Genomic DNA, 230,686 nt, shown 5'->3' with positions numbered 1-230,686 from the left:
TTTTGTCAATTCACGCCATTTACTAATGGGGCTTTCTATGTCCCCCTATTACCAGCCGTTTTCAAAAAAATTCTCTACCGTGATGGCATTTTTCCTTATTGACGAACAATATGCAATCACGATGAATCATTTTCGCCGTCATCGTGCGACGAAGGCGTATATTACCGCCGTCAGCTTGACATTGTATGCGACATGGGTCGGGGGCACATGGCTTGGAACATTGACGCAAAGTCTCATTCCAGATCCAGGAAAGCTCGGTTTAGGCTTCAGCTTCACTGCCTTGTTCCTTGCACTTGTTTATTTTCAGTTTACCTCCCTTTTTCGGGTTGCAGTATTTGGATTATGCGGCATTTCTGCCGTCTTGCTCGCCTTTATTTTGCCTTACGGGCTGCATCTTTTAGCAGCAGGCATCATTGCTTTTACTTTCGGTTATTTTTTCAACAATGAAACCGTACAATCGCCAGCTGAACAACAAAGAGACGAGGTGACCGCATGAACATGCTACTTCTTTACTTAGGGATGGCCGCCGTCACTTATTTTTCGAGACGGGCTTTTTTGCGCCTTCCCGACCATTTATTCTCGGAACGCTTAAAAAACGGATTATCGTTTATCCCGCTCGGTATCTTTGCTGCACTCATTTTTGAATCACTGTTTTTGAAAGAGGGCGAACTCACCTTCGAACCGCTTTATTTAGCAGCAAGTGCCGTTTGTTTAGTTATGATGAAGCTAAGCCAAAATGTGTTTATTAGCTTTGGTCTAAGTTTAGCCGTTGTCGTTGTCGTCAAAAGCGGAATGGTTGGATAAAGTAGCACATGCTATCCGCGGAAATCTTAAAAAAGGAAAAGGATGGGATGGTAATGAAACGAATATGCGTATTTGCTGGGTCCAATCCAGGAGTGAAGCCGCAATTTGGGGAAATGGCGGAAGCTCTTGGACACGAACTTGTAAAAGGCGGATATGATTTAATATATGGCGGCTCAAAAATGGGATTGATGGGCCGTGTCGCCAACACTGTTCTACAGCAAGGTGGGCGTGCCATCGGTGTTATGCCAAAGGGGCTGTTTCGCGGTGAAATTGTTCACACAGAACTGACCGAGCTTCACGAAGTCATGAACATGCATGAACGGAAAGGTAAAATGGGTGAACTTTCAGATGCATTTATTGCTCTTCCAGGCGGATTCGGAACGTTTGAAGAAATATTTGAAGTGGTTAGCTGGGGCGCAATTGGCATTCACCGTAAACCGATTGGACTGTTGAACGTGGACGGCTATTACAATCCGATGATGGAGATGGTGGGACATGGTGTGAAAGCAGGGTTCATTCATCCTTCTCATGCTCCATTGCTCATTTGTGAAAGCGAGCCTGCTTTATTATTGGAGAAACTACATCATTTTAAGCCTCCTGCCAGCATTAATAAGTGGAGTGAGCTGGAAGATTAAAGAGAGATTGCATTCTCGCTCAAGACGAGTCAAGGAAGACTACAAGAAAAGCGGTTCAGCTGAGAACCGCTTTTTCTTATACCCTTTTCCTCATATTTGAAACTTATTGCTTTTCTAACCGTATGTTTTGACAAGAGGAGAAAATTCCTACACCTCTCCATGTCAAAAAAGAAAGGTGGAATCATGAACAGAACAAAAACGATGACCGCCTCTGTCATGACTGGAGCAGCTGGCGGCTCCCTTTCATTTGCCGTAGCATTAAAGATAGAGTGGAACATATGGTTGAGTCTTCTCACATCACTTGCTGATGGATTTTGTTTCGGCTATTTAGCATTTAGCGTATTGAAACGTGCAGCCAAAAAGAAAACAAAGCCAACGGAAAATTCATGATGAATTTTCCGTTGGCTTCTTTAACCCCCGATTGATGGGTGTAGTAAATAAAACGGTTAATTTTCTTCCGCTACTAATCCCATATCACTATAAACATCCGTATCGAGTTCCCCTGTCACCTTACTTGTCACAACACCAGCAGTCATCGCACCACTTACGTTTACAGCAGTACGGCCCATGTCGATAAGCGGTTCAACGGAAATTAATAGTCCCGCCAATCCTACTGGCAAGTTCATCGCTGATAGGACTAAAAGAGCAGCAAATGTAGCTCCGCCCCCGACACCTGCTACACCAAACGAGCTTAATGCGACAACCGCGATAAGTGTCACGATAAACGACGGATCTAGCGGATTAATTCCGACGGTCGGTGCAATCATTACCGCAAGCATGGCAGGATATACACCCGCACATCCGTTTTGCCCAATCGATAAACCAAATGACCCAGCGAAATTGGCTACCCCTTCTGGCACCCCTAGCTGACTTGTTTGTGTTTTAACGTTCAACGGCAATGTACCTGCACTCGAACGAGATGTAAAAGCAAACGTCAACACTGGAATAATCTTTTTCACGTAATTCACTGGATTTAATCCAACAATAGTTAAAATGATTAAATGGATGATGAACATAATAATTAGCGCTACATATGAAGCCACAACGAATTTACCAAGCTTCAAGATCGCGTCAATGTTACTTGTTGCAACCGTTTTTGTCATAATAGCCAACACCCCGTACGGTGTTAAGCGAAGAATCAATGTGACAACACGCATAATAATGGTGTAGAAGGCATCCACGATTTTCGCAAACATCTCTGCTTGCTCTGGCTCTTTACGTTTCACGCCAAGGAATGCCACACCGATAAATGCGGCAAAAATGACGATCGCAATCGTTGACGTCGGTCGCGCTCCTGTGAAATCTAAGAATGGATTACCAGGAAGCAATTCCACTATCTTTTGCGGCAATGTCATATCTTGAATACCGCCTAGTTTCTCTTCAAGTTCTTGAGCACGCGTCGTTTCAGCGTCTCCTTGTTCAATCTGTACTGCTTCCAAATCAAAAGCAATGGTCGTTGTAATGCCGATAGCGGCTGCAATGGCAGTTGTTCCGACTAAAATACTCAGAATTAACCCACTGATTTTTCCGATATTATTTGTCAGCTTTAAACGAGTGAAGGCCGCTAAAATGGAAATAAACACAAGCGGCATAACGACCATTTGAAGCAACTTTACATAGCCGCCGCCTACAATATTAAACCAATCCGCTGATTGGCTCAGCACATCAGACTTCATTCCGTAAGCAAGCTGCAACGCAAACCCGAATAAAATCCCTGCTCCAAGCGCTGTAAACACACGTTTAGAGAACGAAACATGCTTTTTTTGCATTACATATAAACCAATAATAAGTGCTAGTAATAAAGCGATATTTAAAACAACAAAAAAAGTTGTCATCCCTTCTCCCTCCATAATTAGAAAATTTTTACTCAATCAAACTATAAAACAACTATTCCTATGAGTCAAGTATGAATTATAACAGAGATCAAAAGATAGCGTTTCCAAAAAATAGTTTTTATTTTCTCATTATTCTTTCTTTTTTTATGCAGCACATACGAAAAAGGCATACCGGCGTTGCTGGTATGCCTTTTATAAATCCCCTTTGTCTGTGCGTCCCCTTGCACATCTATGCTATATAAAGACCCCTTTGTTACGGTAAATTTGAGCTTCCCATTAAATAACGGTCAACTTCTCGAGCGGCTTCGCGCCCTTCATTAATCGCCCAAACGATTAAGCTTTGCCCTCTTCTCGCATCCCCTGCGGCGAAGACTCCTTCTACATTTGTTGTATATTCACCGTACTTTGCCTGAATTTTACGATTCGCTGCTTCAACCCCAAATTGCTCAAGAAGCGGCTGATCTGTTCCTTCAAAACCGATGGCAATAAGTACAAGCTGTGCCGGCCATACTTTTTCTGTTCCTGGCACTTCTTTAAATACGTATCGGCCGTTTTCCACAACTTTTTCCATCTCAATTGTATGAAGCTCTTTTACATGTCCATTTTCATCTCCGACAATTTGCTTCGTTTGAATCAAATATTGACGAACGTCAGAACCGAATTTTGCTTGCGCTTCTTCATGTGCATAATCAAGAGCAAAAGTGAGTGGATATTCCGGCCATGGATTGTCTAATGCGCGGTCATTTGGCAACATAGGATGTTTTCCAAATTGCACAACACTATGACAGTTTTGACGAAGTGCTGTCGCGATACAGTCAGCACCCGTATCACCGCCTCCGATGACGATAACATCCTTTCCTTCCGCATTAATATACTGCCCGTCTTGGAAATTTGAATCAAGCAAGCTTTTCGTTGCTTTTGTCAAATAATCCATCGCCAAATGAATGCCCTTCAACTCGCGGCCTTCCATAACAAGGTCACGCTGCTTTTGTGCCCCTGTACAAAGGATGACCGAATCGAATTCTGCTTGCAATTCGGCTGCATAAATATCTTTGCCGATTTCTGTATTCGTCATGAACGTAATGCCCTCTTGCTCAAGAAGACGAACACGTCGCTCAATCACTTCTTTTTCCAGCTTTACGTTCGGAATGCCGTACATAAGCAATCCGCCGACACGGTCAGCACGTTCAAACACTGTCACACTATGACCTGCTTGATTCAATTGGTCGGCAGCAGCTAATCCTGCAGGACCTGAACCGACGATGGCTACTTTTTTCCCTGTGCGCACCTTCGGAATACGTGGTGTGATCCACCCCTCTTGGAACCCTTTTTCAATGATGCTGTGCTCAATACTTTTAATCGCAACAGCTGGATCGTAAAGGGATACTGTACACGCTCCTTCACAAGGCGCTGGACAAACACGCCCTGTGAATTCTGGGAAGTTATTCGTTTTCAATAAACGATCTAACGCTTCTTTCCATCTTCCGCGATACACTAAGTCATTCCATTCCGGAATTAAATTATGAATTGGACATCCTGAAGTTAATCCGTTAATTTCCGTCCCCATATGGCAAAATGGGGTTCCGCAATCCATACATCGGGCACCTTGCCGCTGTAATGCTTCATCGGAGAAAGGAGCCGAGTGTTCATTCCAATCGTTTAACCGCTCAAGAGGGTCACGTTCCACAGCCTCTTCACGTGCATATTCCATAAATCCTGTTGCTTTTCCCATAGTCTCTCTCCTCCTCCTCTTATTGTGCAACTGCCTCTTGCTTGCGTGGTGATGCAATGCCGGCTTGTTTCTGCTTTTCTTGCTTTACATTCGCTTCAAATGCGCTCATAATGGCTTGTTCTTCCGTTAATCCCGCTTCTTTTTGCTCTTGGATACGGTTCATCATACGTTTGTAATCTTTCGGAATGACCTTCACGAATTTAGCCATAAGGTCGTGCCAGTTAGCCAAAACATAGGCAGCTTTTGCACTTCCTGTATATTTCTCATGTTTAATGACCATTTCCATCACTTCTCTAACTTCTACAATGTCAGTTAATGTTTCAAACTCTACCATTTCTTTATTGCATAGCGCTTTAAACGCTTCAGCATCGTCAGCGAGAACATACGCAATGCCTCCTGACATACCAGCTGCAAAGTTTTTACCGACATTTCCAAGTACGACAACGCGTCCTCCTGTCATATATTCACAACCATGATCACCTAAACCTTCTACAACCGCGTGAACACCGCTGTTTCGCACGCCGAAACGCTCTCCGGCACTTCCTTGAATATATGCTTCACCCGCTGTTGCTCCGATAAAAGCTACATTTCCGATAATCACGTTATCTTCTGGTGCAAACGAAATGTCTCTTGGTGCGCGGACAATGATTTTCCCGCCAGACAGCCCTTTTCCAAGGTAATCGTTGGCATCACCTTCAAGGTGCATCGTCATCCCTTTCGGAACAAAAGCACCGAAACTTTGACCAGCCGAACCTGTAAAACGAAGCGTCATTGTATCTTCAGGCAAGCCTTCTGCCCCGTATCTTTGTGCAATCTCGCTGCCGACCATTGTGCCAACAACACGGTGAATGTTTTTCACGTTAAACTGAAGATCGACCGGTTGCTTGCTTTCGATTGCAGCTGCAACTTGCGGTAGAATTTCTGTCACATCTAATGATTGGTCAAGCTTATGATTTTGCGGACGGCTGAATGTGCGCGCCCCTTCTGCTTGGAATAACAATTTAGATAAGTCCAAATGCTTTGCTTTCCAGTGTGTCTTCGTACGCTCGCTCACTGTTAACACATCGGTTCTTCCAACCATTTCTTCAACCGTTCTAAAGCCAAGTTGAGCCATTAATTCGCGTACTTCCTGGGCGATATAAGTCATAAAGTTCACGACATGGTCAGCTGTTCCTAAAAATTTCGCGCGCAGTTCTGGGTTTTGTGTCGCAACCCCAACTGGACATGTATCTAAATGGCATGCGCGCATCATAATGCAGCCCATTACAACAAGCGGAGCCGTGGCAAAACCGAATTCTTCAGCACCAAGCAATGCAGCCATCACTACATCGCGACCTGTCATAAGCTTACCATCTGTCTCTAATACAACACGGTCACGCAATTCGTTTAGCATTAATGTTTGATGAGCCTCTGCCAACCCAAGTTCCCACGGTAAACCAGTATGCTTAATGCTCGTTTTCGGCGATGCACCTGTACCGCCGTCATAACCGCTAATGACAATAACATCTGCTGCACCTTTCGCAACACCTGCTGCAATCGTCCCAACACCCGCTTTTGATACAAGCTTGACACTGATGCGAGCTTTCGGATTAGCATTTTTCAAGTCGTGAATCAACTGTGCTAAATCTTCAATCGAGTAGATATCATGATGCGGCGGCGGTGAAATTAATCCAACACCAGGTGTAGAACCGCGAACTTCTGCTACCCATGGATACACTTTATTTCCTGGAAGCTGTCCGCCTTCACCAGGCTTTGCCCCTTGCGCCATTTTAATTTGCAGTTCATCTGCGTTAACGAGGTAGTTAATGTTCACTCCGAAACGGCCGGACGCAACTTGTTTAATGGCACTTCGGCGAAGGTCACCGTTCGCATCAGGAACGAAACGGCTTGCATCTTCTCCGCCTTCCCCGCTATTGCTTCTTCCGCCTAAGCGGTTCATCGCAATGGCCAATGTTTCATGCGCTTCTTTACTTAATGAGCCGAATGACATGGCCCCCGTTTTAAAACGGCGAACAATGGACTCAACTGACTCTACTTCGTCAATGGCGATTGGGGTGCTATTTTCATTGAACGTAAACGCATTACGAATAAACGTTAACTGCTCATCATCAGCCATTTTCGTATATTTTTTGAACAGCTCGTAGTTGCCTTCACGGCAAGCACGTTGCAAGGTATGAATCGTGTGTGGATTGAAAGCATGATGCTCTCCATTGCGTCTCCATTGAAGCTCACTGCCCGCTTCTAACGTATGATCTTCATAGTTTCCATTAAAGGCTGCTTCATGACGTAATTTCGTTTCTTGCTCAATCACATCCAACCCGATGCCGCCAAGCTGGGAAGCTGTTCCCGTAAAGTAACGCTCGATAACCTCATGGCCAATACCGACCGCTTCGAAAATTTGGGCGCCTCGGTAGCTCTGCACAGTGGAAATCCCAATTTTCGACATCACTTTTACGACACCTTCGGCCGCTGTTGTATTAAACTTCGCCACTGCGTCTTCATATGAAAACGATATTGTTCCTTCGTTAATCGCTTGCTCTAATGTTGCGTAAGCTAAATATGGGTTAATGGCATCAACGCCATATCCAAGCAATACCGCAAAATGATGCACTTCTCTTGCTTCACCTGTTTCAACAATGATGCTTACTTTTGTTCGCGTTCCTTGACGAAGCAAGTGCTGGTGAACCGCACTTACGGCTAATAGCGACGGAATTGCCATATGTTCACCATCTACTCCTCTATCAGACAATACGAGAAGCGTTACTTCTTCTGCAACGGCTGCATCAGCTGCCAACAAAAGATTCTCAACAGACTGTTCTAAATTTTCAGCAAATAAAAGCGATAATGTACGGCTCTTAAATTCCGGATGATGATTCATGTTTAAGCGTGCCAATTCTTCATTTGATACAAACGGCGTTTCCAAACGAATGCGGCGGCATGCTATTTCAGTCGGATGAAGGATGTTTCCTTCTGCCCCTAAAAACGACAAGGTTGATGTCACGACTTCTTCACGAATTGCATCAATCGGCGGATTTGTTACTTGAGCGAATGATTGTTTAAAATAGTTATATAAAAGATGTGCTCGATTGGATAAGACCGCAAGCGGCGTATCAAGTCCCATTGAGCCTAGCGGATCTTTCCCTTCTGTTACCATCGGGATAATATTTTTTGACACTTCTTCATATGTGTAGCCAAATGCTTTTTGAACTTGCGTTAAATTTTCTATTTTTTCAGAAACCTCAACTTGAGGCAAATCATCCACAGTTAAAAGTTGCGCATTGAGCCAATCGCGGTAAGGCGCCGCCTCAGCCATTTGTTCTTTAATTTCACGGTCAGAGATGATGCGCCCTTCCTCAAGGTTCAATAGCAGCATTTTCCCTGGGCTTAAACGTTCTTTATATAAGACGTTTTCCGGCTCAACATCCACAACCCCTACTTCTGATGATAAGATGAGGTAATCATCTTTTGTCACATAATAACGAGCAGGACGAAGACCATTTCGGTCTAAAATGGCGCCGATTTGTTTACCATCTGTGAACACGACTGCTGTCGGTCCATCCCATGGCTCCATTAAACAGCTATGATATTCATAAAAAGCTTTTTTCGTATCGTCCATATTGGCATCTTTTGCCCATGGCTCTGGAATCAGCATCATGGCTGTATGTGCCGGTGTACGTCCAGCTAATGTGAAAAATTCAAACGCATTATCTAAAATGGACGAGTCGCTTCCATCTGTATCAAGAAGTGGCAGTACTTTAGGAAGATCTTCTCCAAACACATCTGATACGAATTGTTGCTCGCGCGCTTTCATCCAATTAATATTGCCGCGAATCGTGTTAATTTCGCCGTTATGGATTAAATAGCGGTTCGGATGCGCACGCTCCCAGCTTGGGAATGTATTTGTACTGAAGCGGGAGTGAACAAGCGAGAAGCCAGATTCAAAATCTTCATCTTGTAAATCTAGATAAAAGCTTGCTACTTTAGATGGAACCATCAATCCTTTATAAACGATTGTATTGCTTGATAAACTCGCAAAATAAAAGCCCGAACCGTTTGCTGCTCCGAATGCTTCCGCTTGTTTGCGAATAATATATAATTTACGTTCAAATGCCAGTTGCTCCGTTACATCATCGCTTGCTCCAATGAAAACTTGGCGAACGAACGGCTGTGATGCTCTTCCAGTCGGGCCAATGTGACTGCCGTCAACCGGTACAGTTCGCCAACCAAGAAGCGTTTGTCCTTCTTCTTCAATCAATCGATTGATTTCACGCTCATACAGCTCACGTTCTTCAGCATTTTGTGAAAAGAAAATCATTCCGACACCGTAGCGACCTGCTTCAGGCAAGTTCATCCCGTTGCACACTTTTTGGAAAAAGCGGTGTGGGATTTGGACCATAATTCCGACACCATCACTCGTATCCGGATCGCTTCCTTGTCCGCCGCGATGTTCCAGCTGATCAAGCATATGAAGTCCTTTTTTTACAATATCATGTGAAGCATGCCCGTTTAAATGAGCATACAACCCGATTCCACACGCATCATGTTCAAATTCAGGACGGTAGAGACCTTGCGCTTTCGGTAATTGGTTATAGTTCATCATTTCTCCCCCGTTTCGATTTCTTTTTATTTAAAATTAGAATAATTTTCTGTATTTTCAATCCGATTAGATCACATGCACTTATTCTATATTTAAAAAATCATATAAACAATATATAATTTAGATAAAATCTATCTCATTTCGAGATGAATAGAGGAGAGGGTTCAATGGAACTACGTCAGCTACGCTATTTTATGGAAGTGGCTAAGCGGGAGCATGTGTCAGATGCAGCGGCCCATCTTCACGTCGCCCAGTCAGCTATCAGTCGGCAAATTGCCAATTTAGAAGACGAACTTGGAGTCAGTTTGTTTGAGCGGGAAGGGCGAAATGTGAAGCTTACACCGATTGGAAAATTATTTTTAACGCACACAAAAGCGGCTTTGAAGGCCATCGATTATGCAAAGCAGCAAATTGACGAATATTTAGATCCAGAACGAGGGACAATCAAAATTGGATTTCCAACAAGCCTTGCCAGTCATTTGCTTCCTACCGTTATTTCCGGATTTAAAGACAAATATCCAAATGTCGCTTTTCATTTGCGTCAAGGATCTTACAAATTTTTAATTGATGCCGTCAAAAGCCGCGAGATTGACCTTGCCTTTCTCGGTCCAATGCCAACAGGTGACCATGATATTGAAGGCCATATTTTGTTTACAGAAAACATTTCAGTTTTACTTCCAATCAACCACCCGCTTGCCAACCGACAAAGCATCCGTCTCGTCGACTTGCGAAACGATGCCTTTGTCTTGTTCCCTCAAGGATTTATCCTTCGGCAAATTGTAGTCGATGCCTGTAAGCAAGCTGGCTTCTCGCCGAATATTTCCTCAGAAGGAGAAGACTTGGATGCGATTAAAGGGCTCGTATCCGCTGGAATGGGTGTGACACTGCTGCCAGAAAGTACGTTTTATGAAACAACGCCGCGCTTTACAGTGAAAGTCCCGATCGACATCCCCCAAGTGAAACGAACGGTCGGCATCATCGTGCCGAAAAAGCGGGAGCTCGCTCCGTCAGAAAAGGTCTTTTATCAATATGTGAAAGACTTCTTCTCAGTGCTTGAACGCTATCAATAAAGAAAGACTGGTTCAGCTTTTTTGAACCAGTCTTTTGTCTTTGAAGAACTTTTACCACACGTTCTAATAGTCGGATGACAAGAACGTATAAAACCACCATTCTCATTCATTCACCCATTGAATGTTTGCGCTTACATTATAATAGAAGAAACACGACAAAAAAACCCTTCTCACCTTCAAAAGAAAGTGAAAGAAAGGTCTTTCATCCATGTATTTTATTGCGGAGCACATCATTTTACACCAATGCCGACTATCTAATTATGTTGGAATTATTCAAACTACTTGAATCGTTCCTTTAGGTCTAGCAATCACCACATGATCGCTTTTTCGTCATGTCGTCGTTGCTAGATCGATTAATGGCCAGCCTAAAAGTTGTTCTGCTTGACTTAACATATTCTCCATCATTAACATACGAATTCGACTAGAAGAGATTACTTCTCCGGAATGACAACGCATTGGCTCTAAAACATGTACAAGAAAACGTTCACGCAGTGTATGAATGTTCCCCTCCCTATTTTTCCCGAAATGAAAATCTGGTCCTTCCCATATTTCCAACGGGGCTACGTCTTCAAGTTCATCGAGGAACAATTCGACTCCTCTTGTCACGTAATTTGTGTTAAAAGTAGCCACAATGACGTGATCGACTCCAAGAAAGTGAAGTCTTTCTAACTTTTCTTCCAGCGTCGTTAACTGCATTGCATTTTTAAAAAAGACTCTTGGCGACCGATCAAACGTATATACCACTAAAGGAACACCAAGCTCGATTGCCCGCTTTTTCGCAGTAGAAATTAACATCTGATGTCCTCTATGAACTCCATCAAGCGCTCCAATCGTCCATACTGACGCAGGAAGAGTTAACGTCCTATCCATATGCACTTGCACACAATCGACTCCTTTACTTATTTTTGATGATACATTAAACAAGTTGATTAAGAGATGTAAGCAAACGTCCATGTGTCTCGTTTCCTTATATCTCCTCTTCTACGGAATGAATTCATCGTTACACATGCCATCGAAAAAAGAAACGAACCTTTCCTAACTATTAGGAAAAAACGAAATTTCGCGGAAGAAAACCTTACATCTAAGCTTCTCCAATCGGACAATCTTAACCTAAAATAAACGAAAAAAACCGTAAATGGATTAGAAAAAGCCGAAGGGGGTGTCCGAAAAGAGACAAACCACCTCTTTTCAGACACCCCCTGCAAAATAGACCGTTACAAAAACCAAGGAGTATTACGGGTTTTGATAAACGGTCCATTTTGCATAAAAAGAAAAACGATCGTTTCTCCGAAAATTTTGAGACTTATTGGACAGCCCCCTCGGCTTCTTTCATTTATCGACGAACTGTGCTTATTGGAGTTTCTTCAGCACACTCTGCAATGTTTCTCTTTTTTTAAAAAATTTTGTGACTAATAAATGGCTATTGGCCCATACGGACCCTCAATAATTTCGATTTTCGTTTCAAAAATATCTGTCAAAATGTCTGGGTTCATAATCTCTTCTACTGTTCCAAAAGCGGCAATTTGTCCATCTTTCATGGCACAAATTCGATCAGAATATTTGGCTGCAAAATTGATATCATGCATAACAGTCAGAATGGTTCTTCCAAATTCATCCGCAACATGTCTCAAATACTCCATCATTTGAACAGAACGAGCAACATCAAGATTGTTCAGAGGTTCGTCTAAAAGTACATACTCCGTCTCTTGGCACAAAACCATGGCAACATAAGCCCTTTGTCTTTGACCACCTGAGAGCTCGTCTAAATATCGATTTTCTAAATCCGTTAAGTCTAAAAAATCGATATATTTAGAAATAATAGCCTCATCCTCTTTCGTTAATCGTCCATTGGAATAAGGAAAACGTCCAAATCCAGCTAATTGTCGAACTGTAAGCCTCGTGACAAAATGGTTTTCTTGTCGCAAAATAGCCACAATTTTGGCTAAATCTTTTGACTTAGCTTTAGAAACATCCATATTTGCCACCATAATTTGACCTTCATCCATATTCAAAAGTCTTCCAATCATTAAAAGTGTTGTCGACTTTCCGGCACCATTCGGTCCAATTAAAGAAGTAAACCCAGCTTTTGGGATTTCAATATTTAACGGTCCAATTTTTACCTTATCATTATATAACTTTCTAGCATTATCTATCTTTATCATAGAGCTCTCTTCCTTAAAATTACAATTAAAAATGTTATTCCGCCAAACAGTTCAATAATCACTGAAACTACACCTTGAGAATTGAATACGTGATACATTAAAAAGTATGCACTCGTTAGGATAAAGAATCCTATCGCCAGAGCCATTGGAAAAATATATCTATGATCATAAGTTTGCGCTGCTTGATAACTCAAAGTCGCCACTAAAAATCCATAAAAAGTAAGCGGCCCAACTAAAGCCGTTGAAATAGACATTAAAACAGAAACTAATATAAGCGTATAAATGATACTAGATTGATAGTTAACACCAAAAGAAGTAGCGACATCTTTTCCAAGTGACAACACATTTAATTTCTTAGCATAACCAAAAATTAATAAAGCTGCCACCATTACCATTGGAATGACAATTGGAAAATATTCGACATCCGCATTATTGACAGACCCAAACAACCTTGCTTGTAAAACATCAAACTCAGATGGCGCAAGAAGTCTTCTCATAAAAGTGGACACAGAATTCAACCCAGTTCCGATAATTATTCCAACCAAAAGCATAAGTTGTAAGTTTCCATATTTTCCAGAAAGCAACCACCCATAAAGAATTAAACTCATCAAAACCATCACACTAACTTGAAATAAAAATGGTCCAACACCACTAAAATTCACTAATGCACTAGCACCAAAGAGAAATATTGTACTCGTCTGAATAGCTGAGTAAAGTGAATCAAAACCTAAAAGTGAAGGGGTTATAATTCTATTATTCGTAATTGATTGAAAAGCAACCGTCGATAAACTATGACAAATTGCAGCAATAATCATTGCAACAACTGCTACTATTCTTCTTATCACAACCGGGATAAAAGAAGGTGAATCGACTGGAACCGGATTATTGTAAACTAAAAGTCCGTACGAAGAAAGAACCCCCAAAACAATCAATGTTATAAGCAACACCCAATAACGTTTTTCATCTTTCTTAGAACGAAATGCTCTAGCTGATCTATGTTCATTGCGAAGGCTAGAATCTATTGCCACATTTTCTGTCTTTCTATATTCCAATGCGTTCATCTTAGTCTCCTTGGTTTTCTTTGTCTCAATAAAATCGTAATAAATACAACTGATCCTAATGTTCCGAGGATTAAAGAAACAGGCACTTCAAAAGGCATGATAATTGTTCGCGAAATGATGTCACAAAAAGTAATCGTCCCCATTCCTATCACACATACCCAAGGCAAATTACTTCTAAGATCATCTCCTCTAAACATCGAAACAATGTTTGGAACAATTAAACCTAAAAATGGTAAGTTTCCAATGACAGCGGCAACAATTCCAACCGCAAAAGAAATAAGGCCAGTAGCAAAAAGAATGAGCCGATTATAATTTACGCCAAGACTTATTGCTACATCTTCACCTAGTCCAGCTAAAGTCAATTTATTAGCGTAAATAAAAATAAGAATCGTCACTATGACAATTAGCCATAAATACTCATATCTTCCAGCTTGAACAGACGCAAAAGAACCTACAAACCAACTTTCAATCACTTGCATCATTTGAAAAAAGAGTCCCATAAAAGTGGAAACTGCAGAAATGACTGCTCCAAGCATTAATCCAATGATTGGAACAATTAAAGACGAACGAAGTTTAACTCTTCTTAAAAAGAAAAAGAAAATCATAGTTCCTACAAAAGAAAAGATAATGGCCCCTGTCATTCTTAAAACTAAAGTTGGGGCCGGAAATAATAAATAAACAAAAAGGAGCCCCAAGCCTGCCCATTCAATTGTTCCGGTTGTAGTAGGTTCCACTAAACGATTCTGTGTAATAAGTTGCATGACAAGTCCTGCCATCGCCATGGCAGCTCCAGTGAGCATTAATGCAACTGTTCTTGGAACACGAGTTATGAAAAACATGTCCATTCCATCTTCTTGTCCACGTATATCATAAACTCCAGTAAAAAGTGAGATTATGCCTAAAATCATAACAGCGATAATCGCTAGTATAAAAGGTTTCGTCCAAATTTTATTGTAGTTATAAAACGAGGATTGAGAATAATTCTCAATCCTTGAAATGACATTTTTCGGCACTATGCTATACTCCTTTACACTACTTAGCTAATGTATTTGCGAAGTTTTCAAATAACTCCAAATAAGTTTGGATTGATTCATTTAAGTAAGTGTCCTCTGGCGCATAAACGATCTGGCCTTCAGAAATAGCTGTTGTGTTTTGAAGAGCAGGTGAGTTGTCAATAACGTCTTGAGCAGGAACTTTATCCGTTATACTCGTGATGGCAGCATCACGATCTAGTACGAAAATCCAATCAGGATTACTTTGCGCAATAGCTTCAACAGAAATTTCATCACCTTGATGATCTGTAGAAGAATCTTTAACTTCTAATGCTGGAGTCCATCCAAAGATTTCATACATTGGTCCCCAAACACGTCCAGAATGAGGAGCTGCAAAACCAATATCTCCACCAGAAACGATGACACTCATCACTTTATCTGTTCCGTTATATGCAGTCTTAGCTTTTTCGATTGCTTGATCAAAATCAGCTGTCAATTGTTTCGCTTCTTCATTTTTATCAAAAATTTGACCTAAAGTAATCGTAGTTTCCTTAAGTCCATTTACCAAGTTTTCTCCAGGTGAAGCAACTTCTTCAGAAACATCCACATTTAGATCAATAACGGCTGCATTTGGCACTAATTTTTTGATATCTTCATAATAGTCAGCAAATCTTTGACCTACAATGACAAGTTCAGGGTCTACAGCGGCTATAATTTCAAGATTTGGTTCACTATGATCCCCAATATCTTGAACTTTTTCATCAACTACATATGGTGAATCCGCAGCCATGATAGCTTTCGGAACAGCAGCCACCTCAATTTCCCAACTAGCTAACGTTTCAAACGTTCTATTATCCAAAGCAACGACATTCTTAGGATTTACCGGAACCGTAATAGTTCCATGAGCATCAGTCACTTCAACTGTTGTAACTTCAGTAGCATCTTTTTCTTTCTCCTTAGTTTCCGTCGCAGCAGACTCATTACTGGAATTTGAGCAAGCTGCCAACATCAAAACAAGCATTGCCATCATAATGACAGTTAATTTGAATTTCCCCATTCTTCTTACCTCTCTCCTTATGTATGATCTTTACAAACAAACAGATTATTGAATGAATAAAATTATTATCAATGTGAGATCTTGATGTGTGATTTAAATAATCATTAGTTCTAATCTACATAGTGCACAGCGACAACAAGAATCCATTGATAATAATTATCATTTTCAATAACTGATGTTAAGTATACCAAATCCAAAAATATTATCAACCCTAAACTATTCAATAACCATATAAATCCAATAAAAAAATCTCGTATAGCCGTCCTACTAAGCTCGGAAATTATAATTTCTTAAACCTACTGTATTCGTACTCAAAAACTTAATAGATCCTCTTCTCCTTCGATCATTTAACACCGCCTCATTTCACTTACCCCATCACGTAAAGTTTTCATATTAGGAGCTTCCCGCCTATTCATGCAACATAAACAGCTTCCCCAAAATGTCAGGTTACATAACATCAAATTCACAATTATCCCGATAGATAGGAAAATATCCTAGGATTTTTTTCTTTTTATGTAACCATATTTTTAAGTTATGGAAGGAGTTAGATAACCATCTTGATATGAAAGCAGGCCATTAAATTTGTTTGGAGGGAAAAAAATGACGTATTCTTCACAAAGACCCATAAAAAATCAACCACTAATCGAGCGATTTCCATTCCCTTTTAAAGGAGATTCCTATCGTTATTCAAACAACTCGGAAGCGCTTGATCCCCCTTTTCTTCTTCAGATTACACCGGAATATTTTGAAGAAATTAAACAAAAAAAACAGCTTTTAAACAACAAGAAAGAACAAGCGTATCAAGCATTTGATCACTCGATGGAAGCGCAATGGGAAATTTTTGAGATGATCATGAATGAAATGGTCTTATTATATCCGACTTACTTCCGCTTACAGAAAAATGAAAACTGCTGGACCTTCTACAATGATTTATTAAATGAGGAACAAACGTTTCGTTTCGGTGTTTCTTCTAGTCTACCTTACGAACCATTAAATTTTATCGGGTGCCACATTCAAGAAGATCTAATATACATCGCCCAAAGAGACGGCGACCTTTACATGGATGCAGGTCAGCTTTGTTTCCCAGCTAACTGGTCCATCGCCTTTAATCTTGGGATGACGTATACAGAATTCCATTCACCTGTTTCGCACTTCTGGGACAGTGGATTAGCTGAAAAAGTACGGAATTTTCTATTAAGAATGGAGGCAGGAAAACCTTGGACGCGTTTGAATTGGACGTTAACGGTTGAACTATATCCAAGTAATATAACCATTAACGTATAGATTCGCTTTAATGGTTCAGCACATTAGCATTCCATTGATAAGCTTCACAATCGGGTTGAGTTCATTGTCGAATTTTCTAGATTCATTTTATATAGAAAGAGGCGAGATACATGAGCACAATTGCTGTCATTGTGGACAAGATTACAGATGAATCCCCTACCGTTAAAAGCTTTCAACTAGTGCCCGCAAACGGGTTGTCGTTGCCACGTTTCAGCGGAGGAGCCCACATCACCACTTTTTTACACACGAACGAAGGAGCTATTGAACGTCACTATTCACTCACGACAGACCCTGATACAACGGACTTCTATCAAATTGCCATTCGTCGCAGCGAACAATCAAAAGGAGGTTCTATTTATTGGCATGATCATGTGAAACCAGGGGATACGCTTCATATCAGCTATCCAAAAAATCATTTTCCGCTCAGTTTCAGAGCTAAACACCATATGTTCTTTGCAGCGGGAATTGGCATTACGCCGTTTCTCGCAATGGCCGCTGACTTAAAAAAGAAAGGCCAATCATTTGAGTTGCACTACGCAGCATCATCTAAAGAAATGTGTGCCTTTTATGATTTCCTCCGTTCCACTTATCCAACGGAAGCACATTTTTATTTTTCAAAAGAACAACGAAAAATGACGACGGATTTAATGAAAAATCAACCGATTGGGACACACGTCTACTTCTGCGGCTCTGAAACGATGATGAACGAATATGCTAATGCCGCTAAAACATACGGCTATCCAGAAAGCAGTATTCACTTTGAACTTTTCACTCCACCTAATTTTGGACGAGAGCAAGCCTTCCAAGTCAGGCTTCATAAAAGCAAACAAACATTCGAGATTTCTGAAGGAGAAAGTTTATTAGAAACTTTATTAAGTCATAACATTCCAGCGCCCTATTCTTGTAAAATCGGCGGCTGTGGGAGCTGCCAAATCGATGTGCTTGATGGAGAAATTGATCATAGAGATTTCTTCCTTTCTGCTAGTGAAAAACAACAAGGAAACACGATGTTAACTTGTGTATCAAGAGCAACATCAGGATGTCTCGTTTTAGATTTATAGATAGGAGTTAAAAACATGCATACAACAAACGCCATGAAAACAACCGATTTTGATATTATGATTCATCATGTAAAATCCTCCCTAGAAGAGTTATTCCCCGGGTTTAACGAAAAAGATCGACTCGGAATTGTCGTACGTCAACCAGGGGGAAGTGCTGGCACTAGCGCACTTCTTATGGCTGCCATTACAAGGTTTTATGATTTTCACCGCGCACAGCTAGGTAACGCTCCCCATCAACTGCGAATCTATCCACAATACTTTATCTTCCATGTCGGCAAACAACATATGGACCATTACTCGCTGGATGTATGGACACCAAATAAAGAAGTAGTAGTCGAGGATGATCCTGAACAGATTTTAGAAGCGATTAACGATCGGGGGATTACGCGTTTACTTGTCGAAGATATTCCGCCATCTTCTGCAACATTTTTACGTGAGACGATTAATAGCGCTAAGCTTCGGATTATAAGTGCTATTGCCTATTCATCTACTGGGAGAACTCATGATGCGAACATTCAAATAACAAGCTGTCCAGCGGCAGAGCGTTATCTCCTCTCCACATTGAAGCGTTCAAAAGACATGTTACCGAATTACGACAAACTATTGCAGCATCGAAAAAAGCTGATTGAACATGGCCGTGTCGTAGAAACTTATCGGCAAATTGAGCTTGCAGATGCTTTGCAGATGCTCACCATTTCTTCTGGCCCAAGTGATACAACTCGCCACTATATCTCTATGGCGTAAACATTGCGGTGTTTTTTCATGATCAAAACGGCAACACTAACGTTTTGTTTCCTTTAAGCAGACTCCAATATTGGTGATTGGTTTCGTTACCAGTAAAAACCATTCAGTGGATATGGAGTCTATTTGTTTGAAAATTGCACTCCCTAGTCAAAAGAAAAAAGGTGAGTCAAAAGTTAGAAACATCCTACCTTTTGACTCACCTTCTGTAAATTTTTACGAGGAAATGGTATTTGAAGCCGGATCATGGCTAATTATTGGTTTTTTCTCTTCTATGTTGTAGGCTGGTTCTTCGTGAAAACTTAAATCTAGGCCCATCAGCTCATCCTCTCTACTAACTCGCAAAGGAGTAAAGAAGCTCACGACTTTTAAAATATGGAAAACGTCTCCCCCTTTCTGTTGATGCAGCAAATAAGACTATGTTAGCTCATTTTACTTTAAATACGAGGAACAAGGTCATCACCCAGCTTATTGAACAGCAAATTGTGAAAGAAAAAAACGCTTTAGAAGCAGAATTAAGACTCATTAAACAATACGGATTTTCTCTTACTTACGGCGAAAAGGATATTAATATCACCAGTATAGCTGCACCTATTTTTTCTTGGGAAGATAAAGTAGTAGCAGCTATTAGCATATCTGTAGATAAAGAGCTGCCACAACATCGCTTAAATCAAATCATTGAATCAACCTTAAAATACTCAAAGGACATATCAGAAGAGTTAGGGTGGATTAGTTAGCATGGTTATCTTCCCATAAAAAGAAAATGTGTCCTAAAAGGTCCTGCGCTGGCACAACCTTTCGGGACACTCTCTTTTTCACCTAAACTACTACTGCTATTTAATTCAGTTTAGTTAAGCTCGGTTGTCCAAAACCGCCTGTTTCAATATCTAAATTCAGTTTTAGTTCTTGTTGTAACGTTGGATACAGATCGGCCGTTTCCATGAATGAATGGCGCTCATGCCTAATCATAGCCATTACTAAGGCACCAATCATTCCTGCCGCTATTATAATAGCCACCCACACACCAACGGAAGAAGGACCAAATGTAAAATATGCACCAACAGCTTCCCAACTAGTAATCGGACTTGTATTCATCATAATACCCCCTATAATTAGTCATTTACATCACTTTATTTTTGGCTGTTACCGCTTTAATCTTTGACTTTTCCAGTGTGGACGGTATTCCTTCAGGATACGCTGTACCTGGTATTTCCGTTAAATCGAGTCCAAGCAGCTCGGCTTGTTCTGGAATTCTTAATACATTTAGCTTTTTCATGATTAAGGAAATTCCATAACCAGGTATAAAACCTAATAGAATGATGATCATTGCACAAATCAACTGCCCCATTAATGAAATGGCAGGGCCATTTATATTCGGGTACCCTGAAGCAAAGATTCCTACTGCAATGACGGACCAAATTCCTATGAATCCATGAACAGCAATCGCCCCAACCGGATCGTCAATTTTCTTTCTTTCAAGATACGTTCCAATAAGCGGGCTAATGATTCCACCAATGACCGCAACGATAAAACCTAAGGCAGGATGATATAAATCTAAACCGGCACCGACCGAAATCACTCCTGCTAAACCGCCGGAAGCAACCCAAAACGGATCTCCTTTTGTAACGATATAAGCCCCAATTAACCCGCCAGATAAGCCCATTAAAGCATTAAAAGCGAAGGCCGATAGATTTGTCGGTGTGCCATAAATCGTCATCCATTCTCCATTTGTAACAGCAATAATACATCCACCTAAAAATCCGAAGAAGCCCACAAAAATGAGCATTAACCCTAATAATGTTGAAGGCAGATTGTGCGGTAAAATATTTACAGGCTCCCCCTCTTTTGTGTATTTACCAATCCGTGGTCCTAAATTGATTAAGACACCTAGTGCAAAGAATCCTGCGATTGCATGCACAATCCCTGCAGCTGCCACATCGTGATAACCAAATTTAGTTAAAAACCACCCTTCACCATGCCAACCCCAAGAAGCAGCTAAATTCCAAATGACAGATCCAAGCACAATGGCTAACACAACAAAGGCACTTAACCTAATTCTTTCAATAATCGCTCCTGACAAAATGGAGGAAGTGGTTGCAGCAAATAGAGCAAAAGCTCCCCAAAAAATCCCGCTTGCATGATCCGTCACATTCGGTCCCATATTTTCACTCCACGGCAATGCGGCTAATGTTACCTCATTTATTCGTGGAATGAAACCATCAGGAAAAGCGTTATAAATCCACCACCCAAAGAAATAAAATGTCGGAATAACAACGGCAAGTGTCATAAGGTTTTTCATCGCAGAGGCCAACACATTTTTCACTCGAGAAACCCCTATCTCGTACGATAAAAAACCAGCGTGAATCAATAACATAAAAGCAATACACCACCAATAAAATGCTTCAATCGACGTTATTGAAAACAACTCATATGCTTCATTTACTCCCTCCATCATATCGCCTCCTTTTTAATTAAAACTAACAAACTGCATACGATAAGTTACCATGAAATGAACGACCACCCCTTCACTTGTAATATTTAATCTAATTATCACTAAATAAAAGATGGAAATATATGCGATTTTCTCGTATATTGAGAGTTCATCACTTTTCATGTAACATCACATAACATAAACTACTATTTTTTTAACGAAGACATCATATGGGAAATTTAATATAGAAAACTTCCACCGGCGAGGCTCGTTAATGCGGAATCAGAGCAATGAGCAACGTTGGACAGTTAAAAAAGATGATAATAATAGAAAAAAGCCTCATCTCCCCCTTCAAAAGAAGGAAAAGATAAGGCTTTTTTTACGCATCAAGGCGGGAAAAGTACAGATCATTGAGCCATTTCACAAACCAACCGCGCGGCATCTCCAAATAAGGGACGCTTTCTACGTCGAAGTCGCTAGATGAGCATTGTTGCATCATATAAGCATACCACTGTCTCGTTATGTCTTGAACAACCGCAAACGCTTTTGCTTCTTCTCGTTCTGCCTCGTCCATTAAGCTTTGCTGCCATTTTTTTTCGTCTAGCATATATTCCTGACAGTGAAGGATATATTTTTCGCACCAGTAAATAAGCTCTTGGTGAGTAAAGTCATTTTGCTCATCACATAGTTGATGCAGTAAAATTTTGAGCTCTTCTGCTGTAAAAGAGGCCGTAATTCCATTCGTTTTTACCGTATCCATACATCCTCCCGATTTTACTTCCAACATTTTTTCATTGAATTATTTTGCTTTAAAGAGAAAAGGCGTGTATAAAACGCCTCTGCACGTTTCATTATACACGCCTTTTCCTTTATTGAAATCCTCTATTTTATTGAAACCATCAGTCCATATTCACCCAAACGCTCTTCACTTCTGTATAGTTTTCGAGCGCATAGCTTCCCATTTCACGGCCAATACCGGATTGCTTATAGCCGCCGAACGGACTAGCTGCGTCAAATGCGTTATAGCAGTTCACCCATACTGTTCCCGCTTTAATGCGATGTGCTAAGTAATGTGCCTTTTTAATATCTTGTGTCCACACACCGGCAGCCAAACCGTAGTCTGAGTCATTCGCTTTTTTCACTAAATCGTCTAAATCATCAAACGGCATCGCTGCAACAACTGGTCCGAAAATTTCTTCTTTTGCAATTGTCATAGAGTGATTGACGTCTGCGAATACTGTAGGAGATACGAAATAACCTTGATCGTACGGAATTGTTCCACCTGCTAACACTTCCGCTCCTTCTTCTACCCCTTTATCGATATAATTTTTTACGCGTTTTTGCTGTTCGGCAGAAATTAGCGGCCCCATCGTCGTATGTTCATGCAAACCGTTTCCTTGATTAATCGTTTTCGTCAAGGAAACTAAATCGGCGACAACATTGTCATACATGCTTTTTTGAACATATAAGCGGCTTCCCGCGCAGCACACTTGCCCTTGATTGAACATAATACCCATTAAGGCTCCAGGTACTGCTTTTGAAAGGTCGGCATCTGGCAAGATAATGTTCGGCGACTTACCTCCAAGCTCCAATGTGACGCGCTTTAGCGATTCACTTGCTTGTCTCATAATATATTTTCCGACAGCTGTTGAACCAGTGAACGCTACTTTATCTACAAGCGGGTGATCGACAAGTGGCGCTCCTGCAGTTTTTCCGTAGCCTGGCACGACGTTAATAACGCCTTTCGGGAAACCTGCTTCTTCCATTAATTTTGCTAAATATAAAGCCGATAGCGGTGTTTGCTCAGCCGGCTTTAAGACAACTGTGCAGCCTGTTGCCAATGCGGCACCTAGCTTCCATGCCGCCATTAACAGCGGGAAATTCCACGGAATAATTTGTCCAACAACACCGACTGCTTCATGACGTGTATAGTTAAAATAATTGCCTTGTACCGGAATCGTTTGTCCGACAATTTTTGTCGACCAGCCGGCAAAGTAGCGGAAATGCTCAATCGCAAGTGGGACATCCGCATTAGACGTTTCACGGATTGGCTTTCCATTATCCAATGTTTCAAGCTGTGCTAATTCTACTTTATGCTCTTCCATTAAGTCTGCTAGTTTATAAATGAGACGACTTTTCTTTGCCGTTCCCATTCTTGACCATGGTCCATGATCGAATGCTTCTCTTGCTGCTTTTACGGCCAAATCGATATCTTCAGGTCCGGCTTCGGCGACATCTGCCAGCTTTTCACCAGTTGCAGGGTTCACAGTTTCAAACGTTTTACCTGAAATGGAGTCAACCCATTCTCCATTTATGTACAGTTTTTTCACACCGTTTAAAAACTCTACTAATCTCGGACTTAACTCCATTCCTTTTGCGCTTACGTTTTGCATTTCCCCACTCCCAATCTACTTATATTTGGAACCGCTTCCAAAATACATTCTACCATCTTTTGGGTAATTTTCAAAATATTTTTATTGAAAATTCACTATTTTTTCTATTATAAGAAAAAAGACCTAAAAGAGTGTCATCTTCTCTTTTAAATCTTCTTTCCTTCATAAAGTTCACAAATATTCAGCAAGTAAAATAGCCATTTCATCTTCTATTTCTTTAACATTTTTGCCTAAAAAGTGATTGAACACTATGACAAAAGCGACTTCTTTCCCTCCTTTTGTCGTTACATAACCAGCAAGCGAAGAGGCGCCTGTCACCGTTCCGGTTTTCGCTCTCACGTTTCCTGCTGCTGCCGTCTTTTTCATGCGGTGCCGCAACGTTCCACCGATTAGTCGATCATTGGCACCAGCGACCGGAAGTGATTGCAGTAAGACGGGAAACCATTTCTCTTTCCGTACTTCAACAAGCAGCTTAGACAATTCATTCGCAGGCACCGTACTGATATGAGAAATGCCCGACCCGTCACGAAGCCTCATGACAGCCGGATTGACACCTATCGTAAGCAAACTATCATTCATAACCTTTAGCCCTTTTTCCCAGCTTCCTTCATCATAGACGACTTTTCCCATTTCTTTGACAAGTGTTTCAGCAATCGTATTATTGCTTAATTTCATATATGGAATGAAAATAGCAGAGAGCGGCGGGGACTGTTTTGTGAATAAGATGGTGGCCTTTTTTGGAATTTCTCCCCCTTGCAACACTTCCCCCTTTACTTGAATTCCTTCTTTCCTTAACGATTGCTGGAATAAATCAAGGGCATAAACGGTTGGATTTTCCACAGCCATCCACTCTCGTTCCGGCTTTGCCTCCAGTGGTATCGTTCCTTCAATTAAGAGCGTATTTGTCCCATGTTTGCGTGTCAGATGAAGGGCCTTTGCCGCTTCTTTTTCGCCGGTCACGGTTTCGTTCACAATGGTTACGGCATCTGTTTTAGGATGGAGGGTAACCATTGCCGGTTTTCCTTGTTTAGTCGGCGCAACATCGACCATTACACTTCCAGCGTCATAATCCTCGTCCGGAGAAGCCGTTAACGCTGAAATAGCTGCCCCGTAATAATAAGACTCATCGGTTACCATCATATCTTCGGACCATCTCTCGTCATCATACCACGTGTCGTCACTCACGACATTCCCAGCTATTTTATGTATGCCAAGCTGCCTCAGTTCTTTCGCCAACTCATTGAAATCTTGTGGCGTCAAAGTCGGGTCTCCTTTTCCTTTTATGTACAGATTTCCGCGAAGTGTATGTCCCTTCACTTGACCATCTGTCAGCAGTTCTGTTTGAAACGTATATTCGGGCCCTAACACGTGAAGAGCCACCGCACCTGTCAACAGTTTCATGCTTGAAGCAACGGTGAGACGCATATCTCCGAATCGGCTAAAAAGAATCTCCCCGCTTTGTGCATCGCGAATACTGACCGCACTAATTGCCCCGTTTAATCGTTCATCTGCCAGTATTTCATTGATTTGACGTTCCAAATTTGTAGAACTGCCGGCGCCATTTACCCCCTTTTCATGGACTGACATTACGAGAAACATAATGATTAACAAGCAGCCGAACGAGCGCAACCTCTTCCTATATCCAATCATAAACTCCTCCATCGATCTATGTTTTCTGTCACCTCTAGTTTGCCCGCCGCAACCGTCATTAACCATGCACATGAAGTACCGTCTTTTCAGTCATAATAAAGAAGTGGAGGTATGTGTCCTGTGATAAAAATGTTTTGGATTGTTGGCCTATTATTCGCACAACATGTGCAAATGTCAGAAAAAATTATCCTTACAAGGCAAAATGAAGCCATTGCCACTGTTGACCGCATGGATTATACAATCCTGTTAGCTGGTACACCTATTATGGATGAAAGAAAATACGAACAATTAACAGACGAGCTTAACCAGGCACTTTATAAACAGCCGGTTAATGCAAGCATTGACAATAACGGAAATATTTTGCCCAGCCAAACTGGATATAAGCTCCATCAACAAAAATTTCAAGAGCAGTTTTATCAGGCCTTTTTTAGTGGAAAACAAGCAAAAATGGAAGTGCCCGTCATTCCCCTTTATCCGAAAGTGGACAGTGAATTGCTTGCACATATAAAAACGAAGCAGATTGGTGAGTATGTGACATATTTTAACGGCTACAATGCCACACGGTCACATAATATTTCACTTGCTGCCGAAGCCATTAACAACCATGTTGTATTTCCAGGCGAGGCGTTTTCCTTCAATGAGGTTGTGGGCAAAAGAACCGAGGAAAAAGGGTATATGCGCGCGCCAATCATTGTGCGCGGAGAATTGTCCGAAGGAGTTGGGGGCGGAATTTGCCAAGTATCCTCAACGTTGTTTAATGCGGTCGACAATGCAGGAGTCAAAATTGTACAGCGCTATTCCCACAGTCGGCGCGTCCCGTACGTTCCTCCAGGCCGTGATGCGACTGTCAGTTGGTATGGACCTGATTTTCGTTTTGAAAACAACTATAATCAACCAATTCTCATCCGTGCGAAATCATATGCAGGAAGAGTTGTCGTGACGATTCATTCCTCTGACACGGTTGAATACATCCCACGTACAGTTCCGCGAGCCTCTCATGAACTGCCGCAAGAAATAATGATTGATTCTGAAGGAAGCGGTACCCATACACAATGAGAAAAGGAGATGGTCTGAAAAGGTGAAAACCACTCTTTTCAGACCATCTCCGCAAAACAGAAACATAACTATTTCTCAAAATGTTTAGAGCTTACTGGAGAAACTTTGACTTAATCATGTTTTGTACCATCCTCAACAATGGCTCGCAGCTCTTTTTGAAATAATTCATCGTTGCACGTCATCTTTTCATCATGAATGAACGCGCTTTGTTCATTTTTGTTACCAGCTTTCAATCTATCTTTTTTATTCACTGTAACAGCTCCCTTACACAAATACTTCCCATCAGCAGAAGCAAGGACTTCGCTGGTGGTAGCTTTCTTTATGTTGTGCGAACGGAAACTTTTTAACCGTTATGAACATGAAAGCCATCGTAGGAAAAGTTTATTTCGAACCTTTCAAAAAAGCGCTTAATCCTTCCTCCCTCAATACCCTTCCTGCTTCAGCAATCTCTTGCTCCTGATTTAAAAAGAACATCGAGATAGCTGTTTCAATATTATAGTCAAGCGCTTGCTTCAAATTCATTAGTTCATATGTTTTGTTAACCGTCATTTTTGTAATTTTTAAGGCAGATGGTGGGATTTGGCACATTTTTTCAGCCATCTTCATTGCTTCATTCATTAATTGCTTGGTCGGAACGACACGGTTAAAAATACCGAGGCGATACCCTTCTTCTGCATCGACAGAATCACCTGTATACAATAACTCCTTCGCCTTTCTCATCCCTACCACCCATGGCATCATTAAAGCAGCCGGGGCAGCACCGAAACGAATCTCAGGCTCCCCAATGCTTGCGCGATCCGAGGCAATCGCAACGTCGGCGGAAAATACCCAATCCGCAGCCACCCCTAACGCATAGCCATCAACCGCCGCAATAACCGGTTTTTTCAAATCCCACAACTTCAAAGCAACCCGATAAAACGTTTCAAGTTGCGCACGATACACCTCTGACGGCTCTTTTCCAATGGGCGTTGGAAGATCAAACGCTTCTTTCAAATCGCCTCCTGCTGAAAACACATGATTGGCTCCCGTTAAAATAACAGCTTTGACAGAAGCATCTTTTTCCGCACGATCAAGCGCATTCCATACATCGTTTGTCATTTGCTCATTTACCGCATTCACTTTAGGACGGTTCAACGTAATAATCGCAACCTCGTTTTGTACTTCATACATAATTGTTTCATACATTCCAACCATTTTTTCCATTTCTTCTTCACTCTCCTATTAAATGCTTTTTGTTTTTGGGATTGGCAAATTGATTTCTTCTTCTACTTCACTAGCTTCATGAACCTCTTTTTTGAGCTCTTTAAAGAACGCCAAACACATCATAACCATGACGATGGAAAATGGCAGAGCTACGGCAACCGAGACAGATTGGAGCGGTTTTAATCCGCCGCTCACTAATAGCACGATGGCAACAGTAGACATAATGACCCCCCAAATAATTTTTGTTTTATTCGAAGGATTTAAATTGCCTTGTTCACTAAACATTCCTAATACGAATGTGGCTGAATCGGCAGATGTAATGAAAAATGTGAACAATAAAATAACGGTCATAATGCTAATTACAGAACTAAGTGGAAAATATTCATAAAAAGCAAACAAAGCAGAGGCAATATCAGATGTAACGGCATCAGCTAACGCCGTTCCACCTAGATTTTGAATAACGTGCAGGGCGGAGCCGCCAAAGACGGAAAACCAAAATAACGTACCGACAGACGGGACAACGAGTGCGCCAATAATGAATTCTTTAATCGTTCTTCCTTGGGAAATACGTGCAATAAATAAACCGACAAACGGAGCCCACGCGATGAGCCACCCCCAGTAAAAAATTGTCCAGCCTGAAATCCATGAATTATCACGGAATGCTTCTAAACGGAAGCTTAATAGTAGAAAATCATTTAAGTAATGACCGGTTGTCCCGATGAAAGTTCTAAAGATGTGGGCAGTCGGACCGAGTACAAACAGCATTGTCATAATCGTTAACGCTAATATGATGTTAATGTTTGATAAATATTTAATCCCTCGGTCCAATCCAGAGCAAGCGGATATTAAAAACAAAACCGTCAATATTACGACAATCGTAATTTGCACTGGAGTAGTATTTGGCACACCCCAAAGAGAATGAAGACCTCCGTTAATTTGGATTGTCCCTAAGCCTAATGAGGTTGTCACTCCAAAGACCGATGCTAAAATCGTCATAATATCAACCGTTTTTCCAATCGGTCCGTTTACACGTTCCCCCAGCAGCGGATAAAGTGTAGCGCTTAACAAAGCCGATTTATTTTTTCGATATTGAAAATAAGCTAAAATGAGCCCGGCAACAGCATAGGTGCCCCACAAATGAAACCCCCAATGAAAGAACGAATACTTCATTGCTGTTTCCGCTGCTTCCGGTGTACTTCCTTCCCCATACGGAGGTGATATGTACGTATAAACAGGCTCTGCTACTCCCCAAAATAAAATACTAATGGCGATTCCCGCACTATACAGCATTGCAATCCAAGAAGCGGTGCTATATTTCGGGCGATCATGATCTTTTCCTAAACGAATGTGTCCATATTTAGAAAAGGCCGCATAAACACAAACGAAAAGGAAAAAAAAGACGGCTGTTAAGTAATACCACCCCATATATTCTGCAATTTTCTCTAAAAGAAGGTTCGCCGTTGTGCCTAGACGTTCAGGAGAAAGAATACCGAATGCAATAAAAATTAAACTAATGACGAGAGACACATTAAATACAACATTTTTCTTTAACACGATTTCTTTTCCACCCCTCTTTTAAGTAAGCGTTTCCAAAATACATCACATGAAGCGTATCCAGCCATCAATAACTAAACAACAAGGGCTTTTCATGCCCTCATGTTTAGTTCTTCATTCTTACTGTTTATCTTGAAAAAAGGCAGCAACTTGCTCGTCTGTCACCTCTTCAAGTGAGGATGGGCTCCATTTTGGAGAGCGGTCTTTATCAACAAGAACTGAGCGGACCCCTTCATAAAAGTCATGACATTCCATAAAATTCATCGCCAAGTTCATTTCCATATCAAAACATTCTTGCAACGATTTCTGCTTTCCTTTCTGCAGTTGGCGAAGCGTCACTTTTAGCGATGTCGGCGATTTAGACAACATGACCGCCAATGTTTGCTCTGCCCATTTATCCCCTTGTTTCGCCGCTTCTTCAAGCGATGCTACAATCGCCTCAATTGTATGAAATTGAAAATGCTGATCAATCTGGTCATGGCGAAGAGATGGTGATATAGACGGTGTACTAAACGGTTGTAAGAGTGCATCAAGCTCTTGTTTTGCTGAATCCAACAACCATATTTTTTCTTCTAACGCTTGTTTAATCGCACTCCAGTCTTTAGTTTCTATATAATAATCCGCTGCACGAGCATACAATACATCTTCCGCTTTAATGACAGATGCGGTTAAGGCAAGATAATAGCCAAGATAGCCAGGCATTTGATTTAAAAAGTAGCTCGCTCCAACATCTGGGAAGAAGCCAATGTTCATTTCAGGCATGGCCCACTTCGTCGTTTCTGTCACAAGACGATGAGACGCACCAATCGACAGGCCGACTCCACCGCCCATAACAATGCCGTTCATATATACGACAACTGGCTTTGGATAGTGATGAATCTCATAATCCATCGGGTACTCCGTTGAAAAAAACTGGTGCGCATATGCTTTTGCCCCATTTTCTTTTAAATCATAAAATGCGCGCATATCACCGCCAGCACATAGCCCTTTTTCCCCTTCACCATATATACAGACAAGCGCAATTTGCTCATCGTCCTTCCATTCTTGCAGTTGCTGATACATCGCTTCGACCATCTCTGCATTTAAGGAATTTAATGCTTGTGGCCGGTTAAGCTTAATCCAGCCAATCCCATTCTGAGATTCCGTTACAACACTTACTTTCGTAAGCATCCTCATCACCGCCTTACTTGTTTTTCAAAAAGAACGACTGCGGCTTCAAAAGATGAAGCCGCATGTTTCTCATTACTGATCTTTAAAGACCGCTTTTCGCTTTTCAATAAAAGCATTAACTCCTTCTTTCATGTCTTCCGTTATAAACAGCTTTGCCCAAAGGTCTGCTTCTATTGCTAAACCTTCTTCAAGCGTTGTCTCCATTCCTTTATTGACTGCCTCAATTGTTGCAGCAACAGATGGCTGACTTTTATTAAGAGCAATCGCTTCAGCAAGCTTTTTCGCTTCGTCCATTAGTTCCGCAAGAGGCACCGATTTATTAACTAGTCCAATACGTTCTGCCTCTTTTCCATCAATAAATTGACCGGTCAGAATTAATTCGAGCGACTTCGCCTTATTTGTTAAACGAGCTAACCGTTGTGTACCGCCAAATCCAGGAATAAGCCCTAAATTTAGTTCTGGCTGTCCAAGCTTGGCTTCATCTGCCGCAATACGCATATGGCAGCACATCGCCAACTCCAGTCCTCCGCCTAAGCATGCACCGTTAATCACCGCAATGACCGGCTTTGTCAGTTGCTCAATTTTATTGAAAACAGCTTGTGCATTCACAGAAAGAGCTTTCCCTTTTTCTTCACTATCAAATGCTGGTACGAATTCTTTAATATCAGCACCTGCTACAAAAAACTTTCCTTCACCTGTCAGAACAATGGCCTTAATTTCTGGTGTATTCGCTGCATAATCAATGCATTCCGATAAACCATTTACCGTCTCTGAGCTCATCGCATTAGCCGGCGGGTTATTAATCGAAATGTAGGCAACACGATTTTCCACCTTTAATTGAATATTTTTAAATTCTTTCACTGTCGTCATTTCCATTTCTCCTTCACTCCATTTCTTTATTGATTAAAATAAAATCCCAGCATCTATAAGCTTAGCTAATCAGCATTCCTTTTTCAAGTGTCTTGCGTTTCTGCACGGATGCGAGCACATCAAGAGCAACGACTCCTTTTCCTTGTGGACGAACGTAGAGTGGGTTAATTTCAAATTCAACAATGTCTTCATAATGCTTTTCTGCCATATCCCCCATTTTTACAATGGCATCAATTAACGTGTTCAAATCAAGCGGAGGCTTGCCGCGATATCCGTTCACATGTTTCCATAAAGCGTGGATGCTTTCAACCATTTTTCTCGCCTTTTCTGTTGTAATGGGCGGGACAGCCAGCACGACGTCTTTCAGCAACTCCGTATAGATTCCTCCTAATCCAAAGAGAACAATTGGACCGTAGCGGGGATCGGTTTTATAAGAAAGAATGGTTTCAAAGCCTTCATGAATCATCGCCTGCACAAGATAATGCGGTGATTGCAAATGAGCCATTTCATTCCAAGCCGCTTCCAACTCTTTTGCATTTTGAAGGTTTAATGCCACACCACCGACATCTGACTTATGAGCAAGCCCTTGGGCCTTTAATACGACTGGATAACCGATGCTTTCTGAAAAAGCAATCGCTTCCTCCAAGCTATCCACTGCTTTTTCAGGCGGTGACATAAATCCGTTCTCTTCCAAAAGTTCTCTCCCCTCTTCGTCATGAAGCAGGATAGGTGGTGTATGAAAAGTCGCATCATTAATCGGATAAATTGGTGTTTCATCCTTCTTCGCCAAAAATTCCGTGTATTGAAACAACGCTCGGCATGCTGCTAATGCATTGCGTGTACCTTGTATCGCTGGAATTCCCGCTTCATCCAAAATCGTGAGGACGCGCGGATCAAAATCGGTTTGGATATGTGTTAAATATAAAAGCGGTTTGTTCGTCTGTTTCCTTAATTCAGCAAGATTTTTGGCCGGTGTGCCTGTAAAATCAAACTCATGGTCACCTTGACCAATTGGTGCATCAATCGCAACAGACACAATTCCAATATTCGGGTCTTTCACAAACTGTTCTAAACATATTTTAGAAACTTCTGAAAATTCTTTTTTGCTTTTCCCCCAAGCATCCATTGGATTAGAGAACGGCGCAAGCTCTGGAAGAACCGCCTGCAGTTCCTGCTTGGTGACCGCTGATAACTCTGCTAACTCAACACCCGCTTCTTCTGCTAGGTCAAGCAGTAAACTAGCCTGTCCGCCTGATACTGTCATGGCAGCTAATGTGTGCTGTTTTGGGAGGTATGGATATGAAAGCATTTGAGCCGCCGCTGCCGCTTCATCAAGATCATTGACGAAAATGACGCCATGCTCTTCCAACACAAGTTTTTCAATCGTATAGTTCCCTGCAAGCGCTCCGGAATGAGCATGTGCCATTGCCGATGACTTTTCTGTTTTACCGACCTTTAGCGCAATCACTGGCTTGCGGTACTCCCTACAAACTTGAAGCGCTTTCAAAAAATGTTCTTGATCGCGAATCCCTTCAATATACAGTACAATCACGGATGTTGCCGGATCTTTTGCTAATATTTTAATATAATCCCCCATTTTTAAATCTGCTTCGTTTCCAGTAGAATAAATTCGGCTTAAGCCAAGACGAGAAGCAAGAAAAGCATCGATGACCGAACCGCTCTGCGATACAATGGAAACGGACCCTTTCCGAAGCAGGCGCATCGGTCGATGTAGTGTGCCAATGTATGGGGTGAAGGAATTGTGCATATTTACATACCCCATGCAGTTTGGTCCGACAATTCTAATGCCTGTTTTCGCTGCTTCTTCCAAAATGGCATCTTGAATTTCTTTCCCTTCTGGACCACTTTCCCCATAGCCGCCCCCTGGAATAATGACAATTTTTGCGCCAATTTTTCCTGCATTTCGGACGACATCTAGCATTAACTGCGGATTCACAACGCCAACTACAGCATCAACCGGCTTTTCAATCTCCAACAGTGTGTTGTAGCACTTCATGCCATTTAATTGCTCATACTTCGGATTCACTAGAAAAATATCACCGTGAAAGGCAAATTGTTTCAAATTGTCCAGCATAACTTGGCAGGCAAACCGGTAGTTTGCCCCAACAATAGCGATTGATTGAACGGGCTGTAATAAAACGTTAAGCTCTTGCTCGTTCATATTTACACCTCTTTTCTCATTCCATTTTTCATCATGAAGAAGGATTATTTTTAAATATTTAGAATATTTATAATTGAATTATATTCGGGCATTAAATGTAAGTCAATAAAAATTTTGACTGGTCATTATTTTTTATTTTACATGTTGCCACCCAATTAAGGAAACTTCCATCGGTGAAAGATTTTTTTATTTTATCTGGTCAGTTTTTTTATGTATAATAGACGTAAAAGGATTGGTGATAATCATGAGCTCTAAAGCGGAAGAGCGACGAAAACAAGTGTTGCGTGCGGCCTTTCAAGCGGTATCGGAAAAAGGTTTTCATAACGTAACCCTTCAAGATATTGCCGACTATGCAGATGTAAGCAAAGGCGTGACAAGCTATTATTTTGATAATAAAGAAGATGTTTTTTGCCACCTGCTTGCGTGGATAACCGAAAAAATCTATAAAAATGAATATGCAGCCATCAGTAAAGAAGAAACGGCGCTTCATAAACTTCGCGCCTATGTTCATGCCGTCTTTACAAGTCCGGCTGATAATCGAAAATTTTATCGTGTCTACCTTGAATTTTTAGCTCAAGCGACCCACAATGAACAATTCCGAAAAATTAACGATCAATTTTACGAAAACTGCTGGTCATTAGGCAGGGAAATTATTGAACTTGGTCAGAAGGAAGGCATTTTCGCAGATGTGGATGTAGACAAAGCAGCGTATGCGATTCGTGCATTAATTGACGGCTCGCTTATTCAATGGCTCATGCGAAATAATGACGACCTGCACAGCTTTTACCGGGACAACTGTTTTGAAACAATTGCCAACTATTTAACAAATCAAAACGCTGAAACTGCTTTTATCGCTGAATGAAAACACACTCTACACTTGAATGATTCGCGGCAGTGTTACCCGTTCCTTCAAGCGTAGAGTGTTCATTAATTTTCACTTTTACCACTTCCTCTCATATATGTTTGAAAATTTTAGTGCCTGCTCTCCAACTACTCTGTTCATTTCTCACAATACCCTCATTAAAATCCAATCTTTTCCTTTAGTCAATGATATTCATTGAAAAATTTCATCATACTTAAAAAGTATTTCATACGTTGAAATCATTTTGGAAAATCGTTATGTTCCTGTTTCATGCAAAATGGACCGATTACTGAAACCCATTGTTGGTTTTTCGTAACGGTCCATTTTGCGGAGCTTATCTAATATTCATTTTAAGACACCCTATCTTGCATTCGGAAAAACACGGCGTACTGCTTCGTTAAACTCATCAAAAAGTCCAGTAGCCGGTCTTCCTGTGTCAATATCATTTGCGTAACCATCCATGCGCCCCATAAAATCAGGGTTTGTCGATACATATACATTTCGGATGTTCCCATTGGTTTGCCGCACTGCCTCCGCAATTTCATTTTCCATTCGGCGTGTCAGCGCAGCATTTGGCTGCCCATCAAGCTCTGCAGCGACATACGCATTACGGTCTGTCACAATGACGGTCGCCCGTTCTACCCCTTGTAAACTAGCTACTTTATCTGCAGCTTCATCAGCTTTACTCATAAGTGGTTCATCACGTCGATTAACAAGACCGTCGACATCTCCGTTATTTCGAAGCGGATTATTGATTCCCTCACCGCCGCCTCCGACATTACGAACATTACGTAGTGAACCGTCGACACCGTATCTTCCATTATCATCGGTGGTATATCGGTTATTCTCATTCACAACACGTTCATCGTCGCCGATATATGTGACATTACGCATGTTGTCATTAAGCGCTGTTCGTTCATCTGCCGCATTATCCGTGTTACAACCAGTCAAACTAAGCATCGAAACCGCTCCTGCTGTTAAAACCCATTTATGCAATGATGTCATTTGTCGGCCTCCTTTAAGGGTAATGGCAACACAATTATAGTTTGCAACAGAGACACCGTTTGATGTCATGAAACAAAAGGAAACATAGTTCCCTCTTTTTAGACAGATACTAAAAGAAGTATGAAAAGGAGGCCAATAAACAATGGATCTCGCCAAAGACCTTCTTCTTGTTGCGGGAAGAATCATTACCATTTTGCCACTCTTATTATTTTTAACATTGTATATGGGAAAGCGTTCGATTGGAGAGTTGCCCGTTTTTGATTTTTTGTCCATCCTCACGTTAGGAGCCGTTGTTGGTGCTGACATTGCCGATCCAAAAATTGAGCATATCCATACAATTGTGGCGATGATTCTTATTGCTTTTTTACAAAAAACGGTCGCCAAAAGTAAAATCGCGCACCGAAAAGTGGAAAAAATAGTAACCTTTGAACCGACTGTGGTAATGGAAAATGGGATGTTTCTTTCAGACAACTTAAAGAAAATTCAATACTCCATTGATAACATTCTTGGATTGCTTCGAGAGAAAGATGTGTTTGATATACGGGATGTTCAGCTGGCGATTATTGAGGGAAATGGAAAGCTCTCCATTCTGAAGAAGCCAGAGAAAACGAATGCAAAAGTAGAAGACTTACATACCCCAGCACAAGAGGCAGAAGTAGCGTTTCCCGTCATTGTCGAAGGGGTCATTTATGAAGAAGTATTGGACGTGCTTCAACTCGATGAAACTTGGCTCATGAAGCAATTGGAAAGTCAGCATATTTTATCGGTCAACGATGTATTTTTTGCTTCGATTAACAAACGAAAAGAACTGCACATATGCAAACGGCATTTATCTCTAAGTCATCATCCTCCTTTCTTTCATTAACAAACAAAAAAAGCGGGACCCTACCGTCTCCGCCTTTTTCCTTTACTTTTTATTCAAGCCCTGCTTTTCAATGAATTCCTTCATGTACATTCTTGTCGGGTTTGAAAGCATACTTGCCATTTGCCCTGTCCATGTGTCGCTTCGCTTGCCGCCAGTTCGTTCCGTATAGTAGGCTTGAATCTTATCATTATACTCATGAAGCTGTTGCTGTAATTCCTCTTCGTTTTGGTTGTATGTTTCCTCGTGGTACACATGCTGAAACGGCAGGCGTGGCTTTTTGCTTGATTCATGTAAAGGGTGGCCCACCGTCATGCCAAACAGCGGAACAACACGCTTTGGAATATGTAAAAGCTTTGACACTTCTTCAAGGTGGTTTCGCACCCCCCCGATGTAGCAAATGCCAAGCCCCATTGATTCTGCCGCTACGGCTGCATTTTGAGCAGCAAGTGCGGCATCGATGACCGCCACCATGAATTTTTCTGTACTTTCAATGGAATCCGTAATCTCTTTTCCTTCCATGTTGGCCAACACTTCATGACGAAAGAAATCGGCACAAAAAATGAACAAATGTCCGTTCGTTTCCACATATGGTTGATTTCCTGCAAGTTCAGCAAGTTTCCTCTTCTTTTCCTTATCCTTCACACCGATGATGGAATATGCCTGAATGTAGCTCGAAGTAGAAGCAGCCTGTGCAGACTCGACAAGCGTGCGGATTTCCTCATCCGTCAAAGGCTTATCTTCATACTTTCGAATAGATCGATGGTTCAATAATGTTTCAATAACGTTATTCATCAATTATCCCTCCCCTTTCCATTGTAACCGCATTCAGGCACTCTTTCATATATAATGCTTGCTTTAAGGGGAGTTTTTCATTCATTGTTTTAGCTGCGCGGATTCATATTAAGCAACCTTGTTTTTAAGTCTTGCTCCATCACAACAAGCTCCCGCTCCGCTTCCTGACGTTTCATGCGTCCATCCTGCTGAATTTGAAGTACTTCTTCAAGCGTGCTCAATAAATTTTCTTGCGTGCGCTTCAGCGTTTCAATATCAACAATGCCTCGTTCATTTTCTTTCGCTACATCAATCGTATTTTGTTTCAGCAGTTCCGAGTTTCTCGTTAACAGTTCATTCGTCGTTTTCGACACTTGGCGCTGTGCTTCCATCGTTTTTTTCTGGCGAAGTAAGGTCAAAGCAATGACTACTTGGTTTTTCCATAAAGGAATCGCTGTTAAAATGGAACTTTGTACTTTTTCAACGAGCGTTTGGTTTACCTCTTGAATAAGACGGATTTGCGGCGCGCTTTGGACTGCAATTTGACGGCTCAACTGTAAATCATGCACACGCTTTTCAAGACGGGTAATGAAATGGTTAATGTCATTCACTTCTTGAATGGCCAAATAATCATTCGTATCGGAAGCCTTTTGCTGCAAAGCAGGTAACGTTTCATTTTGCAGTGACTCTAATTTGTATTCAGCCGCTGCAATGTAAATATTGAGCGCATCGTAAAATTGCTTGTTTTTTTCAAATAACTTATCAAGCATTATTAAGTCACGCATTAACGTTTGTCGAGCGCCTTCGAGCTTATCGGCAATTTTGTCAATTTCCACATTAATACTTTGGTACTTCGAAAACATTCCTTGCATCGGCTTCGATAAGGATGAAAATAAACGACCGACAATCCCTTTGCGCTGTTTCGTAAAATCTTCCGGGTTAACTTGATTAATTTTGTGCATAAGTTCTGAAATCGCATCACCAATCGGACCTGTGTCCTTTTTTTGAATATGGTTTAAAACGGAATGTGAAAACTGCGAAAGCTCCGATTGCGCAGCGACCCCGTATTGTAAAATCGCCTGCTGATTTTTATAATCGATTTGTTCCGCCACTTTTCGGGCTTTTTCTTGATACTCTGGGTCCAGGACCTCCCATGTTGACCTTGCTTTCGGCGCTTTCTCTTCCGCTATGACCGGCTGTGGTGTACCAGCAAAAGGATCAACAAGCAATTCATCTAAATAATCTTTTTTGGATTCATTCATCTGTCTCTCTCCCTTTCATCCACCTTTTACTTTATGTGCTGAGAAGTATCCGAAGCATCCGCTGATGATTGATCAAAAGACTGCTTGAACATTTCCCCCTCAATCTCTAAGGTCATTACATCGTTTGATAAACCGTGGAGCAATGTTTGCTGATGAGCTTCTGTCATATCATCCATCAATCGTTCCGCTTCCCGGAGCGCTTCGGTCAATTCAATGCTTCTGACAGGTTGCTTTAATAAAAAGGTATACCGCTCGACAAGCGTTACCGCTGCTGGCAGCTGTTGTGTAAAAAAGGCTTGTACGTCGTTGTATCGTGCTGGTTCTTCTTCCACAACTTTAATGATTCCTTTTGCGACCTTATGAAGTTTCGTAATTTTTACCCATGCTGTCAAGGAAGGCGTTTTATACCGGCATGCCCCAATGGCCGCCGCTTTTTTATTTGCTTCTTTTACTTGATGCTTCACATACGCCAGTTCTTCCCGATATGGATCAACATTGGTCATGCGTTTCCATAAAACACGTGCCATCATCCCAAAAACTGTGACGGTTGGAATACCGATACCAATTAGAACAGATTGAACAAACGAAATATTCAACAAAAAGAAGGAAATAGGAATGGAAACGAAACCGATAAAGCCGCTGAACATCAATAAAAACAAGTTTCGGATTATTTTCATTATGGAATAGTCCTTTCTTTAACTCATATTACCTTTATACCCTCTATGTATGAATACGAATAACCACGACAAAAAGTTTCGACTTATGCAAGTTTCTATTCTCCATTTTAAACCAATCACACTTTGGGTAGTCCTTAACTTCATTGAAAAGGGATATTAAAGCTCCATCTATATAGCATTGAATCCTTTCTATTTCTTAATTTTTACAAAGAGGGCATCCTAAAAGACGGCATAGATTGCTAACCTTTTAAGATGCCCACTAACTCCTAACATTTCAGAAAATGATGGTATTCCTTAGTCAACGGAAGAACATTTTATCTTACTTTAAATTTCCCTAACGTTTGCTGCAATTGTCCGGCTAATTCGGCTAATGAGCTAGCAGAAGCGGAAATTTCTTCTGATGCTGCCGTTTGCTCTTGAGTAGCTGATGAGCTTTCACGGCTGAAATAGACCGCTCTTTCTGCCATTTCTTTTACAGTACCCATTCCCTCGACGATCCGGTTACTGCTTGTATGGATTTGCGCAATGGATGCCGCAGCTTGCTGAACTTCATCAGAAACATTCGCAATGGATGCTTCAATTTGTTTAAAAGATTGATTCACTTTATCTGTATAAACTAACCCTTCTGCTACCCTCTCCGTACTCGCTAAAATGGACGCCTCGGCTTCACCAATTCCATGCTGAATGCTTCGAATCATTTGGCTAATTTGTTCAGAAGAGGTTTTCGATTCATTCGCCAGCTTGCGTACCTCATCAGCCACTACAGCAAAACCTTTCCCCTGTTCCCCCGCTCTTGCTGCTTCAATCGCTGCATTGAGAGCCAGTAAATTCGTTTGCTCGGTTATCGTTGTAATCATTTCGATAATATCACTAATCTCTGCAGACTGTTTCCCTAATCGCTTCATAATAGAAGAGGTTTCTTCCACAGATCCGTTAATCGTCTTCATTTGATTTACGACTTGTACCGTTTGTCCATATCCTGTTTTTGTCACTTGAAGTGCGTCCTCTGACAAAGCAGTCATTACGGTACTGTTTGAATTAATATGGTCAATGGCCGAAGACATCTCGTGAATCGAGCCATCTATGCTCTCGATGTATTGAAGCTGCTTTTCAGCTCCATCTGCCGATTCCTGTGAAAGCTGGGCCACTTGATCAATCGCTGCTACACTTTGCTCTGAACTTGCCGTTAGTTCTTCTGAAGCAGAAGATACGTGCTCGGACGCTTCCTGTACTTGCGTTAAAGTCGTCTTTAAATTATCCACCACAATGTTTAAAGATTGAATCAGCATACCTACTTCATCTTTCTTTTTCACTTTTACTTTTTCTACCGTTAAATCGCCGTCAGCTAATCTTTGTAAAGAATGCGACACGGATTGAATTTGTCTTGAAATCACTCTCGTCATGAAAAGCGCAAGCCCTATACTTAAAAGAGCAAAGACAGAAATAACGATGACCATTTCCAAACTCTTTTCTTTATACATATGGTCAATGGCTTCAGCACTTGTATCGGCATAAGTTTCGTTAAGCTGAGATAAATTGATTACATGGTCTTCAATGATAGTAGCCTGATCATTCAATCGGGCTCCTAGCTCTCCGATATCGCCTGAATCATTATTTGCTTTAAAGTCAGAAATTTCATTTTGAATGCTTCGATATTCGATGATCGCCGTTTGTAATTGTTCAAATAGTTGTTTCTCCTCTTCTGTCGACAGCAATGCTTCATAGTCGTTTAACAATGTATCAAGCAATTCATAGCTGTTCTGAAGTTCATCGGTCCATTCTTGCATTCTTTCTTCGTCGACTGTTAGCTCATTAATTCGGATTGATAATACGTCCGTCTGTGAGACTAAATCTTTCATTAGCAAGACCGTTTGTATAGATGGAAGGTGATCATCCGTCACTTGCTGAATCTCTTGATTAAAATCTTTAAAAATGCTGGAAGATTGCCAGCCAAGAAAGCCCATCATTAATAACATGGAACAAAAACTTAACAATAATTTGTGTCGAATCATTAAAACCATTGGTCCTTCTCCTTACCTTAAATGATTTACTAGTTGAATATAAGAAAGTGTCATCCTTTTTGCTTCCATTAAGAAAACCGGCTTTAAAGAGCTTGAATTAGTAAGAAACTGAAGAAAATCAGTTTGTTTTAATGGCCGGCTGTAGTAATACCCTTGTGCTTCATGGCAATTTTCCTGCTTGAGAAGATGTGCATGATTTTTTGTCTCGACTTCTTCTGCAACCACAAGAAAAAGAATTGTAAACTCATCGCCCCCTTGACGGGACACGATGCCCATTTCTCCAACACATGCCGCTAAGCGCCCGGCTACTAACTGAATAAGCAAATCTCCCTTTTTATGCCCAAGCGTGTCATGCCCATGTTTTATCACCGATTGCTCGAATAGAATAATCTAGTTTGGTGAAATTTTAATGAAATATACCTAGTTTTCATTGAAAGAAGAAATTTTTAATAGGATTGAGGACCTAAGCCTCAAAATAAGTAATAATCCTAGAAAAAACAAAAAAAGCCAGCTGTCAAGATCGCACCGACAACTGGCTTTCAACATATATTTCATTCCCACGATAGAGCTCACACTCCTGCATGGTCACGCTTTTTTATTTACTCATTTACTGACTTCTTCATGAACCCAACTAAAAGGGCTGTGATAATGGACCCAATTAAGATTGCTAAAATGTAGAGAAGAGGGTTTCCATCTACAACTGGAACAACAAACAATCCGCCGTGCGGAGCTGGAAGACCGATGCCAAATACCATCGTTAATGCACCCGCTACAGCTGAACCAATAACGATTGATGGAATAACACGTCCTGGGTCTGCCGCTGCAAACGGAATCGCACCTTCTGTAATGAATGAAGCTCCCATAATGTAGCAAGTTTTTCCTGCTTCTTTTTCTGCTTTTGTAAATTTATTTTTAAACAATGTTGTGGCAATCGCTAACCCTAACGGAGGAACCATACCACCGGCCATAATCGCCGCATGTGGTGCAAAGTTACCTGCATCAATCATCGCAATCCCGAATGTAAAGGCCGCTTTATTAATCGGACCTCCCATGTCGACTGCCATCATTCCACCAAGAATTAATCCTAATAATACTAAGTTTCCTGTACCCATTCCTTTTAACCATGCTGTTAATCCTTCATTTAACGCTTTGACCGGGTCAATAACGACAAACATCATGATTAAACCTGTTAGCAAAATCCCAAATAACGGATAAAGAAGAACCGGCTTAATGCCTTCAAATGACTGTGGAAGACCGTTAAACACTTTTTTCAATCCAAGAACAAGGTAACCGGCAAGGAAACCGGCAATTAATCCGCCTAAAAATCCTGCTCCACCTGTTGCTGCCATAAATCCGCCAACCATACCTGGCGCAAATCCTGGACGATCAGCAATACTCATCGCAATAAATCCTGCAAGAACGGGAATCATTAATCCAAATGCATTACCGCCACCAATGGTCATTAATGCTTCAGCAATTGGATGATAAGATGGATCATTTGGATCGAAGGCTTTAATGCCGAACATGAAGGAAATGGCAATTAAAATCCCCCCGCCGACAACGAACGGAAGCATGTTTGAAACCCCACTCATTAAATGTTTGTAGAAGCCTGTACGTTTTTCTTTTTCTTGACCAGCAGACGAACTGCCTGTTCCTGATCCTTGGTATACTGGGGCATCTTGCTGCAATGCACGATTAATCAGCTCTTCGGATTTACGAATGCCGTCTGCAACTGGAACTTGAATAACATGCTTTCCTTTAAAGCGCTCCATTTCCACTTGCTTATCAGCTGCTACGATGATTGCGACAGCGCTTCCAATTTCTTCCTCCGTTAAAGCATTTTTCACACCTGTTGATCCGTTCGTTTCAACTTTAAGGTCGACGCCCATTTCTTTCGCTTTCGCCTTTAAGGCATCTGCCGCCATATATGTGTGTGCAATGCCTGTCGGACATGCTGTAACAGCTAGTATTTTCCCTTTTGCGCTCGGTTGTGTGGAAGCTTGTTCTTCCCCTTCTTCGTCCCCTTTGTCTTGGCTGTCGATTAATGCTAACACATCTTCTTCTGTCGCCGCTTCCATTAACTGCTGTCTAAAAGATGGGTCCATTAATAAGGTAGAAAGACGGGACAATGTTTCAAGATGGGCATTGTTCGCTCCTTCTGGGGCTGCAATCATGAAAAATAGATGACTTGGCTGTCCGTCTAATGATTCATAATCAACACCTGCTTTTGAACGTCCAAAAGCAAGGGCTGGTGCTTGAACTGCTTTCGTTTTCGCATGTGGAATTGCGATTCCTTCGCCAATTCCCGTCGTGCTTTGTGCTTCACGTGCTAAAATCGCTTTTTTAAACTCTTCTCGATCAGCGAGCTTGCCTGCTCCGTTTAATTGATCGACAAGTTCATCAATAACCGCTTCTTTTGAAGAAGACGCTAAATTTAAAATAATCGTTTCTTTCTTTAAAAGGTCTGTAATTCTCACGGTTTCTCCTCCTTATACTTCCGTCAACTGAATTTCTGGAAGCAGTTGCTGTACCTCTTCTTTTGTACATAATTCAAGCGAAAATGCGGTTGCACTTCCTGATGCTACTCCGTATTTAAAGGACTCTTTTACATCATCTGTTTTCACGTATGAACTTAAAAATCCTCCAACGACTGAATCGCCTGCTCCAACGGAATTTTTAACCGTTCCTTTCGGGACATTGGCATACAATGATGTTTCTTCACTGAATAAAAGCGCCCCTTCTCCAGCAAGAGAGACAATGACGTTTTGTGCGCCCATTTCAACAAGACGCTTGCCGTACGGAATCGCTTCTTCTACGGTGTCAATCGTCACGCCAAATAATTCTCCAAGTTCATGGTGATTTGGCTTAATAAGGAATGGACGATGCGGAAGAACGTTCATTAAAACATCACCCGTCGCATCTACTACTACTTTTGCTCCTTTTTGCCCGGCCAGTTGCGCCATCGTTTCATAAATAGAAGCTGGAACCGATTTCGGAATGCTTCCTGCTAGCACAAGAATATCGTTTTCCGTTAACTGTTCGATTTTTTCCATTAGCATAGCTAACTCTTTCGTATCGACAGCTGGGCCTTGACCGTTAATTTCTGTTTCTTCACCCGTTTTAAGCTTAATGTTAATACGGGTATCGCCGTTAACGGTGATAAAATCAGCGGTAATCCCTTTTTCCTGTAAAGAATCGATAATATATCGACCTGTAAAACCACCGATAAATCCCCATGCCTCGCTTTTCGTTTCAAGTCTATGAAGGACTTGCGAAACGTTAATTCCTTTTCCCCCAGGATATTTAAATTCTTCGTCGATTCGATTTAGCGCTCCTGTCTCAAATGCGGATACGTGTACGATATAATCGACAGATGGGTTTAATGTCATCGTATAAATCATTGTGTCACAACCTTTATTGATGTCTTTGCTTCAAACGATGTTAACAGATCGACATCCGTTTCACTTGTTAAAATCGTTGCTTCATTTAAATCGACAATTTTTGCAAATGATATCTCATTAAATTTCGATTCATCTGCCAGCACATATACTTCTCTGGATAAGCGAATTGCTGTTTGTTTAATTAGCGCCTCTTCAGGATCTGGTGTCGTATAGCCGTATGTTGTATGAATACCGTTGACTCCCATAAAGCATTTATCAAATCGGTAACTTTCAAGACTAATAAGAGCGCCGCGGCCAATCATGGCTCTTGTTCGCGATTTTATCTCGCCGCCAACTAAATATGTTTTAATGTCGTTTTCTAGCAATGCGTCTAAATGATGTAAACCATTTGTAACAACGACGATATCCTTTTGATTTAAATACGGAATCATTTGATAAACAGTTGTTCCAGCATCTAAATAAATACAATCACCGTTTTCCACTAAGCTAGCAGCAAACTCCGCAATTTTGACTTTTCCTTGAAGGTTTTTGGAGGATTTTTCACTAATGGTCGGCTCCGACAGCTTTCCTTGCAGTCTTGCCGCTCCCCCATGAACACGCTTTAAAAATTTTGATTGTTCCAGTTGGATTAAATCCCGTCTGATGGTCGATTCTGACGAGTTTGTCATCTCTGTTAAATCTTGTATTTTCACAATCTCTTGCTCTTTTAATAAGTCAAGGATTAAGCGATGTCGTTCTGGTGTCAACATCACTTTCACCTCCTTTAGGAATGCTATATTCATATCATAGTGTAACCCTTTCCAAAAATCAATCATTTTCTATCAAAAACATTCAAAAATGTTCAAAACCATTCATTTTCATTCGTCTTTTTATTATTGACTTAAATACCTAGTTGAAAAACAAAAAGATCCAAAACGTAAAAAAAATTACGTTCTAGATCTTTACATCAAATAGCAATTGTTAAACTGTACAAAGACCATATACCAAACAACAATAAGATGAAACCTGACAAGCGATTGACGAAACGTAAAGGCAAATGGTTCATTCGTTTCGCTGCCATTCCCGCTATACCGCTGAGCAACCACCACCATAATGTTGACCCTAAAAAGACCCCTGCCACTAAAGAAACACTATCCAACATTGACTCGTTCGCTGTCAGTCCGAGTCCTGAAAAAATGGCTACAAAAGATAAAATGGTCACAGGATTGGTAATGGTCAAGAAAAACGTAGAGGCATAGGCCGTCAAAGCTTTCCCTTCTTTTGCTTTCGCCGCTTTAGTAGAAGGTGTAGAGAAGAATGTTTTCATTCCTAAATAACAGAGAAATAACCCACCTATTAACTGAAGCCACAGCTGCTGACCGATTAAAAAGCTCGTTATAAGCGTTAAACCGAGACCCGCTGCTAACCCGTATAACCCATCTGCAGTTGCAGCCCCTAAACCCGAAACAAATCCGATATATTTCCCATGTTCAAGCGTCCGGCGAATGCATAAGATGCCGATGGGACCGACTGGAGCTGCAATACTAAAGCCAATAATAAGACCTTTTACTAACATTTCCATTGTCATTTATTCGTCCCCTATTTTATGTAAGATTTCTTTTTTGCAGGAAAAAGGTGCTTATTTAAGTATCTTTTATTTTCCCTAAACCTGTTTTCACCTTTTGTAAAAGGTGAAGGAACGTATCACGCTCTTCTTCTGTTAATTCAGATAAGAGATCGGCACTGTATTTTTCATAGTAAGGAAAGAGGTAATTCGTTATTTCCTTTCCTTTCGGTGTTAAAGTAATGATGGCAATTCGTTTGTCTGCATGTGTTCCCCGTTTAATAAAATCATCTCGCTCCAGACCTGTCAGAAGTCCAGTGATGGTCGATTTAGTCACCCCTGCATACTGTGCCAATTCGGAAGGTTTTAAAGCCTTCCCCTTAATAAGCAGTACAAGCAAAATCTTGAACTTTGCCTGTGTCAACCCAAAGTCAGATAATCGCGATGTTACATCATGATAAATTTCATGTGCAGTTTGAATAAAGAAAACTAGCATTTTAGCAGGATTATTATCAGGTATAGACAGTTCCTTCACAAACTCCTTTAAGCGAGATTCATTGACCATATTCCGACCATCTCCTCCAAAATTTCTACACATATTGTAGGTCACTGTATAAGTGAGGTCAAGATAATTAAGGAGACAATTATTTATACAACAAAGACCCGCCAGCGAATCCTTACATTTACTGGATTCAGTGACGGGTCCTTCTTTTACAAATGCCTAATGTATGTTCAAATTAAAAATCGAAGTTATCCGGATCTGGACCTACTCGGAAGTTTTCATTTAACGCTGAAATGCGCTCCATGTCTTCAGAAGACAGTTCGAAATCGAAAATAGTAGCATTTTCAATAATTCGATGCTCTTTGACGGACTTCGGAATTGTAATCACGCCATTTTGGATGTCCCAGCGTAGAACAATTTGTGCCATTGTTTTATTGTATTTTTCTGCAAGCTCTTTAATCGTTTCATTGTCAAAGATTTGACCTTGCATTAACGGTGCCCATGCTTCTAATTGAATGTTATGCTCTTGGCAAAATGCATGTAATTCTTTTTGAGTAAGCTTCGGATGGTACTCTACTTGGTTGACCATCGGCACGATTTCAGCATGCTTCATTAACTCTTCTAAATGATGGATTTGGAAGTTACATACGCCGATTGCGCGAATTTTTCCATCTTTGTATAAATCTTCGATCGCTTTCCACGCTTCTACAAACTTGCCTTCTACCGGCCAGTGAATCAGATAAAGGTCAAGATAATCTAACCCTAATTTTTTAAGGCTTGTTTCATATGCCTTAATTGTTGTGTCATACCCTAAATCTGCATTCCACACTTTTGAAGTGATGAATAAGTCTTCACGTGATAAGCCTGCTTCTTCCAATGCTTCGCGAATCCCTTGGCCAACCCCTTCTTCATTTCCATAAATAGCGGCCGTATCGATGCTGCGGTAACCGTTTCGGATAGCGGCTTTTACAGACTGAACAACATCTGCCCCGTCTTCTACTTGGAATACTCCAAGTCCCATCCAAGGCATTTTTACACCATTTGCTAATGTCGACACATCTTGAAGATTTGTTGCCATTTTCTCATCTCTCCTTTATCGTTTATACATGTTAGAAATCATGATACTCATACATGTCCACTCGCTATTCTTTCCGATAATGGACCATTTGAGAACCAAATTCATGACATCCAACTTCTAATATTAATTGTTTTAACACCACACTATTATCATTCATCGTTTATTCAATGTGAAGAACGCACTTTTTTGTACCATAGGCACCAAAAAGTAACCTTTGGTATTCTTTACAAACATTTCCCCTTTTCTAACAAGAAGAAACCTCTTGTTTTGCTATCTATTTAGATGCTAAAAGACCGTCTGCCATGCTTTTTTCTCATGGCAGACGGTCTTAAATTAATTCATTGTAAAACTTTGTAGTAGCTTTAACGACTTACTTAGTCGGATATTCTTTCCCTAACATAGACGCCACAACAGCCTTTGTTTGCAGTAAGCCAGTCGGGTCCGCTTCTGTTTTATATCGGCACAAATCTTCTCCCCATGGTGATGTTCGAACACGAAGAGGAAGTTCGCTTGCCTTTAACTGAGATACCACCACTTCCGCTACTTCAGAAGAAGTTTGGAATACTCCTTCTGTTCGGTGCGTTCTGGACCCAAGATAGTCATGTAACACTTGCTCATACTCGCCTTTTGGAAACCCGCCCTCATTCTCCAGTTTAGATAGAACGTTGTTGGCAAATTCTGAAACAATGCCGCCTGGCTCAACAATCATGAACTCCACACCGAAATACGGTGTGACATAAGTAGCTAAGCTTTCATAATACCCTTCAAGCGCAAACTTAGACGCACAATAAATTTCATTAAGCGGCTGACCGACCAATCCACCAACTGAAGAAATGGAGACGATTCGCCCTTGTTTTCTCTCACGCATATATGGAAGAACCGCTTTTGTACAACGAATTTGGCCAAATGTATTAATATCAAATACATTTTTATATTCTTCTTCCGTCACATGTTCTGTCGTCTTAATAAATCCAATCCCCGCATTGTTAATTAAAAGGTCAATTTGTCCTTCTTGATCGATAATCGTTTTAACTACATCGTCAACTGATTGCTGTGATTGAACATCTAATGCAAGCAGTTCAATGTCTAAGCCGGCGTTTTTCAACTCTACAATCGCCGTTCCTTTTTCTATATTTCTCATTGTCGCATATACTTTCCAGCCTGCTTTTGCAAGCTGTTCACTCAAAGCCAGCCCAAGTCCTGTTGATGTTCCGGTAATAAGTGCGATTTGCTTTTGCATATTATATCCAACCTTTCGTTTATCGTTTGATTTATTGTTTGAAGTGCTAAAAAGAATATAACATAAAACCCAAAACAAAGTAAACTATTTTTGTCTTTTTGGTTCAATTGGTTTACGAAGGCTGATTTATTTCGAAAAATACTCTATAATAAAAGGAGGATGGTGAAGCCTTTGTTAACAGAAAATGAAAAAAGAATAGAAATGAGAAAAAAATTAATTGTCAAATTGCTGCCCGTCGTCCGAAAAGAAGGCATCGCTTCCTTAAGGACCGACCAGATGGCTAAATATATGGACGTCAGTAAAGCGACGATGTACAAATATTTTTCGTCGAAGGAAGACATTATGGAATGCATTGTGGATTTATATGTAGATTATATACTCGATATTGATGAAGTTATTTTTGACGAAAACGCCTCACTGAGCGATCGATTTCAAAAATCATTCCAACAATCTTTATTGATTGCCTTTTATATTTCCGATACGTATTTGGCTGAATTGCAAGCGTACTCTGCTGAACTATACGAAAAAATCGCCGTAAGCCAAGAGCAGCGAAACAGTCGGCTGACGTTATTTTATAAACAGTATGCCGAAAAAGGTATCTTTAACGATATCAACCCTTCCTTAATGATTCTGCAAGATTCACTCTTGTTACGAAAGTTATTTGATCCATCGATGTTAGCCAGCATGAACATTACATTGTATCAAGCCCTATTCGACTATTATTTGCTAAGAAAACAGCAATTAATTCATGTACAGCACTTACAGCAAATCGATGATACAAATATTCGGGAAACGCTCAAAAAGCTGATGCTCAAATTTTCTGCTGCTATGTAGAACAGCACAAAAACATTCAATAAAAAACTCGACTTTCCCATCGTGAAAGTCGAGTTTTTTATTGAATGGTAGAATTCCTCACTTTTCTGCCAGTGCCTTCATCGCATGATAAGTCTCTCTTCGCTGAAAATCTTCTTCGGTCATCCCTAAACTGTCACAAGAAAATTGAAGGTGTTCAAGCCAATCGGAATCCTCGGCTCGAATGGCCTCCTCGCATTCCTTTTCAATATACGGAGCACTAATGTCTTTTCCTGCCCTTCTAAAAATCTCAATAACCTCTAGTGCACCAGGCCAATTCCTACCTTGCAACAAACGCGCTAACCGAGGAAACGCCTTCTTATTGTTCGGATAACCAATTTTCTTCAAAATTGCGATCCCATTTTCCCAACATTCTTTCCCATATGTTAGGATGAGCAAATGTGCTTTATCCGGCGAAATGTTACATAAAACCGCGGTCGCTTCCTCTTGTATATCTCGTGGCAAACGCCCATTTAAATTGTAGACGTAATAGAGAATTTCTTCTTCTCCAAGATTCTCTGTATATGAGGCGTCTTCGTCTTACTTACCATTTAACAATGCTCCCAGCGGATCTCCTATTTCTTGCAAATTCCCCGCTTCCGCATCTTCATACAATCCTTCGAGCCATCTTAATTCTGTCTCGGTGTGCATAATCACTCCAGCCACGATGTACATTTTACTTCTGTCTTCTTCCTTATGCTTGACTGTATATAACTGTTTCATCTTTTTGAGAAAAGCTTTTAACTCATCTATCCGTTGTTTTAAGATGGGTGTTATATCCTCTTTCTCCCCATATGAAGCAAACGCCAATGACGCGTACAAGGGGCGATGCGTTTGCTCTTTTTTTACCATTTGTTCAAGAAGCTGTTTTTGAAATTCCTCTTTCCCGGCTTCTGTAATTCGATAAATCGTTTTTTCCGGGCGATTCGCTTCTCTCGCAACGTTCCTCACTTCGACAAATCCATGCTTTTCCAGCTGCTCAAATGCATAATATAAAGAGCCGCTCGCCAATTTAATATAATGCTTCATTTGCCGCTCTTTCACAAGTTGTTGCACTTCATACGGATGCATATCCTTTTCCATTAGCAAGCCTAATATGACTAATTTTACGCTCATCTTCTTTTACACCTTTCCTGGCGCCGTCTCTTTCTTAACTTCAATGCGCTCACTTCCCATGAAGAAAACAGCAACAGATGCCAGTACAATTGGAATTAAAGCAAGTGTAAAAGCAAACGTAATCGATCCTGACATGGCATCGACAATTTTATCGAGCACGAATGATGGAATTTTTGTCCGCTCATTTTCTTCAAAAATGGCACGCGGATCACCGAAAGACGACATATTACCCGCTGTTTGCCCGCCTTGAAACGCTTCTGCCAATTGGGAGGTAAACACTTTGTTTTGAATAGCGCCAAAAATGGTAATGCCCAGCGTCATTCCAAGTGAACGGAAGAACGAGTTAGTTGAGTTTGCCGAACCTCTAAAGCGAGCATCCAAGTTATGAACAGATGCTGTCGGAAGCAAAGAAAAAGAAAAACCGACACCCAATCCGACTAAAATCATGTACACCGTCAACAACGAACGGCTCGTATCCGGCGTAAGTGTTGTTAATAAATACATGCCTAATGCGTAAACTATGACAGATGGAATCATAATGTTACGGAAGCTCGTTTTCGTTTGTGAAATCCCTGCTATCGCACTTCCGACGACAGATCCGAGCATCATCGGTGTTAAAACAAGTCCAGCATTAGTAGCAGAGCCACCATATACGGCCTGAACAAAAATCGGGATAAAGACCGTCAAAATGACGAATGTACCCCCGTACAAAAACGCCAATATTTGCGAAGCCGCAAACAAACGCCGCTTAAACATCCAAAATGAAATAATCGGCTCATCCGCTTTTGTCTCAATGTACAAAAAGGCAACGAAAAATCCGATAAACACCGCAAATAAACCTATGATTTGTGGAGAAGCCCAAGCATATTCTTTTCCACCCAATTCAAGACCGAACATTAAACTAATAACGGCCGTTACGAGCGTAATGGCTCCCCACCAATCAATTTTTTGCTTCGAATGCTGAAGCGACTCTTTATAAAAACGGGTAATGAAAAACAGCGACAACAAACCGATTGGAATGTTCACATAAAAAATCCAATGCCAGCTAATGTACTCGGTAATATATGCCCCTAACAGCGGACCAAGTACACTCGATGTCCCGAACACCGCTCCGAGCAGTCCTGTCATTTTCCCACGTTTTTCCGGCGGAAATACATCAAATACAATTGTAAAAGCAATGGGCATAAGCGCCCCACCGCCAATTCCTTGAATTGCACGATACACGCTGAGTTGAATAATATTTTCAGCAGTGCCGCATAAAATGGAACCAAATAAAAATACAATAAGGCCAAATAAATAAAACCGCTTGCGGCCGTACATGTCCGATAACTTCCCAAAAATCGGCATCCCCGCCATGACCGCCACCATATAGGCTGATGTGACCCAGACGAATTTATCCAGTCCCCCTAAATCGGCTACAATGGTTCCCATCGCTGTCGCCACAATCGTATTGTCCATCGCTGCCATTAAAATGCCGAGCAGCAAGCCGGCGACTACCCATCTTAAATTACTTTCTTGACTGACCATCACGGTACTCCTCTCTCTTTAAAACATCTATCCAAATTATTATACTCAAATTTGAGTAATTTAACATTAATCTTGTGGTAATTTATGGGCATCAAAAAAAAGAGTCTGCTCTCACAAACTCCTTTCATTAGAGGAGCAAGAAAAATAATAGATTCCGCTCTCTCCTACTGACGCACTTATTAAGCATTCAACTTTTCTTTTTCCATAATATCTTTTACGATATCTTCAATCGTCACATGTTTAAGGGCCTTCTCCATTGCCGATTGAGCAATCGTAAAATAGAAGCCCATGCTATCTTGAATATTCCGTCCCACTGGGCAGGCTGGATTTGGACTTTCATGAATGCTAAACAATTCTTTTTCCTTTACAACATTCACTGCTTTATAGACATCTAGCAATGTAATCTCGCGAAGTTCTTTAGCTAGTTCTGCCCCTGCAATTCCAGGGCGCACGTTTACTAAACCTGCATTTTTCAGCATCCCCATAATTTTTCTAATGACCGCTGGATTCGTGTTAACACTCCCTGCTAAAAATTCAGAAGTACTCACTCCCCCTTTATTGATTTCAATTAGAGTAAGTATATGAATCCCCACAGCAAAACGACTGCTTATTGACATATATGTCACCTTCCTTATTTCTCACCATGTAATTATTTTGATTACAAGTTTATTATATACGAAAAAAAGAGTCACGTAAAAGTTGTTGACAAATTAATTACAAGTAATTATATTAATTGCAGGTAATCAAAAAAGTTACAAAAAAAGGAGAATGAATAGAATGAAAACATGACTATGACATCATTATGTCTGCTCAAGAAGAATCGGAAGCAACCGGTCAGTCCAAAATCACAAGAGCCTATAACTTGCCGTCTCACTATGTGCTGCATACAGTTGGACCAATTGTTCCAAAAGGGATAGCATTGACTAAGCAACAAAAAGACGAATTAGCAGCTTGCTATATTTCTTGCCTTGAGTTGGCAAATGAAATCGAAGGTATTAAAACGATTGCTTTTTGTGCCATTTCAACAGGTGTGTTTGGTTTTCCGAGAACAGAGGCTGCTCACATTGCCGTTCATACAGTAAATCAATCGCTAGCTGAACATCCCCATCATTTTAAAAACAGCATATTCAATGTCTTCAGTCATGAAGATTACGAGAAATACGTACAAGTATTTAATCCATAATTAAACGCTCCAAGCTTTTTCGCTCGGAGCGTTTAATTATGACTGCACCTCTACTACAAACGGAAACACTCTTACCGTTCCGTCTTGCTTAAACTCTGCCCAAATTTTATAAAGACCTGGTTCATCAAAACTTGTTTCAAAAATCGTGTCTTTTTCATTAGCAGGATGAACATGCAAATATGTCTCACCGCTTTCATCCAAAATAACGACATGCCCTTGTGCTCCTAAATACGGCTCAGGCTGGTTGCCGTGTAAGTCAAATGTCAACGTCGCAGCTTGCCCTGCTTTCAGCTCACTTTGTTGCAGTGTGACGCTATAGTCATCCACTTGTTGCTCCAAAACGGCATCTGCTTTTAGCTGTGGATGTATATGCTCTTTTTCTTGTTCTCCAATTGTAAATGAAAGAGGCTCGACGACATAAGATAAGTTTTTCGGTTTAATATCAACAAACGCTTTATAGGAACCGTCCGGCAATGAGTGGTTCACAGTAAACGCTCCAGGACTGGTTTGTTCCGGATGCAGGTGGACATATGTGTCTAAATGTTGGTCAACGACAATTAGATGTAGCAGCTTTTCATGGTTCACTTCCAATTCATCGACGGCCTTTCCATACTCATCTTGCAAGGAGAGTTGGATTTCTTGCTTCGAAACATCAATAGAAACTGTGACGTCACTTTCTACGGCGCCATGTTCGCCGTGTTCACCGTGTGCTGATTCATGCTCATCTGCGGTATAAGCTCCCTCCTCATGTACAGCTGATTCTTCTTCATTGATAAAATTTGCATAAACACTATAACCAATTATAATAAGCACTAAGTACACGATTGCTGACATAACCCACTTTTTCATCCTGTTCTCTCCTTCTCGTAAAACGTCTCTTATTTCTTCATCAAACAAGCTTTACAGTTTCACTCTTTGCAAGCGCAAAGCATTCAAGACGACGGAGACAGAACTAAACGCCATCGCTGCTCCCGCCAGCCACGGTGCAAGCAAACCAATGGCCGCTACCGGAATGCCAAGCGCATTATAAGCAAACGCCCAAAATAAGTTTTGTTTAATATTAGCAATTGTCTTTTTACTCATGAAAATGGCATCAGCAATACTCATTAAATCGCCGCGCATAAGAGTAATATCGGCTGCTTCCATCGCCACATCTGTACCTGTACCAATCGCCATGCCAATATCGGCTACCGCTAATGCTGGTGCATCATTAATGCCGTCACCGACCATTGCCACTTTTTTTCCTTCCTCCTGAAGCTTTTTCACCACATTTGCTTTTCCTTCCGGCAATACTTCCGCGATGACAGAATCGATGTCTACTAGTTGGGCGATTGCTTTCGCTGTTCGCTCATTATCCCCTGTCATCATGACCACCTCAAGGCCCATTTCTTTTAATCGTTTGACCGCTTCTTTTGACGTAGCTTTGACCGTGTCTGCTACAGCAACCGTTCCAGCATAGGCTCCATCAATCGCGACGAGCATGGCCGTTTTCCCGCTTTGCTCTAACTCCTCCATTCCCTTTAAAGCAACATCCACGTTCACGTTAGATTGCTTCATCAATTTCCGTGTACCGATTAACACTTCTTTTTCGCTCACGGTCGCTTTAATTCCATAACCAGGAATCGCCTCAAATACGTCTACTTCGGCCAGCTTCATTCCTTGTTCACGAATGCCTGCTACAATTGCTTCTGCTAGCGGATGTTCCGATTGCTTTTCTGCTGTGCCTACTAACTGTAAAAACTCTGTCTCGTCTACATCAGCAGCCACGATTACATCAGTTAAAACTGGCTTTCCATTTGTCACAGTCCCTGTTTTATCTAACACGACAGTCGTAATACGGTGTGTCGTTTCTAAATGCTCGCCGCCTTTGAATAAAATTCCGAATTCCGCTGAACGGCCCGAACCTGCCATAATCGAGGTAGGTGTCGCAAGACCTAAAGCACAAGGGCAAGCAATAACGAGTACCGCAATTAACTTTTCTAACGCTCCGGCAAAATTACCTGGATCGATGATAAAAAACCAAACAAAGAAGGTCACAAGCGCAATCCCAACAACAATGGGAACAAAAACACCGGAAATTTGATCCGCTAAACGCTGTATGGGTGCTTTGGATCCTTGTGCTTCTTCCACAACTTTAATGATTTGCGCCAAAGCCGTGTCACGCCCCACTTTTGTCGCTTTTATTTTTAAAAAGCCATTTTTATTCATCGTGGCACCAATAACAGCATCTCCAACAGTTTTATCCACCGGGACACTTTCACCTGTCAGCATCGATTCATCCAATGCAGAGCGGCCTTCAATAATTTCGCCATCTACCGGCACTTTTTCTCCCGGTTTAATGTAAAGAATATCACCAGTTACTACTTTTTCTAATGGGATTTCCACTTCCTTACCGTCACGGACGACCGTTGCCATTTTTGCCTGTAAACCGATAAGTTTTTTGATAGCTTCTGATGAACGGCCTTTCGCTTTTGCTTCAAACAATTTCCCAAGAATAATAAGTGTAATTAAAATCGCACTCGTTTCAAAATACAATTCAACCATATGAACGCCGGTGCCAATTGAGGCGATTGATAAGTACAAACTGTAAAAATAAGCAGCTGATGTACCGAGTGCTACGAGCACATCCATATTGGCACTTTTATTGCGAAGTGCTTTATAAGCCCCCATGTAAAATTGTTTTCCGATGATGAATTGAACGGGCGTTGCAAGCGCTAGCTGCACCCACGGATTCATGAACATCTCCGGAAGCCAAATAAACGACGTAAAGCTAAAATGACTAACCATCGCCCATAAAAGGGGGACAGATAAAATGAAAGAAAAAATAAATTTTCCTTTTTGATGTTCCAACTCTTGTTCACGCAGTTCTGCTATATCTTCTTGCTTCTCGCTTTTTACATTCGCTTCATACCCAAGTTTTTCAACACGTGCGATGATTTCTTGCACCCCTGCTGCATTCGGATTGTATTCAACCGTTGCACTTTCAAGCGCCAAATTGACGGTCGCCTTTGTAACACCTTCAAGTTTGTTCAGTCCTTTTTCAATGCGGGTCGCACAAGCCGCACATGTCATACCGGTAATCGTAAACTCGGCTTTTTCACTTATCACGTCATAACCGAGAGCACGAACCTTCTCCTGAAAATCCTCCATCTTAACAAGATCAGCATTGTATTTAATCGTAGACTTCTCCAAAGCAAGATTAACATTGGCCTCCTCCACGCCTTCCATCTTCTTAAGCTCTTTCTCAATACGAGTCGCACAAGCTGCACACGTCATGCCTGTAATCTGGAGAGTTGCTTCCTTTATATTTTCATTCATGATGTTTCCTCCTATACCTATAAGGGGTATATTATTTCCCTAAAAGAAGGAGCTTATTTACTAGCTCCTTTCATCATCTTTTGTTTTATAACAAAATGAATTGCATTGGTTATTTAAGAGCAGATTCATTTCAGGAGATTGTGCAGAACGGAGAAAGACCCCGTTTCACACAATCTCATAGCCTTGATCGTCTATCGCTTCTTTAATTTGTTCTAACGACACTTTCCCAGCATCAAACTCCACATCTACCTTGCCTTCAGTTAAATGTACCGTCACCTTACTTACACCATCTAACTCCCCAACACTTCCTTCTACTGCCTTCACACAATGCCCACAAGACATCCCTTGTACCATTAACGTCACATGTTCCATTTACACTCTCTCCTTTTATCTATCTATTCCACTTAAAAACTTAACAAAACGTCATTTCATTAAACACATTCACAATTAATCATTCACTCAACCAATCACTTTTTCATTAGGCGTTGCATTGTCGTGAGCAGCTCATCCACAACCTCCATATCTCCATCCTGGATACGCTCCACAACACAGCCTTTCAAGTGACCTTCAAACAATATTTTAGTTACACTATTCAAAGCGGATTGAATAGCGGAAATTTGCGTAATGACATCATCACAGTACGTATCTTTTTCAATTAACCCTTTTACCCCGCGAATTTGTCCTTCAATTCGATTCAAGCGGGTAACTAAATTTTTCTTCGTACTCTCGGAATGATGACTTTTTCGTTCAGAATCCGGCAAGTGACAGCTACTTTCAGTCAGTTCGTTTTCCATCTTTCATTCCCCCTTACATATATATTACCATACCCCCCTAACCTATGTGAATGGATAATTAAAAAAATTTATCATCAAGAATTCTTCTATATCTCCTTCACTTAATCATTCGATACCGTTTCATTCAGCGGAACGACATGCACAAAGGTGTTTAGCTCTCTTAAGGTCTATAAAATGGGGCCTGACCGCTTTTTAGTCATGCCCCATTTTACAAATCGATTTATATAGTATGGTCTCTTCATGCAACACTTATGCTGAACAGAAAGCAATTTTCCCATTCCCTCTAACAATTATGCAAATCATTGTCATAACAAAAAAACGCCATGAAAATCCACTATGTTAACGGATTTTCATGACGGGTCTTTATGAGAGGTTCATTAAGATAGGTCTCCCCCATCTTTCAGTCGTCCTCTTTTATTGATTGTAATGCTTGGCTTTTGAGTAATCTAATGTTGAACGTTCAACTGGTGTAAATCCTTGCGGGTCGTGGAAGCGCAGTAAATCTCCGTATACTGCTTTATCGGAAAGCTCAAGCTCTTTTTTCACGGCTTCACTGTACTGATTGGCAGCTTCTTGGTCTTCCACTAATTCACCCGTTGGATTTTTATAAAGTTTGCCGTCGATTTGCGAGAATTCGGCTGTAATAAAATCACCATTTCGGAACGGAACAATTTGGTGATGTTCTGGTGATAATAAGTCTGAACCGAATTCAATGTATTGCTTCGTATCAATTCCAAGCAAATGCAGAACTGTCGGACGTACGTCAACTTGACCACCATATGTGTGGTTTACGCCGCCTTCAATTTTACCACCTGGAATGTGGATAAATAACGGTACACGCTGCAATTGTGCTTGCTCGTAATCCGTAATTTCTTTCCCAAGAATTTGGCTCATCGCCGGCTTATGGTTTTCAGAAATCCCATAATGGTCTCCATACATAACAATCATCGTATTGTCATATAAGCCAGCTGCTTTTAAATCTTCAAAAAATTGCTGTAACGATTCGTCTAAATAACGAGCCGTCTGGAAATATTGATCGACTGATTTATCGCCTGTTGTTGCTGGTTCAATCGTCTGATCTTCCTCATCAAGCGGATAAGGGAAGTGATTCGTTAAAGTTAAGAACTTCGTATAAAACGGCTGCGGCATATCTTGCAAATACGGAATCGACTCTTTGAAGAACGGTTTGTCTTCTAAGCCATAGTTTAAAACGTTTTCCGGTGTCATATTGTAATATGTTGCATCGTAAAACATGTCATAGCCTAATGTTTTATACATTTCCTCACGGTTCCAGAACGTTTTATAGTTTCCGTGAAGAGAAGCAGTATATTTAAAGCCGTTGCTTTTCAAAATAGCCGGAAGGCCGTGATATGTGTTCGTTGCTTTCGTTGTGAACACTGCACCTTGCGGTAATGGGAACATCGAATTTTCCATTAAGAATTCAGAATCAGATGTTTTCCCTTGTGCCGTCTGATGGAAAAAGTTATCAAAATACATTGTGTTTGGATCACGTGTCAATGAATTTAAAAACGGTGTAACTTCTTGACCGTGTAATTTATAGTCAATAATAAAGCTCTGTACCGACTCCAATGAAATGTAAATCACATTCATGCCTTGTGCGGCACCAAAATATTGCTCATTTGGTTTTGCATAAGTTGCATTCGTATAGTTGCGCACTTCTGTTACATCATTGCTGTCAGCTAATGCACGCTGTGCAGAAGATCTCGAACTTTGAATGATATCGTAAATGGTGAAGTTGTGAATGCCTAAATATTTAACTAAATAGTTGCGGTCAAACGTACGTGTCAACAATTGCGGACGGTCTGACTCTGCTAAAGCTAAGTTCGTTGTAAATAATAGAACCGCTGAAAGAAATACAGCTGTAATTGCTTTACGCGGTAATTTTTCTTGTGGCTTCACGACTTTAAATAAAACAAAAATCGCTAGTAAAATGAAATCTAAGAAATACAGCACATCATAAGGCTTAATGAGTGCCATCGCACTTCCACCCAACTGACCAAAGTTTTGTGTTTGCATCAATACTGGCACCGTAATGAAATCGTTAAAGAAACGATAATATACGATATTAGCATACGAAATAAACGACAATAGGAAGTGAATCGTCAAGTAAGCCCGATTTCTTGCTTTCCCTTTAAACAGTAATGCAAATGCAAAGAAAAATACGGTTGAACTGATTGGGTTGATCAGTAGTAAAAATTCCTGCATCTTATTGTCGATGCCCAATGTAAACTCATTTAAATAAATAGCGTAAGATTTTCCCCAAAAGGCCAGCACGATAAAGAAAAATAGGCCGAATGGTTTGTTTAACAAATGCTTAGAAGTTGTTAATACCTTATTCAATATGGTCACCCCTCTTGCTACTCAAAACATCTCTATATGTCTTATAAGCTATTAGAAATTTGCATCCTGCCAAACAGGACGCTGTTGTATTGTTTTTATGCATAAGGTAAAAAATAGAATCTCCCTTACATCATCACAACGTAAGAGAGTATAGCGTACATCCTGTCACATTTTAACTTGTTCATTTTAATTGACAATTATTTAATGAATAAATGATTAAAGTCGCTCGGTTTCTCATCTTACACCGTTCTTCGAATTTTGTAAAGATGAAATTTACATAGGATTAACCTGAACTTAATATAAAATAATACGAGCTTTTTCTGCAGTTGTCAACCAATGACACGAAACCGTCACGAGGAACACATCTTAAGCACTACGCATCATCTTATTCTTTCACAGGCTTCACAAATGCACCATTCGTGTTGTTTGAATATTTGCTTAAGCGGGAATAGTTTCTATAGAGGATAGATAATAGAGAACGAAGCAGGCTGAACAATGTTTCACTCCCTGCTCAGCCTGCCACGATAACATGAAAGATTATTCAATTGACCGGACATATTCAGCGATTGCGGCTGTCTCCCCCTTGGAAAGCGAAGGAATTTGGTCCGTTATATGGCGACTAATGGCTTCTTCAATTGTCTCGGCACTTCCATCGTGCAAATACGGACTTGTTGCCCATACCCCTCTTAATGTTGGAGTATCAAACGATTTTCCATCCCGCTTATTTTGAAATTGACCGCGGGCATCTCCATCAGAAGGAACATCAAACTCATTGGCCGTTCCAATATCATGAAGAAAATTCGTATTTACTTCTGTTAATTCGCCATTTTCATTAACCGCCATGCCGCTGTCTGTGAAAAATTCGCCTGTATGGCAGCTTAAACAATTTCCTTTTCCAGCAAACAGTTCCTCTCCTTTTTGAGCTGTTTCTGTCAATTGGCCATTTTCATCGCGATAAGGGCTTTTTGGCGGCGGGAAAGAATCTGGGTCTTGTAAAAAAGCGAAGATTTTGTCATACATAAGTCGCACAGCTTCTGGCATTGGTTTTGATGGATCAATTTCTATCATACCACCCATCTCTCCTTGAATAGTATGAATGTAGTCGGTAAAATCGTTTCGTGTTCCGTCCCACATGAATAACCCTGTTTCTGTTGTCACCACGTTGCTCGGAACGTTGCGTGGCCCTTTTGAAGTCATTAAGGTTAGACGGTTCATATCGCCATCACTATGACACGACGCACAGCTCATCCAATTGTTCCCTGTCATACTTGTCGCAAATTCATCACTATTGCCGCTATAAAACATCGTTTTTCCTTCACGAACATCTTTTGACAATGTATCTTTTTGAATAAGCTTGACCGGTTCTCCTGTCATTTTCGCCCGTGCATACGGAGTATCTCCACCCGTTTCAATCGTAACAAGGTCATGACTCATCGCATTATGAACAAAAAGCATTTTCCCGTCTTTGGAAATTTCAATACCACGCGGGTTGTCTCCTTCAATCCGGCGTAGCACTTGTGTCGCATTTCCACCTCGTGTCAAATCAAACACAACAAGGTCTTCACTTCCCGACATCACAACATACGCTTTACTGCCATCCGGCTGAAACGTCACATCATACGGGTTAGAAACAATTATCGTTTCGTTTTTTACATCAAGGACATTTATTTCATCAAAAAGCTCTTTCCGTTCCTCTACAATTTCTTCGTCTTTTTCCAAATCAATAACGGATACGGCCGGAAAAATGGTTTCTTCAAAATGGATGGGCGTATCGATGTTTGTCAATAAATGAGGAACGTATGCTTCCTTACCATCTGGCGTGATAACGAACTGTTCAAGCGTGTTCGGGATACCTTGACTTTTTTTCTGATCTTGATTGTGTGGCGATTCTGCTAAAGTAATGGTCTTTACGACTTCTTCTTTCTCGGTATCAATAACACTAATACTTCCATCCAAGTAGTGAGGGACGTATAGCTTTTTCCCGTCTTTTGTCAGCGCCATCGTTCTTGGACGGTCACCGATTTTGATTTCTTTCATCTTTTTTCCTTCTATCGGATCAATAATAGACAATGTACCTGTTTGGTAGTTGGCAACATACAGCGTATCCCCATTTTGACTTGTGACAAGACCGTAAGGCTGAATACCCGTTTTAATGGAATCAATCACTTTTTTCTTTTCCGTGGAAATAACATCAACCCGATTGTCATACAGGCACGAGACATACAACGTTTTCTCATCGGGGCTTAAAGCAAGCTGACGCGGTTCTTTTCCTACCGGTATTTCGTCCAGCACTTTTTTTGTTTTGGCATCAACAACCGAGACGGTGTTAATATCCATGTTGGCTACATATAATAGATTGCCTTGCTCGTTTACAATCATGTTGTCGCTATGAACAGAATAGTCACGGACTATTTTCTTGTCCGTGACTACCTGTTCATGCTGACAGCTTACAGCGGTCAAGACCGCTGCGGATAATATGCTTACTTGTATCCATCGCTTCCAGCTCATATAATTCCCTTCTTTACGGTTTCTTCACTTCAACGTCTACTAATACAGGGGAAATTCCAAATTCACCATGTCCTGCTTGTACTTGAGGAACATTGTCTTTGTCTGTGTTTCCTGATTCATCTCCTTCGATGTATGCATCACCTGTATCCCAAAATTCACTTGCCTGCATTCCTTCTTCTAATGACGGCCCGTCAATGACCGTATTGTAGAAGGATGTATAGCGGGAAATAATGGTTTCACGGTCAAGCGCAGCTAACGGTTTTGCATCTCCGTCTGTATTGTATAAATTATTTAGTCCAATGCGGAATACCGCCGATAGCGCACCTGCTGTCATCGCATTATAAGACATTTCATCTTGACTAGTGTAGTAAAGATTCGTTTCTTGATCGAGCATCTTTTCGTCCATCGTTTGATACAACTCACGTGCTGCGTCACGGTATTTCGTGTCCTTGGTCGCCAAGAAGGCGGCCGTCAAACCTCGAATTGCTCCAAGCTGTGCGTTGAGCGTCGGTTCGCTCTCATCTTGCCCTTCGCCAATCGTATAACCATTTGCCACAAGACCGTCTTCACGTTTTAATTTTGTTAACATAAAGTCCGCTTGCTTTTGAATCATCGCTAATGCGCGCTTTCCTTCCACTGTGCCTAAGCCTTCTGCCGCCTCACCGCTTGCATAACCGACAGGCAAGCCATCAATCGCGCGTTGGAACATGCGAAGAGCTTCTGCCGTGTAGCCCGCCTGGAATGTATCAACATAACTTCCTTGTGTGGTGCCATCATTTTCACTTACAAAGGCACCTGCTTCTGCGTTAAAATGCATCGCATCTACATTTTTAAATACTTGAAGTAATACATCGCGGTTGACGGAATACGGGTCTGATGATGTCACGTCATTCGCTGTATCCGCATCTACGTTTTCTTTCGGGGCACTCGGGAACGGTTTTCCATCAAATAAAGCTAAAAAGGCTGGGTTTTGCACACTATTTTCTGGACGCTGATCGGTCATCCCGTAAAATTCAGATGCCGGCCAAAGCATCATCCATTGATCTTGAAGAACACTGCGCGCATCTTGAACTGTCAACTTTGCTGCGCTTGGCGCTTGCTCGTTTCCACCTTCGGCCACTTCAATTTTATGCGGCAAATAAATAAACCCTTGAGCCGGATCATAGTGGCCGCCAGTTCCAGCCGTTAGTTTTTTGCCGTTCGCATCATAAAATAATCCGTTGCGAATGTAATTGAGCTTATTCCAAATTTGTTCAGTCAAAATGGCCCCTTGCATTCCATCAGCCGAGCTTACACCTAATGCAATATTCGCATCATCATCATCTTTAGCAGAAGAGGCTTCAAGCTCCTCATCGCTATCTACTGTATGCAGCCCTCCCATAAAGTCTCCTGCCCAAAGCGCCTGCTTTAAGAACGTTGCCCCATAGGCAGATGGATTAAGTGTTTTCTCCATCTTGCTTCGGTCCCAGCGCAATGTTTTGAAATCAACTTGATACATCGGCACATACGAATCATCATCATTATTGGCATAAACGCTTGTGTCGACTTTTTGAGCATAGTGCGGATCTGCTGATGTATATTCAATAAGTGTCGGGAACATATTAGAGAACAATTCTTCTCTTGGATATCCGACACTATCAGCTAATTCATAAAAACGCTCACCTAAGACGGTTGCTGTATCTTTTCCGCTCTTGCTTGCAAGCTCTGCCACAGCGGGTCCGTGAATTAAATGCAGGCCAAGACCGGATTTCTCCGTTACTTCATACATGGCTTCTTCAGAATACTCATACGATTCGACCCCTGCTGTATAATCAAATTCAGACGGCTGATCAAGACTTCGTACATCAAGAACGTCCAAATCAAGACCTAGTCCCTCTACTAATGGCTCACCCGAAAGTTCAAACTCCGCGTAGGCAAACATATTGCCAGCCGTATCAAACGTATAATCTGTGACCGGAACGGACACGCTCATTTTTCCTGGTTTTGCTTCCTCTTTCTTTGTATCTTCATTTGCTGTTTTCTCATTAGAGCAAGCGCTTGCTAAAAGCAACGACGACACTAAAGCGACGGTCGTCATGACTTTCCATGGTTTTGTTTGCATTATGTATAGCCCCCTCTGAATGTTTTACACTCATAATTGATATTGATTATCAATTTCATCCTTTTCTATTATATAATTCTTAAAATCTATTTGTAAACCGCTAATTCGCCTTTTTTCGCAGACCCCGCTCAGCCTTTTTTAATCTTCTACCGTATAAAACGCTTTGTAAAGTGTTTATGTAACTTATCGCTTTTGACATTTTTTTGATTTGTTAGGTTTCAAACTGATTGAACACGGCTATTAATCTATCAAACAAAATTTTGTACATACTACTTTAAGAGAAAAGGAGAATTAAACACGTATGACAACAACACAACTATCATTTACTCTCTTATCTTGTATCTTTTTTATGGGGCTTGTAGCCTGGATTTCCTATCAGAAAACGAAAGGCGAAGTTAGTGACTCAACAGGCTATTTCTTAGCGGGACGAGGTTTAACTGGCGGATTTATTGCAGGCTCTTTGCTACTAACAAACTTATCAGCTGAACAACTAATTGGACTTAACGGTCAAGCGTATCGAACAAACCTTTCTAACATGGCTTGGGAAGTGACAGCAGCTTTTGCTATCGTCATTATGGCCATTTATTTACTTCCTAAATATTTAGGGGGCAGTTTTACAACTCTTCCTGAATTTTTAAGTAAACGTTTTGATGAAGACGTTCGCCGTTATACCGTTATATTATTTATGCTCGGTTATGTATTTGTTACGATTCCATCCATGCTTTATTCCGGGGCATTAGCTGTGTTGCAGTTATTTAATGTACCTGAGCTTTTTAATCTTTCTTACACACAATCTGTTTGGCTTATCATTTGGATTATCGGAATTATCGGTGCTATTTATGCGATTTTCGGCGGATTGAAGGCTGTGGCCGTTTCGGACACAATTAATGGCTTTGGATTATTAATTATTGGGATTTTAGTTCCCGTCCTCGGTCTCATTTGGCTTGGCGATGGCAACATCGTAACTGGCGTGAAGCAAATTGCCACAAATCATCCGGAAAAATTAAATGCCATCGGAAGCAAACAAGATTCAGTCCCATTTGGCACGATCTTTACCGGCATGGTTTTTGCGAATCTTTTCTATTGGGCTTCAAACCAATATGTCATTCAGCGTACGTTAGGGGCAAAAAATTTAGCAGAAGGTCAAAAAGGAGTCATCATCTCAGGATTTTATAAGCTGCTTATTCCGGTATTTATGATGCTTCCTGGCGTTATTATTTTTCATAAATACGGTTCTGATTTGAAATCAGTTGACCTAGCCTATCCAACCCTTGTAACCAATGTATTGCCTTCTTATTTATCCGGCTTCTTTCTTGCTGTCCTGCTAGGGGCTGTGTTCAGTTCCTTTAACTCTTTACTCAATAGTGCGGCTACAATGTTTGCTTTAGATATTTACAAACCGCAAGTCAATCCGGATGCAAGTGATGAAAAATTAATCTCTGTCAGCAAGTGGTTCGGGACCGTGATTGCTGTAGTTTCTCTCTTTATTTCACCAATGCTCATGAATGCGCCAGACGGACTATGGGATTTAATCCGAAAATTCACTGGCTTCTTTAACATTCCAATCATTGCCATTGTTCTTGTCGGTGTCTTATCAAAATATGTGCCGGCTTTGGCAGCAAAAACGGTCATTTTCTTTCATATTATCGCCTATTACATGCTTGTATGGGGAACAAACCAGCTGTTCAATTTTCAGGTGAATATCCACTTTATTCACATTTATGCAATTCTCTTTTTTGTGGAAGTAGGAATTATGCTTGCCATCGGGTATAAAAAACCTCGCCGAACGGCATATCAATTTAAATCAGCAGCAAACGTCGAGATGGTTCCATGGAAATATGCCATCCCGTTCTCTCTTCTTTTGCTTGCTCTTGTCACCGCTTCTTACATCGTTTTCTCACCAATTGGACTTGCTTATGAAGCGGGCATCGTGTCCCCTTATTTCGGATACGCGTTTATCGGACTTATTGCTTTAACGGCTATTCTTATACGTGTATCGATTAAAAACTGGAACGCAAAATATGCTGCTTATTTAACGAAGCAAGCAAAACCTGCTCGAATTCGAGTTGGCAAAACAAGAAAACTAGCAAGAATAGCAAATTCATTCTCTCATATTAAAGTACACACAGATAGATGATACGAGTGCTATCCCTAGACTTTGAAAAAGAGCGCGAATCATGTAACAATTCGCGCTCTTTTTCATTTAAAATTCCGTTAAACTACAGGAAGGTGTGAACATTTTTGATGAGTTTCTTCTATATAATATAGAGGATTTTTAGCAAGCTTCACGTCATCAATTTTGCCTTACCTTAAAAATTCATTCGAGACTGGCCACCATCTACATTAATACTGGTCCCTACCACCCAAGACGCTTTTTCCGATGCAAGAAAAAGCACGACATTGGCTACTTCTTCTACTTTTCCGAAACGGCCGGCTGGAATTTCATCTTGCACAAACTGCTCGATTACTTCACGATTTTCCTCTAGTCGTCTTTGCCAGTTACCTGTAGGATGCAAAATACTTCCTGGTGCGACACTGTTCACACGAATACCATCCGAAATCACTTCATCTGCTAACGATTTTGTAAAGCTAATCAGTGCAGATTTGGCATTGTTATACGTCACTTTTCCTCCGCTTTCCCGACCGAAAATGGATGTAATGTTCACGATACTTCCCTTTTGTTGTTTTTTCATTTCATTAACCGCTAATTTACTTAAATGGACCGCGGAAAAATAATTAAGCTCCATGGCGTTGTAAAATAACTCCATCTCCGTTTCTGCAGCCAAACTTCCATTACTCCCTCCTGCGTTATTAACAAGAACATCGATTTGCCCATGTTCTTCTATATATGTATGGAATAATCGTGTTCGCTCTTCTTCCTTTGTCAAATCCGCTTCATAAATCGACACATTTCCAATTTCTAATTGTGCCAACTTCAACCCTTCTCTATCTCTTGCCACAATTGACACAACCGCTCCTTCATCTAAAAACGCTTGCGCAATTCCTTTTCCAATTCCCTTTGATCCGCCTGTAATCAATACTTTCTTCCCTTTCAACTGTAAATCCATTTTTTCACCCCTATTACTAGTTTTCTTTTATCATACCATTTTCTTCAGTATCTTTATAAATTGATCTATATAGATCAATTTATAAAATGAGACACGACTACAGAGCGGTCATGCCGAATTTTCTAAATCCATCTATTTTTCCAGATTCATGGTATAATGCTTTTGTTAAGAAGAATGGAAAAGTCGAGGTCTTACTATGAAACAAACATTTTCAACAAAGGAAAAAGTGACGCAGTTTATCGCCATTTTGTTTCCAATATTAATCACCCAATTTGCCATGGTTTCCATGAACTTTTTTGATACGATGATGTCAGGACGAGTAAGCGCCAACGACTTGGCAGGTGTCGCCATTGGCTCAAATTTATGGATTCCCATTTTTACCGGTCTAAGCGGTGTATTAATGGCCGTGACCCCCATTGTCGCTCAATTGGTTGGCTCAAACGACAAAGGAAAGGTTCCCTTTACAATTACACAGGCCATTTATGCAGCGGTAGTACTAGCAATTCTTGTATTAGGATTAGGTATGTTATTTGTTGATATGATTTTATCAAATATGAACTTAGACTCAGAAGTTCGAACCATTGCTAAACAATATTTGCTTGCTCTTTCATTCGGGATTGTCCCGCTATTTATTTATACCGTACTAAGGAATTTTGTTGACGCGCTCGGTCAAACGAGAGTGACAATGATAATTACTCTTTTATCGTTACCGATTAATGTTGTCTTTAACTATATGCTTATTTTCGGTAAATTCGGATTCCCTGCTCTTGGCGGAGTAGGTGCTGGTGTCGCAACAGCAGTCACTTATTGGGTCATCTTTTTAATTACTTTATGGATTTCGCTGAAGTTCAAGCCGTTTTCCAATTACCGCTTACTGCGAGAACTGCACGCCCCTTCTTTAGGAACATGGAAAGAGTTATTCAAAGTCGGGGTACCAATTGGACTTGCGATTTTCTTTGAAACAAGTATTTTTGCAGCCGTAACGTTACTCATGAGCGCCTATGATACAAATACGATTGCATCCCACCAAGCAGCCATTAATTTCGCTTCATTTTTATACATGATTCCACTCAGCATTTCCATGGCTTTAACCATTGTTGTTGGATTTGAAGCAGGAGCAAAACGATATGCCGATGCCCGCCAATATAGTGTGCTTGGTATTTCCATGGCCGTTATCATGGCCTTTGTCTGCGGAATCTTTTTATTTTATTTACGAGAACAGATTGCTGCTCTATACACGACAGAACAAGAAGTATTGACTCTCACCTCTCAATTTCTAATTTTTGCGATTTTCTTCCAGCTTTCAGACGCACTGCAAGCACCCATTCAAGGAGCACTTCGCGGGTATAAAGATGTCAATGTTACCTTCTTAATGGCACTCGTCTCGTATTGGGTCATCGGTCTTCCACTCGGGTACGTGCTAGCGAACTATACAGATTTAGCAGCCTTCGGTTATTGGATTGGGCTCATTATAGGACTTGCAGCCGGCGCAACTGGCTTATCCTACCGCCTTATCTCTGTCCAACGCCGTCTCAAACGACTCAACGAATCTATCGAAAAATCTGCTGTTTAATTATAAACAACGAGGCATGGGACTCTTTCTCCATGCCTCCTTACATAGAACCGAATAACTCCGCTTTATTTGGTCAACAAGCGTTTACCATCGTTGAACAAGCTTCCAAAGGTTCACCTATGCGGATGGCACCAACCCCGCAAGGGGGGTGACAGCCGCTTAGGTCTAGAAAATTCGACATGACCGCTCTTTGGTCATGTCGAATTTTCTAGATCGATTTATATAATACCATTATTTTCAGACTATTACTCTCTCAAATAATCTCTTACAATAAACTTGTAACCACTACAACTAGGGAGAGTGTCATCCATGAAAAAACAGCGATGGATTTATACAATGACGTGCGCGTTTTTATTAGGAACAGGAGCTCATCAAGCAAATGCACATGAAAAAACATATACAGTGAAATCCGGAGATTCATTATGGAAAATTGCTTCGGCAAACAACGTGTCGATTGATAATATTAAAACGTGGAATCGTTTAAAAAGTGACATCATTTATATTGGGCAAAATTTATCTCTTCTAGAACCACATGCACATTCAGTTGAACCTGTAACCGCAAGCGTCCACTACGTGCAGGCAGGAGAATCTCTGTACATAATTTCCAAAAAACATGGAATCACAATTGAGCAACTTAAACAATGGAATGGATTAAGCTCGAATACCATCTATGTAGGCCAGAAACTTCAAATCACTGCATCTGTCCAAACAACTGCTATCCAGCCGCCTGCTTTTTTAAAAGACGGAACATTTCCACTAAAGAAAGGCACTTATACGCCATTTACAGATACATGGGGGGAAAGCCGTCAATACGGTGGAGACCGAGTTCACGAAGGGACAGATATTTTAGCCTCAAAAGGAACACCTGTCTATTCGGCTTTGAGCGGATCTGTAGTGAAGAAAGGATGGAGCGAATTAGGCGGATGGAGGTTAACTATCCGAACGACAGAAGGATACTATTTATATTATGCCCATTTGAACGGCTACGCTAGTGGTATAACGGAAGGAATGACTCTACAAAAAGGACAACTAGTCGGCTATGTCGGCGATTCCGGTTACGGCCCGACCGGAACGACCGGAAAATTCGTCTCTCATCTTCATTTTGGAATATACAATTCAAAATGGGAGGCTGTTAACCCTTATACTCACTTAAAGTATTGGGAGGCTTTAGCAAATTAACAACATAAATAACGGAGCATGGGGTTCATCCATGCTCCGTTATTTATGTATGGGGCTAAAATTATCACGAATAGCTTTCTTTAACATCGCTTCACAGCGCTCTAATTCTATCTTCAGCTGCTGTTTGTAGCGCTGTCCTTTTTCATAGCCGTCATCCGTAAATTTATAATAGACGACTTCCTGAAACTTCATGCCTTCTTTTTTCTTTTTTACTTGTTTTAATATACCGTCTTCAATTAAGTCATGAAGCGCTTTATATACTTCTGAATGATTGGGGCGAAAACCGTAAGGACGAAACTCATCTCGCAAAACATCGAGTAATTTTAATCCATATAATCTTTCTTGTTCAGTCATCGTAATCATATACAGCTTTAAAAAAGCACGCTGTTTAACTAAAAAACCGCTGGAACTTCTCTTCTCCCCCATTGTCACCATTCCTTTCGAGCATTGTGGTTACGACCGTATTCTCTGTATAGTTCTTTTCTTTCTCTAATTACCTATACGTGATTAATGACTCTATCCCTTCTACTATACTGTAAAATCGTTCTTTTTTCATCTTGTATGCCTAAGACAACATCTTTGTTTCGGAATTATCAGATGAAATACCCCTCTTCACACAATGTTAAACGGCATGAAACAACACCCTCCAGCAACTGTTTTTCATTATAAAAGAACGGCCACGGTAGAATTTCCCTTCCTGTTCACGCCGGACAAACTGTTTGAAAACAATATGTTCAATTCGGTTGTGGGACATTCTATTCCTTTCATAGTTTAATATAGCCCTTTAAGAAAAAAGGAGGAACCGTGATGTCTGAAAAAAACCAACCAACAAACCTTGATTGGTCCTCTATTCATAAGAAAGTGGAAAGCATGCTTGGTGATCAATTTTGGCAGGATATTCATCAAATGATTCCTTCCCGTTACCCAAGCTGTGACATTTATGAAACCGATACAAAAGGTATTGTCGTCGTTGAACTTCCCGGCCTTTCTTCACCTAACGATGTATCAATTAAGCTTGAGAACCATTCACTAACGGTAGAAGGAACGATGCCCGCTTCATATTCTGCTGAAATTAGTCAATTAAAACTTAGTGAGCGCCACCGAGGAGCCTTTTCTCGAACTCTCCGTCTCCCATTTGATTACTCAAAAGACACACCGATCTCTGCACGCTACAAAAACGGTCTGTTAGAGATTCATATTCCCATTGAAATGAAAGAAGATTCCATTCCCATTACGTTTGATGAGTAACATCCACCACATCTGGACAAGAAAGGCATTGTTTCTCCTTTCTTGTTTCTGTGATGAACGTCCCCTCTTCTGAATACATTAATAATGGGGGTGAACCATGATGGTACACATTCACTTTAAAGATTTACACGTAAAAGTTATCCAGCACTCTTCCGGTGTTTTCTCAGGCGATAACATTCATATCGGCATGAAATCAGCCTCAAAGCAAAATGAAGGATATGGACGCATAATTGGAAATGAAAATGTAAGCTGCAAAAACGACCATATCATCATAGACACAGATTTTGCCGATGTTTTTTCCAAGAAAGAAGAAAACTTAACATGAACTGAGTGATCGTTTTGTTTAAACGAAGGAAAAAACAGACGCTATCCCCGACCATCGAAAAATTGGAGAAAAAAATCCAACAGCTTGAAGAAACCATCGAGAAGCTACAACAATCAGGAACTGAATATAATGTGCATATTGATCATGTTCATATTAATCAGCCTGAAATTAAGGAACTTTCTTTTCATTTAGATACACTAGATATTGAAGAGTTGAGCGGTGCGTTAAATTTAGGGAATAATTTCGGAGTAACCGTTGACAAGAAAACAGAACATGAAAATTCCTTATACTCAACAGCTAAAAAACAGAAGCGTGATCCGTCCATGAGTAAACAGAAAAACGGTTACTCATTTTCGTTTCAACCACCTTGCAAGGAGGCGCATGATGAGTAATTTCTCTCCTCAGTTTTTTGTTGGCTCCATTCGAATTGGCACAATTGAGGGTGCATCAGCCGTTAATATGGGAAATAATTTACTATCAGATTTCCAAAGCCATAAGAAACATAATCAAGGACTTGGCTCCATTACAGGTGACCATAACCAAATTGAAGGTCTTCGTTCACTGCTCCATGACCCTGATTTCATTGATATGCTTCTTGAACCTTCCACCTCGGAAATGCCTGGATGGGTGAAGGAAATTCTGATGGATAAAATGACCGACACTAAAGAGAATAACTAACAAAAACCACTGGTTATCATGATTCACCAGTGGTTTTTTTGTTTGTTCCGCTTTGAGAAAAGGATATAGTTGAAGCGTCCATAAGATCATCATCGATGACGATATTTCGGTTTTGAATGGATTGATTATACTCTCCTGCTACTACGCCAAAGCCTGCATTTGTTTTTAGATTCGTTCGCCAGTTCCACTGCCGATTTTCTCCAACGAACACACCAGACGACGAGTGAATCATCATAACATTGACGCGGTCAAATTGCACATGAATGGTTTTCCCCACTATAAACCCGCCCCTTTCCTCTTATTGTTGAATGTTTGGCTGCGGATTGACAATCTCAGGCTCACTAAACGCTGAATCGATAAGATCGTTATCGTTAATAATGTTAATAATACCGCTCGAGAAAACAATTCCCACTTCAATTCCGTTTCCAAAATTTTGTTTTCCGCTCGTCGACCAATCCATTTGATTGTTTTGCCCCGTCGACACAGAAGCATTAAATTCCATCGAATTAACATTAATTTGGTTAAACACAATCGACACTGGCACGTTAATCCCCCGTTCCTTTTCATTGAATCTGCCGCAATCCTCACTTTTTTCCGAGCGTATCGTTTTCAAAAACTGAACGATTTATCTGCTTGAGTAAAGACAGCTGTTTGCACGGAAAATAGCTAGTCAGGAAGCTTCCGGTCTATTTGCCTGTTAGATATGGCGTTATATAACTAGGCTATTCACTGTTGGGCAATTGGTGAACGATATTTTCCGAAAACGCTCTGTACTTATATAGAGGTTTTTCCAAAAAAATATTTTGGATATGGAAAAATTTTATTTCAAATTCATTAGAATGTATGTTATTTTTATTTAGGTAACATTTTAAACATGCAATTGTGTTACTAATATATCAATTTTGATATTTCCGAATAGTGCAGATATGATATTACTTCGTACAAGAAATCTCTCCGTAGCTATAAACCATACTATTGATTTCTGCAATGCTCACCTACACCCATTTTACACGAAACTTTTTAAATGTAAGGGTTTACAAAAAAGTGGCAACTGCACATTCCCACTAACAAGAATATACATGAGGTGAAACATCGGTGAACAACCAAACTTTTTCTATTCAAGATTATTTAAAGTTTCTCATTCCATCCTTCATCGGCATTTTCTTATTTATTGTTCCGGTTAAGTACGATGGAGAGCTAACCATTCCTGTCGCTATGATGGCTCAAGTCATTCAAGATACACTTGGGGATTCACTCCCCGCTATTACGACAGCATTGATGGTGATATCAGCTTCCGGAACGATATTGATCAAGCTTTTACAACCAGCTGCAGCTCAAAAAGCGGGCTTCATTAAAACACTTTTTAATGTTTCGCCTATGTGGACGGTCGCCCGCATTCTTGGAGCATTATTTGCGATTTTAGCTTTAACAAACATCGGACCTGGGATGGTCACGTCAGAAAATACAGGCGGCTTACTGCTTTACGTTTTACTACCTGTTCTGTTTTCTGTATTTTTATTCGCAGGACTTCTTTTACCGCTTTTAATGAACTTTGGTCTTCTCGAATTTTGCGGTGCCTTATTCATTAAATTTATGCGTCCAATTTTCACCCTGCCTGGCCGGTCTTCCATCGACTGTTTAGCATCTTGGCTTGGAGATGGAACCGTTGGTGTACTATTAACAAGTAAGCAATACGAAGAAGGTTATTATACAAAGCGGGAAGCTGCTGTTATTGGAACAACATTTTCAGTCGTATCTATTACATTCAGTATCGTCATTTTGGCTCAGATGAATCTGGAACATTTAATTTTACCTTATTATTTAACGATTGTTGTAGCAGGGTTAGCCGCAGCAGTTATTGCTCCGCGCATTCCGCCGCTATCACGCAAACCAGATACATTTTATGAACACGCCGAAAACCCTTCAGGTGACGAAGCCATTCCTGCCGGCTATACACCATTTAGCTGGGGCGTTAAGCAAGCGGTAGAAAAAGCTCAAAAAGGCAAAAGTATTGGCGCCTTTTTCAAAGAGGGATTCCATAACGTTCTTGATTTATGGCTCGGTGTTATTCCAATTGTTATGGCGCTCGGAACACTAGCTTTAATTGCAGCAGAATATACGCCTGTTTTCCAATGGCTAGGAGCACCTTTCGTTCCATTTTTAACGTTGTTGCAAGTACCAGAAGCCGCTCAAGCAGCCCAAACGATGGTGATTGGATTTGCGGATATGTTCTTGCCTTCTGTCATCGGAATGGACATCGAAAGTGACATGACACGCTTTATTATCGCTTGCGTATCTGTAACGCAATTAATTTATATGTCTGAAGTCGGCGGTTTACTGCTTGGCTCTAAAATTCCAGTCTCCTTTTTAGACTTGGTCATTATCTTTATTCAGCGTACACTGATTACACTGCCCATTATCGTTTTAATCGCACATTTTATTTTTTAAAACAAAAAGAAAGTCCGGACGCAATCCGGACTTTCTTTTTGTTTTACCGCTTTGCTTCAACATACATTTTCCGAAGCAACTCATCCATCACTTGTGTCGCACTTTGCTTTTCCTTGACCATCCCAACTCCCTGCCCCGCCCAAAGCGACATAAAATTAGGATTTTGTTGACGAGCAGACGCTCTTCTTAGGACACTCGTCACATCGTGCTGTAGAGGATACGGTAAAAAACTGTCTTTATGCTTCTCCATTTCTTCCATAAACACGTTGCGAATTCCTCTCGCATATTTTCCTGAAAAAGCTTTTGTAAGCATTGTGCTCTGCTCATCACTACTAATCACCTTTTCCTTATACACAGGATGTGCTCCGCTTTCCTCCACAGCTAAAAAGACGGTGCCAAGCTGAACTCCTTGCGCTCCAGCAGCCATCGCCGCCTTAATCCCACGTCCGTCCATAATTCCACCAGCCGCAATGACAGGCACTGTGACAGCGTCGGCTATTTGCGGAACGAGCGCCATGGTCCCTATCTGCACCTCTTCATCTGTATCCGAGAAATTCCCTCGATGTCCGCCTGCCTCGCTTCCTTGGGCGACGATGGCATCCATGCCGCTCTCCTCCAGTACGATTGCTTCGGCGATTGTTGTAGCGGTCCCCATTAAAAGAACTCCCTTTTCTTTTAAACGCGCGACCACTTCACGTGATGGAACACCAAAAGTAAACGAACAAACCGCGATTTTTTCTTCAATAATGACATCGATCTGATTATTAAAATGAGATGAATAATCTCTGAAAACAGGTTCCTCCCCTACATTCATTTCCTCCCAGTAAGGTTTTAACACTTCCAGCATCCGCTCATATTGATCATCTCTCCAAACAGCTTGTTCAACAGAAGGAACGAAAAGATTCACATTAAAAGGCTTGTTAGTGAGTTCTTTTGTGTTTTGAATAGATACTGCCAGTTCATTTGCCGTCATGTACCCAGCGCCAATTGACCCAAGGGCACCATAATTGGAAATAACCGCGACTAATTGCGGTGTCGTAATCCCTCCGGCCATTCCAGCTTGAATAATTGGATAAAGCAAGTTGAATTTAGTTGAAAACGTATTTTCATTCCAGCTCATGCTTTTCTCTCCATTCACATTTTACTTTGTCTTATTATTAATTAAAGATGAAGCGCCGTTTCCCTTTTTCTGTTTCCTACCTGCAAGAAATTTACTTTCAACAACCGCTATCACGAGATGCAAGCTCCTTCATATGTGACCGTATATATTACTTTTTTATACACATTACATTATCAGAATATTTTAAAAAGTTATCGTAGAAATCCTGACAATCGACTTGATACATTTTTATCTAGCGTTTATGATCATTAATAGCAAGAAAATGTTGAAAACATGCCCGATTTGTTATTTAATAATATTATGTGCTTTTGGAGGTAGAATAATAGTTTTATAATCTTTTGTTTATATTTATAAAACTAATTGAATAAAAAATCAAAAGGAGTGACCTTATGAAAAAACAATCCTTACTCATTCTAATAGGATGCTTTCTCGTAGCTTTAGGTATTAAAATGTTAACATCGGTCGAACTTGTCATTGGCGGAACGGCCGGGATGGGAATGGTTCTCCAGCATCTTACGCCTATTTCCTTCGGTACATTGTTCTTCTTTCTAAATATCCCGTTTTATTTTTTAGCTATTATCCAGCTTGGCCTCACATTCACTATTAAAAGCTTTATTAGCGTTACCATTCTTTCCATTTTATCGGAAGCACTCGATTACTTTTTTACCTTCACTATTCCATTCCCCATTATTAGTTCACTTACAGGCGGCGCCTTAATTGGTTTTGGCTTAATTCTATTATTCCGCTGCGGATCCTCACTCGGCGGCATTAATATGCTTTGTGTATATCTCGATAAACGTTATGGCATCAATCCAGGAAAAACTGTATTAATCACAGATGTGTTCATTGTCGGTTCCGCGATGTTTATCGTCGGCTTAGAAAAAGGAATCTATTCCATTATCGCGATTCTAGTCATGAGTCATATTCTTGGACGTTATCATAAAACGGCTCCATTGGAAAAAAACAACAAAGAGCTTATGGAACAAGAAAACGGTTATGAGACATTATCCTCTAAACCGAAATCTTCCTGACGGAAAACACGCAGGTTTATTACATTCTTCATTTATCAGGATAGAAAGAGGTAGCTGAACAACCATTCAGCTACCTCTTTCTATCCAACCGAAAAACACGAACAACAAATAACACCTATACATAAAATGTACGTATTTTACATGACTGATAATTTAGATAAAACAAAAAATATTAAAATGTTAAATTTATATACTATAATTATCAACATATTCATCTTCCCTTCATAAATACATATGAAGGAACCAAATTGGAATAGAAGTAAAAACCGAACATTACATAACAGCGCGCGCAATGTCGGTTACACAACAATGATTAACAAAGGAGAGCAGTCATCATGGAAATTGTAAAAGGAACGGTTTTACTTTTATTAGTTTTAAGCTTATTTACTCTTTTCAGCTATAAAGCTCCAAAAGGTATGAAAGCGATGGGCGCACTGGCGAATGCAGCATGTGCAGCTTTTCTTGTAGAAGCTTTTCAAAAGTATGTAGGCGGTGACTTAATCGGTATCTCATTTTTAGGTGAAGTGGGAGAAGCTGCCGGCAGCATGGGCGGTGTTGCCGCAGCCTCTTTAGTAGCGCTTGCTCTAGGGGTATCACCTGTTTATGCCTTAATGCTCGGTGTATCTTGTGCTGGTCTTGGCTTATTGCCTGGTTTTTTTGCCGGATACATCGTGGCGTTTCTTGTGAAGCAAATTGAAAAACGATTACCTGCAGGTCTTGATTTAATTACTACTATTTTAATCGCCGCTCCGCTTGTACGCTTTATCGGTGTTGGTCTCAATCCAATTGTCGATGCTACTTTATTAAATATCGGTGGCATTATTACCGAAACAACAAACAGTAATCCAATTATTATGGGGATCGTCCTCGGCGGCGTTATTACAGTCGTAGCGACTGCACCACTCAGCTCAATGGCCTTAACAGCTATGCTTGGATTAACTGGTCTTCCAATGGCGATTGGCGCTTTAGCCGTTATGGGATCATCTTTTATGAATTACGTATTTTTTGACCGTATGAAATTTGGAGATCGCCGTACAACAATTGCCGTTGCGATTGAACCACTTACACAGGCCGATATCATTTCAGCTAACCCTGTTCCGATTTACGTAACAAATTTTATCGGGGGCGCTGCATCTGGTATTATCATCTCGCTATTCGGCTTAATTAATAACGCGCCAGGGACAGCCACTCCAATTGCTGGACTTGCCGTCATGTATGGATTTAACGATCCATTGAACGTCACTATTTGTGCCCTTTTATGCGCACTCGTAAGCGCGGCTGCCGGATTTTTCGGCTCGCTTTTCTTCCAAAATTACCGAATTAAAACAACAGAGGACATTCGTCACTCTGAAAAAGCAGCAGCATAATCACAACACCCCCGGTAAGCTAAAATACCGGGGGTGTTATCATAACATAATTATCCACCACTTACGGGAGGAATAAGTGCCACTGTATCACCTTCTTGAATGACCTCATCGTCTAAAGCATATTCTTCGTTCACAGCGATCATCACTTGCTGGCTGTCATTCCAATTATACTCTGCGTTTAGTTTTTCCTTCAATTGCTTAACTGTCAGTTCTTTCTCATTGATAACAATCCGCTCTGTTCCGAACTGCTCTTGAAGGTGGGCGAATAGTAAAATTGTAATCATTTTTCTTCCTCCATTTCCGGCTTTCCTGTTGGATAGGAGACTCGCTCAAGCTGGTCGCCAATCCATAAATCACCATCTTCCCAATGCTCTTTTTTCCAGATGGGAACAATTTGTTTAATACGTTCAATGGCATACTCATTCGCCTCGTAGGCATCCTTCCGATGCGGCGTAGACACAGCAATGACAACCGCTATTTCCGAAATATCTAATCGACCCGTTCGATGGGTAATCGCTGTTTTCGCCTCTGGCCACTTTTCTTGAATTTCAGCCCCAATCTTCTCTAACATTTTAACAGCCATCGCTTCATATGCTTGGTATTGCAAATATAGAGTTCGTTTTCCTTTCGTAAACTCTCGAACGGTGCCGATAAACGTCGTCACTGCCCCCGCTTCCCTTCTTACTACTTTATCGATGACTTCCTGCACATCGATTGGTCGGTCAGTGAGTTCAAACAATGGTTTATTCAAAGCTAGTCTCCACCCTCTCTAACAGCCAGTTCAAATATTGCTGTTCATGTTTTATATCAAACACTGGGTATTCTCTCTTTCCGATAGATAGAACCGACTCCCAGCTAATGACGCACAAAATGTTTTCTAATGATTCAAGGAGCGGTATATCTTTCTCTGAACGAAGGAGAACTACCTTGTCGTAAGTTTCTTTTTTGTAGCCTTCAATGAAAATCAATTGAAGAGAAAAATGTTCGTAAATGTTTATCATTTCTTGAAGTGTCCATCCTTCTTGTACTGCATGTATTTGCAGCATGCCCGCTCCTTCTACACCGGTTACCGCCGCACCTGCCTGTCGATGACGACATGTATCTTTTCCTTCGTCACCTGAAACGGGGCGGCCTCCATGACCATGATGCTTAATCGTCCCCACACGGTATCCTTGTTCGGTCAATCGTTTGACAAGCTTCTCGACAAGCGTCGTTTTCCCGCTATTTTGATAGCCTACGATTTGAAAGATGGACGATTTTCGCCCCATGGCCATTCACATCCTGATTGCTCTTCTAACAGCAACACTTGGACTTTCCTTCCTTTTTCATAGCCTCTCGTTCCTCCTGGCAACACCATGAGCGCATTCGCCTCCGCTAAAGAAGAAACGACGTTCGACTTATCAAGCCCAGATGGCAGCACTCGGACTTTTCCACCTTCAAACGAAACTGTACTGCGCACAAAGCGGGTAAAGGGGTTCGGTTTAGGAAAATCAGCCCCAAGCTCTGCTTCTGCTATATGTAAATGAGGTTTCGCTGAAAACAGAAACGTACGGACAATCGGGCGGACGAACAATTCAAACCCAACATAGCAGGCAGAAGGATTTCCCGACAACCCAAATAACAACTTTCCTTCGAGTTCTGCAACCGTTGTGACACTTCCAGGCCTCATCGCCACTTTGTTAAACAGCACGTTTGCTCCTAATCGCTCGTAAATCACCGGCAAATGGTCATAATCACCGACCGAGACACCGCCTGTCGTAATGAGGATGTCTACTTCCTTTAAAGCAGCTTGAACAGACGAAAAGCTCTCTTCCAAATCATCCGTTACTTTTCCGAGATGTTTAGCGACAGCTCCCGCTCTTTCAATTTGGGACAAAATCATATACGCATTGCTATTGCGAATTTTTCCAGGTTCAAGCGGCTGTGCGACTTCCAGCAGCTCCGTTCCGGTCGCCAGCACCCCAATCACTGGTTTTTTCACAACCGGTACATGCGAATAGCCAAATGTTGCTAAAAGCGCCATAATCCCTGGGTTAATCATCGTCCCCTTCGGAACGAGCGATTCTCCCTTTTGAACATCTTCTCCTTTAAATGACAAATTTTCCCCACATTTAACGGAACGTTTAATCGACATATAACGCCTGCCATCTTCTTCCCGCTCTTTTGTAATTTCAAGCATCACGACCGCATCACAGCCGCTTGGAATTTGGGCACCCGTCATAATACGCACTGCTTGAAAGGGGCCAACCGTGTCATGAAACACGGCACCTGCCCCAATATGACCAACGACTTCAAACTCGACGGGGTTCTCCAAATTGGCATGAATCGTATCTTCAGATCGAATGGCAAATCCGTCATAAGGCGAGCGATCAAACGGCGGTACATCATGATCGGCCGTCAAATCTTCTGCCAAAAAACGGCCATGGCTCTCCTCGATTTTGACCCATTCTAGCGTCCCATTTTTCGCAAAATGCATCACCTGTGCCACTGCCTCCGCAACGGCTATCGGTTTTCTTCTTTCTACCATTTCCCTCTCACTCCCACACTTGTTTCTAATCAGCTGATATAAGCGTATTCCGCTTTTCTTTTATCCACCGATATAGGACATTTCAATCTTTTCACGACTTTTCGCCGTTTCTTCCGTTCGTTCGTCCGAATAACGGTCTTTTCGATTATTCCATATGTTGGTAATGACTTGACTTACTTCTCCATCTTCTGCTCCTGAACGCACCAATGTTTTTAAGTCAGTACCCTTTACCGCAAACAAACATGTGTAAAACTTACCTTCCGCTGAAATACGGGCGCGCGTACAACTCGAACAGAACGATTCCGAAACGGATGTAATAAATCCGATTTCTGTATTTGTTCCTTTATACCGATAACGCTTGGCGACCTCACCGAAATAATGAGGATCAACAGGTTCAAGGGGATAGACCGCATGGATTGTGTCATGGATGTCCTTTTTCGATACCACTTGCTCGAAGTTCCAGCCGTTTGTACTGCCGACATCCATAAATTCGATGAACCTGAGCGTAATGCCCTTTTCCTTAAAATACGAAACCATCGGAAGAATTTCAGTATCATTCATCCCTTTTTTCACGACCATATTTACCTTTACTTCCAAACCCGCTTCAAGAGCAGCATCAATGCCTTTAAGCACGGCTTTCACACTAATGCCCCGGCCATTGATATTCTTAAATAACTCATCGTTCATCGCATCAAGACTAACATTAATTCGCTCTAAACCGGCAGCTTTCAAGCCGGACGCATGTTTAACTAAATATACTCCGTTTGTTGTTAAACCGATATCTTCAATTCCTTCAATCCGCGCCAGCTTTTCGACCAAAACAGGTAAATCCTTTCGAAGCAAAGGCTCACCGCCAGTTAGTCGAATTTTTTTCACACCAAGTTGGGCAAAAATAGATGCCAGTCGCTCAATTTCTTCAAATGTTAGAAGATGTTCTCTCGGCATAAATGCATAGTCCGGACCAAAAATTTCCGCCGGCATACAATATGTGCAGCGAAAATTACATCGATCTGTCACCGAGATACGTAAATCACGTAACGGACGTTGTAACTGATCATAAGTGAGTAAACTGTTCATGACTTCTCTCCCAATTCCTTGGCTTATTTAATGATGATTTGCTCTTCCTATTATAAAAGGCTCTTAATCACTTAAGAGCCTTTTTGGATGCGAGAATCATCCAACCAACTTTCGTGTCCCTATTAATGTAGTAAATTGTAACATATTCTCACTTGCATTTCCAAACATGCGTCCCTTTCGTACATAGCATGTCTTAAGCGTTCAAAGACCCTGTTACTTTAAACGTGATGCCATCCATAAAAAGAGAAAAGAAAAAGCAGCAGAGACAAACACCCAAAGGGAGACGAGCCCCATTTTTCCTGATTCATAGGCAACATAAATCGCCACTGGAATCGTTTCAGTTTTCCCAGGGATATTCCCGGCAAACATGAATGTTGCACCAAATTCACCAAATCCGCGCGTAAAGCTCAAAATGACTCCAGATACTAAAGGTTTTACACTAAGTGGAAGCTCTATTCTCCATAAAATATTCCATCCGTTCGCTCCGTCGACTTTCGCGGCATTGACAATATCTGTGTCTACAGATAAGAACGCTTGCTTCGCCGTCTGAAACATAAGCGGAAATGCGACAACAACGGCGGCTATGACAGCAGCTTGCCATGTAAACATAAGGGAAAGATTAAAGGAATTCAACGCTTTTCCAATGATTCCTTCATTTCCAAACAAAACAATGAGAATAAGGCCAACAACCGTCGGCGGTAACACTAACGGAAGCATGAGCAGCGTCTCCAACACAGTCTTTCCTTTAAACGATCGGCCCGCCATTGCCTTCCCCGCCAGCGTCCCCATGATGGCTGTCCAAATGACCGCAACAGCCGCCACCTTTACTGAAACAAAGACGGGAGACCAAAATTCTTCCATGCTATTCACACCTGCTTTCCCCATTTTTCCTGCTGTCTAATGCTCCCTCATCACATTCAGCATGACGATCATTTTCTGCTTGCTTTAGTAGCTCTTCATACGCGGTTTCATCGTTAATATTATCGAATTCTTCTCCTGAAGTACCGAGTTCTTTTTCCGTCACTATACAAACACGGCAGCGATTCAGCAAAGATGCCATTCGGTAATCCCCGTTGTGAAGCAGTTCTTCAATTGTCGCCGCAACACGCCCATGATACACCCCCATCAATGGCTGTGCTTGTCCGCGGATGACAGGGACAACAGCATCTATCTCTTCATCTATGAAACTCAAAATTTTTTGCATCATATAAGACGTCATTTTCGGTGCATCACACGGAAGAACGACATACCATTCCGCTTTCTCCTGCTTCATCACAGTGTACATTCCTGCAAGTGGCCCTCTTCCTTGAAACGGAGGAAGGTCCTTCACGACACCATGCTCTCCTCTGCAGGTAAACTCGTCCAGTAATAAAGGATGACTAACGATGATGATTCGATGTACACAAGGAACTAACGCCTTTTTCGCCCATTGATAAAAAGGGGTGTTATGGTAAGAAGCGAACGCTTTCGGTTTACCAAATCTCCTTGATATGCCGCCCGCAAGCAAGATTCCAACAATTTGCATGTCCCTTCCCTCCCTCCACATTTTTTTACAATGTTTCTATTATACAGTGTCCATAGGCAAAGAAAAAGAGAGGCTGTGTAAAAAGAACCATTACGAAAAGACAGTTCGCATTTAAGATACCGAATCCGTTATGCCCGCATATACATAAAATGAGGTGATATGTATGGATTTCCAATATGCCGATATGCTCGCATTGTTAGGAGTTGGAGGGGCTCATCCAGGCGGGCTTTCATTAACGAAAGAATTGCTGGCGGAAGAAAACATTATAGACAAATCTGTTATTTTAGACATCGGCTGCGGGACCGGACAAACTGCTGCTTACCTTTACCGGAGATATGAATGCCAAGTTATAGCCTGCGATGTTCATAAAACAATGGTGGAAAAAGCAAATAAACGCTTTGCACGAATGAACCTGCCAATCAACGCACAGCTCGGGGACGCAGAGCAACTTCCTTTTCCGGATGAAACCTTCGATTTTGTACTATTTGAATCTGTTGCCTCTTTCACAAACCTCTCTCGCTCGCTAAAAGAGTGTGCTCGCGTATTAAAAAAAGAGGGAGTGGCATTGGCTGTTGAAATGGTGAAAGAAGCAACTATATCTGAGCAAGATGAACAGCTGCTATCTGAGTTTTATCGGTTTCAATCGATCTATACAGAGACAGAGTGGATGGAACGGTGGGCGGACGCGGGCTTTTCTGCTGTCACAAGCAGTCGCGAGTACCCCATCCCGCCAGATGATTACGCAGATTTTGGCACAGAATTTGATTTATCAGCACGCATCCCTTCAAGTATTTATGACCTGCTGGACGAACATGAACGACTCACCGAAAAGTTTTCTTCCACATTAGGTTTTCGCGTATTTCGCTGCATTCGCTAACATTTGTGATAGCCGTCCACACAGCTTGGTCCCTCCTTTCATATTCTATATTGAATACAAAAGGAGGGACCATGATGTCTGGTCGAAATTATTATCATTTATGTTGCCGTTATAAAGGGCGCGTTGTGCGCATTAACGATCGGTTTGGAAAAGTTCATCACGGACGAATTTTACGGATTACAAACAACAAAGTGTATATCCAGCCTGTAATGCGCCGTCCTGGCTTCGGCTATGGATATTATGGATATGGATACGGCTATGGCTCTGCATACGCAGTCGCCTTAGGAGCTATCGTCGGGGTCGCCTTAGCTGCGGCATTTTTCTGGTAAGAAAAGCTCCCACGATCACCAATCATGGGAGCTTTTTTATTTATTGCTTTATTCCTTTCTCCGTCATGCTCACAGAAACGCTTTGCTCCTTGCCACCGCGGACAATTTTCATCTCCACTTCTTGACCGATTTCTGCTTTCGTATACAAGTACTTTCTCAATTCACTGATTGTCCCTACTTCCGTTCCATCAATTGATACAATCACATCTTTTTCTTGTAACCCTGCTTCCTGTCCTGGAGAAAACGGCTCCACCGCTGTAATGACGACACCTTCCTTGACCTCTTCAGGTAAGTTTAACTGTTCTTTTAACACATAGTCTGGAAGTTCACTCACATTTGCCAGTCCTACTCCAATGTATGGGCGTTTTACTTCTCCGTCTTCCATTAAATCGTTAATAATTGGAACTACGTCATTGCTTGGAATTGCAAAAGCAAGACCTTCTACTCCACTTTCAGAAATTTTCAAGCTGTTAATGCCGACAACTTGGCCAGCACTGTTAATGAGTGCACCACCGCTGTTACCAGGATTAATCGCCGTATCGGTTTGAATAACATTCAAATCCCACTGTCCTTGTGACGTCGAAACTGAAATCGTCCGTTCTGTTCCGCTAACAATCCCTTGCGTTACTGTTCCAGAAAATTGCAGACCGAGAGGATTTCCGATAGCTGTCACTTGCTCCCCCGCACGAAGAGTCGAGGAATCGCCAAAGTCTGCAACTTTGGTGACGTATTGGCTTTCCATCTCCAGGACGGCTAAATCCGTCAATGGATCTACCCCAACAATATTAGCCGCCACTTTTTCCCCACTCGTTAACGAAATTTCTACTTTGTTTGCTCCTTCCACGACATGGTTATTTGTCACTACATATGCACGGTCACCAGATTTTTTAAAAATAACTCCCGACCCTGTTCCACTTTCCGCACTTTGACTGTTGCCTGAATAGATATTTCCTCTTTGTTCGTACTTGACCACTCCGACAACGGCTGGAGACACATCTTCAATGATATCAATCATCCCTCCTGACGCTGCAGCTGTTGGCTGAATGTTGACAGCTCCTTCGGTAGATTGTTCACTTTGAGAAACAACTGCCGTTTCCTCCTGCAAATTCGTCGCCACATCTATCATTCCAAGTGAAGATCCAGCATAAAGAGTAAGCGCACTCCCTAGCACAGCTCCTGTCAGTGACGACAGCCAAACTTTCGATTTTCGTTTCGTTCTCGTTTGCACCTGTTCTTTTTCTTGTTCTTTCTCCTCTATTTTTTCGTTCATTTCCATGCTCATAACCACCTTTTTCACGTCTGTTTTCCTGATGCTCTTACTATAAAAGATAAGTTTGGGATAAAAATGAGAACATTATGGGAAATTGTGAAATGGAGATAAAAATTGAGCATTAAAAAATAGTGGTAGATTCGTATATAATGGTGAGTAGCAATGTAGATAGATGAACCTTTGAAGACCCATTCAAGTGGTCTGAATAACCATTGTAAAGGTTCTTGAATCAAATGAAGATGTGCCGAGTTATTCAGTAAAATATAACGAGAAGAGGAAAATTAAAGAACTACAGCAAAATCTTCAACCAAACCAATGTTATGTGGATTACTAGTAGGAGTGAAAATTATGTCATTTACAATCTACCTTGTCGAGGATGAGGAAAATTTGAACGATGTGCTCACATCCTATTTGAAAAAGGAGAATTGGAACGTACAGTCCTTTTTCAATGGGACAGACGCGCAAAAAGCGATTGCTTCACCGCCGGATTTATGGGTGTTGGACATTATGCTGCCGGATTTAGACGGCTATCAATTAATTCGAGAGATTAAAGCAGCTACACCGGATGTGCCGGTTATTTTCATTTCAGCACGCGATGCGGACATTGATCGAATTCTCGGTTTGGAAATGGGAAGCGACGATTATTTGGCGAAGCCTTTCCTGCCGCGCGAGCTCGTCATTCGTGTTCAAAAGCTGCTGCAGCGCATTTACGGAAATGAGCCCCGCCAGCGCCATATCTTATCATTGCCACCATATACCGTTGACTTAAATATTCGTCTTGTATACAAGGAAGAAGAGAGCATCGAACTGACGGCAAAGGAATTTGATTTCCTCATTTTATTAGGTGAAAATCAAGGACAGGCGTTCGGAAGAGAACAACTGTTAAACCAAATATGGGGAGAAGATTATTACGGAACAGATCGGGTTGTCGATGACCTCGTCCGAAGGTTGCGCAAAAAACTGCCAGATTTACGAATTGAAACGATTTACGGGTACGGATATAGGATGACGAAAGCATGAAAAATAAACCGTTAGCTCTGCAAATTTGGCTTGTCATTTCTGGTATTTTACTCGTCGTTTCTCTTTTGCTTGCCATCTTATTCCCGACTGCTTTGCGCCATTTTTTCACAAATGATATTTACACAAAAATTGAAAATGAGCAGCTTATTTTAATGGAATACGGCTTATCAGGAAGAACCGAGGAGCGCTTTTTCGGACTAAATGATCCGTCCAGTTTTGATAATCGGACAGTTGACCATCTCCTTTTGCCCGTTCATTCATCTTATTCGCTCATCTCACCCTCTCTTCCATCTGAGTTTTTAAAGGAAGCGCAAGAGTTGGCAGCGACTCAAGAGAAGACCGTCGAGCGATATTCTAAAGACTTAAAAGATACGACATTGTTTTATGTCATCCGAAAAGCTTCCGTCAACAGACAACCAGCTTTTTTACTTTCCTTTACATCGGATTCATACCGTAATGATTTAGTATCGACTTTATTCAAACAGCTTCTTCTCGTCATGACCGCTGTCTTTTTGTTCAGCTGGATTCCATCTATCTGGCTCGCAAAATATTTGACAAGGCCGCTTGTCACACTCGAACAGCATGTCCAAAAAATCGCCAAGCAAGACTGGCATGAGCCGATTACGGTCGACCGCCGTGACGAAATTGGAAAGCTTGGCATGACGATTGAAAAAATGCGGGAAAAATTAGTTCGAAAAGATGAAGCACAGCAAGCGTTGTTGCAAAACATTTCTCACGATTTAAAAACGCCCGTCATGGTAATCCGCAGCTATGCTCAATCAATTAGTGACGGCATTTACCCAAAAGGCGACCTGCCAAAAACCGTTCAAGTGATTGAAGGCGAAGCAGAGCGACTCGAGAAAAAAATTAAACATTTATTATATATGACAAAGCTTGATTATTTATCGAAAGAAAAACCAGTGAGACAGCATTTCGATTTAAGTAACCTTATTGACGAAGCAGCTAGTCGCTTCCGCGGCACACGCCTTGATCTTCATTGGGAACTTTCTCTTCCGCCTGCTTTCATTGAAGGCGATGAAGAACAGTGGAATGTCGTTATTGACAATTTATTAGAAAACCAGCTTCGCTATGCCTCATCCCGCATCGACATTTCTGTTCATAAGACGGCACATAATGGACAACCTTTCTGGCTACTGAAAGTGTGGAATGACGGAGTGCCCATTGAACCAACTCTGCTTAATAGCTTATTTGAACCATTTTCAAAAGGAAGCAAAGGAGAGTTTGGCATCGGGCTCAGCATCGTCAAACGAATTGCTCTTTTGCACGACGCCGACGTTTGGGCAGAAAATGAAGCAAACGGCGTTGCCTTTTACATTCGCATCCCGTTCAAAGAACAGCACTAATAAACAAAAAAGACGGTGCTTCAGCCATTTCGTTGAAGCACCGTCTTTTTTTAAGCATTATCGTTTTGCTGATTCATTTCTTTTGCCGCTAGCCATTCATTGCCGGCTTCCATCATATGATGCTCCGCGACCGAATGGCCTGGAACATACGTCACGGTCGCGTATGGATTTTCGCTTTCAGGCGGCAACCCCATCGAAAAATCAGGATTAAGCACTGTATTCATAGACAGCTCTCTTCCGTGTTCCTCGTTCCATGCTTTTTTCTTCATGGCGAACACCTCCATAACCGTTAGTGTGTCCGAACGACGCTCATTTTTTTCATCTATATTAATCGATCTAGAAAGTTCATTCACGAAGTCTGAAAAACCTCTTATGAATACCCCTCCGTTAATTAAAGTAGTGTGGAATTATTAAGTGAAGTGTATATACTTAAAGAACATAGAGACATATTTGGGAAGGATATATTCTCCTATGTTATAATTTAATAGTGGAAATAACTTCCTGTTAGTATGAAAAAGAGTGCGTGTAAATCGAATGAATGAGATGAGGTGTTACTAGATGGAGCGAATTATCTTGTTTGACGGGGTCTGTCATTTTTGTGACGGTGCTGTCCAGTTCATTATTAAAAGAGATCCGAAAGCACGCTTTTTATTTGCGTCTTTGCAATCCGCGTACGGGCAAGATTTTTTACAAAAACAAGGATTGCCGACTGATACATTCAGCAGCATGATGTACATAAAAGGCGACCATGTCTATACGAAATCCACTGCCGCCTTACAAATTGTGTGTGAGTTAAAAGGAGGTTGGCCGCTATTGTACGGATTCATCCTCATTCCAAAGCCGCTGCGAGATGCGGTTTATGAGTTGATTGCCAAAAACCGATATAAATGGTTCGGTCAAAAAGACAACTGCACCATCCCTTCCCCACATATACGCAAACGATTTTTATCGTAAAAGCTATCGCTATTTTCCTAGCGTTTTCTTTTTCTTTTCCATTTGTTTTTTAGCTTCTATGACGAACAACATGAATGCACAAAATCCGATGCCGATTAATGGCGTCGTAATAAAGATTATTAAAAGCGGAATCATCGCTAAAAACCCTAATCCATCCGCTTGCGAAACCGTCATTCCTTGCGATAGATGGCCAAGGTAGTTATTTAACAAACTCATCGTTCGTACAAAATATAAATACGATACACCTGTCCCTAAAGCAATAACCGCGAGCCATTTGTATAGTTTCTTCATAATTTTTTACCCCTTCACTTAAGACACGATAAATTGATATATATATTGGAAATTTTATCATGAATATCCATCTGTTTCTCCTGTATACATTCGAATTCATCACATCCTTTAGTAAAAGAAAGCCCAGCATCGGTTATTCACACAACATCATTTTCTCGAACAAAGGGCATGACCGCTTTTTGGTCATGCCCTTTGTTCGACATCAATATACTTTAACATGTTCCATAATCCATTCATGCTCTGGGTCATTCTTAAACTTCCACGTGCGCACTGGTCCTGCCATAACATTTAAAAAGTACACATCGTAACCTGGAGGGGCTGCTACTGGATGATAGCCTTTCGGGACGAGCACCGTTTGATTATTTTTGACAATCATATTTTCATCTAATGAACGGTCATCCGTGTAAACACGTTGGTAAGCAAAGCCTTGCTCTGGATTAATTTTATGGTAATATGTTTCTTCTAAATAAGATTCATGCGGTAAGTTATTTTCATCATGTTTATGTGGCGGGAAACCAGACCAGTTCCCTTGCGGTGTAAGCACTTCCACCACAAGCAAGCTGTCGGCTTCACTTTGCTCAGGCAAAATGTTATGAATGTGCCGTGTAATGCTGCCGCTTCCTCGCTTTTCAACACCGACATCTTCCGGAGCGATAAGTCTCGCTTCATGCGTTCCCTTACCAGGAGCTGAGCAAATCGCCAATTCAATGTCAGTTAACGCTTCGATTTCATACTCATCATTTGACGGAACGTAAACGGAAAAAGGCGGAATCCATTCAAATACACTCATCCGTTTTCCAATCGAAGAAAACTGCTTTTCTTTCGTTCTAACATTCGCATAGCCACTTAATAAAACGAGGCAAACTTCTTTTTCGACCGTTTCCTTTTTTAAGGTTTCACCTTGCTTTAATTCATACACTTCAAACCCGACATACTGCCAGCCTGCTGATTCCGGCGTTACTTGCAGCACCATTCCCTCTTCATTTCGTTCCCCTTTTTTTACAATTAACTCACTCATCGGTACGCCTCCTTTTTACAAGCCTGTTTTTTCTTTAATAAAACGACGTGCCTTCATTGCATATTCAAGCGGATCAGCTTGATGAGGATCTTGTTCTGCTTCGACCACAATCCACCCTTCATAGTTCGCTTCGTCCAGCAAGCGAAATACTGCGTCCATGTCGACCATATTGCCATCACCCGGAACAGTGAACAATCCTGCCTTGACTGCTTGAAGAAAGCTTAGTCCTTCTCTTTTTGTTCGTTCTAGCACATCGCTTCTGACATCTTTAATATGAACATGGCGTACACGTTGGGCATATTTTTGTAAAATGCGAAGCGGGTCTTCTCCAGCGACCGTTGCATGACCGGTATCAAATAGTAAATGTACAAGATTTGGATTGGTCATGTTCATTAAACGGTCAATTTCTTCTAAAGTTTCGATGCCTGTTCCGACATGATAATGAAACGCCACTTCCATTCCTTTTTCTTGCGCTAAACGCCCAAGCTCTTCTAAACCGCTCGCTAACGCTTGAAACTGCTCATCACTTAAGTACGGACGGTTAGCAAAAAGCGGCTCTCTTTCATTCCCGTGAATGGTGCTCCCAACCTCTCCGACACCGATGACACGTGCGCCGACATCATATAAAAAGTCACGGTGCTCGATAAAAGCAGCAATCGTTTCTTCTTTTGGCTTCGTTGTCAAGTAACTGCTGAACCAGCCGTTGCAAATCGTTAAATTACGCAAATGCAGTGCCTTATTTAACGCATCCCGCTCTTTCGGATATTTCGTACCGATTTCACTGCCTGAAAAACCGGCTAATGCCATTTCACTGATGCATTGTTCGAATGTTAAAGATCCCCCAAGCTCCGGTAAATCGTCATTTGTCCAGTTAATTGGCGCACATCCAAGCTTTACTTTTTCAGCTGTTAACATCCTTTGTTCCTCCTCTATCCGCCTCTTAATAAACGCTTGCTTTCTTCACTTCTTCGCTCATTTTTTGATACGCTGCTTGTACGTTTTCGTTTTCAGATACAGCTGGCACCCCAACGCGCCAAAAACTTTCATATCCTTCTGTCATCGTGCCCGGAAGCACATTAATATGAATAAGTGTTGAAACCGTTTCATGTTTCGCTTGCTCTACCGCTTCTTGTAACTGCTCAAGCGTTGATACGGTATACGCTTTTGCCCCGTAGCTTTCAGCATTTTTAGCAAAATCAATCGGTACATAATCACCTGTCAAACCGCCTGTTTCATGCTCTCTGCGACGGAACTCATTTCCGAAGCTTTCAATTCCTTTGGAACGCTGTAAATTATGAATACACTGAAAGCCGTTGTTATCAAATAGCAATATATTAATCTTAATACCTTCTTGAATGCTCGTATAAAGTTCTGTATGTGCCATCAAATAGCCGCCGTCGCCAAGAAAGGCGTATACTTCGCGCTCCGGATTCGCAAGCTTTGCTCCCATAGCTCCAGGTACTTCATAGCCCATGCAAGAGAATCCGTATTCTAAATGATACGTATCGGGAATAGTCGGCTTCCAAATACGCTCTAAATCGGACGGTAAGCTGCCAGCTGCTGCTACAACGACAGCATCTTCATCAAGAAGCTCATTTAAGTCCATCAGCACACGCGTTTGTGATAATCCGTTTTCAAGTTCAATTTCTGCTAATCTCGCAAGCTCGGCATTCCAATCTACTTTCGCTTGTTCAATTTCATGTTCATAGCCAGAGCGATAACCGATCTTTTCAAGCTCTTCTGCCAAAGAAGTAAGCGCTTTTTTCGCATCAGCAACGAGCGAATACGCATTCATCTTCGCAGCATCAAGCGTATTCACATTAATCGCCAACACATCAACATCTGGATGTTCGTACGCTCGCTTCGATGAGGTGGCAAAGTCGTTCAAACGAGTTCCGATTGCAATAATTAAATCCGCTTCTTTTGCAAGACGATTGGCAGCTAACGTTCCACACACACCTGCTCCGCCTAAATTGTACGGGTGGTTCCAAGAAATGTTGCCTTTTCCGGTTTGAGTTTCTCCAAATGGAATGTGAAAGCGCTCAGCGAATGCTTTCAGCTCTTCAGCTGCCTCGCTGTAACGAACACCACCGCCACAAATAATAAGTGGTTTTTTCTTTTTCGCAATCAGTCCTACTGCTTTTTCAAGCGCTTCTTCTGAAACCGGACGACGTTCCATGATATGGACACGCTTTTCAAAAAAGGAAACCGGATAATCAAAGGCTTCTGCTTGAACATCTTGCGGCAGTGCAAGTGTAACTGCTCCTGTTTCCGCTGGATCTGTCAACACGCGCATCGCCTGCATGCAAGCGGTCATAAGCTGTTCTGGCCGAACAATTCGATCCCAATATTTGCTGACAGGCTTAAAGCAATCGGTCACAGATACGGTATAATCCATCGCATTTTCAACTTGCTGCAAAACAGGGTCGGGTTGACGTGAAGCAAAATTATCCGATGGTAAAAACAAAACTGGAATACGGTTAACCGTTGCTGTTGCGGCAGCTGTCACCATATTAGCTGACCCTGGGCCAATGGATGCTGTCACTGCAAAAATTTCCTTACGGCGCTTTTGCTTCGCATACGCCATGGCGGCATGAGCAATTTCTTGTTCATTTTTCCCTTGATAAAACGGCATAATTTCTTTGTTTTGTTCAAGCGCTTCCCCTAAACCGACGACATTTCCATGTCCGAAAATGCCCATCATGCCTTTGATAAATTTATGCTCTTTTCCATCTACTTTAATGTATTGACGATCCAAAAATTTAATCAGTGCTTGCGCCATTGTTAAACGAATTGTTTCCATCAATAATCCCCTCCCCTATGCGGTTGCATTGGCTGTTGCTTGGAACCCAAGCAATTCGAGCTTTCTTTTCGCTTCTTGCTCGACCATATCCATCGGTTTTTGAAACAGTTTTAGTCGGTCATATTGAGTTGGTTCTTTATAAATCTCCTCTGTCAGCGCCTGCCCGAAAGCAACGCGAAGAGCCGTCCCAATATTCACTTTTGCCACTTGATAAGTTGTCAGCTTTCGCAAATCTCCATCGGAAATGCCTGTTGAGCCGTGAATGACGAGCGGAACATTCACATTTTTTTGAATCGCTTCAAGCCGATCAAATTGGATTGATGCCTGCTGTTTTTGCATCCGCTGGACGGTTCCAACTGATACCGCCAACCAATCCACTCCTGTTTGCTCTGCAAACTCTTTCGCTTCTTTTGGATCGGTGTATTCTGTCTCATAACCTGGTATATCGACGTACGATAATTTTCCGATTTCACCTTCGACTGGCACCCCAAATGCATGTGCCATTTTCACAATTTCTTTCGTATTGCGTACATTTTCGGCGAATGGCAAATGGGAGCCATCATACATGACGGTCGTATAGCCGCTTTTAATCGCTTTTGCGGTAATGTCATAATCTTTAGCATGGTCTAAATGGACGGCTACTGGCACAGATGCATCTTCAGCTAAGGAACGGAGCAATTTTCCCCAATACTCAACCGGCATATGATCAATGGCTAATTTATTCGTCGCAAGCAAAATCGGCGCATTCACTTGCTCTGCTGCACGAACAACTGCGGCCGCATCTTCATAGCCAAATACATTGAATGCAGCAATGGCTTGATGGTTGTTCGCTGCATGTTTCATAATGTCAATGAAATTTGTGATCACACCCGCTCCCCCTCTTTGCTTGCTTCAATAAATTGCTGGACATCCAAAACCGTTGGCATCGCTTCTGAGCACGAATTTTTCGAAATAACAATCGCTGCAGAGGCGCTTCCAAATTCTAGGCATCGATCAATGGACCACCCTTCTGCTAACCCATACATAAAGCCTGCCGCAAAGGAATCGCCTGCTCCAAACGTTTTTAATACTTTCGTTTTAAACACCGTTCCCTTAAACTCTTCTCCTTTATTCGTATATGCCTTAGATCCTTCGCTTCCATGTTTAATGACGACGATTTTCGCATGGTGGTGAAACCACTTTTCAGCGGTCACATAGTCATCATCATTTCCTTTGTTTGTTACCATTTCCATCATGTTAAATTCTTCACGCGTTCCGATGATGACATCACATTTTTCAGCAGCTAAATTATAATAGCTTGCTGTTTCTTCCACTGAATTCCATGAATATGGACGGTAATCAATATCAAATACAACGATGGTTCCATGCTTTCTAGCATACTCAAGCGCTGTGAAAACAGCTTCTCTCGATGGACTTTTCGCTAATGCCGTTCCTGAAATAAGAAGCATTTTCGCCTGCTGAATATATTGTTCACTTATTTCAGCCGGGTCTAGTTTTAAATCTGCGACATTATCTCTATATAAAATGTGACGACAATCGCTCGGACTTAAAATCTCCGTAAACGCAAGCCCGTTTCGCGCCCCTGTTTGATCGATAAAAATATTAGACGTATCTACATTGTTGTCTTTCAGCGCTTTCACACAATAGCGCCCTAACCCGTCATCTGCCACTTTGCCGATAAAGCCTGTTTTCAGCCCTAAACGCGCCGTTCCAAACGCGATATTAGCCGGTGACCCTCCAACCGTTTTCGTGAAGGTTACCACTTCTTCCATCGGACAATTGACTTCATTGGCATTTAAATCGACCCCAATTCGTCCAATCGCAATAACATCAAGCGTTTTTTCTTGAATGAATGGTAAATGATTCATCTTCTTCGCGCTCCTTTCTGCTTTTATAAATAAACGACCTCGTTTTTCCGAAGTGACTCCGTCGCCGCATACGCAATCTCTGTTGCTTTTGTACCGTCATGTACCGTAATGTCAGGAGCACGTTGTTCTCGAACGCACTCGACAAACTGCTTCAGTTCGAGAAGAAACGCTTGTTCAAAACGTTCAAGAAAGTCTGGAATACATTCGTTAACCGCTCCATGCCCATTAAAAATCATGACTTCATTTTTTTCTGGAACAGGACTGACTCTTAAAGTCCCATGTGTCCCAACAATTTCTGTTTCGATATGATAGCCGTGTGGTGCTGTCCGACCGCTGTAAAAAAGGCCGATTGTCCCGTTTTTAAATTTCATAATCGCCGTTGCGTTATCCACATCGCCGTGTTGCTTCAATTCCTCATGCATATAGCAGTCCCCAAGCGCATATACGCTTTGGGCATCTGACCCTAGCAGCCATCTAGCAAGGTCAATGTCATGTACGCCCATATCAATAAATAACCCGCCGCTTGTAGCCGAAAAGCGAAGCAAGCCATCTATTAACGCTTCAGGATCAAGACTATAGCAGCGCACTAAAATCGGGTTGCCGATGGCACCTTCTTCAATTTTTTGTTTAGCGTATGCATAAGCCGGGTCATATCGCCTCATAAAACCGAGCATAAATACTTGATCAGGATGAGCTTCCACTATTTGCTCAATTCTTTGACATTCTTCGATGCTGACACCAAGCGGCTTTTCACAAAAGACGTGCAAGCCGGCTTGAAGAGCCGCTTCAATTTGCTGGCAATGCTCTGTTGAAGCGGAGGCAATGACGACTGCATCAAGTTCGTCATTTGCCACCATTTCTTCATAGTTGGTGTAGCCGTACGGCACATTCCACTCCTTTTGTACCGTTTCTACTTTTTCTTTCGTTCTAGCACAAACTGCCGTAAGCTCCGCATGCGGAAGCTTAAATGCCACATTTTCCGCATGCTTAATGCCCAGTCGCCCAAGACCGACAACGCCGATTTTTAGCTTTTTCATCTTACTTAACCCCCGTTACGGATTTCGCACCGATTGTCACAAGTTTATTTTCACGGAAAGATTCCGTTGCGGCATACGCAATTTCTGTTACCTTCGTTCCATCATAAACGGAGATATCTGGCTTTCTGTTTTCAATAATGCAATCAATGAACTCTTGTACTTCCAATCGGTAGGCTTCTTTAAATCGCTCAGGGAATCCAGATACACATTCTTTTCGTGCTCCGTGAAGATCGAAAATGACCACTTCATTTTTTTGCGGAACCGCACCGATGCGCAATGTTCCATGCGTACCGACAATTTCCGTTTCGACATGATAACCGTGCGGTGCATTTCGACCAGAGTGGAACATCGCCATTGTCCCATTTTCAAAATGCATTAATGCCGCCACGTTGTCTCCATCCCCATACTCGGCAAACTCTTCATGCAAATAGCAGCCGCCTGTCGCATATACACTTTTTGCATCTGATTGTAAAAACCATCTAGCAAGATCAATATCATGAACAGCCATATCTAAAAACAATCCGCCGCTCGTCGCCGCAAAACGAATCGCTCCTTCAATCGTGCTTTCCGGGTCAATGCTTGTTGCCCGTACTAAAATTGGTTTTCCAATGGCACCTTCTTCAATTTTTTTCTTTGCATAGGCATAAGAAGGGTCGTATCTGCGCATGAAGCCAATCATCAATATTTTATCTTCGTTTCGCTCTACTGCTTTTTCGGCAATTTTACATTCTTCAATCGTTACACCAAGCGGCTTTTCCGTAAAGACGTGGAATCCAGCATCAAGCGCTGCTTCAATTTGCCAGCAATGCTCCGGTGATGGTGAAATAATGGCGATAGCATCAATTTCCTTATTTTTCAGCATTTCTTGATAATCGGTATAGCCGTGCGGCACTCCCCAGTTGTTTTGCACATAATCCACTTCGTGCTGCATAACGCTGCAAGCCGCGAAAAGCTCGGCATTTGGAATATTAAATGCAATATTTCGTGCGTGATCCATTCCAAGTCTTCCTAATCCAACAATTCCTACTTTTACTTTTTTCATTTTCAATTCTCTCCTTTTTTTGAATATTTTTACTTTTACTATGAGGTAAAGCGCTTACCTTTTCCAGTAAAAAATGAAATTTTTACCGATTTTTTTTCGAGTCGAAGTAAATAGCCGTGACAATAATGGCTCCTTTTAAAATTTGCTGCCAGTAAGAAGACACGTTCAAAAGGTCCAAACCATTGTTTAAAACACCAATGATTAAAGCGCCAATTACGGTTCCACCAATTGTTCCAATTCCACCTGCTAAACTTGTGCCCCCAATAACAGCCGCTGCAATTGCATCAAGTTCATACGCCATTCCAGCACTTGGTTGCCCCGAGCTAACACGTGCGGTTAAAATAATTCCAGCTAAGCCTGCTAATAACCCGGCATACGTATAAATCATGAGTTTCATTCGGTTAACATTCACACCACATATAACTGCCGCATGCTCGTTTCCACCAATAGCGTATGTGTATTTTCCGTACTTCGTTTTGCTTAATAAAAGGTGTGACACGATGGCGACAAGGGCAAAAAGCACAATCGGCACTGGGATGCCAAGAAGTGTACCGCTTCCGATAAACTGGAACGATGGTGATAAATCCCCAATCGGACGGCCGTCACTGTATAAGAGAGCTGCTCCACGTGCAGCAGTCATCATTCCTAATGTCACGATAAACGGCGGAATGTTTCCTTTAGTAATAAGCATACCGTTAATGAATCCAGCGAGTGCTCCAAGTGATAAACCGATCGCAAGCGATACGATAAGCGGTGTTCCAGGATGTCCGAAGCTTGCGGCAACAACAGAGACGAAGGCAATAACAGACCCTGAGGATAGATCAATTCCCGTTGTAATGATGACGATTGTGACACCGACCGCTATAATGCCGATAACGCTTACTTGCTTAATGACATTCATTAAGTTTCCAACATCTAAAAAGGCCGGTGATAAAATAGACATAAGGATGATAATCCCAATTAAAATCATGCCGATTCCGTAACGCTGAAATAGTTGAACAAACGTTTTCGAAAATGCTTGCCGTTTTGGTAAACTTGAATCCACCGTCGTTTTTGCTTGCATTTCTCTTCTCCCCCTTTTTTATCCCGCACTTATGCTTACTTTCGGCGCTTTTCCTGTAGCAAGCTGCATAACCCGCTCTTGTGTGGCTTCCTCCCGTGACAATTCCCCTGTTACTTCCCCATCATGCATGACGATGATTCGGTCACTTAGTCCTAACACTTCTGGAAGTTCGGATGAAATCATAATAATGGCTTTTCCTCGTTTCGCCAGCTCACACATTAATTTATGAATCTCTGATTTTGCACCGACATCAATTCCCCGCGTCGGCTCATCTAAAATCAGCAAATCAGGATCATTGAGCAACCATCTGGCCAACAAAGCCTTCTGCTGATTTCCTCCGCTCAAAAATTTAATGGCTTGTTGGAGATTCGGCGTTTTAATTGCAAGTCTTCTTCGTTCTTCTTCGCAATGCTCGGTAATTTTTTTATCATGCAAAAAGCCTTTTTTCACATAGTGATCAATTCCGACAGTCAGCATATTATCTTGAACGGAAAGTGGTAAAAACAATCCACTTTGCTTTCGGTCTTCTGTCAGCAGACCGATTTTATACCGAATGGCATCTTGTGGCGTTTGAATTTTCACTTGCTTTCCTTCAATGAAAAGCTCGCCTTCATCCGGCGGATAAATGCCGAATAAGCTTTCCATAATCTCCGTCCTACCCGATCCCATCAACCCGGCGAATCCTAAAATTTCCCCCCGTTTCACCTCAAAGCTGACATCTTGGAATTGTCCTTTCTTCGATAGATGACGAACAGATAAGAACACATCTTTAATTTCAGCGAACTCTTTATAAAACACCTCTTCAAGTTCGCGACCAACCATCAGCTCAATTAACCGGTCCTGATTCAATTCGCTCGCCCTATGTGTCGACACATATTGGCCGTCACGAAACACGGTAATTTCATCACAAATATCAAAAATTTCATCCATTTTATGAGAGATGTAAATCACCGATACGCCTTCTTTTTGCAACGTCCGAATAATTTTAAATAAATGCGCGACTTCCTTATCCGTAATAGCAGATGTCGGTTCATCCATAATAATGAGATCAGATTCATACGAAATGGCCTTCGCAATTTCAACCATCTGCATGTTCGCAATGCTCAAGTCTTTCATTTTTGTTCGCGGGTCAATGCTAATTTCCAGTCGTTCAAACAATTGCTTTGTTTGTTCTACTAACTGCTTTTGATCAACCCACGGAGATTTGCCGATTGTTGGTTCTCTTCCTAAAAAAATATTTTCAGCTGCTGTCATATGTGGAACAGGACTCAGTTCTTGATGAATCATCGAAATGCCTTTATTGAGTGCTTCATAAATATTGGAAGACCGTAGTTCCTGTCCTTTAAAGGTAACCGTTCCTTCGTCTTGCTTATAAATCCCAATTAAGATTTTCATTAGTGTTGATTTTCCAGCCCCGTTCTCCCCCATTAAGGCGTGAACAGAACCTTTACGAATGTTTAACTGAACACGATCGAGCGCTTTTACACCTGGAAACTCTTTCGTAATATTTTTCATTTCAAGAAGATATTGATCATTCATTTCCATCCCCCCCGTTTTGTTCACCGTGAAGAAAGCCGCCCATATGATGCTTGTCGTTATGACTGTAAAAACGTATGGGCACCTCACGCTTCCGCTTAATCATGAAGATAAGCACACCTTAAGTAAAGCGCTTACTTTATTGCCATTTCTTCACATACTCATCCACATTGTCCGATGTAACAAGCTCAAATGGAATCCACGTTTTATGCTCAACCTCTTCCCCTTTTGCCACTTTCACTGCTATGTCTAATCCACTTGCACCTTGTCCAACCGCATCTTGATAAACCGTTACATTCATTTCCCCATTTTGAATGAACTCAAGAGCATCTGGAGTGGCATCTACACCTGCTACAATGATTTCATCAAGCATCCCTGCTGCTTTAATCGCCATAATTGCTCCAATCGCCATTTCATCATTATTCGCTACAACGGCATCAATTTTCTTTCCTGATTTCAGCCAGTTTTCCATAATTTGCAGTGCTTTAGCTCGATCCCAGTCACCAGCTGCTTCCATGACTACCTTCATGTCTGGATTTTCTTCGATTACTTGCAAGTTTCCTTCTGTACGTTTAATCTGTGCTTCATGTCCTAAACGCCCTTTCAAAATGGCAATGTTTCCTTTTCCATCAAGTCGTTTAGCTACTTCCTCCATTTGTAGTACGCCTGCTTCCATCGATTCAGAGCCAACAAATGCTTTGGCTTTATCCACATCATCAAAAATTCGATTGACGACAATAAGTGGAATGTTAGCTGCTTGCGCTTTATCTGCAATAATTCCCATTGATTCGGATTCAACTGGAACTATGAAAATAGCATCTACTTTTTGTGAAATAAAGTTTTCTACTTGAGCAAGCTGCTTGCTTGGGTCATTGATCGCATCCGTGTAGCGAACTTCAATATCTCCCAGTTCTTTTTCACGATTTTTTACCCCATCAATTAAGTATGTCATCCACTTATCATCAAAACTTGGCAGTGATGCACCGATAACCGTTTGATCTGGGTTGGCTCCTGCCCCTTGCGAACACCCTGTAAAAATCAACAAACTCATCACAATTAACAATACGCCAGCAATCCGGCTTCTTTTTTTCATTGCCCATCCCCCTTTTCGTTCATTAAATCTCAACGTAATCGCTTTCAACGAATTATAAATTTTTTCATTTTGTTTTTTTTTATTCCAACTCCTTTCTTTTGTTTCTGAATATTCTTCTTATTTGTTATTCTATTTTATATTTTATAAAAATTCAACATATTTTTCTGAATTTTTTAAACGTTCATTACATTTTTTTACCTTTTGCCTTATTAATCTTTAACAAACGTTTCTTTTTCTTTGTTTTTGTTATATTTATTTATTTTTTATTTCTTTTATGTTTAAATGAATGAAAAGGGATACAAAGAGGATGCCATTACTTATAACGAAAAGAGGGAACATAATGTTCGCAGCACAACGAATTGAAACGATTAAAGATATGATGAAAAAGCATAAAAGCATTACTATTTCGATGCTAACGGAGGCATTAAACGTCAGCGATGTAACGGTTCGCAAAGATTTAGAGAAACTGCAAGAGGAGGGATTTTTAAAAAAAACATTTGGCGGAGCCATTTTAATCGAAGAGCCAGACCAAGACATTTCCACAAAAGACGACATTGAATACTCATCCGCAAAAGAGCTTGTCTCTCAACTCGCAGCCACTCAAATTCAAAAAGGCGATACTATTTTTCTTGGCTCTGGATCGACGTGTTATTTACTTTCGAAGCAATTAAAAGAAATAAAAGATATTACAGTTGTCACGAATAATGTGAATGCGCTAAATGAATTGATTCCACACATAAAAAGAGTATTTTTTGTTGGAGGCGAAATTGTTTATCAAGATGGAATGATTTCAACAAGCTCGGAACGAGTGGATGAATACTTTAAAGGAATTTATGTAGATAAAGCTTTTACAAGTGTGACCGGTATTGATTTAATGGCGGGCCTTACAGTCAACCACGCCATTAGTTCGTATATTTTTAAAAAAATTCAAGAAATCTCTGCTACTTGGACCTTACTTGTTGATGAACATAAATTCGGAAAACGCGGCCTTTATCAAGTAGCTACAATTGATGTACCTGATTGCATCATTACCAATAAGATTGATCCAGAATTTTTACTTCCACTTCAACAACACCATGTAAACGTTATGACCTGTTCTTAAAATGTTCATATATGCTAAAAAAAGGCGTCCCCCACTGAAAGATTCCAGTGGGGGACGCTTTTTTACATATAGGCGATTATTTCATCCATGTATTGCGAACAAATTGCTCAACTTCTGATGTTGTATTCATCGAAAGAATCGTCTCTACATGTTGTTCAATTTCCGCTTTTGATAAGTGACGGATTTGAGAACGTGCTTTTAAAATCGATGTTGCACTCATGGAGAACTCGTCTAGTCCAAGTCCTAAAAGGATTGGAACAGCGATTTCATCGCCAGCCATCTCGCCGCACATTCCAGCCCATTTGCCTTCTTTATGAGCCGCGTCGATGACCATTTTAATGAGGCGAAGAATCGCCGGATTGTACGGCTGATATAAATAAGACACGCGTTCGTTCATACGGTCAGCCGCCAATGTATATTGAATTAAATCATTTGTTCCGATTGAGAAGAAATCTACTTCTTTCGCGAATAAATCAGCAATGACCGCCGAAGAAGGAATTTCAACCATCATTCCCACTTCAATTTCCTCGGAAACCGCTACACCTTCTGCTTGAAGTTTTGCTTTTTCTTCCATTAAGATTGCTTTTGCTTGGCGGAATTCATCAAGCGTCGCAATCATTGGGAACATAATTTTTAAGTTGCCGTATGTGCTAGCACGTAATAACGCACGAAGCTGTGTACGGAACATATCTTGCATTTCTAAACATAGACGGATAGCACGGAACCCTAAGAATGGGTTCATTTCTTTCGGAAGATCTAAGTACGGAAGCTCTTTATCTCCACCGATATCTAATGTACGGACAACGACTGGTTTGCCTTCCATACGCTCTAATACGGTTTTGTAAGCATCAAATTGCTCTTCTTCCGTCGGAAGCGTGTCACGGCCCATGTAAAGGAATTCTGTACGGTATAACCCGACACCTTCCCCGCCGTTTTCAAGCACACCTTTGACGTCATCTGGTGTTCCGATATTTGCCGCTAACTCCACATGGTGATGGTCCGCTGAAACGGTTTGTTCATTCACAAGCTTCGCCCACTCTGCTTTTTGTGCTTCGTAAGCGGCTTTTTTCTCTTCGTAAGCTTGAACCGTTTCCGGTGTTGGGTCGACGATAACTTGACCGTCTAATCCATCAACAATGACAAGCACACCGTTGGCAATGTCAGCTGTGACCGTTTTCGCTCCAACAACAGCTGGAATTTCCATCGAACGTGCCATAATTGCCGAGTGAGACGTACGGCCGCCGATGTCGGTTGTAAAGCCTTTAACATATTGACGGTTTAACTGGGCTGTATCAGAAGGTGTTAAGTCTTCTGCGATGATGATAACTTCTTCTGAAATCATGCTTGGGTTCGCAATAGTCACACCAAGAAGGTGAGCAAGTACACGCTTCGTAACGTCGCGAATGTCGGCTGCACGCTCTTTCATATATTCATTGTCCATAGACTCGAACATTTGAATGAACATCGTCGCGACTTCATTTAACGCAAACTCAGCATTCACTTGGTCCGTTTTAATTTTATCTTTAATCGGATTAATAAGCTCTGGATCGCTTAAAACAAGAAGATGCGCCGCAAAAATGTCGGCTTTATCTTCGCCAAGCTCTTTACGCGCATGTTCTTTAATCACTTCAAGTTCTGATGTCGATGTTGCAAGCGCTTGTTCAAAGCGTGCAATTTCTGCCTCAATATCGGCTACAGCTGTTTTTTCAACGGTTAAATCTGGGTGTTCAAGACGAAATGCTTTGGCAAAAGCAATGCCGCTTGACGCGGCAATGCCTGAAATTTCTTTTGTCATTATTCAGCTAAACCTGCGTTTTTCATTGTTTCTGCTAAAGCAGCAACAGCCTCTTGTGCGTCAGAACCTTCAGCAGTAATTTTAATTTCCGCACCGTTTGGAATGCCTAAAGACATTACACCCATGATAGATTTTAAGTTTACAGCTTTACCGTTGTATTCTAAGTTAATATCAGCATCAAATTTGCTTGCTGCTTGTACTAAAGTTGTCGCTGGACGCGCGTGAATTCCTGTTGGATCTGTAATTGTAAACATTTTTTCAGTCATTTTTAATTCCTCCATGTTGTATTGTTCTTTTGAAAGTATATTATAATTATACATCTTTATTCAAGAGGTATTTTATTTTTAAATATGAGATACAATTAATTCCATGTTTCCTTTCAACTGAAACGCCGTAAATTCATACGGCAATAAGAAATGTGTTCCTTTTGTTAACACATATTCTTCTTCACCTTGCACTAATGAGCCTTCCCCTTCAATGACACTGCATAGTAAAAATGGATATGGCTGATCGAACGAAACTTCTCCATCTATTTCCCATTTTGAAACGGAAAAATAGTCATTTTCAATAAAGGTCGTAACTTTCTTTCCGGCCGCTTCTTCCGTTTGGAACGTCACTTGCTCAGCTTCGTGTGGAACCGTAATAACATTCTTTGATTTTTCTAAATGGAGTTCACGCAAGTTTCCTTCAGCATCTCTTCGATCGTAGTCATACAAACGATAGGTCGTATCGGAATTTTGTTGTGTTTCTAACACGAGCGTTCCTTTGCAAAGCGCATGTACCGTTCCGCTTGGAACATAGAAAAAGTCGCCTTTTTTAATTTTCACACGTCGAAGGAGTCTGTCCCAATTGCCTTCATTCATCATGTTCACTAGCTCTTCTTTGGACTGTGCTTCATGTCCGAAAATAAGCTCTGCATCTTCTTCGCAGTCAATAATATACCAGCACTCCGTTTTTCCAAACTCACCGTTTTCATGCTCATTCGCATACGCATCATCAGGATGAACTTGTACCGATAAATCATCGTTAGCATCCAAAATTTTAATTAACAACGGAAACTTTTCTCCATCTAAATTTCCGAACAGTTCGCGTTTGTTATTCCATAAGTCTTCTAGCGTATAGCCCTCATATTCCCCACCTCGAACGACAGACTGCCCGTTCGGATGAGCAGATATGGCCCAACATTCCCCTACATTGCTTGATGGAATGTCGTAATGAAAAACAGTTTTTAATTTGTCTCCGCCCCATATTCTTTCCTGAAAAATAGGAGCAAAAAAGATTGGGTGTTTCATAGTTTCGTCACCTCATCATGATTGCACGTTTAAAATGAACGTAAAAAGACACTTATTCTTATGATTAGAAACCGTCACGGAATCTTTATGCACCAAAAGAGTAGTGTCTCTTTACGCATTACTAAAAAAAGATTAGTTCATTCTCGCCTCTATTTATTGGAAAAGAATGGTTTTCACTTGATTCGTTTTTACTTGTGCTTCTACTTTGTTGCCTTCTGTCGCTAACGCTTGTAGCGGTTTTTCATTTAAATTCGCTGCATAGGCGTTCTCAACTGCACGATTAATTTGGAAGGAAGCTGTTCTTTCTTCCTCCGTTGCATTGTAAAAACGAATCGCTAATTGGTCCGTTTTTTCTGCTTTCTTTAACGTGCTTAACACAGCGTCTGATTGCGTTTCTTGTAAAAGCGTGAACGACATCGGTGTTTTCACATTAGCATCGTTCAGCTTCATCGCATTGTACGGAATTTTATTGTAAAGATGAATTGGCGTTACATATTCTTTTGCTGTACGGGCCACATTTGCTTTTAATGTTGACTGCTCATGTGTGACAATCGCAAAGTCTAGTACAAGCTTGCCGAGCATTTGAGAATCTGGAGTAGGCAATTTAATACCAGAAGGACGGCCAGGTCTTCTCACTAGCTCTTCTTTCCCAAGAACTCCGATGCTTCTAAACAATGTAATTGCCATTGTGTCATATTGCTCACCAACAATTTCAAACTCTCTCGTGCTGTTTGTTAGTACACTCATGCCGTATTCTTCGTTTGATAAGCCAACAAATGTTAACATTGGGTAAATGGAGTCTGGACGCTCATCCCAATCTTCTTTCTCCCAAACATCCATCGCACTATCGTATACATCACGCTTAATGAAACCAAATTGGTTATCAGAAACCGAGAAGGCAGAAGCGATGCCTGTCGGAATAAGCGCTCTTAGACGGTGATCTTTCGCATGATTGTCTAGTTCGAACGTTACGTCGATGATTCGTTTATCGTTTGGAACCGTTACAGTCACATGAACATCAACAGATCCATCGACGATTTGCTCTTTTCGTTTCTCTAAATCTCCAGGAACTTCAAGCGTATATCGAATATCGATTACAGCCGCATATTGGTTTTGTTTAATGTCTACCTTTGCGTCTACTTTGTCGCTGTAAATTAATGTTTCGTGTGCAAGTGGAGAGAAATCATACTCATCCCCATCGTCCCCGCCATTTTCAAGCAGAAGAACGTCACGGAATGTTTTGTTAAGCTTTTTGTCTAAAATATTCAATGTCCCGTTACTATTAACTGAAATTTCGTAAAATTCTGTATTTAATACATCTGTTTGGGCAATTGAATTGGTCATTTCTTTGTCATTTTCCGTAACAAAATATGTTTTGTATCCCATTGACGGAATGCGATCTTTTAGCTGAACCGTATAGTTCACGAATGGATCATAGTTTCCGTAATGGACGATTTGACGGTCAATTAAGCCTGGATCCATAATTTCTTGATCGATGACCTCAAATGGAACTTCGTTTCCATTTTCATCTACTAGCTTAAAGCTCTTCATCTTTGTGATAACAGATGTTGTAATCACTTCTTCACGTTCGTAAGGAAGCAAGTTAAACGCTGTAAGACGGTCATCATTTGATTCTGTGTCAATTGAATCCACAATTTTTCTCTTATAGTACTCAATCAGCTGATCTACTTTTTCTTCAGCTAAGAAGAAGCGATTGAAGATTTCTTGATGAACTTTATCTGAACAGCAGCAACCGATGCTATCATGGGCATGGTTTTTCATGATTTCTTTCCAAATCAGTTCAATTAAGCCGTGATGATATTCAAAACCTAAGCTGTAGGCAATGGATGCAATTGGTTCTAAAATGTTCGTAATTTTACTTTCAATTCTCGCATTTGCTGCTTTAATATCCATACGAGTAGAATAGATGCTGCGGTGAACACGCGCATATTTTCCATCTAAAAATTCACCTTTTAACGTCGGTAAATCTTCTTGCTTTTCTAATTCAGCAAAAACATTTTCATACTTGCTTAAGAAAAATTCACGCTCTGGATATAACTTACGAAGCTTCTCCATAATGGTAAAGATGTTTTTCTGAATTGGCATTTGGTCATGACCGTTCGGTAAGATAATGTTTTCCGTCGTCGCACCGCGATCTAATACCTTGAAATATTTATCAATGCGCTCTTGAAGCTTTTCTTCATCTTCAGGTAAGTATTTTCCGATGGCATAACCTAATGGGAATAATTGAACAAGAACTTTTGAGCCTTCGTCTGTTTCCCAATAAAATTCTGTTTTATTTGTGCCGTGACGCTCTGATGTTCCACGCCAGAAAATGGAGTATTTAATATCAAATCCATTCAAAATTTGCGGCATTTGCGCAGATTGCCCGAATGAATCTGGAAGATAACCGATTTGCATATGGCTACCAAATCCTTCACAATCTTTCATTCCGTATAGCAAGTTACGAACGATTGATTCCCCGCCCACAACCATTTCATCTGTTTGCGTATACCATGGGCCGATTATCAACTTCCCTTGCTGCACAAGCTTTTTCACGCGCTCTTTATTTTCCGGTTTAACCGCAAAGTAATCTTCTAAAACCGCTGTTTGTCCGTCTAAAATATAATGCGGATAGTCTGGATTAGTCTCCAACATCTCCATGATTTCTTCCATATTGTTGACTAAAAGAATTCTAGATTCCTCTGTGGAAAAATACCACTCTCTATCCCAATGCATATGTGGTACGATATGAACTTTTTTCATGATGTCCTCCGATCACTTCATTTTTTGGTTAAAAGAAAATGGACAATTTGAGTCCCACAAGCCGCATTACGCAGCTTGTGATGACTTTTGATTTTTTTCCTTCTTTATTCTGCCTTTACGTGTGAGGATGAGCAGGACCATGGAAACAAGTGCCCCAAGGACCGCCGCTCCAAACCAAATACCTGCTGCTTTTAATAATGGTTGACCTTGCAATAATGCTAGAGAGAAAATCCCTGCACCCGGTACGTTTAAGCCAATTTGCGAATAAGAAACAATCGCTCCTGTAATCGCTGACCCGACGATAAGAGATGGAATAACACGTAGAGGATCTCTCATAGCAAACGGAATGGCCCCTTCTGTAATCCCGGCTAATACTAGCAACCAAGTTTGTTTTCCAACTTCTTGCTCTTCTTTATTGAAATACTTTTGTCCAAGCATCGTTGCTCCCGTAATAGAGAAACCAGATACCATCTTGACAGAAGCAAAGGTCGCATAAGGAACAAAGTTACCTGTTGCCATTGCTCCGATACAGAACGTATATGCTGCTTTATTAACAGGACCACCAAGGTCAAAGGAAACCATTGCCCCTAAAAGCGCCCCTAAAATAATGGCATTTGTTCCAGACATGCCTTCTAACCAGTTAATTAATCCTTGATTCAAGAACGCAAGCGGTTTTCCGATCACAAAAAGCATGATGGAACCGACCACAAGTGTTCCGACAACCGGATATACCCAGAAACTAATGAATCCAGCAAATGTACCTTTTGGTTTAATTGTTTGTTTTAAATATTTCAAGAAGAAACCAGCTAAAAGACCTCCAAGCATCCCACCAAGGAAACCGCTGCCAATTAAGTTGGCTGCAACACCTGCGGCAAAACCTGGACCGAGGGCTGGTTTATCTGCGATTGAGTAAGCCATGTATGCAGCAAGAACCGGCACCATCAATGTACCTAATAACGTTCCGCCGAGCTGTCTTAATAACCAAAGCCATGAACCTTCTGTAGCATAAAGCTCTTGAAGATCAAACGCTTGAGATAATAAAACGGCCACTGCTAATGTCATACCACCCGCTACGATAAGTGGAATAATGTAAGAAATCCCTGTTAAAATGGAATCCTTCACTTCTGTTTTAAACGATTTTTTATCGCTTTCTTCTTCAAAAGAAGCGCTTTCAGAAATGGCCTGCTCTGTTTTCGGTGTTTGTTCACTTTTCGCTAATGCTTGCTCTAAAATACCCTTTGCGTTTTTGAGCGGAGCAGCAACAGGTGTCTTCACCTTCGGAAGATGACTGTATCTCTCTTCATTTTTTACAGCTACGTCTACGGAGAACACAACAGCATCTGCTTTACTTAGCTGTTCTTTCGTGTGACGATCTTCAATGCCGTTAGCACCTTGTTTTTCAACAAATACATCGACACCTAATTCTTTCCCCGCCTTTACAAGCGCTTCTGCTGCCATGTAAGTATGAGCAATTCCAGCTGGACATGCCGTAACAGCTAAAATCGTTTTGCCAAGTTGCTTCACAGCTGCTGTTTCTTTTTCTTCATCTTGCTTGTCCAAGTTTTCAAACATCTCTTCGCTTGTTTGAGAATCAAGTAAGCGCTTTTTATATGTTTCGTTCGATAATCTTGTGACAAATTCAGATAGTAACGAAAGATGGGTAGAACCTGCTTCCGTTTCTGGAATGGCCAATAAGATAACTAATTCCACTTCATTACTTGGATCAATGCTTTCCCAATCTTTTAACGGTTTTTGCAGCGTCGCAATTGCGAAAGCCGCTTCTTTTACCGCTGATGATTTCCCGTGGGGAATCGCCAAGCCGCCTTCAAAGCCTGTAGGAGACAACGCCTCTCTATCTATAACCGCTTGATAAAAGCCTTCTTTGGAATTCAGCTTCCCTGCTTCATCCAATTTGTTAATCAAGTATTTGATTACCTCATCTTTGGAGTGAAAGGGTTGTTTCGTGCTAATTAATGCTGGCGACGAAAGATTTTGTAATAACATGTTTAAACCCCCTTTTTTTCTCTGTTGTGAATTCACAACTTAATCGTAGCACAAAAAAAATAAGAAGAGCTTTTCTTCTTATTTTTACACAAACGGGATTTTGAAAAGCGCTTTCATGTGTATTTATACACATCTTCCGCAAATTCCCAGTAGTATTCGGATAATGTTTGCACAACCACCATCAAAGGGGTTTTATCAGTAATATTAAAACCGTTCAACGTTTTCTTCGGTGCATAACAATATAAATTAACATCGGCTAATTGCTGCAAAGAATTTCGATTAAAATGAGTAAGAGAGATCATTTTAATGCCTTGCTCCTTCGCTAATTGCGCTATTTCGAGTACTTGAGGTGTTTCTCCTGATAAACTGAGTAGAATAAAAACATCTTCCTCATCCAGTTGGCGGACATTATGTATCACTTCATGGCGATGCATATAAAAATCAGATTGCTTACCAACAATCTTCAAATTCTTCACAAGCATCTCACAAAACAATCCTGTATCTCCTACCCCATAGAAAAGAACCTTTTTAGCATGCTGAATCATTTTGCACACCATCTGTATTTTTTCCATATCAATTAAGTTGAAAGTTTGATGGAGATTAAAATGCAGGCTATCTGCTGCTTCTTCTTTTTCTTCATTAATCTCCTCTTTTAAACTATTTTTCAAATGAGAATAACCATCGTACCCAAGTTTACGACAAAGTCTTGTAACCGTATTCGGAACGGTAAATAAATTAGCAGCCAGCGACTGAATCGATAAGTTGACGACCTCTTTTTTATTTTTTATGATAAATTCAACAATTTGGTCATCTGTGTCGTTTAATTTATATTCAAATTTTTGAACTCGGTCTTCAAAATGCATTTTGACCATCACCTCTACACATCTTTTCTAAAATCGGCACTCTTGATTGGTCTATTATATCAAAAGTGCAGGAATTTCTATATCATATAGAAAAGACGTGTTTCAAACAAGAATTTAACGAAAAGGATGTCAGCAATGAACGAAGCATTTCAAATTAGCAGCGCTCTAGCCCAAACCATTGTCGATGCGGCAAAAGAAGTCATTGGAAAACATATTAACTTCATGCAATTAAACGGCAAAATCATTGCCAGCACAGACCCGAGTCGAGTGAACACGTTTCATGAAGCTGCTTTTCAAGTTCATGAAAAAGGAAGCAGCATTGAAGTGACTGAAAATGACCTATTCAAAGGCACAAAAATGGGCATTAATTATCCAGTTGTCATTGATGGCCAAATGCTTGGGATTATTGGCATCTCTGGTGATCCTGAAGAATGCCAAACACTCGGCTTTCTCCTGACAAAAATTACCGAAGTACTAATTAAAGAACAAATAATGCTTAGCAAAGGTCATTCTTTAGATGAGCAGCGTTCAGCCATCGTTCGGATGCTTATTTTTGAAAATGACAAAAGGAATGCTTTCATGCAAGAGACCTTACAGCAGCTTCATTATGAACTAGAAGAAAAGGCATTTGCTGCCGTCGTTCATTTGCCCGAGTGGAATAATTCATCTGCCTCTCGGATTCATCATCTCTTTTTAAAGCATGGTATTAAGCTATTTACATATGTCTTCCCGAATCAATATGTCCTCATTATGAATGAATCCAACTATAACGCGGTCATTCAAGCATTACCTGCTTCATTACCGGCGATCCAACAGCATTTTTCCATCGGGATCGGCCAGATTACTTCTTTAGAAAAACTTGAGCACTCGTACAAAAAGGCAAAGCTCGCATTAAAATATGCGCTATTGAAACAAGTGAGTATTTGTGAGTACAAACGATTAGATCTTGAATTGATGTTGGAAAACATTGATCAAGACGTAAAAGACGATTATACAAAAAAGCTAATTGGAAAACTCTCTAAAGAAGAAATGACACTCCTCTATACTTATTATGAGCAGGACCTCTCCTTAAAAAAGACAGCAGAAGAACTGTTCATTCATAAAAACACACTGCAATACCGGCTCGATAAAATTGCCGAAAAAACAGGTGTCAATCCAAGAAATTATCATGATTCAGTCAAACTATACATCGCCCTTTTGCTTCAAGCCTTTTAGCTTGAGGCGTTTTTGTTATGCAGAACAACAAGTCCCCTTATTCTTTGGCATGCCGTCCATTACATCTTCCCTCTTGCTCCTCTATACTTTATATCAAGATGAATTACGAGGAGGAACCACTCAATGAAAGTTTTAATTGCTATTGACTCGTTTAAAGGCAGTATTTCTTCAATAGATGGAAGTGAAGCCATTTCACTTGGAATAAAAGATGTCTATCCTGATGCTAAAATCCTTACACTCCCTTTAGCAGACGGGGGAGAAGGAACAGTGGAAGCATTAGTTGAAGCAACAGGTGGACAATTTATTCAGAAAGAGATCACAGGTCCGCTACATGAGAAAGTAGAAGCCGTGTACGGAATCTTAGGAAGCGAACAGACAGCTGTCATCGAAGTAGCCGCCGCATGCGGTTTGCCACTCGTTCCTGATGAACAACGCAACCCGTTCGTAACGACAACATACGGGGTCGGTGAGCTCATTTGTGATGCGATTGAAAAAGGGTGCCGTGAATTCGTTATTGGACTCGGGGGCAGTGCAACAAACGACGCAGGAGTTGGCATGCTTCAAGCATTAGGTTTTTCCTTTTTAAATGAAAACAAAGAAAAAGTCGGTTTAGGGGGAAAAGAACTGCAACATATTCACTCCATTGATATCACAAATGTGCACCCGCTTTTAAAAGAATGTACATTCCACGTTGCATGTGATGTGAACAACCCTCTTTACGGCCCAAATGGAGCAGCTCATATTTTTGCTCCGCAAAAAGGAGCCTCACCCGACATGGTGAAAACACTCGATAAAGGATTAGAACATTTTGCACAAGTAGTGGCCGAACAGTTAAATATCGATATTCATCACATTGCTGGTGCCGGAGCAGCAGGCGGACTCGGCGCAGCTTTTGCCGGCTTTTTGAATGCTCGCCTTCAATCAGGCATTCAACTTATTTTAGATGTCATTAAAATGGAAGAAAAGATGAATGGAGTAAATTTTGTCATTACAGGTGAAGGAAAAATGGACGGGCAAACGTCTATGGGGAAAGCCCCTCTCGGTGTCGCGGAACTGGCTCATAAGCATGGCATTCCGGTCATCGCTTTAGCTGGGGGAATTACAGAAGAAACAGCTGCCTTAAATGAGCTTGGTATCACATCTTACTTCTCCATTGTGACCGCGCCAATGTCGCTTGAACAAGCGATGGATCGACATGTCGCATTTCATAATTTACGCTTAACGACTAAACAGTTATTCCGTCTTATCCAAGCCGTTCGTTCAAAGTAAATTGAACATACGACGGTAAAGATTAAACCAAAAAAGGATGCCCCTGCAAGAATGTGTTTCTCTTACAGAGGCATCTTTTTTTCATTAACGTAAGCAACTGCACTTTAAAGAACTAGCATAAAAATAACAGGAAGCGTCGCGAGACTGAGCGACGTACTAACAAGTGTCGCGCTTGAAACAAAATCTGGTTCTGTATTGAACTGGAGCGCATACATCGTCGTGTTCGCGGCTGTCGGCATCGCTGCCATAATAATCATAATTTGCTTCATCATTTCGTCGACCGGCAAAAACAATGTGAAACCGTACGCGATAAGCGGAGAGATTCCGAGACGCAGCAGAAGCGACACAGAAATTTTCGCCGTCACCAAATTACGAACAGAAATTTTGGCAAGTTGCATGCCTAACACAATCATGATCGTTGGAATGGCGGCATCTGCCACTAAATCAACCGCTTGTTTCACCGAGCTGCCAAGCGGAATGTGAAACAATTGAAATACACTTCCTAAAAGGGCACCGTATACCATTGGCATGCGCTGAACGGCACGAATGGCTGAACGAATCCCGTCTCCATCCGGACTTCCTTTCGCTGCATAATATACCCCGACCGTACACATTACGAGTGATTGAATAACCATTAAGACAATGGCATAGTCTAAACCTGCAACTCCAAACAATAAAAGAACGACAGGTGTTCCGTAGTTGCCGTTATTCATAAAAGCGGAGGCTAAAATCATTCCGCACGTTTCAACCGTAGAATACTTTCGAATCGTGGCAATCGTATAAACGATAGCAATAATTGCAAAACAAAGAGCAAATGTATAGATGGTCATATATACATAATTCACATTAAATTCCGTCGTATAAAAAGTGCGGAATACAAGCACAGGTGACATTACATATAGGGCCATCGTTGAGATACTTTTCGTGTCAAACCCAATCTTCTTTTGAGCGATAAAACCAAGGGCAAAAATCCCGAAAATCGGCAAGAGCACTTGGAAAAATTCCATTACGGTCACCTTCGTTACAATAAATTTCTAAGTTAACTAAGCACTTATTCATTTTGTGCGTTGGCAGATGTTGCTAAATCTATGATACTCCTAAAACCAAAAATTTAAAAGGTCGAACTTCCGAACCTTATTGAAAGAATCCATCGAGAGTACTCTTTAACTAAAAATAAACTTAAAATAATCAAGCAGCATCATCGCTGCTTGATTATTTCAGTTGATGATTATAAATTTAATACGACAATGCGCTCTTCGGTCATTTCTTCGATTGCATATTTTGGTCCTTCTTTTCCTGTGCCGCTTTTTTCACGCCGCCGTAAGGCATATGGTCGACGCGGTAAGCTGATGCATCATTAATAATTAAACCGCCTACCTCAATTTCACGAGCTGCTTTCATCGCAAAGTTTAAATCGTTCGTAAATAAACCCGCTTGAAGACCGTAATCAGAATCATTCACTTTTGCAATGACTTCCTCGATTTCTTTATACGCCGCAACTGCGACAACCGGACCGAATACTTCCTGGCGGCATACTTTCATTTCGTCATGAACATTGGTTAAAATGGTCGGAGAATAAAACGCACCATCACGCTTTCCGCCAAGCTCGACAACTGCTCCTTGTTCGACCGCTTCATTGACCCATGCTTCCACACGCTCCGCTTCACTTAAGCGGATCATCGGACCGATGTCTGTCCCTTCCTCAAGTGGGTCCCCGACAACAAATTGTTCCGTTTTTTCTTTCAAGCTTGCTACAAATGTCTCAAAGATATCCTCATGAACATATATACGTTGTACAGAAATACATACTTGCCCAGCATTGTTAAAGCTTTTTTGAGCGATTAATGATGCTGCCTGTTCCAAATTCGCATCTTTATGAACGACTGTAGCGGAGTTGTTTCCTAATTCTAATGCTACTTTGCGTAAGCCCGCTTTAGAACGAATAAACTCACCAACACGCGGGCTTCCTGTAAAGGTAAACATGTTCACATCTTGATTTTCCAGCAACCAGCCGCCAATTTCTGCTCCGTCACCTGTCACCACTTGAAGACGGCCCTTCGGAAGACCGGCTTCTTCTAATACCATTGCCAGCATTAATGCACAAATAGGAGTCACTTCCGCTGGTTTCAATACAACGCTGTTTCCAGCCGCCAATGCCGGACCAATTTTATGGCAAACAAGATTCAACGGCACATTGAACGGTGTAATCGCTGCAATCACTCCTACCGGGACACGCACTGTAAAGGCCATGCGATTTTCCGAACCTGGAGCTGCTTCGACTGGAACACCTTCGCCATGAATACGTTTCGCTTCCTCAGCGGATACTTCCAGCGTTTGAGCCGCACGCTCCACTTCCCCCCTTGAGTCACGGATCGGTTTTCCAACTTCAACAGCAAGCACTTGTGCAAATTCTTCACGGCGCTCTAATAATAGTTTAGAAGCTTTCATTAGTACATTGTAGCGCTCATAAGGAGAAAATGACTCTTTCACGGCTGCTTTCGCACTTTTCACGGCTGCATCGACCTGCTCTTTTGTCGCAACCGCGATTTGAGCAGCTGGTTCTTGCGTATACTTGTTCAAAACATCCATCTGTTTTTCTGTTTGTTCCCATTTACCATCAATGTATAATCCATATTGTTTTACGTCTGTTGCTGTTGTCATTTCTCTCCACTCCCTTGTTATCTATTCTTCTTTATCGCTTCAATTCAATATCATAATGATATTTATCACTTCGGAATTTTGTGTTCGTAAATTCGATAGGCTTATCATCAAATCCAAAGCTTAAACGGGTCATTTCAAGCAACGCTTCCCCGCCGCGAATGCCAAGCAAATCCGCTTCATAAATGGTTGCATTAATGGCAGAGATTTTTTCCTTCGCCCGCTTTAAATGAACATCGTTTTGCTCTAAAATTTCATAAAATTTTGCTCCGTCCAAATCATGTTGCGTCAGAATTTTCCCAATAGAAGCCGGCCAGCATGAGCGCTCAATGGCAATTGGTGTTTTATCCGCAAAACGAATCCGCTCAACGACAAGTACTTCTTCGTCTTCTTCTAGTTCAAGCATCGATTTTTCAAAATATAAGTCGGTTGAAAATTCTGCTCGGACTAATTTAGAATGCGGTGTCAGCCCCTTTTCAACCGCTTCTTCGGCAAATCCTTTCAATTTTCCGAGACTGCCAACTAATCGTTGTTGTTTGACGATGGTTCCTTTTCCTTGCTTTTTTTCCAACAACCCATCTTGTACAAGCATTGAAATAGCTTGGCGGATCGTTGTCCGGCTCACATTGAATTCTTCCATCAATTCCTGTTCGGTTGGAATGAGCGTGTTCGGTTTCCACGTTTTTTCCTGAATCCGTTTTACTAAAATGTCTTTTACTTGCACATACAGTGCGATATTTTTCGTTGCATCTACGATTTCTGCCAATCGCTAAACCTCTCTTTCGTTTTACCCGTCAAGTGTGGCCGTCTCTTTATTAGCAATAGACATTCGTCTCAATTCCGAGAAGACGCCCTAGTTCAACAAGCTGTTTTGTTACATCCCCATATACAAGGGCAAAATGAGGCTCATATCCTTCATTCATCAGTTCATATAATGTATCGGTCACATCTGTTGCCAAAGCGACTTCCACTGATGTGCCATTGAACGGCTTTGCTGTATCAAGAGCATTCCCTTTCATAACAAGAAGACGATAACCATCTGGTGTATGGCTGACGCGGAACATCGTGACTTCTCCTGCCTTTAATCCGAAGTCCATCGTAAAGCCCATTTTCCGGTTTGGATGGACACCAGCCGTTGCTCCTGTTGAAGGATTGGCAAGTGAATAAGCACCGGCACCACAATGCCAAAACACAACTGAATTGTTTTCTTCGTTCACATGTACTAAATCACCTAAATAAGGTGCATTTCCCCCACTCAGTTCACGGAGAACGAACATAGAGACAGCTCCGTGAATGTCAGATTCACAGGAAGAGACGACTCCATCTTCAGTGAATTGAGATAAGGTGGAACAGGCGGCTGCTCCTAAATCATTGAAGAAATCCGGCCAGCATCGAACAGCAAGTGCTTGAACATTCTCTTTTTCAATATGTTTTTTAATGTATGTTGAAAACTGGGCGAATTTCTTGACGGTTTCGTCATCTCTTCTTAACCCGATGACTTGCTGTTCCGCTCGTTCGATGGCACCAATCCATTCTTCTTCAGGCAACTCAACACATTTTTTAAACGCATCATACAAGTCCATTTTATGGAGGGTCACACCAAATGTAGATTGCAGTTCCTGTTCATTTGTATCAGAAAAGAAGAACCCAGGCGGATGCTCCCCTACAACGCCAATCTTCAATTGTTGAAGTGCCTTCATCACTTTCATCACGCTAACCTGTTGCAACAAACGTTCTTGAAGGGCCACTTCATCCGGATTTCCGAAAAGGAAGGCGAACGGATGACGGTAATTCTTTAAAACATTGCTTGTACTATTTCCCCCAGTGAGTGAGTTTAAACGAAGGCGCCCGCCGACACTCGGCTCACGGACTGACCACACAATGACTGGCTCTTTTCGATATTCGAGCGCCTTGACCATAAATTCCCCATCAGCAAATGTCACGCTTTGATATAATACCGTATCGATTGGCTGATCCTTCATAGACAGTAAAAAGGCTTCCATGTCTTCAACTGAAGTTAAAATCTCTTCTGGAGCCACCACCGTTTGAACGTTCTCGTGCAGCCATGCCATGCTTTGCTGACGATATTGCTCGGCTGTCTCTAAATCGAATGTTTTTCTGCCGATCGGTAAATATAGCACGTTTACATTTAACATATTGTTTCCCCTTTGTCTCGATTAAATTTAAATTCGTTATGACCATTATAATATACATCATTACCTTTTGGTAGCCCTAAAGGTAATTTGTTTTTGATTTTTTCCAATGGTTTATCCTTTGTTACGAATGGGTAGATCATAAATGTAAGCTTCCCCCAATAGCCAAAAAAAGGCTGCTCTTTCTTATCATGAGCAGCCCCTTTGCACCTTATAAGTGTGATAGCTCTTCAAATAACCCTTTCCAAGAAGAGTGCTTCCGGTAAAACACTGGTGGATAGCCAATAGGTGCCTCTACTGAAACTGTGCCGCCTTTGTATTCTCTTCCAGACCACACGTGAATCCACTCGTCTTCCGGCAAGTACACTTCCCATTGCTGCTCATTTTCTTGATGTACAGGGGCAACAAGTACGTCCGGTCCAAATAAATATTGGTATTGAATATCATACGCTTTTTCGTCTTGCTCATAATGCATAAATAATGGACGTTGAACAGGGATACCTTTTTCCGCATTTTCTTTCACAAGCGCTTTTGTATAAGGGGCAAGTGCGACATAGATATTCGTCATTCTCGCTAAATGCTCAAGCGTTTCATCATCACCGTCGTATTGGAAACAATCGTACGGACGATTTCCTTCATGTGTACGCATGACTGGTGTAAAAGCCCCCATCTCTGCCCATCTCATGAGAAGTTCTTTTGAACGCTTATTGCCGTGTAAACTTGTGTAGCCGCCAATGTCACTATGATGCAAGCCACAGCCGACCATGCCTGATGAAAGAGCCGCTGGGATAACAGACGCTAAGCCGTCATCAAGCGTCCAATCAACGCTTTGATCACCTGCCCACAGCAGCGTGCAATATTTTTGAATGCCTGTATAACCCGCACGCATGAAATAGACAACCTCTCCAAGCTTCCCTGCTTCCTCAACCGCTTCGTAATTTGCTTTTGCCCAAAGCGTCGGCCATGCATTATGCATCTTCATCGGCGACACCCCGTTGTGGAGCACGACATCTGTTGGTAAATATTCACCGAAGTCGGCCATCCAACCGTCCAATCCAAAGCCAATCAAGTTATCTTTAATCACTGTTTTATACCATTCGAAGGCTTCAGGGTTTGTAAAATCGACTACCCCGCAGTAAAATTCACCGAAATCGACTAAATACGTTTCTCCACTTTCATTAAGGGCTAAATAGCCTCTTTCGTTCGCATGCTGGAACAAGTCCCCTTCGACTGCCACGTACGGATTAATATAGCCTAAAAAGCGAATACCTTTTTCTTTCCATTCATGAATCTTCTTGTCCAAGTTGGGATATTCCGCTGGATTCCAGCGCCAATTCCACATCAGACGCTTTCCAAATGAAGTAATTCGCTTTCCTTGCCAATCTTGACACCACACACCACCAATTTTGACTCCTTTAGCGAGTGCCTTTTCAATTTTTTCTTCTACAACATCTGTACCGCCTTGAATTCCAAGCCAAATGCCATTGTATGTCCATTCAGGCAACTCTGGCTGACGCCCGAACCGTTCCGTAATTTTTTCAACAAGCTCCATAAATGTCGGTGCCCCTTCAAAGACAACTTCTTGTGGCACTTCCCAAATATGAAGTTCATGAAAATCAGAATGACGGAAGTTAAAGTCAGCATAGGCCGTCGTCTCTACATGACAATAATATTTTCGTGATGATACAAAAGTTGGCTGCGGGAAATTGGTATGATAATAATCCCCGCCTGCTTTGTCTAATACGTCTGCTTGCCATGTCACATATGTGTTTTTATTTCGACCTACCCCAGGCTCTGATGTCCAAAGCGGGAAGTTTTTGCCGCGCATATTAAAGTGAGACATTTGCTCTCCGCAGCCGTACACTTTTTCCTCATGATCTGCTTCGACTCGAATCCAAAAGCGGTTGATCGTTTCATCGACTTCTGTAAACTGAAGCTTCGCTTGACCGTTTTCAACCTTTAAAGTGAGCGTCACGTCCGGGACCCCATCAGCAAATTTACTGAGATAAATAAGAGCTTCCCCATTTTCCTTCTGCTGTACTTGTGCATAGCGAAGGGCGGTTCTCTCAATCACGTAATCTTGAATATCAAAATTTCCACGATACATATCAATCGTCTCTTCACCATATCCTGCGTAAACAAGAGGCTTTGTCACGGAATGCTGAAGAAGCAAGTCACCATTCCAGTTCAGCTCAAATCCGTCTGCCGTTAAATTGACCAACATTTCTGTTTGTACTTGAATGTTCCCCATCCTATTCCCTCTTTTCGTTCACGGAGGCATGTGCAGAACACCCGCCTCCGCAATGTTTTCGTTAAATTAAGCAAGCTTTTTTTCTTCTGGTTTCCCCGCATGCTGTGTTTCTAAAAAAGAAGCGTATTTGTTGTACCAAACTTTTATTGATAAGAAGCTTAATAGACCAGATATCGCTGTAATCGCTAACATAATTGGCCAGAACATCGGCGACACGATTGCGCTTTCATAAGCAAGTCCCACTGGCGAGAAGACAACATATGTCATAACGACAAGTGTTAATAAAATCACCGTGACAAGTAAAGAGTATTTCCATGGCACAAGACTCACTTGCGCATTCGGTTTGAATGTATACGGTACTTTCATCGGTTTGATTTTTCCAATTGTCATCATAATTGTCACTTCAATGACGAATAAAATGGCATAGATGTGAATGAAGTTCATCGTCACTTGAATACCAAATAGTTGGTTTAATCCCCACACAAGCATGTAATATGTAATAACGTGGAAAATGATCGCGACCTTTGCTGCAAGAGCTGGAATACGTTTTGAGAATAAGCCAACTAATACAATTGTAATGATTGGAATGTTAAAGAATCCTGTAAAGCGACGAATAAGATCCCATAATCCGTCAGGAGCATTCATGAGCATCGGCGAAACGAAAAATGTCACAAGCGCAATAATCGTTCCAAAAATTTTACTTACGCGAATTAGTTGTTCATCTGAAGCATTTGGCTTCATCGGTTTGTAAATATCAAGGGCAAACATCGTTGCGGCCGAGTTTAACAATGAGTTGAACGAACTTAATACTGCCCCAAGCAAAACCGCTAAGAAAAATCCTGACATGTACGTCGGCAATACATCCGCAACAAGTGCCGGATAAGCTAAGTCAACCGGCTCCATGCCTTCTCCATACATTTGGAACGCAATCAATCCTGGAACCATCATGAATAATGGAATGGATAATTTATAAAAGCCAGAATATAGAACCCCTTTTTGACCTTCAGCCAAACTCGCAGCTCCTAATGTACGTTGAATAACGTACTGATTCGTTCCCCAATAGAATAAATTGGCAAAAATCATTCCAGTAAAAATTGTTCCAAATGGGACCGAATCCGTACTCGAACCAATCGCATTCAATTTTTCAGGATTAGCCGTTACCACTTTCTTTACCCCTTCCGCCATACTGCCATCTCCAAGAGCAAGAAAGCCAAGTACAGGAACGAGAACCCCGATAATAAGCAAGCCAATTCCGTTAATGGTATCTGAAACCGCAACCGCTTTCAAACCACCGAAAATAGCATAGATAGCACCAATAATTCCCACAATCCAAACAATTAACCAAACAGATTGATTATACGAAATGTTCAACATAGCTGGTACATCAAACAGTTTCAAAATTGCCAATGCTCCCGAGTACAGCACAGATGGGATGGTGACAAAGATATATCCAAGCATGAATAGAACAACCGTGTAACGTCTTACCCCTTCATCATAACGTGTACTTAAAAACTGTGGCAAGGTGGAAAACGCTCCGCCTAAATATTTTGGCAACAAATAAAGAGCCATAATAACAATGGCAAATGAAGCGGTTACTTCCCAAGCCATGTTTGATAAGTTTGCACGATAAGCTTGACCATTCAAGCCAATCAACTGCTCTGCTGACAAGTTCGTTAAAAGCAAAGACCCGGCAATAAACGTTCCCGTCAAACCGCGCCCTGCTAAGAAATAACCAGTGGAATCGCTTACATCACCTTTTGTTTTTAAATATGAAACCCATGCGACCAACCCCATGAAAAAGACGCAGGATAATAGCGTAAACCAAAGATTCGTCATCTCCATAACATTCTTACTCCCCTTTTTTCTCCCATTTCTTCTGTCTTTGTTTATTTATAATGAATTTGAATGTTTTCTCCTTTAATCCCCGGATAAGCTCCACGGCTCATTAATGCTTCCCGATCTGGATGAGCAATGAGCCATTTATTTTTCATAAATAATAGATCATCTTCCGCTGTTCGTTTGTCCACCGTCTTTTCAAGCGGTTCATTCGTTCCTGCCGGCAAAATGACAACCGCTTTAAATCCGCTGTCTGCCACTTTACATGGAGCAAAATGAAGCGTAGTACCGTACAGCTCAATCGCTGTCCCCTGCGGCACAAAAAATGCTTCTACACCCTCAGACTCGAATTTGTTATGTGTAATATCCTGTACTTTCCCTAATAGAAGTACGAAATCTGTTACAGCAATGTTGATTTCACTGCTTTTATGATACTCTAAACCATTTAAGGTCGAATTCGGTCCATTGCAATAGCCGATTTGAATGGGCATATCTCCGTAAAAATTCACCTGGATCTGTTCTTTAACGCGAGTTTCTTCCATTTCCGCCACCGACGCGACGTAACTATTCCCGTCTTGTGGGATGACCGTCTTTTCTTCCATATACACGTGAAGCTCTGTGAAATCGTAGCCTGTCACTATTTTACCGTACGGCTGAAACTCTCGGTCTTGAATATGATAAAACGGTACATACGGGTTGAGTTTCTTTAATACATCAAATGCAGCCAACTATTCCCACTCCTTTTCCCTCTAAAAAGAACGCCTCAAACAAAGCGTGGTACTATTCGCTGAGGCGTCCTGCTGTTCGTTTTCTACTGAATAGATGGGTTTATTTTAACACAGGCTCTTCTGTCACTGTATTATCCCATGCATTGCGGAACACGTTTAATCCGTAATCTGTGAAAGCATGGTAGAAGCTGCTTTGGTATACATCAAAACCGCATGTCACAATATGTGCTCCAGATTTCGCTGCATCTACAATTTGCTTACCGTTGCGAAGCGCTGCCACGATGACTTCTGTATCATAGCCGTATGTTTTATAGATGTTGACGATATCTTGAATGTATTGTCCTGTATCTTCCCCGCTATTTTCTTTCCAACCAACAAATGGAGAGACAAATTGAGAACCGATACGTGCAGGTTGCAACGCTTGAGAAGGTGAAAATACAAGTGTTACATTTGTGCGGATTCCTTCTTTTTCAAGCTCTTTCGCCGCGATTAGACCTGGCTCAATGCAAGGAATTTTAATGACAAAATTAGAAGATAACGCCGCGATTTTCTTTCCTTCTGAAACCATCTCTTTTGCATCATTTAAATGTGGATTAATTTCAACAGAGATCGGAAAATTATTGACCCCTTTAAATTCGCTTCCTAGTTCATCTAATACGGTTAAAAATGGCTTACCGCTGTTCATAATATGGCGCGGATTGGTTGTTACCCCATCAATCGCCCAATTTTCATACGCATAACGAATTTCGTCAATTTTGGCACTGTCTAAGAAAAATTTCATCCTTTATCCCCCCAAATTTATCATTACATTAAGTAAAATCAATACAACATAGTAATCTTTGTTTAAACATCATTACCTTTAAATATATAATATGAAAACGCATCCAATATTTCAAGACTTTTTTTACTTAAAATTGAATTTTTTTTTACTTCTTTATTCAGATACCTATTTTCCCTTATGAGGCAGCCAAAAAAATACCATTTTACATTTAAATTAAACTAGGCGCTCTTATCAAAAAAGAGCATAGTGATAAATATTTTAGTAAAAAACAAACACACTCATTCACTATGTTTGTCACGAGAAGGAAGTATACGATGTTTAAATCTTCAAAAAGCCAGTTCATTTTATGATCATCACATTTGCTTTCATTTATCATTCCTTTTCTTATATGAGCTTTACTGATGAGAACACCTTCTACCTGCCTCGTCTGATGTTTTATATTGCCATGTTGTCAGCTGTCTTTAACGCCGGATGGGTTGCGCAAAAATATACTCAAAATAAAAAATAAGCAAATTGAGCAAACAAAAAAACACTGAGAGTCATTTTTTCTCAGTGTTTTTGATTTTCACGTCTATTTCCCAAGCGCTTTTTTATTGGTCGCTTCAATGGCTTGCTGCACAATATGTCCAAAATCATGAGCAGCAAACACTTTCAACCCTTCTGCTGTTGCGCCGCCGGGAGTTGTCACTTGCTCACGCAAGATCTCTGGATTTTTTTCTTTTTTCAGCATTAAAGCAGAGCCATACAGCATTTGGATAACTAAATCCCCTGCCACTTTTTCCTCAACACCATACCCTTTTGCTGTTTCAATTAAATGTTCTGCAAACTGGTAGAAGAACGCCGGGGCACTCCCCGTCACCGCTGTTAAATGGTGAATTTCCTCTTCTGTGCATTGCTGAGACTCGCCCATTCCCTTTAATAACATGTGGAGCACTTTTTTATGTTCATCTACTGCCGATTGCCCCATTGCATAAAGAGAAATCGATTGCCCAATTGTTGCTGCCGTATTTGGCATAATCCACGCAACTGGTGTATGCTTTGGCAAATGCTCTTCAAGAAAAGACGGACCGATACCTGCCGCGATTGTCACAACAAACTGTCCTGTCAAAAATCCAGAAAGCTCAGCAAGCAGTTCTTGATGTGCTGAAGGCGGTGCAGCTAAAACAATGACATCTGAATTAGCCACTTCAAAGCGCCAGTTATGGGTTGTCGTGACGCCATACTTTTGCTTTAAACGCTTCAGCCTTTGGTCATCACGCTGATTAGACATAATGATTTCTTCGATTTTAGAGCTACCTGTTTTCAACAAGCCTGAAGCAATAGCTTCAGCCATCCGTCCAGCGCCGATGAATAACACACGTTGCTTCTTCATCTATTTCTTCATTCCTCTCATTACTTAAAACGGTATGTCCAAAATTCTTCTTTTTCCAACAAACGCGTCACAAATGGACTTTGCATTAAATCTTCTGTTTTAATGCTGCCAATCATCCCTTCAATTTGAGAACGGTGTGCTTGCAACGCAGCAATTTTCGTCTGTTGAACCTCTTTAATATCAATAACAACATCTGGTTCACCAAGCACTTCTCGGCAATTATTTGAAAATGCATGGGCAAGGACAACTGGACGATCCTCTTCCTGCATGCGTGATACCGCTCGAATGACAGCCGCACCCGTCGCATTATGATCAGGATGAACCGCATAGCCCGGATAATGTGTCAAAATATAAGTAGGCTTCACTTCATCAATGATTGCTTGCATTGTATCCGCGAATTCTTCCTCATCTAAAAATTCCAGCGTCTTATCGCGCAATCCTAGCATCCGCAAATCTTCAATATCTAACACACGAGCCATCTCTTGCAGCTCCTGCTTACGAATTTGCGGTAACGTCTCCCTATTAGCAAACAATGGGCGCCCCATATTACGGCCCATTTCTCCTAACGTTCCGCATACATATGTAACTGGTGTTCCATTTTTTCGAGCGAGTGCCACTGTCCCTGCCACTCCAAAGGCTTCATCATCGGGATGTGGAAACACAATAAGTATGTGACCTTTCATTTCCATCTTTCAGCTCTCCTTTCTTATGCGAATGGTGTGTCGCTAATTTGTAACGCCACAGCCAATTGACCATCGCGATTATGACCGGCCAGCAACAGTCGCCCTTCCTGATCGAATTCCCAATCTGTCAGTCCTTCTGCATATACCCAGCCAAGATCGAGCTCTAGGCCGACACGAAACGGACCATCGCCCGTTATTTTTCCTTGTTTCACCTTCACGGCCGCGTTGCGGATGAAAGCTCCGACATTCGTAACTTGGTCGTTGAAATGAGACGCATATGCACCATTCGTTGTTTCAAGATGTACATACACTGTTTTGTGAAAAAAGCTTTCTAATCGTTTTTGGACAGCATCTTTATTAATAGGCTGCATGCCCTTCGCCTCCTTTTGCAGAAAAGATTATATAATCTTAATGTTTAATTCTAACTGTTTGCACCGCTGTTGCCAAATATCTTGTTTGTAAGAAAAACGGATTTCTTCTAAGGAAAGTCCGGTAATCTCTGGCATATTCGTTTCAATCGTCACAAGTTGTTTACTTAACTTTGCCATCTCTTCACCTGATTGTAGCTTTTTCTTGTAACGATTAAAAGCTGGGTCCAGTTCTTCCAACTTATGATAAAGCCCTTCAACAGAACCATATTGCTGAATAAGCGGAAGCGCTGCCTTCTCGCCTACCCCAGCAACACCTGGAACATTATCAGACTTATCGCCTAGCAGTGCCTTTACATCAATCCATTGTGAAGGCTGGATACCGAATTCCTCTTGAAAGTGCCTAAGAGCATACACAGTATCTCCTTTACTCTTTACAGCGATAATTTGCGAAACATGTTCGTCAAGTAACTGCAGGAGGTCGCGGTCGTTACTGTAAATGTAACACGGCATTTGCTTTTCGCCACTCCACTTTTTCGCTAACGCTCCGATGACGTCATCTGCTTCATGACCTGCAAGCGACAGTTGTACTACCCCAAGCTGGTCAAACAAAGTGGTCAATGTTTCATATTGTTGAATAAGGGGCGAAGGCAGTTCTGCTCTCGTTTCCTTATATCCATCAAATAAATTTTTACGGTTTGTTTCCTCCCGCTTCACATCCCAAGCTACTACAAGATGTGTCGGTTTATACAAATCTACAAACGACACCATTTTGGCCATCATGACCCGCAAGCCGTTTATGTATAACCCGTCACTGTTTTTAGTAAGACTTTCTTCATCCCGCCCATAAGCTGTCGCAAAATAACAGCGACTTAATAAGTTAAAACCGTCAATCAATAATAATGTCTCACGCATAATTTCCCTCTATCCCATTTTTAAATAAACTCAGTTCGTTCATGTTTAGCGTTCATTAGCTAGCTCTAAAAAAACGATTCATGGACATAATAGGCATCGATCCAAACCCATATTTTTCGTTTCTTATAATGAAAAAGCAGTCCATACATTGGACTGCTCAAATTATATTATCTATTCGAATTATAATTTTACAACGTTAGCTGCTTGAGGTCCGCGGTTACCTTCAACGATATCGAAAGAAACGTCTTGGCCTTCCTCTAAGCTTTTGAAACCTTCACCTTGGATTGCTGTGAAGTGTACGAATACATCTTCGCCGCCTTCAACAGAGATGAAACCGAAACCTTTTTCGCCGTTAAACCATTTTACTTTACCTTGCATAGTAGATAGCCTCCTAAAAACATGAAAAAATGTAACTTATTACTACTTACATAAATTCAACATACGAAGTACGTCCAAGGTAAGAATCACTTAACCCCTGCCTGAAAACGACTGCATGAAACTGAAATTTATATACGAAGCAAACAGTTAATACAACTATAACACCCTCTATTTCTTCCGTCAAATGATTCTTTAAGACAGAGAAAAGATCGAATTACATCTTCCCTTTACTTGTCATCATTTGAATATATTCGTCAATAAACGATTCAAAATTAAACTCAATCGCAATGCGCACAAGTTCCTCGGCAGGTTGCGGAGCCAGGGAAGACCTAAAATCGGCAACACTTACTCCTTTTGCTTCTCCACTAATGTTCACTCTCACTTTACGCTCCAAATATTGAACCATTCCTTCATTGGCGAGCGCACTTAGTACGAATACATCGTGAAAAGGACTGCCGTTAATTCCGGGCAGCAACTGCTCATAGGCGTTTGAATAATAGTCGAAAATGCTTTTTAATATATGTTTAAAAGGATTTTCACTTTCTTCTACAATTAATTGCATAACATCTCGCGTCACAACGGCACGGTTCGTCACATTTAGCGGAAACAAGGTAATATGGCGGGCTTGCTCCATTATAAGATTCGCAGCAATTGGATCACCGTAAAAGTTCGCCTCAGCAAGCTCTGTAACATTCCCCGGTATAAGGAAGGCACCGCCCATGATGTAATAGCCTTTAATTTTATTCATCAATTTTCTGCCTCCCAGCAAAAAAGCAATAGCCAGGCTAGTAGATCGGCCGACATCAACAATAATCAGCTGCTCACCGTACTGCTCAACAATGTCAAACACTCTATCAAAATTTAAAAACTGTCCTTGTATATCTGTCGGCGGAGTAATCGGCCCCAACCCTTTCGGACCATGTATTTCAGGATAATATGGAACAAATTCCCCTGAAAGCGGCCCTTTTGCTCCTCCTATGAGCGGAATATCCTCACGATTGGCTAGCTTCAATAAATAAGCCGTATTTTTCGTGGCTGTCACTTGATCCACATTCCCATAGCCCGCCACAATGCCGACAAGGTTAATACGGGGATGTGATAGAGCATACATAATCGCTGCCGCGTCATCAATCCCAGGGTCTCCAAAAAACAATACATTAATCATATTGTTCCCTCCATAAACGTCCATTTGGCTATCTTCATGTATATGCAGACTCCCTGTTCCTTACCCCGAAAAATCTTCCTCCTGCTTAAACAATGCGGCAAGGGATTGTGTACTCTTCTGGAAACATATATAATCTTCATGCACGTTACGTTATGTTTCTTGCTTTCCTTAATGTAAAATTGTTGTTAAGTTTGTCCTGAAAACCTTTTGGCATAAAACGATTTTCATATAGAATAAAATAAATAGAAAATGAGGAATTAACAAATGAAAGCGTGTATCGACAACTGAAAATTGAAGGTGTAAATGTGAAAAAAAGAATACTCATTTTAACTATGAAAACAGCAGCACTATTACTTCTCGGATTGCTTATCTTTTTCCAATCAAAAATGGGCAACCTATCTCTTCCAATCATGCTTGGAGCCAATTTTCTTATCTTTTCACTGTTTGTCTTAAGTGATTTGCTGTTTGAACAAAAACCTTTGCTCTTAAAAGGACTTCAGCTTTATATTTCTATTATGTTGTTTATCATTGCAGTGCTAGAAATGCATCATGTCGTCAGTTCCGTCTGCGTACTGGCTATCGCCTTCCTGCCCCGTCTCATTAACGAACTTATTTAAACGTTGTAATGAACAGTGCTCGTTTTTCCACCGTTGCAAAAATAGCCGTCCAACTAATGAAAATAAAAACGTCCGTCCCCTCGCAAGAGAGAAACGGACTTTCCAGGGCAGGAGAAATCTTTTCTCCGCCTCTATGCACGACGAACATTCACGATTAACAAATCGCTCCTTTAATCCCAATGACCCATTTACCGTGTATTCCATCTGTTAACATTGCAAGGTCATTTCATAAACTTTTAAATTTTGATACATAACTTCCAATAGAGGTGTGTGCAAATGATGTTTTTTTGCAAGAGAAAGCAAATAGCCTTGAAGATGATCAGCCTCTACCGAATATCCTTTTTCCATATCACGCTGCATAGATGATTTCATTTCATATGTCATCTTCTCCATTGTGTGCATATGCTTCTCAACAATATCAGGATGAAGCGGGGCTTTTTCCGCTTTCATCACACTTTCTACCTCCTCAAACAATGTTTGAATAAGTTGGCGACCGTTTTCTACGTCACGAATTGGGCCAATAGGGGCTCTCATTAACGTTGTCACCCCTGAAAAAGTCGTAATAAATAAATATTTTTGCCACATATCTTGTAAAATTTGCCCGCTCAGTCGAAAACTTGCTTTCGTCTGCTGAAACGCTTCGTTTATGTAAGAAATTCGTTCTGTCATTTCTCCAGAAAACTCTCCAAATACTACCTCATGAATCGGACTCGTTTGGACAATCTCTCCTTTTTCATTTAGTGTCGTTTCAATAAAACATAAACCGCCTAGTACTTTTTCTTCCCCAAACGCTTCTTGAAGAGCCTTGACATGCTTCATGCCGTTCAATAAAGGTAAAATGGCGGTTCTCTCACTAACATACGGTCTTAAGTCGTCAATGGCAGATTGAAGATGATAAGCCTTTGCGGACACAAGAATAAGATCAAACTCCTCTGCCTTTTCCCCTGCCACAATCATTTTTGGTCGAAATGTCGCATCACCGTGAATACTTTTAATAACAAGCCCTGTCTGTTCTAACTGTTCACGACGTTTTTTTCGCACAAGAAATGTGACATCTTCCCCTTTTTCCAATAAACGACCGCCAAAATAGCCGCCTACTCCTCCAGCGCCTAATACTAGTATTTTCATACTCCAAACCTCCCTATATTCCATTACATAACCTGCCAAGTCGAAAAGAAGCATGGCAAGTTTTTCTACGTCACTATCTATATTATCATAATCATTTTATTTTTCTATTTTTTCAATTTCTTTCACGCGCGTATTATTATCATTACAAGACAGAGGAAACTGGAAAGCTTTTCTTCACATTTGTCTGTACATTGCTATAATAAAAGGAGATTACTCTCATGCACATTAAAAACCATTATCATGATTTTATACATAAAAGGCAGGAATGAACATTCATGAAAAAAGTAGAAGTGTATATTTTAGCAGGCTTTTTAGGAAGCGGAAAAACAACGTTATTACAGCAACTACTGACACAAGAAAAAGAAAACAATAGAAAAATTGCGGTTGTTATGAACGAACTCGGTCAAGTTTCCATCGATTCTCATGCCGTTCCTGGAGGCACCCCGCTCAAAGAACTGCTGAATGGCTGCGTGTGCTGCACTATTCAAGGTCAGTTGGAGACACAAGTCCACTCCATGCTTCAAGAATACGAACTTGATGCTATTTATATTGAAACGACAGGCGTTGCCCATCCCGTTGAAGTACTGGATGCTTGTATGTCTCCCTTATTTGCTGAGCAAATTGATATGAAAGGGATTTTAACATTAGTAGATGCCAATCGCTGGAAAGATCGACAACAATTAAATCTGCAGTTGCAACGACTGCTCGTAGAACAGATTCGTCATGCAGACATGATATTGGTGAACAAAGTAGACACATTGTCACCTTCAGAACAAGCATCGCTTTCATATGAAATTCAATCTATCAACCCGAACGCTGCATGTATTTTAACGACCCATGCCCGCGTTTCATTAGAAGCTGTCCAAAAGCAGTCCATGACAAAAAAGTCACCACATGAACAAGCACATGTCGATCACCATCTTCATTTGAAAACTTTTGTATATGAACAGAAGCAGCCATTCGATTTGGAGTTGTTTGAAGATTGGCTTCGCCGTATGCCAGATACGATTTACCGCATGAAAGGGTACTTAGCCTTTACTCACTCCAAAGATTTGTACATGTTTCAATACTCTTACGGGATGCCGATTTACATGAAAGAAATGATGAAACTTCCAACCAATCTCGTTTTCATCGGTGAACACTTGAATCATTCGGAAATTCACGCACAGCTGAAACAGCTTGAAGAACAGTCTGCTTCTTTATCATAACAAAGCTGATTAATCGAACGAGGCAGGAGTGAAAAAGCACTCCTGCCTCGTTCTTACTTTGTAGACATTTAACTGTTCTGTACTCTTCTTAACACCTCATGGGCCTTCTCACCAGCAAGCTGATTGAAATGTTCCCATTTTTCATCTCGTAAAACATCCAGCTCTACAATTTGCTTTGCCAATTCCCACAACTGTGATACATCTCTATTTGAAGAAGTCATTACCTTCACGTCTCCTTTTTTCTAATTAGCTTAAATATATCAGCCTTTTACTGACATATCAGCAACATTGTCACATATTCTGACATAACATTTACAACAATCACTTTCTTATGTTAGAATACGTGACACATTTACGCTCGAAACCGTCTCTTTTGTTTATACTTATAGAAAAAACAAAGAGGTGAGCACAGTTGACAGGCAATGATTTCTCTTACCGAGATAAAAAAGTCATGTCCATCGGAATGGTCAAAGAGCTAACTGGACTGTCAGAACGTCAAATTCGTTACTATGAAAAACGCAAGCTCCTTTTTCCTGCAAGAACCACCACCGGTATCCGCCATTACTCCTTTTCAGATGTGGAACTTCTTATGAAAATTGCCGATAAAATCGAAGAAGGTGTCCAAACACATGAAATCCGAAATGAACTCGCCACAGAAGAACGAAAACGCCAAACGAAAGACATACGCAACAATATGCTGAAAGGACAGTTGAATGCCCATTTTAATACCCGCAAATTTTAAATCCCTTTCTCTAAACGATAAGACGCTTCGTCAAGATATGAACATACTAGGAAAAGAGAGCGTCACTGTCGTTCCTTTTCCTTCACAACTTTCCAACTGAATCTGCCCATTGTATGTTTCCGTTATTTTCCGAGCAATAGCCAGTCCTAAGCCGTTCCCGCCCATTTCTCTACTTCTCGCTTTATCTACACGATAAAAACGCTGGAAAATTTTATCCTCTTCTGTTTTGGGAATTCCCATCCCATGGTCCGATATCTTTATTTGTATCACATCATCGCGTTCTTCTACCTTTACAGCAATCCATTTTTCGTTAAGCGAATATTTAATCGCATTGTCCAATACAATCATTAACAACTGACTAAGATGATGTTCCATCACTTGTATATAAGAAGGAGCCCCGCTCGGTGTAAACGTGATCGAAAATTCAGGATGTACTGCCGCTACGTTTTTAATCATCTTTTCAGCAATAGCATTTACCTCTATCTTTTCGGCATGTAACGACCGGGAGATATTTTCCGCTCTCGACAACTCTAACAACTCTAAAACGAGATGTTTTAAGCGGTTTGTTTCGTAAAGAGCGGCATCCAACGATTCCTCCAATATAACAGGGTCTTGTTTTCCCCATCTTTTCAACAATCTAAGATGGCCTTCTAAAATGGTAATCGGCGTACGAAACTCATGGGAAGCATCTTCCACAAACTGTTTTTGCTGATCAAAGGTTCTTTCAATTTCATCCATCATTTCATTAAACATATACGTTAATTCCGCCAGTTCATCGTTCGATTTCAACGTGTCCATCCGCTGCTGAAATCCTTTCCGTTTGATGTTTCTCATCATATAGGTCAATTCTTTAATTGGAGCGAGAAATTGCTTTGAAATAAGCCAGCCTAATAAACTACTAATTAAAACCGCGCTCATCCCAAAAAACGTCATAACACTGAAAAAAGCATGAGTAATTTGATCAAAACGCTCTAGCTGACGTACTACTTGTACCGTTCCTTTCTTCCCCTCTACAAGTACAGGTGCTCTCATAATGATCGCATGACTGCCATCTGCCTTGTAATAATCGCGCTCTAGTTCCTTTCCTGCCTCTCCCGTCATATGAAAGACCGAAGAAACCTCATTCGACACATTCACTACTACTTTTTGCTGTGCATCTAAGATGGTAATTCGTTGATATTTTTCATTCAGTGCTTCAATTAATGCGCGGCTGTTTTGAATCGACTCTTTCGATAAATTTGGTCCCTTCTCCTCATAAAAGGCGACGAGCTCTTCTAACGTCTTTTCCACCGCCTTTTCCTCTTGGTTAAACATCCATTTATATACAATATGATATTGCAAAAACGTAAATAAGAAAAAAGAGACAAAAATAATAGCAGATGATACCATTATAAATTTCCACTTTAGTGACACATTTCGAAAAATCGTCATGTCCTCATCACATATCCCGTACCTCTCACTGTTTGAATATAGCTTTCTTCACCAGGTGTATCAATTTTATTGCGTAAATAGCGGACATATACATCTACTACGTTTGTTTCTACCTCACTCTCATACCCCCACACTTTATTTAACAGCACTTCCCGCGTTAGCACGACATTCACATTTTCCATAAAAGCAAGCAGTAACTCATACTCTCTTTTCGTTAATGTTAATGAAGCATCGCCTTTTTGAACAATACGTCCCTTCGCATCGAGCCGAATATCCTTGAAGGTAAAAACAGACGGTTGCTCTGCCGTAGAAGATGGCAAACGGCGAAGCAGAGCCCGAATACGCGCCAACAGTTCTTCAATCGCGAATGGCTTTGATAAATAATCGTCTGCTCCGCTATCAAGACCAGACACACGATCCATGACACTGTCACGTGCCGTCAGCATCATAATTGGTGTCGATTTCATCGCCCGAATACGCCGGCACACTTCAATTCCATTTAATTGTGGCAGCATAATATCGAGCAAAATTAAATCCCATTCTTCGCGAATAGCCAGTTCCAATCCACTTCTCCCGTCAGAGGAAGTCGTCATTTCATATCCTTCGTATTTGAGCTCCAATTCAATAAATCTTGCTAAATTTTTTTCATCCTCAATTAGTAAAATTTTAATCATGTATTTCTCCCCTATTTCAAACCGTTCTCTCTCCTTATCTTATTCCCCTCCACACGTAGAATCAATTGCCCATCACGGAAAAGAGGCCGCCATTTCCTACAGACCTATGTAAAACAGCCCTCCGACCAATTGTCTATTAAGAAATGGACATTGATCGAAAAGGGCTGTTTAGCCAAAAAGCCTTCCGTACCATACCCCATACGAAAGGCTCCCTGCGTGACTGTTACTTTCTTTTTTCCTGAATATCTTCGCTATAAAGGAAACTTCTATCGACAGAGATTTTCTTTCATCTTCTGCCGATTGTTAATTAATCAGGATTCTCTGTGAAAGAACATATCGATAAACGCCTGCACAATCTCGATGGATTGGAAAACGACCAACGATAAAGCGGTCATCGAGAAAAACACAAGTGGTACAAAGCGAAGCCACATCATCATAAATTCCTCCCTAGTGATAAAACATTGATGGCGGTTTGAAACATTCTCCGTTTTCTCCTTAAGCATCCGTTAGTTTCAGAAGTGACGCTGAAAACCGCTATGTTTCACAAACGAATCAGAACGGACATTACCCTATATCCGTCCATGACCTGGATTTAACGCCGTTTACTAACAGCGTAGGAAAGCTAGAACCATTCGCATCGTCTATTGATGGAATGTATGCGAACGGCACACATAGCATGTTCTTCACCCTATCCCAATTTTAAGGATATGCCCTTTCTCTTACTGGCTGATAAAAAGATTATAAAACAAACATGTTAAATTTCTCTGTGAGCTTTATTAAAATTTGATGAGAAAAGTTGAGGAAACGATAATCATGCTAGAATAAGAGAGAGGTACATAACATGGAGGGGGAATAAAAATGACAGCCGTTGTTTTGCAGTACAAATGGTTGTTTTTAATATTAGGTGAGGTGTTCTTTTCTGTATTTATCGCTTGCTTTTTACTTTTAAAATATTGGTTTGGCTGGGAGCGTTTAAGCTTTCTTTTTATTATTTTATTGCTAATTAGTGATGGCTGGCTGTTGCTATTAGGAGTTCTTGATTACACGCAAACAAAATCCTTCAGTCTATTTCAAGCTACTTCCCTTTTATTTGTCCTCTATGCCGTAACGGTTGGAAAACATGATATGCGGAAGCTCGACAAACAAATTAAGCAAAAAGTAGCCAAATGGAAAGGCATGTCTCTTGATGAAAACCAAAAAGAAAAGACGGAGTTAAACGACTAGTGCTAGTGCGTTTAATTCCGTCTTTTTTTGGCAGCGATAATTACGCGCCGATTGAGCGGCTTTTTTTGAATTTCGGCTGGTGATTAACCATAAATTTCGTTTTGGAAAGCGAAAAAATAATGGACCCTGTCCAGATGAAGGAAAAAGCAACCATATGAATTTTTGAAAAATGCTCACGAAAAACAAAGATACCGATAATAAGTGTGATGGTCGGTGCAATGTATTGCAAAAATCCAACCATATATAACGGAATGAGTTTAGCACCTTTTGCGAAATATAATAATGGCAACGCCGTCGCGATTCCGGCCCCAACTAATAAAAGATGGTTCGTTGCCGAAACGGCTCCAAAGCTCGCTTCCCCTTTCATAAATAAAAAGATCAGGTACGCGAATGCCAACGGTGTCACCATAAAAGTCTCAAATGTCAAACCAATTGTCGGATCCATCGGAATCATCTTTTTCACTAATCCGTATAAACCGAAGCTAATTGCAAGCGTAAGCGACACCGCTGGAAACTGACCATATTGAAAGGTGAGAAACAGAACGCCTGACGCCGCCAAAATGACCGCAATCACTTGCCATGAATTCAACTTTTCTTTCAACACTGCAATCCCAAGCAAAATGCTCACTAACGGATTGATATAATACCCAAGACTTGCCTCGATAACATGTCCGTTATTGACTGCCCATATGTAGATGAACCAGTTGAGACTAATAAACAAAGAAGCCGCAACTAGCGAGAAAAAAGATTTTGGCGACCGTACAAATGTACGGAGCACGCGGATCGCTTCTTTTCCGCGTCGACCAATACTTAATAACATGACCATAAAAATAAATGACCAAAATACGCGATGGGCTAAAATTTCCGCTGATGGGATGTCATCAAGCAGCTTCCAATAAAGCGGCAGAAACCCCCACATTAAGTAAGCGCCGCCTGCATACAAGATGCCTGTGTTTTGATTTTGCTGCAATGGATTCCCTCTCCTTTGACTTCGAACTTGCACTAACTATGATTATAGTCGGTCACTCTTTGTTTTTACAACGATTTTCTTTCGAATAACGAAATATAATTTTGACAAAAATCGGAAAGCTAATAAGGAACACTGTAAATGGAAAGGAGAACAATTATGCAAGGGTCTATTCTATACGGAAATATAAATGAGGAAAGCGATACGTTTTTAATTACCGAGGTGAAACATGTTCCAACCAAATCAAGTTTGTCGAAAGAAAAGGCTACCTCTCTTTATCATCGTATTGAGCAGCAAAATCCAAATGAAGGAATGATGGTAACCATTAACGACGGCTGGCCAATTTTTTTAACAAAAGAGGAAGTTGGACTGCTGAAACAAGATTTACACGCGATCTTGGAGCAACTGTAAAAGGCCGAATCTCTAAAAGATTCGGCCAGAAGAAACGGTTCATTATGACTCTTTGTCTTCCGTTTTCGTTGTACTACGAAATACCTTTGCGCTTCGCACGTATTCCACATCCTTCACATTTGCCCGTGCATTTGCCACTCTAGCAGCAGCGAAGAAGTAATCGGACAAACGATTTAAATATTGCATCACTGCTTCATTGATGGGATGCGTTTTTTGTACGGTAACGACAAGACGCTCGGCACGGCGGGCAATCGTGCGGCAAATATGAAGGGTTGCTGCTGCCGGTGTCCCGCCAGGTAAGATGAAACGCTCAATTGGAGGTGCCTCGTTCATGTAAGCATCAATCTTCTTTTCAAGCCGTGTAATCATCGCCGTGTTCACTTTATATGGATGATCCTGCTTGGCAAAAGCAAGGTCACTTCCGCAATCAAACAATTCATGCTGAATATTGACCAGTTCTTCCTGTAAAGAAGCAAACACTTCCCCTTCAAGCTGATGAATAGCTTGACCGACAAAGCTATTCAATTCATCAATTGTTCCATACGCTTCAACTCGAAGGTCGTCTTTATCAACACGCCCCCCGATTAAACTCGTTTTGCCTTTATCCCCTGTTTTTGTATAGATGTTCATGTTTTTCTCCTTTCCATCGAATGACAATGTCATTCATGTTCCCGTTCCTATCACTAAACTATTCAAATTTCACGATATTAGTATAGCGTATCGAATACAGATTGCAATTTTTAATCTTCAATTATACTTTCTAACAGAATACACATGGTTCCTCCTTTTTAACAGAGCTCAAGGCAAAATAAGAACCACCTCCCTCAACTTTGTCGAGGAAGGTGGTTCTTATTTCGCTTATAATTGCTCTAAAAATTCTCTTACCGCATCCGGCGTTTTCGCATTAGCACTATGTAAGTGAGCTAATTTCTCGCCGTTTTTGAAAACTAATAAAGATGGGATACCCATAACGGTTTGCTCTTCAGCAATTTCAGGGAACTCATCGCGATCAATTTTAAACCATTGCTTATCTTTATGTTCAGCGACAATCTCATCAATGAACATATCTAGACGTTTACAATCTGGACACCACGTTGTCGTAAAAATACCGACTGACAGTTTATCTTGGCTGATTTGTTCACGGTATTGTTGTTCTTCTTTAATTTGGTTCATGTTTTTCCCTCCATCTATCGCATTTCCCATCTTATTATAATGATTTCTTTTTTCATTCTCAAAATATCTGTTTCAACCTTTTCTCAAAAATGTTTGGAGAGAGACCGGCTCAGATACCTTTTTCCTTTTATTTAATGAAAAGAATAGTAATAAACCAATCAAACAAATCAAGCTAACAGCTGAATCAAGGAGCATATCTACAAACCTTCCGCTTCTTCCGACGACAAAAAACTGATGAACTTCATCTGTAAAAGCGAAAAAGGTCGTCCATATCCATGTATTGACATAGCGCATTTTCGTTTCTTTCATATTGATGAAAATTAAGTAAGTCAGAAGTGAAAAAAAGATGACATGTCCTAACTTATGAAGAAGAAATTCTGTTTGCAAAACATTGACCCATGGAAAATAAAAGACACTTTCTGTATCCAACAAAAAGGCCAGTGTTACATTCTCTTCATACTGAGGCTTATTAATCCACGTTGAAGGATCAGATACAGTCAAGTGAGGAGTGTTTGAAAACTGAATAATTCCAAGCACTGTCAGCCATAATAACCATTTTTTCATTCTTTTCTCCTTCCGCAACATGTCCATCATTGATTTTCTCATTTTACAAAACTGGAAGAACCAATGCAAGTCTCTCTATTATATGCAGGCCCTGTCCCATTTTTGAACAAAAGAGAAACAGCCCCGTTATGAATATCTCGTGACATCAAGAATTCAAAAACGGGACCTTTCCAGACAAAAAACTTAAAACATCGGTCGCCCGTTTATCATATTCATTTGTTCGTTCGACATCATGTTATTTGGAGCTGCCATTCCTTGCCCAGGTGTTGGTAATCCGTCCATCATCATTTCCATTTCACTCATCATGTCATCATCCACCATCTCATCTGGCATCATCCCAAGTTGCCCTTGCATCATGGATGGTTGAGGCATCATATTATACTCCCCCATTGGCATAGCTGGAGCATATCCATACGCTTCTTGCCCGGCTGGCATCATTTGCGGCATATTCATGTAAGGCATTGGCGTTACGTACTGTCCTCCGTAATAAGGCATACAGCATCCACATGAATGCTGACCGTAATATGGATTCATATAACCATAATAACCATTTCTCATTATGTTGACTCCTCCCGTTTGTCGATACAGAATACACTATTCTACATGGATAAAAATAGGAATTCGTCCCGGGTAAATTAGGCCTCTACCCATATAAGAACTGACAGCACATTCAAAATTGCGATACACACTCTCTATTTTTACACTTAATAAAGAAACCTTCCATCGGTAGGTTGTTTCCTTCATCCCCGCCCCCGATCATTCCAAGTTTTGAAGTGGAGGTCTACTGTCTCTTAATACAGGATAAAGGAAAGAAAGGATGAAAATATGAAGAGAAAAATCATTGTTTGGTTTCGCCGAGATTTACGAACGATCGATCATCCAGCTCTTTATGAAGCAGCAAAGCACGGGGAGGTGCTTCCTGTTTATATACACGATCCAGCGTACGATGGCGAACTAGCTCTAGGTGGTGCTAGTCAGTGGTGGCTTCACTATGCGTTATTAGACTTGCAGCAATCCCTTCAAAAACTAGACTGTGCCCTCATTGTTCGAAAAGGGAAAACAAAAGAGGTGCTTCTTTCTCTTTTGGAAGAAACAGGAGCGAACTCACTCTACGTTCATCGGCGCTATGAGCCTGAAGTAATGGAAAGAGATCATCACCTTTTCGAACACTTACAGAGATTAGGTGTGGAGCTCGAAACATTCGAAGGACACTTAATGCTTCCACCGTGGAGCATTACACGAGCGAAAAATGAACCATATAAAGTGTTTACCGCTTTTTATAAAGCTTTTCAAAAGGAACGCATTCCTTTTCCCTATAAAAGACTTACCCAAATTCAAGGGATTAATCACACTTTGCAAAGTGAATCCGTCTATGAATTGAATCTATTGCCGACCATTAATTGGACAAACACGATGGAAAAAATGTGGGATGTATCAGAACGAGGGGCATGGAAGTTATTCAAGTTATTTGTTCGAACTGGGCTGTCCGACTACAAAGAGAAAAGAGATTTTCCAGCACTCACTGCTCACTCGCGACTTTCTCCTTATTTCGCGTTTGGACAAATTTCCCCGCGCTACCTTTTTCATTACCTTATTCAAAAAGAAGAAGCAGGCGAGCAAGCAGAGGCGTTTATTCGTCAGCTTGTATGGCGAGAGTTTGCATGGCATCTTTTATACCATTTCCCACATACAGTGTCTGCACCTTTATACGAGAAATTTTGCCACTTTGAATGGGAGGAAAATCCTGCTGCTTTTACAGCTTGGACAAAAGGAATGACAGGCTACCCGCTCGTGGATGCGGGAATGAGGGAATTATGGGCAACCGGCTTTATGCACAACCGTGTGCGTATGGTCACTGCCTCTTTTTTAGTCAAACATTTACTAGTGCCGTGGCAAAAAGGAGCCGCCTGGTTTTGGGATACACTCGTCGACGCAGATTTAGGCAATAATACACTCGGATGGCAGTGGGTCGCCGGGAGCGGAGCAGATGCCGCCCCCTATTTTCGCATTTTTAATCCGACCTCCCAAGGAGAGAAATTTGATGGTGATGGCGAGTATATCCGAAAGTGGGTACCCGAATTGCAGCACCTTCCAGACAACTATATCCATAAACCACAGGAAGCACCACAGCATGTATTAGCAGCAGCCGGTGTTACGCTCGGCATTACCTACCCTCATCCAATTGTTGATCACCGGGCAGCCCGAGCGCGCGCGTTGCAACGTTATGACAATATTAAATCGATTCCACATTAAACCATGCATCCACTCCATGACTAATTGAATTCTTCACAACTAATTAGTCATGGACAGAAGCAATTTTTTACTGTCCATTTCCATTTAGTAGCGAAGGATGAAGTTCTTCATGCTGCACGTACGTGGTACAGCAAAAGTGGTGACGGCTCGGTGGATATTTCCCTGCCCAGCCTTTTTTTATTAGCTCCTTTGCCACCATCATATTAAAAATGCCGTGACCGATGACCACTACCTTGCCATGAATTCTTGCATACTCCATCAACGTATCTCTTGCTTTTTCAGCTCTCCTTCGTGCTTGACGAAACGTCTCATTCCCTCCCCCATATCCTACAACCCAAATCGAGCGGAATAAAACAGCCCATTTCTGCGGTTTCATCCGGATAAACGAAGGGATTCGATCCATAACCGGCAGTTCTGCTTCCCGAAACATATTGGACTTAACCAGTTGTTTGTCCATCCCTGCCATCAAAACATGTGTTGATTCCACCGCTCGCAAAAGCGGACTTGTAATAATAAGAGACGCTTCTTGACATTTCCTGACCGTATCAAGCGGTACGACCGATTCTTGAAAGATGCCTCTGTCATTATAGTTTTCCATCCACGTTCGAAACTGTTGCGCGCTGCACGGAGCATGACTTTCCCAATATGATGGGCCATGGCGAACAAACGTAACCTCCATTAATATCTCTCCAGTCTTTCGTTTACTTATAAAACTGGACAATGACAACATTTGTTTCATTTCCACATTAATTTCCAAAAAAGACCCGTCCATTCATCCTTCCTTTCACTGGATAAACTGACGGGTCCTCTTTAAAACAATTCTTTTGTATAAACTAAATAAACACTGGCCACAATAGCTGCATAAAAAATAAGGGTTTCTGCAAATCCACCTGTTTCATATGTAAGTGGAGATTTAAAGCGCTTTTTGGAAAACGGTGAAAATAAAGGAACGCCTTTGCGCGAGAAAAAATCGCCTACGATATGAAACAAATAGCCCGTGCACATTCCTAAAACGAATAAATTTGGATACACCTTGTATAAAAAAGAAAAACCAATCCATGCCAGTAAAGAATGGGTAAATCCTCGATGTCCAAGCGCTTGCTTAATAAGCTTAGATAATCCAAATGTCCGTCTTCCTATGTATGAGTTCGGTTCATCAATGTCTGGAATCAAGCTCCCTAATGCAATGCCAAGAACATACGCTACGGTAAATGGCACATCCGTTGCAGAAGCTACTGCAGCACCACCCGCGATGGATGTCGCTACATGCGTATGATATCTCACTTCATCTCTTCCTTTCTATCAATAACCCCATTTCAACCGTCCAATCCGACGAAAGAAAAATTACCAACACACACATACGTTCCCCTTGAACTTCTACTATATGAAAAATAATACGGTTTGTCAAAGGGATTTCTATCATTTCCTCTCTAAAAAAGAAAACTCGGCAATCACCGAGTTTTAAGACGTAAGTTGCAAACCAACAATACCTACAAGCATAATGATGAATGTCACAGCCATGCGCATCCCCATTTTCTTTCGCTCATCCGTTCCTTGCAACAGTGCATATACAAAGCTGCTCGCATAGACGAGAAAGCCTAAAAAACCAAAAATAGCGACATATGAAAACATGTTAAACCTCCGTTATTGTTTACGATTCAATTGATTGTACCATAGATTGAATCAAAGAAGGAAAACAGAGATTTTTATAGAAGAAACTTTTATCCATTAACCACTTTCCCCCCATTAATATGAAGGATTTGTCCTGACATGTATGACGAATCGGCTGAAGATGCTAAATAAACATAAGCAGGTGCTAACTCTTCAGGTTGGCCTGGACGCTGCATCGGAGTGTCTTGACCAAATCCACTCACTTCTTCTGCTGTAAAAGTCGAAGGGATTAGTGGTGTCCAAATGGGGCCTGGTGCTACACCATTTACTCGAATTCCTTTTTCAGAGAGTTGAAGGGAAAGCGATCGTGTAAACGACGTGATAGCTCCTTTTGTTGCCGAATAATCCAGCAATGTCGGATGACCGGCATAGGCGGTAACGGAAGTTGTATTAATAATGGCGCTTCCTTCTTTTAGATGTGGCAAAGCAGCTTTTGTTAAATAAAACATCGAAAAAATATTCGTCCGAAATGTTTGTTCCAACTGTTCAGAACTAATATCTGCAATGCTGTTTTTCGGGTGCTGTTCCGCGGCATTATTGACTAAAATATCAAGTCCTCCAAACTCTTCTATCGTTCTCTCAACCACATGGCGGCAAAAAGATTCTTCTCCTAAATCTCCTTCTAGCAAAAGACAGTTAACCCCTTCTTCTTCAATAAAACGCTTTGTGTTCTCGGCATCCTGCTTTTCATTCAAATAGACAATCGCTATATTCGCTCCTTCTTTTGCATAAGCAATGGCAACTGCCCGACCGATTCCGCTGTCTCCTCCCGTAATGATAGCTGTTTGCCCTTGAAGTTTACCACTTCCTTTATAATGCTCGTTATTTTCTTGAGGCAGTGGTCTCATTTCACGTTCGATTCCTGGTTGAGTTGTTTGTTCTTGTGCCGGTAAATTAGTCGGATACTGTTTGTTTTTCATTTTCATAACTCCTTCTTTGATTAAATATTTGTATGTACAGTACCCAACGGAACAAGCAATAAACGTCCATCACTTCATTTTCTCTTTTATTTACAAGTGCGTTTGTGTAGAATAAAAGTAGAATAAGAGATACGATGAAACATCCTATACAGAGGTGAAAAGATGCTTGACGGCTGGTTTTTATGGTTTATTTTATTTTGGGTTGTTTTTTTAGTTTCCATGTTCGCGATTGGCGGCTTCTTTATGTTCCGGAAATTTTTAAAAAGACTTCCTAAACAAGATGGAATGTCAGAACTTGATTGGCAAGACCATTATTTGAAAAAAACGGTGCATTTATGGGGACCATCAGAAAAAGCACTCTTGGAAGAACTCGTCAAACCGGTTCCTGAGCTTTTTCGAGATGTCGCCAAACAAAAGATTGCTGGTAAAATCGGCGAACTAGCTTTACAAGAAAAAGCCTCCTCTATTACACAAGATTTAATTGTGAGAGGATATATTATCGCCACACCGAAACGAGATCATAAATTTTTACTTAAAACCTTACATGAAAAGCAAATTGACGTATCTCCTTACAAGCATTTATTTGATTAAAAAAGCGGTTTCACCAAATAAGATTTGGTGAAACCGCTTTTTTAAATCATTGGGTGAATCGGGTCATTTTTTATGTCGCGATGCAGCTTTTTATAATTGATATACATCGCAATGCGCCACGGGACAATCATTCCGAATGCTAAAATCCAAAACATTCCGCTCAATTCTCCAACATCAATGGACGCGCTTAAATATGTCTTTAACATAATTCGAATAATGAGCAATCCTATCAAAATAAAAGCGAAAGCTTTCGAGCGCTTCAAATAAATCTCATTTTCTCTCACTTCAAACTTGGATGTCTTAATTAAAAAAATAGAAAAAAACATTCCAAGCAATAATGCTTCTAGAAACTCCGCCATCGTAACACGAAAAAAAGGAAACACGAACATGAGAGCTCCCGTGCTCATAAAAATCGGCGGTAGCACAATTTTTTTCGCACTTGTCGGCTTCGAAGCGGCTTTCATTCTTACAACCAAAACAGCTAGCGCCATAAATACGGCCACTAAGGATGACACAGCTACCACGTTAATCCTTCCTTTGCGCAAAGAATACATTCATTCCCATTATAGTGGAAATATTTCAAAAAGAAAATACTCGTGATTATGGATTAAGATGATGTCGTATCACGCTTTTGTTTCGGTTTTGTTTTTTTGAGCGAGTTCAGCAAAAAACCGCCTTTAAAACGCCTCGGTTCATAAGAAATAATGAACGCCCGCGGCTCATATTGTTCGATAATTCCCCAAAGCTCCGGCTCGCGATTACGCTTCGCTAAAATATCTAGTTTATAGCGTGCGCTATCCCTTCCCTCTCCTTGAAAGACCGTCACTCCAAACCCATCCTGACGAAGATGGTTAATGAGCTCATCATTCTTGTGCATCAAATTGACGCTCAATGTCGTATATCCAATTGCTAAACGATTTTCAACATAGCTTCCAATTATAATCCCAAAACCAAACCCTACCGCATAGACCACCATAGCTAATGTACTTTGATCGCCTGAAAAAACGAGCGATAATCCAAACACATAAACAAGTGCTTCTAAGAAACCAAAAATAGAGGCGTACAGACTCATCCCTTTGACTAAAAAAATGGTACGTAACGTTAAGATTGGAACATAAATCAGTTGCAGTAATAGGATTAATAAAATTTCTTTCAATCAAGACACCTCAACCATCAGATTGTGAACCATTGCACCCCATTTTAACATTGACTCTTCTTCAGACGCCACCTTTTTCAATCAAAAATATTCTCCTTTTTCAGCGTATTTAACACAATTTCTACTATAAGAGGACAAAAGCATCCAATAAAAAAATCGCCATCGCTCCTTAATAGGATATGTATGACGATTTTTCACTTTACTCCCATATAATGCAGAAAATAGAGGCTTTCTTTCCTTATCCTAATACTCTTTGTATAGCGTCAAGAACGCGAATTTCGTCAAAAGGTTTTACAATGAAGTCCTTCGCTCCCGCCTCAATAGCTTCGACGACAATTCTTTGCTGGCCAATTGCAGAGCACATAACAATTTTCGCATCTGGAAACTCTTCTTTTATCTTTTTAACTGCCTCAATGCCGCTCATTAGAGGCATAGTAATATCCATTGTCATTAAATCTGGTCTTAATGAACGATACAGTTCAACGGCTTCTTCTCCGTTCTCTGCTTCTCCAATTACTTCATAATGCGCGTTTTGCAAAATGCTTGTCAATGTTTTTCTCATAAACTTGGCATCATCAACAATAACAACAGTTGCCATTTTTTTCCTCCATTTCACAACAACCCTTACATTGAGCACTCCATTTATACCATTTCTTCCATTTAAAGCAGGACTTTTATCACAATGATTTATTTCCACTTTATCAGTATAATGGTTTTTTTTCAATAAAAACTATTTTACAATTCTCGCACCACTAAAAGCCAGTAAATCCACCAAACAGACTGCTTGTATACGCAATAATTTTAGTCATCCAATCAAAGTATAAAATAATTCCCATAGCAATCATTAAATACCCGCCAGACTTTACAATTATAGCATTATGCTTTTTAATCCAATGTAATCGTCCGATAAAGAAAGACATGAGAAAAAATGGAATGGAAAATCCAAGAGAATAAGCCATCATATATAACATACCCGATCCTGGATTGCTTGCTGCTAACGCAATAACAGACACTAAAATCGGGCCTGTACACGGAGTCCATCCCGCAGCAAAAGCCATCCCGATGATGGATGAACCCATATAACCCGTAGGCTTGTTTGTAAATGTGAGCTTTTTATCCTTCATTAAAAAAGCAGGTTGAAAAACACCAACAACGACTAGCCCAAAGAAGATAATAAAGATGGCCCCAATTTGCCGTAAAAGATCTTGATAATCAATGAACCACTTTCCAAGTGTTGATGTTGCAAAGCCAATTGCAATAAAAATTAACGAAAAGCCCGCTAAAAAAAAGAGTGTATGCAACAGGCTTTTTCGCTGTAGCATCGCATTCTCCTCTTTAATTTCACTGACGGACACCCCTGTTATGTATGAGAGAAACGCAGGATATAACGGGAGGCAGCATGGAGAAATGAAAGACAAAAAACCTGCCCCAAATGCTAAAAATATATTAATATCTGTCATAATTGCACCCCTTTTCAACACTCCGTTTTCTATTCTACCAAATCTATAAACGAAACGAATCAATCTTTCCAAAAAAATGTTAACAATGTTTGAAATTTTTCTATTTCCTTTCAATTTTTTTAAAAAGAGAGAGGTCGAAAACACTTTAAAAAAGTACCAGTATCTTGTATAATTAGGAAAAAGTTAGCCTGTAAAGAAGGGAATCAAGTCTGTGTCCAAACATGAGATTTTACAGCAAATTGAAAAGAAAAGAGAAGAACTCATTCGAATTGTTCAGCTAAGCGGATTTAGTTCTAGTCAAACTATTCGCCACAGCCAAGAGTTAGATACCCTTTTGAACTTATATAATGAACAATATTTAAGAAAAAACACAGCCTCCACGTAAATGTGAGACTGTGTTTTTTCTTTTTCAAACCAAACATGATGCCTTCCACTATAAATTCCCCCCTCCATTTTGAAGCACATACATTTTATAATACAGCCCTCGTTTCTCTAACAGTTCATAGTGATTTCCTCTTTCGGCAATTTCCCCTTTATGCAGCACCAAAATTTCATCAGCATTTTGAATCGTTGATAGACGATGGGCTATCACAAGCGTCGTTCTCCCTTTTCTCATTCGCTCCATCGCGGTTTGAATCGCTTCTTCCGTTTCAGAGTCAATATGAGCGGTGGCTTCATCAAGCACTAAAATCTTCGGATTTCGAATAATGGTTCGGGCAAATGACAGCAATTGTCGCTGACCGCTTGAAAAATTAGCGCCTCTCTCTGCTACTTGTTCCTCATAATGATGAGGAAGCGAACTAATAAAAGGATGGGCCTGCACAAGTCGTGCGGATGCCTCAATCTCCTTTTGACTAAATATGTTGTCATGCAGCACAATGTTTTCTTTAATGGTTCGCGCAAACAAGAAAGGATCTTGCAATACAAGCCCGACTTTACGTCTAATTTCTGCATTCGATATGTCAGAAAGTAAATGTCCATCAATGAAAATATGCCCTTGTTTAATCGGGTAAAAGCGCAATAGCAAATTAATGATGGAACTTTTCCCACTGCCCGTATGTCCCACAAACGCAACGGTTTCTCCTTCCTTCACCACAAACGAAATATTTTTGAGCACATCTCGCTGCCCATCATAAGAAAACGTCACATCCTGAAACACAATCGATCCCCTTTCAATCTTTGCCGACTCCTTAGTTTGTTGTTCTTGTGTTTGTGCTTCTTCGTCCAACAGCGTAAAAACACGAGATGCGGAAACAATGGCTTGCTGATAAATAGACAAACGCATCATCATTTGATTCACAGGCTCAAAAAACCGATCTAAATAGTTCACAAAGGCATAAAGGACGCCGATTTCAACGGGACTTGTTTGCGATGTAAGACCGAAAAAGCCCAGCACAAGTATTAATGTGAAAACGTAAATTAAATCGACCGCGGGGCGAAGCAACAAGCCATCCAACTTAATGTTTTTTAAGCCTGCCTCATAGTGTTGCTCATTAATAAGAGCAAATTCACGTCGTAGTCGCCTTTCCTGACGAAATACTTGGATAATATTCATTCCTTGTAAGGACTCATTCAACTTTGTATTCAATTCACTGAGCTTTTCCCGCAACTGATAATAAAAAATAGTACTAAAATGACGATACATTCTCATTAATCCGTATAAAACAGGGAGTAAGATAAAACAAAACAAGGCAAGCTTCACGTTCAAAAACAACATGGCCACCAAAACCCCCATTAAAAAGAAGGAATTTTGGACAAATGCAACGGCCACATCAACAAACATCTCTTTAACCGCTTCCGTATCGTTTGTCACTTTCGAAACAATGCTACCTACAGGTGTCTCATTAAAATATTTCATGGACATGCGCTGCACTTTCGCAAACGTCTCAACTCGAATCGTTTGAATAATACGAAGCGCAATCTCATTGAATTTAACAAGCTGAAAATATTGGATAACCACTTTTAGTGCATTCAGTCCTAAATAAATAACCGCTAATATGATAAGAGGCTCGGTATCTAGTTTTTTTGGCATTAAGTAATCATCAATAAAGATTTTAATTAAGATGGGGCCGGCAATATCAGCAGCCGTTGCCGCCAATAGAAGTGCAAACGCAAACAAAAACGAGCGCCAGTGCGGCTTAGCAAACCGAAGAAGACGCTTTAATACATATCGCTGTTCTTCCTTCGAAATGGTCTCTTTCATGTTTCATCCTCCGAGCTCTACTTCGTTTTCTAACTGTTGACGAGCATACATCTCTTGATACCAGCCTTTTACACTCATCAATTCTTTATGGGTGCCGCTTTGCACAATGTTCCCCTCTTCAAGCACGATAATTAAATCTGCATGCTGAATGGCACTAAGGCGATGTGACGTAATAATCGTCGTTTTCCCTTGCCGTTTTTCTCTCAATGCCTCTAAAATGGCTTCTTCTGTTTTTGCATCTACAGCCGATAAAGAATCATCTAAAATTAAGATTTCAGGATCTAATAATAGGGCCCTTGCAATGGAGATACGCTGTTTTTGTCCACCTGACAACGACACTCCTTTTTCACCGACCATTGTTTCGTATTGGTCAGGAAACTCCATAATGTCTTCATGAACTTGAGCCGTTGTAGCCGCTTGTCGAATTTGTTCGTACGATGCTTCTGGAAACCCAAACGCGATATTATCGGCAATCGTTGCTGAAAATAAAAAATGATCCTGTGGGACATAGCTAACAGATGAGCGAAGAGCTTGAAGGGAGTATTCTTCAATTAAATGACCAGCAAGACGAATTTCTCCTTCATAACCACCCACTTCCCGTAAAAGCAGTTTTAACAAAGTCGTTTTCCCCGCTCCTGTTTTTCCGATAATGCCAAGTGTGTGACCTTTTTCAAGACGAAACGAAATATTTGTTAACACACGTTGATGGTCATGATAGTGAAAAGAGTGAACGATCACCGAAAGCGCTCCTTTTGGTGGTGTACGAAGGCCACGTTCCTGCTCAATAATCTCCTGCTGTTCAGAAAGTAAAGAAGATAGGCGTTCATAAGATGCTCGCCCCCTCTCCACAATGTTAAATAACCACCCAAACGCCAGCATTGGCCAAATAAGAAGGCCTAGATAGGTCGTAAAAGCGATTAACTCCCCTAGCGTCAATTCATTGGAAATGACCATTCTGGAGCCAAATACAAGGGACAGAAAAAAGGAAAATCCGACAATCAGTGAAATCGTCGGTTCAAATAATGAATCAATTTTTGCCACCGCTATATTTTTTACTGCAACATCTTCAGATTGGGAATGAAAATCTGCTATTTCATCTCCTTCTTCTCCAAACGTTTTAATGACCTTCACTCCGCTTACACTCTCTTGCACTTTGTCATTTAAAGCTGAAAAAGCCTCTTGAGCCTTGTGAAAGCGCTCGTGTAATACCTTGCCATAATAACTAGTAGAAAAGGCCATCAGCGGCATCGGAAGCAAACTGATGAGCGTCAACTTCCAACTAATCGTGGTGGCCATCGCCAATAAGATGAAACTACCTGTCACGATAGAATCCACAAGGGTCAACACCCCCATACCCGCTGTTTGCTGAACGGCCTGCACATCATTTGTAGCATGTGCCATTAAGTCTCCGACACGCTTACGCTCATAAAAGGACGGAGACATTTTTGTAAATTGCTCAAACAGTTCATTTCTCAACTTTCGTGCCAGTCGGACAGATGCACCAAAAATCATAATCCGCCAAATATAACGAGCTATATATACAAGCACTCCTGCGATCGCTAACAGAAGCAAAATTTTCCATAATTGTGACGGAGAAAGTGTACCCGTTTGTATTTCATCAACAACCAAACCGACCACTTTCGGTGGAATTAACTCCAGTAGTGCAACAAACAGTAATAAAAGGACACCTATGACATACGCTTTCTTTTCTAATTTAAAAAACCACCATAAATCCTTAAACACACTCACGTCTCTCACCTCCGGCGACAATAGCATGAATACCGTACAACCCTATTTTCTAAACCTATTCCTAGTGTGCCTCATTCATTCCTTCCTCCCGTGCTAATATCATTATCCATATTATAGCAAAAAATTAGAATGACTAACTAAAAAGCCACGTTTTCGGTTGAAGCTTCAACCGAAAACGTGGCTTGGATGTTAAAAATAGAATAAACGATGAGAAGTATATCAATGAAAGATTCGCTCTACAAATCGTTGAGAGGAGGCAGTCATGTCCAACACTTCTATGTAAATGAAAAACCCTTTCCTATAAGGGTTTTCATCACAAACTTTATTTAATTTGTTTGTTCATCGCTGACAGCATTTGATTGATTTTCTTTTGAGACGGTTTCATTCCCATTTGCATCATCATCATTTTAAGCATTTGCTCGTTGATTGGCGGATTTTTCTTTAAATAGCTCATCATGTATCTGCGAGCGATGAAAAATCCTAGTGCTATCCCAGCTAATAATGCTAGAACACCAACTAGAATAAGTTGCCACATAGTATTACTTCCTCCTTCGTGTTGTCTACATTACAGTGTACTAAACCGAAAGTCATTATACAATATGTGAAAGCGATTTTCTCTTTATTTTATGCAAAATTTTCGCTGTTTAACAGGATTAAGCCACCCATACACATGCTCTCTATAGTTCATCGCTAGAAAACACGGATTGAGCTTTCGCAACACTTCAAAAAATACCGTTTCCGCTTCAACAGTCCCTTCTGCTTGCATATAAACAAAATCCCCTGCTAATTGAAGGTGGGCAATGCTTTTTTCTGTTTTATATTCATATTCTGTATCCGACAGAGCTTTCCAATTAGCATCTTTTGCAAAGCGTTTCTCCATCATCCATTGAAGCTGTAACACAGGAATTTTCTTCGTGATATACTCAACTTGTTTTTTCATGTAGGCATCCCGCTTCTTGCCGCCATTTTTGTAATCCATGAACAGCCGATACATCAAATGCTCTTTTTGAAAATAATGAAGCGCAAACTCATCCTCTATTAGGTAAATATCATATTTCCTCATAGACTCCCCTCCATTATGCATCTGTTCTCTTTATTGTATAACGCAAAATATGCAAGGCTTGTCTATCTCCGGAAAAATCATCCACTCATTTTGTCGAATAATAAAAAAACGAGCCACAAGTTGGGCTCGTTTTTTTTATTATTGATTTAATAGTTGTTTCACATTCGCTACGATATTTTCTACCGTAAAGCCGTACTCTTTCATCACTAACTCACCAGGAGCAGATGCACCAAAACGATCAATACCGATGACTGTTCCTTCGTCACCTGTATAACGCTCCCAACCAAGTGTCGAAGCCATCTCGATAGCCACACGTTTTTTAACTGATTTTGGAATGACGCTTTCTTTGTATTCTGCTGACTGAGCTTCAAAACGATCCCATGACGGCATACTTACAACAGATGCGTGAATTCCTTCAGCTGCTAATGCTTTTTGCGCTTCTACTGCCAAACTCACTTCAGAACCTGTTGCTAACAGAAGGGCATCTGCTTGCTCTTTGCCTGCAGGTGATACAACGTAAGCACCTTTTGATACGCCTTCATACGCACGCTCTTTCGTTCCTTCTAAAGTTGGAAGGTTTTGACGTGTTAATACAAGAACCGTTGGCTTGTCCGTAGATTCTACAGCTAAACGCCAAGCAGCTGCTGTTTCATTTCCATCTGCTGGACGAATGACAGATAAATCTGGCATTACACGAAGCGATGGAAGTTGTTCAACTGGCTCATGCGTCGGTCCGTCTTCACCTACTGCAATGCTGTCGTGAGTGAATACATATGTTACTGGCAGCTTCATTAAAGCAGCAAGACGAATCGCTGGACGTAAGTAATCAGAGAACACGAAGAACGTTCCGCCGAATACTTTTAAACCACCATGTAAGGCCATTCCGTTTAGCGCAGCACCCATGGCAAATTCACGCACACCAAACCAAATGTTTCGTCCACTGTAATTAGCTGCTTGGAAGTCTTCTCCGCCTTTAATTGTTGTTTTATTTGAACCAGCTAAGTCAGCAGATCCACCAAAGAAGGATGGAACAGCTTTCGCTACAGCATTTAGTGCCTCTGCAGAAGAAGCACGTGACGCAAGGCTTGATCCTACTTCATATGCCGGCAACTGTTGCTCCCAACCTTCTGGAAGCTTGCCTGCCACTGCCATTTCAAACTGTTCCGCTAATTCTGGATACTTTTCTTTATATTGAGCGAACAATTGATTCCACTCTTGCTCTTTCTTTTCTCCTGCTTCTACAATAACAGAACGGAAATGTTCATATACTTCATTAGGCACATGGAAATCTTCTTCAAAAGTCCATTTGTATGCTTCCTTCGTCAGCTTCAACTCATCTGCCCCAAGCGGCGCACCGTGAACATCCGATTTACCTGACATATTCGGAGAACCGTAACCAATCACTGTTTTTACCTCAATTAATGTTGGTCGGTCTAAATCTGTTTGCGCTTCCTCCAACGCTTTTGCTAGTTCCTCTAAGTTATTGCCGTCTTCTACACGAATAACTTGCCAGCCATATGCTTTAAAACGATCTTCAACGCTTTCAGAGAAAGCAAGGTTTAATTCGCCATCTAGTGAAATATCGTTTGAATCGTACAATACGACTAAACGACCTAACTTTAAGTGTGCAGCTAATGAAGCAGCTTCTGCGGAAACACCTTCCATTAAATCCCCGTCACCACATATGCTATATGTAAAATGGTTTACAACTTCAAAATTGTCTTTGTTATATGTAGAAGCTAAATGACGCTCTGCCATCGCCATCCCTACTGCCATCGCAACCCCTTGTCCTAGTGGACCTGTTGTCGCTTCTACTCCAGGTGTATGACCAAACTCCGGATGCCCTGGCGTTTTGCTTCCCCATTGGCGGAAGTTTTTCAAATCATCCATTGTGACATCGTAGCCTGAAAGATGTAATAAGCTGTATAACAACATTGAACCATGACCTGCAGACAGCACGAAGCGGTCTCGGTTAAACCAGTTCGGATTTTTCGGATTATGGTTCATAAACTGCGTCCATAATGCGTAAGCCATTGGAGCTGCCCCCATTGGCATTCCTGGGTGACCTGAGTTTGCTTTTTCAATAGCATCGATTGATAAAGTACGAATCGTTGCAATGGATAAATCTTCAATGCGATGTTCCATTTTACTTCATCCTTTCATTCATGAGGCTGTTATTCAATCATTATCATACTAATGATTACTTATTTTGTACAACAATTCACACAAAATTGCTACCACTTTTACATTTTTTGTGGAATATTGAACGAATATACGGTTTTATTTCGGTAAAAAAAGGCAGTACAAAAAAGAAAGACTCTCTCCTTTTGCACTGCCCTTTAACCGTTAAGACACATTCACAATGACGAAATCATTCGCCTTTGCTTAATGTAATCCTTTTTTATATTTGCTATTTTTAAGTTTGTCCGGAGTCACATCCGTTCCATTTTCATCCACTACTTTAATGGAGTGGAGATGATTCGTCATGGACTTGCGAAATTCTTTTAAATATTCTTGGCGAAGTGATTGCTGTTCAGTAGCTTCTTCTGGTGTCAATCCTTCTCCTTTTGCTTTTTTTGATAAAAAATTAATACGTGCCATTTTTTCAGCAGATAACATGAATGAACTCCTTTTACACATACATTTTCATATGTAGACATCTTACTAAATCGATGCCTTCTAGGCAAGTGATTCGTCTTGCTGCTTCATATACTCGCGATAACGGCGATGAACCGTTGCCTTTGAGACGTCATGGCCAAACCCTCTCAGCGTCGCTGCAATCTCCTCAAATGTCAGCTCATTTCTCCGAAGACGAACAATTTCCTCGATGGGAATTTCTTTGCGGTCTCTCCCTGCATTTTCTCCTGCATTTCTTAAATTCTTCTCAGGACGATACCCCCTTGCAACCGCCCGTTTCATTCCCCTTCTAATTTTAGCGTTATGCAATTTCCTTTGATATTCTTCCACAATACTAATAATTTCAAGCATCATCGAATCAGATTCAGATAAATGCAATTTCCCGTTGTGGCTGATCGTGTATACTTGAATATTCTCTTTCATAAAAAAATGCAATAGGGCAATCTTAGCATGACCGCGTCCAAGTCTTGTTTCATCTTGAATAAGCAGTACGTCGATGTTTTCCTGCTGGATGAATTCAATTACTTCCATGATCCCATCTCGGTCAATGTCAAACCCGCTCGCTTTTTCTTCCACAACATGAACAAGGTCAAAGCCATTTCGTTCGGCAAGCTCTGTCAGTTCCTCTCTTTGTCTAGAGAGCGAAGTCTCTTGTGTGTCTTTTTCCGTACTTACCCGGCAATAAATAATAGCCTTCAATCTAGATCACTGCTTTCCTAATTACTGGCGAACATTTGTCCCTCATGAAAATTTTCCTTTAGAATGGGAACGTAAATTACTTCCCCTGGTATAATCGGCTTATATTGAATGTTATTCTTTGTTTCTACCCACTCGACAAACTCCACTGCCGATAATTTGTGGTGTTCTTTATATTCTTGTGCCAACTCCCAAAGCGTATCACCGGCACTAATTGTAATTGTTGCATAATTTTCGAGGTCAGGACCTTTTGCAAAAGATGTTACAGCGTATGTAAATACTGCTAAAATCATAAAAAACGTTACGTAATATGTAAAGGACTTTACTGCTTTTTTCATCTTTATCACCTCATCATCAGAATGTCTGTTCTTATTTTAGTACGAACATTTGTTTTTAGTCAACACCTTTTCGAACTTATGTTTGTATCTATTCTCTATCCATGCTATAATGAACGTAACAAAGTCGTTGATTTGAGGTGAGAGAATGACAAAATTATCAAAACGACAACAAGAGATTTTGGATTTCATCAAAGAAGAAGTAAAATCAAAAGGCTATCCGCCTTCTGTACGCGAAATTGGAGAAGCCGTCGGGTTGGCATCAAGTTCTACTGTACATGGTCATCTCGCTCGTTTGGAAAGCAAAGGATTAATTCGCCGAGATCCAACCAAACCGCGTGCTATCGAAATTTTAGACAACGATGAAACAAGCCATATTGCTAAAGCCAATGTGATTAACGTGCCAATTATCGGCAAAGTCACCGCAGGCCAACCTATCACTGCTATTGAGAATGTGGAGGAATATTTCCCGCTCCCTGATAAATATGCAGCGCCTGAAGATCATATTTTCATGCTTGAAATTATGGGTGATAGCATGATAGAAGCAGGAATTTTAGATGGGGACTATGTCATTGTCCGTCAGCAGCAGACTGCTAATAACGGTGACATCGTTGTCGCTATGACAGAAGAAGACGAAGCGACTGTGAAACGCTTCTTTAAAGAGCAAAATTATATCCGCCTTCAGCCTGAGAATTCAACGCTGGAACCGATTATTTTACAAAATGTTTCGATTTTAGGAAAAGTAATCGGTGTTTATCGCTCTATCCACTAATAGAGACGTTATAATTTTACTCATCAAAAAGAGGAACAGGGAAATTTGAATCTTTCCCCGTTCCTCTTTTTACTGTTAGTTTTCTATATTGATAGAATGAGTGATAATAGCCATAGCTATATACATTTCACTTAATAATTGGACATCGCTTTATTAAATGGAAGGGTGTTCACAAGAGTTTTTTAGACTTTCCTCAATAATCATTTACTCGATTGATTTATATATTTAGGCTTTTGAAATGTCTAAAAAGCCCTCTCCAAATACGTCACGTACGTCATGAATAGCAATGAAGGCATTTTTATCCGTCGCCTTTACGATTTTCTTTAATTTAACGACCTCTTGCTTGCTAATTACAATGTACAAGATGTCTTTTGACGCTTTTGTATAGTACCCGTGTCCTGCGAAAACCGTCACACCTCTATCCATTAACACGTTAACTTGCATCGCAATTTCGTCTGGTTTTTGCGAGATGATGGTCACTGCTTTTTTTGGATTGAGCCCCTCAATGATAAATTCCATCACCTTCGTTCCAATATAGAGCATAATAACCGTAAGCATTAACCCTTCTGCCCCGATAATAAAATACGATGAAAAAGCAACAATTAAGTCAAAAAAGAGTAGACCGTAACTAATGCTCCAGCCGAGGTATTTATTCGTAATTCTCGCAAGAATAGTCGTTCCCGCTGTCGTACCTCCGACGCGAATAATTAAGCCAATTCCCACTCCGGCAAATACACCACCAAATACCGCATTCACCATCAGTTCATCTGACGCAATACTCCAGTTTTTCGTGAAGTGAAGGAAAAGAGAATGAAAGATGACCGCAACGATTGTGTAAATAGTGGTGGTTTTACTTAAATACCGATAACCGGCGACAAGTAAAATCGCATTTAAAATAAAACTGACAAGCCCAGGAGACCATTGGAAAAGATAATACAAAATAATGGTAATCCCAGTAACGCCTCCCTCTCCTAACTCATTAGGAATGACAAATAGATTAATAGCTAACGCAAAAATAAAAGAACCTAATAGAATAAAAAGAATGTCCATTACTCTTTTTTTCATTTTACATAACCTGCCTTTACTACATTTCTCGGTTTATATTTCATCATGTACTTTGCACAGAAAGGAACCGTCACGATTACCGGATGCTGCCGGATCACCATGACGGTTCCTTTCATAAAATCGACTTAACTTCATATTTCACAAGATAAGTCGCTCTTATTGTCCTGTATATTATTCACCTAAATCAACATTATGGTACACGCGTTGCACATCTTCTAAATCTTCCAAAGCATCGATTAACTTTTCAAATTGCGCCTGTGCATCTTCAGGAAGAGTAATGTCATTTTGAGCAAGCATTGTTAGCTCAGCCACAGTAAATTCCGTAATACCGGCATCTTTGAACGCCTCTTGAACCGCATGAAATTGATCAGGTTCTGCATAAATGATGACCGCATCATCTTCTTCTAAAATGTCGCGCGCATCTACGTCTGCTTCCATTAAGATTTCAAGCGCTTCATCAGCCGTTTTGCCTTCAAGCCCGATAACTGCTGTTGCATCAAACATATACGATACAGATCCGCTCACACCCATATTCCCGCCATTTTTTCCAAAAGCCGCGCGAACATTTGATGCAGTTCGGTTCACATTATTTGTTAAAGCATCTACAATAACCATTGAACCATTTGGACCGAATCCTTCGTAACGAAGCTCGTCATAGCTTTCTTCTGAACTTCCTTTCGCTTTTTCAATTGCACGGTCAATGATCATTTTCGGGACATTATATGTTTTAGCACGTTCAAGCACGAATTTTAACGTTTGGTTTGATGCAGGATCTGGTTCACCTTGCTTCGCTGCCACATAGATTTCAAGCGCGAATTTAGAATATACACGACTTGTATTCGCATCTTTTGACGCTTTTTTTTCCTTAATATTGTTCCACTTACGTCCCATTACGTTTCACTCTCTTTCACTTTTAAATCTATATAAAATGATTAATGAGGAAGTTAAGGTACTTCTTCAAGGTTGCTAGTTGCCGACCACACAGTTCTACCAAGCTAGCCCATTGAAAAGGTCCCGCTTATCCACTAGATTGTATTATACCTCAATTACACACTATGTCACACGTTTAATGACAAAAAAATGGATTAGTAAAAGAAGAACATTATCTGTTGAACCGTTCAATATTTGAACAAATATTCTAAATTATTGCCTGCATAAATAAATCTGGTCATTAAAGTGAAAATATACATATACGTGACGATAAATATAGTGAAAAAGTATTGATTGCAGGCAGGTGTGTTTTATGAAAAAGCGTAAATATAAGAGAATCGACTTAACGTCCCCTCTTATGGTAAAAGGAAAAATTCAAAAATATAAAAACAAATATAGCTTAAGTCATACGACATTACTCAAAGTAGAAAACATGAGCATGACGGGATTACGCTTCACATCCGACCTTAATTTTCCCGTTACAAATGACCTTGTCTTATCGTTGGAATTCTCTTTACTTGGCCGAGACGTTCATTTACTTGGGACCATTGTATGGAAGCAAAAAACGACGACGAGCTATATTTACGGTTTTGAAATTGCTTCTACTAATATCGGGTACATGAAATCGGTAGCCATGTTGACGAGATAGCCATTACCTTTCTAAAAAATAATCTTGTGGAAGATTAAGAACATCCGTAATAATCTCAATTTGTTCTTTATATCTTTTTGGGTCAGGACTTTCTCCCCTTAAAATTCGATATAAAGTAGGTCGTGATATACCAACTAATTTAGAAAATGACGATTTAGTATATTTGTGCATCATCATGTAACATTGTAGATTTTTTCCAATCAATTTGCGGTGTTCAAAAAAATTCATAAACTTCTCTCCTCTTCAAATACTTATGATCCGAAGAAAGCGTGTCGACTTTTTCATGTCCGTCAAATAAAAAAGTCCCCTTGGGAAAGGTGGACGTCATCATTCCATCTTCTTCGGCAGCCCGGCTATCATTGCAAAATGCTTTAGACCCGTGGCTTTGCGTCCCTACCTTTCAATAGGTTTGCTATTATCGGATTAGGTTGTATAAAAATTAAGCGCAAAAATATTCTAACATAAAGTCACAATGAAGCAACATCTTTTAAAATAAAAAACACAAAAAAAGCAGAATATTATTTTAATTATTTTCTCCTCTAAATCTCTTTAATTTTGTTAAAATAAAACCGATAATAACAGTAAAAAGGGAGGTAATACTCATGGATATCGCCGCTTTATCTAGTGCACTTGCCAATACAACACTTCGTCAAGATGTGAATATGTCTTTAATGACAAACGCGATGGATACAGCCAAACAAAATAGTGAACAAATGATTGATATGATAAAAAGCACCACTCCCCAAGCTCCACATCCTACTCTTGGTCATTCCATTGACTTGAAAGGCTAATGACAATGAATGGGAGAGACATTCGAAGGCTGTATGCCATGTGAATGTCTCTTTTCTTTTGTACAGTGACCCAACTTAAACATTAACAATCAGAAAGTGTATGAATGGTGATGCAACATGACAACAGATATTATTAACGATTTACAAACAACCTTGTCCTTATACAAAGACAAGCCTTACCTCCCATTTTGGGGAGAAATTCTAATTATTCTTCAGCGATTGAAAAAGGAAGGAGCACACTCGGAAAACGAGTTTCTACTATATGAGTTGGTCTCTTCTCATCAAGTAACTTACCAGCCTAAAGGCCATAAATTTTGCATTAAAGCTCCTGATTTTAATATTATTTTAGATGAGTATTCGTTTATCAACTCTCTTCTCCAAGGGCGTTTTTGGCCAAAAGAAGCTAAATCATAACAGTTGTTTTTATCATCTAATATAAATGATGGTAGACCCACTCTTGTAACCATCCGTTTACCTGCTTAGTTCCTTAGGGTAAATGTATTTTATTACCACTGATACAAAAGTCACCTTTCGACATATTCCACACCATTTCTCCTATATGATTAATACTTATAGGAGGAATGCTAAATGTTACGAATTGAAATGCCAAACGACAAATCACATGCAATCCAATCACAATTATTAAACTTCCAAAAAGTTCATAAAAGCCGGATGAATTCAACCTCTGCTTATCATTTGGCAGCCTTTCTATTAGGTCTGAAAGTTATGGGCGTTAACATAGCCGTTAACAATCAATTTCACTCTCACACTAAAATCGCTACTTATATTTTAGAAGAATGGGATGGGAATATACAATTTATCCTCAAAAAAGAAGAATAACGTTTACTTTGCTAGTAAACGTAGCCTTTTTACAAAATTTTAATGTTACTCCGCCATAAAAAATGTTAATATTTAGGTGTCAATATATTACTTGTTAAGGAGTGAATATATGATCGCCAGTCTTCACCTATTGTCTACCGTTTTCTCTCTCATTTTAATCGTCGGCTCCTCCATCAAAAAAAGCAACAACACCCATCGCGACCTGCACAACGTTTTTCTCATCTTAGGTTTACTTCTGTTCCCTTCTTCTCTGGCGTTCTTTTTCTTATAATATGGTTTAGCTAGACTCTGGCTCGAACCGTGTCACACTAATTAAACACATGTACGTTTTTAACAGATAGAAGGTCCCTTTTTTTACAATTAAAATATCTAGGTCAAATGAACGTCCAGAATGAATAAGATAAAAATAAGAAAGAACGGTTCATAACAAAAAAATACTGACTGTACGACGTTTTGGATAGGAGGGAGTATCTCTTGAAACGAATGACAAAAATTTTCATCGGTTCATTAGGTTTAACATTATTCTCTACCGGAGTATATGCTGGCACTATCATTGACCAATATAAAACACCCCGTGATACAATTGCGACAGTTGAGGAGGAAACCATTCATAAAAATCGGATCGGCGTTACCGTAAACGGTAAACCAACCTCCGCTAATACTTGGTATAGCGAAGAGGAAAAAACCTTTGTGAGCCTCCGTGAGGTTTCTGAAATGCTTGGTGCTGCCGTCACCTATAACCCAAGAACCATGTCTGCTGATATCCTTTTTCCACCGTCATCATCTGTTCCCATTCAATCTCCTGCAACAGATTTGATTACGAAAGATCATTTACCTTACAAAATCAATTTCTCTAATGGCATTTCCTTAACGATTAACTCCTATAGTGCCTCCATCATCAAAACAGCGTTCAATGTGACCATTACAAACAATTCACTTCAATTAGCCAAAGGTGCCTTCCCAACCGCAACATGGATAGTTACTGCTAACGACAAAACGTTATCCTTCGTTAATCGCGATCGAACGCTAGATAACATATCCGATTTATCCCCAGGGCAAAGTGTGACTGGAAACTTAACATTAGAAGGTTTACCACGCAGTGAAGATGATATTAACGCAATTTCTTTATTCGGAGAACTATGGAATACATCTTATAAGAAGGAATTTCAATTAAATTTTCAATTGGATTAATGAGCTTGTTTATGATATAGGCGTTTTCTTATTTTCTATGTAAAAAAAGCCTGATTATGGTTGCATGTTCAATCATAATCAGGCTTAAAAATTCCCTTTAATAATACAACTCAAAAAGTAACTCATTAAACTTGTTTTTTCTCTTCTACTACTTCCCCGTCTTCCACAAAATGCTTTTTCAGTGAATTATACATAGCTTCTGCAGACTTGGGAATATATATTGGTTTAATTGAGTCTTTAAAAAATATCCTAATTGAATCGTTATCTTCGCTATATCTAATCGTACATTCTGTTTTAAGATCATACTGTTTTCCATATTTCCCATGACTTATTTGAACATTTTTGTGCATCAAACTCACCTGTTTTGTCAATTTTTATGGATGATTTTAAGAAACAGTTCATTATAAAGACCATTATTTGGAGGTAATCTGTTTCCTGACTGCGTACAATTTATAAAACTAGTAAAAGGATCATCTTTCATACTACTTTATTAGGAAATGAACTATTTTTTGGTTAAATTTTAGTCATTCTTTCATTCAATCAAAATATCAACAACATGACCAAAATAAAGAAACCCCCTCAACACCAATGGTGTCAAGGGGTTTGGCTATTAATACATTGACATGTATTGCTCGCGCTCCCAAGGGTGAACTTGTGTGCGGAACAGGTTTCAAGAAGTAAAGTGTTATCAAAGAGCAGCATATTTACCGCTATGTCAACATTCTTAAATTCCATCTGTCAAACTGATTAATACAAAATAAAATTTATTGGGGTGTTTGTGGGGTGTTCCCGTCTCTAAGATTTAGTGAATCAGATTTAAAAATCAGAATATGAATCTTGCACACTAAATTACCCATCATATACCTAAAATTAAGAGATGCTTTTCAATATGTATCATTACTAATCATAACATTATGCGATAAGTTAACTTACTGATTTTATGCATCTTAGCTTACAATATACATTATATATAGTTAATAAAAGAGACCTGTCAAAAAGAATTTGATTCACCTTTTTATCTTCATCAAACACACTCAATATGTGTGGAGTGCTGACGGTAGGAAAACCACAAAATTAATATGAGATGTAGTGGTGCATCTTCCATTATTATTTTGCTTTTGTTCATGGTTTAAAGATACACATCATGGTAATTTAACTAGGTTGATTTCAATTTTTAGAATATCTACTAAAGACTTCTTTAGTATTGTTTAAAAAAACACCTTTTTATTATCATACTTTACTTCATACTTCATCAAGATATGATTCTATAACCTGTTTTTCAAATTTTGAAGGATTTGTTCTTAACAATCGTATAAATAAAATCCATGCGGGACAACTAAATAATACTGTAATGATAGCCCCCAAAAAATTAAAGTTTACTATACTATATATAGTAAGAGACGTAGTAAAAATAGTATAAAATAAACAAAAGATAATCGAAGTAGTGTAGAACAATCCACTTTTTATTTTTATCGTAAAATTTTTAATCATACCTATCTCCTAACAATTAAAAAATCCTTCTTACTGACCGTCGTGCATTATAGTTTTTTTCAATTCTTTTACTAAGGTAATAGGTACATCTAATATCTTCGCAATGTCTTCAACTGAATAACCATTGATTAAATATTTTGTTATCTCTACTACTTCTTGTTGTGTTTTTGTCAAATATTTGTTTTGGAAAAACATAATCATAATCCCTTCTATTTAAAAAAGCAGACTATTATTTTAATGATTTATAATCCATTCCGTTATATTATTATCTACCTATTTTTCTTTTGTTAACTACTTATCACTCACATGTCTTTATTAAAAAAGATCCTAAATGGTCCTTTTTAATAATAAATCTTAAATAAGCTTGAGTGGCAGTAATTATTCAATGTGCACTAACTAAAAATATCATCTAAAAAATCTTTAGCGCTTTTTTTATGATTTGCTTTTTCTCGATGAATATCTACATTAAATGTTTCTAGCAAGTCTTGCCATTCGTATCGATTCTTATCAAAGCTATGATAACGTTCCTTAATAGAATGCTGTTCGAATAAACTCGTTGCTTTAATAGTCACTTTATTATTGTTAAACAGAATCAGAAGGTCTCTAAAGTTAGTATCATCCACTTTAAACAGTTCATAAATATAAATAGGTTCATTATCTCTATAAAAACATCCTGAAATAAACAATGTTTGTTTTAATGCATAATCGTAATCAATTAATGAATAAATCTCATTTCCTCTCTCTTTAACACTAGAACTCGGTGATAAATAATGCTGACGATACAAAATCTGCCCGTCCATTTTTGTTATAAAATAGGAAATATTCCCAATTATTCGAATCCCATATTGTTCCTCTAACACTGTTAAACATTTTACTAATTGATTTGGATCTTGAATATTCCAGCCAAACTTCAAAATTGCTTCATACTTTTGTAAATGGTCATAATTTTTCGTACGTGCTAGTAAGTTTTTGCATTGGCTAATTTCTTCATTTGATCCAGCTTTTGTAAACGCATCAATTGCTTGCTCATATTTACCTAATAGTTTTAATTGCTGTCCTTCATGTAACCATTCTTCCCTCGATGTTTCTGTAACTGGTTCACATAAAAATGAATCTAAATTTGTTTCTTCGAGATATGGCATATATACATTTAATAGAGTGGTTGTTTCCTCTTCAATAAAACAAAGCTGTTCAATAGATCTTGAGGCTGCTAAATATATTTGATTAAGGTATACACTATTTAGTTGAGTATGTTTTCTTGGTGTTTCTTTTAATTTCAGATGTGTATCATTAAATTTCATCAAATTAATGCAAAATACATCTTCATACTGCAGTCCTTGTACCTCATCAATTAAAAAAACTCGGTCAAAACCATATTGTTTTATTTTGTGTTTTTCGTTTGCATTCGCTACAATCACAATTGCATTGGCCTTTTGATTTATACGGGTTGCCAAGCGTTGCAACTTTATTGGATTAACAATTACTTTTGGTATAGTGCTTTCACGAACGGCCTCTTCTTTTTCGGGGATCACAGAAGGATAATACGACTGTTTCAAATGTTTAATTTCATTTAATAGCTTGACAGTGTTAGAACCTGACCTGAAATTTTTCGAAATTGAAATGATTTCGTACGGCAAAGCTTTTTCCACTAGATGTTGCTGCAGTTGCTCAATGGAAAACTTATAATTCTGCAACACTTGATAATAATCACCAAAAACCATTAATTGATTTGGTCCAATCGCCAAATGGATAATACTATCTAATTGTTTTTGGGTTAACTCCTGCATTTCATCAACAACTAAACTGATATACTGGCCTTTTCCCTTCAATACCATAGTTGCTAGATCATTTAAATCGACGTATTTATTAGTTTTTAGCCACTGCTGGTAAAGACTTGCAATGAAGTACACAAACTTTTTCTCTGTTATGGATAAAACAGATGAGCTAACTAAATATTCATCTAAGCCAAGTAGTTCTTTGTGCTTAGCTTCCCCCTTAATCACTGTATTAATTTCTAAAAAGATTGCTTGTGGAGTTAAAGTGATTTGCTCATTTTGTAATCTATTTTGCTCATACCATTTTAAAAAGTCTTGTAAACTTACAACTGTAAACTTTTTTTGTAAAACACGTTCATATAGTTGCTGTAACGAACAAAACGAGATGTGTTCGGTCTTCGTTGTATAAGAAAAAAATGTTTCTTTCACGGTATTCATTAAATACGATGAATGGCTTACATATATCGTTGGAATAGCTAGTTCTTCGTTTAGAAGTAATTTTCGTATTCCAATACTTGTTTTCCCGCTTCCAGCACATCCCTGTATTACTACGACTTTTTCGAAAAATGTAAGACATTCAAATTGTTTTCGTGTTAATACGTTTGATGTATGCAACAATGGATTTTCAATCAATAAGGAAATATATTCTTCATCTAGCACATCTTGTTGCTCTATAACATAAAGTTTCGAGAGCAATTCTTGTTTTACATACTGATCGATTTTGATGTCAATGTCTTCATCTGCATATTCTGCCATGTCAATTTCATACGCTTCTAAATCCACATCCTGAAATGATCGTGCAGAACGAACTTGATCATCATGTGTTTCATAGCTCAGGAAGTTGATAGTTCCATCAGATTCACCAAAACGAAATAAAATACGGTCTCCACTATTAACACGAAACTTGTAAATATCCGTTCCAATAATTCTTCGAATCCAAAATCCTTTCGGTACATCTGAAAACACTGTGGATTTTATAATAGCTTCAGCAAATCGATTCAATTTATTTTGAACTATTTTTCGCTTTTCTATTGGAACATGCTTGTAAAAGTCTTTTGCAATTTTCATAATGTACCTTCTTAAATCCCTACTTGTTCATTCATATAAGAAATAGCTGCTTGTACACATCTCTTATCATATTCATCCAATTCGGACTTTGTTGCACGTTGTAGTTGTAGTCGATAATAAGGATCCACCATTTTACAATACGTTGCAACAATGTGAGCCTCTTTTTCGCTTACATTGAGATCGATTAATGCATGTCCTAAATGACGCATCGTTTCCGTTTTGTCATAACCTAATTCCAAAGCTGTTTTAAATGATTTAACAGAGGCTCCAAACTCTTCCTGAATATAAAGTAATTTCCCTAAATTATAGTAAGCAATAGAACGCTCTGGATATAACTGAATTGCTTTAATATAACATTGACGCGCTTGATCGTAATGTCCGGCACGTTTATACATAATACCTCTATCTAAAATAGCTACATAATTATCATCTTCTGTTATATTCAATGTCTTATTTTGATTTCCGTTCATACAACATTTTTTATATTTTTTCCCTGACCCACAGGTACAAGGATCGTTTCGTCCTACCATCTGAAAATCTCCTAATCAATTTTATTTATTCATAGAATATCTGACTTTTATAAATCAAACATATTTAACTGTTCAATATTCTCATCCAAAATTTGTTTTGGTTTTTTTACTTTTTCAAAACGCTCTTTGTGTTCCGTATCTAACCTTTCTTTATATTCCGTTAGCTCTTTATGAATTAATTCGTAAGAATCTTTATCTTTCAATACGGCAATTCCATTTTCAATCATTACAATATTACCTTGAACAGCATTCTCATGTTCATCTTGCTTTAATGGTATGGGCGTAAATAAATATCGTTTTTGTTTTCTAGCAAATTCAATGGTATGTTGAGTACCACTTTTAATTGGAGTTTGCACTGGACATACGCCCAAAGATAATCCACTTTGAATGCGGTCTCGCTTCACAAAATTGCCTCTAGTGTTAGGCTGACCGATAGGGGTTTCTGAAAGCCATAATCCATTCCGTTCTAATATTTCCATCGCGAGTTCTTTATTTTTTGCTGGATAAATTTGCATTAAGTCCCCAGCCAGAACCGTAATAGTCTTACCATTTTGTACTTTTAATGCCCCTTCATGACCAGCTGTATCAATCCCCAATGCTAGTCCACTCACAATTGTATAGCCCATTGTAGCAAAAGTCTCGGCGATCTTTCGTGCAGCTTTTACACCAATTACAGTAGGTTCTCTAGTTCCCACAATGGCTAGTGTATCTTCCTCTTTTAATAATTCTAAATTCCCTTTTGCATATAAAACTGTTGGGGGATCTTCAATTAACCGCAAATACTTAGGGTACCATTCACTAGAGATTGGTATCACTTTTATCTTTTTTTCTTCATGGGATTTAACTAAATTTTCAGCGCGTTTTTTAGCAAATTCAATATTTTCAACTGATAACAATTTGATTAAACTTTTTTTATTTATAATACTTAAATGTTCACTAAGATTATCAAAATTTAGCATTGGATAATTCTCATATAATTCAATTACAGTTTTATTACCTACTCCCTTAATGCAACTAATTGTTAGCCAGAATAGATCATTCAATTGTTTCACCCCTATTACGTCGTTAAACCTTGTTTTTTATAAATTATTTTTTCTAATATATTAGTCGAAATTATTGTATTAATATCTAAATTCATCATTCTAGCATTATTTCCAGCTTCAATATCCGAAAGTTGATCTCCTATATTTAACACATGTTCTGGATTAACCTTTAGTTTTAAAGCACATTTTAATAACGGATCTGGGGAAGGTTTGCTTCTTAAAATATCTTTTGCTGCAATTAAATAATCAAATGGATATTGACAGACTGATAGCAACTTTAAAGCGTAATTTCTAGGGGAACTAGTAACTATCCCAATACGAATTCCTGCTTGTTTTAAACTCGCCAATAAACTGGGATCTATAATAATATGCTCTTTATTAATAAGAGTTAAATTTTCAATACCTATATTTCTCTGTCTATAGAGTTCTAAATGATCCGTATGTATTAATGTATTATCTAAATCAAAAATAATTGCTTTCACTTCTTTTTCATCAGTATATTCCTGCGTCCAACCTAGTTTAGTAGACCAATATCCATGATACTCTAAGTATTCTTTATTTACTAAATGAAAATCCCGATAATTATATACTCCATTATCATTTTTACTATACCAATATGCACCCGAGTCATTATTTCGGAAACCTATAAAGTTCTCATTACCTTCTGAATCAAAAATTACAGGCATAATAGATTGCTCGTGATAATTCACAACTTGGGTAAAAGCCAATGGTAAAATGGTAACTTTACTAGCACCAGCTTCATATAAAACTCTAGCACATTCAGCAGTAGTTGCTCCACTTGTAAAAACATCATCTACTAATAATACATGCCCGGCAACTTTCCTTTTACATCCTATATTTCCATAAACACATTGATATTTATCTACAAATGTAGAATATTTTTTTGGAGATGGATAATCACTAATAGAAAACAATAAATCATACTCCAGATTTCGATTAGTACGAACAAAATTTTCTACACCCACAAAACGGCTATTTTTATTGGGTCTTGGTGGTACAAATGTTATATGGGAAACTGTAGAATCAAGCATTAAAACACTGTCTATTAATTGACCAAATGTTCTCTTGACTGCAGTATTATTACTTGGCAAATTATTTTTAAACCCAATGATAGCCCTAGAAAGTGGATGATTATAATTTCGATTGTCTTTCAATGTAAAGTATCGTCCTGTAAAAATAACATCAGATTTATAATTAGTATGGGGAATATGAATAATATTTGAATATCTAATTAAATTGGTTTGTGGCAACGTGATATTCGGGAATCCTGTTTTTTCACTGGTATAGGTTAATCTGTAATCTGTATTATCTACAAAACTATTAAAAGTATTATAATTCCAAATTTCATCTGGCATATAACCCCACTCTTTGTATGACTCCCAGTTGTCTGTCAATAAAACTGTACTGAAACCTAATTCTACCCATCTTTTAACATGCGCGATATTATTTGAAATTATTAATATACCTGATTGATCAGTATCCATATCATCAAAAACAATCTGTGTCATACTATCTACCGATCCCAGAAAATTATAGTGTGACTCTGGCATTATTCCCTCTATGTAAATATTGCTCACATAAACAATATTCTTTTTTTGAGCCAATAATGATATTTGTGCTAAGAAACCTTTATTCATATTCCAATTATCTGAACCAGTTAAATCTAACAATATTTGAAATTCTGTGCCACAATATGAAAACATTTAATCATCCCCTTTATATTCCCCTTATTAACGTCTAAAACATCTTTTAGTACTATGCGTTGATGCTAGTAGTCAAGTAAATATTATTATAAAAATGACTTTATTCTTAGTCTTATAATGCGGTATGTTACTTTAGTTATCGGCAAAGAAATGAAATTGGTAAATAGTTATTATAAATTTACCAATAATGACCATAAATTCGTTATCATCAATACCTTTTTAGGAATTATGATATGCAATTATGACAATTTATTCAAATCGAAAGCTAAGTTTAGTATGATAATTGAAGATGACTATATAAATCAGCAACTACTCGAATGGTTAGAAAACATCCAGAATAAACGAAAAAAATTAGACTTCTTACAGCAGGAGAAAGTCTCTTCAACTCGGAGGATTTCATTCTGTAATGTTTTTATCAAATGCTAGAAAAGAACACCGGATTAAACCAAACAATAGGATTTTGTACTACAGGACCCTTTTCAAGAAAATCTAAGAGAACTGCTATTTGTAACCGAAATAAATTTTAGTATAATAAAATTCATCTTATTAATGAGGTATATCATGATTGTATTAGAAACTAATGTAAAAAGTATCGTGGAAGGAAAAACTTCTAGATTTACTGTTAGTTATATAGAAAACGGAGCTAATTCTAAAATTGAGGAACTATTTATTCTACACGTTTATAAAGGTCTGCTTTCAATCGAGTGGAATGAAAGAACCATTCATTTACAACCTATCAACGTAAACTGGGGCACTAGATGCTTTCAAGTGAGAAATGTGCGTAGGTTGGGAAAACCCGAATTAAAAGTCGAAGAGATTAAAGATATGCTTAAAACTTTAAAAGGAATAGAGAAAAAGGATTTTGCAATATACTGCTTAGAAATTCTAAAACTATACAAATATATTGTAGAATTAATAGGTGAATATAAAATTGAAAGGTCAGATGACGAGTGGTCTAAACATACGTGTGTTCAACTTTGTACACCCTACTCTACAATTGAGATTGGTTCCGTACAAGGAAGTATGTCAGGTCTCTATTCTTCGATTGATCGGATGCAAGACCTATATATTAATGAGTTGAATATTAAATAACACAGAAATATTATCGAATAAGGTCTAATAAAAATAACCAGAGTGCGATAATGGCTATTTTCGCACTCTAAACCTTCACTTTGTTTGGAATTATGTAACAGTTAGTTTTTCCCCCTCTTCAAACCCAAAGTGAAATAGAATTCGATGGTTCTTAAATTAAATCACTCTGGTTGTTTATTCGTACAGAACTATAATGACTCAATTTCATTCTTAGAATAATTAGGAAAAGGTGTTTGTATCATGGTAACTAAATAAAAATCTTCAATTATAACCTTATCATTTTTTTTCATTTTTGATATTTCTTTGTACATCATTTCTCTTGTTTTTTCAACAATAAAAGTTTTCTCGTTTAAACTAAATATTATATTTCTGATACTCGTATCTTCAAACTCATATACTTGTTCTGTATCCATTTTTATTAGTTCAAATTTTATTTTATAGGGATTTCTATTTGTTTTTAACAAATCATCATAATTGTGCATGTTTTTGTCCCGGATAATATTTGTGTATATATTATCCTCACTACATATTAAATACAGTTCTTCCATTGCCCTAGTCATTCCAACATAAATTAACTTTACAGTGTCAATTTCATTATCTTTTAAATAATTATTACATAGGCAACAAAGATACACTTTTTCAAACTCTAGTCCCTTACTATCCTCAATTGTTCCTAAAATAATGGACTGGTCTAATTCTTTTGCCCAATCTTGTTCAGATAAAAGTGAATAAACGATATTTTCTTCATCTAGATATCTCTTAATAACCTCCAAAGCACTATAGTCTGGGCATAAAACACACGTGGAACCGCTGAAACCTGAAGATTCTCTTAGTTTGCTGGCTAAAATTTTTATTTCAGCTCTAATATTCTCCGCATTGATGACTTCAGGAGGTTTACCTTCTCTCATACTAGAAAATTCGGTAATACCGTAATTTATGTTAGTTTTTGAATTACTAATAGCTTTTTCTAAAAGTGGACTATTCAAAAAATTATTGGCAAACTTTATTATCTCTGCTGTATTTCTATAATTTTTTTCTAATTGAATGGATTTTTCAAAAGAGTCACTTTTAAGTGCTGCCCACCGCAATTGAAAACTTCTTAAATAGATATTTTGAACCCCATCTACTGTGAGTAGCAAATGACTATTCTCGCTGTCCCTAATTAATTCTTTAACTACAAACTCTATATATTCTTCTTTAAAGTCTTGTGCTTCATCAATCAATATAGCATCATATTTCAGATTATTTTTATCTTCCCTTTGCCTATACAAATCAATATCTTGGATTAACTCCTTATCTGTTTTATACACTTTATTTGATGTTGTCGCCATATTTAGTGTACTTTGAATGCAACCTCTTATATCATCTACTAGAACGTTGCTATATTTTCCGTCATTTGATTCTTTATGTAACTCATTATTTATCGCTATTTTAGTAGATTCTTTATATGTCAAAATAAGTATATTCCAGTCTTTGTGAGTAGTTGCTAAATGCATAGCTCTTGATTGAAGAATTGTCGTTTTCCCGCTTCCTACTGGACCATGAATTATTTGGTGACCATATTCAATTGTCTTGGCAACTTGTTCTTGGTGTATTGTAATGACTCTTTTTCTTTCTTTACTACTTAGTGATACTTCTGGAAAGACAGTAGATCTAATTATATTAATTTTTTCCTCAGCAATTTCGGGAAAAAAGGAAGAAGTTTTAGCGACGCTCCGTAGAAAATTTTCCAATGACTCTAAATCATGATTTAAAATAGCATCATTGTTTGATAATAGTACTTTTTTAGGATCTATTACTTCTTTTAAACCACGTTTAATATAATCTGTTTCATTGATATTTGTTAGAACTACTCCAAAATTATACCCAAAAGACAATTTTCCTTTATAATCGCCCTCCGTTTGTAATAATTCTTGCTTTTTTTGCAGCAAGTTTGATAAATTCATACAATAATCCCTTGCTTGTTTGAGAGGATTCTTAAATTTTTTACTATTAATACCGTAAAGGACTTCAAATTCTTCACTATTCATACTTAAAATAGAATCTACAGACCAATCTTTAACCTCAAGAACTATCAAACCTAGATCCGGGGATAAGATTATAAAATCAGGAAACTTAGATTGTTCTTTATCACTAGCAGGTATACTTATATCATAGTAAACAATGTAATTGTCAGGAAGATTCCTTAACATTTCAAAAACTTTCTTCTCACCAGCAGTAAAACCAGTGTAAGCTTCAATATTTTCCGGTATCATGATGGCCATATTAGCTTCTCCTTTATAATAAAAAAACATTATTCACGTAGAATTCATATAAATTCAAAAAAAATATCAGAATGGTCTTTTATCACCTTGAACAAATCATTTGAGCTTAAATAGAGTGCGATAATGGTAATTTTCGCACTCTAAAAATTTTCTATGGAAAATACTGTGATATCCAATTAACAACCTATTACGGAGAAAGTAAACATTTTTTTCCATGTTCAAATGTAATATATAATTGATGCAAGGCGCGACTTGTCGTAACATATGCCAATTTACGGTCAAAATCCGTAAAGCTATAGTCATTAAAGCGTGCAATGACAACTGCATCAAATTCTAATCCTTTTACAGCAGTTGGCGTTGTGACAACCACTTTTACATTTGTTGGTAGTTCGACTGCAGTTTGAATCGCCACAGAAAAATATGGATCAATCATATAACGATAATGTTCAAGCAATGATTCATCCTTCACCACGACTGCTACAGACTCATAATGATGCGTTAAGATAGCCTCTTCTAGTACCGCAATCAGCTTCTGTTCTTCGGTTGCTGCTGTAACTTCTACCCATTCTACTTCCGCACCATCACGGAACGTTTCTGTAGAAAGCTTATATTTCCCTGTCGCAAACGGCTGAATAATTTGATTACTCACTTCAACGATTTGTGCTGTCGAACGATACGTGGCTTGTAGTTCATAGTAAGCAGGCTCACCAATTAGTGTATCAAGCGTATGCCAATCTTGTAAGGAGCTTGCTCGATTCAAGTTTTGTCCTAAATCTCCAATTAACATTAAGCCATTTTTCTGTGTTAATGCATTCAACTCGACAATTTCATAGGGCATATAGTCTTGTGCCTCATCAACAATTAAATAAGATAACATATGCTCTTTAGACACACCATTAATTAGTCGCGCAATATGTAACAGCGCTGGTAAATCTTCATAATAAATATTGAGTGATTGATAGTTATTCGGTAAAAGGCCATCTGATTTGGCAACTCTTATTGCTTCATCAAAGCAATCAAAATAATCAAGTTCAAGATGACTTTTCACATATTTTTTTAAAATGTCGCTTTCAGCTGCTGATAAACGCTGCTCTTCTTCAAATGCATAGCCCGGATACTTATTGTTAAAACTGTACTCTAAGTTATAACGTGTTTTTAATGCTTCTCTAATTTGCTTATAGTAAGCGCGTTCAATCATCATTAAAGTTTCTGTCAGCAACGCCTGTTGGAGCATCTCTTTTCGCATTTTGAAAAATGCTTGTTGTTCCATCTCTAATTGTTTAAGCACGCGCTCCCGTACTTCTTCAAGTTGTTGTTGAACCTTAGAATTTTCTATAAGAACATCTACACTAAACACTTCAACAGGCTGGTCTGTTATATGTTCTAAGAGAATCGATTCTCTCTCTTTTCGCAATTCGCGCTGTATATGATGATGCCAAGTTTGCACAATAACTGTGTCGTCTATAGATTGATGCATCAATTGTTGAAGAACTGAACGGTGGTTTTTCATTTTTAAATGAACGGCTTTCTGAATCTCAGTTATAAATTGTTGGCGACTTAAATCTACTTGCTTTTTTGTCACATTAGGACGTTGAGTTTTATAAGCAGTTATATGCCCAATCCAATGATTTGCTAATTGAGCTATTTCGGGCGTAATAAAATCATCTTGATATAGCGGTAAATTCATCACTTCTTGCTTCTCAATCGATTTCGCCTTTTCCTTTACCCATTGCTCCAATTGCTGTTGTATTTCATTTTGACTTTGTAGCTCTTGATGCAAGCTTTTTAAGAAGAAATTGAAATACAGATTTTCACGGTCTTTTAATGTAAGATACGGATATTTTTCCATTTCTCGTAAAATTGGCACAATCGGGATAGAAATTGATTTTAACGTATATGCTTTTGCCCAAATTCGAAGATCGTTCAACATGCTCGTTGTCGTTTGCTGTACGATATTTCGGAAATCTAAAGAGCCTTTCGTTTTAATAATTTCTAACTCTGCTACTTGGTGACGCATCACTTTTGATGGTGAAAGCATTAAAATGTCACACGCCAGTTCAAAAAATGTAGTTTGTTTAATACCAAAATCACCTAATGTCGGTAAAACGTTTTGAATATGTTTTAAAAACGCTTTATTCGGTCCTAATATCGCTACTCTATTAGGTTTTAAATTTTGATATTTGTATAGTAAATAACTCAAACGGTGAAGTGCGATAGCAGATTTACCGCTACCCGCCGAACCTTGAATAATAATAGGCTGGGTCATCGGTAAACGAATAATTTCATATTGCTCTCGCTGTAATGTCGCAACGATTGATTGCATATCTAAACCGCGTTTATTCGTCAATGCAGAAACTAAACCTTCATCTTTAAAGTATTGGCTCGTTGTAGTGATTGGTGGATGAAGCGTTTTAATACTGCCTAATTGGATATCGATTTGTCGTATGTAATCGACAATGACATCTCCTAGCGTTTTGTGAGCAATTGCCTGACCGACTGTTCGCAAATAATAAAGTGATGCAGCTTCTGCCTTCCATGAAATAACATGCCCGTCAATCCCTTGTTCTCCGATGTACATCGTTTCTGCACCCGCTGCGGTAACATAGTCAACACGTCCTATATATGGGCGATCCTTCATATATTGTAGGCGGCGATTATGCTCATGCATTTTTTTGCGCATAATCCCTTCTACATAAGCTGTTGCATAATCTATTTCATACGTATTATTAAAATCAATTTTATGAATTTGGTGCATAGACGTATTAATTTGGGCAATTACTCGTCTTAAATAGTTATGCTCCTCTTTATCATTACGCGGTAAAAATGAAGAAGCATCATAGATAGGAAACGTAGCTTTCACGCCTTCGTCTATTGTTGGAACTGTTTTTAACAGCGCTTCCGACATGGTTTGTACCATTTGTGCTTCATCTACTTCTTGCTCGACAAGCAACTCTTTCTCATCTGACACTTCTTCTAAAAATACTTCATCAAATACTAGACGTTCCATGTCCTCTTCATCTAGCATTAGTGGTACAACAGGTGTTCCCTCTAAAACTGCGATTACTTCGTCCTGCTCCATCTCTGTAGGGACTTCTTCTTCAAACGTTCCTGATATAGCAGGCAAATCCTCCACTAATAACTCTACAGCTTCTACTTCTAAATTATCTGTTTTGAGCCTATGTTGTTGTGAGACTGTTTCTGCTACAGATTGTTGCATTTGTTCAATTTGCACCTGTAACTGCTGGACTTGCAAATTCAATAGTTGGTTTTGTTGAAGCTGTTGTTCATAATCAATTTGTAAGGCATCATGAGCAGTATGTAATGCATTGTATTTTTCCTCTAAGGTATCATAAACCGTTGCATCTAACATTGTTGCTTGTTTGCCTTTTAACTGTTCAAGCTGCCATTGAAGGTCACTATTCTGCCCTTCGTAATCACTAACTATATTTTCTAATCGTTCGACTTTAGAAGTCATCTTGTGCAACGCTTGTTTTAAATGTGTCGTCTCTTGCTCTAAGAGTGCATACTTTTCTTTTGAAACCGTTACTTGTTCAACTATTTTTAATCGCATTGATAATTGCTGAATTTGTGTATTTTTATAGTTATAGTCTGCTAGCGATGGACGTTTTGCGAGTTCTATATTTTCTTCTTCAAGCTTGCGGTAGCTCAATTTTATTTCTTCTAATTCAGCTAGCCTTACTGTTTCTTCAAGCTTTTTATAATTAGCTAGTTTTAGTTCCGTATCTAATTGTTTATATACTTCCTCTTTTTGCAATGCATCTTGTTGTAGTTGTTTTATTTTTTGTTCAAGATGGCGTATTCGTGGATCTTCCACCGTCATCATTGAATGTTGTTCCTCACGTTCCTGAGACTTATTTTCTTTTTTTGGTAATAAAAAATTTAATAAGTTCATTTTTGCACCTACTTATATTCTGCCCTTTTATATAGTTAACGAATATTGAGAGATACTTGAATTTACGCTCATTTCTTTGATGGAGTTACCAAAATATCACATGTTAAAGTAACTCTATATTCTATTCTAAATAAGTTTATTTTGCACTGAGATACATCGAGCGAACACCAGCACTTAAGGTACCGCTGCGGATATTTTTCTTTCTTTTATCTATTTCAGGAGACGAATTAACATTTTTCCTATCCTTTACATTTTCATTAAGGGAAGGCTTATTGCTTATTAGTACTCCATTTGCAGGCTTTATGTCAATTTTCTCAATGGCTTTTCTCATTTGCTCAATTTTATCTTTTAATGATTGTGATAGTGATTTTGTTTGTTTAATTACATCCAACAAATCTTGGGTATTAACAATATCTTTACCGTTAATAAACGCCTTCTCAATTACATCCCTAACAACTGCTTCTATATCCGCTCCACTAAACCCCTCAGAATTCTTAATTAACTGAATAGTATCAATTTCATTATTCCATTTATTTCTTCTTCTCAAGTGTATTTCAAAAATTTGCTTTCTTTCTTCTGCATCAGGGAAGTCAACATAGAATAATTCATCAAACCTTCCTTTTCGAAGAAATTCAGCTGGTAAACGGGATATATCATTAGCAGTCGCTACCACAAATACAGTACTTTCCTTTTCTTGTAACCATGTTAGAAAGTAACCGAATAAACGATTGGTTACTTCATGACCGCCTGTATCTCCAATACCTGAAAAAGCCTTTTCAATTTCATCAATCCATAGAACACATGGACTCACTGCTTCTGCTATGCGTAATGCTTTTCTCATATTTTCTTCACTTTCTCCGATATATTTACCAAGAAGTTTTCCAACATCTAATCGGAGAAGAGGAACCTCAAATAAACCCGCAGTGGCCTTTGCGGTTAAACTTTTACCACATCCCGGCATCCCAACAACTAAAGTTCCTTTAGGCACATCGACACCAAATTTTATTGCACGGTCTAAATGTTTGAAAATTTTTGCCTTTTGCTCTAACCAAATTTTCAAATTGTCTAATCCACCAATATCTCTAATTGTCTCTTTAAAATTAACAATCTCGATCATCCCGGATTTCTTAATAATCTGTTCTTTCTCTTTAAGAATTATCATTTTATCTTCCTTGTCAATATTCCCGCCGTTTTGATAAGCAAGATTCAAGATTTGAATAATCTCAAAAGTACTTAACCCTTTAAAAGAAACAGCTAGAGAATCAATGATTTCCTTTTCTATACCAATCTGTTGATCTTGCGCGAAACTTTCAATGATTCTCTCTATCTCATCTATTTCGGGGTTAGGCATTTCAAATACAGTAATAAATGGTTCCAATTCATCAGGAATTTGCAATTTGGCTGATATGATAAATACGGTTAAATTATAAGTTTCATCATAGAGATTTTTTAGAGAAATTGATTTAAGATATGCAATAACTTTAGGATCAGCGAGAAAATTATGTACATCTTTTAGAACAAGAAAGCCGTTGATATTATCGGTATCTTCAATGAAGGACAAGAATTCTTCAAGTGTATAACCATTGTTCTGCTTTTTGGTATGAAAGTTGATATGTCCTTTGGCATTGTCAAATTCATAAATTTTTCGTGATTCCTGTTCATCCAATAGCCCCTGAAGTAGTTCATCTACAGCTTTAAAATCGAAATGATCAATATAAATAATAGGTCTTAATGCATCTACGTATGAAGCAAGTGCTTCTAGAGGTTTTCTTTTCATGTTTATACCTCCATATACTTCAGTAAATGAGTATCATTATTGCTCATATAATTTAAGCCATTCAATAGGACGAACTTTCCGTTTACATCACTACTTGAGAGTTGTTCTCCCACGTTTCCAAGTCCCCTAACAAAATTGCCATTTACGATACTTACAACCATAATTTTCTTTTCAGCTGGTTCCAAGTCTCTCCAATAATTATCAGTAACCCCTGAGAATGTTTTTAGATGCTCTCCTAGTTGTTCTAAAACATTATTATTAAAAGCTATTTTAGGTACTTCTTCTTTGATATATTCATGCGTCAAAAATACTTCTCTACTATTTTCATTTAGTAAAACTGCAAAGATAACAAGAGGACCTTTTTCAATAAACATTTCATAGAAAAAACGAGCATTTAATCTAAATAAAGCTTTATATTCTGTAACGATTTCATGAATTGCTGATTTAATAAATGGAAGATCATCTTTTCTCTCTATTAAATCATTGACTAAGCCCATGTAACCTTGATGATAATCATCTATTATTTGTTGAACGTTAAATCCGTTTTTCCTATACTCTTCAAATTGTATTTGGCGTTCTCTCTCATATCTTAAACTATATATTTGTTCCTCAATTGTTTGTTTATCTGTTTCAATTTCAAACATTTGAATAAGTATCTTTGCTATTTCCAACTCATCACTTGTTTCAACTTTTAAAATTTCATTTGATAACAGCTCTAGACCTCTTACTTTAAGCCACTTATATAAGAGTCCAGAATGATAATAATCTAATATATCTTGAATATTAAAGTTATATTTGAGATCCTCTATATTTCGAATTTGTACCCCGTCAATATGTAAATTGAATTTTATAGTTTTCCCCATTAAAATGTCCTCCAAATACTTGTTAGCTAAAAATACTTTTTAGTCCAGAAGATATACTGTTTCCAAGAGATTTAAATCCACTAATGGTGTTACCTATAACTTCTTTTCCTTTAGCAGCTAACTTATCAATTCCCTTTGTTATAAAATCACCAACTACTCCACCTGCTAATTCACCTGCTACTCGACCAATCTTAGCTCCTACAGAAACTCCAATAGGTCCAAATGTAGCACCAATCGCAGCACCAATTTTACTGCCGATTGCCCCGCCCCCTTTAATACAGGCTTTTTTTACTATCGTTACAACCTTTGCCGCTCCACGATCAATTAAATAATCCACAGCATCTAGTGGGCCGATATCCCCTTTTGCTAATTTGAAGGCTACTTTTGAAGTAGTTAGTCCTCTATCCACGATATAGGAAATATACTCCGCAGATTTATTGTTAAGTAGAGGAGCCCAGCCCTTTTTAGTTGAAATTAATAAGCTTACAGTCAAAGCTTTTTTAACCATTTTATCTTTAGAATCACCTAGTTCTGCATTAAAATAAGATCTTAATAAATTATTATCTGTTTTCTCACTTTCTTGACTGTAATCTTGCATCTCCAAGGCATCAAATAGTAAGCCTGTTAGAAATGTATTTTGTTGTACATTTGTTAAAAAATTTTGCACAATTGCTTTTTTGTTGATGTCTTCAAAATTTATACTAGTTAAATTTTTTGATAATCCCATCTGATTATCAAATAGATTATGAAGTAAAGAATTATTTGAGTCTTGAAGTGCGTCACTTATCCCTTTTATTAAATCATTCTCAACTATAGATTTATTGGATTCTATTATTTCCTCTAATCTATCTTGAAACCACTCTGAGCGTGACTTGCCCAATGATTTCGCTAAAACTAAATCATTAAAATTTTGATCCACAGTTTGTAAAGCAGATTCTATTTCTGCCAAAACAGCTTCAGCTGCATCAATATTCTCTGTTACACCATGGTCAATCAATTTCTTAGCAAGAATATTCTCAATTTTATTATTATCTTCAATATTATTAAGCTCTTCTAACAGATCATTCACCAATTCTTTCATTTGTTCTTCCGTCTCTAACACTGTTTGTAATTCCATTAAAAAACACCTCCGTAAAATCCTCTCTCTCACTTTCTGTCATAGGAAAACGAGTAAAGCACAAAATAGGATGGGTCTATTTTTCACTTTCGTTATTCCCCCTCATCCCGCCCTGATGTTAGGGTTCGTCTATAAAATTGATTTCCTTATGACTCCAACGGCTTCTCGGATAATCCTCTATAACTTTATTCACTAATCTGCAGTTTGTCGGTATATGGTTTCAATTAATCCACAATTTTGGATGAAACCATTTTTGCAAATTATATTTTTCATTAATTTAGGATTGAAGTCATAATTAAATATGCCATTTTTATAATTAATAAGAGCTGAGAAGCCAAATTGTTGAAATTTAACAATTAATTCCTACATTGCTTAAATCAAACTAAAATAACTATATTTTCCACACACTTTTTATATCGTCTATTATTTGGTAACTTAAAGAATTAATCAGAGTTTTTTCAAAGGGTAAGACCATAATTTTCCTATATTAAGTCGTATTCTAATAAGCCTAATTAATCAATTTTTAAAAACGTACTTCAGCTCTCTCTGTTCACGGCTGGAACAAGAGGTATTTTTGTTCATTTGGCTGTTTAAAAAGTAAAGGGCTGTCTATGAGGCTTCGTTAGTGAAGTAAAATAATGAAGACAGTGATTTTTTGATGGATTGAATTGGTTTGGATTGTGGGGTTAAAGGTTTTGAGAAAGATTTTTATTGTTTGGACTGGGGATGGCTTTGCTATTTATATAGATTCATTGTAAAAATTAATGATAAGAATTAATAATTCAAATACATAATAAGATTCATTAACAACTTCTTTTACCTGCAAGAATACCCCAAAAACCCTTGATATTATTAGCTTCAGCTCAATATCCATCATTATTCATTAAAATCTATTTCTCTTATACTATGAATTTAACAAATTTACACTTTATTTTTATAAGCAAACTGTTCAAATTTATAGAAAGTAGATAAAGGAGACTAGATAAAGGAAAAAATTCTTATCAAAAAAAGAGGAATAATTGTATATTTCTTCATAAAACTTACAAAAAAAGGTAAAAATAAAGCGGATTAAATTGTACATTAGATGCAAATAAAAAAGAGCATGACAAATAGGCGTTCTACATGGTATTAAAACGCCAGAATTTTACAATTTTTGGTTTTAAAAAATAAAGAATGTATTTCTATCATCAAAAAAATGATCATAGGAAAGAAAGGGGTGTGATTCCCTTAAAAATCGCAGTCTATATCTTTAATATTCTTATGTTGGAGCAAGCCTCGTGCACGTAACCGTTCTTTGTACTGACGGATCTCTTGAGGAGTTTCCGGTCTGTTTGAATGATTACGAGTATTTTGTTGTTCAATTACTCGTGTACTTGCTTTTTGTTGCAATTCTTCTTCAATACGTTTTTTGCTGGTTAATTCTCCTTTCAAAGCTAATTCCAGTACTCTCTCGGCAGTATTACCAGAAGTCGCTTCTTGTTGATAAATACCTTCCACTTTATCTGCGAATTGTTTCCAAATAGTATTTGTTTGTTTGGCTGCGGTATATATGTCAGCGAAAGACGATTTCATCTTATGGTCAAATAAAACAAGCTCGTCGAAATAAGCTTCCGTTGCAAAATAACGAAGGAAAGCCTCTGTTTTAGATAATGTTTGTTGATTCTCTAATTGCTGGATTGAATTTGTAAGTTCAAATTGAATACGCGGAACCACATAGTGATTTTTAATCACTCTGCCAAATTCCACATTATTCATTAATCGAGCGAAAGAATGACTGCTGTACTCAAAGAATGATTGAAGAGATTCACGGTAAATAGTAATTCCTACATTTCCAAATTCTTTATAAATCTTATGCTTTACCATATGAATTTCCTCAAGTGCATCTTGGGAAAATACATCTAAAGAGTAATCATATTGAGCAGCAATCTGTTCTAAATCTCTCAATGTAGAACGACGGTCAATATCAAAAATCGTTGTTTTATCTTTTAATACTTCATCCGCTACACGGATGTGCAGGATGTGGCCGTCTTTTTCGCCACGCATCCGTTTTTTGCGTGTGGTTTGATTATTTTTTCCGCAAAAAGTGTAAATTTGCTCTTTGAGATTGGCCGTTTTACTAGTAAGAGTTGTTGGTCCTTTGCCTAATCTAATTTCGATGATTCCTGCTTCAATCAGCGGAATGAAATTGTTCATTAAATCATCAAAATCATCAAAAGATTGAATGGCTAACTTACCGGCAAGTGTTTTGTTCTTATATAATCGCTCTACTGCAATAGAATGCCATGTACCCGGAATTTTAGAGGTTAAGATGTAATACAACAGATTAATTCTACGTTTGTACATAGACTTAAATACACCCTTTTTAAATAACTTATAAAGGTTGATATAATAAAAACCTTTGTTTTCAGCTGACGTATGACATGTGTATAGGCTATATATTTTTCCATCGTGACCTTTGCGGATCCATCCGATGTTGATTAGACCCTCAATTGCTGCTGGAACTAATTTAGGTGTCATGTATCCTAATTCTTTAATTTCATCTACAGAAAATTCAAGAAGTCCATCTAAATCTGATTTCTCTGCTAACACAGGAATAAGACGAAGAGAGGTCGTATTAAGAAGATTAAGTTTGTTTTGTTGTTGAAGTAGTTCTCTAATTAACAATTTATTACACTCCTTTTATTTAAAACTGATTAAAAATAAAAAAACCCAAAGTTAAATACGCCTTTTAAAGACGTTCAACTTTGGGGTTTTCCCTTTTTCAACTATTAAATTCTATATTTTCAATAAGAATAACACTAACTATCCGTCATGGCAAACAGGAAATTAGTACACTTATTCCTTTTACTGTACTAATTTTCTATTATTTTTTTAGTTTTTTTCCTTCCCTTACCGATTCCCCTTTTGTTTACTTAACAGTTGCGCTTATCTTTGAATGCGTCATCTGGAAGTTTTATTGAATTCAATGCAACATTAATAAGAGCATCAATTAACCAATCTTGCTGGACATTGAAAAGATATTTCTGTAGGTTCTTTATTTGTTGCCAAACTTCCTTAGATGGTGTGTATTGTTTAGCCTTTTCTCTATCAGCTAACATAAATTTTCGAATATCTGAATTCAATTGTTCTAAATTATTACTTGTCATTTGTTCTTTACTACCTTTCTTTTTCTCCAGTTTATTTCGGACATTATATATTTTACTTCCTAGAAGTTTACCTAGAGCGACCTCAGAAATTGCAATGTATTTACCGGACTTCTCTTCCTCAATACCAGCGTTATAAATTTTTTCACTTAGAATTCTTTTTTCCACTCCGCTTTGTTGAGAAATTCGTTCAACGGTAACGCCTAAATTAAGCGCATGAAGTACGTCTCCCATTGTAGATTTTTTGGTAATAGTAATTTCTTGTTTATCTTGTTCCAAAGCAATGATATCCTTTCTATTAATTTAGTTTAATATTGGTTTTAAAATATTATAGCTTTGCTTTTATTCCTTTTTAAGTTTAGTATCAAATTACTTTTAGTTAAATTTACGACTAGATTGGACTTAAACATATCTATGAGCTGTTTTAGATTTGTTTTAGATTAAAATAGCGGATATCAAATTGGGGATTGTATTCTTGTGAAGAGGATAATCAACAGTTTATAAAAATATTTAAGCCTATGTACAACAAATGTGTATATTCAAGGGTAACCAATTGTACATGTGAATCCGTTCATAGACCTACTGAAAACAAATGCAGTAACTATAAGAAAGTATTTAAGTAAAAAATTCGAAAACTAGAAACTATATAGTAATGAATGAGTAATAATTCGTGCAATTTTTCTGGGAGATTCACTAGCTAAAAAATATTTATTTGAACGTAATAATTGAACTAAAAAGCTCCTAGAGTTTATCAAATAACTAGGAGCTTTCTTTTAATCTTTTATAAAATTTTATTCGTTTTCCCTAATTGTATTTCTTCTCGTACTTCTCCAGTTTCTAAAACATAAATATATACAAATTGTTCAATCAACAAATAATCATCATAACAAATGCTTCTTAAAAGTTCTGACAAAGAATCTGTCACGATGATAAAACGTGTTTCACCACATGCAGCTTCACTCGTAAAATCAACAAGTCCAAACGCTTTTCGCTTCTGTATATTTAATCTGCCGTTTCTGTATTCGTATTCTTTTACTCTTTTCATTACATCATCTGGAATTACCCGACTTGAGTTGAATCCCGCTGGTTCAAGTGTAAGTTGAGCAATTCTCTTTATCGGCTGCAATTGAATACTTCGTTCACGCTCAATGTCATCTAATCGCTCTCGGCTACGTTCTTCTAAATCCTCAATCTGAGTATAGGTTTGATTAATCAAAGCACTATTTTTATTATCAATATTGTTTTGCTCATACTGAAGAAGGCGACTTTGAAGAGTAGTCATTTGTTCATCAAATGATTTTCTTAAATAAACACTTTTTTTATTTAAGTAATCGTTTCTTTTCATCTGCACTTCTTGGAGCAATTTGCGTGCTTGTAATATAGCTTGTCTTTTAAAAGAAGGGTCTTCTATACCATTTGAGTCTGTGACTTCCAAGTCATCTTGAAAGAGGATATAAGGATCCACTTGAATCCACTCTCCAGATTTACGCTTCCCAAGCAGCATAAAAGATTGTTCTAGCTCTCTTCCCGTACCATCCACTACACTCACTTGATTTAATTCAACAGTAATTGACTCACTAACATTTGCAACAACATGACAAACTGGAATAGATACCTGCTGTACTTCCCTTCCACCTAACTCAATCGCTAGTTTGTATAGTGGATGATCGTTTTGCAGCAAAGGAGTTTCTTCTGTCTCTTTCTCCTGTTTTAAAGCAAAGCGAATGGACTCATCTGTTTTTAACACGAAGCGACGTTTCTTTGCTAGCTCCCGGATGTTTTTTGGCAAGCGGTCAATACGCCCTAAAGAACCATCAGCGGACAGATGCAGACGGATTCTAGTTTCCTCAAACTGCTTTACAACAAACTCTCCGTATACTCTGGCTGGCAAACTGTTAATTGATAGTTCCTGATAGGCTCTCCGCATACCCGGTAAATCAAAACTCTGCTCATCCATCCGCTCTTGTTTTGCCAATTCCAACAATCGCTTATGTTCCTCTGATAGCGTCTTCTCCATCCGATCTATTAACTCATCTAAATGCTCACGACCACTAACAGCTTGCTCCATGAGATCAGATAAATCTACACCGTGCTCTTTCAACACTTCACCGATGAAGTCGTATACAAGTTCCTGCCCTAAGTCTGTACGCATTTGTTCCATTTTCTCAAGAAGACGAATAAGTACATCGCCTTCACGCGTATTGGATGCGACTAAATTGAAGATAAATACCTCATTCTTCTGCCCGATACGGTGAATACGTCCCATCCGCTGCTCTAAGCGATTTGGGTTCCAAGGTATGTCGTAATTAATCATCTGGTTACAGAATTGTAGGTTGATAGACTCTCCACCCGCATCTGTCGCCAGCATAATCTGTAAATCGTTACGAAACTTTTCAACCTCAATCCGTCGTTGATCCATCGAGAAATCACCTACAATTTTCGCCACTTCAGAAACATGAGCAAGCAACTTCTTCTCAAGGTAATACAACGTATCCTTAGACTCAGTAAAGATTAGAATCTTTTCTCCTTTAGCCAGTAATCCGCTAGGTCCGAAAAGTGTACGCTCTAGCTCTACATACTTCCGTTCAACATCCTGCTGGCGGATAGAGGCTGCCTTGTCTATTAAACGCGACAATACGTCTATTTCAAGTTGTAGTTCATGTAAATCAAGGGTTTCGACCTCTCCCTCCAACTGCGCCTCAAGCTCTTCTTGTTCATCAGCTGCTAAGTCTTCAAAATCATCAATATCAACTTGCTGAATTTGCTGTTGATTGTGTAGCAGTGCCTCAAGGCGGTCTTTTCTGCGTACAAGTGAGAGATAAATGGCATCTAGGGAAGAACTTAGTCGTCGCTGCAGAATCATCATAGCAAATGCTACATTCGGTTTATTATTTATCTTAGCTCTGTTAAAGTGTTCTCTTACATAAGCTGTAACTTCTTCATATAGTTCTTGCTCTTCTATACTCAGTTCAAATGAGATAGTTTTTGTCGTACGCTTAGGAAAGAGAGGCGTTCCGTCAAAGTTAACCATAGACTCCTTCAATCGGCGAATGACAAAAGGATTACTCTTTTCATACATGGACTCCCCTGTATTAAGGCGGGAAAAAATGTCATGGTCCACTAGGCTCATCAGATGGCGGAAGTTCTCTTTGTCACCCTTATGGGGGGTTGCTGTAAGCAGTAAGCAATGCTCTGTATGACGCAACAGCGCTTCACCAAGCTGATACATCTTTGTCCTCTGAATCTTTCTTTTCTTTACTCCATGGGTGTAGGCTGCCATCTTATGAGCCTCATCCACAATAACAAGATCAAAATGCGATTTTAAAATAAGTGATTTAATCTCCTCCCTCGATGCCCAGTAGACTGAAGCAATAACTCGGTCATAGCTTTCAAACGGATTCACTTCATTAGAGCTATTCAATAAACTGCGGGTAACGATTGTGAAATCTTCACCAAATTTCTCTTTTAATTCCTCCTGCCACTGCTTTAGTACAAGTGGTGGAACGAGAATAAGGATTCGTTCCGCGCTCTGCCTTGCTAACAGCTCTCGAATAAGCATTCCGGACATGATTGTTTTACCTGCACCGGGATCGTCAGCCAATAAAAATCTCACTTGCGGCGACTGAAGCATTCGGCTGTATACCGCCTCTATTTGATGAGGCAGCGGAATGATTTTTTTATTCCCTTTTGCCCGCGATTGAGAATAACGTTCTTCTGCCTTTAGCACATGATATTGTAAATAATGCTGGAGCCGCTCTGGATCAAATTGTGTATCCTCTTGCTGTATCTTTTCCAGCTGTTCTAATTGAAAATGCTCTAGGTATCGATCATAGTACTTGCTTGTATGCCTGCCGATGGACTCCACTAAATAAAGATCGTCATCTATCAGCTCACAATTCTTAATCTCCACAATCTCAGGCCAAAATGGGCCTTTTATAATTTCTCCAACCTTTAACACCCTTTAAAGCCTCCTATATCTTGAAAAACCTGCCGAGCTTACTGCAAGGCAGGTTTTAAGTTATTAGTACAATGCTTCATACATCCGAATCGTAAATGTTTCTTCCTTATACAATTCGCTTTTCTTCTCGGAAACTGTTTCTATTCTTAATGTACAAGTTTGCCCCATTGGATAATACATTTCAGCTAAAGTAAAGACAAGCTGCTCTGTACGTTTATGATTTTCACCTGTTAGGTTGAATGTATACGTTACTTCATTGGAGATCCGCTCTTGCCCTATATAGAAAGTAGCTTTTATCTGACGAGGTAAGTACTCACTAGAGATGCTCTCTTCTTGATAGAAGGTGACAGGAACACGGTAGTTTGTTATAACCTTCTCTAACATTGCTATACTTACATCGACTAGCTCAGCCCTTTCTGTACGGCGATAATCAATCAATGGAATGACTGCTTCCTGCGGCATAGCACCTCCATGAACAAACTGAAGGCCACCGCCTCCAGTAAAGCGATTTAATCCCTTTGCCAATACAATGTCTGTATCAATCAAAGGTGATTGTTTCTCCTCTAGCTGTATCGCACCTTCTGGAACAGACAATCCTTGTCCAATTGCAAAACGGCGATTACCATCAACAATATGGCCCTTTGCAGCTTCAATTTTAACATCTGCTTCTATTCGCGGATATTGGAATAAGAATCCATGATCCGCTGTAATAAAAATACGCTTTGCCTGCAGGCGAGACAAACGGTCAACAGCAAAATCCAACGCACGAATAGCTTTCTCCGCTGCTGCGTATGTTTCTCGCTCAGATTTACGGGAATCACCAGTGGCATCAATCACGTCATGATAAAAGTAAACAAGTCGCTTACCTTTAAACCTTTCTTCTGCATCCGTACGGGACCAATCCATAAATTCCTCTAAGCGATACGCTACTGCGTCTGGATGTGCTTTCTGTAAAATCTTCGTCCTATTTGCTGTGCCATTCGTCGCTTCTCCATCCGCGTAAATGGTTTTATTCTCACCTATAGTTAATGTCCGATGCGGCAACAAAGAAGCCATTCCTAATTGTGTATATGTTGGCAAGCTTGCGGCTAATGGAGAAATGCTTGCTTCCCCATTTACCCGTTCATTCAGCCTTTCACATAGCTCAGAACCAATCTCATATCGAAGAGCATCAGAAATAATCACAAACACCCTCGTTGACTCCTTTTCTAAAATAGGCTGAATGGTTTGCTTAAAGAAATTCCGCTGCAAAGGAATTCTCGTCTGCATTCCGTTAGTTAGAGCATAATTTGTTTCATCCGCCATCTTCCGTAAGTACACATTCTCATACCAGTTTGTAAGCAAATCTGCTAGTTGCTGTATGTTTTCCTTGTGTTCAAGCTCTGAATATATTTGCATAAACCGACGATACGCTTGGTCGATGAGATAAAGCTTTTCTGTATATTGTCCATATAGCTCAGTACGACTGTCGTATTGCTTTATATATGTCTTAAAGTTTGTTAAGCGTACTGCTTCGAACAGAGTCCGATACAGATGAGCGATATGAGAGGTTTGTCCCCAATATGTATCCAGTCTATATAGAATTCGGTCTTTCCACGCTGCTAAGTTAGTCGTTTGATGCTGCAGTTCAGCTATTACTTTTTCAATCAGCAACACATCAATGACCGGGAAGGTAGTGACTTTATCGAACTGCTCGGCGGACTTGTCTTGCAGGTGATACCTCAGCTCAAGTGTACGTTCACTCTCTTTTATGTATGTCTCCAATACTTCAACCTCGCTAGGTTTACTATGAATCCAATCATCAATGAACAGAGCGCAAACATTTGCACGAACAGTTGGATATTTATCACTCAATGATTTAATTTCAGTAGCAGCATCCCTTGAAAAATGAGCATATAAGAGATGGTCTATTAGCCGACGCAATGTCCGTTGTTCTTCTGTGAGACGTATCCCAAAATATTGCTCAATTAGTTCCCACATGCGCTCTATGGAAAATAACCTGCTAATTTTTATATATATATCGTTATTGTTCTCTTCTAAACCTTCGATTAGCAGGTGCTTTGTAATAAGTGACACATTGGCCAATGGAGATCCCGCTAATACAGCAAGAATTCCTTGTTCGATTTCTTCCTCCTTTGGCGAATGAGTAATAACCTTTCTTAGCTTCTCTCTACGTTCTTTGCTGTTGAAGAAGACCGGATAACGATTGACTATCGATCGTAAAATCACATCCTTCACGTCCAACTGTTCTGCCCATATTGCAATCTGATCGGCTTTAAACTCAGAGCCATATGCTAAAATGTCTAGCAGGAAATTCTCATCATCTGCTGGACGAGCAAACGGCGCATATAGCACATATGACTCTGTAGGACACTCAATTTCAATTTCAATTTTTAATTTAAAGAAGTTATTCTTCGTCAACTCACGTACAAGTATATGTTCATCTACCAAAGCTTCCTGTAGGGACTCTGCAGTTTCCTGTGAAGACGAATCATACCAAAAAACAATAGCACGCGGCTTTTTGTTCATTTCCTCGCGAACCCGCTCGCGGAGCATTTCAATGACATTCATGTTTACACCTCAGTTACTTTAACCTTTTAAATTCCAAATAAGGCATGTTTACATTTTACCAAATGTAAATTCATTTGCCGAGTGAACAAAAAAGACCTGCCATGCACCCTATTGTGTGGGGCATGACAAGTCTACTAACCGTACAGTCTGTATAATCGACACTGCAGGCTACCTGCTACATATTATTTTATCTTTGCAAGAACCTTATCAAACTTAGCATAGTTTATTTTTACTCCATTATCCAAGTCGATAGAAATTTGGGCATTCGCGTACTCAGCCAACTTCTTATCAAACTCAAGCAATTCTTCCAAACGCTTTTGATAAGCTGTTTTACGCTTTTCTAAATCACGCTTCTCGGTTGCGCTCAAGTTGGGATTCACGATGCGTAAATCCACCACTGCGATTTCATTGTTATACTTCGCTTGGATTTCTTGCAGATGCTCGAAACGGATTGTTGCCATTGTATCTAGCTGGTAACGGTGCATGTAAATAAGAGTACGCAACCCTTTTTGCTTACCGGAATCAACCAGCCAGTAAATAGGTCGCTTCTGGTACACTTGGCAATGATCTTTGAAAAACTCGTCTAAGAAATAACGGCGTAAACGCTCTTCCGCTGTTTCGTTTCGTTTCAACTCAAGAGACTCAGCTAGCCACTGTAAGTTTTCCTCTACTGTTTCCTCTGAGAATGTGACTGTTAAAAACTCACGTAAACGAGCAATAATATCATCTTCAAAATAATGTTCGTCAGTTAGTTGAATTAATCCATATTTATTAGGAATGAACGTTTTATATTTTGAATCATCCCATTTACCACCTGCATAGGTTAATCCTTCAACATCTAGAGAATAGCGTCCGGCAATACAACCAATAAAGTACGATAGTAGTGTTTTTGCACTACTAGTTCGACTAATTTTACTAATAGTGATTCTTTCATCAGGAACTTCTGAAGGTATCTCTCCTTCTAAGGAGTATAAACTCATAATATATTCGTTTATCTCTTCCTCAAGTATTTTTAATTGGAAAAATAGTTTTTCGATATGCGATTCTAATAAATTATAAGCGTTAGATAAATAACTCTTGTCCCTATATTGAAGAAGCGGATGCTGCCTGAAATCCCATGATGTTTCAAAAGAATCCCAGTCCTCTTTAGAAATAGAAATACAATCTTTAACCTTTGGATTTAGATAATTAATGGCTTCATCCATTAGCAAAGCAGAAGATACTGGAATGCTTTTTACATTTCCAACTTGAAAGCAAATAGTTGGGTTAATAACATCTTGAAATGCTAGTGTGGCATTACTACAAAGTAGACCCAAAAGTGGGTAAAGATATTTATTTGAGACAAAGATTCCGGGTCCCCTATTGTCACGAAGATAACCTTTAGGTAAATAGCGTGCGGATAAATAATTAGAACTAAAATCAGTCCACGTTATGCACTCCTTAAAATTATAATCCTCATTTCTAATAGTGGATTTTTGATGATTTTTAATTTGTTCCCCATTGTCTGCCCAATAGACTATGTTTTCAGCATTCCCATACCATTTTCTGGCCTTTCCACCTTTTGCATATGGAAACCATTTATATTTCTTGATGTTTTCAATATTAAAGTCTAAGGAAAGATCCCTGTGGTTTACTTCATGCCAATAACGCACAAATAAATCATTTTCCCCTGTATCCATTCCTTTTTTCACATCAGCAATTTCTCCTAGTGAAGTCAAGTCTATAAACTGCGATCTTATTTTTTCAGTTGCCCAATACGCAATGGGTGCACCCGGAATATCTGTCAAGTACTTTAATCCCGGATAAATAAAAGTGTTTTTAGGGTTAAAAAACTGTTTTTCTTTTTCCCACCTTAATGAGTCGTAGAAATCTACTAAGCGTACACTCTTGAAATTATAAGAAGGAAGATTATAATTTCTTAATACGACTGCTACTGTCTGAACAACTTTTCCAATTATTCCTTCAAATGCTTCCATACCTAGATGTAAGATGGAGTAGAATGTATTATCTCTTAATAGATTTAATCTTAATTGTTCAAAAGATGATAGGAACATCCATGAATGCATTGTAATATGTGTTACAAACCCATTTTCTTTTGTAAAACTGTTACAACGCTCTATAAATGCTCCGAATAAATCTGTTTTAGAGTTCGGATAAGAATCCTTTACAAATTTCAACAAAGGAGAATTCATACCTTTAGCACCCATATATGGCGGATTTGTCAACGAGATGTCATATTTGGCAGACATTACTGCAGCTTGCTCTAATAATTCTTTAAAAACAAACAAATCATTATAAGCCTTATATGTTTCAACTGTTAATTGTTCTTCTCCCATTTCATCTAATCTTCTTAGATACATATCATACGGCAATTCTGGGAGTTGTAAAATGGAGCCGAAGTTTTTAGCATTAACAAATGTATCTAAAATTAATTTTATCTCTTTTCTTTCTTTTTCGTCTTTTCCGATTAGGTCTACGATACCTTCCTTTTCTAAGGCATTAGATTCCTTTACAGTAAAAATGTTTAATTTAATTTTTCTTCGGAAGACGCGTCGTGATTTCTCTCTTGCTTTCATCATTAATGCAAATGATGCTAACTGTACTGCTCGCTCATCAATATCGAGACCATATAAATTCTTTTCTAGAATAAGCTGAGGGATATCTCCACTTGAATATCCTACTTCTTCATACATTTGATGCAATAAATCAAACGCATAAACAAGGATATGCCCGGAACCAACACAAGGGTCAATAATTGTAATATCTTCAAGGTTCACGTTCTTATAACGAATTTCTTCTAGCTTCCGCATTACATCTTCATCTTGCTCTGCAGGCTCGATATAATACCTCATAGATTGCTTGAGAGGTGAATCTGGATTGGATTCTAACCAAAGTTGTCCTAATGAATTCTCAACCATGTACTGTACAATCCATTTCGGAGTAAAAAGCTGAGTAGCAGCTGGTATATCATATTTCTCAATCTTTTTATTCTTTTTTAAATTTGCAAACACTCTATCTTTTGGCTCAGAGTTATAGAATTGATATAGCCATCCAATTACTTCAACTTCTGAGAAGCTTGCTGTAAGTTCTTCATTATTAACTAACTTACTAATCACTGATTCACGATCCAACAAAAAATCAGGTAGCAGCAGTTCAGTGTAATCGTTAATTTTTTCAAACATAAAAGGCAAAATCGGGTTTAATGCATTACATTGTGCAATGAACAACTTTCGGAAAGCTTGTTCAGCCTCCCCTTGTCTTACTAAGTCCTTAATTGCAGCCGTATCAATGTTCAAATCCATTGTTTCAAACTGCGATAAGATATCAGGCTCTACTTTCCCGGTACTGCTAGACAACACGTTTACTCGTTCAGGAAGGTAGTCATGAACTTCCATATAACGAATTGCAATAATACGGTTAAACCACGTATAAGCCACTTCTTCAATAAGTTGCTCATATCCCTTAGTCTTCACCTGATTTACTAACGACTGAAAGGCTGAACGCATTTGCAATGGGTATGTGTTTCCGTTAATAACAAGCTGTCCAAACTGTTCATCTATATGTAAACTATTGTTTTCATCAATGCCAAAGATTTTTGCTCGTAATGCGACTTTTTCAAGTAAGTCTCTACGAGCAGAAACAGCAAAGTTTTTCAACTCCGTCTTATTCATACTTCTGCTCCTTCTACATCAAGTAATGAGGGAACAGGCCAGAAAAGACCTGCTCTCAAACTTTGTTTAGTCAATTTCTAACGTATGGTCTTTCAACTCTCGAAGTAATGCCGCACGCAATTGTTCAATCGCATTATCTAAGTCTTGTTGTGTCTCAATTTTGCTCCGACCATTAAAGAACATCTCGTATAAATCGTTTGATTTAATCACTTTAGGTTTCTTCTCTCGAACTATGACAGGTGGTTTATCGGGACCGGGACCGATAACTGGTGGAGTAACAATCTCCGCTTCCAATTCTTTAGCTCTTCTTTGAATTCTTGTTGTATGTTCACTCAATTGCTGCAGCAAAGCACGAATGGTTACGATACTTATTTCGTCTTCAATTCGATCTTTTATTTGATTAAAAGTATGGTGTTCTGTTTCAATATAGTCCACAATAGACGGCATACTTTGATAGTAATCCTTTAGCTCGGCCAGCCTGCTCTCAGCTTGCTGCACCTGTACTTGGATAGCGCGCTTTTGTTCGCTCACTTCTGTCTTAATTTTTTCCTCAAGTTGATCCTTTAGCTGTGGCAAGCGCGGAATATCACGATACGGTTCTTCTTTCGTTAGAATATCTGTAATCTGTTTTTTAATCATATGAACGTCTGTGTTCTGAATAAGAGCCAGATCACGTTGATATTTCTCTAAGATACTTACCGTCTCATCAAATACAGCAATTGGGGTTTTATTATAAAAGCCGGTAAGTTTTTCAATTACTTCAAGCCAACTGTCAATGTCATCCTCTGCATTGATAAACTCGGTCACCATCTGCTCTGCGTCACGAATTTGTAGGAGCTTCTGTAATCCCATAGAAAGGGAGTTAATTTCCCGTTCTCCCGGATACGGATAATCGTGTGAACGTGCGTTCCGACGCTTCGAACGAATTATATCAAGCGATTCTTCAAAACGATCCTTCAACTCTGCCTCAATGACATTTGCGAAGTCCTGATACGTCTCTCCAATATCCTGTCGGCCAAAGAATTCTCGTACGAGAGAGGCAAATTCTCTCCGTATCTTTGGATCCACTTCAATTTCCGGTATAACACGGATTTTATCTCTTTCAGAAACACGTGCAAGTTTGTCATAGAATTGCGCGTTTGTTGGTGTCAAGCGGTCTTCTCCTGAATGAAGATTTACCTTTCCCCCGTTCATCAGAACCAATAGCAAACCGATGACATCGTATTCACTCCACCCATATGGCACAGCATTGTACTTCTCAATAATGGCCTTTAATGAAGGTTTTTCATGCATCCGAGCCACTTCTTCAAAGTAGTCTTTTAGCTCATCATACGCCTTACGGTTCCCGGTCATTTGCAGAAGGTCGTTTCCAATCCCATGTTCTGCAAGACGCTTCCAACTTTCCTTGTATGTTTTAAAGGTAATCGGCTCATCAACATAATCGAGATACTTATATGTGTTGGCAATTAACATATCAAAGGCACTATTTGTTTGTGTTTCAAAGGAACCTTTAAAAATACGCTCTTGCCCTTGAACGAAGAAGCGGGCTTTTTCACAAGCCTTTCTCAGCAACTCTTCCGCTTTTTGCTCAAACTCATCAACAGCTGAGAGCTTTGCATCGTAAATGCGATGTTGCGCTTGTGTCGTACTATTGTTACGTTTTAAGTTTACATAGCGCTGCACCTGTTCAGAGTACTTAATAGCAGCTTCCGCTTCTGCAACAAGCTCTTCATCAAGACAAATGACCAATTGACCAGAATTTGCCTTTAAAGCAGCTTCCATGTCAGACATCGCCACAGAGAAGACTTGAAAAGTTAATGGATGCGTCATATTCCCTTTGGCATAGTTATCAAATCGCTTATTAAAATCAAAAGGCGGTGTATCTTTTCTGTAGTCATACTTTGTTTTTGGATACATCTTTGTAAAGAATAGGTCTCCAAGCTGCTCTTTCACCTTAACTGGACTTACCTCTACACTTCGGATTTCTTTATTAATTTCCTGCTCCTCGTCAGATAAGAAGGAATAGGTACCATCCGCATGTTTTTCAATGAACATGGCCTGCTCTAAACGATTTAGCGACTCTTTAATGTGGAGATCTGTTTGGTCGTCATGGATAGTCTCTAATAGGAGAATGGCAATATTGTTAGGTGTTGCTTTAATTTCATCAATACCTTTAATCAGGTAAAGCACCTTCAATACAGCAATATCCTCTACTGTAAGACCTTCATCATTACGAGCTCGGTCTTCGGCACGACTAATGGTTCTAGTAATAGATGTTTCCAAGAAGTTTCGGATGGATGGAAAGAATTCGGCCAACGTAACTAGATTTCCGATTTGTTCATCCGCATTGAGCTTTGCGGCTTCTTGGAAAGCTTTTAACAAAGAACGTTCTCCGTGCGCTAAGCTGGTTCCACCTTCACCATGAATTCGGATTTTATTGAATACCTTTTGCAGCAGATCTACTTGATACGGTACAAATGGATAAAGAGCAGAGAACTCTTCTGCTGTCCGATAGCCTGAACGCAGTTGTGTTGAGTTCTGATCGAATGATAGCCGATTCCGTACGAGCTGTTCAATTGGTTCATATGTCATCTTTAATGTTTTATGGGCTGCATCTGTTTTTTCTAAAATACGGCGCTTAATAACCTCATCTGTATTAGCACTCGATAAGTTAATCCGAGTAGCAAATCGGCCTTGGATTTTTGAAAAATCATTTGTGCTATGAATGTTCGCCACCGCTTTAATCTTTTCTTGAGACGTAACAATGACCCAAGCCTGCCCCATAGTCGCTCCCCCGATATCTTCGACAACAGTCTGCAGGTTGAGCATCAAGTTAACATCAGTACCAATATATTGGCCAACTTCGTCTACTAGGAAGATAAGGCGATATTCTTTCCCACGACTGCGGCAATAATCCGCAATTAGTTGTGATAACTTTTCTGATGTCATACTGAATGTATTTTTGCTGATTTCAAAAAAGCTGTTTGCCGTTTCTTCGTCGTAACCAGTCTCTACAAGAGCTTGGACAATTTTCTTACGACGGATAACAGCCTTTAAGCGGAATTCTTCCCAATTTGTATCAAATAACCGCTGTACTATTTGTTTAAACTCATCATATTTGCCTTCTTCATCGAGCTGGCGTTCCATATCGGCAAGCCAAAGGGTATCTGAGTAGCCCAAATGCCGGTTGAACACACGAAGGAATACTTCTACGATGCGCTCCTTGTTTGCAGCGCCTGATGCGGACATGGAATCGATATTGAAAAGAAGCGCATCAGAGTCTTTATTGTCTACCTCTCTCATCATAGACAATAGCTGCTGATCATTGGTTTTCTCGATAAAATACTCATAAGGCTTTCTGCCATCTATGGCCTTGCTATTTAGTAGATAGGATAAAATTTTCAAGAAGTGAGATTTACCAGATCCGAAGAATCCTGAAATCCACACACCGATGTCTTTTGTTGGTTGCTTATAGACAGCTGTATAGTTTTCATAGAACTTTTGGAAGTACTCAGTCACTTCTTCGGTCATTACGTATTCTTCAAGCTCATTTTTAATCGTATCATGGTCAAGCTGTCCTGCTTGGACAACACCATTAATAGGTCGGAATATATCCTTTTTAAATATATCTTTTACTTGCATTTCTTTCCCCCCTTTATGAAATCCGCGACAACTGGTATTGATCTTCGTTATGCAAGATGCCAAAAAGCCTTAACTCCAATCCAGTAAAGTGACCGGGATAACACAAAATAACCGGTTTGCGAAAGGCATGGTTTGATAATTTTTTGAGTAGCTGACTGGATCGCAGAAGCGGATGGGCATTGCCGACTCCTGTAATAAAGATTAATTCTGCTTCTTCTGCTTGCTCAACAAATGCTTCGACAATCACATCTTGGTCCTCAAGTACAGTCTGTAGTGCATGAACTAATTCGTCATAGCCCCCTTCTTCGCTTATCTCAATGAGTTCCTCTAAATCATCTTCAAAGAGACTCAAAAGAAAGCGAAATAGGTGCATCTCTTTAATGTTGAGGGAAGTTCTTTTCATCAGTCCATCAATATATGTACGAACAGTTAATTCATCTTCCGCTGGGTAATCAAAAACATAATGTGGGATTTCACTACCTATCCCTGTTGGTGTTGTAAATCCTTCTTCATCTATTCTTTTTTCCATTTGTTTCAGACGCTCGTAAGTTTGGCTCATCTTTTCACCTACTTTAATTCACTCAAAATATATAGCAGTTTATCCTTCTCATTTGCATATTCTTTTAACTTTGCACTCATATGTAATGGAGTAACCTCATATGTTACCGGGTCTATTTCCTGTATTAATCCGCTCTCTCTAAAAAACATGATAATGGAGGCTGCGCAGCCTTTTCTTTGTCTCAGGTCGCCACCCAGCTACTTTTTCAGATTCGTTTTCTTTGCGTTCGATAAAGAAATCTATATCAATCCCCTGCATACTTGTTTTACCCTGACCATAATTGTACAAAATCACTTCCATGAAAAACTCACTTGGAAAACGATAAGTTTTTAAAAAACTGTATAATAGTAGAGATTTTTGGTCTAATCGGGAACCGTTTATATAGAAGCTTGCCAATTCTGGATTAAATGTTTCAGAGCGACGATAAACCATTTGAAACCTTTTTTTAATCCCTAACTCGCTTCGCATTTGAAATGAATTTTTCTCTAAAATTTCTTTCAATATTTCATTTCGAGAAAATCCTCCCAATTTAAGTTGAAGAACAGTATTCATTTCATTTTGAAACCATCCCTCGCTTGTAAATCCAGCGGAGTATTCCATCATTCAGCCTCAATCACTCCTTGCTACGGTGCATAAATCTCGATTTTTAGGGATTCTATAATTAGATTTAATTATATCAGTTTACAGATTACATAAAAAGGTAATATGATTTAGTTCGCATGCAAAAAAGCCCCGAACATTAACTGGGGCTACGGTAATATGAACAAATTCATTTACGCAATGAAGATATAAACATGTACATAGCTTTTTTTTGCTCATCATTCAACGTATCTATAATTAGCCTGAGTTGCTCGTCAATAAGAAGTTTCTTTGAGTCATTGTACTCTAATAACTTCATAAAAGTACCTAATGATATATCAAAGTGGTTACAAAATGCCTCTATTACACTTATCGGTATATCCTGTTCTCCGTTTTCAATACGTGATAATCGTGGTTGAGAAATTTGTATAGAATTTGCTAGCTCTATCATCGAGACATTATGTTTTTTTCTTATGTGCCGAATTAATTCTCCGACTTTCTTATTAATCATCTTTTTATTCCTTCTTATGTTGTTATATGGTTAGTTTATCGTTTTCTCATTTTACAAGCAATCAAACTCAGTGTAAAATAACGATATCGAATAAAAATATTCGATATCGTTATTTTTGAGGAGGTTATTGTCTGATGAATCTTAATTCAGCTCTACAGGAATTTACTTTTAATCGAATTGAAGACATCCTGATGAATCAAGAAAACTCATTAATACAAGAATTTAGTACAGAGTTAGACTGTAGCATCGAGAAATTAGGTATAAAAAAAGAAGATCGTGAAGAATTAAAACTCGTGATTTTTGACTTAATGGACACTCAATATCACTTGATTTACAAACTAGCACTGGCAGATATATTTTCACATATTGAAAGGAATAAATTAGGTGACTTTTTAAGGTTGATGGATTCTGATTCTGCTCTAGAAGATTTTACATATAATCAAGTTGAAATCTTACTAAGTCAGGATAATAAAATCATGAAAAGCTTTTATAACGAACTTAATAAGAACCTCGTTAGATTAGAAATTGATATAAATAATTGTGACCAATTGAAATTAGCGTTTTTTAAATTAATTGATATTCATAGCCAATTAATTTATAAGCAAGCATTGGTAGATGGTGCTTCGTTTATATTGAGCATAAGGGAGACAAAAGATCTTTTGGGTGTACCTGAATGAAGAACAAAGTGAAATCCTTTGGCACAGTTGGTATAAACGTTTATACAGTGACTGATGAAAATGCTACGGAAGAAAATAATGAATATAGCCAATTCAATTCGCAATTAATACAAGAGTTAACTTCTATTCTGGAGGCTCGTGGCTATATTGTATGTGATTTACATTTAAATTTTAACGAGAAAAAGGATTGCACAAAATACGATGTTTTAAATTTCGAGAACGAAAAGAAGCGGGGAGAATCGAATGCTAAACAGGTGTATACGAAAGGTAATATACAACGGTTCGAGTTGGATTAGAATATGAATGAAGTGAGGAATGCTTATAATCGAGAGATTTTTCCAGAACGATACGTAAACATACCTGCTTATCCATTTGATCAATCGGTTAAATTTATTGAATACACACATTTTGTTACAGAGCTAATTGAAAGAAAAGTACAGATTGACACTTTGTCGAGGAATCCAAAAGATTATTTTAAAGCCAATGAGCGTATTTTCATTGAATATGCAGAAAGTAAAATTGATGAGAATGAAGTTTGGATTCTTTTGGCCTGCTACTATCTTATAGATAAAAAGAAGATAAATAGTTTCACGGAAGATGAAATCTGCAAAACGGTCTTAAACGGATGGGGTGATATTAATAGAATATTAAAATTTGAAGACTCCTTTTCTAACCATTTATTTATATTGATGCTACAAGGATGGATAGTTTTTACAGAATTAGATAATATGATAAAGCTTAATAATATATAACGTTAGAAAGCATGCTGATGATAAGTGAGGCCTGCTTTCAAGTAAAGATTTAGACGAGTGTTAACTTCTTATTGTTTTTTATTAATTAGTTTATTTTCCATAATCTTTTTCAAATCTTCAACACTTTTATATGGTAACAGTTCTGTTCTACAAAATGATTTAAGTCGCAACTATACAATAAACGCAAAAGCAATCGATCTCTTTCTTTATTTTATAGAAGGAGCGACATTTCATCCCAAAGTTCCCATTTGTGTTCGTTAGCTGTATACTGGTCCCAAATCGCTCCGATGTAATCCGGCTACCGCGATGAGAAAATAATAACTTCTCTTTTGGGAGGTGTTTCTAATTGACCAGATTTATTGATACAAGTAAATTAAAAAAGCTTTCCGACAAGGAGGCATATAAGATTGGTGTGCCTGTTGCGAGTGTAAAGGCAATTGCTATGGTAAATGGAAAAGAGAAAATCGGTGAAGTTGTATACAAACGTAAGGCAATATACGGGAAACCTTTTGAAGACTGAACAAAAAACATACTTTTTAGTAATTATTTAAAGAAATCACTTTAACCTTTAGAGCAAAGTGGTTTCTTTCTATTTTGTAGGTAGTCTGTCCGCCGCCAATAGAATTGGCGGCGGAAAATATGCTGCCATAAACGACATTTTTTAATTGCAAAATATAGCTGTATCAATGATTACTTAGTAATTATCGATACAGTCTTTTATATTCGATACCTAATAGTACTTATATATATTTAAAGATTAGTCCTATACATTTTATACTTTTGTTCCCTGCCACTGATTTTCATAAATGAAAATATTATTATTTTTGCAATTTACTAAAAGTGGTCAATAAAGTTTTTGAATTTTTTCAAATAGTTCTCGCCGGCTTTCATGTGAAAAGTTTTTTATTATTTTTAAAATTGCTTCAACATTAAGCAATTTACTTTCTTTAATAAGAAATGATTTAATACCTTCTTTAAACTGATTAGTTAGACTTTCAGGTTCGATACCAGCCTCACAAAACAAGTCAATAACCTCGTTGATGATTGCTGGAGTTATTTCTTCAATATTCTTCTGAATTTCTAACTCCATGTTTAACCAAAAGTTCTCTAAAAACTTCTCCCAATTATCATCTTCAAGATAAAACAAGTCAAGGTAACTCGATTCAGCATAATTGTAACCATCTTGTTTGAATACTTTCCTTCTTCCATAGTTGCTGTTTTGTTGAGAATAGAGATTTTGTAAATTTGAGACCAGTTGGTTAAATCGAACATCAGGCTGATGTTCCCATATTTTCTCCAATAATGTTAAAATCCGCTTGATTCGTCTTGTATCTCTCATATTTTTTCCTTTCCTCAAAAAATCAAAAGTTTCACATAATAATAATAATAATAATCAGATAATTCAACCAATAATGCATCCAGCTAATTTATTTTCTCTTGTGCTATGCCGAAATAACCAATGAAATTTAATTTATTCTTGTTAAGCAGATCCAAATGCATAATAAAAACATCTTAATTTAGAGAAGGGAGAGATTATAATGAATTCTCTATCAAATCCATATGTATTCCCTCCTTTTTTAATGACGGTGAAAGACGAAACAGCTAATATAGTAAAGAGAAGCCATTTTCAACGAAGAATATTTTTAATGAATTTTTGTACAGTGTCAACAACGATTTAGTTTTCCTCAGTTTCAACGAAATGAAATTCCCCATTATGAACGGTTAAGTGGTTACTTGGGCAGGATAAATTCCTGCTTTTTTCTTTTCTCTTAAACGGTAGGAATCACCCTTAATGTTGAAGGTAATCGCGTGGTGTAAGAGACGATCCAAAATGGCCGTTGCTAATACATCGTCACCAAAAACCTTTCCCCATTCAAGATACGATTTATTGGATGTTAAAATCATCGCTCCTTGTTCATATCGCTTTGAAACGACTTGGAAGAAAACATTGGCTGTTAGTTCATCAAAAGGAAAATAACCAACTTCATCCACAACCAATACATCTGGACGACTCCAACGGTTTACGAGTTGTTGGAGTGTCCCTTTATCATGGGCCTTGCGGCACTGGGTTACTAAGTCATCAGCTGACAAAAATAATGCTGTATATCCTTGTGTAATAGCTTCAACCACAAAAGAGATGGCTAAGTGAGTTTTTCCTACGCCTGGAGGACCTAATAAAATGCGATTTTCACCATTGGCGATAAAACGACATGTCAGAGTTTCTTTGACTCTTTTCTCACTTAAGCTCGGCTGAAACGTAAAATCAAAATCATGAATCGTTTTAGTGTAAGGGAGCTTTGCCCGTTTCATTCGCTTTTCTAGTTGATCAGAATCCTGCTGCTCCGTTTCATGTAAAACGATAGTGTGAAGAAACTCAGAATATGATACATTATCCTTAGAAGCGTCTTCTAGTAAGCTATCAAGTTGGTTGGCTGTATAATGCCAGCCGAGCTTCTTTAAACGTTCTAATAAGAGTTCGTTTATCATACAGATTCACCTTCTTCCAGTGCTGCGTAAGCAGCGAGAGGACGTTTTTCTACACTTGGAGATGGGGTATGAGAGTGAAGACCGTCGGTCGCCAAACCTTCAACGCTCTTCGCTTTCTGCCCTTTTTCTTTTGTATGTAACCCATCATAATGTTCCATTCGAATATGAGTAGTTGCTTTGCCGGTGAGAACTGGATGTTTTGCGATGCATTCCTGTTCATCGTAAATCTCTAGATGGTGGTCGAGTGTTTCTTTAACTTTGACCATTTGACCAGCGTAACGGTAAGGAACTGAATACTTTTTTCCGCGATACGACACCACACAGTCCCGACTGACTTCTCTGGTCTCCCAATGTGAAGTGGGAAATAGAGGCTTCACTTCCCATACCTGCAGGAACTTCTGTTCCTGCTCAAATCGTTGAAAGGGTGACTCATTAGTAGTCTGATTGATTTTCTTGTTAGCTATTTGATCCAACCATATACGTACATCTTCATTCAATGCATATAAAGTTGGTTCATGTTTTCGCTGAAAGAAGTTGTCTTTCAAATACTTAATGGTTCTCTCTACTTTTCCTTTTGTCTGTGGACGCTTAGGGCGACATGCTTTTGGTACAATCCCATAGTAGGCTAAGAAATCCTCAAACTTGCGGTTAAAACGGATTTCTATAGGACTATGCTTGATAACAACGGTCTTCATATTGTCGTAGAGAATTTGTTCTGGTATCCCGTTAAAATAAGAGAAAGCATTCATATGACACTTCATTAAAGTTTCGAGATTCATGTTGGCCGTAAACTCTACATACTTCATTCGAGAATAGCCTAAGATCATGACAAATGCATAAATGTCTTGTAGTTTGCCATTGACTAAGTATTTTCCTACGTACGCCCAATCCATTTGTGCTTGTTTCCCTGGTGGTGTTTCGAACCGTAAGGTTGCCTGTTTCTTTGGTTGTTGACGAAGAGGACGAACAAAATCTCTTAGAATCGTCATCTTTCCCTCGTAACCCATCGCTTGAATCTCCTCTAACAGTACAACACAGTTGGTTGTTCCTTCTTTAACTCGTTGAAGGATGTAGGGCTTATAAGGTTCCAGCTTACTCTCTTTATGCTTATCAGTTTCCTTGCGTTTCGGCAACTGATTGCTTTTTAGATATTTGCTGATTGTTTTACGATCGAAGCCTGTTGCTTCTGCAATGGCTGTTTTCGTCCACCCTTTCTGAAATAATTCTCTAATCATAAAAAACTCCCCAATCTTCAGCATCGTTTCTTCAACTCCATCTTTGATGTTTGTTTCGAAACGATTATCTGTTATTTTTGGGGAATTTAAAACCGTTGTTATTGAGTATTTTACAACCGTTGATTACATACAGTTTCAAATGTTTTTCCTTTAATCATCATTTGTTGATATACTTGATCTAGTGCGTCTAATGAAGGATTGTGTTTAACAAATGATTCTATATCACGTAATACCTCTAACTGTTCTGGAACATCTTTTTTCTTTTCACTGATAAATTTAGTAATCAGATCGATCATCGTGCGCTTTTGGATATTTTCCTCGATTTGTTTAAACGTTTCATTCAATTGAAACACCTCATCGTCCTGACTCAAATTTCTCTTTTATTTCTTTTATCTCTTTCAAAGGCAGCTCTAGTGTTGTTGCAATTTCTTCGACAGACTTCCCAGTTAGTAGCATTCTTATAACAGCTATTGTATTGTCTCGAATTTTAGTAAGACTTTGCTCTAATCCTGAAATCATAAAAAAACTCCCTTTCATTTAAATATATCGTTACTAGGTCATTTCTTTATTAACAACTATTTAAAAAGCACCTTGTATAAGCGGTTAAACGGACGACATAAGGAGTTAGTCTTCTTTACATTCTTCAATTACTTTTGTAAGAATACTTTCAGCTATGTTTGCTGCTTCTTTAATTATTTCAAATGAAACACGCAATTTAATTAAGTTTTTGATAATTTCAATTTTACCTTTTATCTTAATTTCTTCTTCGTAAGAAAGCATATGCATTTTCCCTAAATCCTAATTATTGGTAAGAACAAATACAATTCATCCACTACGCTAAGACCTAACAGGAGGTGATTTCTTCATTTTGGAACTATTACCAATAATCATGTGGATTTTTCTATGATAGATAATTCTCCCTTGAAGTTATTATACCTTATTAAAAAAAGAGTGCGATAATGGCTATTTTCGCACTCTTTTTCTGCCTCACTTCTTGACAGTAAATAAATATAAGGTTGTTAAAGCCCCTGAGTAATATTAAAGCTTCTTAATCACATAATTACCACCTTTATCCGTTTCCAATTCAAAACCATCTTCAAATACTGGAGATTTCAAGTTATCTAAACCAAAATTGACGTTTATTTTTTCACATATTATATTTGGCCAATTAGTGAAATTAGCTGGCTTTTTAAGTTTTGTACTTGATGAATTATAATATTCCTGAGTTTTAAAATAAACTATCATTAAAGATTCAAGAAAAGAAAGGATGTCATCAATAAGTTCTGCTGGTTGCAAAGCTTCCAAAGGTAACGCTTGGGTAGCAAGTCCGGTTGACTCGTTTAATTCTACTGTTGCAACATAAATACGTTTCTCCTTACATATGTTCCACTTTGGGTCATTTAAACACTGAGTAGCTTTATGACCGCCTGCGAATCTCTTATTTAAATCCATAGTTTTTCCGACATAGACAATCTTTTCTATTAAAACTGAATCCCCGTAACAATTAACTTTACAATTACTTTTAATACTTCCTTCCTCATCTTTATCAACAAATTTGTCTATTTCTATTTGCTCTTCTTTATTAAACTCAGCCACTACTGATATAAAATAAATGAAAGAGCAGAACTTTTCTAAATATGCTCTTCGAAGAGCCATTGATTCGTTATTCTTATAAATATCATTATATTGTTGTATTATAATCGGGTTTAATAACTTATAGGGTGTAAGCTCTTTCACATCTGGTTTTGCAAATGTAGCTATTTCTTCTGTATTTTCATGAATATTATGTGCTTCAAAGACCTTTCGAATTTGCAATTCATATTGCAAGGGTTTAAAGGAAGAATTCTTCAGGAAAATTATAGGCTCGTGTTTTACCGCATATTCCAACCAATGATTTAAGTCATTCCACATTATTAGCCCTTCAGTAGTTACTGCTAATTAGAATTTACTATAACATTCATTAATTACTTGTATTTATTTACAAAACAAAAATTGGAGAATAACCGAAACAATAACAAAAGTCAAAATTGTTTACCACTTTGATTTAGCATTTTCTTTTTTACATGATAAACAACTTTTCACACTCAAAATACTATATTGATTTCCATCAAATTAATTAGAATGTCATAATGGTAATTTCCACACTATTTTGGAATGAAATTACAATTTTAAGATGTTTTCTCATATTATAAGATTATATGTTTTTTAAATTTGATGTAAAAGCGTTTAAAGAAATGTTTGGAACAGTATGCTCAAGGAATTCTATCATTTCTACTTTATTTTCTTTAATAACCATTTCAATAATATCTTTATCATTTAAATTTAAACTTTTAAAATTATTGTAAATCCAGTCACCGATAGATAGCGTACTCATTCTTTCAGTGAAACCTAACTCTATTAGATTAAGGTGTACACGACTGTTAATACCATGCTGAAGATAGAGAGCTATATCTTCAAGATCTTTACTAATAGATATTCCATGTTTTTGTAATTCACCCTTAACAATTGTGATTATTTTTGATATTACAGGGTAAATATTAGAATTAATAAATAAAATTATCCTTAGAATGTCATGAACTTCAAATTTTGTTTGATTCGAGATTTTTTGATACCATTCGCCTTCAACCCAGTTTTGAATAATCTCTGCTATTAGTTCTTTTGTAAGCTTAATATCATTTTTTTCATGGAATTGTTCAAAATCATACTGTAGATGGCTTAAAGAAAAGATGATATCCAGCAGGTAACCCAAAGAATCTTCAGAAAATGGAACGGAAACACTTTGCCAAAAATCATCCTGTATATTGATAGCACTTTTAATATCTTCATAAATCCGTGCAGTTGTATCACTTTCTTTTAATGTATTAATTTCATTTCTTTTTAAATATGGATTCAGAGCTGCTCCTCTTAACTTAAAAATATGCTCAAGTGTTAGTTTATTATTGTTATCTGATTGGAAGTAGCTGTAAGTTTTACTGATTAAATTTTGAAGTATATTATCAATGTTATCAGGGATTGTTTCTTCATATAGAGAATCTATTATAGATTTATCAATTGAGTCTATTAACCTTTTAAATTCTTCATCCTGCTGGTTAATAAGGTCATTTGTAATTAATAATCTTTCTTCTTTCAGTTCGTTAGTAATATCATTGATTATTTTATATAGGTACCCCTTAACCGGTTCAATTTCTTCCTCTGATATTACTTCTTTGATGTAACTATACTCATTTGGATTTACTGAGATAACAATTCCTTCTGTTTCTTGACCAGCCCTGCCAGCTCGCCCAATGATATTTTTTATATCCCTTTTTCTAATTGTTTCCATTCTTTCTGATGAGTAATTGAATCTTTTAATTGTATGTAACACTAGGGTCTTGATTGGTAGGTTAACTCCTTCAGCTAGTGTGTTTGTACAAATGATTAAAGATATTATTTTTTCTCTAAAGCAATTTTCTATTAATTCGCGAACAAACTGTGGTAAATCACCATGATGAAAGACGAAACCATTCATAATTGACTTTGTTAAAATATAATCTTGCCCGAAAACCTGTTCAAAATATGCGATTAGATCTAACAATTCTTCCTTTCTAGAAAAGTCTACAGGCTTAGGAAAATTAAGCAGGTTTATTTGGTTAATCAACTCTTCAGCCAATCCTTTAACACCACTATCACCTTTCTGGGGAGTAAATAGTGCAACAGACCCGTTATTTAACGAACGCAGAGCGACTGAAACAGCCTTTGTTTTAAATGTTTTATATCTGTATGTGTTTATCCTACCCGTCAAAGTATTTTTATACTTATAGTCTTTTTTTACACTAAGCATGTTGTTTATAGTGAAATTAATTAGTTCATTTTTTTTTGAGTATATTTCTAAATCGAAAGCTTTATTTTCATTGTTGCCCTGTTCAATTAAAAAACCATATGACAAGTCAGTTGGTCTATAATTCGATCTAACAAGTGAATCTTCATTTCCTCCCAGCCAAGCATTTATTGTTTCTAAATTTGGGATTATTGCTGAAAGGTAAATGTATTTTTTATCGGGTAAACTATCACTATTTTTAAATTTTGCTAGTAAAAGTTCATAATTTAAGCCTCTATGTTCATCGTCAAGTAAATGTCCCTCATCACAAATTACCGTGGAAAATGTGTTGTGAAGATTTGGAATATGATTCTCTATAGCCATAAACTTCTCTGGTGTACATATTAATAAGTCAACATTATCAATTTCTGCTTTTTCTTCTCTTGTAGGTGTATGCCCTCCATATATAGTTTTAACTGTTAATCCAAGATTCTTAAATTTTGTAGTAAATGCATATTTTAATTCAGACGCTAAGGCTCTATAAGGAGCTAATAAAAGCACTTTTCTTTTGTTATAAACAATTTCATTATATATAACAATTTCACATAATGAAGTCTTTCCGGAACTCGTTGGCATTTGGAGTGAGAAGGAATTATCTTTGACAAGTATTCCTTTTTTCAAAGCAACTTCTTGAGATGGGAATAATACCCAATTATTATCTATCTTATCTAATATAAAATCTTTCCAGTTAATAGCTGGATTTGCTCTAATTAAGCTATTCCACAGATTATTTTCATTAAATTTTTCCAGTAATTTTTTTGCTAATAATAGTGGAGCAAATTTATAAGGATCCGAGGTTTTTAATTTTTCATCAATTAATTTAATGAGATTAATTAATAGTATTTGATTTCCTGATTCTAAAAAAGCATTGAAAATATCCATATATGGATTTCTAAAATTTCTATTTACAATTAGAAAAGCGTGAATAAATTGATCGATCTCAGATTCATAATCTTCTGTTTCGAACATTCTTGCTAATATTACGGATGTCGTGTAATAATCCGTTAAGTAGTAAATAGATGATGCATATAGTATATTTTCAGCATAATTTACTCCAAAAAAATTTCCTCGTGTACTTTGAGCTGAGTATATTTCTAAACCTTTTGCAATAAATAATAATTCTTGTTGGTTTTCTTCCGATGTATAGGAACTTGTTGTTAACGCTTTAAATATTTTATTAAATAGTGAGATATAATAATCATCTGATCGTTTCAAGAATGCATACTCTTTTTCTTGTCTATCTAGGACATCTAATTCTTTAGCATTTCTCCAAGAGTTAGAATCTTTAATCCAATCAATCAGAACACTATTCATTTGCAACCACCTTATATGACGTTACTATATTCTTATAGATTTTTTCATACAGTTCTTTTAAATTCTTTATTGATATTATTGTTACGTCAGAATAATCACCTAGCTTAAAGTCGTATAAATCATGAAGATAAAGAATATATTCTTTGTTGTTACAATTACTTTGAATGATGTCTTCCCTTTTAACATTCCTGAACGACAACTTTCTTGTTTCACTGTCATAAGAAGCTCCAAACTCTTCACAGTCTTTTTTTATTTTTTTCCATTCTTTTTTTAATACTTTTACTGAAAAATCTATATCACGCTCTAATTCTTCAAAAATCATATTACTATCAATAACAGTTATTGCTTTATAATGTTTTTTAAATGGTCCATAATTAGGCTCAATTGCATTAACAAACCTCTTAATTGAATTTAAAGCAGGTAAATCATTTAATCTTATGTATTGTTCTTCCAACCATGATAGTGTAATTGCCATTCGTTTGACATAATCATCTTTAGAACCATCAATAGCATCCTGTAAAGGATGAAAATCTCCTACAGTAGCTTTTGACTTTATTTCAGAAGAAACAACAATATCATCTAGTGATGATTCTTCTCCATTTTTAACCCCAAATAATATTACATCTGTTTTTTTCATTGGTTCGTTACGATCTACTTTCCAAAGCCATTTTTTTGGTCCAAATAGATTAAAATCCTTATACATATCAATTATTATTTGATAAGAAAGTATTTCAGCAAACTCACCAGACATTGTCTTTCCGGGGTCAGGAATAAGTTTCTCTAATATTTTCTCTGCCGGTCCGAAGTTTTTAACTCTTTCTTCTAAATCAAAATCCGTTATATAGCATTTTCTATAGTGATCCGGTAATTTTTCAATCAGTTCTTTTTCCTCATTCAATTCTAGTATGAGATATTGATCTTTAGTTTCCGATGAAAAATGACATAGAAATTGTGAAATGTTAATCACTCCTCTTAACCGCATATAACATAATGTTCCAATTTTACCATTTTATCAAATTAATGAAATTTGGAAAACCCGTTGGATAGTTTTAATTAAAAGCGTATTAGATGACGATTATTTAGGAAATAGGAGCAAAATTTATAGGTACTTCTAATAAATTAGTATTAAAAAGGAATCTAAACAAAAGATGTGTCTAGATTCCCAACTGGTTCCTTATTTTCCTTCTATCATTAACAATTCATCAAATCGCACATAATTTTTTCTATATATCTTTTTTATTAACCATATATTTAGAGCCTTCTCTAAAGATTTGTTCTAATAATAGCTTTATTTTGTCCAGTCACTATTATTTAAAATATTGCTATTGTATATTTTTTCGTCGTCTAATTTATTTAAATGTATTCTTCCTTTAGTAATGACTTGTCTAAATTATTTCATAACTATATGGCAGGATGCAAAGAAATACAAATTCAGAGATTGCTTTGATCTCTTTCCAAAACTAATTAGAAGGCATTGACTTAACTTTTGACCTTATTTATTCATAAATGAATTTCATTAGCTGTTTGGTTATTCAGATTCTTTCCTTTGACGACCATGTTGGTAACACTTTTTACATCCTGTCGGCTTTTTAGTTTTACTTCCATTTCTACTATAAACAGGGGCTTGCCATTCATGTCCTTGTTCGCAAATCCACCATACTTTCTTTGACGACCCAGCCGTTATTTTTTCTGGTGTTAGATCTCCATTTTTAATTGGGTGCCATTGAGCGGCAAGAATAGGGTTTACGGTAGCCAAGCAGTTATCTGTGTTTACCTTCTTTCCAACGCAATATGGACAACCTTCACCCCTACTTCTATGATTGGGAGCAGCTTTATAAGAATGCCCTTTTAAACACTTCCACCAAATTTTCTTATTAGAGTTTGGGAGGATTTCAAATGGAGTGAGGTCTTTATTTTTATCATAATCCCACTCATTTGCCATTTCCTTATTTACTGTCCCTAAAGATGTTTTGCGGGAGGCTATTTGTCCATCACAGACAGGGCAGCCATGTCCCTTTTTTCTCGTAGATGGCGCTGATTCCCAGCTATGATTTTTGTCGCATTTCCACCAAAGTTTAAAGCTTGAACCGAAAGTAAAATTTTCAGGTTTAAAGGGAAAATTCTTGTCTAAATCAAATTGTTTTGTTAAAAGTTCACTATTCTCTTTTATATTGTTCTTTTGCTCTATAGGTGGTAGCTGACTAAGAATATTAAATCTCTGCTTTTCAATATTAATTTCTTGTATAGTTTCTTGTATTCTATTTACCTCTTTCCCCGAAAGGTTTATTTCTTTTTTTATATATTTTAAACAATCCACTATTGCAATTTGAAGATTTTTTCTATTTTTATTTATGAAGGTTATATTAGTTAATCCTTTTAAAGAAATTTCTGATAATCCGTGTTCACGCATTCTGATGAGTATATAGCCATGTTTGATTAACTGGTTACTTTTTTCGGTATCAACTAGGAGTCGACGACGATGATGGTACACACTATCGTACTCTACAATTAATTTATATTTAGGAACATATAAATCAACTTTTAAATCTTTGTCCTCAGTTTTAATTTCGCAATTTAACTTAACCTCATTAAATATTTGTTTAAAAAAATAGACAAAAGCCAGTTCTTCAAAAGAAACATTATACTTTTCATTGCATTTTGGGCACCCTGTTTTTCTACTTGTTCGATGATTTGGAGTTGTTCTCCATTCATAGTTACAAGATTTACATAACCACCAAACCTTTTTATCCGAATAAGCATGTATATCATTTGGTGTTAGGTTTTTATTTCTAATAGGATGCCATTCTTCTAATACCTTGGGATTTAAAGATGCTAAAGAATTTTCTTTTGTTACTATTTTACCCGCACACTTTGGACAACCGTTCCCATGTTTCCTATTTGAAATTGTTGATTGCCATATATAATTACATCTTGAACACTTCCAATATACCTTTTTTGTCGATCCTGCAGTCACATCATTTGGAGTGAGTTTACCACTCATCGAAGAATGCCATTCTAATGATAAATCCGGGTGAGTAATTGCTAAAGGTTCTTGATACCTACCAAAACATATAGGGCATCCGGTTCCTCTGTTTCTTGAATTAATTCTAGCTTTCCATTCATGCCCTTTACTACAAAGCCACCATGCAAAATTATTAGAACCAGCTGCAACATCATTAGGTGTAATAGGTGTATTTTTATTCGGATGCCATTCAGAAACTAATTTTGGATTTTTTTGCGAAAGCGTTTGGAATTTTTTAGGCATTTATTCATATCTCTTTCACAGATTTAAAACCATCAAAACTAGGAACTAAACTTTCCAATACGTGTAAAACTTGGTCATATTTAAATTCATTAAGAAGATGTATAATCCGTTCTGTTAAATGATCCGAATCATCCCAGTCATTTACATTTACAGAAGTAGTTCGTATTTTTGTGTAAGAACCATTAATATTTGTAAGAGCTGATTTGGAGGGTGTAAAAAGACCACTATCATGTCCAGCTAATTTCGATAGTAATTCTATTCGTATATTACTATCAGATATTGGACCGACCTCTAGTATTAGTCTTAACTTCTTCTCTTCTTTAGCAAAGAAGTATGTAATTGGATAAGGTGATTTCCATTTTCTTATGAGGGTTGGGAGTTTTTCACTTAAAGAACTTGGGATAAACCAGATTTCTTTGTCATTATTAAAAAATTTAGATTCACTTGAACTATCAATGATACTTTTTAGTTTACTATTTTTCATTTCATCAATTATTTCATGTAACTTTGAATTTGACAGCATACCGTATTTAACAATTGCATCAATAGCGTCTTTATGTTGTTTATATATATCCCTACATAAAGTAATTAATTGTTCATCCTGCATTGTAAGTTCCTCCAGAGTTTGTATGTAATAATAAATAAAGTCGTAAATTCTTGTACTTAAACGATCTTTATATATTTCCAACACCAATTTTAGTACATCTAGTATTTGGAAATGACTCAAACCATAATACTCATCATTTGGTGCATCTTCTCCTTCGATAGTCAAAAAAACAGGGATTATATGTTTAACAGAAGGATAAGTCTCTTTAATTATGTTTAGATACTTTTCAAGTTGATTTTTCGAGAGTCCAGCATACACTTTATTCTCTATCAGTATGACTAAATCATTCTTCTTTGAAAATATAACTAAATCTATATTTCTCCACTCACGATATACCTCAGCATCACTAAAATCATTAACTAAAATATCTGTAATCTGCAAACTATGATTACTTTTTACTATGTCTCCACAGAGAATTTCACTAATAATTTTTTTAAGAAAATAATCTCCAAAGAAGTGACTTTCTTTTGGATTCAAAAGCCATGCCAATATATTAGAATGACGTATTTCATGATGTGTAATCTTTAGAACTTTAAAAGGGTTAAAATCATTAAGCTTTGCTTCCATTCTTTCAAGTAACTGATTATTAGAAACAAATCTTGTAATTTGTTGTAATAATTTACCGTTATTATCCATTGATCTATACCTCATTATTATAATATAAACAAAGATAAGACTTTATTTGAAGCAACGCATGTAATAGGTAGTATGAAGGAACAAACTCCTAATACTTACGGGCAAATCACGGCCATAAAAACTTAAAATTAAGTTCTTTTTTGTTGCTCTTTATCTGGTACTATTTTTTATGTTTCGAATACTGTTATCTTTTACGATACATATTTGATCCTGTACCACCTAGTAATTCATTTTTGGGTCTCTTACTTCCAAAGTTAGGGTAATGCTCATACCGAAATTGGTCAGCATAGCGAAAATCTAGACCATGTAAATTCTTGATCGATCTTTTTTCTTTATTATCCCTTTTCTCTACTTTATAGACTTTTCTTTCTTTAGGTAATTCCCCAGAATATTGAGGTTGTTTAACGATTCTTAAAGTACTATTATTTCCTCTATGGTTATTTATTACAAAATCCATTTCTTCATATTTGCCCTCTAGCATTAAATTAGTTAGATATTGAGCTGTTTTTGTGTTTCTTTCCTCTCTTTTTATAATCTGAACTAGTTTTTTGAGAAAACATACGTTATCCCGTCATTTTTATAATCCAATTTTCCCCCATAGTTCTTCATCTCTAATTTCAAAATGTTGAATGTTATCTATTGAATATTACCTAGTAGTCTGAGCCTAAACTTTTCAATTTAAGTTAAATTAAGTTCGACCTTCCCTTCTTCAATATGTTAATAAAGAAGGACTATTACGAATCTTAACCTGTAACAGATTGAAGCCCCTCCTTCACTCTCATTTAACTACTAAAATAACTTTTCAAATAATCTAGATCAGTCTCGTAGGCAATAATTGATTTACTATAGTCCCCCCTAAGTCTATGTTTCCTATATGAATTTTTTAAGAGCCATTGAATATGGCTAACAATCTTTGAAACGGGCATATGTTTTAGTGCTTTATTTAAGGCTGCTCTTCTTTGCTCATCTGTTTTATTAGTTACTTCATATCCATAACTTCTTAAATCACTAACAGTTCTCCATTCATTTGTAAAATCATTATCAAATTTAGATTTATAATCATTAACGTTATCTTTATAAGGTATTTCATTTAACTTTAACCCATTTATTTTATAATCATAATCCTCTCTTTTCTTAGCCAATTTTCCTTTAAAAACGTTATTTCCTGAAGCTTCCACTAAAATCTCCCATATAAAAAGGCTCTCTTCAGAAATCCAGTTATATATTAAATCCCAATGACCATTTAAAAATTCAAAGTACTGTGATAGCAACTTAATATCTGTACTCCAAACATTATAAAGTAGTTTTAATAGCCAAAAATCTGTGTGTTCAGCAAAACAAAATTTAGTAAGTTGGTGTGTATATTTATTGAAAATAGCTTGATAAACAGGTACAAAAGCCGGATCTCTTTTGAAAGAAATAATTTCAAAAAAAAGCTTTAAATGATTACCCTGAACATTTACTTGTGATAAAATCACTCTAATAAATTCGTTTAATAGCTGTTGAAATTCTTCTTTCTTTATTTCATTATCTTTTATGTAATTCTCAGAAATGTACTTTTGAGAAAACAAGAAGGCTAAATCATTTCTATTTGTTTTTAATAATGATGTTATTACTTTAATTAGCCCTTTAAAATCTAAGTATGGACAGCAAAGATCAATAAAAACCTCATAATTTAATTCATACTCTTCCTCTACATCTGGAATTAGAACATTTAACAGATACTCTATTTCTGTCTTATTAACAGATTTCTCTACTCTTTTATTTAATTTGCTAATCTGTTTTTTTAACATTTTATTTTCTTCTTTTAACTGATTAAACTCTTTTATTGAAATACTCATGCCATCTCCAACCTTTTTCTGCATAACATTTATAAACTTTTAGAATTAAACAAATGCGCTCATCTTATAAAAAGAGCTTCTTATACATTGTGATTAATTCTAAATACCCAGTATTTCTCCATATCTTCTATATCGTTCATTATTTGGTTATTTAAAGAATTTAAAATGGATTTTTCGGGAATTTGTTAAAATGAATTTTGATTATTTATAACAAATAATTTCTTTACTGATAGTGTTAAAAACCTTGCTGCTTCTAATGAATGTTTATGGCAATTACCTTATGGAGTTATTGACAGTATGTTTATAACAACCTATGTATTATTAAAAATTAGAAATATTGTATAGTTTTTTATTTTTATGCAAGATAGTTCAATTTTTCTTATTAAACTATCTTGCAGATTTGTTTAATAGGAAAGAGATAATTGTTATGAATAATGTAAATGCCCAAGTAGTTCCCTTTTAGGAAATTTTATATTATATACTAGATTATGGTTAATATATAAGTTGAATTAAAGGATTACAATCACTCTCTGTTGAAGTATAAGGGTAACACTTACCAATGAACGGAGAGGAACTAGATGACCCATTCACGTCAACATGAAATCGCAACCTTGCTTACAGCGATGAAAACGACCAAAGATAAACGAATGTATGAACGTTATCAAGCGATTTACTTTTACTTACAAGGCTACTCTAAAAAAGAAATCACAACCATGATTGGGCGTTCCGAAAAAACCATCTATAACTATGTGAATGCCTACGAAGAAAAGGGACTAGATGGCTTAACCATGGGACAATCACCTGGAGCGCCACGCAAATTAACACCCGAACAAGAACAGGAATTGGCTCAAGTGATCGCGACCAAACTTCCCGTGGATGTTGGCTTCCCAGCTAAGTATAATTGGACTCTAAAGATCATTGCTTCGTTTATCGAGAAAGAATGGAACCAACCGTATACTCTTCGGGGTGTCTCTCGATTTTTACACGATTTAGGCCTTAGTTATACCAAACCGACTTATACGCTGGCAAAAGCTGACCCGTTAAAACAAAAAGAGTTTGTGGAAGAGACGTTTCCTGCCTATAAAAAAACTCTTAAATGAGGAGATTGACCATCTTCTCTTTCAAGATGAGTCGATGATTCGAGATTACCAAGCTCTTCAATACACATGGTTTTTAAAAGGCAAGCAACGAATCATTCCCACTTACGGAAAGCACCAGGGTGTCAAACTCATCGGTACACTTAATTATGAAACGGGAGATGTGCTTTGTGTAGAAGAAGAAAGATACGATGCCGAAGCGTTTCTTCGTTTTCTTCAAAAGGTATTGAAACACTATCCGACTGGGAAAATTGTCATAGTGTTAGATAATGCCCGTATTCATCATGCGAAGCTGATTGAACCTTTTTTGCATAACCACCAACATCGTTTAGAATTGGTCTTTTTACCACCTTACAGTCCTGAGTTAAATCTCATTGAAGGATTATGGAAATGGATCAAATCAGACGTGATTAATAACCTTTTTTATTCCTCTGTTAAAGAGATTCGAAGAAATGTGCAAGCCTTTATTCGTGAGTTAAATGACTCACCTAGAAAAGTGATTGATCGATTGTGCATTCGATTGTAAAAGATAAATTCAACTTATATAGTTAAAATAAAGTATGAATAAGGTCAGATAAGGGGGAAGTCTTGTGGCACTTCAAGCTGAAACGTTGGTGGAGGAATGGTTTAATCGTAATGGTTATTTCACCATAAGAGGAATAAAAGATAAGATCGATGAAATTGACATTCTGGCAATAAAAAATCTTGGGCAGTATGGATGGGATTGTGTGCATTGTGAAGTGCAAGTCAGCATTCGGCCAGTAGGCTATATAAGTAAACTGACTAATGAACTTATGACAGAATTAGGAGTAAAGACAAATACTAGTGCAAAATTGAGAACCGAGCTACAAATTGCAACATGCGCCAAACAATGGGTAGCCAATAAATTTACAGCTCAAAAAAAACAGCAGCTAAGGAATCAACTAAATCCTGACGATAACTGGCGTTACCTTTTTGTACATGGAAATGTTAAGGACCCAAGGGAACTTGATTACATTGCTTCAAAAGGGGTAAAACTTTTATCGTTTAGGCAAATTTTAAATGATTTATGCACCAAACAGACCCAACTAGATTTCGCTGCTTCATCCGCAGGAGACTTAGTAGAAATAATTAATTTTATTCAAAACTAATGATGATACAAAAAATCATAATAATTTATTAATAAGCCAAAATTTCTTGTTCAACTACATAATATAAGAAACTAAGATGGACCTTGTATTTTTCTTATTGTGTTAACGAGGGCGTTATTTGAAGAACGAACAAAAAAGGCACGGTTTTATCGCGTTCCTTTCTTTAAACCAAAATCAATAAGGAAATTTAACAAAGCCAAAGGAAAAAATAAAGACAGTGCTTAGATATATGGCACACCCATTTTTCAAACCTCAAATTTTTCCGTTTTATTACGGTTTCAGCTTAATAGGAAATTTAACGGTCAATTCTGACTCAAAAGGAGAATACACCTTTGAGTTAGATATAACAGATAATCGTCAGCTGCCGTGGAGGGATAGGGAATGCTGCTTTATTTCTAAAAAATTAATAGGGATTTGGACAGAAAGATTATTAAGGATTATCTGGAAGAATGAGTTTTTTCGTCCGAGAGACACAACGCAGAATAGATATTGACTGATATGGGCCTGAGTGAATACGACATTGTAGAAATTTTAAAACGTACAAAAGCTAGAAATAGATATGTGAATATTAAGCGACTGACTTTTGAATAATCTACATTTTTAATCTTCTACAACTGAAAATCAATTTTTATTTAGCACTTGCAAAATGAAAATGTATGAATATAATAAGAATATAAGAAATCTAAATTTCTAAATAACAACTAAAAATCAATTTCAGAATATAAATTAACCTAACAAGCGAAAACCGCAGGTTAATACAGATTCCTCATGCATATGAGGTCTGTATTTATCTGCGGTTTTTTGTATTGACAAGGGCGCTCTGTAATATGAACACCTAGTCCCAATAAGAAAGTAGCTTTTTATATAGGAATTTTCCCCTATTAAATTTATAACTATCAACTTGAGGTGAAATTATGATTAACATTCAAATTGACGAGCAGGAAGTTCGAGATATGTGCATAAAAAAATTTGAAGAAAAAATGAAAGAAATTGATACTGAGATGATTTTCTGGGACACAAAAGAGCTGCAACGTAGAACATGTATGTCATTAAACACAATAAAAAAAGAATTTTTTTATGATCCTAAATTTCCTAAATTCAAAAAAGGGGGCAAATGGCTTTTTCCGCCAGCAGAAACGCGGCAATTTTTACTCAATTGGCTTAAAGAAAGTAATTAATAGTCAGTAGAGTAATATTAATCTATTAATCCAAACTCTCTTTTGACAAATCCAAAATGCAATTTAAACTTTAATTAACGATTCAATCAAGCAATTTAGTATTAGCAATATTTTTAATATTTAAATTTTTAATGGGGGTATATGAATTGGGTATAACATATAGAAAACACATAAAAACAAAAGATAAAAACAAAGGGAAAACTGAAGAATGGGAATACAGAATCCGATATAAAGATCCAATCACTCAAAAGTATAAAGAAAAATCACAACGTGGGTTTAAAACAAAGCCAGAAGCACGACTTGCTGCACAAGAACGTGAAAAAGAATTGTTAGAAGGGAATGATAAAGCACCTACCTTATTAAAATCACATTTATCGTTTTGGTTATACGAATATATGAAAGGTGAAATTAGAGATAATACATTCGAGTTACACGAGCGGAACATCAATAATCATATCCTTCCTTATTTTCAAAACATTATGTTACAAGATATAACTCCAAAATTGTATCAAAAGTTCCTTAATTATTTAGCAGAAAAAAAATATTCGACCTTATCAGGAGAAAAAAATTATACTTTTCGTACAAATCAAATTATTCATTCCACTATGAATAGCGCTATGAATTATGCTATGGAAATTGGCGAAATTGAAAAAAACCCCTGTTCTAAAGCAAAAGTTAAATCAAACGTTAAAGATGAAGATGAAGATTTATGTTACATGGAAACAGAAAACATCCCAAAATTTTTAAACACAGCATATTCGGATAATTTTATCTACTATATTTTCTTTAAGACTTTATTGCTGACAGGAATGAGAAAAGGTGAAGCTGCTGCATTACAATGGAATGATATAGATTTCAAAAATACGACTATTAATATTAACAAATCATTAAATTTCCAACCCAAAAGAAAAGGTGAGATTTTTGGTACTACTAAAAATTTCACTTCGAAAAGAGTGATTAACATAGATGGGATACTCTTAGAGGACTTAAAAAAACATAAAGCTTGGCAAAATAAACAAAAGATAAAACTAGGAAAAGCTTATCATCAGAATTTAAATTTAGTGTTCACCAGAGAAGATGGAAATTTCTTGCCAAAATCAACTCTATTCAATGCCTTTTCCCGAATCCTTGAAAAAGCAGAGATTGAACAAATTCCAATTCATGGACTTCGGCATACTCATGCGGTAACTTCACTGGAAGCCGATCTTGACCTCAAAATCATCCAAGAACGATTAGGTCATAAAAGCCTTCAGGTAACAGCGGACATATATTCACACATCAGTAAAAAGCTTAGTAAAGAAAAAGTAAAGCAATATGAAGAATATATGAGAACAATCTTGTCTTAATTTTTAAACGGTGACACATTTTTTGTGATCACCGTTTTTTATTTACCACTATTCTATGGGTACACATTTTAGTTTTACTATTATTTATACACCCCACTAAAGCAAAAAGAGCAAAAGATAAATCAAAAAATTTCTTTTTCAATCTTTTCCTCGACTTTCCAATAACCTTATTTGACCATATACTATTAGCGGGCTGCTGTATAGCTAAACTGCCCCGTTCGAATAAGATAAAATCGTTCCCATTATTTAGAGACACGCTACCCGTTAATGCAGTAAAGCTCAAACACCACGCTGGATTTTTAAAATCATAATTTAAATTTTATAAGTCAAAAGATGATTGATCATTATGTATTTTTTATTCCGTCTTCCTTTTTCAAGTAGTTCACTTCCTCTAATACCTTTTTCATATCTTCTTTTAATAGTTGAATAAGGCATTCTTGCTTCTTTTGCCCACGCATTTATTGTCTTTTTTACACTATTTATTTCAAGAAGATTATACTGATATCCCCTATTGATGCCAACAAATTTTCTTCATTGCACCCAGTATAAATTCGCCTTTGTAGAGTTTTATATGGGACTCCACTTATCTCCGCCCATTCTGCAACAGTTTTATATTCTCCATTAATTGTTATAAACCTACTTGTTCTTTTGTTTCTTGCTTGTTCAAGGTCTGTACTCCATTTACAGTTTTTTGGTTCGTAATTTCCATTTATTCTATCAATAGACAAACCTTCTTTATAACCATTTTTCATCGCCCATTCAGCAAAAACTTCAAACTTCGTCCATTCATCACATACAGAGATTTCTCGTCCACCATATCTTTCATAGTGATCTAGGTTTTGATTTGTGCATCTTTGAATCATTTGAGTCCAAATATTATATAATCTTGTCCGTCTCATTCCATGAGTTTTATTTGCCTCTTCTTTTTCAAGAAAAACGCAGTTTTCGGGATAATACCCGTCTTCCTTGTCTTTTCTAACTAATTGTAAACCTTCTTTACAACCCCATTTTGTTTGGCCCAAGTTACAAATGCTACAGGGTCATCCTTCCACTCAGGACATATCCATATATCGCCACTTGACACGCATAAATTTCCAAACCTTATATATTTTTGTTCTGCTCAATCCGTGTTTTTCAACAAACATTATCAGCACCCCAATAATAGTTATTAATTTTCTAAACATTAACTAGCCTTGTGATTTGTTTTGCAATCCCATTTTATCTATTCAATTATCCTTCCCGTTAGCACAATAAAAAGGGATTACCGGCGTAATCTTGAACTTAAACTCAAGCTACCCGTTTGTTGAAAAAGGATTAGTTATAAGACAAATAATCTAATAACAAATTTCGTATTTTTTCATGGTATGTCAACACTAAACTAGACAGATTTTTTAAGGTGTTCAAGTTTATAATTAATTGGACTTACATAACCAAGTGTCCCGTGAATTCGGATGTGATTAAACCAGTGGACATAGTCATGTAATTCCCTTGTTAATTCTTCTAAACTCTCAAAATGTTGACCTTTCACAAACTCTGTTTTAATGATTTTAAACGTTGCTTCAGCGACGGCATTGTCATATGGGCAGCCTTTCATACTTAAAGAACGTTGAATGTTAAATGTCTCTAATGCATCGTCCATTAGCTTATTTTTAAACTCATTCCCACGATCCGTATGAAACAGTTGGATTTTACGAAGGTCGGCTTTGATCGAGGCGAACGCACGATAGACGAGTAACGCATCCTTATTTGGCCCGGCGCTGTACCCCACAATTTCCCGATTAAAGAGATCGACAAATACACATACATAATGCCATTTTTGTTTGACTCTTACGTATGTTAAATCGCTGACGATCGTTGTCAGCACTTCTTCCTGGTGGAACTCGCGGTTTAGTTCATTCTTCTGTTCGGATTCATTACAGGATTTTACATGCGGCTTAAACTGAGCTACTGTGTAAGCAGAGACAAGGCCCTGCTCTTGCATAATACGCCCAATTCTCCGTCTAGACACGATGAGTCCCCGTTTTTTTAATTCAATTTTAATTTTACGTGTTCCATAATTTTGACGGCTGGCGCGGAATATTTCGATCACATCTGACGTGATATCATCCACTGCTGCTCTTTCTTTGGCTTCATAATAGTACGTGCTTCTAGGTAATTGTAGGACTTTGCACATTGCTGATATCGAGTATTTATGTTGATTATTCTTGATGACATTTACTTTTGTCCTAGTATCAGCGCGGCTTGCTTTAAAATATCGTTCTCCATCTCTAACTGCTTATTTCGTTTACGAAGTTCAATTAATTCTTTTTGTTCAGGCGTTAACTGATCTTTTTCTTTAAAGGAGCCATTATTCTCACTTTGCCTCACCCACTTATCCAGGGAAGACGGCGTCAGGTCATATTCACGAATAATGTCCTTTCTAGGTTTACCGCTTTGATACAGCTGCACAATTTGTTGCTTAAACTCATCTGTAAATGTTCGACGTGCTTTTTTAGTCATCGTAGATTCTCCTCAAGTATATTATCTGTAGTCTACTTGACCTTAAGTTTTCTGTCCAACTCAGTGTAGCCTATCCATCATGATTCATATATTCTTCATAAAATATTGGATAATCTTCTAACTTTTCTTCCAAAAAGCGATATTGATGAAAAATATCAAAGAAGGACAAATGAAGCCAGTCTATCTGACCTTGAGGAATTCTTTTTGAAATTCCACTTAGGACATAACTTAGACTTCCAGCAATGTTCATCCAATAGGTGTTCAAGTCACCCGTTAGGCAATCATCCTCGGAAAGTTCCTTATTGAAATCATCTTGTATTTTGTCAGTATCATTATAAGGAAAGGGATTATACAAGCTTTCCTTTATAGCTTTCAGTTCTTCATAAATACTCATTTTGTCTATGCTAAACACCACCAAATAAAGTTATGTTCACTATCATTCATTTTACTACTCATTCTTGAACTCAAGTCCCCTTTAGAAGAAGATAGAAGCTATCAGAAAATTAGGCGGATCTTTTAGATTACTTCCTTTATTACCATTTAAAGCAAATACAAACAAAATCTGCAAATGATTCACTTATCAAATACCGTAAATATTGGTATGTGATCACTGAACTTAATCCACTTTTCATATGAACCTACCTCAAAAACGCTTAATTGTTTAAGGATTGTCTCTGAAGCAAACAAAAAATCAATATGAAAAGGTCTAGCCTTTTCTTTTCTAAAGTAATAGGTCGGTATGGATTCTTGCCCATGTTCTTCATTAAAATAATAATGGTAAGCACTCATAATACCTACACTTTTAAGAAATTCAACAACCTCTGAGTGTGTTCCAACCCTTTTGATATGATCAAAAATCTTATTACTATTCCAGTCACCTACAATTACACAGGGCCTCTTTAGCAAAGATTCGTAATATTTTAATGCTAAATATATTTGACCTATGTAACTCTCATATTGCTTTTTGGTATTTTGGGACCAAACTGCAAACAAAATGAAGTCCTGTTTGCCAGAGATTATCAAAGGAATTATATAACGAAAATCCTTATTATATGATGGATGAAGTTCGATTTGATAGGTATTAGTTAATGTAATTATTCCAACTCCCTTGTTTAGATTGTCTCCGAACCAAAGAAACTGATTGATAACTTGTAGATGATTGCTTGCTCTCCATTTTTCAGGTGCTTCACATTCAGGAATTACTAAAATATCTGCAGTGAAAGGGAATATTTTTTCAATCTTATCTCTGAATCGCATTGCTGCATTCCATGTAACTAGTCTCATTTATTAGACCTCCATATTAAAAATAGGCGAATAAAAGACATATTAAATGCTAATGGGATACTAGTTTTTATTTTAAAATTCGTTGCTAACATTAATTCTTCCTTTTACAACCCGCCCCGTTTGTTCAATAAAAAACGGCACCACTTATTGAAGTAGTGCCCCCGATCAACAAGAAAGTGTTATGGAAAAGGTAAATGCTAAAGAGAAAGCAACATATAAACGAGAGCAGCCACTATAATCACTGCACCAACTAAAACCATTAATCCCTCAGCGATGAGTAATCCTACTTTACCGAAATCGTTACTAAGCATTTCAAATAAAAAAACAAACCCTTTTTTATCTGGACCTTCGATACGTTCAAGAGTCCATTTTAAATCGAAATAGGTAAGAGCAAATATAGCAGAGCCATAAAAAAAATGGGGTATTTCTGGGGTGACCATTCTTTGTAGTATTAACTTATAAATAACCCATTAAAATAAAAACCCCTCAACACCAATGGTGTCAAGGGGTTTAGCTATTAATACATTGACATGTACTGCTCGCGCTCCCAAGGATGAACTTGTGTGCGGAACATATCCCATTCGATTTCTTTTGCTTCTACGAAGTGCTCGAAAATGTGTTGGCCTAATGCCGATACGATGACTTCGCTCTCTTTTAAGTTATCTAATGCAGCCGCTAATGTAGCAGGTAAGTCAACAATGCCCGCTGCTTCACGCTCTGATTTTGTCATTACATAAATGTTGCGGTCAACTGGCTTTGGAGCCGCCAATTTGTTTTTGATTCCGTCAAGGCCAGCTGCTAATAGTACAGCTAACGCTAAGTACGGGTTCGCCGCTGGATCAACGCTACGTACCTCAACACGTGTGCTTAAGCCACGAGAAGCTGGGATACGGATTAATGGACTACGGTTACGTGCAGACCAAGCAACATAACAAGGAGCCTCATAACCTGGTACTAGACGTTTATAAGAGTTAACTGTTGGGTTTGTAACAGCTGTGAAGCTCGTTGCATGCTTAATAATCCCTGCAATGAAATGCTTCGCTGTTTCGCTTAGTTCTAGATCACCTTTTGTATCATAGAAAGCATTGACGCCATTTGTGAATAAAGACAAGTTGCAGTGCATACCCGAACCGTTTACACCGAACAATGGTTTTGGCATGAACGTCGCATGTAAACCGTGCTTACGAGCGATCGTTTTTACAACAAGCTTAAACGTTTGAATATCGTCACAAGCTTTTAGCGCATTCGCATATTTAAAATCAATTTCGTGCTGACCAGGAGCTACCTCATGGTGAGATGCTTCAATTTCAAAGCCCATCTCTTCTAGTTCTAACACGATATCACGACGGCAGTTTTCTCCTAAGTCTGTAGGAGCTAAATCGAAGTAGCCACCTTTGTCGTTCAACTCTAACGTCGGCTCACCTTTTTCATCTAGTTTAAATAAGAAAAACTCTGGCTCTGGCCCTAAGTTGAAGTCTGTGAACCCTAACGCTTCCATTTCTTTTAACACACGCTTTAAGTTATTACGCGGATCTCCTTCAAATGGTGTGCCATCTGGATTGTAGATGTCACAAATAAAGCGGGCTACTTTTCCTTTTTCAGAAGTCCAAGGGAAAATAACGAATGTGTCAAGATCCGGGAATAAATACATATCAGACTCTTCAATACGTACAAAGCCTTCAATAGAAGATCCGTCAAACATCATTTTGTTGTCTAGCGCTTTTTCTAATTGGCTTACAGGAATTTCTACGTTCTTAATAGTTCCTAAAATGTCCGTGAATTGAAGACGAATGTATTTTACATTCTCCTCTTGAACGATTTTCACAATATCATCTTTTGTGTACTTTGCCATCGTTTTGTCCTCCCCTTATTCGAATCAATATATTGATTAGCATACCGATATGGGCATGCATAAATCTTAATGAAAAAACCTAGAAATATCTCCTTGGTTTAAAGCAGCTCGGTTAAAGCGGCCTGCTTGCATCAATTCTGCACGAAGTAACTTGCGAAGCTCTTCGTCTGACAATTCTTTTGTATCTTCTTTTACAGGTTCATTCGGAATGATTTTTCCCTCTTCCTCTTGAACTTGAAAGATTTTTCGAATGCCAGCCAAATTAACGCCTTGCTCAATTAAATTTCTAATCTCTAATAGTTTATCTACATCATTGAAAGAAAATAACCGTCTGTTCCCTTCCGTTCTTGCCGGAGCAATCAGTTCATTTTCTTCATAGTAGCGAATCTGACGGGCGGATAACTCGGTTAATTGCATGACGATGCCAATTGGAAATAGCGGCATATTACGTCTAATATTGTCACCCATCTCTGTCCCTCCTTCGCTTAACTTATTTTCATTTTATTCCATGTTAGGTTTCCTGTCAATATTATGTTAGGAATTCTAACATAATATTTCTGAATTTTTTATTCAATCACTATAATTGAATCAGCTTCTGTTCAATTAAACGATCAATAGCCGAACAGATAGCAACTTTCACGTGTGCATAAGTCAAGCCCCCTTGAACATATGCCACATACGGTGGACGAATCGGTCCATCAGCTGTCAGCTCAAGGCTGGCCCCTTGAATGAATGTTCCAGCGGCCATAATGACATCATCTTCATATCCAGGCATGTACGCTGGATAGGCGGTAACATGCGAGTTAACTGGTGAAGCATATTGAATGGCCTGGCAAAATGTCACCATTTTCTCTCGATCATCAAACTGAACCGATTGAATTAAGTCTGTACGTTTATCATTCCATTTTGGCTCTGTGCTTAAACCAATTCGCTCAAGCATAGCGGATGTAAAAACCGCACCTTTCAACGCTTGGCCAACGACATGAGGCGCGAGGAAAAAGCCTTGATACATTTCTTGCAGGCTATAAAGGGTCGCCCCCGCTTCCGCCCCGATGCCAGGTGTTGTCATACGGTAAGAGCATGCTTCCACAAGCTCTTTTTTCCCCGCGATATATCCACCGATTTTCGCCAAACCACCGCCTGGGTTTTTAATAAGCGAGCCTGCCATTAAATCTGCCCCAACATGTGTAGGTTCCTTCAATTCAACAAACTCTCCGTAGCAGTTATCCACAAAAACGACAACATCTGGTTTGATGGATTTAACGAATTGAATCATCTCGGCAATCTCGTCTACTGTGTAGGAAGGACGAACACCATATCCTTTTGAACGCTGAATACCAATCATTTTTGTATGGTCATGGATGGCTGCTCGCACTGCTTCAAAGTCGACTCGTCCTTCTTTCGTCAGATCTATCGCGCGGTAACCGATATTAAATTCACGCAAAGAGCCGTTTCCAGACCCTCGAATCCCAACGATTTCTTCTAAAGTATCGTACGGCTTGCCTGTGATGTATAATAATTCATCACCTGGGCGCAGGACTCCGAACAAGGAAATCCCGATAGCATGCGTTCCCGAAATGATTTGTGGACGCACAAGACAGCTCTCTGCGCCAAATACATCCGCATATACTTTCTCAAGGGTGTCGCGTCCTGCATCGTCATACCCGTATCCCGTAGAAGGGGTAAAATGCGTATCGCTTACCTTGTTTTGCTGGAAACTTTTCAGTACACGAAACTGATTCGCTTCAATTACAGCGTCAATGCTGTTGTGCACATCTTGAATTTGTGTTTGTACTTCTTTACTGAGGATTTCAATGGCTTCCCCATTTTTCAATTGGTCGAACATGTTTTATCTCCTTTAGTTATGATACTCCCTTAGCTGCGAGAAAATCGGATGGTTCATATCAACGTACCCTTTGCATGCATAGACGTTCTGATCTTCATTGAATTCGATAAAATCAATGATGGTTTCGGCCTTCAAGGCAGAAATTAATTTCCCTTCTCCTGCTGGAAGAAGGACATCATAACGTTCCATATGCTGCTTCATATAATGTTCAATTGTCATACCCAACTTCTTAATATCTAAGCTATCCAACGCACTCATCGACAAGGATTGATTCGTAGTGGGGATAAAATCCGGATGCTGAATATCTCGCTTGTTATAAACTGTAAGCATCGGCGTTCCAGACACTTCGAGCTCCTCCAACAGTTTGTGGACAGTTTGTTCGTGATTAAAATAATCTGGATTACCAGAGTCAACGACATGTAAAATAAAATCCGCTTCTCTTACTTCTTCCAATGTGGAACGAAAAGCGGCAACAAGAGTCGTTGGCAAGTCTTGGATAAATCCAACTGTGTCCGTAAGCAGAACATTATAACCGCACGGAAGCACATATTTTCTTGTCGTTGGGTCAAGTGTGGCAAAGAGCTGATTTTCTTCATAAATGCCTGCTGCCGTTAACCGATTGAATAAGGTTGATTTCCCAGCGTTTGTATATCCGACAACCGCTACTTGAAAAGCCGCATTTCGCTTACGGCGCTCCCGGTAACGTTCCCGGTGCTGCACGATTGTTTTTAACTGTTGTTTAATGTCATCAATTCGACTCCGAATGTGACGACGGTCCGTTTCAAGTTTTGTCTCCCCCGGCCCTCTCGTTCCAATTCCCGCTCCAAGACGGGAAAGAGAAGTTCCTTGCCCTACTAATCGCGGAAGCAAATATTGAAGCTGAGCAAGTTCGACTTGTAGCTTCCCTTCTTTCGTTTGTGCACGTTGGGCAAAAATATCCAAAATAAGCTGTGTACGATCAATAATGCGTGCTTCCAGCTGATTAGATAAGTTTCTAATTTGGCTTGGTGACAATTCATCATTAAAAATAATAAGGTCAGGCTCGAATTCCTGTGCCAAATGGACAAGTTCTTCAACCTTCCCTTTCCCGATATATGTAGAAGGATGAACTCGATCACGTTTTTGGGACGTCCGGACAAGTACTTCTGCCTGGGCCGTTTCCGTTAAAGATGCCAGTTCATCCATTGAATATTCAAAACGCAAATCGTCAAGCTTGTTTAATTGACAGCCTACTAAAATGGCCGTTTCTTTTTCTTGTTTTAGTTCAATGACCAAATAAAATTCCTTCCTTTACTGTAAAAGTCGCAAACTATCCCTATCATACCAAAAAGGGAGTAAATTCTCCACAAACGATTCCCTTCGTCCAACGGTTTTACGAAAAAAAAAGATTGAAATTCATGCATAATCTCTTTAAAATTTGAAATGGTTTACATTTATTATTTAACATAAGGGGTATGAGCCATGACTTGGGATGTATTGAGCATCATTGGAACGATTGCATTTGCAGTCAGCGGAGCGATTGTGGCGATGGAAGAGGAATACGACATTTTAGGAGTATATATACTCGGGATCGTTACCGCATTTGGCGGCGGGGCCATTCGAAATTTATTGATTGGTGTCCCCATTTCAGCACTTTGGGAGCAGGAAATGCTTTTTCAAATTGCCCTCCTTGCCATGACAGCGGTCTTTTTGTTTCCTAATAATTTATTAAAGCATTGGAAAAAATGGGGCAACTTCTTTGACGCCATCGGACTGGCAGCTTTTGCGATTCAAGGAGCACTGTTTGCCGTGAAGATGGGGCATCCATTAAGTGCTGCCATCGTAGCAGCTGTCCTGACAGGGAGCGGCGGCGGTATTATCCGTGACCTTCTTGCAGGAAGAAAGCCCACTGTTTTGAAAGCCGAAATATACGCGGTGTGGGCAATCATCGCTGGAGCGGCCGTCGGACTCGGCATTGCCAAGTCACCGCTTGAGTTGTACTCACTTTGTATCCTCATCGTCGTACTGCGTATGTGTTCATATATGTACAATTGGAGTTTACCAATTAAATCTCTCCGCGTAGGCAAACGACATACCTCTCTTTAACAGCTGTCTATAGAGAGTTGTTTACATGAAAAACAGGCAAGTTGCATGGAATTTCCCATCCAACTTGCCCTTCTTTTTTACCCCGTTTTTCCAGATGAATCACTCAATACTAAATCAATACTTTTTAATACGAGTAAATCTTCTCGCCTGTATGTTTCGTTCATAAGCAACCGCATCGCTTGAGCTCGAATTCCCTTTTCAATAATATTTCGAATGTATCGCCCATTACTGAAAGTAAAAGGAGCTTGGTTTTTCACCATTGTCAAATGATTGCGCAGTTTCCATTCTGCTTCTTTCGATAAAGTATACTCCCGTTCCTTCAACATAAACGCTCCTATTTCCATTAGTTGGTTAACTGTATAATCCGGAAAATCAATAACAAGAGGAAAACGCGACTGAAGACCAGGATTCAACGATAAAAATTGCTCCATCTCCCGAGAATATC

Annotated in this window: 214 protein-coding genes, 2 pseudogenes and 1 riboswitch (2 of these 217 cut by a window edge); of the genes and pseudogenes, 56 read left to right on the top strand and 160 right to left on the bottom strand. The window is 38.9% G+C overall.

What is annotated here, in order from left to right; translation table 11 throughout:
• The 4 genes from ACXAEO_RS06605 to ACXAEO_RS06590 all read left to right on the top strand — a co-directional run.
• Positions 1 to 496, top strand: the 3' portion of a protein-coding gene (locus tag ACXAEO_RS06605; protein ID WP_474879437.1) for an AzlC family ABC transporter permease. The gene continues 224 nt to the left of window position 1, outside the view; the window shows 496 of its 720 coding nt (coding positions 225-720); its start codon lies off the left edge, out of view; its stop codon occupies positions 494 to 496.
• Positions 493 to 804 (top strand): AzlD domain-containing protein, encoded by a 312-nt coding sequence (locus ACXAEO_RS06600; RefSeq protein WP_474879435.1) that lies wholly within the window; start codon positions 493 to 495, stop codon positions 802 to 804. The genes ACXAEO_RS06605 and ACXAEO_RS06600 overlap by 4 nt, the downstream gene beginning before the upstream one ends.
• A gap of 53 nt (positions 805 to 857) precedes the next feature.
• Positions 858 to 1,439: an LOG family protein gene (locus tag ACXAEO_RS06595; RefSeq protein ID WP_474879432.1), complete on the top strand. Its 582-nt coding sequence runs from the start codon at positions 858 to 860 to the stop codon at positions 1,437 to 1,439.
• Between the two features lie 183 nt (positions 1,440 to 1,622).
• Positions 1,623 to 1,829 (top strand): hypothetical protein, encoded by a 207-nt coding sequence (locus ACXAEO_RS06590; RefSeq protein ID WP_474879428.1) that lies wholly within the window; start codon positions 1,623 to 1,625, stop codon positions 1,827 to 1,829.
• A gap of 56 nt (positions 1,830 to 1,885) precedes the next feature.
• On the opposite strand, the gene ACXAEO_RS06585 is transcribed toward ACXAEO_RS06590, so the two are convergent.
• From ACXAEO_RS06585 to gltB, 3 genes are all read right to left on the bottom strand, one after another.
• Positions 1,886 to 3,274, bottom strand: a complete 1,389-nt coding sequence (locus ACXAEO_RS06585) for an L-cystine transporter (protein ID WP_474879426.1) — start codon at positions 3,272 to 3,274, stop codon at positions 1,886 to 1,888.
• 253 nt (positions 3,275 to 3,527) lie between these two features.
• Positions 3,528 to 5,006, bottom strand: a complete 1,479-nt coding sequence (locus ACXAEO_RS06580) for a glutamate synthase subunit beta (protein WP_474879424.1) — start codon at positions 5,004 to 5,006, stop codon at positions 3,528 to 3,530.
• Between the two features lie 19 nt (positions 5,007 to 5,025).
• Entirely contained in the window at positions 5,026 to 9,603 is a 4,578-nt protein-coding gene (gene gltB, locus ACXAEO_RS06575; protein WP_474883997.1) for a glutamate synthase large subunit, read from the bottom strand.
• Positions 9,604 to 9,770: 167 nt separating this feature from the next.
• Here gltB and gltC point away from each other — a divergent pair, with 167 nt between their 5' ends.
• Positions 9,771 to 10,673, top strand: coding sequence for a glutamate biosynthesis transcriptional regulator GltC (gltC, locus tag ACXAEO_RS06570; protein WP_474879422.1), 903 nt, complete (start codon positions 9,771 to 9,773; stop codon positions 10,671 to 10,673).
• 330 nt (positions 10,674 to 11,003) lie between these two features.
• Here the strand turns inward: gltC and ACXAEO_RS06565 are convergent, their stop codons facing one another.
• The 5 genes from ACXAEO_RS06565 to ACXAEO_RS06545 all read right to left on the bottom strand — a co-directional run bounded on the left by ACXAEO_RS06565 (position 11,004) and on the right by ACXAEO_RS06545 (position 15,945).
• A complete protein-coding gene (locus tag ACXAEO_RS06565; RefSeq protein ID WP_474879420.1) occupies positions 11,004 to 11,555 on the bottom strand; it encodes an FAD synthetase in 552 nt (183 codons plus the stop codon).
• 527 nt (positions 11,556 to 12,082) lie between these two features.
• Positions 12,083 to 12,835 carry an iron ABC transporter ATP-binding protein gene (locus tag ACXAEO_RS06560; protein WP_474879417.1) on the bottom strand — a complete coding sequence of 251 codons (753 nt, stop codon included), beginning with the start codon at positions 12,833 to 12,835 and terminating at the stop codon, positions 12,083 to 12,085.
• Positions 12,832 to 13,896: an iron chelate uptake ABC transporter family permease subunit gene (locus ACXAEO_RS06555; RefSeq protein ID WP_474879415.1), complete on the bottom strand. Its 1,065-nt coding sequence runs from the start codon at positions 13,894 to 13,896 to the stop codon at positions 12,832 to 12,834. Before ACXAEO_RS06555 ends, ACXAEO_RS06560 begins: the two co-directional genes overlap by 4 nt.
• Positions 13,893 to 14,909, bottom strand: a complete 1,017-nt coding sequence (locus tag ACXAEO_RS06550; protein WP_474879412.1) for an ABC transporter permease — start codon at positions 14,907 to 14,909, stop codon at positions 13,893 to 13,895. The genes ACXAEO_RS06555 and ACXAEO_RS06550 overlap by 4 nt, the downstream gene beginning before the upstream one ends.
• A gap of 19 nt (positions 14,910 to 14,928) precedes the next feature.
• The gene (locus tag ACXAEO_RS06545; RefSeq protein ID WP_474879410.1) at positions 14,929 to 15,945 is read right to left on the bottom strand and encodes a siderophore ABC transporter substrate-binding protein; all 1,017 of its coding nucleotides are present in this window, start codon (positions 15,943 to 15,945) and stop codon (positions 14,929 to 14,931) included.
• Positions 15,946 to 16,545: 600 nt separating this feature from the next.
• Between ACXAEO_RS06545 and ACXAEO_RS06540 the strand changes: the two genes are divergently transcribed.
• From ACXAEO_RS06540 to ACXAEO_RS06525, 4 genes are all read left to right on the top strand, one after another.
• Positions 16,546 to 17,229, top strand: coding sequence for a heme-dependent oxidative N-demethylase family protein (locus ACXAEO_RS06540; protein WP_474879407.1), 684 nt, complete (start codon positions 16,546 to 16,548; stop codon positions 17,227 to 17,229).
• Positions 17,230 to 17,339: 110 nt separating this feature from the next.
• Positions 17,340 to 18,290, top strand: coding sequence for a PDR/VanB family oxidoreductase (locus ACXAEO_RS06535; protein ID WP_474879405.1), 951 nt, complete (start codon positions 17,340 to 17,342; stop codon positions 18,288 to 18,290).
• Positions 18,291 to 18,305: 15 nt separating this feature from the next.
• On the top strand, positions 18,306 to 19,034 hold the full coding sequence (locus tag ACXAEO_RS06530) for a hypothetical protein (RefSeq protein ID WP_474879403.1): 729 nt from the start codon (positions 18,306 to 18,308) through the stop codon (positions 19,032 to 19,034).
• 416 nt (positions 19,035 to 19,450) lie between these two features.
• Positions 19,451 to 19,768 carry an IclR family transcriptional regulator domain-containing protein gene (locus ACXAEO_RS06525; protein ID WP_474879399.1) on the top strand — a complete coding sequence of 106 codons (318 nt, stop codon included), beginning with the start codon at positions 19,451 to 19,453 and terminating at the stop codon, positions 19,766 to 19,768.
• Between the two features lie 100 nt (positions 19,769 to 19,868).
• On the opposite strand, the gene ACXAEO_RS06520 is transcribed toward ACXAEO_RS06525, so the two are convergent.
• The 5 genes from ACXAEO_RS06520 to dacB all read right to left on the bottom strand — a co-directional run bounded on the left by ACXAEO_RS06520 (position 19,869) and on the right by dacB (position 25,505).
• Positions 19,869 to 20,129: a hypothetical protein gene (locus ACXAEO_RS06520; RefSeq protein WP_474879396.1), complete on the bottom strand. Its 261-nt coding sequence runs from the start codon at positions 20,127 to 20,129 to the stop codon at positions 19,869 to 19,871.
• A gap of 22 nt (positions 20,130 to 20,151) precedes the next feature.
• Positions 20,152 to 21,486 carry an ammonium transporter gene (locus ACXAEO_RS06515; protein WP_474879393.1) on the bottom strand — a complete coding sequence of 445 codons (1,335 nt, stop codon included), beginning with the start codon at positions 21,484 to 21,486 and terminating at the stop codon, positions 20,152 to 20,154.
• A gap of 355 nt (positions 21,487 to 21,841) precedes the next feature.
• Positions 21,842 to 22,222 (bottom strand): hypothetical protein, encoded by a 381-nt coding sequence (locus ACXAEO_RS06510; protein WP_474879390.1) that lies wholly within the window; start codon positions 22,220 to 22,222, stop codon positions 21,842 to 21,844.
• 139 nt (positions 22,223 to 22,361) lie between these two features.
• Entirely contained in the window at positions 22,362 to 23,855 is a 1,494-nt protein-coding gene (locus tag ACXAEO_RS06505) for an aldehyde dehydrogenase family protein (protein WP_474879386.1), read from the bottom strand.
• A gap of 171 nt (positions 23,856 to 24,026) precedes the next feature.
• The gene (gene dacB, locus ACXAEO_RS06500; protein WP_474879382.1) at positions 24,027 to 25,505 is read right to left on the bottom strand and encodes a D-alanyl-D-alanine carboxypeptidase/D-alanyl-D-alanine endopeptidase; all 1,479 of its coding nucleotides are present in this window, start codon (positions 25,503 to 25,505) and stop codon (positions 24,027 to 24,029) included.
• Positions 25,506 to 25,634: 129 nt separating this feature from the next.
• On the opposite strand from dacB, the gene ACXAEO_RS06495 reads away from it, so the two are divergent.
• The gene (locus ACXAEO_RS06495; protein WP_474883995.1) at positions 25,635 to 26,561 is read left to right on the top strand and encodes a VanW family protein; all 927 of its coding nucleotides are present in this window, start codon (positions 25,635 to 25,637) and stop codon (positions 26,559 to 26,561) included.
• A gap of 110 nt (positions 26,562 to 26,671) precedes the next feature.
• Here the strand turns inward: ACXAEO_RS06495 and ACXAEO_RS06490 are convergent, their stop codons facing one another.
• From ACXAEO_RS06490 to ACXAEO_RS06465, 6 genes are all read right to left on the bottom strand, one after another.
• Positions 26,672 to 26,812 (bottom strand): hypothetical protein, encoded by a 141-nt coding sequence (locus tag ACXAEO_RS06490; protein ID WP_474879378.1) that lies wholly within the window; start codon positions 26,810 to 26,812, stop codon positions 26,672 to 26,674.
• A gap of 130 nt (positions 26,813 to 26,942) precedes the next feature.
• Entirely contained in the window at positions 26,943 to 27,764 is an 822-nt protein-coding gene (locus ACXAEO_RS06485) for an enoyl-CoA hydratase/isomerase family protein (protein ID WP_474879375.1), read from the bottom strand.
• An 18-nt stretch (positions 27,765 to 27,782) separates the two neighbouring features.
• On the bottom strand, positions 27,783 to 29,318 hold the full coding sequence (locus tag ACXAEO_RS06480; RefSeq protein WP_474879371.1) for a glycine betaine uptake BCCT transporter: 1,536 nt from the start codon (positions 29,316 to 29,318) through the stop codon (positions 27,783 to 27,785).
• A 120-nt stretch (positions 29,319 to 29,438) separates the two neighbouring features.
• On the bottom strand, positions 29,439 to 30,488 hold the full coding sequence (locus tag ACXAEO_RS06475) for an enoyl-CoA hydratase/isomerase family protein (RefSeq protein WP_474879368.1): 1,050 nt from the start codon (positions 30,486 to 30,488) through the stop codon (positions 29,439 to 29,441).
• 72 nt (positions 30,489 to 30,560) lie between these two features.
• Positions 30,561 to 31,358, bottom strand: a complete 798-nt coding sequence (locus ACXAEO_RS06470; RefSeq protein WP_474879366.1) for an enoyl-CoA hydratase — start codon at positions 31,356 to 31,358, stop codon at positions 30,561 to 30,563.
• A 61-nt stretch (positions 31,359 to 31,419) separates the two neighbouring features.
• A complete protein-coding gene (locus ACXAEO_RS06465; RefSeq protein ID WP_474879362.1) occupies positions 31,420 to 33,540 on the bottom strand; it encodes an acetate--CoA ligase family protein in 2,121 nt (706 codons plus the stop codon).
• 244 nt (positions 33,541 to 33,784) lie between these two features.
• On the opposite strand from ACXAEO_RS06465, the gene ACXAEO_RS06460 reads away from it, so the two are divergent.
• The gene (locus ACXAEO_RS06460; protein WP_474879360.1) at positions 33,785 to 34,402 is read left to right on the top strand and encodes a TetR/AcrR family transcriptional regulator; all 618 of its coding nucleotides are present in this window, start codon (positions 33,785 to 33,787) and stop codon (positions 34,400 to 34,402) included.
• A 360-nt stretch (positions 34,403 to 34,762) separates the two neighbouring features.
• Here ACXAEO_RS06460 and ACXAEO_RS06455 read toward each other — a convergent pair whose 3' ends face one another.
• Positions 34,763 to 35,407 carry a YhcN/YlaJ family sporulation lipoprotein gene (locus tag ACXAEO_RS06455; protein WP_474879358.1) on the bottom strand — a complete coding sequence of 215 codons (645 nt, stop codon included), beginning with the start codon at positions 35,405 to 35,407 and terminating at the stop codon, positions 34,763 to 34,765.
• Positions 35,408 to 35,549: 142 nt separating this feature from the next.
• On the opposite strand from ACXAEO_RS06455, the gene ACXAEO_RS06450 reads away from it, so the two are divergent.
• Positions 35,550 to 36,272: a DUF421 domain-containing protein gene (locus tag ACXAEO_RS06450; RefSeq protein WP_474879356.1), complete on the top strand. Its 723-nt coding sequence runs from the start codon at positions 35,550 to 35,552 to the stop codon at positions 36,270 to 36,272.
• Positions 36,273 to 36,314: 42 nt separating this feature from the next.
• On the opposite strand, the gene nfsA is transcribed toward ACXAEO_RS06450, so the two are convergent.
• The 13 genes and pseudogenes from nfsA to ACXAEO_RS06385 all read right to left on the bottom strand — a co-directional run bounded on the left by nfsA (position 36,315) and on the right by ACXAEO_RS06385 (position 48,767).
• Complete coding sequence (nfsA, locus tag ACXAEO_RS06445) at positions 36,315 to 37,064, bottom strand: oxygen-insensitive NADPH nitroreductase (RefSeq protein ID WP_474879354.1); 750 nt, start codon at positions 37,062 to 37,064, stop codon at positions 36,315 to 36,317.
• 89 nt (positions 37,065 to 37,153) lie between these two features.
• On the bottom strand, positions 37,154 to 38,305 hold the full coding sequence (locus ACXAEO_RS06440) for a toxic anion resistance protein (protein WP_474879352.1): 1,152 nt from the start codon (positions 38,303 to 38,305) through the stop codon (positions 37,154 to 37,156).
• A 26-nt stretch (positions 38,306 to 38,331) separates the two neighbouring features.
• On the bottom strand, positions 38,332 to 38,982 hold the full coding sequence (locus tag ACXAEO_RS06435; protein WP_474879348.1) for a 5-bromo-4-chloroindolyl phosphate hydrolysis family protein: 651 nt from the start codon (positions 38,980 to 38,982) through the stop codon (positions 38,332 to 38,334).
• 314 nt (positions 38,983 to 39,296) lie between these two features.
• Positions 39,297 to 40,130 (bottom strand): methyl-accepting chemotaxis protein, encoded by an 834-nt coding sequence (locus ACXAEO_RS06430; protein ID WP_474883992.1) that lies wholly within the window; start codon positions 40,128 to 40,130, stop codon positions 39,297 to 39,299.
• A 111-nt stretch (positions 40,131 to 40,241) separates the two neighbouring features.
• Positions 40,242 to 40,994: pseudogene (locus ACXAEO_RS06425) on the bottom strand (MCP four helix bundle domain-containing protein); the annotation flags it as partial.
• Between the two features lie 21 nt (positions 40,995 to 41,015).
• Positions 41,016 to 41,372, bottom strand: a complete 357-nt coding sequence (locus ACXAEO_RS06420; RefSeq protein ID WP_474879346.1) for a diguanylate cyclase domain-containing protein — start codon at positions 41,370 to 41,372, stop codon at positions 41,016 to 41,018.
• 230 nt (positions 41,373 to 41,602) lie between these two features.
• Complete coding sequence (locus ACXAEO_RS06415) at positions 41,603 to 43,480, bottom strand: PTS fructose transporter subunit IIABC (RefSeq protein ID WP_474879342.1); 1,878 nt, start codon at positions 43,478 to 43,480, stop codon at positions 41,603 to 41,605.
• A 12-nt stretch (positions 43,481 to 43,492) separates the two neighbouring features.
• Complete coding sequence (gene pfkB, locus ACXAEO_RS06410; protein WP_474879339.1) at positions 43,493 to 44,404, bottom strand: 1-phosphofructokinase; 912 nt, start codon at positions 44,402 to 44,404, stop codon at positions 43,493 to 43,495.
• The gene (locus ACXAEO_RS06405; RefSeq protein ID WP_474879337.1) at positions 44,401 to 45,153 is read right to left on the bottom strand and encodes a DeoR/GlpR family DNA-binding transcription regulator; all 753 of its coding nucleotides are present in this window, start codon (positions 45,151 to 45,153) and stop codon (positions 44,401 to 44,403) included. The genes pfkB and ACXAEO_RS06405 overlap by 4 nt, the downstream gene beginning before the upstream one ends.
• 197 nt (positions 45,154 to 45,350) lie before the next feature.
• Positions 45,351 to 45,971 (bottom strand): LysE family translocator, encoded by a 621-nt coding sequence (locus ACXAEO_RS06400; RefSeq protein ID WP_474879335.1) that lies wholly within the window; start codon positions 45,969 to 45,971, stop codon positions 45,351 to 45,353.
• A gap of 55 nt (positions 45,972 to 46,026) precedes the next feature.
• Positions 46,027 to 46,512 carry a MarR family winged helix-turn-helix transcriptional regulator gene (locus tag ACXAEO_RS06395; protein WP_474879333.1) on the bottom strand — a complete coding sequence of 162 codons (486 nt, stop codon included), beginning with the start codon at positions 46,510 to 46,512 and terminating at the stop codon, positions 46,027 to 46,029.
• 172 nt (positions 46,513 to 46,684) lie between these two features.
• Positions 46,685 to 47,527 carry an aldo/keto reductase gene (locus ACXAEO_RS06390; protein ID WP_474879331.1) on the bottom strand — a complete coding sequence of 281 codons (843 nt, stop codon included), beginning with the start codon at positions 47,525 to 47,527 and terminating at the stop codon, positions 46,685 to 46,687.
• Positions 47,528 to 47,897: 370 nt separating this feature from the next.
• Positions 47,898 to 48,767 carry an SDR family oxidoreductase gene (locus ACXAEO_RS06385; RefSeq protein ID WP_474879329.1) on the bottom strand — a complete coding sequence of 290 codons (870 nt, stop codon included), beginning with the start codon at positions 48,765 to 48,767 and terminating at the stop codon, positions 47,898 to 47,900.
• A gap of 159 nt (positions 48,768 to 48,926) precedes the next feature.
• Here ACXAEO_RS06385 and ACXAEO_RS06380 point away from each other — a divergent pair, with 159 nt between their 5' ends.
• Positions 48,927 to 49,601: a TetR/AcrR family transcriptional regulator gene (locus ACXAEO_RS06380; protein WP_474879326.1), complete on the top strand. Its 675-nt coding sequence runs from the start codon at positions 48,927 to 48,929 to the stop codon at positions 49,599 to 49,601.
• A 78-nt stretch (positions 49,602 to 49,679) separates the two neighbouring features.
• Here the strand turns inward: ACXAEO_RS06380 and ACXAEO_RS06375 are convergent, their stop codons facing one another.
• The 4 genes from ACXAEO_RS06375 to ACXAEO_RS06360 all read right to left on the bottom strand — a co-directional run bounded on the left by ACXAEO_RS06375 (position 49,680) and on the right by ACXAEO_RS06360 (position 52,879).
• On the bottom strand, positions 49,680 to 49,967 hold the full coding sequence (locus ACXAEO_RS06375; protein ID WP_474879323.1) for a hypothetical protein: 288 nt from the start codon (positions 49,965 to 49,967) through the stop codon (positions 49,680 to 49,682).
• Between the two features lie 192 nt (positions 49,968 to 50,159).
• A complete protein-coding gene (locus ACXAEO_RS06370; protein ID WP_474879321.1) occupies positions 50,160 to 50,735 on the bottom strand; it encodes a PadR family transcriptional regulator in 576 nt (191 codons plus the stop codon).
• Positions 50,736 to 50,741: 6 nt separating this feature from the next.
• Positions 50,742 to 52,262: an MDR family MFS transporter gene (locus tag ACXAEO_RS06365; protein ID WP_474879319.1), complete on the bottom strand. Its 1,521-nt coding sequence runs from the start codon at positions 52,260 to 52,262 to the stop codon at positions 50,742 to 50,744.
• A gap of 179 nt (positions 52,263 to 52,441) precedes the next feature.
• Positions 52,442 to 52,879, bottom strand: a complete 438-nt coding sequence (locus ACXAEO_RS06360) for an Rrf2 family transcriptional regulator (protein ID WP_474879317.1) — start codon at positions 52,877 to 52,879, stop codon at positions 52,442 to 52,444.
• 185 nt (positions 52,880 to 53,064) lie between these two features.
• On the opposite strand from ACXAEO_RS06360, the gene ACXAEO_RS06355 reads away from it, so the two are divergent.
• Entirely contained in the window at positions 53,065 to 53,445 is a 381-nt protein-coding gene (locus tag ACXAEO_RS06355) for a macro domain-containing protein (RefSeq protein ID WP_474879314.1), read from the top strand.
• 36 nt (positions 53,446 to 53,481) lie between these two features.
• Here the strand turns inward: ACXAEO_RS06355 and ACXAEO_RS06350 are convergent, their stop codons facing one another.
• The 7 genes from ACXAEO_RS06350 to ACXAEO_RS06320 form a co-directional block, all read right to left on the bottom strand.
• Entirely contained in the window at positions 53,482 to 54,294 is an 813-nt protein-coding gene (locus ACXAEO_RS06350) for a hypothetical protein (RefSeq protein ID WP_474879310.1), read from the bottom strand.
• 51 nt (positions 54,295 to 54,345) lie between these two features.
• Entirely contained in the window at positions 54,346 to 56,763 is a 2,418-nt protein-coding gene (locus ACXAEO_RS06345) for a heavy metal translocating P-type ATPase (protein WP_474879308.1), read from the bottom strand.
• Positions 56,764 to 56,928: 165 nt separating this feature from the next.
• Positions 56,929 to 57,135 (bottom strand): copper chaperone CopZ, encoded by a 207-nt coding sequence (copZ, locus tag ACXAEO_RS06340; RefSeq protein WP_474879305.1) that lies wholly within the window; start codon positions 57,133 to 57,135, stop codon positions 56,929 to 56,931.
• 95 nt (positions 57,136 to 57,230) lie between these two features.
• On the bottom strand, positions 57,231 to 57,557 hold the full coding sequence (locus ACXAEO_RS06335; protein WP_474879303.1) for a metal-sensitive transcriptional regulator: 327 nt from the start codon (positions 57,555 to 57,557) through the stop codon (positions 57,231 to 57,233).
• Between the two features lie 414 nt (positions 57,558 to 57,971).
• Complete coding sequence (gene ltaS / locus ACXAEO_RS06330; protein ID WP_474879300.1) at positions 57,972 to 59,918, bottom strand: lipoteichoic acid synthase; 1,947 nt, start codon at positions 59,916 to 59,918, stop codon at positions 57,972 to 57,974.
• A gap of 537 nt (positions 59,919 to 60,455) precedes the next feature.
• Positions 60,456 to 62,426, bottom strand: coding sequence for a beta-propeller fold lactonase family protein (locus tag ACXAEO_RS06325; protein ID WP_474879298.1), 1,971 nt, complete (start codon positions 62,424 to 62,426; stop codon positions 60,456 to 60,458).
• Between the two features lie 13 nt (positions 62,427 to 62,439).
• On the bottom strand, positions 62,440 to 64,527 hold the full coding sequence (locus ACXAEO_RS06320) for a hypothetical protein (RefSeq protein WP_474879296.1): 2,088 nt from the start codon (positions 64,525 to 64,527) through the stop codon (positions 62,440 to 62,442).
• 301 nt (positions 64,528 to 64,828) lie between these two features.
• On the opposite strand from ACXAEO_RS06320, the gene ACXAEO_RS06315 reads away from it, so the two are divergent.
• Positions 64,829 to 66,664, top strand: coding sequence for a solute:sodium symporter family transporter (locus ACXAEO_RS06315; RefSeq protein ID WP_474879294.1), 1,836 nt, complete (start codon positions 64,829 to 64,831; stop codon positions 66,662 to 66,664).
• A gap of 172 nt (positions 66,665 to 66,836) precedes the next feature.
• Here the strand turns inward: ACXAEO_RS06315 and ACXAEO_RS06310 are convergent, their stop codons facing one another.
• On the bottom strand, positions 66,837 to 67,595 hold the full coding sequence (locus tag ACXAEO_RS06310; RefSeq protein ID WP_474879292.1) for an SDR family NAD(P)-dependent oxidoreductase: 759 nt from the start codon (positions 67,593 to 67,595) through the stop codon (positions 66,837 to 66,839).
• A gap of 196 nt (positions 67,596 to 67,791) precedes the next feature.
• On the opposite strand from ACXAEO_RS06310, the gene ACXAEO_RS06305 reads away from it, so the two are divergent.
• Both ACXAEO_RS06305 and ACXAEO_RS06300 read left to right on the top strand, forming a co-directional pair.
• Complete coding sequence (locus ACXAEO_RS06305; protein ID WP_474879290.1) at positions 67,792 to 69,168, top strand: MATE family efflux transporter; 1,377 nt, start codon at positions 67,792 to 67,794, stop codon at positions 69,166 to 69,168.
• Positions 69,169 to 69,477: 309 nt separating this feature from the next.
• Positions 69,478 to 70,347, top strand: a complete 870-nt coding sequence (locus ACXAEO_RS06300; RefSeq protein WP_474879287.1) for a M23 family metallopeptidase — start codon at positions 69,478 to 69,480, stop codon at positions 70,345 to 70,347.
• 39 nt (positions 70,348 to 70,386) lie between these two features.
• Here ACXAEO_RS06300 and ACXAEO_RS06295 read toward each other — a convergent pair whose 3' ends face one another.
• Positions 70,387 to 70,773, bottom strand: coding sequence for a replication termination protein (locus tag ACXAEO_RS06295; protein WP_474879284.1), 387 nt, complete (start codon positions 70,771 to 70,773; stop codon positions 70,387 to 70,389).
• A 381-nt stretch (positions 70,774 to 71,154) separates the two neighbouring features.
• On the opposite strand from ACXAEO_RS06295, the gene ACXAEO_RS06290 reads away from it, so the two are divergent.
• The 4 genes from ACXAEO_RS06290 to ACXAEO_RS06275 all read left to right on the top strand — a co-directional run bounded on the left by ACXAEO_RS06290 (position 71,155) and on the right by ACXAEO_RS06275 (position 72,598).
• Positions 71,155 to 71,595, top strand: coding sequence for an Hsp20/alpha crystallin family protein (locus ACXAEO_RS06290; RefSeq protein WP_474879280.1), 441 nt, complete (start codon positions 71,155 to 71,157; stop codon positions 71,593 to 71,595).
• A gap of 97 nt (positions 71,596 to 71,692) precedes the next feature.
• Complete coding sequence (locus ACXAEO_RS06285) at positions 71,693 to 71,920, top strand: hypothetical protein (protein WP_474879278.1); 228 nt, start codon at positions 71,693 to 71,695, stop codon at positions 71,918 to 71,920.
• A gap of 14 nt (positions 71,921 to 71,934) precedes the next feature.
• Positions 71,935 to 72,312 carry a hypothetical protein gene (locus tag ACXAEO_RS06280; RefSeq protein WP_474879276.1) on the top strand — a complete coding sequence of 126 codons (378 nt, stop codon included), beginning with the start codon at positions 71,935 to 71,937 and terminating at the stop codon, positions 72,310 to 72,312.
• On the top strand, positions 72,305 to 72,598 hold the full coding sequence (locus ACXAEO_RS06275) for a hypothetical protein (protein ID WP_474879273.1): 294 nt from the start codon (positions 72,305 to 72,307) through the stop codon (positions 72,596 to 72,598). Before ACXAEO_RS06280 ends, ACXAEO_RS06275 begins: the two co-directional genes overlap by 8 nt.
• A 16-nt stretch (positions 72,599 to 72,614) precedes the next feature.
• Here the strand turns inward: ACXAEO_RS06275 and ACXAEO_RS06270 are convergent, their stop codons facing one another.
• A complete protein-coding gene (locus ACXAEO_RS06270) occupies positions 72,615 to 72,875 on the bottom strand; it encodes a hypothetical protein (protein WP_474879270.1) in 261 nt (86 codons plus the stop codon).
• Positions 72,876 to 72,896: 21 nt separating this feature from the next.
• On the bottom strand, positions 72,897 to 73,142 hold the full coding sequence (locus tag ACXAEO_RS06265; RefSeq protein WP_474879268.1) for a hypothetical protein: 246 nt from the start codon (positions 73,140 to 73,142) through the stop codon (positions 72,897 to 72,899).
• Between the two features lie 551 nt (positions 73,143 to 73,693).
• On the opposite strand from ACXAEO_RS06265, the gene ACXAEO_RS06260 reads away from it, so the two are divergent.
• A complete protein-coding gene (locus ACXAEO_RS06260; protein ID WP_474879265.1) occupies positions 73,694 to 75,046 on the top strand; it encodes a YjiH family protein in 1,353 nt (450 codons plus the stop codon).
• Positions 75,047 to 75,089: 43 nt separating this feature from the next.
• On the opposite strand, the gene ACXAEO_RS06255 is transcribed toward ACXAEO_RS06260, so the two are convergent.
• Positions 75,090 to 76,166 (bottom strand): NAD(P)H-dependent flavin oxidoreductase, encoded by a 1,077-nt coding sequence (locus tag ACXAEO_RS06255; protein ID WP_474879260.1) that lies wholly within the window; start codon positions 76,164 to 76,166, stop codon positions 75,090 to 75,092.
• A gap of 389 nt (positions 76,167 to 76,555) precedes the next feature.
• Here ACXAEO_RS06255 and ACXAEO_RS06250 point away from each other — a divergent pair, with 389 nt between their 5' ends.
• Both ACXAEO_RS06250 and ACXAEO_RS06245 read left to right on the top strand, forming a co-directional pair.
• A complete protein-coding gene (locus ACXAEO_RS06250; protein WP_474879258.1) occupies positions 76,556 to 77,197 on the top strand; it encodes a YitT family protein in 642 nt (213 codons plus the stop codon).
• A 335-nt stretch (positions 77,198 to 77,532) separates the two neighbouring features.
• Positions 77,533 to 78,564, top strand: coding sequence for a PTS sugar transporter subunit IIC (locus ACXAEO_RS06245; RefSeq protein ID WP_474879256.1), 1,032 nt, complete (start codon positions 77,533 to 77,535; stop codon positions 78,562 to 78,564).
• A 50-nt stretch (positions 78,565 to 78,614) separates the two neighbouring features.
• On the opposite strand, the gene moaD is transcribed toward ACXAEO_RS06245, so the two are convergent.
• From moaD to ACXAEO_RS06210, 7 genes are all read right to left on the bottom strand, one after another.
• On the bottom strand, positions 78,615 to 78,848 hold the full coding sequence (gene moaD, locus ACXAEO_RS06240) for a molybdopterin converting factor subunit 1 (protein WP_474879254.1): 234 nt from the start codon (positions 78,846 to 78,848) through the stop codon (positions 78,615 to 78,617).
• Positions 78,845 to 79,315 carry a molybdenum cofactor biosynthesis protein MoaE gene (locus ACXAEO_RS06235; protein WP_474879252.1) on the bottom strand — a complete coding sequence of 157 codons (471 nt, stop codon included), beginning with the start codon at positions 79,313 to 79,315 and terminating at the stop codon, positions 78,845 to 78,847. Before ACXAEO_RS06235 ends, moaD begins: the two co-directional genes overlap by 4 nt.
• Positions 79,308 to 79,838: a molybdopterin-guanine dinucleotide biosynthesis protein B gene (gene mobB / locus ACXAEO_RS06230; protein WP_474879248.1), complete on the bottom strand. Its 531-nt coding sequence runs from the start codon at positions 79,836 to 79,838 to the stop codon at positions 79,308 to 79,310. Before mobB ends, ACXAEO_RS06235 begins: the two co-directional genes overlap by 8 nt.
• Positions 79,799 to 81,091 (bottom strand): molybdopterin molybdotransferase MoeA, encoded by a 1,293-nt coding sequence (locus ACXAEO_RS06225; protein ID WP_474879246.1) that lies wholly within the window; start codon positions 81,089 to 81,091, stop codon positions 79,799 to 79,801. The genes mobB and ACXAEO_RS06225 overlap by 40 nt, the downstream gene beginning before the upstream one ends.
• A gap of 60 nt (positions 81,092 to 81,151) precedes the next feature.
• Positions 81,152 to 82,168, bottom strand: a complete 1,017-nt coding sequence (gene moaA / locus ACXAEO_RS06220) for a GTP 3',8-cyclase MoaA (RefSeq protein WP_474879243.1) — start codon at positions 82,166 to 82,168, stop codon at positions 81,152 to 81,154.
• A 213-nt stretch (positions 82,169 to 82,381) separates the two neighbouring features.
• Positions 82,382 to 83,029 (bottom strand): molybdate ABC transporter permease subunit, encoded by a 648-nt coding sequence (gene modB, locus ACXAEO_RS06215; protein ID WP_474879241.1) that lies wholly within the window; start codon positions 83,027 to 83,029, stop codon positions 82,382 to 82,384.
• 1 nt (position 83,030) lies between these two features.
• Complete coding sequence (locus ACXAEO_RS06210; protein ID WP_474879238.1) at positions 83,031 to 83,693, bottom strand: molybdenum cofactor guanylyltransferase; 663 nt, start codon at positions 83,691 to 83,693, stop codon at positions 83,031 to 83,033.
• A 163-nt stretch (positions 83,694 to 83,856) separates the two neighbouring features.
• Between ACXAEO_RS06210 and ACXAEO_RS06205 the strand changes: the two genes are divergently transcribed.
• Both ACXAEO_RS06205 and ACXAEO_RS06200 read left to right on the top strand, forming a co-directional pair.
• Positions 83,857 to 84,570, top strand: a complete 714-nt coding sequence (locus tag ACXAEO_RS06205) for a class I SAM-dependent methyltransferase (protein ID WP_474879236.1) — start codon at positions 83,857 to 83,859, stop codon at positions 84,568 to 84,570.
• A gap of 74 nt (positions 84,571 to 84,644) precedes the next feature.
• Positions 84,645 to 84,899, top strand: coding sequence for a hypothetical protein (locus ACXAEO_RS06200; protein WP_474879234.1), 255 nt, complete (start codon positions 84,645 to 84,647; stop codon positions 84,897 to 84,899).
• Positions 84,900 to 84,939: 40 nt separating this feature from the next.
• Here the strand turns inward: ACXAEO_RS06200 and ACXAEO_RS06195 are convergent, their stop codons facing one another.
• On the bottom strand, positions 84,940 to 86,175 hold the full coding sequence (locus tag ACXAEO_RS06195; protein WP_474879232.1) for a S1C family serine protease: 1,236 nt from the start codon (positions 86,173 to 86,175) through the stop codon (positions 84,940 to 84,942).
• Between the two features lie 342 nt (positions 86,176 to 86,517).
• On the opposite strand from ACXAEO_RS06195, the gene ACXAEO_RS06190 reads away from it, so the two are divergent.
• Together ACXAEO_RS06190 and ACXAEO_RS06185 are read left to right on the top strand one after the other, a co-directional pair.
• Positions 86,518 to 87,189, top strand: coding sequence for a response regulator transcription factor (locus ACXAEO_RS06190; RefSeq protein ID WP_474879230.1), 672 nt, complete (start codon positions 86,518 to 86,520; stop codon positions 87,187 to 87,189).
• On the top strand, positions 87,186 to 88,553 hold the full coding sequence (locus tag ACXAEO_RS06185) for a sensor histidine kinase (protein WP_474879227.1): 1,368 nt from the start codon (positions 87,186 to 87,188) through the stop codon (positions 88,551 to 88,553). The genes ACXAEO_RS06190 and ACXAEO_RS06185 overlap by 4 nt, the downstream gene beginning before the upstream one ends.
• A gap of 50 nt (positions 88,554 to 88,603) precedes the next feature.
• Here the strand turns inward: ACXAEO_RS06185 and ACXAEO_RS06180 are convergent, their stop codons facing one another.
• A complete protein-coding gene (locus ACXAEO_RS06180; RefSeq protein ID WP_474879224.1) occupies positions 88,604 to 88,822 on the bottom strand; it encodes a hypothetical protein in 219 nt (72 codons plus the stop codon).
• Between the two features lie 289 nt (positions 88,823 to 89,111).
• Here ACXAEO_RS06180 and ACXAEO_RS06175 point away from each other — a divergent pair, with 289 nt between their 5' ends.
• On the top strand, positions 89,112 to 89,507 hold the full coding sequence (locus tag ACXAEO_RS06175; RefSeq protein ID WP_474879222.1) for a thiol-disulfide oxidoreductase DCC family protein: 396 nt from the start codon (positions 89,112 to 89,114) through the stop codon (positions 89,505 to 89,507).
• A gap of 9 nt (positions 89,508 to 89,516) precedes the next feature.
• On the opposite strand, the gene ACXAEO_RS06170 is transcribed toward ACXAEO_RS06175, so the two are convergent.
• The 11 genes from ACXAEO_RS06170 to ACXAEO_RS06120 form a co-directional block, all read right to left on the bottom strand.
• Positions 89,517 to 89,798: a hypothetical protein gene (locus ACXAEO_RS06170; protein WP_474879220.1), complete on the bottom strand. Its 282-nt coding sequence runs from the start codon at positions 89,796 to 89,798 to the stop codon at positions 89,517 to 89,519.
• 202 nt (positions 89,799 to 90,000) lie between these two features.
• Positions 90,001 to 90,816: a 5-deoxy-glucuronate isomerase gene (gene iolB / locus ACXAEO_RS06165; RefSeq protein WP_474879217.1), complete on the bottom strand. Its 816-nt coding sequence runs from the start codon at positions 90,814 to 90,816 to the stop codon at positions 90,001 to 90,003.
• A 15-nt stretch (positions 90,817 to 90,831) separates the two neighbouring features.
• Positions 90,832 to 91,731 carry a myo-inosose-2 dehydratase gene (iolE, locus tag ACXAEO_RS06160; RefSeq protein WP_474879213.1) on the bottom strand — a complete coding sequence of 300 codons (900 nt, stop codon included), beginning with the start codon at positions 91,729 to 91,731 and terminating at the stop codon, positions 90,832 to 90,834.
• A gap of 25 nt (positions 91,732 to 91,756) precedes the next feature.
• Positions 91,757 to 93,619 carry a 3D-(3,5/4)-trihydroxycyclohexane-1,2-dione acylhydrolase (decyclizing) gene (gene iolD / locus ACXAEO_RS06155; protein ID WP_474879211.1) on the bottom strand — a complete coding sequence of 621 codons (1,863 nt, stop codon included), beginning with the start codon at positions 93,617 to 93,619 and terminating at the stop codon, positions 91,757 to 91,759.
• Positions 93,620 to 93,634: 15 nt separating this feature from the next.
• The gene (locus ACXAEO_RS06150) at positions 93,635 to 94,486 is read right to left on the bottom strand and encodes a class II fructose-bisphosphate aldolase (protein ID WP_474879209.1); all 852 of its coding nucleotides are present in this window, start codon (positions 94,484 to 94,486) and stop codon (positions 93,635 to 93,637) included.
• On the bottom strand, positions 94,483 to 95,487 hold the full coding sequence (iolC, locus tag ACXAEO_RS06145; protein WP_474879207.1) for a 5-dehydro-2-deoxygluconokinase: 1,005 nt from the start codon (positions 95,485 to 95,487) through the stop codon (positions 94,483 to 94,485). The genes ACXAEO_RS06150 and iolC overlap by 4 nt, the downstream gene beginning before the upstream one ends.
• A 23-nt stretch (positions 95,488 to 95,510) precedes the next feature.
• Positions 95,511 to 96,524 carry an inositol 2-dehydrogenase gene (gene iolG, locus ACXAEO_RS06140; protein ID WP_474879205.1) on the bottom strand — a complete coding sequence of 338 codons (1,014 nt, stop codon included), beginning with the start codon at positions 96,522 to 96,524 and terminating at the stop codon, positions 95,511 to 95,513.
• Between the two features lies 1 nt (position 96,525).
• Positions 96,526 to 97,566, bottom strand: coding sequence for an inositol 2-dehydrogenase (gene iolG / locus ACXAEO_RS06135; protein WP_474879203.1), 1,041 nt, complete (start codon positions 97,564 to 97,566; stop codon positions 96,526 to 96,528).
• Positions 97,567 to 97,648: 82 nt separating this feature from the next.
• The gene (locus tag ACXAEO_RS06130; RefSeq protein ID WP_474879201.1) at positions 97,649 to 98,629 is read right to left on the bottom strand and encodes an ABC transporter permease; all 981 of its coding nucleotides are present in this window, start codon (positions 98,627 to 98,629) and stop codon (positions 97,649 to 97,651) included.
• Between the two features lie 18 nt (positions 98,630 to 98,647).
• Positions 98,648 to 100,168 carry a sugar ABC transporter ATP-binding protein gene (locus ACXAEO_RS06125; protein ID WP_474879199.1) on the bottom strand — a complete coding sequence of 507 codons (1,521 nt, stop codon included), beginning with the start codon at positions 100,166 to 100,168 and terminating at the stop codon, positions 98,648 to 98,650.
• Positions 100,169 to 100,304: 136 nt separating this feature from the next.
• On the bottom strand, positions 100,305 to 101,258 hold the full coding sequence (locus tag ACXAEO_RS06120) for a sugar ABC transporter substrate-binding protein (protein ID WP_474879197.1): 954 nt from the start codon (positions 101,256 to 101,258) through the stop codon (positions 100,305 to 100,307).
• A gap of 340 nt (positions 101,259 to 101,598) precedes the next feature.
• Here ACXAEO_RS06120 and ACXAEO_RS06115 point away from each other — a divergent pair, with 340 nt between their 5' ends.
• Positions 101,599 to 102,360 (top strand): DeoR/GlpR family DNA-binding transcription regulator, encoded by a 762-nt coding sequence (locus ACXAEO_RS06115; protein WP_474879193.1) that lies wholly within the window; start codon positions 101,599 to 101,601, stop codon positions 102,358 to 102,360.
• 76 nt (positions 102,361 to 102,436) lie between these two features.
• Here ACXAEO_RS06115 and ptsP read toward each other — a convergent pair whose 3' ends face one another.
• The 6 genes from ptsP to ACXAEO_RS06085 all read right to left on the bottom strand — a co-directional run bounded on the left by ptsP (position 102,437) and on the right by ACXAEO_RS06085 (position 111,080).
• Positions 102,437 to 104,155 (bottom strand): phosphoenolpyruvate--protein phosphotransferase, encoded by a 1,719-nt coding sequence (ptsP, locus tag ACXAEO_RS06110; protein WP_474879189.1) that lies wholly within the window; start codon positions 104,153 to 104,155, stop codon positions 102,437 to 102,439.
• The gene (locus ACXAEO_RS06105; protein WP_474879186.1) at positions 104,155 to 104,421 is read right to left on the bottom strand and encodes a phosphocarrier protein HPr; all 267 of its coding nucleotides are present in this window, start codon (positions 104,419 to 104,421) and stop codon (positions 104,155 to 104,157) included. Before ACXAEO_RS06105 ends, ptsP begins: the two co-directional genes overlap by 1 nt.
• Positions 104,422 to 104,499: 78 nt before the next feature.
• Positions 104,500 to 105,447: a mannose-6-phosphate isomerase, class I gene (manA, locus tag ACXAEO_RS06100; protein ID WP_474879181.1), complete on the bottom strand. Its 948-nt coding sequence runs from the start codon at positions 105,445 to 105,447 to the stop codon at positions 104,500 to 104,502.
• 153 nt (positions 105,448 to 105,600) lie between these two features.
• A complete protein-coding gene (mngB, locus tag ACXAEO_RS06095; protein ID WP_474879179.1) occupies positions 105,601 to 108,213 on the bottom strand; it encodes a mannosylglycerate hydrolase in 2,613 nt (870 codons plus the stop codon).
• A 66-nt stretch (positions 108,214 to 108,279) separates the two neighbouring features.
• A complete protein-coding gene (mngA, locus tag ACXAEO_RS06090) occupies positions 108,280 to 110,217 on the bottom strand; it encodes a PTS 2-O-a-mannosyl-D-glycerate transporter subunit IIABC (protein WP_474879177.1) in 1,938 nt (645 codons plus the stop codon).
• A 113-nt stretch (positions 110,218 to 110,330) separates the two neighbouring features.
• On the bottom strand, positions 110,331 to 111,080 hold the full coding sequence (locus ACXAEO_RS06085; protein ID WP_474879175.1) for a MurR/RpiR family transcriptional regulator: 750 nt from the start codon (positions 111,078 to 111,080) through the stop codon (positions 110,331 to 110,333).
• 135 nt (positions 111,081 to 111,215) lie between these two features.
• On the opposite strand from ACXAEO_RS06085, the gene ACXAEO_RS06080 reads away from it, so the two are divergent.
• Both ACXAEO_RS06080 and ACXAEO_RS06075 read left to right on the top strand, forming a co-directional pair.
• A complete protein-coding gene (locus ACXAEO_RS06080) occupies positions 111,216 to 112,295 on the top strand; it encodes a CdaR family transcriptional regulator (protein WP_474879172.1) in 1,080 nt (359 codons plus the stop codon).
• 123 nt (positions 112,296 to 112,418) lie between these two features.
• Positions 112,419 to 113,564: a glycerate kinase gene (locus ACXAEO_RS06075; RefSeq protein ID WP_474879170.1), complete on the top strand. Its 1,146-nt coding sequence runs from the start codon at positions 112,419 to 112,421 to the stop codon at positions 113,562 to 113,564.
• A gap of 104 nt (positions 113,565 to 113,668) precedes the next feature.
• Here ACXAEO_RS06075 and ACXAEO_RS06070 read toward each other — a convergent pair whose 3' ends face one another.
• From ACXAEO_RS06070 to ACXAEO_RS06005, 14 genes and pseudogenes are all read right to left on the bottom strand, one after another.
• Entirely contained in the window at positions 113,669 to 114,571 is a 903-nt protein-coding gene (locus tag ACXAEO_RS06070) for an AEC family transporter (RefSeq protein WP_474879167.1), read from the bottom strand.
• Positions 114,572 to 114,792: 221 nt separating this feature from the next.
• A pseudogene (locus ACXAEO_RS06065) lies at positions 114,793 to 116,225 on the bottom strand (aldehyde dehydrogenase family protein).
• A gap of 31 nt (positions 116,226 to 116,256) precedes the next feature.
• Complete coding sequence (locus ACXAEO_RS06060; RefSeq protein ID WP_474879164.1) at positions 116,257 to 116,988, bottom strand: GntR family transcriptional regulator; 732 nt, start codon at positions 116,986 to 116,988, stop codon at positions 116,257 to 116,259.
• Between the two features lie 49 nt (positions 116,989 to 117,037).
• Positions 117,038 to 118,378, bottom strand: coding sequence for a sulfoquinovose isomerase (gene sftI / locus ACXAEO_RS06055; protein WP_474879162.1), 1,341 nt, complete (start codon positions 118,376 to 118,378; stop codon positions 117,038 to 117,040).
• Positions 118,379 to 118,586: 208 nt separating this feature from the next.
• A complete protein-coding gene (locus tag ACXAEO_RS06050) occupies positions 118,587 to 120,626 on the bottom strand; it encodes an alpha-glucosidase (RefSeq protein WP_474879159.1) in 2,040 nt (679 codons plus the stop codon).
• A 66-nt stretch (positions 120,627 to 120,692) separates the two neighbouring features.
• Positions 120,693 to 122,468 (bottom strand): solute:sodium symporter family transporter, encoded by a 1,776-nt coding sequence (locus ACXAEO_RS06045; protein WP_474879155.1) that lies wholly within the window; start codon positions 122,466 to 122,468, stop codon positions 120,693 to 120,695.
• A 44-nt stretch (positions 122,469 to 122,512) separates the two neighbouring features.
• Complete coding sequence (locus ACXAEO_RS06040; protein ID WP_474879153.1) at positions 122,513 to 123,190, bottom strand: DUF4867 family protein; 678 nt, start codon at positions 123,188 to 123,190, stop codon at positions 122,513 to 122,515.
• Between the two features lie 100 nt (positions 123,191 to 123,290).
• A complete protein-coding gene (locus ACXAEO_RS06035) occupies positions 123,291 to 123,971 on the bottom strand; it encodes a transaldolase family protein (protein ID WP_474879149.1) in 681 nt (226 codons plus the stop codon).
• A 571-nt stretch (positions 123,972 to 124,542) separates the two neighbouring features.
• Entirely contained in the window at positions 124,543 to 125,343 is an 801-nt protein-coding gene (proC, locus tag ACXAEO_RS06030; protein WP_474879145.1) for a pyrroline-5-carboxylate reductase, read from the bottom strand.
• 20 nt (positions 125,344 to 125,363) lie between these two features.
• The gene (bshB2, locus tag ACXAEO_RS06025; RefSeq protein WP_474883991.1) at positions 125,364 to 126,026 is read right to left on the bottom strand and encodes a bacillithiol biosynthesis deacetylase BshB2; all 663 of its coding nucleotides are present in this window, start codon (positions 126,024 to 126,026) and stop codon (positions 125,364 to 125,366) included.
• A 23-nt stretch (positions 126,027 to 126,049) separates the two neighbouring features.
• On the bottom strand, positions 126,050 to 126,397 hold the full coding sequence (locus ACXAEO_RS06020; RefSeq protein ID WP_474879142.1) for a YojF family protein: 348 nt from the start codon (positions 126,395 to 126,397) through the stop codon (positions 126,050 to 126,052).
• Positions 126,398 to 126,424: 27 nt separating this feature from the next.
• A complete protein-coding gene (locus ACXAEO_RS06015) occupies positions 126,425 to 127,309 on the bottom strand; it encodes a 5'-3' exonuclease (RefSeq protein ID WP_474879138.1) in 885 nt (294 codons plus the stop codon).
• 180 nt (positions 127,310 to 127,489) lie between these two features.
• Positions 127,490 to 127,687: a cold-shock protein CspD gene (gene cspD / locus ACXAEO_RS06010; RefSeq protein WP_474879135.1), complete on the bottom strand. Its 198-nt coding sequence runs from the start codon at positions 127,685 to 127,687 to the stop codon at positions 127,490 to 127,492.
• A gap of 214 nt (positions 127,688 to 127,901) precedes the next feature.
• Positions 127,902 to 128,852 carry a nucleoside hydrolase gene (locus ACXAEO_RS06005; protein WP_474879133.1) on the bottom strand — a complete coding sequence of 317 codons (951 nt, stop codon included), beginning with the start codon at positions 128,850 to 128,852 and terminating at the stop codon, positions 127,902 to 127,904.
• Positions 128,853 to 129,157: 305 nt separating this feature from the next.
• Between ACXAEO_RS06005 and ACXAEO_RS06000 the strand changes: the two genes are divergently transcribed.
• Positions 129,158 to 129,469: a hypothetical protein gene (locus ACXAEO_RS06000; protein WP_474879130.1), complete on the top strand. Its 312-nt coding sequence runs from the start codon at positions 129,158 to 129,160 to the stop codon at positions 129,467 to 129,469.
• 207 nt (positions 129,470 to 129,676) lie between these two features.
• On the opposite strand, the gene panE is transcribed toward ACXAEO_RS06000, so the two are convergent.
• Positions 129,677 to 130,597: a 2-dehydropantoate 2-reductase gene (panE, locus tag ACXAEO_RS05995; RefSeq protein ID WP_474879128.1), complete on the bottom strand. Its 921-nt coding sequence runs from the start codon at positions 130,595 to 130,597 to the stop codon at positions 129,677 to 129,679.
• Positions 130,598 to 130,872: 275 nt separating this feature from the next.
• Here panE and ACXAEO_RS05990 point away from each other — a divergent pair, with 275 nt between their 5' ends.
• Positions 130,873 to 131,805, top strand: coding sequence for a CobW family GTP-binding protein (locus tag ACXAEO_RS05990; RefSeq protein WP_474879126.1), 933 nt, complete (start codon positions 130,873 to 130,875; stop codon positions 131,803 to 131,805).
• Positions 131,806 to 131,873: 68 nt separating this feature from the next.
• Here the strand turns inward: ACXAEO_RS05990 and ACXAEO_RS05985 are convergent, their stop codons facing one another.
• A complete protein-coding gene (locus tag ACXAEO_RS05985; RefSeq protein ID WP_474879123.1) occupies positions 131,874 to 132,026 on the bottom strand; it encodes a hypothetical protein in 153 nt (50 codons plus the stop codon).
• A 191-nt stretch (positions 132,027 to 132,217) separates the two neighbouring features.
• On the opposite strand from ACXAEO_RS05985, the gene ACXAEO_RS05980 reads away from it, so the two are divergent.
• The gene (locus ACXAEO_RS05980; protein WP_474879121.1) at positions 132,218 to 132,547 is read left to right on the top strand and encodes a MerR family transcriptional regulator; all 330 of its coding nucleotides are present in this window, start codon (positions 132,218 to 132,220) and stop codon (positions 132,545 to 132,547) included.
• Positions 132,548 to 132,577: 30 nt separating this feature from the next.
• Here the strand turns inward: ACXAEO_RS05980 and ACXAEO_RS05975 are convergent, their stop codons facing one another.
• From ACXAEO_RS05975 to ACXAEO_RS05965, 3 genes are all read right to left on the bottom strand, one after another.
• Positions 132,578 to 133,936: a HAMP domain-containing sensor histidine kinase gene (locus ACXAEO_RS05975; RefSeq protein WP_474879118.1), complete on the bottom strand. Its 1,359-nt coding sequence runs from the start codon at positions 133,934 to 133,936 to the stop codon at positions 132,578 to 132,580.
• 38 nt (positions 133,937 to 133,974) lie between these two features.
• Positions 133,975 to 134,652: a response regulator transcription factor gene (locus ACXAEO_RS05970; protein WP_474879116.1), complete on the bottom strand. Its 678-nt coding sequence runs from the start codon at positions 134,650 to 134,652 to the stop codon at positions 133,975 to 133,977.
• 311 nt (positions 134,653 to 134,963) lie between these two features.
• A complete protein-coding gene (locus tag ACXAEO_RS05965) occupies positions 134,964 to 135,089 on the bottom strand; it encodes a hypothetical protein (RefSeq protein ID WP_474879113.1) in 126 nt (41 codons plus the stop codon).
• A 421-nt stretch (positions 135,090 to 135,510) separates the two neighbouring features.
• Here ACXAEO_RS05965 and ACXAEO_RS05960 point away from each other — a divergent pair, with 421 nt between their 5' ends.
• On the top strand, positions 135,511 to 135,876 hold the full coding sequence (locus ACXAEO_RS05960; RefSeq protein ID WP_474879111.1) for a hypothetical protein: 366 nt from the start codon (positions 135,511 to 135,513) through the stop codon (positions 135,874 to 135,876).
• 40 nt (positions 135,877 to 135,916) lie between these two features.
• Here the strand turns inward: ACXAEO_RS05960 and rarD are convergent, their stop codons facing one another.
• The gene (gene rarD / locus ACXAEO_RS05955; protein ID WP_474879108.1) at positions 135,917 to 136,846 is read right to left on the bottom strand and encodes an EamA family transporter RarD; all 930 of its coding nucleotides are present in this window, start codon (positions 136,844 to 136,846) and stop codon (positions 135,917 to 135,919) included.
• A 156-nt stretch (positions 136,847 to 137,002) separates the two neighbouring features.
• On the opposite strand from rarD, the gene ACXAEO_RS05950 reads away from it, so the two are divergent.
• Positions 137,003 to 137,254 carry a hypothetical protein gene (locus ACXAEO_RS05950; protein WP_474879106.1) on the top strand — a complete coding sequence of 84 codons (252 nt, stop codon included), beginning with the start codon at positions 137,003 to 137,005 and terminating at the stop codon, positions 137,252 to 137,254.
• Between the two features lie 42 nt (positions 137,255 to 137,296).
• Here the strand turns inward: ACXAEO_RS05950 and ACXAEO_RS05945 are convergent, their stop codons facing one another.
• The 4 genes from ACXAEO_RS05945 to ACXAEO_RS05930 form a co-directional block, all read right to left on the bottom strand.
• Positions 137,297 to 137,884, bottom strand: a complete 588-nt coding sequence (locus ACXAEO_RS05945) for a cob(I)yrinic acid a,c-diamide adenosyltransferase (RefSeq protein ID WP_474879104.1) — start codon at positions 137,882 to 137,884, stop codon at positions 137,297 to 137,299.
• 228 nt (positions 137,885 to 138,112) lie between these two features.
• The gene (locus tag ACXAEO_RS05940) at positions 138,113 to 138,427 is read right to left on the bottom strand and encodes a thioredoxin family protein (RefSeq protein WP_474879102.1); all 315 of its coding nucleotides are present in this window, start codon (positions 138,425 to 138,427) and stop codon (positions 138,113 to 138,115) included.
• A gap of 72 nt (positions 138,428 to 138,499) precedes the next feature.
• Positions 138,500 to 138,991, bottom strand: a complete 492-nt coding sequence (locus ACXAEO_RS05935; RefSeq protein WP_474879100.1) for a VanZ family protein — start codon at positions 138,989 to 138,991, stop codon at positions 138,500 to 138,502.
• Positions 138,992 to 139,174: 183 nt separating this feature from the next.
• The gene (locus ACXAEO_RS05930; protein ID WP_474879097.1) at positions 139,175 to 139,549 is read right to left on the bottom strand and encodes a hypothetical protein; all 375 of its coding nucleotides are present in this window, start codon (positions 139,547 to 139,549) and stop codon (positions 139,175 to 139,177) included.
• 267 nt (positions 139,550 to 139,816) lie between these two features.
• Between ACXAEO_RS05930 and ACXAEO_RS05925 the strand changes: the two genes are divergently transcribed.
• On the top strand, positions 139,817 to 141,244 hold the full coding sequence (locus ACXAEO_RS05925) for a cryptochrome/photolyase family protein (protein ID WP_474879095.1): 1,428 nt from the start codon (positions 139,817 to 139,819) through the stop codon (positions 141,242 to 141,244).
• Positions 141,245 to 141,311: 67 nt separating this feature from the next.
• Here the strand turns inward: ACXAEO_RS05925 and ACXAEO_RS05920 are convergent, their stop codons facing one another.
• The 4 genes from ACXAEO_RS05920 to ACXAEO_RS05905 all read right to left on the bottom strand — a co-directional run bounded on the left by ACXAEO_RS05920 (position 141,312) and on the right by ACXAEO_RS05905 (position 143,841).
• Complete coding sequence (locus ACXAEO_RS05920; protein WP_474879093.1) at positions 141,312 to 142,016, bottom strand: histidine phosphatase family protein; 705 nt, start codon at positions 142,014 to 142,016, stop codon at positions 141,312 to 141,314.
• 38 nt (positions 142,017 to 142,054) lie between these two features.
• Positions 142,055 to 142,528, bottom strand: coding sequence for a metal-dependent hydrolase (locus ACXAEO_RS05915; RefSeq protein ID WP_474879091.1), 474 nt, complete (start codon positions 142,526 to 142,528; stop codon positions 142,055 to 142,057).
• 177 nt (positions 142,529 to 142,705) lie between these two features.
• The gene (locus tag ACXAEO_RS05910; protein ID WP_474879089.1) at positions 142,706 to 142,876 is read right to left on the bottom strand and encodes a hypothetical protein; all 171 of its coding nucleotides are present in this window, start codon (positions 142,874 to 142,876) and stop codon (positions 142,706 to 142,708) included.
• An 89-nt stretch (positions 142,877 to 142,965) separates the two neighbouring features.
• On the bottom strand, positions 142,966 to 143,841 hold the full coding sequence (locus ACXAEO_RS05905) for an SDR family oxidoreductase (RefSeq protein ID WP_474879087.1): 876 nt from the start codon (positions 143,839 to 143,841) through the stop codon (positions 142,966 to 142,968).
• Between the two features lie 156 nt (positions 143,842 to 143,997).
• Here ACXAEO_RS05905 and ACXAEO_RS05900 point away from each other — a divergent pair, with 156 nt between their 5' ends.
• On the top strand, positions 143,998 to 144,426 hold the full coding sequence (locus ACXAEO_RS05900) for a DUF2621 domain-containing protein (RefSeq protein ID WP_474879085.1): 429 nt from the start codon (positions 143,998 to 144,000) through the stop codon (positions 144,424 to 144,426).
• A 41-nt stretch (positions 144,427 to 144,467) separates the two neighbouring features.
• Here ACXAEO_RS05900 and ACXAEO_RS05895 read toward each other — a convergent pair whose 3' ends face one another.
• The 4 genes from ACXAEO_RS05895 to ACXAEO_RS05880 form a co-directional block, all read right to left on the bottom strand.
• Positions 144,468 to 144,950 (bottom strand): CcdC family protein, encoded by a 483-nt coding sequence (locus ACXAEO_RS05895; protein ID WP_474879083.1) that lies wholly within the window; start codon positions 144,948 to 144,950, stop codon positions 144,468 to 144,470.
• Positions 144,951 to 145,033: 83 nt separating this feature from the next.
• Positions 145,034 to 145,582 carry a DUF2179 domain-containing protein gene (locus ACXAEO_RS05890; protein ID WP_474879081.1) on the bottom strand — a complete coding sequence of 183 codons (549 nt, stop codon included), beginning with the start codon at positions 145,580 to 145,582 and terminating at the stop codon, positions 145,034 to 145,036.
• A 238-nt stretch (positions 145,583 to 145,820) separates the two neighbouring features.
• The gene (locus ACXAEO_RS05885; RefSeq protein WP_474879079.1) at positions 145,821 to 146,180 is read right to left on the bottom strand and encodes a response regulator; all 360 of its coding nucleotides are present in this window, start codon (positions 146,178 to 146,180) and stop codon (positions 145,821 to 145,823) included.
• A gap of 154 nt (positions 146,181 to 146,334) precedes the next feature.
• Positions 146,335 to 147,042: a cytochrome c biogenesis CcdA family protein gene (locus tag ACXAEO_RS05880; RefSeq protein WP_474879077.1), complete on the bottom strand. Its 708-nt coding sequence runs from the start codon at positions 147,040 to 147,042 to the stop codon at positions 146,335 to 146,337.
• 211 nt (positions 147,043 to 147,253) lie between these two features.
• Between ACXAEO_RS05880 and ACXAEO_RS05875 the strand changes: the two genes are divergently transcribed.
• Positions 147,254 to 147,427 (top strand): aspartyl-phosphate phosphatase Spo0E family protein, encoded by a 174-nt coding sequence (locus tag ACXAEO_RS05875; protein ID WP_474879075.1) that lies wholly within the window; start codon positions 147,254 to 147,256, stop codon positions 147,425 to 147,427.
• A gap of 48 nt (positions 147,428 to 147,475) precedes the next feature.
• Here ACXAEO_RS05875 and ACXAEO_RS05870 read toward each other — a convergent pair whose 3' ends face one another.
• The 8 genes from ACXAEO_RS05870 to yneA form a co-directional block, all read right to left on the bottom strand.
• Entirely contained in the window at positions 147,476 to 149,245 is a 1,770-nt protein-coding gene (locus tag ACXAEO_RS05870) for an ABC transporter ATP-binding protein (protein ID WP_474879073.1), read from the bottom strand.
• Between the two features lie 3 nt (positions 149,246 to 149,248).
• Entirely contained in the window at positions 149,249 to 150,994 is a 1,746-nt protein-coding gene (locus ACXAEO_RS05865) for an ABC transporter transmembrane domain-containing protein (RefSeq protein ID WP_474879072.1), read from the bottom strand.
• Between the two features lie 322 nt (positions 150,995 to 151,316).
• Positions 151,317 to 151,529 carry a YneF family protein gene (locus ACXAEO_RS05860; RefSeq protein ID WP_474879071.1) on the bottom strand — a complete coding sequence of 71 codons (213 nt, stop codon included), beginning with the start codon at positions 151,527 to 151,529 and terminating at the stop codon, positions 151,317 to 151,319.
• A gap of 84 nt (positions 151,530 to 151,613) precedes the next feature.
• Positions 151,614 to 152,057 carry a sporulation inhibitor of replication protein SirA gene (gene sirA, locus ACXAEO_RS05855; RefSeq protein WP_474879068.1) on the bottom strand — a complete coding sequence of 148 codons (444 nt, stop codon included), beginning with the start codon at positions 152,055 to 152,057 and terminating at the stop codon, positions 151,614 to 151,616.
• A gap of 138 nt (positions 152,058 to 152,195) precedes the next feature.
• Entirely contained in the window at positions 152,196 to 154,202 is a 2,007-nt protein-coding gene (tkt, locus tag ACXAEO_RS05850) for a transketolase (protein WP_474879066.1), read from the bottom strand.
• A 240-nt stretch (positions 154,203 to 154,442) separates the two neighbouring features.
• Complete coding sequence (locus tag ACXAEO_RS05845) at positions 154,443 to 154,676, bottom strand: DUF896 domain-containing protein (RefSeq protein WP_474879064.1); 234 nt, start codon at positions 154,674 to 154,676, stop codon at positions 154,443 to 154,445.
• Positions 154,677 to 154,736: 60 nt separating this feature from the next.
• Positions 154,737 to 155,393 (bottom strand): YneB family resolvase-like protein, encoded by a 657-nt coding sequence (locus tag ACXAEO_RS05840; RefSeq protein WP_474879062.1) that lies wholly within the window; start codon positions 155,391 to 155,393, stop codon positions 154,737 to 154,739.
• A 17-nt stretch (positions 155,394 to 155,410) separates the two neighbouring features.
• The gene (gene yneA / locus ACXAEO_RS05835) at positions 155,411 to 155,728 is read right to left on the bottom strand and encodes a cell division suppressor protein YneA (protein ID WP_474879060.1); all 318 of its coding nucleotides are present in this window, start codon (positions 155,726 to 155,728) and stop codon (positions 155,411 to 155,413) included.
• Between the two features lie 145 nt (positions 155,729 to 155,873).
• On the opposite strand from yneA, the gene lexA reads away from it, so the two are divergent.
• The gene (gene lexA, locus ACXAEO_RS05830) at positions 155,874 to 156,497 is read left to right on the top strand and encodes a transcriptional repressor LexA (protein WP_474879057.1); all 624 of its coding nucleotides are present in this window, start codon (positions 155,874 to 155,876) and stop codon (positions 156,495 to 156,497) included.
• Between the two features lie 225 nt (positions 156,498 to 156,722).
• On the opposite strand, the gene ACXAEO_RS05825 is transcribed toward lexA, so the two are convergent.
• Positions 156,723 to 157,562 carry a YitT family protein gene (locus ACXAEO_RS05825; RefSeq protein ID WP_474879054.1) on the bottom strand — a complete coding sequence of 280 codons (840 nt, stop codon included), beginning with the start codon at positions 157,560 to 157,562 and terminating at the stop codon, positions 156,723 to 156,725.
• A gap of 171 nt (positions 157,563 to 157,733) precedes the next feature.
• A complete protein-coding gene (locus ACXAEO_RS05820) occupies positions 157,734 to 158,453 on the bottom strand; it encodes a YebC/PmpR family DNA-binding transcriptional regulator (protein WP_474879051.1) in 720 nt (239 codons plus the stop codon).
• Positions 158,454 to 158,805: 352 nt separating this feature from the next.
• Between ACXAEO_RS05820 and ACXAEO_RS05815 the strand changes: the two genes are divergently transcribed.
• Entirely contained in the window at positions 158,806 to 159,141 is a 336-nt protein-coding gene (locus ACXAEO_RS05815) for a PilZ domain-containing protein (protein WP_474879048.1), read from the top strand.
• 3 nt (positions 159,142 to 159,144) lie between these two features.
• On the opposite strand, the gene ACXAEO_RS05810 is transcribed toward ACXAEO_RS05815, so the two are convergent.
• Complete coding sequence (locus ACXAEO_RS05810) at positions 159,145 to 159,369, bottom strand: helix-turn-helix domain-containing protein (RefSeq protein WP_474879046.1); 225 nt, start codon at positions 159,367 to 159,369, stop codon at positions 159,145 to 159,147.
• Between the two features lie 112 nt (positions 159,370 to 159,481).
• Positions 159,482 to 159,565, bottom strand: a riboswitch (cyclic di-GMP riboswitch).
• Between the two features lie 178 nt (positions 159,566 to 159,743).
• On the opposite strand from ACXAEO_RS05810, the gene ACXAEO_RS05805 reads away from it, so the two are divergent.
• The 4 genes from ACXAEO_RS05805 (at position 159,744) to ACXAEO_RS05790 (ending at position 161,963) form a co-directional block, all read left to right on the top strand.
• Positions 159,744 to 159,932 carry a YjfB family protein gene (locus ACXAEO_RS05805; RefSeq protein ID WP_474879044.1) on the top strand — a complete coding sequence of 63 codons (189 nt, stop codon included), beginning with the start codon at positions 159,744 to 159,746 and terminating at the stop codon, positions 159,930 to 159,932.
• A gap of 117 nt (positions 159,933 to 160,049) precedes the next feature.
• Positions 160,050 to 160,346, top strand: coding sequence for a hypothetical protein (locus ACXAEO_RS05800; protein WP_474879042.1), 297 nt, complete (start codon positions 160,050 to 160,052; stop codon positions 160,344 to 160,346).
• Between the two features lie 174 nt (positions 160,347 to 160,520).
• Positions 160,521 to 160,772 carry a hypothetical protein gene (locus tag ACXAEO_RS05795; RefSeq protein ID WP_474879040.1) on the top strand — a complete coding sequence of 84 codons (252 nt, stop codon included), beginning with the start codon at positions 160,521 to 160,523 and terminating at the stop codon, positions 160,770 to 160,772.
• 474 nt (positions 160,773 to 161,246) lie between these two features.
• Positions 161,247 to 161,963 (top strand): hypothetical protein, encoded by a 717-nt coding sequence (locus ACXAEO_RS05790; RefSeq protein WP_474879037.1) that lies wholly within the window; start codon positions 161,247 to 161,249, stop codon positions 161,961 to 161,963.
• Positions 161,964 to 162,088: 125 nt separating this feature from the next.
• Here ACXAEO_RS05790 and ACXAEO_RS05785 read toward each other — a convergent pair whose 3' ends face one another.
• From ACXAEO_RS05785 to ACXAEO_RS05765, 5 genes are all read right to left on the bottom strand, one after another.
• Positions 162,089 to 162,313, bottom strand: coding sequence for a hypothetical protein (locus ACXAEO_RS05785; protein WP_474879034.1), 225 nt, complete (start codon positions 162,311 to 162,313; stop codon positions 162,089 to 162,091).
• 1,533 nt (positions 162,314 to 163,846) lie between these two features.
• Complete coding sequence (locus ACXAEO_RS05780; protein ID WP_474879032.1) at positions 163,847 to 166,297, bottom strand: UvrD-helicase domain-containing protein; 2,451 nt, start codon at positions 166,295 to 166,297, stop codon at positions 163,847 to 163,849.
• An 11-nt stretch (positions 166,298 to 166,308) separates the two neighbouring features.
• Positions 166,309 to 166,827, bottom strand: a complete 519-nt coding sequence (locus ACXAEO_RS05775; protein ID WP_474879030.1) for a YecA family protein — start codon at positions 166,825 to 166,827, stop codon at positions 166,309 to 166,311.
• Between the two features lie 47 nt (positions 166,828 to 166,874).
• Positions 166,875 to 167,870: a DNA-processing protein DprA gene (locus ACXAEO_RS05770; protein WP_474879028.1), complete on the bottom strand. Its 996-nt coding sequence runs from the start codon at positions 167,868 to 167,870 to the stop codon at positions 166,875 to 166,877.
• 14 nt (positions 167,871 to 167,884) lie between these two features.
• A complete protein-coding gene (locus ACXAEO_RS05765) occupies positions 167,885 to 169,594 on the bottom strand; it encodes an HAD-IA family hydrolase (protein WP_474879026.1) in 1,710 nt (569 codons plus the stop codon).
• A gap of 561 nt (positions 169,595 to 170,155) precedes the next feature.
• On the opposite strand from ACXAEO_RS05765, the gene ACXAEO_RS05760 reads away from it, so the two are divergent.
• Positions 170,156 to 170,686 (top strand): hypothetical protein, encoded by a 531-nt coding sequence (locus tag ACXAEO_RS05760; protein WP_474879023.1) that lies wholly within the window; start codon positions 170,156 to 170,158, stop codon positions 170,684 to 170,686.
• Between the two features lie 188 nt (positions 170,687 to 170,874).
• Here ACXAEO_RS05760 and ACXAEO_RS05755 read toward each other — a convergent pair whose 3' ends face one another.
• From ACXAEO_RS05755 to ACXAEO_RS05690, 14 genes are all read right to left on the bottom strand, one after another.
• Positions 170,875 to 172,950 (bottom strand): nuclease-related domain-containing DEAD/DEAH box helicase, encoded by a 2,076-nt coding sequence (locus tag ACXAEO_RS05755; RefSeq protein ID WP_474879021.1) that lies wholly within the window; start codon positions 172,948 to 172,950, stop codon positions 170,875 to 170,877.
• A 187-nt stretch (positions 172,951 to 173,137) separates the two neighbouring features.
• Positions 173,138 to 176,863 (bottom strand): helicase domain-containing protein, encoded by a 3,726-nt coding sequence (locus tag ACXAEO_RS05750; protein ID WP_474879019.1) that lies wholly within the window; start codon positions 176,861 to 176,863, stop codon positions 173,138 to 173,140.
• Positions 176,864 to 176,999: 136 nt separating this feature from the next.
• A complete protein-coding gene (locus tag ACXAEO_RS05745) occupies positions 177,000 to 178,640 on the bottom strand; it encodes an AAA family ATPase (protein WP_474879016.1) in 1,641 nt (546 codons plus the stop codon).
• A gap of 2 nt (positions 178,641 to 178,642) precedes the next feature.
• Positions 178,643 to 179,503 carry a hypothetical protein gene (locus ACXAEO_RS05740; protein WP_474879014.1) on the bottom strand — a complete coding sequence of 287 codons (861 nt, stop codon included), beginning with the start codon at positions 179,501 to 179,503 and terminating at the stop codon, positions 178,643 to 178,645.
• 22 nt (positions 179,504 to 179,525) lie between these two features.
• Complete coding sequence (locus ACXAEO_RS05735; RefSeq protein ID WP_474879012.1) at positions 179,526 to 180,620, bottom strand: glycine zipper family protein; 1,095 nt, start codon at positions 180,618 to 180,620, stop codon at positions 179,526 to 179,528.
• A 1,227-nt stretch (positions 180,621 to 181,847) separates the two neighbouring features.
• Positions 181,848 to 183,284 carry a hypothetical protein gene (locus ACXAEO_RS05730; protein ID WP_474879010.1) on the bottom strand — a complete coding sequence of 479 codons (1,437 nt, stop codon included), beginning with the start codon at positions 183,282 to 183,284 and terminating at the stop codon, positions 181,848 to 181,850.
• A gap of 248 nt (positions 183,285 to 183,532) precedes the next feature.
• Positions 183,533 to 184,042, bottom strand: coding sequence for a hypothetical protein (locus ACXAEO_RS05725; protein ID WP_474879008.1), 510 nt, complete (start codon positions 184,040 to 184,042; stop codon positions 183,533 to 183,535).
• A gap of 502 nt (positions 184,043 to 184,544) precedes the next feature.
• Positions 184,545 to 187,721, bottom strand: coding sequence for a DEAD/DEAH box helicase (locus ACXAEO_RS05720; protein ID WP_474879005.1), 3,177 nt, complete (start codon positions 187,719 to 187,721; stop codon positions 184,545 to 184,547).
• A 63-nt stretch (positions 187,722 to 187,784) separates the two neighbouring features.
• Positions 187,785 to 190,292 (bottom strand): BREX-1 system phosphatase PglZ type A, encoded by a 2,508-nt coding sequence (pglZ, locus tag ACXAEO_RS05715; protein ID WP_474879002.1) that lies wholly within the window; start codon positions 190,290 to 190,292, stop codon positions 187,785 to 187,787.
• Positions 190,293 to 190,474: 182 nt separating this feature from the next.
• Positions 190,475 to 193,963, bottom strand: coding sequence for a BREX-1 system adenine-specific DNA-methyltransferase PglX (gene pglX / locus ACXAEO_RS05710; protein WP_474879000.1), 3,489 nt, complete (start codon positions 193,961 to 193,963; stop codon positions 190,475 to 190,477).
• A gap of 66 nt (positions 193,964 to 194,029) precedes the next feature.
• Positions 194,030 to 197,605: a BREX system P-loop protein BrxC gene (gene brxC, locus ACXAEO_RS05705; RefSeq protein WP_474878998.1), complete on the bottom strand. Its 3,576-nt coding sequence runs from the start codon at positions 197,603 to 197,605 to the stop codon at positions 194,030 to 194,032.
• 13 nt (positions 197,606 to 197,618) lie between these two features.
• Entirely contained in the window at positions 197,619 to 198,164 is a 546-nt protein-coding gene (locus tag ACXAEO_RS05700; RefSeq protein WP_474878996.1) for a BREX protein BrxB domain-containing protein, read from the bottom strand.
• Positions 198,165 to 198,302: 138 nt separating this feature from the next.
• Positions 198,303 to 198,767, bottom strand: a complete 465-nt coding sequence (locus tag ACXAEO_RS05695; RefSeq protein ID WP_474878994.1) for a DUF1819 family protein — start codon at positions 198,765 to 198,767, stop codon at positions 198,303 to 198,305.
• A gap of 166 nt (positions 198,768 to 198,933) precedes the next feature.
• Positions 198,934 to 199,254 carry a helix-turn-helix domain-containing protein gene (locus ACXAEO_RS05690; protein ID WP_474878990.1) on the bottom strand — a complete coding sequence of 107 codons (321 nt, stop codon included), beginning with the start codon at positions 199,252 to 199,254 and terminating at the stop codon, positions 198,934 to 198,936.
• A 134-nt stretch (positions 199,255 to 199,388) separates the two neighbouring features.
• Here ACXAEO_RS05690 and ACXAEO_RS05685 point away from each other — a divergent pair, with 134 nt between their 5' ends.
• From ACXAEO_RS05685 to ACXAEO_RS05670, 4 genes are all read left to right on the top strand, one after another.
• Complete coding sequence (locus tag ACXAEO_RS05685; RefSeq protein ID WP_474878987.1) at positions 199,389 to 199,931, top strand: hypothetical protein; 543 nt, start codon at positions 199,389 to 199,391, stop codon at positions 199,929 to 199,931.
• The gene (locus ACXAEO_RS05680) at positions 199,928 to 200,227 is read left to right on the top strand and encodes a hypothetical protein (protein WP_474878984.1); all 300 of its coding nucleotides are present in this window, start codon (positions 199,928 to 199,930) and stop codon (positions 200,225 to 200,227) included. The genes ACXAEO_RS05685 and ACXAEO_RS05680 overlap by 4 nt, the downstream gene beginning before the upstream one ends.
• Positions 200,228 to 200,230: 3 nt before the next feature.
• Positions 200,231 to 200,683, top strand: coding sequence for a hypothetical protein (locus ACXAEO_RS05675; RefSeq protein WP_474878981.1), 453 nt, complete (start codon positions 200,231 to 200,233; stop codon positions 200,681 to 200,683).
• 346 nt (positions 200,684 to 201,029) lie between these two features.
• Positions 201,030 to 201,203, top strand: a complete 174-nt coding sequence (locus ACXAEO_RS05670; RefSeq protein WP_474878979.1) for a hypothetical protein — start codon at positions 201,030 to 201,032, stop codon at positions 201,201 to 201,203.
• Positions 201,204 to 201,527: 324 nt separating this feature from the next.
• On the opposite strand, the gene ACXAEO_RS05665 is transcribed toward ACXAEO_RS05670, so the two are convergent.
• From ACXAEO_RS05665 to ACXAEO_RS05605, 13 genes are all read right to left on the bottom strand, one after another.
• Positions 201,528 to 202,022 (bottom strand): hypothetical protein, encoded by a 495-nt coding sequence (locus tag ACXAEO_RS05665; protein WP_474878977.1) that lies wholly within the window; start codon positions 202,020 to 202,022, stop codon positions 201,528 to 201,530.
• A gap of 383 nt (positions 202,023 to 202,405) precedes the next feature.
• On the bottom strand, positions 202,406 to 203,170 hold the full coding sequence (istB, locus tag ACXAEO_RS05660; protein WP_474878975.1) for an IS21-like element helper ATPase IstB: 765 nt from the start codon (positions 203,168 to 203,170) through the stop codon (positions 202,406 to 202,408).
• Complete coding sequence (gene istA, locus ACXAEO_RS05655) at positions 203,167 to 204,429, bottom strand: IS21 family transposase (protein WP_474878973.1); 1,263 nt, start codon at positions 204,427 to 204,429, stop codon at positions 203,167 to 203,169. Before istA ends, istB begins: the two co-directional genes overlap by 4 nt.
• An 86-nt stretch (positions 204,430 to 204,515) precedes the next feature.
• Positions 204,516 to 204,758, bottom strand: a complete 243-nt coding sequence (locus ACXAEO_RS05650) for a hypothetical protein (protein ID WP_474878971.1) — start codon at positions 204,756 to 204,758, stop codon at positions 204,516 to 204,518.
• Position 204,759: 1 nt separating this feature from the next.
• Positions 204,760 to 204,924 carry a hypothetical protein gene (locus ACXAEO_RS05645; RefSeq protein ID WP_474878967.1) on the bottom strand — a complete coding sequence of 55 codons (165 nt, stop codon included), beginning with the start codon at positions 204,922 to 204,924 and terminating at the stop codon, positions 204,760 to 204,762.
• Between the two features lie 105 nt (positions 204,925 to 205,029).
• Positions 205,030 to 205,191 (bottom strand): hypothetical protein, encoded by a 162-nt coding sequence (locus ACXAEO_RS05640; protein ID WP_474878965.1) that lies wholly within the window; start codon positions 205,189 to 205,191, stop codon positions 205,030 to 205,032.
• 252 nt (positions 205,192 to 205,443) lie between these two features.
• The gene (locus ACXAEO_RS05635) at positions 205,444 to 206,316 is read right to left on the bottom strand and encodes a hypothetical protein (protein WP_474878963.1); all 873 of its coding nucleotides are present in this window, start codon (positions 206,314 to 206,316) and stop codon (positions 205,444 to 205,446) included.
• A gap of 283 nt (positions 206,317 to 206,599) precedes the next feature.
• On the bottom strand, positions 206,600 to 209,575 hold the full coding sequence (locus tag ACXAEO_RS05630) for a DEAD/DEAH box helicase (RefSeq protein ID WP_474878961.1): 2,976 nt from the start codon (positions 209,573 to 209,575) through the stop codon (positions 206,600 to 206,602).
• Positions 209,568 to 210,542 carry a Hachiman antiphage defense system protein HamA gene (locus ACXAEO_RS05625; RefSeq protein ID WP_474878958.1) on the bottom strand — a complete coding sequence of 325 codons (975 nt, stop codon included), beginning with the start codon at positions 210,540 to 210,542 and terminating at the stop codon, positions 209,568 to 209,570. Before ACXAEO_RS05625 ends, ACXAEO_RS05630 begins: the two co-directional genes overlap by 8 nt.
• A 561-nt stretch (positions 210,543 to 211,103) precedes the next feature.
• Positions 211,104 to 212,840: a zinc-ribbon domain-containing protein gene (locus ACXAEO_RS05620; protein WP_474878955.1), complete on the bottom strand. Its 1,737-nt coding sequence runs from the start codon at positions 212,838 to 212,840 to the stop codon at positions 211,104 to 211,106.
• Between the two features lie 4 nt (positions 212,841 to 212,844).
• Positions 212,845 to 214,083: a PDDEXK-like family protein gene (locus ACXAEO_RS05615; protein WP_474878953.1), complete on the bottom strand. Its 1,239-nt coding sequence runs from the start codon at positions 214,081 to 214,083 to the stop codon at positions 212,845 to 212,847.
• Between the two features lie 184 nt (positions 214,084 to 214,267).
• Positions 214,268 to 214,540 carry a hypothetical protein gene (locus tag ACXAEO_RS05610; RefSeq protein ID WP_474878951.1) on the bottom strand — a complete coding sequence of 91 codons (273 nt, stop codon included), beginning with the start codon at positions 214,538 to 214,540 and terminating at the stop codon, positions 214,268 to 214,270.
• Between the two features lie 325 nt (positions 214,541 to 214,865).
• Complete coding sequence (locus ACXAEO_RS05605; RefSeq protein WP_474878949.1) at positions 214,866 to 215,924, bottom strand: hypothetical protein; 1,059 nt, start codon at positions 215,922 to 215,924, stop codon at positions 214,866 to 214,868.
• Positions 215,925 to 216,502: 578 nt separating this feature from the next.
• Here ACXAEO_RS05605 and ACXAEO_RS05600 point away from each other — a divergent pair.
• The 4 genes from ACXAEO_RS05600 (at position 216,503) to ACXAEO_RS05585 (ending at position 220,675) form a co-directional block, all read left to right on the top strand.
• A protein-coding gene (locus ACXAEO_RS05600) for an IS630 family transposase (protein ID WP_474878946.1) occupies positions 216,503 to 217,547 on the top strand; the annotation gives its coding sequence in 2 pieces (ribosomal slippage) (positions 216,503 to 217,000 and positions 217,002 to 217,547; 1,044 coding nt in all).
• 64 nt (positions 217,548 to 217,611) lie between these two features.
• Entirely contained in the window at positions 217,612 to 218,151 is a 540-nt protein-coding gene (locus tag ACXAEO_RS05595; RefSeq protein WP_474878944.1) for a hypothetical protein, read from the top strand.
• A 914-nt stretch (positions 218,152 to 219,065) separates the two neighbouring features.
• Complete coding sequence (locus ACXAEO_RS05590) at positions 219,066 to 219,329, top strand: group-specific protein (RefSeq protein ID WP_474878942.1); 264 nt, start codon at positions 219,066 to 219,068, stop codon at positions 219,327 to 219,329.
• Between the two features lie 131 nt (positions 219,330 to 219,460).
• On the top strand, positions 219,461 to 220,675 hold the full coding sequence (locus ACXAEO_RS05585) for a tyrosine-type recombinase/integrase (protein ID WP_474878941.1): 1,215 nt from the start codon (positions 219,461 to 219,463) through the stop codon (positions 220,673 to 220,675).
• A 479-nt stretch (positions 220,676 to 221,154) separates the two neighbouring features.
• On the opposite strand, the gene ACXAEO_RS05580 is transcribed toward ACXAEO_RS05585, so the two are convergent.
• From ACXAEO_RS05580 to hflX, 9 genes are all read right to left on the bottom strand, one after another.
• Positions 221,155 to 221,697, bottom strand: a complete 543-nt coding sequence (locus tag ACXAEO_RS05580; protein WP_474878938.1) for a hypothetical protein — start codon at positions 221,695 to 221,697, stop codon at positions 221,155 to 221,157.
• 356 nt (positions 221,698 to 222,053) lie between these two features.
• Positions 222,054 to 223,174 (bottom strand): IS3 family transposase gene (locus tag ACXAEO_RS05575; RefSeq protein WP_474878936.1). Its coding sequence is split into 2 segments (ribosomal slippage): positions 222,054 to 222,925 and positions 222,925 to 223,174, totalling 1,122 coding nucleotides; the frame shifts between segments, so codons are not numbered across the junction.
• A 70-nt stretch (positions 223,175 to 223,244) separates the two neighbouring features.
• On the bottom strand, positions 223,245 to 223,568 hold the full coding sequence (locus ACXAEO_RS05570) for a YxiJ family protein (protein ID WP_474878933.1): 324 nt from the start codon (positions 223,566 to 223,568) through the stop codon (positions 223,245 to 223,247).
• Between the two features lie 179 nt (positions 223,569 to 223,747).
• A complete protein-coding gene (locus ACXAEO_RS05565) occupies positions 223,748 to 224,458 on the bottom strand; it encodes an endonuclease/exonuclease/phosphatase family protein (RefSeq protein ID WP_474878931.1) in 711 nt (236 codons plus the stop codon).
• A 197-nt stretch (positions 224,459 to 224,655) separates the two neighbouring features.
• Positions 224,656 to 224,898, bottom strand: coding sequence for a hypothetical protein (locus ACXAEO_RS05560; RefSeq protein ID WP_474878927.1), 243 nt, complete (start codon positions 224,896 to 224,898; stop codon positions 224,656 to 224,658).
• A gap of 77 nt (positions 224,899 to 224,975) precedes the next feature.
• Complete coding sequence (gene glnA / locus ACXAEO_RS05555) at positions 224,976 to 226,310, bottom strand: type I glutamate--ammonia ligase (protein ID WP_474878925.1); 1,335 nt, start codon at positions 226,308 to 226,310, stop codon at positions 224,976 to 224,978.
• Positions 226,311 to 226,376: 66 nt separating this feature from the next.
• Positions 226,377 to 226,778: a MerR family transcriptional regulator gene (locus ACXAEO_RS05550; protein ID WP_474878921.1), complete on the bottom strand. Its 402-nt coding sequence runs from the start codon at positions 226,776 to 226,778 to the stop codon at positions 226,377 to 226,379.
• 109 nt (positions 226,779 to 226,887) lie between these two features.
• Positions 226,888 to 228,156 carry a methionine gamma-lyase family protein gene (locus ACXAEO_RS05545; RefSeq protein WP_474878919.1) on the bottom strand — a complete coding sequence of 423 codons (1,269 nt, stop codon included), beginning with the start codon at positions 228,154 to 228,156 and terminating at the stop codon, positions 226,888 to 226,890.
• A gap of 12 nt (positions 228,157 to 228,168) precedes the next feature.
• On the bottom strand, positions 228,169 to 229,431 hold the full coding sequence (gene hflX, locus ACXAEO_RS05540) for a GTPase HflX (protein ID WP_474878915.1): 1,263 nt from the start codon (positions 229,429 to 229,431) through the stop codon (positions 228,169 to 228,171).
• Positions 229,432 to 229,617: 186 nt separating this feature from the next.
• Here hflX and ACXAEO_RS05535 point away from each other — a divergent pair, with 186 nt between their 5' ends.
• The gene (locus ACXAEO_RS05535; RefSeq protein WP_474878912.1) at positions 229,618 to 230,241 is read left to right on the top strand and encodes a trimeric intracellular cation channel family protein; all 624 of its coding nucleotides are present in this window, start codon (positions 229,618 to 229,620) and stop codon (positions 230,239 to 230,241) included.
• A gap of 77 nt (positions 230,242 to 230,318) precedes the next feature.
• Here ACXAEO_RS05535 and spoVK read toward each other — a convergent pair whose 3' ends face one another.
• Positions 230,319 to 230,686: the final stretch of a stage V sporulation protein K gene (gene spoVK, locus ACXAEO_RS05530; protein WP_474883990.1), read on the bottom strand. It continues 595 nt past the right edge of the window; 368 of the gene's 963 nt are visible here — the last part of the coding sequence; its start codon lies off the right edge, out of view; the stop codon is at positions 230,319 to 230,321.

It is taken from the genome of Bacillus sp. ABA4_010 (assembly GCF_056159105.1).
The sequence above is the reverse complement of the archived record's forward strand: the minus strand, read 5'-3'. Positions and strand labels throughout refer to the sequence as shown.

What these genes read in the sequence shown, in the direction of transcription:
- ACXAEO_RS06600 (WP_474879435.1), top strand. Translation starts at nt 493, where the DNA reads ATGAACATGCTACTTCTTTACTTAGGGATGGCCGCCGTCACTTATTTT.
- ACXAEO_RS06595 (WP_474879432.1), top strand. Translation starts at nt 858, where the DNA reads ATGAAACGAATATGCGTATTTGCTGGGTCCAATCCAGGAGTGAAGCCG.
- ACXAEO_RS06590 (WP_474879428.1), top strand. Translation starts at nt 1,623, where the DNA reads ATGAACAGAACAAAAACGATGACCGCCTCTGTCATGACTGGAGCAGCT.
- ACXAEO_RS06585 (WP_474879426.1), bottom strand. Translation starts at nt 3,274, where the DNA reads ATGACAACTTTTTTTGTTGTTTTAAATATCGCTTTATTACTAGCACTT.
- ACXAEO_RS06580 (WP_474879424.1), bottom strand. Translation starts at nt 5,006, where the DNA reads ATGGGAAAAGCAACAGGATTTATGGAATATGCACGTGAAGAGGCTGTG.
- gltB (WP_474883997.1), bottom strand. Translation starts at nt 9,603, where the DNA reads ATGAACTATAACCAATTACCGAAAGCGCAAGGTCTCTACCGTCCTGAA.
- gltC (WP_474879422.1), top strand. Translation starts at nt 9,771, where the DNA reads ATGGAACTACGTCAGCTACGCTATTTTATGGAAGTGGCTAAGCGGGAG.
- ACXAEO_RS06560 (WP_474879417.1), bottom strand. Translation starts at nt 12,835, where the DNA reads ATGATAAAGATAGATAATGCTAGAAAGTTATATAATGATAAGGTAAAA.
- ACXAEO_RS06555 (WP_474879415.1), bottom strand. Translation starts at nt 13,896, where the DNA reads ATGAACGCATTGGAATATAGAAAGACAGAAAATGTGGCAATAGATTCT.
- ACXAEO_RS06545 (WP_474879410.1), bottom strand. Translation starts at nt 15,945, where the DNA reads ATGGGGAAATTCAAATTAACTGTCATTATGATGGCAATGCTTGTTTTG.
- ACXAEO_RS06540 (WP_474879407.1), top strand. Translation starts at nt 16,546, where the DNA reads ATGACGTATTCTTCACAAAGACCCATAAAAAATCAACCACTAATCGAG.
- ACXAEO_RS06535 (WP_474879405.1), top strand. Translation starts at nt 17,340, where the DNA reads ATGAGCACAATTGCTGTCATTGTGGACAAGATTACAGATGAATCCCCT.
- ACXAEO_RS06530 (WP_474879403.1), top strand. Translation starts at nt 18,306, where the DNA reads ATGCATACAACAAACGCCATGAAAACAACCGATTTTGATATTATGATT.
- ACXAEO_RS06525 (WP_474879399.1), top strand. Translation starts at nt 19,451, where the DNA reads ATGTTAGCTCATTTTACTTTAAATACGAGGAACAAGGTCATCACCCAG.
- ACXAEO_RS06520 (WP_474879396.1), bottom strand. Translation starts at nt 20,129, where the DNA reads ATGATGAATACAAGTCCGATTACTAGTTGGGAAGCTGTTGGTGCATAT.
- ACXAEO_RS06515 (WP_474879393.1), bottom strand. Translation starts at nt 21,486, where the DNA reads ATGATGGAGGGAGTAAATGAAGCATATGAGTTGTTTTCAATAACGTCG.
- ACXAEO_RS06510 (WP_474879390.1), bottom strand. Translation starts at nt 22,222, where the DNA reads ATGGATACGGTAAAAACGAATGGAATTACGGCCTCTTTTACAGCAGAA.
- ACXAEO_RS06505 (WP_474879386.1), bottom strand. Translation starts at nt 23,855, where the DNA reads ATGCAAAACGTAAGCGCAAAAGGAATGGAGTTAAGTCCGAGATTAGTA.
- dacB (WP_474879382.1), bottom strand. Translation starts at nt 25,505, where the DNA reads ATGATTGGATATAGGAAGAGGTTGCGCTCGTTCGGCTGCTTGTTAATC.
- ACXAEO_RS06495 (WP_474883995.1), top strand. Translation starts at nt 25,635, where the DNA reads ATGTTTTGGATTGTTGGCCTATTATTCGCACAACATGTGCAAATGTCA.
- ACXAEO_RS06485 (WP_474879375.1), bottom strand. Translation starts at nt 27,764, where the DNA reads ATGGAAAAAATGGTTGGAATGTATGAAACAATTATGTATGAAGTACAA.
- ACXAEO_RS06475 (WP_474879368.1), bottom strand. Translation starts at nt 30,488, where the DNA reads ATGCTTACGAAAGTAAGTGTTGTAACGGAATCTCAGAATGGGATTGGC.
- ACXAEO_RS06470 (WP_474879366.1), bottom strand. Translation starts at nt 31,358, where the DNA reads ATGACGACAGTGAAAGAATTTAAAAATATTCAATTAAAGGTGGAAAAT.
- ACXAEO_RS06465 (WP_474879362.1), bottom strand. Translation starts at nt 33,540, where the DNA reads ATGAACGAGCAAGAGCTTAACGTTTTATTACAGCCCGTTCAATCAATC.
- ACXAEO_RS06460 (WP_474879360.1), top strand. Translation starts at nt 33,785, where the DNA reads ATGAGCTCTAAAGCGGAAGAGCGACGAAAACAAGTGTTGCGTGCGGCC.
- ACXAEO_RS06455 (WP_474879358.1), bottom strand. Translation starts at nt 35,407, where the DNA reads ATGACATCATTGCATAAATGGGTTTTAACAGCAGGAGCGGTTTCGATG.
- ACXAEO_RS06450 (WP_474879356.1), top strand. Translation starts at nt 35,550, where the DNA reads ATGGATCTCGCCAAAGACCTTCTTCTTGTTGCGGGAAGAATCATTACC.
- nfsA (WP_474879354.1), bottom strand. Translation starts at nt 37,064, where the DNA reads ATGAATAACGTTATTGAAACATTATTGAACCATCGATCTATTCGAAAG.
- ACXAEO_RS06440 (WP_474879352.1), bottom strand. Translation starts at nt 38,305, where the DNA reads ATGAATGAATCCAAAAAAGATTATTTAGATGAATTGCTTGTTGATCCT.
- ACXAEO_RS06435 (WP_474879348.1), bottom strand. Translation starts at nt 38,982, where the DNA reads ATGAAAATAATCCGAAACTTGTTTTTATTGATGTTCAGCGGCTTTATC.
- pfkB (WP_474879339.1), bottom strand. Translation starts at nt 44,404, where the DNA reads ATGATTTATACGATGACATTAAACCCATCTGTCGATTATATCGTACAC.
- ACXAEO_RS06405 (WP_474879337.1), bottom strand. Translation starts at nt 45,153, where the DNA reads ATGTTGACACCAGAACGACATCGCTTAATCCTTGACTTATTAAAAGAG.
- ACXAEO_RS06400 (WP_474879335.1), bottom strand. Translation starts at nt 45,971, where the DNA reads ATGACAATGGAAATGTTAGTAAAAGGTCTTATTATTGGCTTTAGTATT.
- ACXAEO_RS06395 (WP_474879333.1), bottom strand. Translation starts at nt 46,512, where the DNA reads ATGGTCAATGAATCTCGCTTAAAGGAGTTTGTGAAGGAACTGTCTATA.
- ACXAEO_RS06390 (WP_474879331.1), bottom strand. Translation starts at nt 47,527, where the DNA reads ATGGCAACAAATCTTCAAGATGTGTCGACATTAGCAAATGGTGTAAAA.
- ACXAEO_RS06385 (WP_474879329.1), bottom strand. Translation starts at nt 48,767, where the DNA reads ATGCAAAAGCAAATCGCACTTATTACCGGAACATCAACAGGACTTGGG.
- ACXAEO_RS06380 (WP_474879326.1), top strand. Translation starts at nt 48,927, where the DNA reads ATGGTGAAGCCTTTGTTAACAGAAAATGAAAAAAGAATAGAAATGAGA.
- ACXAEO_RS06370 (WP_474879321.1), bottom strand. Translation starts at nt 50,735, where the DNA reads ATGAGCGTAAAATTAGTCATATTAGGCTTGCTAATGGAAAAGGATATG.
- ACXAEO_RS06365 (WP_474879319.1), bottom strand. Translation starts at nt 52,262, where the DNA reads ATGGTCAGTCAAGAAAGTAATTTAAGATGGGTAGTCGCCGGCTTGCTG.
- ACXAEO_RS06360 (WP_474879317.1), bottom strand. Translation starts at nt 52,879, where the DNA reads ATGTCAATAAGCAGTCGTTTTGCTGTGGGGATTCATATACTTACTCTA.
- ACXAEO_RS06355 (WP_474879314.1), top strand. Translation starts at nt 53,065, where the DNA reads ATGTCTGCTCAAGAAGAATCGGAAGCAACCGGTCAGTCCAAAATCACA.
- ACXAEO_RS06350 (WP_474879310.1), bottom strand. Translation starts at nt 54,294, where the DNA reads ATGAAAAAGTGGGTTATGTCAGCAATCGTGTACTTAGTGCTTATTATA.
- ACXAEO_RS06345 (WP_474879308.1), bottom strand. Translation starts at nt 56,763, where the DNA reads ATGAATGAAAATATAAAGGAAGCAACTCTCCAGATTACAGGCATGACG.
- copZ (WP_474879305.1), bottom strand. Translation starts at nt 57,135, where the DNA reads ATGGAACATGTGACGTTAATGGTACAAGGGATGTCTTGTGGGCATTGT.
- ACXAEO_RS06335 (WP_474879303.1), bottom strand. Translation starts at nt 57,557, where the DNA reads ATGGAAAACGAACTGACTGAAAGTAGCTGTCACTTGCCGGATTCTGAA.
- ACXAEO_RS06325 (WP_474879298.1), bottom strand. Translation starts at nt 62,426, where the DNA reads ATGAGCTGGAAGCGATGGATACAAGTAAGCATATTATCCGCAGCGGTC.
- ACXAEO_RS06320 (WP_474879296.1), bottom strand. Translation starts at nt 64,527, where the DNA reads ATGCAAACAAAACCATGGAAAGTCATGACGACCGTCGCTTTAGTGTCG.
- ACXAEO_RS06315 (WP_474879294.1), top strand. Translation starts at nt 64,829, where the DNA reads ATGACAACAACACAACTATCATTTACTCTCTTATCTTGTATCTTTTTT.
- ACXAEO_RS06310 (WP_474879292.1), bottom strand. Translation starts at nt 67,595, where the DNA reads ATGGATTTACAGTTGAAAGGGAAGAAAGTATTGATTACAGGCGGATCA.
- ACXAEO_RS06305 (WP_474879290.1), top strand. Translation starts at nt 67,792, where the DNA reads ATGAAACAAACATTTTCAACAAAGGAAAAAGTGACGCAGTTTATCGCC.
- ACXAEO_RS06300 (WP_474879287.1), top strand. Translation starts at nt 69,478, where the DNA reads ATGAAAAAACAGCGATGGATTTATACAATGACGTGCGCGTTTTTATTA.
- ACXAEO_RS06295 (WP_474879284.1), bottom strand. Translation starts at nt 70,773, where the DNA reads ATGGGGGAGAAGAGAAGTTCCAGCGGTTTTTTAGTTAAACAGCGTGCT.
- ACXAEO_RS06290 (WP_474879280.1), top strand. Translation starts at nt 71,155, where the DNA reads ATGTCTGAAAAAAACCAACCAACAAACCTTGATTGGTCCTCTATTCAT.
- ACXAEO_RS06285 (WP_474879278.1), top strand. Translation starts at nt 71,693, where the DNA reads ATGATGGTACACATTCACTTTAAAGATTTACACGTAAAAGTTATCCAG.
- ACXAEO_RS06275 (WP_474879273.1), top strand. Translation starts at nt 72,305, where the DNA reads ATGAGTAATTTCTCTCCTCAGTTTTTTGTTGGCTCCATTCGAATTGGC.
- ACXAEO_RS06255 (WP_474879260.1), bottom strand. Translation starts at nt 76,166, where the DNA reads ATGAGCTGGAATGAAAATACGTTTTCAACTAAATTCAACTTGCTTTAT.
- ACXAEO_RS06250 (WP_474879258.1), top strand. Translation starts at nt 76,556, where the DNA reads ATGAAAAAACAATCCTTACTCATTCTAATAGGATGCTTTCTCGTAGCT.
- ACXAEO_RS06245 (WP_474879256.1), top strand. Translation starts at nt 77,533, where the DNA reads ATGGAAATTGTAAAAGGAACGGTTTTACTTTTATTAGTTTTAAGCTTA.
- moaD (WP_474879254.1), bottom strand. Translation starts at nt 78,848, where the DNA reads ATGATTACAATTTTACTATTCGCCCACCTTCAAGAGCAGTTCGGAACA.
- mobB (WP_474879248.1), bottom strand. Translation starts at nt 79,838, where the DNA reads ATGGCCATGGGGCGAAAATCGTCCATCTTTCAAATCGTAGGCTATCAA.
- ACXAEO_RS06225 (WP_474879246.1), bottom strand. Translation starts at nt 81,091, where the DNA reads ATGGTAGAAAGAAGAAAACCGATAGCCGTTGCGGAGGCAGTGGCACAG.
- moaA (WP_474879243.1), bottom strand. Translation starts at nt 82,168, where the DNA reads ATGAACAGTTTACTCACTTATGATCAGTTACAACGTCCGTTACGTGAT.
- modB (WP_474879241.1), bottom strand. Translation starts at nt 83,029, where the DNA reads ATGGAAGAATTTTGGTCTCCCGTCTTTGTTTCAGTAAAGGTGGCGGCT.
- ACXAEO_RS06210 (WP_474879238.1), bottom strand. Translation starts at nt 83,693, where the DNA reads ATGCAAATTGTTGGAATCTTGCTTGCGGGCGGCATATCAAGGAGATTT.
- ACXAEO_RS06205 (WP_474879236.1), top strand. Translation starts at nt 83,857, where the DNA reads ATGGATTTCCAATATGCCGATATGCTCGCATTGTTAGGAGTTGGAGGG.
- ACXAEO_RS06200 (WP_474879234.1), top strand. Translation starts at nt 84,645, where the DNA reads ATGTCTGGTCGAAATTATTATCATTTATGTTGCCGTTATAAAGGGCGC.
- ACXAEO_RS06195 (WP_474879232.1), bottom strand. Translation starts at nt 86,175, where the DNA reads ATGGAAATGAACGAAAAAATAGAGGAGAAAGAACAAGAAAAAGAACAG.
- ACXAEO_RS06190 (WP_474879230.1), top strand. Translation starts at nt 86,518, where the DNA reads ATGTCATTTACAATCTACCTTGTCGAGGATGAGGAAAATTTGAACGAT.
- ACXAEO_RS06185 (WP_474879227.1), top strand. Translation starts at nt 87,186, where the DNA reads ATGAAAAATAAACCGTTAGCTCTGCAAATTTGGCTTGTCATTTCTGGT.
- ACXAEO_RS06180 (WP_474879224.1), bottom strand. Translation starts at nt 88,822, where the DNA reads ATGAAGAAAAAAGCATGGAACGAGGAACACGGAAGAGAGCTGTCTATG.
- ACXAEO_RS06175 (WP_474879222.1), top strand. Translation starts at nt 89,112, where the DNA reads ATGGAGCGAATTATCTTGTTTGACGGGGTCTGTCATTTTTGTGACGGT.
- ACXAEO_RS06170 (WP_474879220.1), bottom strand. Translation starts at nt 89,798, where the DNA reads ATGAAGAAACTATACAAATGGCTCGCGGTTATTGCTTTAGGGACAGGT.
- iolB (WP_474879217.1), bottom strand. Translation starts at nt 90,816, where the DNA reads ATGAGTGAGTTAATTGTAAAAAAAGGGGAACGAAATGAAGAGGGAATG.
- iolE (WP_474879213.1), bottom strand. Translation starts at nt 91,731, where the DNA reads ATGTTAACAGCTGAAAAAGTAAAGCTTGGATGTGCGCCAATTAACTGG.
- iolD (WP_474879211.1), bottom strand. Translation starts at nt 93,619, where the DNA reads ATGGAAACAATTCGTTTAACAATGGCGCAAGCACTGATTAAATTTTTG.
- iolC (WP_474879207.1), bottom strand. Translation starts at nt 95,487, where the DNA reads ATGAATCATTTACCATTCATTCAAGAAAAAACGCTTGATGTTATTGCG.
- iolG (WP_474879205.1), bottom strand. Translation starts at nt 96,524, where the DNA reads ATGAAAAAGCTAAAAATCGGCGTTGTCGGTCTTGGGCGACTGGGCATT.
- iolG (WP_474879203.1), bottom strand. Translation starts at nt 97,566, where the DNA reads ATGAAAAAAGTAAAAGTAGGAATTGTTGGATTAGGAAGACTTGGAATG.
- ACXAEO_RS06130 (WP_474879201.1), bottom strand. Translation starts at nt 98,629, where the DNA reads ATGCAAGCAAAAACGACGGTGGATTCAAGTTTACCAAAACGGCAAGCA.
- ACXAEO_RS06125 (WP_474879199.1), bottom strand. Translation starts at nt 100,168, where the DNA reads ATGAATGATCAATATCTTCTTGAAATGAAAAATATTACGAAAGAGTTT.
- ACXAEO_RS06120 (WP_474879197.1), bottom strand. Translation starts at nt 101,258, where the DNA reads ATGAAAAAAAGAAGCCGGATTGCTGGCGTATTGTTAATTGTGATGAGT.
- ACXAEO_RS06115 (WP_474879193.1), top strand. Translation starts at nt 101,599, where the DNA reads ATGTTCGCAGCACAACGAATTGAAACGATTAAAGATATGATGAAAAAG.
- ptsP (WP_474879189.1), bottom strand. Translation starts at nt 104,155, where the DNA reads ATGACAAAAGAAATTTCAGGCATTGCCGCGTCAAGCGGCATTGCTTTT.
- ACXAEO_RS06105 (WP_474879186.1), bottom strand. Translation starts at nt 104,421, where the DNA reads ATGACTGAAAAAATGTTTACAATTACAGATCCAACAGGAATTCACGCG.
- manA (WP_474879181.1), bottom strand. Translation starts at nt 105,447, where the DNA reads ATGAAACACCCAATCTTTTTTGCTCCTATTTTTCAGGAAAGAATATGG.
- mngB (WP_474879179.1), bottom strand. Translation starts at nt 108,213, where the DNA reads ATGAAAAAAGTTCATATCGTACCACATATGCATTGGGATAGAGAGTGG.
- mngA (WP_474879177.1), bottom strand. Translation starts at nt 110,217, where the DNA reads ATGTTATTACAAAATCTTTCGTCGCCAGCATTAATTAGCACGAAACAA.
- ACXAEO_RS06085 (WP_474879175.1), bottom strand. Translation starts at nt 111,080, where the DNA reads ATGCATTTTGAAGACCGAGTTCAAAAATTTGAATATAAATTAAACGAC.
- ACXAEO_RS06080 (WP_474879172.1), top strand. Translation starts at nt 111,216, where the DNA reads ATGAACGAAGCATTTCAAATTAGCAGCGCTCTAGCCCAAACCATTGTC.
- ACXAEO_RS06075 (WP_474879170.1), top strand. Translation starts at nt 112,419, where the DNA reads ATGAAAGTTTTAATTGCTATTGACTCGTTTAAAGGCAGTATTTCTTCA.
- ACXAEO_RS06070 (WP_474879167.1), bottom strand. Translation starts at nt 114,571, where the DNA reads ATGGAATTTTTCCAAGTGCTCTTGCCGATTTTCGGGATTTTTGCCCTT.
- sftI (WP_474879162.1), bottom strand. Translation starts at nt 118,378, where the DNA reads ATGTTAAATGTAAACGTGCTATATTTACCGATCGGCAGAAAAACATTC.
- ACXAEO_RS06050 (WP_474879159.1), bottom strand. Translation starts at nt 120,626, where the DNA reads ATGGGGAACATTCAAGTACAAACAGAAATGTTGGTCAATTTAACGGCA.
- ACXAEO_RS06045 (WP_474879155.1), bottom strand. Translation starts at nt 122,468, where the DNA reads ATGGAGATGACGAATCTTTGGTTTACGCTATTATCCTGCGTCTTTTTC.
- ACXAEO_RS06035 (WP_474879149.1), bottom strand. Translation starts at nt 123,971, where the DNA reads ATGAAATTTTTCTTAGACAGTGCCAAAATTGACGAAATTCGTTATGCG.
- proC (WP_474879145.1), bottom strand. Translation starts at nt 125,343, where the DNA reads ATGAAGAAGCAACGTGTGTTATTCATCGGCGCTGGACGGATGGCTGAA.
- bshB2 (WP_474883991.1), bottom strand. Translation starts at nt 126,026, where the DNA reads ATGAAAGGTCACATACTTATTGTGTTTCCACATCCCGATGATGAAGCC.
- ACXAEO_RS06020 (WP_474879142.1), bottom strand. Translation starts at nt 126,397, where the DNA reads ATGCAGCCTATTAATAAAGATGCTGTCCAAAAACGATTAGAAAGCTTT.
- ACXAEO_RS06015 (WP_474879138.1), bottom strand. Translation starts at nt 127,309, where the DNA reads ATGCGTGAGACATTATTATTGATTGACGGTTTTAACTTATTAAGTCGC.
- cspD (WP_474879135.1), bottom strand. Translation starts at nt 127,687, where the DNA reads ATGCAAGGTAAAGTAAAATGGTTTAACGGCGAAAAAGGTTTCGGTTTC.
- ACXAEO_RS06005 (WP_474879133.1), bottom strand. Translation starts at nt 128,852, where the DNA reads ATGATTAATGTATTGTTTTTTGGAGACCCTGGGATTGATGACGCGGCA.
- panE (WP_474879128.1), bottom strand. Translation starts at nt 130,597, where the DNA reads ATGAAAATACTAGTATTAGGCGCTGGAGGAGTAGGCGGCTATTTTGGC.
- ACXAEO_RS05990 (WP_474879126.1), top strand. Translation starts at nt 130,873, where the DNA reads ATGAAAAAAGTAGAAGTGTATATTTTAGCAGGCTTTTTAGGAAGCGGA.
- ACXAEO_RS05985 (WP_474879123.1), bottom strand. Translation starts at nt 132,026, where the DNA reads ATGACTTCTTCAAATAGAGATGTATCACAGTTGTGGGAATTGGCAAAG.
- ACXAEO_RS05975 (WP_474879118.1), bottom strand. Translation starts at nt 133,936, where the DNA reads ATGGTATCATCTGCTATTATTTTTGTCTCTTTTTTCTTATTTACGTTT.
- ACXAEO_RS05970 (WP_474879116.1), bottom strand. Translation starts at nt 134,652, where the DNA reads ATGATTAAAATTTTACTAATTGAGGATGAAAAAAATTTAGCAAGATTT.
- ACXAEO_RS05965 (WP_474879113.1), bottom strand. Translation starts at nt 135,089, where the DNA reads ATGATGATGTGGCTTCGCTTTGTACCACTTGTGTTTTTCTCGATGACC.
- ACXAEO_RS05960 (WP_474879111.1), top strand. Translation starts at nt 135,511, where the DNA reads ATGACAGCCGTTGTTTTGCAGTACAAATGGTTGTTTTTAATATTAGGT.
- ACXAEO_RS05950 (WP_474879106.1), top strand. Translation starts at nt 137,003, where the DNA reads ATGCAAGGGTCTATTCTATACGGAAATATAAATGAGGAAAGCGATACG.
- ACXAEO_RS05945 (WP_474879104.1), bottom strand. Translation starts at nt 137,884, where the DNA reads ATGAACATCTATACAAAAACAGGGGATAAAGGCAAAACGAGTTTAATC.
- ACXAEO_RS05940 (WP_474879102.1), bottom strand. Translation starts at nt 138,427, where the DNA reads ATGAACCAAATTAAAGAAGAACAACAATACCGTGAACAAATCAGCCAA.
- ACXAEO_RS05935 (WP_474879100.1), bottom strand. Translation starts at nt 138,991, where the DNA reads ATGAAAAAATGGTTATTATGGCTGACAGTGCTTGGAATTATTCAGTTT.
- ACXAEO_RS05930 (WP_474879097.1), bottom strand. Translation starts at nt 139,549, where the DNA reads ATGAGAAATGGTTATTATGGTTATATGAATCCATATTACGGTCAGCAT.
- ACXAEO_RS05925 (WP_474879095.1), top strand. Translation starts at nt 139,817, where the DNA reads ATGAAGAGAAAAATCATTGTTTGGTTTCGCCGAGATTTACGAACGATC.
- ACXAEO_RS05920 (WP_474879093.1), bottom strand. Translation starts at nt 142,016, where the DNA reads ATGGACGGGTCTTTTTTGGAAATTAATGTGGAAATGAAACAAATGTTG.
- ACXAEO_RS05910 (WP_474879089.1), bottom strand. Translation starts at nt 142,876, where the DNA reads ATGTTTTCATATGTCGCTATTTTTGGTTTTTTAGGCTTTCTCGTCTAT.
- ACXAEO_RS05905 (WP_474879087.1), bottom strand. Translation starts at nt 143,841, where the DNA reads ATGAAAATGAAAAACAAACAGTATCCGACTAATTTACCGGCACAAGAA.
- ACXAEO_RS05900 (WP_474879085.1), top strand. Translation starts at nt 143,998, where the DNA reads ATGCTTGACGGCTGGTTTTTATGGTTTATTTTATTTTGGGTTGTTTTT.
- ACXAEO_RS05885 (WP_474879079.1), bottom strand. Translation starts at nt 146,180, where the DNA reads ATGGCAACTGTTGTTATTGTTGATGATGCCAAGTTTATGAGAAAAACA.
- ACXAEO_RS05880 (WP_474879077.1), bottom strand. Translation starts at nt 147,042, where the DNA reads ATGACAGATATTAATATATTTTTAGCATTTGGGGCAGGTTTTTTGTCT.
- ACXAEO_RS05870 (WP_474879073.1), bottom strand. Translation starts at nt 149,245, where the DNA reads ATGAAAGAGACCATTTCGAAGGAAGAACAGCGATATGTATTAAAGCGT.
- ACXAEO_RS05860 (WP_474879071.1), bottom strand. Translation starts at nt 151,529, where the DNA reads ATGTGGCAACTTATTCTAGTTGGTGTTCTAGCATTATTAGCTGGGATA.
- sirA (WP_474879068.1), bottom strand. Translation starts at nt 152,057, where the DNA reads ATGAGGAAATATGATATTTACCTAATAGAGGATGAGTTTGCGCTTCAT.
- tkt (WP_474879066.1), bottom strand. Translation starts at nt 154,202, where the DNA reads ATGGAACATCGCATTGAAGATTTATCCATTGCAACGATTCGTACTTTA.
- ACXAEO_RS05845 (WP_474879064.1), bottom strand. Translation starts at nt 154,676, where the DNA reads ATGTTATCTGCTGAAAAAATGGCACGTATTAATTTTTTATCAAAAAAA.
- yneA (WP_474879060.1), bottom strand. Translation starts at nt 155,728, where the DNA reads ATGAAAAAAGCAGTAAAGTCCTTTACATATTACGTAACGTTTTTTATG.
- lexA (WP_474879057.1), top strand. Translation starts at nt 155,874, where the DNA reads ATGACAAAATTATCAAAACGACAACAAGAGATTTTGGATTTCATCAAA.
- ACXAEO_RS05825 (WP_474879054.1), bottom strand. Translation starts at nt 157,562, where the DNA reads ATGAAAAAAAGAGTAATGGACATTCTTTTTATTCTATTAGGTTCTTTT.
- ACXAEO_RS05820 (WP_474879051.1), bottom strand. Translation starts at nt 158,453, where the DNA reads ATGGGACGTAAGTGGAACAATATTAAGGAAAAAAAAGCGTCAAAAGAT.
- ACXAEO_RS05815 (WP_474879048.1), top strand. Translation starts at nt 158,806, where the DNA reads ATGAAAAAGCGTAAATATAAGAGAATCGACTTAACGTCCCCTCTTATG.
- ACXAEO_RS05810 (WP_474879046.1), bottom strand. Translation starts at nt 159,369, where the DNA reads ATGAATTTTTTTGAACACCGCAAATTGATTGGAAAAAATCTACAATGT.
- ACXAEO_RS05805 (WP_474879044.1), top strand. Translation starts at nt 159,744, where the DNA reads ATGGATATCGCCGCTTTATCTAGTGCACTTGCCAATACAACACTTCGT.
- ACXAEO_RS05800 (WP_474879042.1), top strand. Translation starts at nt 160,050, where the DNA reads ATGACAACAGATATTATTAACGATTTACAAACAACCTTGTCCTTATAC.
- ACXAEO_RS05795 (WP_474879040.1), top strand. Translation starts at nt 160,521, where the DNA reads ATGTTACGAATTGAAATGCCAAACGACAAATCACATGCAATCCAATCA.
- ACXAEO_RS05785 (WP_474879034.1), bottom strand. Translation starts at nt 162,313, where the DNA reads ATGCACAAAAATGTTCAAATAAGTCATGGGAAATATGGAAAACAGTAT.
- ACXAEO_RS05780 (WP_474879032.1), bottom strand. Translation starts at nt 166,297, where the DNA reads ATGAAAATTGCAAAAGACTTTTACAAGCATGTTCCAATAGAAAAGCGA.
- ACXAEO_RS05775 (WP_474879030.1), bottom strand. Translation starts at nt 166,827, where the DNA reads ATGGTAGGACGAAACGATCCTTGTACCTGTGGGTCAGGGAAAAAATAT.
- ACXAEO_RS05765 (WP_474879026.1), bottom strand. Translation starts at nt 169,594, where the DNA reads ATGTTTTCATATTGTGGCACAGAATTTCAAATATTGTTAGATTTAACT.
- ACXAEO_RS05760 (WP_474879023.1), top strand. Translation starts at nt 170,156, where the DNA reads ATGATTGTATTAGAAACTAATGTAAAAAGTATCGTGGAAGGAAAAACT.
- ACXAEO_RS05755 (WP_474879021.1), bottom strand. Translation starts at nt 172,950, where the DNA reads ATGGCCATCATGATACCGGAAAATATTGAAGCTTACACTGGTTTTACT.
- ACXAEO_RS05750 (WP_474879019.1), bottom strand. Translation starts at nt 176,863, where the DNA reads ATGAACTTATTAAATTTTTTATTACCAAAAAAAGAAAATAAGTCTCAG.
- ACXAEO_RS05745 (WP_474879016.1), bottom strand. Translation starts at nt 178,640, where the DNA reads ATGAAAAGAAAACCTCTAGAAGCACTTGCTTCATACGTAGATGCATTA.
- ACXAEO_RS05740 (WP_474879014.1), bottom strand. Translation starts at nt 179,503, where the DNA reads ATGGGGAAAACTATAAAATTCAATTTACATATTGACGGGGTACAAATT.
- ACXAEO_RS05735 (WP_474879012.1), bottom strand. Translation starts at nt 180,620, where the DNA reads ATGGAATTACAAACAGTGTTAGAGACGGAAGAACAAATGAAAGAATTG.
- pglZ (WP_474879002.1), bottom strand. Translation starts at nt 190,292, where the DNA reads ATGAATGTCATTGAAATGCTCCGCGAGCGGGTTCGCGAGGAAATGAAC.
- pglX (WP_474879000.1), bottom strand. Translation starts at nt 193,963, where the DNA reads ATGAATAAGACGGAGTTGAAAAACTTTGCTGTTTCTGCTCGTAGAGAC.
- brxC (WP_474878998.1), bottom strand. Translation starts at nt 197,605, where the DNA reads ATGCAAGTAAAAGATATATTTAAAAAGGATATATTCCGACCTATTAAT.
- ACXAEO_RS05700 (WP_474878996.1), bottom strand. Translation starts at nt 198,164, where the DNA reads ATGAGCCAAACTTACGAGCGTCTGAAACAAATGGAAAAAAGAATAGAT.
- ACXAEO_RS05695 (WP_474878994.1), bottom strand. Translation starts at nt 198,767, where the DNA reads ATGATGGAATACTCCGCTGGATTTACAAGCGAGGGATGGTTTCAAAAT.
- ACXAEO_RS05690 (WP_474878990.1), bottom strand. Translation starts at nt 199,254, where the DNA reads ATGATTAATAAGAAAGTCGGAGAATTAATTCGGCACATAAGAAAAAAA.
- ACXAEO_RS05685 (WP_474878987.1), top strand. Translation starts at nt 199,389, where the DNA reads ATGAATCTTAATTCAGCTCTACAGGAATTTACTTTTAATCGAATTGAA.
- ACXAEO_RS05680 (WP_474878984.1), top strand. Translation starts at nt 199,928, where the DNA reads ATGAAGAACAAAGTGAAATCCTTTGGCACAGTTGGTATAAACGTTTAT.
- ACXAEO_RS05675 (WP_474878981.1), top strand. Translation starts at nt 200,231, where the DNA reads ATGAATGAAGTGAGGAATGCTTATAATCGAGAGATTTTTCCAGAACGA.
- ACXAEO_RS05665 (WP_474878977.1), bottom strand. Translation starts at nt 202,022, where the DNA reads ATGAGAGATACAAGACGAATCAAGCGGATTTTAACATTATTGGAGAAA.
- istB (WP_474878975.1), bottom strand. Translation starts at nt 203,170, where the DNA reads ATGATAAACGAACTCTTATTAGAACGTTTAAAGAAGCTCGGCTGGCAT.
- istA (WP_474878973.1), bottom strand. Translation starts at nt 204,429, where the DNA reads ATGCTGAAGATTGGGGAGTTTTTTATGATTAGAGAATTATTTCAGAAA.
- ACXAEO_RS05645 (WP_474878967.1), bottom strand. Translation starts at nt 204,924, where the DNA reads ATGATTTCAGGATTAGAGCAAAGTCTTACTAAAATTCGAGACAATACA.
- ACXAEO_RS05640 (WP_474878965.1), bottom strand. Translation starts at nt 205,191, where the DNA reads ATGCATATGCTTTCTTACGAAGAAGAAATTAAGATAAAAGGTAAAATT.
- ACXAEO_RS05635 (WP_474878963.1), bottom strand. Translation starts at nt 206,316, where the DNA reads ATGTGGAATGACTTAAATCATTGGTTGGAATATGCGGTAAAACACGAG.
- ACXAEO_RS05630 (WP_474878961.1), bottom strand. Translation starts at nt 209,575, where the DNA reads ATGAATAGTGTTCTGATTGATTGGATTAAAGATTCTAACTCTTGGAGA.
- ACXAEO_RS05620 (WP_474878955.1), bottom strand. Translation starts at nt 212,840, where the DNA reads ATGCCTAAAAAATTCCAAACGCTTTCGCAAAAAAATCCAAAATTAGTT.
- ACXAEO_RS05615 (WP_474878953.1), bottom strand. Translation starts at nt 214,083, where the DNA reads ATGGATAATAACGGTAAATTATTACAACAAATTACAAGATTTGTTTCT.
- ACXAEO_RS05610 (WP_474878951.1), bottom strand. Translation starts at nt 214,540, where the DNA reads ATGGATTTTGTAATAAATAACCATAGAGGAAATAATAGTACTTTAAGA.
- ACXAEO_RS05605 (WP_474878949.1), bottom strand. Translation starts at nt 215,924, where the DNA reads ATGAGTATTTCAATAAAAGAGTTTAATCAGTTAAAAGAAGAAAATAAA.
- ACXAEO_RS05590 (WP_474878942.1), top strand. Translation starts at nt 219,066, where the DNA reads ATGATTAACATTCAAATTGACGAGCAGGAAGTTCGAGATATGTGCATA.
- ACXAEO_RS05585 (WP_474878941.1), top strand. Translation starts at nt 219,461, where the DNA reads ATGGGGGTATATGAATTGGGTATAACATATAGAAAACACATAAAAACA.
- ACXAEO_RS05570 (WP_474878933.1), bottom strand. Translation starts at nt 223,568, where the DNA reads ATGAGTATTTATGAAGAACTGAAAGCTATAAAGGAAAGCTTGTATAAT.
- ACXAEO_RS05565 (WP_474878931.1), bottom strand. Translation starts at nt 224,458, where the DNA reads ATGAGACTAGTTACATGGAATGCAGCAATGCGATTCAGAGATAAGATT.
- ACXAEO_RS05560 (WP_474878927.1), bottom strand. Translation starts at nt 224,898, where the DNA reads ATGGTCACCCCAGAAATACCCCATTTTTTTTATGGCTCTGCTATATTT.
- glnA (WP_474878925.1), bottom strand. Translation starts at nt 226,310, where the DNA reads ATGGCAAAGTACACAAAAGATGATATTGTGAAAATCGTTCAAGAGGAG.
- ACXAEO_RS05550 (WP_474878921.1), bottom strand. Translation starts at nt 226,778, where the DNA reads ATGGGTGACAATATTAGACGTAATATGCCGCTATTTCCAATTGGCATC.
- ACXAEO_RS05545 (WP_474878919.1), bottom strand. Translation starts at nt 228,156, where the DNA reads ATGTTCGACCAATTGAAAAATGGGGAAGCCATTGAAATCCTCAGTAAA.
- ACXAEO_RS05535 (WP_474878912.1), top strand. Translation starts at nt 229,618, where the DNA reads ATGACTTGGGATGTATTGAGCATCATTGGAACGATTGCATTTGCAGTC.